Here is a 228,053-nt window from a genome sequence, read left to right on the forward strand (position 1 = left end):
GACAGTTCGTCCAGGGTGTAACCCACAGCCAGCTTGGCCGCGACCTTGGCGATCGGGAAACCGGTGGCTTTCGAGGCCAGGGCCGACGAACGGGACACACGCGGGTTCATCTCGATCACGACCATGCGGCCGGTGTTCGGGCAGATACCGAACTGCACGTTGGAACCGCCAGTCTCCACGCCGATCTCGCGCAGTACCGCCAGGGAGGCGTCACGCAGGATCTGGTATTCCTTGTCGGTCAGGGTCTGTGCCGGAGCAACGGTGATCGAGTCACCGGTGTGCACGCCCATCGGGTCGAAGTTCTCGATGGAGCAGACGATGATGCAGTTGTCCTTCTTATCGCGGACAACCTCCATCTCATATTCTTTCCAGCCGATCAGGGATTCGTCGATCAGCAGCTCTTTGGTCGGCGACAGGTCCAGGCCGCGGGCGCAGATTTCTTCGAACTCTTCACGGTTGTACGCAATACCGCCACCGGTGCCGCCCATGGTGAAGGACGGACGGATGATGCACGGGAAGCCCAGGGTCTCGAGGACCGCATTGGCTTCTTCCATGCTGTGGGCGATACCGGAACGCGGGCACGCCAGGCCGATGGATTTCATCGCCTTGTCGAAGCGCGAACGGTCTTCGGCCTTGTCGATGGTGTCGGCGTTGGCACCGATCATCTCAACGCCGAATTTTTCCAGGATGCCTTCGCGCTCCAGGTCGAGGGCGCAGTTCAGGGCGGTCTGGCCGCCCATGGTCGGCAGCAGCGCGTCCGGACGCTCTTTCTCGATGATCTTGGCAACGGTCTGCCACTTGATCGGCTCGATGTAGGTGGCGTCGGCCATGGCCGGGTCGGTCATGATGGTGGCCGGGTTGGAGTTCACCAGGATGACGCGGTAACCCTCCTCGCGCAGGGCTTTACAGGCCTGGGCGCCGGAGTAGTCGAATTCGCAGGCCTGGCCGATCACGATCGGGCCAGCGCCGAGAATCAGGATGCTTTTTATGTCTGTACGTTTTGGCATGGGTTTGTCACTCAAATCCGCAGGTCAGTCGGCAAGCCGTCTTGAACAATCTTTGAAGAGCCTGCGGGGGCCACCGACAGTCGGGGCCGCCCGCAGGCCGCTCAGTCAGCGTCGCTTGGCCATCTCATTGATGAAACGGTCGAACAGCGGCGCTACGTCGTTCGGGCCCGGGCTGGCTTCAGGGTGGCCCTGGAAGCTGAACGCGCTCTTGTCGGTGCGCTCGATGCCTTGCAGGGAACCGTCGAACAGCGACTTGTGGGTCGCACGGACGTTGGCCGGCAAGGTCGTTTCATCCACCGCAAAACCGTGGTTCTGGCTGGTGATCATCACTACGCCGGTGTCCAGGTCCTGTACAGGGTGGTTCGCGCCGTGGTGGCCGTGCCCCATTTTCAGGGTCTTGGCGCCGGAGGCCAGAGCGAGCAGCTGGTGGCCCAGGCAGATACCGAACACCGGGATCTCGGTCTCCAGCACGTCCTTGATCGCCTTGATGGCGTAGTCGCATGGCTCAGGGTCACCCGGGCCGTTGGACAGGAACACGCCGTCCGGCTGCAACGCCAGGACGTCGCTGGCCGGGGTTTGCGCCGGCACCACGGTCACGCGGCAACCGCGCTCGACCAGCATGCGCAGGATGTTGTACTTGATGCCGTAGTCGTAAGCCACTACGTGGTAGGGCAGATCAGCGGCGTCGATGGTCTCGTGGCTGTCGGTCTTCAAGTCCCAGACAGTGGAGCGCCAATCGTACTGTTGCTGGGTGCTGACGACTTTCGCCAGGTCCATGCCCTTCAGACCAGGGAAGCCTTGCGCCGCAGCAATTGCCGCAGCCTCGGAGATATTCTCACCGACCATGATGCAGCCGTTCTGCGAGCCTTTTTCACGCAGGATGCGTGTCAGGCGGCGCGTATCGATACCGGCGATCGCCACAACGTTGTTGGCTTTCAGGTAATCGGACAGCGACATCGTGCTACGCCAGTTGCTCGCAACCAGTGGCAGGTCACGAATCACCAGGCCCGCGGACCAGACGCGATTGGACTCGACGTCTTGCGGCGTAGTACCGGTGTTGCCGATGTGCGGATAAGTCAGGGTAACGATCTGTTGGGCGTAGGAAGGATCGGTAAGGATTTCCTGATAGCCGGTCATGGCAGTGTTAAACACCACCTCTCCAACGGTTTGACCGTCGGCTCCAATGGCTTCGCCGCGAAAAATGCTGCCATCAGCAAGGGCGAGTATGGCTGGCTTAGTCAAGAAGACCTCCCGTAAATAAAGCCTGAAAGGGCGATCGCAGGTTGTAAAAAAGCGGAGTGACGTATGGACACGTCACCCCGCTTCTTCACTGAATTATTCTGCGCGCTTTTAGTGGACACACTAAAGCTGTAGCTTACAGAAAAAGGCTATTTTGGTCCACCGCTAATGAGCCTTAAAGGCAGGAGAATGCGACAGGACGTCGCTTAGCGGGTAAAAACGGGGCCTTAGGATAATCCCGAGGCCCCATTTTAGCTACTGATTAGTGCAGATCCAGCACATCGCGCATGTCATACAGACCCGGCGCACGCCCATCCAGCCACAGCGCGGCACGCACCGCCCCCTTGGCGAATGTCATGCGGCTGGAGGCTTTGTGCGTGATTTCCAGGCGCTCGCCTTCAGTGGCGAACAGCACGGTGTGATCACCGACGACATCGCCACCACGAACGGTGGCAAAACCAATGGTGTCACGCGCACGCGCGCCGGTATGACCTTCACGCCCGTACACCGCCACCTTCGACAAGTCGCGACCCAGGGCATCAGCGATAGCCTCACCCATGCGCAACGCGGTTCCCGACGGCGCATCGATCTTGTGGCGATGATGGGTCTCGATGATTTCGATATCCGCCTCATCGCCCAGCACGCGCGCCGCCAGATCCAGCAGCTTGAGCGACAGGTTCACGCCCACGCTGAAGTTGGCGGCAAACACGATGGGAATATCCTTGCCCGCCTCGACCAGCAACTGCTTCTGCTCAGCGCTCAAGCCGGTGGTGCCGATCACCATGGCCTTGCCCGCCTTGCGGCAGAACGCCAGGTTTTTCAGCATCACGTCCGGCAGCGTAAAGTCGATCAGCACGTCGAATTCGTCCGCCACCTGCTCCAGATTGCCGGACAACGACACCCCGATACGCCCCAGCGAAGCCAGCTCACCGGCATCGGCGCCGATCAGCGTACTGCCTGGGCGAACGATCGCCGCGGTCAGGCCAGAGGCCGGCGAGCGCTGCTGTACCGCTTCGATCAGGGTTTTACCCATGCGCCCGGCAGCGCCCATTACGGCTATACGTCGCATACTCAATTCCTTACAAGTCGCCGAAGAAGCGCTTCACGCCATCGAAGAAGCCCGTGGTTTTCGGCGAGTGGGAGTCGTCACCTTCCAGCGAACTGCGGAACTCTTCGAGCAACTCGCGTTGGCGACGGCCCAGGTTGACCGGCGTTTCCACCGTGACACGGCACATCAGGTCGCCCGCACCGCCACCACGCACCGGCGCCACGCCTTTGCCACGGATACGGAACTGCTTGCCGGTCTGCGTCCCCTCAGGGATCTTGAGCTTGACTCGACCATCCAGAGTCGGAATTTCCAGCTCGCCGCCCAGGGCCGCATCAACGAAGCTGATCGGCACTTCGCAGAACAGGTGCTTGCCGTCGCGCTGGAAGATCGAGTGCTCGCGCACATTGATCACCACATACAGGTCACCCGTCGGGCCACCCTGGGTCCCCGCCTCGCCTTCGCCCGACAGGCGAATGCGGTCACCGGTATCCACGCCCGCCGGCACTTTGACCGACAGGGTTTTGTACTCTTCGGCACGCCCTTCACCGTGGCAGGAATCGCACGGGTCAGAAATGATCTTGCCTTGGCCTTGGCACCGCGGGCAGGTTTGCTGCACCGAGAAGAAGCCCTGCTGCATGCGGACCTGACCGATACCACCGCAGGTCGGGCAAGTGATCGGCGAGGAGCCTTTCTTGGCCCCCGAACCGTCGCACGGCTTGCAGTTGACCAGCGTCGGCACGCGGATATTGACGCTGGTGCCGCGCACGGCTTCTTCCAGGTTCAGTTCCAGGGTGTAGCGCAGGTCGCTGCCGCGCTGGGCACCGCCACGCTGACCACCGCGGCCACCGCCGAAGAAGTCGCTGAACACATCGCCGAAAATATCGGAGAAGTTCTGGCCGCCGAAGCCGGCACCGCCGCCACCCATGCTCGGGTCGACGCCGGCGTGACCGTACTGGTCGTAGGCCGCACGCTTGTTGGGATCACACAGGCATTCGTAGGCCTCGTTGGCCTCTTTGAACATTTCTTCGGATTCTTTGTTATCCGGATTACGGTCCGGGTGGTGCTTCATCGCCAGGCGACGGTAAGCCTTCTTCAGGTCCGCCTCGCTGGAACCGCGCTCCACACCCAATACTTCGTAATAGTCACGCTTTGCCATAAGTCTTTGCACTCTTAAGGACGTTCAGCCAGACCCTCCTGAGCCTTGCCGAACTCGTTGAGCCCCAATACAGGCCCGGACCCAACTCACGTCAATTCAACGATCCTGGTCATAACAGCTTTCAGCCAGGGACCCGGCCAAAAACGCGGTGACTGTCGCCGGAAAGCAGGAGCATTCCCGATCACACCGCCAGCATCCGAGCCTTGTCGCATGCTGTAAAAATTCGCATACCCCAGACACGCCAACGCGGGAGCAAGCTCCCGCGCGGCGACATCCTACCAGTCACCGCTTGATAGCGGTCAACCGGCCAAGCAGATTACTTCTGCTCTTTGACTTCTTCGAACTCGGCATCGACAACGTCATCGTGCTTGGCTTCAGGCTCTGCCTGATGCGCAGCACCGTCAGCTGGCTGACCTTGCTCGGCGTACATTTTCTGAGCAACCGGCGCGGAGACCTTCGACAGTTCCTCAACCTTGGCTTCGATGGCAGCCTTGTCGTCGCCTTTAACTGCGGCTTCCAGGGCAACCAAGGCCGCTTCGATTGCGGTCTTCTCTTCGGCAGTCACTTTGTCGCCAGCTTCAGCGATCATTTTGCGCGTCGAGTGAACCAGTGCGTCGCCCTGGTTACGGGCAGCCGCCAACTCTTCGAACTTCTTGTCAGCCTCGGCATTGGTTTCCGCATCACGAATCATCTGCTGAATTTCTTCATCAGACAGACCGGAGTTGGCCTTGATGGTGATCTTCTGCTCTTTGCCGGTAGCCTTGTCTTTGGCGCCTACGTGCAAGATGCCGTTGGCGTCGATGTCGAAGGTCACTTCGATTTGTGGCACGCCACGTGGTGCTGGTGGAATCTCGGCCAGGTCGAACTTGCCCAGGGACTTGTTCTGCGCCGCTTGCTTACGCTCACCTTGCAGCACGTGAATGGTCACGGCGCCCTGGTTGTCATCGGCCGTCGAGAACACTTGCGATTTCTTGGTAGGAATCGTGGTGTTTTTCTCGATCAGCGCAGTCATCACGCCACCCATGGTTTCGATACCCAGGGTCAGCGGGCTGACGTCCAGCAGCAATACGTCTTTCACGTCGCCGGCCAGTACCGCACCCTGGATGGCAGCACCCATGGCAACAGCTTCGTCCGGGTTCACGTCTTTACGTGCTTCTTTGCCGAAGAACTCGGTCACCAACTTCTGAACCAGTGGCATGCGGGTCTGACCGCCGACCAGGATCACGTCGTTGATCGCACTCACTTCGATGCCGGAGTCTTTCAGCGCGATGCGGCAAGGTTCGATGGTGCGCTGAACCAGGTCTTCAACCAGCGCTTCCAGCTTGGCGCGCGAGATCTTCACGTTCAAGTGCTTAGGACCGGTAGCGTCTGCAGTGATGTACGGCAGGTTAACGTCGGTCGACTGAGCCGAAGACAGCTCGATCTTGGCTTTCTCGGCAGCTTCTTTCAGACGCTGCATGGCCAGCGGGTCACCCTTGAGGTTCATGCCGCTTTCTTTCTTGAACTCGTCAACGAGGTAGTCGATCAGACGGATGTCGAAGTCTTCACCACCCAGGAAGGTGTCGCCGTTGGTGGCCAACACTTCGAACTGGTGCTCGCCGTCAACTTCCGCGATTTCGATCACGGACACGTCGAAGGTACCGCCACCCAGGTCATAAACGATGACAGTGTGGTCGCCCTTGGCCTTGTCCATGCCGTAGGCCAGAGCGGCTGCGGTTGGTTCGTTGATGATACGTTTTACGTCCAGGCCCGCGATGCGGCCGGCGTCTTTGGTCGCCTGGCGCTGGCTGTCGTTGAAGTAGGCCGGAACGGTGATCACCGCTTCAGTCACCGCTTCACCGAGGTAGTCTTCGGCGGTTTTCTTCATCTTTTTCAAGATTTCAGCCGAGATCTGTGGCGGCGACATTTTCTGGCCGTTCACTTCAACCCAGGCGTCACCGTTGTCAGCCTTGGCGATTTTGTAAGGGACCATCTTGATGTCTTTCTGTACGACTTCTTCCTCGAACTTACGCCCGATCAGACGCTTCACCGCGTACAGGGTGTTGTGCGGGTTGGTCACCGCCTGACGCTTGGCCGACTGACCGACGAGGATTTCGCCATCGTTGGCGTAAGCAATGATCGACGGCGTAGTACGCGCGCCTTCGGCGTTTTCGATGACTTTTGCAACGCCGTTTTCCAGCACGGAGACGCAGGAGTTGGTGGTCCCCAGGTCGATACCGATAATTTTGCCCATGATTTACTCTCCCGAAACTTGAATTTGGATGCCGCAGCAGTGGTGGCTAACTGCGGTAGCACTTAAACGCTTGACTTATAAATGGGGGCCTTGCGGCGTATTTCAAGCCTGCTCATCAATCGAAGGTGAAACCGGTGCAGGCGCCTTGCTGACCACGACCATTGCCGGACGCAGCAGGCGACCGTTGAGCTGGTATCCCTTCTGGAATACTTTCAACACGCTGTTTGGCTCAAGGTCATGACTTTCCTGCATCGCCATGGCCTGGTGATGCTCGGCGTTGAACGGCTCGCCGCCTTGCGGATCGACAGCCTCCAACTGATAACGCTTCAGGGTGTCCTGGAACATTTTCAGGGTCAGCTCGATACCTTCACGCATCGGGCGGATGTTTTCGTCATCCGGGTTGGACAACTCAAGGCCGCGCTCCAGGCTGTCGATGATCGGCAACAGATCACCGGCGAATTTTTCCAGCGCGAACTTGTGGGCCTTTTCTACATCCTGCTCGGCACGGCGGCGGACGTTCTGCAGATCGGCGGCAACACGCAAAGATTGATCCTGCGCAGCGGCCAATTGCTCTTCGAGCACTTGCACACGAGTCGCCAGCTCATCACCGGCAGCCGAATTGGCGTCTGGAGTTTGCGTATCCTGCGTCTGTTCGTCAGCCATAGATTTCTCCTTTCAAAATCATGCGCGAACTCAACTCGCGCTTCTGTTCCGGTATATGGGGCCACAATTTCCAGGTTCAAGGGTGCGGGCGTCACCAAAAGTCTTTCATCTGATCCAGATCAATTCCGACCCATTCATTCCTCTTCGCACTAAAAAAAACATCGAAGCAAGCAAATCGAGCTAAGCGCCAGGATTGTCAGCCCGGAACAAAACACTGTATAAATAACCAGACCTAAAGCCTGGGAGCGGCCGTCATGCTCGTGCACCTGTCCGTACATAACTACGCCATCGTTGAACATCTGGATCTCGAACTGGATCGCGGGATGAGCGTAATCACAGGCGAAACCGGCGCCGGCAAGTCGATCATGCTCGACGCCCTCGGCCTGACCCTGGGCGACCGCGCCGACAGTGGCGTGGTACGCCCCGGCGCAGACAAGGCCGACATCCTGGCGACCTTCGACCTGGCGGACATCCCCGAAGCCGAAGCCTGGCTTGCCGAGCGCGACCTTAATAATGAAGGGCCGTGCATCCTGCGCCGGGTCATCACCGCCGAAGGCCGCTCCCGTGGCTACATCAACGGCACGCCCTGCCCGCTGGGTGACTTGAAGGCCCTGGGCGAGCTGCTGATCGATATCCACAGCCAGCACGAACACCAATCCCTGCTCAAAACCGACACCCATCGCCGCCTGCTCGATGAATACGCCGGCGCCACCGACCTCGCCCGCCAGGTCCAGCTCGCCGCCCAACGTTGGCGCCAGACCCGCCTGGAACTGGAGCGCCTCTCCAATTCCGGCGACGAGCAACGCGCACGCCACCAATTGCTCAGCTATCAACTCGAAGAGCTGGAAAGCCTTGGCCTCGGCGAAAGCGAGCTGGAACAGCTTGAGCAGGAACACAAGAACCTCACCAACGCCGAAACCCTGCTGGGTATTTGCCGCCAGGTGGTGGAGCAATGCAGCGAGAGCGACTCGGGCAATGTGCTCAATGCACTGACCGTCAGCCTCAATCGGCTGTCCAGCGTGAACAATGCGTCCGGCTCGCTGAATGAAGCCACGACCTTGCTGACCAGTGCGCAAATCCAGGTAGAAGAAGCCGTAGGCGAACTGAACCGTTTCCTCGATCACTTCGACGCCGACCCGGCACGCCTGCAGGAAATAGAAGAACGCCTGGACACCATCTACACCCTGGCGCGCAAACATCGGATCCAGCCGACTGAAGTGGCAACGATGCAGCAGAAGCTGCTGGATGAAATCGAAACCCTGAACGCGAATGACGAGTCCATTGAGCGCCTGGGCGACGAACTGGCTTCTTTCGCCCGCCATTACCAAGAGAAGGCCCGCGAACTGAGCGATCTGCGCCATCAAGCCGCCACGAGCCTGGCCAGCGCGGTCGAGCAGGAAATCCAGCGCCTCGGCATGCCCGGCGGCCGCTTCACCATCGAACTGCACAGCAATACCAGCGCCGAACTGCAGCCCCACGGCCTGGAACAGGTAGAACTGCTGGTCAGCGCCAACCCAGGGCAGCCGCTCAAAGCGCTGGCAAAAGTCGCCTCCGGGGGCGAACTATCGCGGATCAGCCTGGCGATTCAAGTGATCACCGCCCAAACCTCACGGGTTCCGACGCTGGTCTTTGACGAGGTAGACGTTGGCATTGGTGGCCCGACCGCAGAAATTGTCGGCCAACTGCTGCGTCGCCTGGGGGATCGCGGCCAGGTGCTGACGGTTACCCACTTACCGCAAGTAGCCGCCCAAGGGCATCAGCATTTGTTTGTACACAAAGTACGCGGCAGCGATGCGACGCATACGGCGGTGTCCAAGCTGAACAAGTCGGAACGCGTGGAGGAAGTCGCGCGCATGCTCGGCGGTATCGACCTGACCAAGGAGTCCCTGGCCCACGCGAAAAAAATGGTGGTGGCGGCGAAGGCCTGACCGAACCGGCAATTTTCTCTCTTGTAGAAAGCACGAAGGCGACCCAGGGGTCGCCTTCAATCGTTCCGCAGAGCGAATCTGCGTCGATTTTTACTTTTTCTTACGTACGTAAAGAACCAAATTGTGGTCCGACAACTCGTAGCCATGCTCCTCGGCAATTGCCTTCTGCAACCGCTCGATTTCCGGGTTGGTGAATTCGATAACCTCACCAGTGTCCACGTCGACCATGTGGTCGTGATGACCACCATCAGCCAATTCGAACACTGCGTGACCGCCATCGAAATTATGACGAACCACCAGCCCCGCGGCTTCAAACTGGGTCAGCACGCGGTAAACCGTGGCCAGGCCAACGTCCTCATTGGACTCCATCAGCGCCTTGTAAACATCCTCGGCACTCATGTGGCGCTGCTCAGCAGAATCGAGCATTTGTAGAATCTTGACGCGTGGCAGAGTCACTTTAAGACCGGCTTTGCGTAGTTCGCTATTTTCAACCATGGTTAGCTTTCTCGCGGATGCTGCTTCGCAGCTTCTCTTAATACGGGTATGATCGGCGTTTACGTTGTCCCAGCCAAGATAGTGGAAGTCGCCCACCGATGCAAAACACCAAGCTCTTGCTAACCAGTTTCACCTTTGTGGGACTGCTCGCACTCGCCGGTTGTTCATTCCCCGGGGTTTACAAAATCGACATCCAGCAGGGCAATGTCGTCACGCAGGACATGATAGACCAGTTACGCCCGGGAATGACCCGACGGCAAGTACGGTTTATTATGGGCAACCCCCTGCTGACTGACACTTTCCACGCCGATCGCTGGGATTATCTCTACAGCATCCAGCCTGGGGGCGGTGAACGCCAACAGGAGCGCGTCAGCGTCATCTTTAATGGCAATGATCAACTGGTCAGCCTGTCCGGCGATTTCATGCCCGGCGTAAGCCGCGATGAAGCCTTGCTGGGCAAGGATAACGGCACCAACGTGACTGCGCCTGCGCAGGAAGCCGAGAAGCCGAAATCCGAAGTACCGGCCAAGCCTGGCTCATTGCTCGACAAGATCCAGAAAGACGTCGACCGCGTACAAACAGTTCCAGTCCCGACGCCACAGCCTCTGGACACCAGCCCGCAGTAAGTTTGCGGCGCTCGATAAAAAGCCCGGCATGCCGGGCTTTTTGTTGCCTGCAGATTCGCCGGCCTATGAACCCTGTTGCTTGGCCAACGCCGCCTTGGCCGCACGCAGCCGCCGCACTTCTTTGGGGTCGGCCAGCAGCGGGCGGTAGATCTCGATACGATCACCTGACTGCACGGTGCAGGTATCGGGGTCGACCACTGCCTTACCGAATACCCCCAACGGGCAATCAGCAAGGTTCACCTCAGGAAAGTGCGTAGCAATCCCCGACGCCTGCACCGCAGCCCGCAGGCTCGTCCCCGCTGGCACCGCGACCGCCACCAACACCTGGCGATCCACGCCGGCATACACCACTTCAATCTCAACCATGCAGTTGCTTGGCTCGCTGACAGAATGCGTCGACCAGGGTATTGGCCGCCTGATTGAACAAAGGCCCCAACGTCGCCCGCACAATGGGCCCCGCATAATCGAAGGACAGATCCAGGCTGATCTTGCAGGCTTTCTCGGTCAACGCCTTGAACACCCAGACACCATGCAATTGAGTAAACGGCCCTTCCTGCAGATTCATTTCAATGGACTTGCCCGGCACCAGGACATTGCGTGTCACAAAGTGCTGGCTGAGCCCCCCCTTGGCCACCCCGACACTGGCAACCATGTGCTCATCACTGCCTTCCAGCACCTCGGCGGTCGAGCACCAAGGCAGGAATTCCGGGTAACGCGCCACGTCGTTGACCAGGTCATAAAGCACCTGGGCCGGATAGGGCAGCAGGGCCGAACGTTGAATATGCGTCGTCATGTGAGCGTTATTTCCACAGCTGAGCGGCAAACATCGCGAAAGAACAACCCGATCCGCGAGAGAAAAAAACCAAAGAACTGCCGGTATTGTCCGGGATTCGTCCAACACGCTCAAGCACGCAGGTTGACCGTAGCCGACACGCTCGCAACGCCCTATAATGCCGCCCCTATGGCTAAACAAAAGAAACACCCCACAGGGACCATCGCGCAGAATAAAAAAGCGCGACACGATTACTTCATCGAACATCGGTTCGAGGCTGGTCTGGTCCTGGCCGGCTGGGAAGTAAAAAGTCTGCGTGCCAGCAAGCTGCAACTGGTCGACAGCTATGTGCTGCTCAAGGATGGCGAGGCATGGCTGCTCGGCAGTCATATCACCCCGCTGACCACCGCGAGCACGCACGTGATTGCCGACCCGGTACGCACGCGCAAGCTGCTGCTCAATGCCCGCGAACTGGACAAGCTCGCCGCTGCCGTACAGCAGAAAGGCTATGCCTGCGTCTGCCTGTCCTGGTATTGGAGCAAGCATCTGGTCAAGTGCGAGATCGCACTGGGCAAAGGCAAGAAGGAATACGACAAGCGTGACACCGAGCGCGAGCGCGATTCCGACCGTGAACTGCATCGCGCCGTGCGCAACAAGGGCAAGGAAGAATAATCCTTGCGCCGCTGTAGCCTAGGGCGCTTCGCCCCTGGCTACATGCCCTTGCGCCGCGCCGCCCGGGCCACGCGCTGAACTTCCTGACGTACCTCCTCCAACACCTCCTGCACATACAACAGGTGACGTGTTGAGACTTCCCGCGCTTGCTCGGCCCGCCCCTCGATGATCGCCAGGTACAAGTCCCGGTGCTGACTGATCAGCATATCGCGGGTTTCCGTGCGCTGCTGGTACATGCCGCCAATGTTGGTCACCACGTTCCGCTTGAGCAGGTCGAACAACCCGCGGATGGTGTGCAACAGCACAGCATTGTGGCTGGCCTCGGCAATGGCCAAGTGAAACCGCGCATCCGCGGCCCCCTCCTCTGCGCGGCTGACCTTATCGTCGCGCGCGTAACAATCCTGTAGCGCTTCAAAGGCTGCCGTCAGCCGCTCACGGTCGACTTCGGTAGCGCGCAATGCCGCGTAATAGGCACAGGACGCTTCGAGGGTTTGGCGAAACTCCAGCAAATCACGCTGCGCCTCGGGATTGTTTTCCAGCAGGTGCAACAACGGATCGCTGAACGTCGAGCCCAACGAATCAGACACATAATTGCCACCGCCCTGGCGACTGACCAGCAACCCCTTGGCCGCCAGTTTCTGGATCGCCTCACGCAGCGAGGGGCGCGAAACGCCGAACTTTTCAGCCAACGCGCGCTCGGCCGGCAAGCGCTCGCCCGATTTCAGCGTGCCCTCAAGGATCATGCCCTCAAGCTGCTCGACAATATCGTCAGACAAACGGCGCTGACGCACCTGATCAAACCCCATAACTCTCTCTCCACGATCCCGACCACTCGCCGGGGCCTCTATTCTGGCCTATCGCAACGCTTGCAGCACCCATCAGAACATCTTCGATTGATGCGATCAGAGCGCCCGCCCTCCCGCTTAAGACCAAAGTTTCGCAGGCGGCAAATTGACACATCCCTGCCTAGGCTTTTACTCTAGCCAACAGCGGCTGTAAATTGGTATTACCAATTATCCAAGCCGACTAAAATGTGCCTGACCAACAACAATTAGGGGCCACCCCATATGCAAACCTGGCAACAGCTCTACAGCCCGCTCGGCAGCCTCGGCCTGTCCGCACTGGCCGCCGTTATTCCAATCGTATTTTTCTTCCTGGCTCTGGCCGTGTTTCGCCTTAAAGGCCACGTCGCCGGCAGCATCACGCTGGCGCTGTCGATCCTGGTGGCGATCTTTGCCTTCCAGATGCCGGTAGACATGGCACTGGCCGCTGCCGGCTATGGCTTTGCCTACGGCCTGTGGCCCATCGCCTGGATCATCGTCGCTGCGGTATTCCTCTACAAACTGACAGTCAAGAGCGGCCAGTTCGAGATCATCCGCAGCTCGGTACTGTCGATCACCGACGACCAACGCCTGCAGGTCCTGCTGATCGGCTTCTGCTTCGGCGCCTTCCTGGAAGGTGCCGCCGGCTTCGGTGCTCCTGTGGCGATTACCGCCGCGCTGCTGGTCGGCCTGGGCTTCAACCCGCTGTACGCCGCCGGCCTGTGCCTGATCGCCAACACCGCGCCCGTCGCCTTCGGTGCCCTCGGGATTCCGATCATCGTCGCCGGGCAAGTGACCGGCATCGACGCATTCAAGATCGGCGCCATGACTGGTCGCCAATTGCCACTGCTGTCGCTGTTCGTTCCGTTCTGGCTGGTGTTCATGATGGACGGCCTGCGCGGCGTGCGCGAAACCTGGCCGGCCGCCTTGGTGGCAGGCTTGAGCTTTGCCATCACCCAATACTTCACCTCCAACTTCATCGGCCCGGAACTGCCGGACATCACCTCGGCCCTGGCCAGCCTGGTTTCCTTGACGCTGTTCCTGAAAATCTGGCAACCCAAGCGCACCGCTGGCGCGCAGATTGCCGGTGCGACCTCCAGCGCAACGATCACCGCCAGCGCCGGCGGCTTCGGCCTGCCACGCAGCACTGTCGCTTCGCCCTACAGCCTGGGGCGAATCTTCAAAGCCTGGTCGCCGTTCCTGATCCTGACCGTGCTGGTGACCATCTGGACCCTCAAGCCCTTCAAGGCGATGTTCGCCGCAGGCGGCTCGATGTACAGCTGGGTGTTCAACTTTGCGATCCCGCACCTGGACCAACTGGTGGTCAAGGTTGCGCCTATCGTGACCAACCCGACGGCCATCCCCGCGGTATTCAAACTGGACCCGATTTCAGCGACCGGCACTGCGATTTTCTTTTCCGCGCTGATCTCGATGCTGGTATTGAAGATCGACATCAAAACTGGTCTTACCACTTTAAAAGAGACCTTCTACGAACTGCGCTGGCCGATCCTGTCCATCGGCATGGTGCTGGCGTTCGCGTTCGTCACCAACTACTCGGGCATGTCCTCGACCATGGCATTGGTCCTGGCCGGCACCGGCGCAGCCTTCCCGTTCTTCTCGCCGTTCCTCGGCTGGCTGGGGGTTTTCCTGACAGGCTCCGACACCTCGTCCAACGCCCTGTTCAGCTCGTTGCAAGCCACCACCGCCCACCAGATCGGTGTCAACGACGTCCTGCTGGTCGCGGCAAACACCAGCGGTGGCGTGACCGGCAAGATGATTTCGCCGCAATCGATCGCTGTGGCCTGCGCCGCTACCGGCCTGGTCGGCAAGGAATCCGACCTGTTCCGCTTCACCCTCAAGCACAGCCTGTTTTTCGCCACCATCGTCGGGCTGATCACACTGGCCCAGGCCTACTGGTTCACCGGCATGCTGGTGCATTGAGACCACAGGTAATCACGCAATAACCGACGCCGAACCGCGATTTCGGCGTCAGCTCTCCACAACCCTTCTGCCGGGCCGCTGAACACGCTGCGGCCCTGACGGACGGACAACCGGGACCACCCGGAGAACGCGCCTGATGAGCGAGCTTTTTTACAACGCCGTGCCGAATGCCACCCGTGTCGCGCCGCCTCTGGCCGAGCCACGCGAATACCCCCACGAAAAACCGCAGAAGGTCTACCTGTTCGGCACCTGCGTGGTCGATCTGTTTTATCCCGAAGCCGGCATGGACGCGATCCACCTGCTGGAACGCGAAGGGATCTGCGTGGATTATCCCCAAGGGCAAAGCTGCTGCGGGCAACCGGCCTACACCTCGGGCTATACCGACCAGGCCCGACAAGTGGCACGCGCGCAACTGGCGCTGTTCGCCGGCGACTACCCGGTGGTGGTGCCATCCGGCTCCTGTGCCGGCATGTTACGTGAGCACTACGCCGACCTCTTCAAGGACGAACCCGACACCCTCAAACAAGTGCAGGCCCTCGCGGCCCGGACTTATGAGTTGGCGGAGTTCCTGTTGTTCGTGTGCAAGGTGCAACTCAACGACAGCGGGGCGCCGGTCAAGGTCGCCCTGCACACGTCGTGCTCCGCGCGTCGGGAAATGAACACCCACCTTCACGGCCGCGAACTGCTGGCCCAATTGCGCAATGTCGAACGCGTCGACCACAGCCACGAAAGCGAATGCTGTGGCTTTGGTGGGACGTTCAGCGTGCGTATGCCAGACATTTCCGGCGCAATGGTGGCCGACAAGACCCGAGCCTTGCAGGACTCCGGCGCCCATCAAGTACTGAGTGCTGATTGCGGTTGCCTGATGAACATCAATGGCGCCCTGGAGAAACAACAGGCGGCCTTACGCGGGCAACACCTGGCCAGCTTTCTCTGGCAACGCACCGGGGGTGAACGATGAACGCCGCGCTGATTCCCACCGTCGAGGTGTCGGAAGACTTCCGCACCCGCGCCCACCAGGCACTGGGCGACGCGCAACTGCGAAACAACTTTCGCAATGCGATGGATTCCCTGATGAGCAAACGGGCGGCGTCTTTCAGCGACGCCCACGAACGCGAACACCTGCGCGCCCTCGGTAACGCGGTGCGCGCCCGCGCCCTGTCGAAGCTGCCCGACCTGCTCGAACAACTGGAAGCCAACCTGACCCGAAACGGCGTGACCGTGCATTGGGCAGAAACGGTTGAAGAGGCCAATGCGATCGTGCTGTCGATCATCCGCCGGCGCGAAGCCACGCAGGTGATCAAAGGCAAATCCATGGTCAGCGAAGAGATGGAGATGAACCACGTACTCGCCGCCCAAGGCATCGAATGCCTTGAGTCGGACATGGGTGAGTTTATTGTTCAACTCGACCATGAGAAGCCGTCCCACATCATCATGCCGGCGATCCACAAGAACGCCAGCCAGGTCGCGTCGCTGTTCCATGAAAAACTCGGCGTGGAGTACACCAAGGATGTCGACCAGTTGATTCAGATTGGTCGCCGCGTGCTGCGGGAAAAGTTCTTCGAAGCGGATATCGGCGTCTCCGGCGTCAACTTCGCCGTGGCCGAAACCGGCACGCTGCTGCTGGTGGAAAACGAAGGCAACGGGCGTATGTCGACCACAGTGCCACCCGTGCATATCGCCGTGACCGGCATCGAGAAGGTCGTGGAAAACCTGCGCGACGTGGTGCCGTTACTGTCGCTGCTGACCCGCTCCGCGCTCGGCCAGCCGATCACCACCTACGTCAATATGATCTCCGGCCCGCGCAAGGCCGATGAGCTCGACGGCCCCGAAGAAGTCCACCTGGTGCTGCTGGACAACGGACGCAGCCAGGCGTTTGCCGACAGCGAATTGCGTCAGACGCTCAACTGCATTCGCTGCGGCGCATGTATGAATCATTGCCCGGTGTATACCCGAATCGGTGGCCACACCTACGGCGAGGTCTACCCCGGCCCTATCGGAAAAATCATCACACCGCATATGGTCGGCCTGGCAAAAGTACCGGACCATCCCAGTGCGTCTTCGTTGTGCGGTGCTTGTGGAGAAGTGTGTCCGGTAAAAATTCCGATCCCGGCCTTGCTACGCCGTCTGCGGGAAGAGAACGTAAAAGCGCCGGATAGCCCACACCCCGTGATGCGCGGCCAAGGCAGCAAGTATTCGCGCCAGGAGCGGTTCATCTGGAACGTCTGGGCCAAGCTCCACAGCTCACCGACGCTGTACCGCCTGTTCACATTCGCCGCCACGCGCCTGCGTGCCCTCGTACCGAACAACGTCGGGCCATGGACGCAAAACCATAGCGCGCCTAAACCCGCCGCCCGTTCGCTGCATGACCTGGCACGCGAGCATTTGGCCAAACAGGGAGCGCGTTGATGAGCGCCAAGCAAAATATCCTCGGCAAATTGCGCCACAGCCTGACGGGCACAACACCAGTGCCCGACAACTTCGATGAGGCCCTGGTCACACAGATCTACACCTACCCGCCAGAGCAGCGCATCGCACAATTGCGCAAGCTGATGGAGGCGGTGCATACCGAGATCCACCTGACCCGCGGCGCCGAATGGCCAGCTTTACTCGCGCAGCTGCTGCAAAAACGCGAGCTGCCCAGCCTGCTCATCGCGCCGACAACCGAGCATGGGCGGCGCATCACCGAGCACTGGTCGAACCATCCGCAATTGCCGCAGCTCAAAGCCTACGACCGCCCTGTGGAAGAATGGAAAGCCGAGCTGTTTAATGACACACCGGCCAGCCTGACCACGACCCTCGGCGCCATCGCCGCCACCGGTAGCCTGATTCTGTGGCCCACGCGGGAAGAACCGCGACTGATGAGCCTGGTGCCGCCGGTACACTTTGCACTGCTCAAGGCCAGCGAGATTTACGACAACTTTTATCAGGTCCAGCAGCAATTCGCCTGGGCCCAAGGCATGCCCACCAATGCCCTGCTGGTGTCCGGCCCGTCGAAGACCGCTGACATCGAACAAGTTCTGGCTTATGGCGCCCACGGTCCGAAGGACCTGGTGGTGCTGATCCTGGAGGACCAATGAGTCTGCCTGCCGCTTTCCTTGCTGACGTCGCACAGCTGATCCCGAAAATTCGTCGCTTCGACGACCCACTTTCCACCTTGGCATTTGGCACAGACGCCAGTTTTTACCGACTGATCCCACAGCTGGTGATTCGCGTCGAGTCGGAAGACGAAGTCGTGGCGCTGCTGAAACTGGCCCAGCGCGATCATGTTCCGGTGACCTTCCGCGCAGCGGGCACCAGCTTGTCCGGGCAGGCCATCAGCGATTCGGTGCTGATCGTACTGGGGGACAACTGGAACGGCCGCGAAATTCGTGGGCAAGGCACGCAGATCCGCCTGCAACCCGGCGTGATCGGCGCCCAGGCCAACGCCTGGCTGGCGCCATTCGGGCGCAAGATCGGGCCGGATCCGGCGTCGATCAACGCCTGCAAAATCGGCGGCATCGTCGCCAACAATGCCAGCGGCATGTGCTGCGGTACGGCGCAAAACACCTACCATACCCTGGCCGGGATTCGCCTGGTGCTGGCCGACGGCAGCCGCCTGGACACCGAAGATGCCGCCAGCGTCGCAGCATTTCGTCAGCAGCACGGCGCGCTGCTTGAACGCCTGGCCACACTCGGGCGGGAGACGCGGGCAAACGCTGAACTGGCCGCCAAAATCCGCCACAAATACCGTCTGAAAAATACCACCGGCCTGTCACTCAACGCCCTGGTGGATTTCGATGAGCCGCTGGATATCCTCAGCCACCTGCTGGTGGGCTCCGAAGGCACCCTGGGCTTTATCAGCGCAGTGACTTACGACACCGTCATCGACCACCCGAACAAAGCCTCGGCGCTGATCGTATTCCCCGATGTCGAGACCTGCTGCAATGCGGTGACCGTCCTGAAAACCCAACCGGTCTCAGCGGTTGAGCTGCTCGACCGACGCAGCATGCGTTCGGTGCAGGACAAACCCGGCATGCCCGCCTTCGTACAACATCTATCGGAAAATGCCTGCGCACTGTTGATCGAATCCCGTGCGGCATCGCCCTCTTTGCTCCAGGAGCAACTGGCGCTGATCATGGCGTCCCTGGCGGCGTTTCCGGTGGAAAAACAGGTCGACTTCACCGAAGACCCGGTGGAAAACGCCCGCCTGTGGGCGATCCGCAAAGACACCTTCCCCGCCGTCGGCGCCGTGCGCAAAACCGGCACTACGGTGATCATCGAAGACGTGACGTTCCCGGTCGAGCAGTTGGCCATCGGCGTTAACCGTTTGATCGAGCTGTTCGACAAACACCACTACGACGAAGCCATCCTTTTCGGACACGCTCTGGAAGGCAATCTGCACTTTGTGTTCACCCAAGGCTTCAACAGCAGCGAAGAAGTCGCACGCTACCAAGCGTTCATGGACGACGTCGCCCAACTGGTGGCCGTAGAGTTTGGCGGCTCACTGAAAGCCGAGCATGGCACCGGCCGCAACATGGCGCCGTTCGTCGAGCTGGAATGGGGCAGCGACGCCTATCAACTGATGTGGCAACTCAAGCGCCTGCTCGACCCCAACGGTATTCTCAACCCGGACGTGGTGCTCAGCGAAGATCCGCAGATCCACCTTAAACACCTCAAGCCGCTGCCTGCCGCCGACGAGCTTGTGGATAAGTGTATCGAGTGCGGTTTCTGCGAGCCGGTATGCCCGTCGAAAGGCCTGACCTTGAGCCCGCGCCAGCGCATCGTGATCTGGCGCGATATCCAGGCGAAGAAACGCGCCGGCATCGACACCACTGAACTGGAAACGGCCTACCACTACCAGGGCATCGACACCTGCGCCGCCACCGGGTTATGCGCCCAGCGCTGCCCTGTGGGAATCAACACCGGCGACTTGGTGAAAAAACTCCGGGCCCGCGACGCCGACCATACGAAAACCGCCGAATGGTTGGCCACCCACTTCGCCACTGCGCTACAAGGCGCGCGCTTTACCCTGCACGTCGCCAACGGCGCACGCATGCTGTTGGGCGCGCCGCGCCTGGCCAAGTTGTCGGCCACAGTGAGCAAGTTGTCCAAAGGACAAATCCCACAATGGACCAACGCCATGCCGCAACCGGAAAAAGCCATTCGCTTCAGCCCGGCAGTGACCGATGAGCGGCCACGCGTGGTCTACCTCGCGGCATGCGTCTCACGCGCCATGGGCCCGGCGGCTGGCGATAAAGAGCAAACGTCGCTGTACGACAAAACCCGCGGCCTGCTGGAAAAAGCCGGCTACCAAGTCGTCTTCCCCGACAACCAGGACAACCTGTGCTGCGGCCAGCCTTTCGCCTCCAAGGGCTATGCCGAACAGGCCGAACACAAACGCCAGGAACTGATCGGCGCGTTGCTCCACGCCAGCCGCGGCGGCCTCGACCCGATCTACTGCGACACCAGCCCCTGCACCCTGCGCCTGGTGCAAGACCTGGGCGAAACACGCCTGGACCTGTACGACCCGGTACGATTTATCCGCACGCACCTGATGGACCGCCTCGACTTCATACCGCAGGAAGCACCGATCGCCGTACACGTCACTTGCAGCACCCAGCACCTCGGGGAAAGCCAGGCCCTGATCGACCTGGCCCGCCGCTGCGCGAAAACCGTGGTGATCCCGGAAGGCATCCACTGCTGTGGTTTTGCCGGCGACAAAGGCTTCACCACCCCGGAACTCAACGCCCACTCCCTGCGCTCGCTGAAAGACGCCGTGCAATATTGCAGCGAAGGCATCTCCACCAGCCGCACCTGCGAGATCGGCCTGAGCCAGCATGGCGGCATCGATTACCACGGGCTGGTCTACCTCGTGGACCGCGTAACCCGACCGAGGGCGCACTAATCGTGCATAAAAACAGAACCCCAGCGCAGCGGCGTAGTCATCTGCATAGGCCTCGGCGATCGAGGCTCATCAGTGATGTCGCTGGCAGCCCTTGAACGCCAGCAACGTCGAGCCCTTTTTCGCAAGGAGATACCCTTATGAAGCATTCCGCTCTTGCTGGCGTGTTCATTGCCGCTGCGATGCTGGCCTCACCGGCGTTTGCCGCCGGAAAAACCGACCAGCTTTGTCAGATTAATCTCGACAAAATCAACAACGGCAAAGCCCTGCTCGCCACCGACACCACTGGCAAAAGCGGCGAAATCGACACCGCCGTGTCTCAAGCCAAAGCCGCCCAAGCAGCAGGTGATGACAAGAGGTGCATAGAGATCACGTCCAAAGCCCTGCAAGACCTACAGAACAGCGACAAAGGCGCCAATCAGTAACACCCCGACGCTCATGGCCAACCTTCGGGTTGGCCTTCTGTGACCGTTTGGCGTACACTGCACAGGCTTGTCACTCACTAAGAAACAACGAGTTACAAGCACGGGGCCGTTTAGGATTCGACGCCGGTCGCGAAACTTTAGGTGCATGCCGAGTTGGTAACAGAACTCGTAAATCCACTGTTGCAACTTTCTATAGTTGCCAATGACGAAACCTACGGGGAATACGCTCTCGCTGCGTAAGCAGCCTTAGCCCTTCCCTCCTGGTACCTTCGGGTCCAGCAATCATCAGGGGATGTCTGTAAACCCAAAATGATTGTCATATAGAACAGAATCGCCGTGCAGTACGTTGTGGACGAAGCGGCTAAAACTTACACAACTCGCCCAAAGCACCCTGCCCGTCGGGTCGCTGAGGGTTAACTTAATAGACACGGCTACGCATGTAGTACCGACAGCGGAGTACTGGCGGACGGGGGTTCAAATCCCCCCGGCTCCACCACTTGATCAAAAAAAGACGTCCACGGACGTCTTTTTTTGTGCCTGAAATCCAGTGAAATCAAGGGTTTCAACGCTACTGGGCTCCTCAACGGTTTTTTGAGTTCCAGCCGTTTGGGTATTCCAAATGGTATTCCAAGCTCTCCGGTGCTATTTTTTGGAATACCAAAACGGTGTCAGAGGTAGCTCTCATGCCTGCTCCAGCCCTCCGCCTCTCTGACCGCCAGCTCAAGGCAGTCAAGGCAAAAGACAAGGATTACGTCCTCAGCGATGGTGACGGCCTTCAGCTCCGGGTCAGGAGCAATGGCTCGATGCTGTGGAACTTCAATTACCGCGAGCCGGTAACAAAAAACCGTATCAATATGGGGCTGGGCACGTACCCAGAGCTCTCGCTAGCGAACGCCAGGAAGAAAGTGGTGGAAGCACGCGAGCTGCTTGCACAAGGCATTGATCCCAAAGTGCAACGCAATGCACAGGACGAAGCCAAACGAGCGGAGACGGAACACACGTTTGAAAACGTGGCCACCGCCTGGTTCGAGCTGAAGAAGGACTCCGTCACGCCGGCGTACGCCGAAGACATTTGGCGATCGCTCACGCTGCATGTATTTCCAGACCTGAAAACAACGCCGCTCTCGAAAATTACCGCACCGATTGTCATCGAACTGCTTCGCCCAATCGAGGCCAAAGGCAGCCTCGAGACAGTGAAGCGATTGAGCCAACGGCTCAACGAGATCATGACCTACGGGGTGAACTCCGGGTTGATTTTCGCTAACCCCCTCAGTGGCATTCGGGCGGTATTCAAGAAACCCAAAAAACAGAACATGGCCGCGCTACGACCCGATGAGCTTTCCGAGCTCATGATCGAAATCGCGAACGCCAGCATCAAGCGGATCACCCGCTGCCTGATCGAATGGCAACTGCACACCATGACCCGTCCTGCCGAAGCGGCTACCACCCGCTGGACAGATATCGACTTCGACAAACGCATCTGGACCATCCCTCCGGAGCGCATGAAAAAGCGTCGTCCGCATACCATCCCGCTGACCGAACAGGCACTCGCGTTATTGGAGGCGCTCAAGCCCCACAGTGGTCACAGGGAATACGTGTTCCCGGCAGATAGAAATCCGCGCACCCACGCCAATAGCCAGACCGCCAACATGGCGTTGAAACGCATGGGCTTCCAGGACCGCTTGGTCAGCCACGGCATGCGCTCCATGGCCAGCACCATCCTGAACGAGCATGGATGGGATCCGGAGCTGATCGAAGTCGCGCTGGCGCATGTCGACAAGGACGAAGTCCGAAGTGCCTACAACCGAGCGGACTACATCGAACGCCGGAGACCGATGATGGCTTGGTGGAGTGAGCACATCCAGAAAGCGGCCACTGGCAACCTGTCGGCATCTGCGATCAATCAAACCAGGGACCGCAACGTCGTGCCGATACGCTGAGGACTCACCGGATGGCGACAACGGCGACAACCCGCGTAATCCGTGGCGCGCAGCGTGGCGACAGAAGTGGCAAATGTCGCCAAGCGCTTAGCCAAACGCTACAACCCCGACGCCAGCGCAAACCGGGCAGTGCCCATGATTGAGTCAGTCGCCATCAGGCTGCCGCACTGCGTTTGATTGAGGCGATCACCGAAATGATCGCGTTGGCATCCGCGTCGCCAAACGCACCGTCTAATCCCTCGTGGTGCAGCGCGGTAAAAGGCGGTTCATATAGTTGACCCGCTTCCATCACGCCCTGCCGGGTTAGACGCTCAATGATCATTTCAACAAAACGAATCTGCTGACTGCTGTAGCGGTTCTCGTCGAGGAATTGACCGAAAGCCTCTTTTGCGGCATTGCGATCCAAGCCTACCAATGATCGGATCAACAGTGTCAGCGGTTGGTCAGTGCCGTAGCACTGTTCGAACTGCTCGCGACTCTGAACCGGTTCCGACTCGTAGACAAAATGCTCCAGCTCGCTCAGATCGCTCGGCGTCAGCGGCCGGTTAAACTTGAGCTTGGCAATGGCCACATGGTTCTCATTGCCACGGATATAGGCTTCGACCTTTTTCTTGTATTGCTCCAGGTTGATGCCGGTATTGAAATCTTTCAGGTTGACTACAGTCGCCTCGCCAATCTCGTCGCTCAGCACACTATAAACGGGGTTGCTCGGACGGCGTTCGATAAACTTGATCAGCTCACGCATCTTGCGCCGCAGTTGCTCAAGCATCGGCAAGCGGATGTCCTGCCAGTACTCGTCGGTTTGCACGTCCTGAAGCAACGCAAGTTCAGCATGCACTGCCGGAATGCTGTCCATCACTTCTAACTGGCTGGCCAGCTCGACCACCTTGTCACGATACGTCACGAAGTCGCTGGTCGAGCGAAGTAACGCCAGCTGCAAATTCAGGCACAGGAGATCGAACAACTTGGCGGTGATGTGCTCAGGAGCGCGCTCACTCGGCAAGCCGGCGACGTGACTGCGCAGATCACCCAGCGCTGCATCATCCAGCGCATTCCAAACTTCACGCTCGGCAAAGCGGGTTACGTGCTCAAGTTCGGTACGTACGATGAAGTTGTCCTTGTTCATCGCCGCGACTTCGTCGTGCAGCTCGTCGGTCAACTCCCTGCGCAGCTCAACAAAGGCATCGTACCGGCCTCTGGTTTCCGCCAGATCAACAGGCTCGCGAACGTCCTTCGGCGCTAACAACGACAGCAGATCCAGCCGCGCTTTGAACAACCGCTTGCCTAGCGGTTCGGCCTTACCGCCCAAAGCGCCTTTAGGGTTTTCGTTGAAGTATTCGAAGTTGGCGCAGAAATCGAAGATGGCGAACTCGCGCTTGTGCACACCCGGCGCAAACAGGTCCGGGCATAGGCGCGTGCCGCGGCCGATCATCTGCAAGAACTTCACCTTTGAGCGAACGGCCTTGAAGAACACTAAATTCAGCACCTGTGGCACGTCGATGCCGGTATCGAGCATATCCACGGAAATGGCGATCTGCGGCTGCTTGTTCAGCTTGCTGCTGAAGTCATCGATCAGAGTCTGCGCATAATTCACCGCATGGGTGATAACCCGGGCAAACGCCCCCTTAAAGTGCGGGTAATGATGATTGAAGCGCTGGGCGATAAAATCGGCGTGCTTTTGATTCACTGCAAAAATAATGGTCTTGCCGAGCTTGTCCCCACCCTCCACGGTCAGGCCATTTTGCATCAAGTGCTTTAGCATCAGGTCAACGGTTGGCTCGTTGAATAACTGCTTGTTGATCTCAGACGCCAGCACCTCGGTAGGTGCATCACCTTCGGCACTGTAATCGCCCCAATCCAGCGACTCCCAGTGCTCTTTCTCATCATCGCTGAGCTGGTCGTAACGGATGCCTTCGCGAACAAACTTGATCGGCACCGAATAAGCCTTGGGCGGCACCAGATAACCATCATCCACCGCTTCATTCAGGCCGTAGGCATCGGTCGGCACACCGGTTTCCAGACCAAACAGGTGATAGGTATCGCGATCCACTTCGTCACGCGGGGTAGCGGTCAGGCCCACTAGATAACTGTCGAAGTAACGGAAAATCGCGCCGTACTTCTGGTAAACACTCCGGTGCGCCTCGTCGATCACGATCAGGTCGAAATGGCCTACGCCGTACTTGCGACGGTCGCCCTCCATCTGGTCGATCAAACCCATCATGGTCGGATAGGTGCACAGATACACCCGACCTTGGCCATTTTTGTCGGTGACCAGATTGACTGGGCTGGAGTTCGGCAGGAACTCCTTGAAGGCACTGGCGGCTTGATTGACCAAGGCCACCCGGTCCGCCAGAAACAGCACGCGTTTGACCCAGTTGCCACGCATCAGTAGTTCGATCAGGGCAATCGACATTCGCGTCTTGCCGGTGCCGGTGGCCATGGTTAGCAAACCGGCGCGCCGGCCCTGACTGAGTGACTCAGTCATCGCCCGAATCGCCCGGTGTTGATAAGTCCGCTCGACAATCTCGCTATTGATCGGCAGCTCGCTCAGCTTGTTTTGCAGGCTGCGCCGCTGAATCGCCAGTTCCAGCTCATCGCGAGTATAAAACCCCTGTACCTCACGTGGCGGCGCACGGCGGTCATCCCACAGCCAGGTGTGGTTGCCGTTGCTGTAGAAAATCAGCGGCCGCTGGCCTTTCTCGGCCTCCAAGCAATCGGCATACAGCTTGGCTTGTTGCTGGCCCACGTCCGGGTCTTTCAGGCTGCGTTTGGCTTCCACCACCGCCAGCGGTTTACCGTTCGCCCCCCACAGCACGTAATCGACAAACCCCTCGCCCTGCGCGTTGGGCATGCCGCTGACTGGTACTTCGGCGTCGGCGTTTTTGCCCACTTCCCAACCGGCCTCGCGCAACAGCACGTCGATAAACAACCGGCGGGTATCGGCCTCGTCGTAATCGTGGCTATCGGGTACAGCAATATTGTTGGCCTTGGCCTGGGCCAGTGCCGCACGGGTGGCGACCAGTTCGGCATCCAGCTTCGCCAGCAAGGCTTCGCGTTCGCTCAGGCTTGCAGCCTGTTCGGCAATCGCTGCCTCGCGGGCTTCCAGAGTGCCGTGCTGCGCAGCGATCTGTTGCTGGAACTTGGCTTCCTGCTTCTTCAATTCATCGCGGGTAAAGGCCGCCGCATCGCTAGCACTGACCAACTGCGGCACGCGCTTTTCGTCAAACGCCGCATCGATGCTCTTTGGGTCGCTTTTTCGGGTATAAGTCCGAGCCAGCCAGAACAGCAGATGAAACAGCTCTCGCACCAGCTTCATTGCATCGCTGTAGCTAATCGGCTGATTGGCGTGCACCGCCTGATTGCCGAACTTCTGAATCAGCCGCGCCTTTTGATGAATTTGCGGCGGCAGCAGTCGCACAAATTCGACCTGAGTCAGCAGCAGGTTAAGGCCATTGTCGTAAGGCATGCGCAGGTCGCGGTCATGCTCGTACAGCCAATGCACAGCCTGTTCTAGGGCATGGCGGGTGCGCATGCAGCAGGCACGCGGGTCGGAATACACCAGCTGTTCCGCGCCCTTGGCCGGCTCAAACAGGGTTTTGAATTCGGGGATGAGAAATTCAAAGTTGCTCATATCAACCTACCGCCTTCTGTGAGTCCATTTCGGCCAAGCGACGTTCGCAGGAGCTGTCGAAACGACAGGCGGTGCGGGCGGGGAAGAATTGCGCCATATGAAGTTGCCTGTTCCTTGGCGTGCTGGGCACTGGTTATGACCTAAGCGCACCTGCAAATGCATGTTGCTGGAGCGCAGCAAAAAGCTCGTTAGATCGGTTTTCCTGACTTACCGCCTGCGCGCTCTGCCTTTCTAGCGATTTCTTGATCGTGACAAAACGGCGCTGATCTTCCAACGAGGGTAACGCAACCGGTAGTTCTTTGATGATTCCCATATTGAGCCCCGCCATGATTGCGCCTTTTGCTCGACTTTCAAGGTAGCTCCGGGCAATTGGATGCATCAGGAAGTACGAGTGCAAAAACTCCGGCTCGCAGCGCGTGCGGTCGAGCGAGATGCAGCAAAGATGCTTTGTATTAATCGCTGCTGGAACGTCGTCAGGTACCACAGCACATCGCCCACAGGTCCCCATGATGGTGATTAGTACGTCGCCTGGATTAACCCGATAGCGAGAGAGCTGAGAATATTTTTCTGCCGTAATGAATCTTGGCTTCGCCCATGTAAATTTATTGGATACGGCATTATCTATACCAAGGACAGCGATGCCGTGATCAACAAGCTCGCTATGCAGTAATTGACTGCCAAAGGGACCGGTCCGAATAGCACCCGCAGAAGGTGCAAGCTCAGCTACTGATGTGGTCGTACCGGTGCTGCCGCCGAACATTTCCAGAAATACGGATTGCAGCAGTTGATCGAGCTTGGCGATGGCTTCGCGGCGCTTGGCGCGCAGCGCGTCGGTTTTGTCCAAAATTGCCGCGATACGGCGCTGTTCGGGAAGTGGCGGGAGCGAAATTTCGATTTCACGCAGCGATTTAACAGATAAATGTTTAACCGTAACGAAAGGAGTCCGATCTTCAATTTCCTTTAGCGCCGATGGAAGAAAGCGCAGGAGGTAGCCCTGGTCCAGCCGCTCATCTGTTGCTTTAATTTTGCAGACACGTTGATTTAGGAGTGCCGGCCCACCGCGCCAGCATGCAAGATTGAACTGACCATCCATGCCTATTAACGCATCGCCGTTTTTGATCAGAAACTCCGATTTGTAGTCCCCGGAGTAATAAGTGTCCGAAGCACCTTCGACAACATCTCGAATCCTGATTAGTGGAAGCCCCTCGCCAGAATTATTGAATTGCTCAGATTTGAAGGCGAATCCACTTAATATCTCAGTCAACTCGCCAACGGGCGCGGTGAGAAGAGTCATTGCAGCATCCCCTCCAACTCATCCATCCCCCGCATAATCTCCGCCTCCAGCACCTTTAATTCAGCCAGAATTTTCTGCGGCGGCTCGTGCTGCACTTCTTCGTAGACCACTTGTTTGTAGCGATTGATCGACAGGTCGTAGTCGTTGCCAGCGATTTCCGCCTTGGGTACCAAGAAGCTCTGCTCGGTGCGGGTGCGGCCGGCTTCGTCGGCGCGGTTATGCCAACGGGCGATGATATCGGGCAGGTTGTTGCTGTCGTGTTTGTCGCTGGCCAGCTCGTTGCGCTTGTCGTCCAGCGAATAGCCGTCGGCCTGCATGTTGTAAAACCAGACGTTATCGGTGCCGCCGGAGTTGGTTTTGGTAAACAGCAAAATGGCGGTGGACACCCCGGCATAGGGGCGGAACACGCCCGAGGGCATAGAGACGATGCCGTCCAGCTTGTGCTCTTCCACCAACATCTGCCGCAGCGCTTTGTGCGCCTTACTGGAACCGAACAGCACGCCGTCCGGCACGATCACCGCCGCACGACCGCCGGCTTTCATCAGGCGCAGAAACAGGGCGAGAAACAACAATTCGGTTTTTTTGGTTTTGACGATTTGCTGCAAATCCTTGGCGCAGGCTTCGTAATCCAGGCTACCGGCAAACGGCGGGTTGGCCAGAATCAAGCTGAACTGCCCTTCTACCCCGGCATGACCTTCGCTGAGCGAGTCGCGGTTTTCAATCGCCGGGTTTTCCACGCCATGCAGCAGCATGTTCATGGAGCCGACGCGGAGCATGGTGCTGTCGAAGTCGAAGCCGTGGAAAGTGTCATGGTTAAAGCGTTTGGCGCTGACCGCGTCCTGGTACAGCTCGTGGCTGTGGTGGGTATTGAGGTACTCGGCAGCCGTCACCAGAAAACCAGCGGTACCGCAGGCCGGGTCGCAAATGGTGTCCGACGGCTTGGGCGCCATCATCTCGACCATCAGTTTGATGATGTGCCGTGGCGTGCGGAACTGACCGTTCTGCCCAGCGCTGGCGATTTTGCCGAGCATGTATTCGTAGAGGTCGCCCTTGGTGTCGCGGTCTTCCATGGGGATGGCGTCGAGCATGTCCACCACCTTGGCCAGCAACGCCGGGTTGGGGATGGTGAAGCGCGCATCCTTCATGTGCCCGGCGTAGGTGGACTCGCCATCCTCACCACCAAGCGACTTGATAAAGGGGAATACCTTGTCGGCGATCAGCGCGTACAAACTGGCCGGATCACCCAGCGCCTTGAACGCCGCCCAACGCAAATGCGCCTGGTAGGGACTGAAAATCGGATTATCAATCGGCTGCCCGGTGCGCGCAGCCTTGCGCTCTTTAACCGTCTGCAACTCGTCGAGGCGTTTGATAAAGAGCAGGTAGGTCATCTGCTCGATGACTTCCATGGGGTTGGAAATACCGCCGCTCCAGAACGCATTCCAGATCTGGTCAACTTGGGATTTGATGGCGCCTGTGATCACTACTGATAACTACCTGGATTGACTGATGGGTTTACTGCCCAGCGCAGCAACACTGCGAGCAATAGATCAAGCCGGGAACGCCGGCCTGATGAGGTGCGCGCAGTGTAACGATTAGCGGGTGAGGCTGTCAGGTACAACCGCGCGGACTACATTAAACGACGGCGTCCGATCATGGGTTGGGGGAGTGAGCATATCCATAAGGCGGCTCCGAGCAACCTGTCGGCATCTGCGATCAATCAAAACAGGGACCGAAACGTCGTGCCTATACGCTGAGCGTTCAGGTGTTGGCGACAGCGGCGACACCGGCGACAACCCGCGTAATACCTGGCCTGCAGCACGGCGACTGAGGTGGCGACTGTCGCCGTTGCAAGTCTCGCTCTTTGGGCCTTTCCGGCTAAGCCCATACGGGCGAGAAGGCTCCGCATTCTCACCCGCATGGGCTCACATTTAAAACCGACCAACGACCACTAGGCCATGGAAAGCCACCGACCTCCAAGATCTTCCAGCGCTACCGATTGGCGCAAGAATCTCCCCAAAAATGCTGTTGACCGCGAGCAAAACGAGCGCTAAACCAAAACCGTACAAGCGCTGTCCTCGACAGCACCCAAGTAGTCAGAACCTTTGAGGCTACGCCACATAGTGGTGGTTCACCCCAAGTGCGATTAGCGTCCGGCGGCTCGCACGGTCACAGCGATGTGACGGATGCCCACTATTCCAGAATGCCCACTGCGGCAACTCAGGCCTTCTCGTGGCTGCTCTGCAGCAACTTATCCGCTTGGCCATTTCTTGCGCCAACCTGCTGCCCGTCTCTTTGCCCCCTAAAGAGACGGGCGCATATCACACTGCTGCAGCCCTGCTCGAACGGGCCTTTGCGGCTTTCCCCCTCGTGACAATCGGCGTGACAAACACCGAATGCTCACTCGCAACAGCGATACCGATGACGGTGCCGCAGCCCAAGGAATGGACTGCACCTGACTGACAGTCAGGCATGCCCCGGTCATCACATCCGCTGCCTTCACCTGTCTCAGGATCTCGCGGCATTGGTCTCGTCAGCCAGTGCAGCCTCCACCCGCCCACCGCTATCGGTGTTCAGGAGGCCAGATCATGAGATGCCCAAGCTCCCGGTCGTAAAGAGCCGCCAGTCCCGCGTCAGTGGACAAACCTCACAGGTCGCAGGGGCCTTGATCCCTGATAACACTCAACAACCGTGGCGGGATGAGTGAGGACGAAGTCGATAATCCCAGGAGAATGGCGATGCAACTGTGCGAAGCGTTCGAGCCACCACAACCCTTGCTGGAATACCAGCAGGCGCCACTGCCCTACCCGGTCGAAGCACTCGGGGATCTGTTAGGTCCTGCGGTCGAACGACTGGCCGAGGTGATCGGGGTACCTTGCGCCATGGCGGCGCAATCGGTGCTGGCTACCACGGCCTTGGTGAGCCAGGGTCATGCCAATGTCCAACTCGACGGCCGAACCTATCCGCTATCCCTCTACCTCCTGACGGTGGCGTCCTCGGGTGATCGCAAAAGCGCGGTGGATCAGCAGGCACTGAAAGCAGCACGCGACTGGGAGCGACAGCAGTGGACCCTGTATGCGGAAAAGCTCAAAGCCTACCGCGCCGCTACCAGCATCATGACCAAACCCAAAACCTCAAAGAAACACGCGGAGACGGAAGGCGGTGAGCTATCCGAGCCGGTCCCGCCGAGATTGATCATTGCCGAGCCGACCATTGAGGCCCTGGTTAAAAGCCTGTGCCATGGCTTGCCCAGCATGGGCTTGTTCAATGATGAAGGTGGCCAATTCTTGGGCAGTAGCACCATGAGCAAAGAGAACCTGCTCAAGGCAATCACCACCTTGTCGATGCTGTGGGATGGCAGCCCGATCGACCGGGCACGCTCCATGGCTGGAGAAAGTCTGCGTGCCTATGACCGCCGCCTCAGCCTGCATCTGATGCTGCAGCCCTACCTGGCCAACCAGCTGTTCAAAGACCCGGTGATCAATGGCCAAGGCATCCTCGGCCGCTGCCTGATAAGTTGGCCCGAGCGCCTGGCCGGCCAGCGACTCTACAAGGCAATCGACCTGACCAGAGATACCAAAGTCCAGCGCTACCAACAACGGATCACCGCCCTGCTGCAAAAGCCCTGGTCGCTTCACAAGGATGGCTCACTCAATCCCGCCACGCTGGAGCTGACTCCCCGCGCCCGTCGTGCCTGGATCGATATTCACGACACCATCGAGTGCCAGTCTGGCGAGTTCGGCGAGCTGGCCGGCGTCCAGCCTGTCGCGAGCAAGGCCGCGGCGAATGTACTGCGTATCGCAGGCGTGCTGGCCATGGTTGAAGAGGCCAGAGCCTTGGACGAAGCACACATCCAGCGCGCCTCCACGCTGATGGATTACTACCTGGCCGAGATTCAGCGCCTGACCGAACAAGAGCCTGTCAATAGCCGGCGCGAGGAAGCGGATCGGCTGCTGCGCTGGCTGGTACAGAAAGGCTGGACCCACTTCACCGTCCGTGACGTCAATCGCAACGGTCCTCGTTTTGCCCGCAAGAGCGCTGACCATACCGCCTCTTTATTCGTCGAGCTGATCACTCATAGCTGGCTGAACAGCCGCGATGGAAGAACCTTCGAGGTCCGCCATGTTTCGCCTCAATGACGCTGTGCGCCGCTACCAAGCGCAACATCAACCGCAACCTGAATCACGGCGTGTCGCCGCCGCGGTCGCCACCTTGTCGCCATGCGCCAGGCCAGAAACGACGCGGGTTGTCGCCACTGTCGCCGCTGTCGCCACACCACCCCTGGAGCCTGCCAACCTCGCCCTGCTGATCGAGCAACTGCGCGAAGAAGGGGCAATGCTGCAACACCAGGAGAACGCCCTCCTGATCCGCCCGACACACTGGCAGCAAGTGGACAGGCTCAGCCCCCACTGGAAAGCCCTGCTGCGCTTTCTGCAAACAAACGAAAACGGTGAAGACGATGGCCTTGGTCGGTCGACGTGAGGGTCGCAACTTTGGTTACGGCCGCCAGCTGAGCTACGCCGGCCCACAAGCGCTCAAAGATTTGTTTGCCGGCGGCCACTTCGCCACGGTCAAAGCGCATTGCGATCGCTGGCAAGCGTTTGTGCGTTGGTGTCGGTCAGAGGACGGCCCCGGTTACAACGATGCGCGCCAGATCGATCGACAGACGCTGCACGACCACGCCGCGTATCTGCGCCAGCAGATCCAGCGAGGTGAACTCTGCATCGCGACCGCGCAGAACCGCCTGAGCAGCGTCAACCGCACCCTTGCGGCGCTGCGTGGTGATCAGGACGTGAAGATTGCCAGCCCGAGTAAGGCGTTAGGACAGAAGCGCTCGAGCTTACGCACCCGCGCGCCGGATGGCCAAGACCGCCAACAGGTGCGCCGAGTACTCGAGGCGCTGGGCGAACAGCAACACAAGCGGGTGGCCGCGATTGTACTGTTAGCGCGAGCAACCGGTATGCGCCTGCGCGAAGCGATTCTGGCTGACCTGCCACGCTTGCAGCGCGAAGCCGAGCACTTAGGCCGCATCAACATCCAGGACGGCACCAAAGGCGGCCGCTCAGGGGCTTCAGCGCCGCGATGGATTGTGGCCAATGAAGCGGTGAAAGTGGCGCTGCAGTTGGCTCGTAAGGCATCGCCGCCCCGCAGCCGCAACTTGCTGGCCCGAGACGAAAGCTACGCCGCGTTACTGCATCAGACCGTATTTCCCGCCCGCGAAATACTGCATGAACACGGGCTGAAGGGCTTCCATGAACTGCGAGCGGCCTACGCCTGCGAGCGTTACGAACAGCTCACTGGCCACGCCGCACCGGTCAATGGCGGTCACTGCTATCGCATTGACCGTGAACTTGATAGACAGGCGCGTCAGCAAGTCAGCCTTGAACTCGGGCATAACCGGATCGATGTGATGTCGGCCTACATTGGAGGTCGAGCGTGACCAAGCCCTTCGATATGGCGCTGTTCATGAGCGGCGTACTGACCGGCTCGAAGGCCACCCAGCAACGACACCTGCGCCAAGCCCGAATCATGCAGGCGGTCATTCAGCAGCGATGGCAGCGAGATAACCCTTGGACCTGGCAACTCAAGCATGTGCGCTGGTTTCTCACTCAGCACCTGAAAGACCATTCCGACGCCACCCGGTATTACTATCGACTCACCGTCCTATTGGTTTGGAAGCAATTAGGGAATGACCGAGAAATGCTGATCTAACGCTCGAATCGTGGATAGACAACCCTCCAGGCTCGCTTACCCGCCTTCATCTATCTCAGCGTGGATGTTCTCTTGCGGAGAAACCTGCTCGAAAAACACCGCCGCAATGGCAAAAAAACAACCCAAACCGGTTAGTCATGACAGGCCGAAAACGGCCGAGGCGGTGTAAAAACACTTTCGTGCAGATGCAGCAATCAAAATCGGCGCGAATATCACGCTCCTATGCAAAATCCAGGTCAGCTGACTAACCGAACGCGCCTGCCATTTAACGTAGAAGCGAGGAGTTGAAAGCGACGTTTGCATTTTTACACAGCCTGGGCCAGAAAAAGGCATTCAGGTACACAACCAGGGCCCGATTCACTAAGCTGTATAGCCTCATGCAATTTTGACAATTTCTCTTTAGCAATCGGTCTCGATTGGGCTAATTGCGGACATGGATTGATTGCCTACAAGCTGTATCGCACACTTCAAGGAGTAAAGGAGTGGTTCTGAAGAAGGATGTAGGGATGCGGGGCATACCAGATGCATTGCTGTCGCCCAATCTCAGAAAGGGAGCCTCGACAGCTCAAAGGCCGAAAAAATGAAGCCATTCGACATCATCGAAGGGGCGATGGTCCGCGAGCACCCAAAATTTTACGTCCTTGGTTGTTTCGACAGCCGCATCACCTTCTACTCGCAACAGGTACGCGCATTGTCCTTGGTGCATGCTCTGTACCATCAAGGCTATTTGAAGGATGCACCGCGGATCGCCGTCATCGGTGCAGGCGCAGCTGGCGTCACCGCAGCAGCAGCGGCAGCGCTCGTATGTAATAACGCAAGGGTCGTCCTTTTTGAAGCCTCTCAGGATCTGGTGCCACTTCAAATCGGGACTGACCGACGAAAACTGGATCCGTACATTTACGATTGGCCGCAACTCGACACGGTCGATACGGTCGCCAACCTCCCAATACTTGAGTGGATGGCCGGGCCAGCTCAAGCTGTGAGGCGGGAGGTTGTGCTCGCATTTGGAGATATTGCCGCCCGTGTGGATGGACGGCTCGAACAGCGGACTCGTCATTCAGTCAAACAAATCCGCAAACTCGAAGCGACTTACGAAGTCATCTACGACCGACTGGACAACATACCCGGCGCTGGCCCTGAGCAAAATCTCCGTGATCGTTTCGATATTGTCTTCTTAGCTGTCGGGTTCGGAGTCGAACCCCAGGAAACTATTCTGGGCATAGCCGATAATAGCTACTGGTCTAATGCAGGGGTGCCTCCACCTGAGTTCGCTGCGCGCCCCAGACCACGCTTTTTCATCAGCGGAAATGGCGATGGGGGATTAATTGATTTCGTTGCCGCCGCTTCAAGCGATTTCGACCACGGGGCAATGATCCGCCTGATAACAGGACATGCCGGAATTGCGGAGATCACCAGAGCGCTAATCGACATCGACATCCGGGCGAGAAAAGCTCAAGTAGGCGGCATGCCGTTTGACATATTCACTGCCTACGAGGCAGAAATTCTAGCGCGTATCGAGGCCATTGGTCTTGTTGCTGCAGTCGCTGAACGCCTCCGACCAGGGGTTCAGCTAACACTTCAGACACGTAACGCCGAAATTTTCACACCAAACACATCCGCGCTCAATCGCCTTGCTGTCTTTGCAACGATCAAAGCCTGCGAGACCACTCTGCATTGCAAATTCACCCACGTTCACTGTATGCAAGTGAAACGAGTGATGGACCCCGCCCCTGCCGCTGGCCAAGCAACCTATTTATTGGACTGCGACGGAACTCAAGTGGAGGCAGACGAGGTAATCATCCGTCGCGGTCCAAAGCGGGCCGAAGTCCGGCAGCCTTTCCTCGACCTGCTGGCTAACTATGAAATCACACATGGTGAGTGGCTGAATCGGCATGGGGAAGAAACGCTCGTCCCAACCTTATCGAGCGAAGCTAGGCTTTTCTACGAAGAGCGAGCCAAGCTGGCAAACATCCCGCTTTCGCGCCGAAATCAACTACAGGCAGTCGACAATCTTCCTGTAACTTTCCAGTTGCGCTCCGTTGGCGACAGGATCAAGTGGTCGGGAGGTCTCGCCAAAGAGAGCATTGCCGAACCGTGGGATTCAGATCGCCCCTACAAAGTGATCCTGCCAGACCAGCCAAATGCACTGGGCCCTGTTACTGGAGCAATTTTGCGCATGGCTTGCCATGTTCGACAGGTAACCCTATACGCCGATCCTGCCCACTGGCAAGGCCTTGTGTGCCAACTGAGCGGCGACTCGATACACGCTGAAGGCATGAACACGCCTGTGATCGATGGTACAAATCCTGGCGGTGCAACACAGAATTCTGTGGAGTATCCAGCTGAGCGCCTGGCGCGCCAGCTTCACGGCACTCTTGACCAGTGGATGCTCAAGAACTTGCATCAACATGTGGATGAATTTTTACGGACAGGTCGTGATCCAGGGCGCTCTGTAGGATTGACCATAGCGCCCGACTTGCGAGGAATGATGGCTGATGTTTGGGGCCGCTGGTTAGACGCCTTCGAAGATGACCTCAAATTGCTCAATCACTTCCTTCGGCTGATGGTCTGTGCCATCGATGATGAAAATGATTCTGATATCGCATTGGTCCTAGTTGGCCCGAAAAAACTACCTGCAATCATTCGGGGCACCGTTGTATCACTGGCAATCGCCTCGTCATGGCAGACTACTGCGCCTAAGCGCATTCGTCCTGGAAATCTACATCGAGAGCGAAACGGCACAACTGAATGGGCCGGGCACGGTTGTGCCGCCGATATGATCAATGGCAAGGCGATGTCTCTGTGTGCCGGCAGCTACATGTGGCAGACCAACTTCGTTATCCTTTCAGTAACAGGGGCATTGGAGGTAGCTGAACGAGCGGAAATACCCTTCTCGCAAGTCGAGGTAGATCAGCCAGCATTCACGGAATCGGCCGGATGTGGTCCCGTGGTGATGTGGATCAGTTCCGCGTTCACCAATGCCGTCGCGACTGGCGCCAACGCCCTTGCGGCACTATTGGCTGATATCGAGAGCCAGCATTTCACCCGACTTACGACCGCAATCCTGAAGTTGGAGGAACGCGCATGAGTGAAGCAACAATGTCTCCATCCCTGCGAGATTTCGCCGAGCGCCTCCGGGAAACGGCCAGAGAGATCGCACTCAATGTGCAAGATCGGCCAGAACTTACGAGCACAGTTTTCAGCGGAGAGCACGCGGCTTCAACAACTCTGAGCCCCGCTGATTTACCGGCAGAAAGTCTTGCGCTCGGAATTGGTCGCTATACCGTCCTAATTGGTTTGTTGCCAGACGTTCCAACGCCCGAGACCGTCCGCGAATCACTAAGGCGCTATCGCAATCAATGTGTGGTTGCACGCTCGTACCTAAGCGCACACCAGAGCCTCGACTTGCAGATGATTTTACTGGGCCCGCGCGGCAGCGAGGGGCAAGACGAGTGGGAGGCACTGGCACTGATGGTCGAGCGTGACGATCGGGTCGCGCGTAAGCTCGCCTGGCTACGACCAGAGCCCCCCCAATTTGACACGCAAAGCTACAACGTATTCGTCAAGCGCACGTTCCTCGCCCGGCCATGGAATAAAGTCGGTGAATTCGAGGATGTAGCTCTTGACCAACTAAGCGAGACCGCTGCGATCGGTGAGGAGTCTCTATGCTCCACAACTGACGAATGGGAACGCATCGTACTTGATGCTGGCGACAAGACACCCGACGAGATTGTGGCGTCGCTTGTAAAAGCATGGGAAATGAGGGGCAAGGAATGAGCGGCATCTATCTCTCACGTATCCGCATTCAGGATTTCCGAACCTTCGGCTGCTTTGACGTCGATATTCCCGCAGCGCCTGGACTGGTTCTGTTAACTGGCACTAACGGCCTCGGTAAGAGCAGTTTCTTCGACGCAATCGAATGGGGCTTGACCGGTGCTGTCCGTCGCTTCGCACCCTACGTCGAAAAGGGTAAATTCCGCGAAGGAGATTATTTGACGCGGCGAGGTGTTGAGGCTGGTTTACATGAGGTAAAGCTGACTTTCTCGAACGGCAACCCAATCGAGCGCAATGCCAATCACGCAACACCAATGTCATCAATCATTGCACAGCTCGCCCAATCCGATCGGCTGGCTATAAACGATCTCGGCACCTATTTGGCGCTTACCCACTTTCTAGGGCAGGCCGCGCATCAGCGCTTCACCAGTCGTGACCCAAAAGATCAGTGGCAAGCGCTTAAAGGTCCCAGTGGAATCGAGAGACTCGAGCAAGTTCGGTCGGGCCTCCGAGGTCGCACTACGACCAATGCTTTTACACGTCGGATTGATGACGAAACGTCAGCGATCACGAAGATCGAGAAGCAGATCGCCGAATGGCAAGGTTGGCAGGCTCGCCTCGATCGGTTTCGACAGGCAGCCCGCGCTGCCGGTAATCTGACAACAGAGGAGGTCACGGCACGAGTCAAAGCGCTTGAATCCGAACTCGATAACTTATTGCAGGGCCCTGCACTAACAATCTCAGGAGAAACGCTCAGTCAGCGTCTTACAGGACTCGGAAACAAACTCGCACAAGCTCTTCTGAACTTTACTGAAAGAGAAGCAAAAATTGAGAGCCTGTCGGATACCGTCGGGCTGTTCATCACAGCCAATGTAAATGCTCGGACGGATCATCCTGTAATGGTGCGTACGCGCCAAGAGTTCGACGACGCAAGTACAGCCATGGCTGCCGCTACCCTCGATGCCCAAGTTGCAGATGCCGCCGTAACGGCGCAACAAGCTGCAATTGGAACAATTGAGCACAATGTTACCCTCTTGGAATTAGCTCGAGCGGATCTCAATCGACAGATCGAACTGACCAACCAAATCGGTAGGGTACAGGACGAGCTTTCAGGTGTTTCGGCTGCCATTGTCGAACGGAGCGTTGCTCTCGCCGAAGCCGAATCTGCCGTGCGCAAGCACACCGACGGTGCCGTCGAGGTTGAACGCCTTCGAAACATCGCGCAGCGAGCATCGGAGCTCGTCGAGTCCCATGCCACGCTACTCAATCTCGAATCTGCTTTGTCGAGAGACACTTCTGCTTTGGAGTCAGCTTGGCAAGACGCGTCTGTTGCACAGATGGAACTAGAGCCAATCTTGCTGGAGCGGAATGTCCTCAGTGAGCAAATCAACCAAGCGCTTGCGGCTCAAGTCGAAGCGGAGCGACATGTCAGCGCGATTGTTGCCGCAGTCGCCACGATTGCCAGTCATATCCATGACGATGACACCAATTGTCCGGTATGCAGTACACCGTTCCCATCTGGTGAGCTGAAGCTTCTTGCTAATGAAGCAGCTAGATCCATAGATACTCGACTTGCTGAAGCCGCTGCCGAAATTGAACGGCTGCATTCTGAAGCTGCAGCCCTGGATGCACAGATTGACGAGTTACAGGCCATCGTCGATTCACCTGCACATCTCGAATGGGACTTGGAGAGTATTCGCGATACCGAGACGACGACGCGAACCACTTTGGCTCGCGAGCTCAACATCGATCTAGTCGATCTAAATGAAGATGTCGAGCTCGGCTCGATTGCAAAATCTCGAGAGCAATCCGCCAGATTGGCTTTGACGGAAGCAGCAACTGCCCTGCAGCTTCTCGCTGCACCAGCAGCCGCTGGTAAAGCGCAGCGCAACAGTATCACCAGGGAACTCGAAGAGAAAAAAGCACAGGCCATACAAATATCGTCACGTCTCAGTGCATTACGCTCTGAGGATCAGGCATGCATTGAGCGGATCACCGTACGTGGCATGCAGGGTGAGTCAATCGATAGTTTGAACACACGACTTTCTGCACAGCGGAGATCGTTTGAGGCAGCACGTAGCCAGTTGGCTCTACTATTAGATGAAACAGTAACCACGAAAGCTAAGATTGAAAACCTCCGGGAAGCACTATCCACCGCTGAGCGTGCGCTGGTAGAGGCAGAGTGCGCGCGCGTAAACGCCGAGGCTACTGCGCACGAAACTGCGCACCGCTGGACTAAGTGTGGGCTTGATGGAACGCCGAGCCTGGCTGGTCTAGACAAGAACCTGGGTGTCGCGAGAGCAGGTACGGCCACTGTACGAGTATTAAGCGATCGTTTGCAGGCGCTTACCCATGCCAATCAGGACGTGCTTTTGCAGGAGGAAATCAGCCAAGTGATCGAAGCTATGCGTGTTGTGGGTGGTGAAGCCGGTCTCGCAGATCCTGAATCATATCTTGCCAAACTCAGAGCGGAAGAAGCAGTTGCTCGCACAGCGGTCAATCTCACCATTGACGCACGCAAAGCAGTAATGCGCTTTACTGAACAGCTTAAAAAGCGCGCAGAGGACTACTCGACTCAGGTATTGGCCCCACTCAACAGTGTCATCGACGATTTCAATGACGCTATGTTGAGTACTCCTGGAGAGTCGATCCAGTTCAGAGCGGAACACCGTGTCGATACAACGAGTTTCGGTATGTCACTGCGATCTCGGGAACAGGTCGAAGCAGCGCTCGAGCGGCAAAAAGACCTACCACCGCAAGTGGTATTGAGCGAAGGTCAGCTTGCTGCGAATGGCTTCAGTATTTTGTGTGCAGCCAGTATCGCCTATCCGTGGTCGCGCTGGCGAGCACTGCTGCTCGACGACCCGCTGCAGCACAACGACATCATTCATACTGCCGCTTTCGTGGACGTAATGCGCAATATGGTCGAGTCGCAAGGCTACCAGCTCATCATGTCCAGCCATGATCGGGCGGAAAGTGAGTTCATCGCTCGCAAGTTCGAGGCTGCGGGTCTAGCGTGCTCAAAGATTGCCTTAATGGCGCCTTCGGACAAAGGGGTAGTTTACGAGGGCCCCGAACATAACCAGGCTGCGAAGCGCATTATTCAAAAGCAGGCTGGCAACGCACAATTATCTGCCTAATGCGTACAACATTGCGAAAATCGCTTCTTCCGGTTGTGGATTTAACCAATCGACGCAACAGATTGGTTAAATCCACAGTCGATAGTGGTTGTCTCATGATGTCTGCTTCTGGCCGTTCGCTATCCTCCAGAGGCCGCCTTGGGCAGTTCACTACCAATCATGGTTACGAAGCGTGCAGGTCAGATCGAATGCAAACGGGTGCTCAAATGGAGTGCAGTATTCCAATTGGTATTCCAGCCAAAAATAAAAATAGTTATTAATTTTATAAATCAATAAGTTATTGAACGAATTCAAATTACCCCGGCCCACCAATTCATCATCTAAAGACGTCCACAGACGTCTTTTTTCACCTTAAACCCAACAAAATCAAATCCTTCTAGGCCATCAGTACCCCTAGACATCCGACCCACCCCACATTACCGGGTACTCCAAATGGTACCAGTGGTCATTTTTGGAACACCAATTAACGCCATGGAACACCTCACGTGCGCCCAAGCCCCCGCCTCTCTGACCGCCAGCTCAAAGCGGTGAAACCGAAAGACACGGACTATCTCTGCGCCAAGACGCAGCGCGCGGGTGATTTGGCGACCATTAGCCCAAGGCCAGAATCTTCCATTTTTAAACTCATGCACCGGTTTTCGGGGCAGTTGGGTCAAGATTATTCAGAGACTTCAAAAACGGCCTTCTGCTTCAACATGGCCAACAACCTTTCAGCGGCAACTGACAGTTGCCGACCCGCTCGGACCATCAGGTGTGCCTCGGCACTTTCGAATACTTCGCTGCGGGTCCTGAGCGCTACAAGCGTACCTTCCGCGATTTCATTGGCTACTGCGTGTGAGGACAGGAAGGTCACCCCGAGATGGGCTTTTACATAGCTCTTGAGGGTGGCGATTGAGTTGGTGACCAGATTGGATTCGAATTGAATGCGATCGTGGAATTGCGCCAGCTTAACCAGATTGCTTAAGCCAAAGCCGTTGGACATCAAGCCCACCGGATAGGGGCAAACATCACTCAATGCCAGTGGCTGCTGCTTCTCGGTGAGGGGATGGCCGGGCCAGGTGATGACGCACATTGGCTGTTTGCGCAACATGACCGTACGCACGGCGGGATCGATAGGCGGACGGTAGGCCAAGCCGATGTGAGCCTGATCACTTGCCAGCATCCGCACGGTGTCGACGGCATTGGCGAACTCCAGCGTAACCACCAGCTTGGGGTGCTGCTGGCTGAAGTCCTGAAGCACCCAGCGGACTAATTCCTCGCGGAAACCCTCGCCCGCAACAATGTGAATCTCACCTCTCTCCAGACCCTTGAGTTCGGAAATCTGAGTCAGCAGCAATGCTTCGCTTGATCGCCGCTCACGACAATGGTTGATCACCAGTTTGGCAGCTTCCGTAGGGACGATACCCCTGCCGTGGCGCTGTAGGAGTTGCACCCCCAACTCGCTTTCCAACTGGTGGATTTGCCGGCTGACAACTGAGGGCTCGATATTCAGACGATCCGCTGCGCCTCGGATCGAGCCGGCTTCTGCGACCTCTGAAAAATAGTGAAGTCGCCGTTCATTAAGGCCGATTTTTTGCAATTAGGGCTCTCCTGTCTGTTGACTTAAAGTCAACACTCGCAAGCGAAGATCGCTATTGTTTGAAGTTTCTGCGCTCCCCATACTTTCTGTCAATTGGGCGATGCCAAGCTCATTTAATCGACACAATAAAAAAAATGCGGAACTTGTGAGGACTTCACTATGGCTCAGGCCGCAATACTGATTACACCGACCTCCCCCGATGACCTCGCCCTACGCAAGATGTATCGCAAAATCAGTTGGCGCCTATTGCCCTTTCTGTTGTTGTGCTATGTCCTCGCCTATTTAGATCGGGTCAATATCAGTTACGCCAAGATTGCGATGCAGCAGGAATTCGGTCTGACTGATGCAGCTTATGGATTGGCGGCAGGGATTTTCTTTATCGGTTATGTAATGTTCGAAGTGCCGAGCAATCTCTGGCTGGCGCGGGTAGGAATACGTAAGACGCTCAGTCGCATCATGTTGTTGTGGGGGGTGGCTTCAACCTCGATGCTGTTTGTCCATGACAGCACTACCTTTTATGTCCTGCGGTTTTTTCTAGGGGTGTTTGAGGCTGGATTTGCTCCGGGCATGATCCTCTATCTGACCTTCTGGTTTTCAGGTAAGCGTCGCGCTCAAGTAATGGCGTGCGTCCTGTTGGCAGGGCCAGTCTCGAACGTCATCGGTGGACCATTGTCGACCTGGATTATGGGGACTTTCGCCGACATTCATGGTTTGGCGGGATGGCAGTGGATGTTCATCCTCGAAGGGGCGCCTTGCATTCTTTTGGGTATCGCGGCGTTCTTCTTTTTGAGTGACTCGCCGGAACAGGCCCAATGGCTGAGCAAAGAAGAAAAACGGCTGCTGGCGAATGATCTGGAGCAGGTGCAGGCGTCAAAACAACATACGTTCGCTGCAGCCTTGAAAGACTGGCGAATTTACCTGATGGCCCTCATTTACTTCTGTCTGATCTGCGGTCTGTATACCGTCAGTTTCTGGCTGCCGAGCATACTGCGGGACGCTGGCGTAAAGAATATTTTCGAGATCGGGCTCTATTCAATGATCCCTTACAGCGCCGCCATTTTCGCGATGCTGATCAATGCTCGGAGTTCCGACCGCCTGGGCGAGCGCCGCTGGCACGGCGCAGTACCCGCCTTTCTGGGCGCAATAGGCTTAGTGCTGACCGGTTTCAGTTCCGGCAACCTGACGTTGGCGCTGTGCAGTATTACCCTCGCAACGCTATCCACATACTCGGCCTATGCCGTGTTCTGGGCTGTGCCCTCCAGCTACCTCAAAGGTACTGCCGCCGCTGGAGGCATAGCCCTGATCAACAGCATCGGTGCCTTCGGTGGCTTTGTCAGTCCTTCCATCATCGGTGCTCTGAAGACCTTCACCGGCTCGTTCGCTGCAGGGATGGCCGTAATGGCCGTCCTTTTAGTGATCGGCGGTCTTTGCACGTTGGCACTGCGTTTACCGGCCCAGGCTCAACCGTAGGAGCCGGGGATGCGTCCCAACTGACGGCACTCCTGCACTCCATTATTCACCGCTAGGAACTCACTGTGATGAAGACTGAACCTCACTACTGCAAAGTCGATGATTTACGCCCTCAAGCTGAGGAGCTGACACGTATTCGCCGCCATATTCACCAGCATCCGGAAATGGCCTACGAGGAGTTTCAAACCGCCAAACTCGTTGCAGAGCGCTTACGGGCCTGGGGGTTCAGCGTAACCGAAGGCGTTGGTGAGACCGGTGTGGTAGGCAGCCTGACGGTAGGCGCCGGCAAGAACATTGGCATACGAGCAGACATGGATGCTCTGCCGTTGACCGAGCAGACCGGCTTGCCTTACGCCAGTGTCCATCAGGGAAAAATGCATGCCTGCGGCCACGACGGCCATACCACCATGCTGCTTGGGGCCGCTGAATATCTGGCGCGCACACGAAACTTCCGCGGAACGGTGCACCTCTATTTTCAACCCGCAGAGGAGAAGGGCTTCGATAGCGGTGCGCAACGCATGGTAAATGATGGCTTGTTCGAACGCTTTCCCTGTGATGCCGTGTTCGGAATGCACAACCACCCCGGCGAGGCTCCGGGCACCTTCCTGTTTAGAAGCGGACCGTTCATGTCGGCGAGCGACAAGGTCGCGATTACCATTCATGGTCTCGGAGGCCATGCGGCTCGCCCACACCTTACGGTAGATCCGGTTGTGGTGGCGTCCAGCATTGTCATGTCGCTGCAGACCATTGTCGCGCGCAATATCAACCCTGTTGAACCCGCTGTAGTCACGGTCGGCTTGCTTCAGGCGGGGGTTGCTAACAATGTGATTTCCAGCAGTGCCTACCTTGAGCTGAGCATCCGCTCGTTCAGCAAGCGGGTCCGTAGCCAGTTGAAAGAGCGCATCGAAGCACTGGTCCACGCCCAAGCAAACAGCTATGGAGCAACGGCCACGATCGACTATATGGAAGGTTACCCGGTGATCGACAACGACCGAGCGCAAACCGAATTTGCTCTGCAAGTAGCACGGGAACTGGTGGGTGATGAGCATGTGATTGCCCATGCCGATCAGCTCATGTCCAGCGAGGACTTCGCTTACATGCTTGAGCAGCGGCCAGGTTGTTTTTTACGCCTGGGCAATGGCGTTGGCGAAGATGGTTGTATGGTTCATAACCCGGCCTACGATTTCAATGACAAAAACTTGCCAATCGGTGCTGCCTACTGGGCGCGCCTAGTGGAACGGTATCTAAACTAAAGCAAAAAACCAGCCCCTCGTCTTGGGCGATCCAGACTCGCCCAAGCCCGGTAAATCTATAGCAAGTCGCCGCTGCAGCTTAAATCACGTATTCATGCTGTTCACTCGTTGTAATGCGTTGGAAGCTTGAGCATGCAGCGCAATGCTGCCCACACATCAATGACCAGCGACCACTTGGCTGGACTGCCTGTCACCTTGCGCAAAGCCGTGGACCCGCGCTCTAGATGCAATGACCAGACTGAGGAGTAGCAGTATCAATAACACCCAGGGAAAGGAACCCACTCCCCACTGGCCGAGTAACACGCCACCCAAGAGTCCCCCGCCAGCGACAGCGCTGTTCCAGACGACGACGTTCATGGAGAGAGCAACATCGGCGCCCTTGCCTGCGGCGTCGGCAAGCGCAGTTTGTAGAAGCGTCGCGGCGCCACCAAAGGTCAGGCCCCAGATAAAAACACCTAGATAAATCGCCACGGCAGAGCCTGAAAACAAGCCGAAGAAAACCGAAACGGCTGCGAAGGTTGCGAGACTGGCCAACACTGTCTTGCGCAGATGCCGATCAACCAGCCGCCCCGTTATCCAGATGCCCGCCAAAGCGGCAACACCAAATACCAGCAGAACCAAACCAACCTCATCGGCCAACCCAGCCCTGGAAACAAACGGCGCGACGTAGGTATAAAGAATGTTGTGAGCCAGCATCCAGGTGAAGACGACCCCCAGCACCGAACGTACGCCAGGTGTGAAAAAGACCTGACGCAACGCCATGCGCTGTGAGGAGGATTGGCCAGGGTAGTCCGGCACCTTGATCAGCACCCAGACAATCAACAGCAAGGTCATCCCGGACATCAATCCGAACGCCATGCGCCAGCCCATGAATCCCCCCAGCCAGGTTCCCAAAGGCACGCCCAGCGACAATGCGATGGGCGTTCCCACCATCGCGACTGCCAATGCGCGTCCCTGCAATTGTGGAGCAACCATCCGTCGCGCATAGCCCGCAATGAGGCTCCAGGCCAGCCCCGCAGAAACGCCGGCAAAAAACCGCGCAATCAAAGTAAGCCAATAGTGGGAAGACAGCGCCGTGAGGGTATTGAATACCAGGAAGCCGACAACTGTTAGCAGCAACACCGTCCTGCGGCGCCAGCTTTGCGTGGCAATAGTCAGCGGAATTGCTGCCAGCAGTGACCCCAAGGCATAAACGGTCACCATCTGCCCAGCCAAAGATGCCGAAATACCAAGCCCGCTGCTGATCTCGGGCAACAAACCCGCGGGCAATGTCTCAGTCACAATGCAAATGAAACCTGTCATCGCCAGTGCCAGTAATGCTCCAAGCGGAAGTTTCCCGCTCTGCGGCTCATCTGTAGTCATTCGATCACTCCCACTAATATACTGATCGGTACAAATATAGGGAGAGGCCGCAGGGTAGTCAATAACTTATGTATCGATTAGTATTTAAGTAACTCTGGAGGAGATCCGACATGGCACAGATGGGACGCCCGCGCACGTTTGACCGTGACCTGGCAATCACTCAGGCACTGCATTTATTTTGGGAGCATGGATACGATGCGACATCCCTGAGTCAGCTTAAGGCTAATATTGGTGGAGGCATCACCGCGCCGAGCTTTTACGCGGCGTTTGGCTCCAAGCAAGCCTTGTTCAACGAGGTAATGGAGCGCTACCTCACTACGCACGGTCGGGTCACCGACAGCCTGTTTGATACGACCCTGCCACCCAAGGAGGCGATTGAACTCACCCTTCGCCGGTCAGCGAAAATGCAATGTGAGCCCGATCATCCCAAGGGGTGTCTGGTGTCGTTGGGCCTGATGAGCGCTTGCTCGGACGAAAGCAAGGCCATTTCAGAACCTCTCGCACAGGCCAGGCGCTTAACCCGCGCAGGCATGGTTGCCTGTATTGAACGTGCTATCGCTGAGGGCGTGCTACCGGCGACCATTACCCCAGACACCCTCGCCGCGGTGTTCGACAGTTTCCTTCTGGGCTTGTCTACATTGGCGCGCGATGGTCTTCCACATGCCACGCTGGATGCCGCAGTGACTCAAGTGATGGGGATATGGGATAGCCTGTGTATTGTTCCCGACGGTCAATGAGCCAGACTCTCAAACGTCAGGAACCTTCCACGTGGTGATGGGCAACTTCGCCTGCAACTGAACACTTAGGTTCTGCTGACCAGCTTCAATTCATAACCGCCTGCGCAACAGCTGTGGACGTGTCCAATTCCCGTTACGTGCGGTCCCGTCACCAGCATGTCCTCCTGCGCGAGCCGCTCCAGCAATCGAACTCTCGTGTCGAGGGCCTGGACTGGGTCGATGTCAAAACCGATGCTCCAATGCGGATAGCGCAATTGCAAGAGTGTCGAATGTATGACATCTCCCCAGATCAGCACACGCTGGCCACCGCTCTCAATCTGGATGCCACTGTGACCTGGCGTATGCCCGTGAAGTGGGATCAAGCTGACGCCAGGAATGACGTGTGCATCGGCAGGTAGTGCCTTGATACGTGGCGCATAGGCCGTCAATGCCGAGTTTGCCAATTTGAACAGGCCAGCCTGCGACATCTGAGGATGTTTTTCAGGAGCCGTCGGGTCGGTCCAGAACGCCAACTCCTCGTGCGAAAGAAAGAGCGTCGCGTTGGGATACAACGCACTACCGTCCTCTTTGATAAGACCGCCAACATGGTCCTCATGCATATGAGAAATAATAACGCCTTGAATCTGGTCAAGCGCGTAGCCAGCAGACAGCAACGCCGCCGATGCTTTTCCGAAGCGAGGTCCCAGCTCGCGACCACAACCGGCATCGATCAACCAAAGCTCGTCGTTTTTCTTCAAAAGGAATGCGTTGATCGGCTCAGGAACCGGCCCCGATGCGGGGAGACCTGCACTTTTGAATAATGCAGCCCCCTCTTCCGAGGCCGCAGCTTTAATCATGTCCGTACTGCATAGAAAAATCCCGTCCAGTAACGTGACTAGTGTGAATTCACCGATAGTGTGCTCTTCAATCATTTCTTTATTCTCCAGATTGACCAGGGTAGGTACGCCGCAAGCGTCTTTACGCTCGCGCTCCAACCTTCGAGTGGTGGGTAAATTGCACGAGCAACGCAGTTGCGGAAGCGATCAAGGCCATGGCCATCACCGCGGTCCAGCCGCCGGACTGCCAGCCGATGCTGCCTGCGGCGGAACCGATGGCGCCGAAGGCGAATTGGGACGCCATGAAAATGGTGTTGAAGCGGCCTCGGGCGGTGCCGGCGAGTGCGAGGATTCGCGACTGGTTGTAGATAAGAGACATCTGCAAACCGGTCGTCATCAGAATGGCTCCGACGCTAAGCCCCACCAGATTCACGAACGCGATCATTACGACAAAGCTCGCCACGACAAGGCCGATACCGACGTGACCGGCGTACTGGCCAGCAAGGCGCAACCCCAGTGGGGCAAGCATCACCCCGCCGAGTGCCACCACGCCGAAGAGCCCCGCAGTCCCACTGTTCAACCCAAACCCAGGGCCTTGCAGCAGGAGCGTGAGAATTGTCCAGAACGCACTGAAGCCGAAGAAAACGAGGCTTTGCACCAGTGCGGCCTGGCGAAGTTCAGCGCCATCGCGCACGACCCCAAACAATGAAACAAGCAACTCAATGTATGAAGCGCGGGATTGCGGTTGGCTGGTTGGAAGTTTCGCCGCGAGCCCTGCAAGCATCATCAGAGAAAGCACAGCGCCCAAGAGGAACATCGCGCGCCAGCTGAAATAGGCGCCCACGAAGCCGCTGATCACCCGAGCCAGCAACACCCCAACAAGCAGCGCGCTGGTGATTGATGCGAGAACTCGTTCCCGACTGCTTGGCGGGGATAATTCAGATGCGAGCGGGATGATGTGCTGGGCAATCGTCGCGAACACCCCAATCATGATGGACGCCATTGCAAGGCTATACAGCTCGGGGGCCGCGCTCGCGCAAAGCGTCGCTACCGTGAGCCCTATGCATTGAATGAGGATGAGCCGTCGACGGTCGATCTTGTCGCCTAGTGGCACCAGCAGAACCAAGCCCAACGCGTAACCAATCTGTGTCGCAATCGCGACGAGACTGACCTTGGTACCTATCCCGAAGCCGTCCGCAATCAGTCCGAGCAAAGGCTGGTTGTAATACTGGGTGCCTACTGACAAGCCGGTCGCTGCTGCAAGTAACAGTACAAGCCCCCGGCTCATGCCTGCGCCCTCAGTTTCCTGCTTGAGCTCTATAGATGGGGCGTTCATAACATGATCCTCCAGGCAGCGGGGTGCCATTACCTGAGGTAAAACTCAGGCAAGCAAAAATTCGGGGTATGTGGTTTGTTGCGCTTACAGCCTTAGCGGCGGCTGAGAGGCATGCCGAACAAAACTCGTTTGTCCGCAGGATTTATCGATACATCATCAAGGCCCAGGTCAGTTCCGGTGCGCCACTCGCGCGGCCGCCCGTCGCACCGATCAGGACGCCCTGCCGCAACGCGGCCTGCCAATGGGTCCTGGAAGACTGTGATCGGCCCTCGCTGCGACTTCCGACCAACTCGTAGCGGACAGCGCGACGCCTTGGTAATCGTCAAGAATTGCTACTTTCATCACGTCACGTTCCTATATCCGATTTGGTCCGCAAGCACGTCTAAACCAAGGCTCCATACCAATGCCTGGGTGCGATGCGTGAGATATTGACCGATCGATACATATCTGACAAATTGCTGTTCGTGATGGCATCTATCTCTGCGAGAGATGTAAATGACAACCCTTCGGACCCTCGATCTAAATCTCCTGCATGTGTTTTCCGTGCTCATGGAGGAGAAAAGTGTCAGTAAGGCCGCTGCACGACTATTTATTGGCCAACCGGGTCTTTCGGGCGCGCTGCGACGCCTACGAGAGACGTTGGACGATGAGTTGTTTGTACGTGTTGGACGAGGTCTGCAGCCAACGCCCAGGGCACTCGCGATTGCACCGGAGATCGCCAAGGCGTTATCTACCATCGAACACGCAGTGCGGGCGCCAGGGGTGTTCGATCCCGCCACATGGGAAGGTGAATTCCGCATTGGCATGTGTGACAACTTCGAGGTAGCACTACTTGGGGCCCTCGCGGCTCGAATCCGCGAACTCGCACCGCGCTCGCGCGTATTGGCAGTCGCTTCGACGAAGCGCGATTCGGTTCAACTTTTAGAGCAGGGCGCTTACGACGTCAGCGTTTCCGTTCACGAAAACCCACCTTCGTGGCACATGTATGAGTTGCTATTCCAACAACGTCTTGTCTGCCTTTATGACCCCAGGCAGCTAAAACTGACATTGCCGCTGAGCATCAAAAGCTACGCGAAGGCCCAACATGTCATCGTGTCGTCGGAAGGCGACGGCGCGACAAACTTGGACAGCGTGCTCAGCGCTGCCGGGGTCAGGCGCAACATCGTCGCAGGCGTGTCGAGGCACGCGTCAATTGCGCCGTTATTGCTGTCGGTACCGGCGATTGCAACTGTTCCCGAGATCACGGCTTATTGCATGGCGCCGCTTTACGGCCTTGAGGTCACCGCCGCGCCCTTCGAACTGCCCATGGAGCAAATCTCGATGTTGTATAGGCGCACTGATCAAATGGATGGCCGCTCCATTTGGTTCCGGAATATTCTTAAAGAGGTCATATCAGAGACATTAACAAGTCGCACGACGCTGGATGCAGTCGTGCGACTGTCTTGACTTGATCGCCCCCTCTGGACGTGCAAGGACGCGTATCGCGATGTCTGAGCAATTTCTCCCTAAGCTCTTGCTCAAAGGGTTGTGATAGCTGCCAGCCATCCGGCGATGGTTGGAGAGTATCTAGAAAACCCGGGGCGATTCAGACCTCACCAAAACCAATACGGCAAAAACTTGGGTGTCGGCTCATTGGCCAACTCCAAATGGTAAGTAACGGAGTTAAAGAAAAACATGTCCAATATAAGGAAGGCGACAGCACCAAAAGAGAAAATCACAAATTCACGATGTGGATGCACGCTGAAACGTGTCACCATCCAGGGCCTAACGGCAACAAGGGCAATCAACCCCATGGACGCACCGAGATAGTTCGGCTGAAGTGGAGTCGCCGCATACAGACCATGAATAAACGCAAGCAGTAACACTCCCAGGCCAACCACTGGCAGGTTTAAGCAAAACCTCAGCAGTTTGTCTCGGATACTTGCAAAGAGAGCGCTGCGATCCACGAAGACGTAGGCAGCCAACAAGGAAATAGCGGGTGTAATTGAAAGTATGTAACGCGCCTTCTTGGAGCTTGGAATCGTGAACAGTACGATCACCACAAGGAGCCAGCCCGAGAGATACAAGAGCATGTTCGTGGCTGGATCAGGTGAGCGTTCAAAAAAGCACTTCCCCTTCTTGGCGATAACGCTCAAAGCGATAAGAGCTGTTACGCCATAGGTCAGCAAGCCGGCAGAGAAATAGAAGTAATAACGAGGCGCGTGGTCACTGCCAAACCGCCCCAGCCCTTGCATGATCAATACCTCTTGTAGAAACGCGTCTCCACCTTGTAGGTAGGCAGCCCATGTCAGCACCGCAATGCCTGTGGCCAGGACCAAGCCTGCCAGCAAGCAAAACACAACCAGCATGCGCCATTGCTTGCTCAAAAAATAATAAGCGGCGACCACACTGGCGGGGCCGATCAGACCAATGGGGCCACGAAATGCAAAGCCCAGCGCAAGGCCTGCGAGCACAAGCAGCACGCGGAAACGTTGTTTGTATACCTCTCCCGTGTAGGCCAGATAAAAACACACCACTGTAAAAAGCGCGGGGTATATATCCAGTGCCAAGGAGTTCACGCCGTCCAGAAATGACCAGGTGAACAGGGCAAATACAACACCATATGCGCCCCATTTTTTCTCATGCAATGCACCGAGCTTGTAAACAAACACCAGCATCAAGGCCGCGGCAACACAGAAAGGAAGGCCCATTGAAAGAATCGATACACGACCAAACGGCAAAGAAACCAGATAAACAAGGAGCGTATTGATCACCGTGTAATCGGGATATGGCCGCAGATCATCCGCAATTGGAAACAGCGTCACCCCATGCGCGAGCATATATTGAGCAAAATCGACAAAGCGCGTTGTGTAATTGAGCACGGCAGGCTTGTATTGCAGCACTGCAAACACGAGGAATGTCAATATAAAAATAAATGAGCATGGCTTTTTTACAGCCATTTCCTTTAGCACTTTCATGTGGACCTGCTATCCCAAAAAACTCGCAGGCTAGCATTTTGCTTTTTGCGCCATCCAGACAAAAACAGTGAAAACTTGTTAAACACATGCGACCTATTGACTCAACTAATCAACTAGCATGCGAGTTCTGAACATCAGCTGAACACACTCTAAAAATATGCAAACAGCCCGACACCGGTATTGACTCTCTCACCAATAAACTCTATGGATTCGCCAATTTCGAACTATCGAGCACGGACTAGCATGTACATCGGCGTCATGTTGCATCCAGGGAAATCCCCCGCCGTCGGGTGATATTCGTCATTGCCCGTGTTGTAACCCACCGCACGGTCTATGGCAGCGCCGACCACCGTGGGCTCCAGATCATCAAGATAGAACGGGCCCTCCAGGCCAATGCATCACCAGTTCACAATCACCGGCAACCCGGGACGGAAATCGTGTGCCTGGCCGCTGGCGCCATGATCGATTTCCAGTAAGAGCAGGTGTTCATCACCCTGAATGATTTCAAATCCTTTCAGCTGGTTTGCGCAGGTGGCAGCGGTCGAAAACGCGTGGTGGTCGGGCGTGATAACGCGCAACGATGTCATCTCGCGAAAGCCGTTGGGATGTTCAAACGGCTGCGCTCGCTCAGCAGGCGCCTCATCTGGCCTCTTGGCAAACGAAAGAAAAAACCACATCGGTATTAATTCCCTTTAATCCCAGGCGTTGATTGCCCAACCATGCGGCCACAGGTTAACAACCTCACTCGCCCGGCCTAGGATCAACTCATGTCCAGTTCGAGCAATTGACTGGCCATGCGCAGGAAGTTGGCAAGCGTCGGTGTCGTATCGTCGCGGCGGTAAACCAGGCCGGTTTCCAGATGTGGCGCATTTTCCTCCAAAGCGAGATAGCACACCCCCGAGCGAGCGAGATGGCGCAATGACGCCGGCACCAGCGCGATGCCCATGCCTGCCGATACCAAGCTAATGATCGTCTGCATCTGAATAGCGTGCTGGGCAATATGCAGGCTACCGCCGCACGCGGCGTAGTAGCCGGTGACCAGGTCATAGAACGCCGGTGCCGCACGCCTGGGAAAGACCACCAGCGGGCAAGATATCATCGCGTCCGAAGATAACCGGCCCTCCACATCGACCAGGCGCCCGTCCGCCATCCACGCTTGCGGCACAGCGGCAATCAGTGGCTCGACGACCAAAGACCGGTAGGCCAATTGATCGGGGATCGTGGCCCACGGGTTGGCAATGACAATGCCTGCGTGCCCCTTGCCCTCGAGCAGCGCAGCGATCTGAAGATCACTGGTAGCCTCCATCAACGAAAGTTCCACCGCCGGGTACAGGCTGCGGAACCGTTGGACCAGCACGGGAAGAATGCTGTAGTCAGCGGTACTGACAAACGACAGCTCCAACCCGCCGGCATCGCCGCGAAGGATGGCTTGCGCTGTATGACCCAGCGCATCGATAGCCCCCAGCGCGGCCCGCACCTGAGGTAGCCATTGCTCGGCGAACGGGGTCAGCGCCACGCTGCGTTTGGTCCGTACAAACAGCGAGGCACCGACTTCGCGCTCCAGCGCCATGATCGACTGGCTCAACGGCGGCTGGGTCATGCACAGGCGTTGCGCTGCCAGGCTGAAATGCAAAGTCTGGGCGACAGCGACAAAATGCCTGAGCTGGCGAACATCCATTTCTTATACCTCCAGAGACTTAATAAGCATTAAATAATATATTTCACAGCCATCCAACCGATCTTTAGCCTGAGTCCATACCGTCAGCCCAGGAGGACTCAATGCCCGCTTATCGTTCGAGAACCACTACCCATGGCCGCAACATGGCCGGTGCCCGCAGCCTATGGCGCGCCACAGGCATGACCGATGACGACTTCGGCAAACCCATCATTGCCATCGCCAACAGCTTTACGCAGTTTGTTCCAGGCCACGTACACCTCAAGGACCTCGGCCAACTGGTTGCCGGCGAAGTGATGGCGGCCGGTGGCGTGGCGAAGGAGTTCAACACCATCGCCGTCGACGACGGTATCGCCATGGGCCATGACGGCATGCTCTATTCACTGCCCTCGCGGGAACTGATCGCCGATGCCGTTGAATACATGGTCAACGCGCATTGCGCCGATGCGCTGGTGTGCATCTCCAACTGCGACAAAATCACCCCCGGCATGTTGATGGCTGCCATGCGCCTAAACATTCCGACCGTGTTCGTTTCTGGCGGGGCGATGGAGGCTGGGAAGGCGGTAATCAAAGGCACGCGCCAGTCTCTGGACTTGATCGACGCGATGGTGATCGCCGCCGACGACGCCTATAGCGACGAGGAAGTCGCCGCGGTCGAACGCGCCGCCTGCCCCACCTGCGGTTCATGCTCCGGCATGTTCACCGCCAACTCAATGAACTGCCTGACGGAAGCGCTTGGCCTGGCATTGCCCGGCAATGGCACGGTGCTGGCGACTCATGTTGAGCGTGAGGGCTTGTTTCGCCAGAGCGGGCGGCTGATTGTCGAGTTAGCCAAGCGTTGGTATGAACAGGACGACGCACGCGCGTTGCCGCGCAACATTGCCAACCGCGCCGCGTTTGCAAACGCCATGAGCCTGGACATCGCCATGGGCGGCTCGACCAACACGGTCCTTCACCTGTTGGCAGCTGCGCGCGAAGGCGGCGTGGCGTTCAACATGGCCGACATTGACCGGCTGTCTCGCCAAGTCCCGTGGCTGTGCAAAGTCGCGCCCGCCTGCAGCGATGTACACATCGAGAACGTGCATCGCGCCGGTGGCATCATGGCGATCCTTGGCGAGTTGGACCGCGCAGGCTTGATCGACACAAGCCTGCCGACAATCCACGCGCCCACCTTGAAAGATGCGCTGGATCGCTGGGACATCGCCCGTAGCCCAGACCAGCAAGTGCAGACATTTTTCCGCGCAGCGCCGGGCAATGCCCTCACCCAGCGAGCCTTCAGTCAGTCAGCGCGCTGGGATGACCTGGACACAGACCGGTCAACGGGCGCGATCCGATGCGCTGAACAGGCTTTCAGCAAGGACGGCGGCCTCGCGGTGCTGTTTGGCAACCTGGCGCCGGAGGGCTGTATCGTCAAAACAGCCAGCGTCGCCCCCTCCATGTTGGTGTTCGAAGGCAAAGCCGTGGTTTTCGAAAGTCAGGAGGCGGCGGTGGCTGGCATCCTTGGCGACCGGGTGGTGCCTGGCGATGTGGTGGTCATCCGCTACGAAGGCCCCAAGGGCGGCCCTGGCATGCAGGAAATGCTCTACCCCACCAGCTATCTCAAATCCAAAGCGCTGGCCAAGTCCTGCGCGCTTTTGACCGACGGGCGATTTTCGGGCGGCAGCTCGGGCCTGTCCATCGGCCATGTCTCACCGGAAGCGGCGGAAGGTGGACTGATAGGCCTGGTGGAAACAGGGGACGTGATCAAGATCGATATTCCCAACCGTTCCGTTGAACTGAGGGTCGATGAGGCAACGTTGAACCAGCGTTACCACTCGATGGATGCCAAGGAAGGGCAAGCCTGGCAGCCCGCCGCACGGGCGCGAAAAGTGTCGGCGGCACTTCAGGCCTACGCGGCACTGACATCGAACGCGGCTCGCGGTGCGGTCAGGGATGTGACGCAGGTTCAGCATCGAGCTGGCGGCAGACGAGCATCCCCCCCTGCCCCACCGCGAATCGCAACACTACCGCCAACCGTTTTTCTCGACAGGGACTGAAACAACCGACGGTTCGACCGGGGGACGAATAAGCGTACAGGTGTACGCTTTCTGGCGGGCGCCTATCGTTAGTCAGCGAGATGTCCGTATCCGGCTGCACGGGTGAAGTCGGCCAAATGCCAGATCTCACCGTTCGCCCCCCACGTTCCGTCGACAACCTCCTCGATCTGTATCGAGCTCAGCAACCGGCGCTGATCCCCCGCCGCCAGGTTCGATTGTAGGGTGCCATGCAGTTCACTCACGTAGCGCTGGCGCATCGGTGCATCAAGGACGCCGGCGGGCACCTTGACGATGACCATGCACGGGACAACCTGGGCATGAGGAGCAACGCCTCCGCACAGCCATTGATCGGCCTGCACTTCCTCAATCAACACCCAGCACAACATACGTTGCTGAGGGGCATCGCCCATGTGTTCATTAATCATCGCCACGTCGCTCACGCTTCGAAGCAACTGGTGGCGCTGTGGCAGGTTGAAAGCGCCGGTAGGCACCTTGATCAGGATGTTTGGCATGGCGAAACCTCGCGGTTAACTGGAAGCGCCATTGGGCCAGTTATCCCTTCCCTCGATAAGTGACTGATTCGTCTTCTTTCGGGCATAATCGGACAATGTACGATTTCACTGTCCTCGTCTTTCCCGGGGCGTTCGCCTCGAGCGTCGCAGCCACCCTGGACATCCTCGGCACCGCCGCAATACTTGCGCAGCGCCGCGGCCTTGCCGTGCCGCGCTGGCGCGTGTGTGGGCCGCAGCCAGGGTTGAGTACGCTGGGCCAAGGCATGCTGCTGCAGGTTGACGCGCTGACCACAGATGTCGAGGACAACTCCTGCTGGGTCATTCCGGGCCTCGGCATCAGCGACTTCGACGTGCTGCGGCAGCGGCTTGAGGAAGACGTGGTCCTTCAGACCCTGCCAGCGCTGAAGACACATGTGAATCAAGGCAAGGAGATTGCCGCCTCATGCTCGGCGGTCTTTCTCCTGCATGCCGCCGGGTTGCTCACGGGGCGACGGGTGACGACTTCCTGGTGGCTCGCCCCTTGGCTGTCGAGCATGGCGCCTGACTGCATTGTCGACCCCAACGTCATGGTGCTCCGCGATCCGCCGCTGACGACCGCCGGTGCAGCCTTCGCACAAACCGACTTGATGCTGCACCTGCTGCGCAGACGTCTGTCGCCGGAACTCGCCGACGCGGTGGGCAAGGCCCTGCTGCTCGATGGCCGGCAATTGCAGTCCCCCTTCATCAACCCGGCAATCATGGCCCAGGGCAATACGCTGGTCGCCAACCTCACCGCCTACATCGAAGCACGCCTGCCCCATCCCCCCAGTGTGCCGAGCCTTGCGGCATACGTCGGCATGTCTGAGCGAACGCTGTCGCGGCACCTTCGAAAAGCAACCGGTCTTTCAACTCGCAATCTGATCCAACGCGTGCAATTGAACAGAGCCCGCGTGCTGCTGGAAACCAGCAGGCACTCCGTTGAATCTATCGCCGCGCAGGTGGGATACCAAGATGCCACGGCCCTGCGGCGACTCATGCGCCGCCTGTTGAACGCCTCGCCCAAACAACTGCGCCAGTAAGCTCTAACCGCTGGCAGCCCTTGAGTGCCGCACTCCTCCGCTGCACGGCGCCTCACTCAATCCGGTCAGCCATGCACCCAAACCGCTGACGCATGCCCGCGCTGGCCGCGGGTCCGGCCTGCACGCTGCACTGGTCCAGGGGCACAAGACGGCCATCGGCGATATCCGCCATCATCGGCAGCACCGGCCGCCCCGTCTCCCGCTCGACAATCTGCACGCTTTCCCCTTCTGGCGCGTAATGGCGATTGCCCCAGGCCACGAAGGCCATGAGCACCACGCGGAAATCTTCGCCCTTGGCCGTCGGCACGTACTGGTAGCGCAACGGGCGCTGACTGTAAGGCTGACGCTCGAGCAGGCCCGCCTCCACCAGCGAGTTCAAGCGTCTGGTGAGCATGTTCGGGGCGATATCCAGGCTGCGGGAAAACTCCTCGAAGCGTCGCAGGCCATGCAAGGCATCGCGCATGATCAAAATGCTCCACCACTCGCCAACCCGTTCCAGGCTACGGGCGATCGGGCATTCGGCATGAATGAGGGTCTTGCGCTGCATGACAGTTCCTTACGGGGTTCGAACATTTGATGGCTCGGCATGTTACTTTCATAATGATAGTGACGTCCATATGTCGTTACCCCTCCCTTAAGCACAAAGAACTGGATCATCATGAACAAACGCATCGTCGTTACAGGCATGGGCGCGCTGACCCCACTTGGCTGCGGAGTCGAGCAAATATGGCAACGCCTGCTGGCAGGGCAGTCGGGGATCCGCCGGTTGCCACCGGAGCTGATCGGCGATCTGTCGATCAGCATCGGTGGCCAGGTTCCCGACCGCATCCAAGACCCGGAGGCCGGCTTCGATCCGGATCTACTGCTGGCCCCCAAAGAACAGCGCAAGATGGACCGCTTCATTCTGTTCGCCCTGGCAGCGGCCCATGAAGCGTTGACACAGGCCGGCTGGGCGCCGCAAACCCCAGAGGCGCAGGAGCGCACCGCCACCATCATCGCTTCGGGCGTGGGCGGGTTTCCGGCGATTGCCGAAGCCGTGCGGACGACTGACAGCAAGGGGCCACGGCGCCTGTCACCCTTCACCATCCCGTCATTTCTCAGCAATATGGCCGCCGGGCATGTCTCCATCCGCCATGGTCTCAAGGGGCCACTGGGGGCTCCGGTGACCGCATGTGCGGCGGGCGTCCAGGCCATCGGCGACGCTGCACGGATGATTCGCGCGGGGGAAATCGACGTAGCGCTCTGCGGCGGGACGGAGGCGGCCATTCACCGAGTCAGCCTGGCTGGCTTCGCTGCCGCACGCGCCCTCTCGAGCGATTACAACGACACCCCGGAGCGCGCCTCGCGCCCCTTCGATCAGGCCCGCGATGGTTTCGTCATGGGTGAAGGCGCCGGCCTGTTGGTCATCGAAGAGTTGCAACATGCCTTGGCACGCGGCGCCACACCCATCGCCGAGCTGGTGGGCTATGGCACCAGCGCCGACGCGTACCACATGACCGCCGGGCCCGAAGATGGCGACGGCGCCCGCCGCGCCATGCAACAGGCATTGCGCCAAGCCGGCGTGGACGCATCCCAGGTTCAGCACCTGAATGCCCACGCCACCTCGACCCCGGTGGGCGACAAAGGCGAACTCGCGGCAATCAAAGCCCTGTTCGGCACAGACAGCGGCCTTGCGATCAGTTCGACCAAGTCCGCCACTGGCCACCTGCTGGGCGCTGCGGGGGGGATCGAGGCGATCTTCACCGTACTTGCGCTGCGCGATCAGGTAGTTCCGGCGACACTCAATCTGCAAACTCCGGATGCCGCTGCCGAAGGCCTGAACCTGATTCGCGGCCAGGCCCAGCACCTGCCCATGGAATATGCGCTGTCCAATGGCTTCGGTTTCGGCGGGGTCAACGCCAGCGTGCTGTTCCGACGCTGGATCTAAAACCGGATATTGCGTCCGGCTTCAGTGTGGTTGAGGTCTCGGCACCGAGAGGTCGAGACCTCAACATCGGGTGCCGCCAAGCTCCCCGCTGAGCGCTGGATGGCTATGCCGCAATGGTGAACGAAGCTCAGCTCGTGCGAAACTTCACCGACTCACGAATCACGAACGGTGTTGAAATGGTGCGTTTGCTTGCTGTCTCGGGAAGTCTGCGTCTGGCCTCTTCCAACTCAATTTTGCTACGCGCAGTTGAGCATCTATGCCCCGAAGGGGTACAGGTCGCACATTACGAAGGCATCGCTGAATTGCCTCACTTCAACCCGGACCTGCTCGAGGATCCCCCCGAGTCAGTCTTGGCGTTGCGCGCAATTATCGGGCAGGCGGATGGGCTGTTGGTTTCGTGCCCCGAGTACGCTCGAGGTATTCCCGGCGCATTCAAGAACATGCTCGATTGGCTGGTGAGCAGCGAAGAGTTTCCGGGCAAGCCTGTCGCGCTGTTCAACGCATCGCCCAGAGCCAGCCACGCGCAAGCGGCATTGCGGCTGGTCCTGGAAACGATGTCGGCGAGCATCATCGAGCAAGCGTCAATCACGGTTAACCTCCTGTCCAGCCAGTCGAGCGCCGAGGGCATTGCCGCCGACCCGGTGATGGGCCCGTTGATCAGTACTGCGCTCGACGCGTTTAAACGGCGTCTCGAAACTCAGGAGCCTTGAGGCTCCAACATCGCTTGTCGAGTGGTTGCCCGCACGCGTTGATTGCCAACGCTGGCCGCCAGTGCATTCACTGGCTGGCTCTGGCGTGAACCCACGCGTTTATCGTTTCAAGGGCGCCTGGGGCGTAGGCAAGACGACCTTCCATGAGGAACCTCATCGTGGTGAACCAGGACCACTCACTGGTGAGTTGCGTGTTGTAAGCCGCCGCCTTGAGCAGCCCATGGGTTGCATCCGGTATGACTTCAATCCGGTTGGCGGGATGGTTGCCGCCGAGCGCCTTTCGGTAGAGGGCTGCGCTGGCTTCGGGATCGACATTCAGATCGTCCGCGCCCCACAGCGCAAGCAGTGGAATGTCGAGTTTTTCCAAGGCACCGGTTGCGTCTTCGTGAAGATTGCGCCGCACAAACGCCCATCGCTCTGCACTCATGCCGTCCAGAAGGGCAACCGGCGGCACCTGTGCAGCGGCAAACAAACGCTCATCGGCGGCGGCGATCCGAGCCATCGTTGCGTCGATGTCGGGCTCGGACATCCCCGTGCGTTGCAACCGTGTCCGCGTGTAATAGTCACCTTGCCGTTGCCAGGATACCGCGCCCCCGACAAGCACCAGAAAGTCCGCATCCCCCGACGCCAGGCGGGGCAGTACCCAGCCGGCTTGTGAAAACCCAAGCGCACCGACAGGGATTGCTGGCAACTTACTGCGCAGGGCAGACAACGCGCTGCGCACGTCCACGTAGCGGTCCGTCATCGACTGGCTGAGCCAATTCCCCGGCGAATCCCCAACGCCCGGTTTATCCCACGAAACAACCGCAATGCCAGCATCGAGAAGCGCGTTGATGAGTGGATCGTAACCCTGCTGCGACGTGCGATCCTGGGGGCCATCCCCGTGAACCAGAACCACTGCCGCTGTTGCTGCGTGGTCGGGCAGCCAGAGCGTGCCGGCCAGGCGCAGCCCATTTGCGTCGAATGCAAACGGTTCGCTGGCTCTGCGATCCAGACCATAAGTGTCTAGCCGCGCGAGAACAAGCAACGCGATAGCCACGATAAGACAAACGACGGCAATCAACTTTACGCGGTAACGTTTCATCCAGATTTCTTTATGCATAGTCACTCCTTTTTTTCCTTCAAGAGTCCCGGCTGACAGGCCCGAATCTCAGTGCCAATCCCTGACGCAGTGCATGCATTTCGCAACGCCCCGTAGCGCCCTAGCGGCGCTGCTGGCTTCTCGGACGATTAACTGAACTGGCTCGCAAGCATTTCCCTGACAGCCCCGACCAAGGGCGATTCGCCAGGACGAGGGGGCAACAGGCTGAACTCAACATCCGGCAATCCCGGTAAATGGTGCGCCGACTGGCAGACCTGCGCGCCCATCGGTACTGCGGACGCATTCAGACAAGCGACGCCCAAACCTGCCAATAACGCTGATTGCAGCCCCGCGACGCCGGACGCCGAATGCGCAACCACATAAGGCACCTCGTGAGCCTCCAAGGTCTCTCTGGCGAGGCGCTGCAGGCTGCACCCCTGCGGCAGTACCAAAAGTGGCAACGGGGTGTTTTCCTCCCGCTCAGCCTCGAACCCCGCGACCGACACCCAACGCAACGCCTCCCGTCGCACCGGCAAGCCCTCAGGCAGGCTGCGCCCGTCGAGAATTCGCATGGAAAGGCCGATATCGAATTCATCCGAATCCGCCCCGCTCTCGATTTGCATGCTCTTGCGTACCGACACATGCAGGCGAAGGTGCGGATAGCGCACTCGCAGTTTCTTCAACAGGTCGGCGATCGAGCTGGGCAGAAAGTAGTCGGTGATGGCCAGCCGCAACTCGCCGACAAAGGTCACGCCACGCACGCTTTCAAGGGCACGCTCACTCAAGGCGAGCATGTCGCGTGTATGGACCAATAAGCGTTCGCCAGCCGGTGTCGGCCTGACGCCTTTTTTACCCCGCTCCAGCAACGTAACCCCAGTGAAGGCCTCGAGCTTGCGCAATTGCTCGCTTAACGCCGACTGCGACCGACACAACTTAGGCGCCGCCTGCGCGAGGCTGCCTGACTCCATCGCAACCGCGAAGGCTCGCAAAAGTTCGAGATCAAAGGGGCGCATGCTCATCCTGCCGTTTTTCCGAAGGATACGATCATATCTTCCGGCTTTTCAGCACTCAACCCATTCCTTACTCTGAGCCGGACATTAACGTCCTACGAGGTCTCCAACATGCCCGGCATCACACTCAAAATCTCTGGCCAACCTGACCTTGCGCGAGTCCAGGGGATCGTTTCCCAGCTCACCGCGCTAACCTGCGATGTGCTGGAGAAACGCCCGGAGCAGACGCTGGTGATGGTGCATTTCGTGCCTCATGAGCAATGGTTCATCAACAGTTGCTCGCTGGCCGAACTGGGTTACAACTCGTTCCGGCTGGAGGTCACCATCACCGATGAGACAAACACCAAAGCGCAGAAGGCGCGCTTTCAGCGTGAGGCTTTCGCGCTATTGGCCGAGGAAATCGGCAACCTGCATCCACACTCCAACATCCACATCATCGATTGCAGGGCCAGTGCATATGGGTATGGCGGCGTGAGCCAGGAATACAAACATCACCACCCTTGAGCCCCAAACCCGCGACATAGGGAATGACGCGTGACCGAAGACGGGTCTTCCGATCGGTTGAGGCCGTTGAGCATCACGCGGTCTTTCTTCGTACTTCTAGACAGCCCCGAACGCTCCCGGCGCCTGCCGAACTGACACGACTCAACCTCGTACAGTTCGGCAATCGCTCGTGGATCAGTGCTCAGCAATGGAGGGCGCGTTCATAGGCGGCCAACACGGCCTCATGCATGGCTTCGGACATCGTCGGGTGCGGCAGGATGCTTTCGATCAGTTCGGCCTCGGTGGTCTCCAGGCCTCGCGCGATGGTGTAGCCCTGGATCATTTCGGTGACCTCCTCGCCGACCATATGCGCGCCGAGCAACTCGCCGCTGTCTGCGTCGAACACCACTTTGACGAAGCCCTCCGTGGCGCCCATGGCAATCGCCTTGCCGTTGGCGGCGAAGGGGAACTTGCCGACCTTGAGGGTCTTGCCGGCACTGCGCGCCTGGGCTTCGGTGTAGCCGACACTGGCGACTTGCGGGTGGCTGTAGGTACAGGCCGGCACGCTGCGGGGGTCCAGTGGGTGGGGGTTCTGACCGGCGATCTTCTCGACACAGATCACGGCTTCGTGGCTGGCCTTGTGCGCCAGCCACGGCGCCCCGGCCAGATCGCCAATGGCGTAGACACCCGGCTCGCCCGTGCGGCAGAACTCATCCACTAACACATGGGTGTGCTGCACCTTGACCCCTGTGCCCTCCAGCCCCAGCTCCTCGACATTGCCGACAATGCCCGCGGCCACCAGCACCACGTCAGCCTGCAGCGTCTCGTTGCTGTTGCCTTCGAGGCGCAACTGCACGGCGCCCTGCTCCACCTTGCTACCTTGCAGCGCACAGCCGGTGTACAGGCGGATACCGTCGCGAACCAGGGCCTGCGCCACATGGGCGCTGACCTCGTGGTCTTCTACCGGGAGGATCCGCTCCGCCATTTCCACCACGCTGACCTGGGCGCCCAGCGCGTGATAGAAACTGGCGAACTCGATCCCGATCGCACCGCCGCCGATGATCACCAGCCGCTTGGGTACGCTGTCCGGCACCAACGCCTGGCGGTAGCTCCAGAAATGCTTGCCATCCGGCTCCATGCCCGGCAGCACTCGGGCGCGGGCACCGGTGGCGAGAATAATGTGCGGCGCATTCAGGCTCAGATCGCCCTGTTCCCCGGTGACTTTCAGGCGCTGTGGCCCATCCAGCCGCGCATGTCCGTTGAACACCTGGATGCGGTGCTTTTTCATCAACCCGCTGACCCCACGGTGCAACTGGGCGGCGACATCGCGGGAGCGCTTGACGATGGCCTTCAGGTCCGGCCTGGCCGGCCCGACCTCAATACCAAAACTGCCCGCGCTGCCGATCAGGCGCAACACGTCGGCACTGCGCAACAGGGCCTTCGTCGGAATGCAGCCCCAGTTCAGGCAGACCCCACCCAGTTGCGCCTTTTCCACCAACGCCGTGCGCAGCCCTAACTGGCTGGCGCGAATGGCCGCCACGTAACCGCCGGGGCCGCCACCGACGACGATCAGATCAAATTTCATTTCGCTCATGGGTACTCTCTCAAATCAGCATGCCCAGCGGGTTTTCCATCAGGCCCTTGAACACCGCCAACCATTGCGCAGCGAGTGCGCCATCCACGGCCCGATGATCCACCGACAACGTGCAACGCAGTACCGCACCGACCTTCAGCTCACCGTTTTCAACCACCGGTTTTTGCTGCGTCGCACCCACCGCCAGAATCGCGGCGTGGGGTGGATTGATGATCGCGCTGAACTGCTCGACGCCGAACATCCCCAGGTTGCTGATGGTGAAACTGCCGCCCTGGTATTCCTCGGGGCGCAGACGTCCGTCGCGGGCGCGCCCGGCCAACTCCGCCACCTGCGCGCTGATCTGCGAAAGGGCCTTGCTGTCGGCATTGCGCACCACGGGGGTGATCAGGCCGCTCTCGGTGGACACCGCCACGCAGACATCCGCCTGGTGGTAGCGGCGCAGCGCCGTCTCGGTCCAGGTCACATTCATCGCCGGTACTTGCTGGAGGGCGACAGCCGCCGCCTTGACGATGAAGTCGTTGATCGAAATCTTCCTCGCTGCGGTCCGGTTGACCTGCTCGCGCAGGGCCAGCAGAGGTTCCATCCGGCATTCCACATCAAGATAGAAATGCGGGACCGTGGCCTTGCTCTCCACCAGGCGCCGGGCAATGGTCTTGCGCATGCTGCTGTGGGGGATTTCATCAAAGTCGACGGTCGACACGGGCGTCGGTGCGGCCACCGCAGCGGCAACGGCGACCGCCTCGACGTCGCGTTTGACGATGCGCCCGTTCGGCCCGCTGCCCTTGAGGCTCGCCAGGTCAAGCCCCTTGGCCGCTGCCAGGCGGCGGGCCAGAGGGCTGGCGAAGATCCGCCCGCTGTGCGCGTCAATCGCAGGCGTCACCTCGGCCCGAGGCTGGAGCACCGGTGCGTCATCCACCACCGGCTCATTGGCCGCCGCCAGCGCACCGGCCTTGGCCAACAGCGCGGCAATGTCGACATCGGTTTCGCCTCTGGCAAACAGCACCCCGATCGGCGCGCCCACTTCCACTTCGCGCCCCGGTTCGACCAGGATCTTGCCCAGCACCGCATCTTCCTCGGCGGCCAGTTCGACCAAGGCCTTTTCGGTCTCGATCTCGGCAATGCAATCACCGGCGCTGATGGTGTCGCCTTCCTTGAGGGTCCAGTTCTGGATCGCGGCGTGGGTGGCGTTGGCCGACACTTCCGGCATATGTAAGAGCTTGGCCATCAGGCGCTCCTGTCGCTGAACAGATCGGGACGGTAGGCGGCGATATCGGCGTACTCCACCAGTTCCAGCACGTTGCCCTCCGGGTCGCGGCAGAACAGCGCCTTCACATCGGGGCGCAGTTGGATCGGGGCAGCCTCGGCGCAGAAGCTCGCACCGGCATTTTTCAGGTCGTCCACCAGGCTGGCGATGTCTTCGACGATGAACGTCAGGTAACTCGCATTCTGCCGGTCGAGAATCAGCCCCGGTTCAGGCCGGACCGGCGCCCGCTCAGGCGCCAGCAACTTGATCCGTTCACCGTAAGGCGTCTGCAGACGCACCACGCTGTAGCCGCCTTCGCTCAGGCCCACCAACTGCGCGGCGGCGGCCGGCATTTGCACCTGTGCGACAAAGGTGAAACCCAGCACGTCCTGATAGAAACGGCTGAGGGCCGGGAGATCGACGCAGCAAATCCCCACTTCCATTGGAACCAGCATCTTCACGCTCATTGGTGTGCCCCTTTTTCACGGATGACCTGTTGCAGGCCTTCGATCACTTCCTCGGTGCGGGCACAGGCGGCGCGCTCCAGGACTTTGGAAATACTCGGTGAGCCTTCGCCACCGGTCACGCGCTGGATCGGCTGGTCGAGCCAGTCGAAGCAACGGCGCTGCAGTTCGTCGGCCAGCCAACCGCCATAGGACGTCCCTCGGGCGCCCTGCTCGACGATCAGCACATTATTGGTCTTGCGAATACTCGCCTCGACCGTGGCCCAGTCGAAGCTGGCGCGGTCGAGGAAACGCAGGTCAATGACTTCGGCATCGATGCCGGTCTGCTCCACGGCTTCCAGGGAGTGTCCGACCATGCTCAGGTACGTGAGGATGGTCAGGTCACGGCCTTCTCGGCGCACGGCGGCGGTCCCGAATGGAATCTGATAGTCCAAGTCGTCCACCGGCACTTCGCCGCTGTGGCTGTACAGGTCGACGTGCTCGATCACCAGTACCGGGTCCTTGCAGGCCAACGCGGTGTTCATCAGGCCGATGTAGTCGAACGGCGTGGACGCGGCAACGATGCGCCAGCCCGGGTTGGTGACGTAGATGCCGGCCGGGTCCATGGAATGCTGCGAGCCGTAGCCGGTGCCCATGGCGATCTTGGTGCGCAGCACCAGCGGCACGTCACTCTGCCCGCCGAACATGTGCCGCGCCTTGCCGATCTGGTTGAACACCTGGTCGGCGGCGACCCACATGAAGTCGGGGTACATGAACTCCACCACCGGTTTGAAACGCCCGTCCAACGCCATGCCGCCACCCAGCCCGCAGAAGGCGTTCTCGCTGATCGGGGTACCGAGAATGCGCTGCGGAAAACGCTCTTTCAGGCCGCGCGTGGCGCCGTTGGTACCGCCCTTGAGACGGTGTACGTCCTCACCCATGACCACGATGCTGTCATCGGTTTCCATGCGCCGGTTCATCACGTCGGCGATGGCATCGATGAACTTGCGTTGCTGCAGGCCGCCGCGATAGGTCGCCAGTTCACAGGTCCGGGCCGTGGCCAGTTCACTGAGGTCGCCACGAATCCCGACATCGCGAAAGTCCGGCGAAGGCCACAACTGGGGACGGATCCGTCGCTTGCCCGGTTTGCCCGCCGGGTCGGCTTCAAGCAATTCAGCCGCCGCCTGGGCCATGGCCAGCTTGATGGTTTCACGCAGATCGGCCAGGCCGGCGTCGTCGATCAGGTCGCGCTTTTTCATTTCGCGGGCCAGGCGTTCCAGCGGATCACGGGCGCGCCAGCTCTGCTCTTCTTCCTTGCTGCGGTAACCGAATGCGCTGCCGGGAAACGGACCGTTCTGATGGAAGAACCGGTACACATCGGCCTCGATGACGGTCGGTCCGTTGCCGGCGCGCATGTGCGCCAGGGCTTGCTGCATGGCCAGGTAAACCGCCAGCGGGTCCATGCCGTCGACCTTCCAGCTCGGAATATTGAAACCCAGCCCGCGTGCCGACAGGCGCGGCTCGGCAGTGGCTTCCTCAACCGTGGTGGACACCGCGTACAGGTTGTTCTCGATGAAGAAACACAGCGGCAGTTTCCAGGCCGCCGCCAGGTTCATGGTCTCCAGCACCGAACCGATGTTCACCGCGCCGTCACCGAAATAGGTGACCGCCACGGTGTCGGTCCCGGCATGCCGGTGTGCCCAGGCGGCACCGGCCGCCAGCGGCACACCACCGCCCACAATGGCGTTGGTCCCCAGGGCGCCGGCCTCGGCCCACTGCAGGTGCATCGAACCGCCCCGGCCTTTGCAGAACCCTTGGGCCAGGCCGAGAATTTCCGCCAGGGTACGTTGCAGCAGATCCTGGATGGGTGCAGTGACCGGCGCTTTCGGGTCGATACCCTCGGGCATCAGGTAGACCAACGCCTTGGCCAGGAACTGGTGATGACCACGGTGCGAGCCGTTGACTTCATCCGCCGCGCCCAGCGCAACGATCGAACCTACCGCGCCCCCTTCCTGACCGATGCTCGAATGCGCCGGACCATGCACCAGGCCTTCTCCGGCCAGTTCCAGCACGGTCTCCTCGAAGGCGCGGATCAGGTGCAACTGGCTGAGCATCGTGCCCAGCAACGCAGGGTCGGCCTGCTTCCAGTCGGCATCGGTGGAACTGAGCTCGACCCACGGCGAGGCCGGCGACAAGGCAACACTTTTCGGCATTTCACTTCTCCACAAAGAACTCGAATCGACGGGCCACGGCGGGCCGCCACAACGAAGGCGAACTAGAAACCGTTGGCGGTCCAGCCGCCGTCCGACACGTAGATCTGCCCGGTGATGAACGTCGCGCTGCTGGACGCCAGGAACAGCGCCAGCTCGGCCATCTCGCCCGGCTCACCGAGGCGTTGCAACGGCGTGCGCTTGCGCAGGGCCTCGACGTCCAGGCGTCCGGCCCGTTGCAGTTCTTCCACCAACGGTGTGCGGGTATAGCCAGGGCCGATGGCGTTCATGCGGATGCCATGGCGGGCCCATTCCACTGCCAGGCACTTGGTCATAGAGACCACGGCGGCCTTGGTCGCGCAGTACGCCGTGCGATCGGCGGAGTGGGACACGCCCCACATCGACGAGGTGTTGATGATCACGCCCGCCTGCTGCTCGATCATGTGCCGGGCCGCCGCCTGGGCGCAGAAGAACACGCTGTTGAAGTTGATCTCGACGGCCCGACGCCATTCGGCCGGGCTGATATCGAGCGACGGTTTGTTGATCGATACGCCGGCGTTGTTAAGCAGCACGTCGATACGCCCGAAACAGGCCTTGGCGTGGGCAAAGGCCGCTTCAACCGCGTCTTCGTCAGCAACCGAAGCCTGGAAGCATTCGACTCGACTATTGGGGAAGGCTTCCTGCAACTCGCCCTTGGCGTCGGCCATGGCTTGAGCGTTGATATCGATCAGCAGCAAGTGCGCGCCGTTGCGAGCAAAACCTTTGGCGAGTGCCAAGCCGATACCGCTGCCACCACCGGTGACCACCACCACCTTGTCATGGATGCCGGCATAGGCGCTGTGCTGGAAAACAGCCGTTTCAGGCTGTGGTTGTACGGACGCAGGTGCTGAGCTATCTGAGTAGGACATGAGGTTCTCACTTATTTTTGTAGCTGGTCATACATTTAAAACAACTTGTCTGACCAGCTCAGAAAAACTAACCCGCACTGCGGGGTCTGTCAAAGGAAATTGTTACCGGAATAGTCGGCATATCGATCAGAACAGCGCCAGGCTGTAGCTGACGATAAGTCGGTTATCGTCGACTGACGGACCGAAACTGGAACGCACCATGGCGTTTCTCCAGCGCAGGCCCAGGTTCTTCAGCGCGCCGCTCTGGATCACATAGGACACGTCAAAATCGCGCTCCCATTCCTTGCCGTCGTTGCTGCCCGCCACCAGTACGTTGTCGCCACTGACGTAACGCACGAAGGTCGTCAGCCCTGGCACCCCCATGGCGGCAAAGTTGTAGTCGTATCGCAGCTGCCAGGCTTTCTCTTGGGCGGAGGCGAAATTGCGCACCTGGATATCACTGGGCAGCACGGTGGTGGTCGGGCTTAGCCAGATGGTCCCGTCTTCGCCGTACATGCGCTGCCAGGCGGCCATCAGCGTGTGCCCGCCATGTGCCGCGCTGAGGGTGCTGTAGAACGAGCGGTTGTCGATTTTGCCGGCCTTGGCCTGGCCTTGTTCCTCGGAGTCGAGCAGGCCGACGGTGGTCCCAAGCGTCCAGGCACCGACCGGTTGCTTGTGGGCGAACTGGACTAAGCGTTGGCGATAGATATCCTCCAGTTCTGCGCCCCAGAGGCCGAGCATGGTCCGCTCCTGGTTGAAGCGGTACTCGCCACCCAGGTAGTTGTAGCGGTCGGACGTGGCGAACGAGCGGCCATCAATAAACAGGTCTTCGCGGTTACTGGAGTTGCGCTGAGTGAATGAGCGCATCTGCCCGGCATTGAGGGTCAGCCCGGTGATTTCTTTCGAAGTCAGCATCGCCCCCTGAAAGGTTTGCGGCAGCAACCGCGCATCGTTGTACTGGAGGATGGGCAGGCTCGGCAGCAGCTCCCCGACTTTCAGCTCGGTCTTCGACAGTTTCAGTTTGAGCGCAGCGCCCAGGCTGGAGAAATCATCCGCCGAGCCTTTGCCGTCCGCCGGCAACAACAGGCTGCCAGCACGCCCACTGCCGCTGTCGAGTTTGACCCCGAGACGGCCGATCAGATCGACGCCGACACCCACGGTGCCTTGGGTGTAGCCGGACTGTGCGTTAAGCAGAAAGCCCTGCGCCCACTCCTCGCTCTTGGCCTGGGCGGCACCGCTGTCGCGAAAGTCACGGTTGAAGTAGAAGTTGCGCATCAGCACGTTGGCCGTTGCACCTTCGATAAAGCCCTGCTCCTGGGCCAGGACCAGGCCCGGCAAGACGCTGAGCAACAGCAGGGGTTGTACGGTGATGTAGTTAGGCAGGCTCATTTTTATTGTTTTTCCCGGTGGATTTAAAACGCAGAACCCCCTGGCAAGCACACGTGCTGCCACACAATCGGGGGGGAAATTGGCAGGCGAACCTGCCGGGTTGAACATGCTGGCGGTCGGTCTAGACCGCCAACCATTCCTTCATCAAATTCGCATCGTCGGTCAGCGCCTGCGGCGTGCCCTCGAAGACAATCCGCCCATGCCCCATCACGCAGACTCGCGACGAGACCTTAAGCGCGATGGTCAGCTTCTGTTCCACCAGCAGGATCGAAACCCCACGTCGGTGGATCTCGCGAATAGCCTCGGCGACCACCGCCACAATCTTCGGCGCCAGGCCTTCGGTGGGTTCATCGATCAGCAGCACTCTGGGGCAGCCCAGCAACGACCGGCACAGGGTGAGCATCTGCTGTTCGCCCCCCGAAAGGTTGCCCGCGCCAGTGTTACGGCGCTCGCGCAGCCGCGGGAAAAACTCGAACATCTGCTCGACGGTCCACGCAGTGGCGCCGTCGGTGGGCGCTTGCTGGCCCATGCGCAGGTTTTCCTCGACGCTGAGGTTGGCGAAGACCTCACGTTCCTCCGGGACGAACCCGATGCCGGCACGGCTGATGCGATAGGGGCGCAGCCCGGTCAACTCGCGCCCGGCCAACTGCACGCTGCCGGCACTGGGCGGCACCAGGCCCATGACCGCTTTCATGGTGGTCGAGCGCCCGGCGCCGTTGCGCCCGAGCAGGCTCACCACCTCGTTGTGACCGATGTGCAGATCGACCCCATGCAATACATGGCTCTTGCCGTAATGCACATGCAGGTCGCTGATCGACAGCAGGTTTTGCGAAGTAGGGTTCATGCACATTGCTCCTCACCCAGGTAGGCTTCCTGCACCCGACGATCTGCGCGGATCTGGTCCGGTGTACCGGTGGCGATGACTTCGCCGTAGACCAGCACACTGATGCGGTCGCACAGGGAGAACACCACGTCCATGTCATGTTCGACGATCAGCAGCGAACGCCCCTGGGTCACCTCGCGGATCAGGTTCAGGGCGTAATCGGTTTCTTCATGGGACATGCCCGCCATCGGCTCGTCGAGCAAGATCACCCGAGGGTCACAGGCCAGGGTCATGCCGATCTCCAAGGCGCGCTGTTCGGAGTAAGAGAGTTCGGCCGCGCACACCGTTTGCTTGTCCTGTAGCCGCACCTGTTCGAGCAGTTGCTCAGTCTGCTCGCGCACCTCGGGGTAACGCTGCACGGAGCGCCAGAAGTGGTATTGCATCCGGTGCTTGCGCATCACCGCGATGCGCAGGTTTTCGAACACCGAGAGCCCGGGAAAAATGTTGGTGATCTGGAACGAGCGCGACAACCCCAGGTGATTGATGTGCTGTGGCGAGTAGCCCTGGATCGCTTCCGCGCCCAGGAGGATCTGCCCGCTACTGGGCTGCAACTGCCCGGAGATCAGATGGAACAAGGTCGATTTGCCGGCCCCGTTGGGACCGATCACCGCATGACGTTCACCGGCACGCAATTCAAGCTGCGCACCCCGAATGATGTGAGCCTCGCCAAACGACTTATGCACATCGCGTAACTGCAGGATCGCATCGCTCATGGTTGTTCTCCTTCGACCCGAGGCCTGAGTGCGGCGGCGTTGACCACCGGTTCGTCATCCAGCAGGCGCAGCCATTGGTGGCGGGCCAGTTTCAGGACCAACAGCCCGGCCACCCCCAAGAGCAACGGCGTGGCCCAGGTCAGCAGCGCGCCCGGCAGCCATTCGCGGCCGAACAGGCTGATCGCCGGCCAGGCTTGGTCCGTCATCAACAGGGCCTGATAGTCCTGGCTGAATACGCGTTGCAACGTCTCGATCAAAAACACCACCGCCAGGCTCAACACCCCAGCGCCAAGCAGCGCCGAGAACGCCGCCGGGATGATCGCCAGCCAACCGCGCCGACGGATCTGCGCGCTCCAGCACAGCACCAGCCCGGCCAGGCCGCTGGGCATGAACATCATCACCAGTACGAACAACAGGCCCTGATACAGCAACCAGGATTGCGTGAGGTCAGAGGCGGCGTTGCCAAAGAACGTCATCAGGGCAGCGCCGAGCACCGGCCCGAGGAACACGTTGACGCCGCCGATGTAGGTGTTGAGTACCACTTCGGCAGAAAAACGCATGTCGAACAGCACGTAGTTGGCCGACTCCAGGTTCAGTGCTTGCAAGCCACCGGCAATACCGGCAAACATCGCCGACAAGGCAAACACCAGCACTCGCAAGCGGTGAACGTTGTAGCCCAGGAACTGCAGGCGGTGGCCGTTCTCGCGCAAGGCGAACGTCAGGCGCCCCATGGGCGTCAGCGTGAAGGCGTAGAGCAAGGCAATCGACAGCACCACCCAACCCAGCGTCAGGTAATACACTTGGGTCGCGTCACCGAAATCCAGGCCCCAGGCAGGGGCGCGCATGGACGAAATACCCGCCTCGCCGCCAAACAGCGTATTCAGGTGCGGGGCCAGGGAATGCAGCAACTCGGCCAGCGCCAGGGTGATCATGGAGAAGTAGACGCCCGCCCGTTTAGTGGCGAACCAACCGGCGCAGAGGCCGCAGATAAAGCCGCCCATGGCACCGATCAGCGGCAGCAACGGTGTCGGCAGCAGGCCTTGACCATTGAGCGCACTCATCGCATGCAATGTAGCGAACGACCCCACGCCGAAGTACGCCGCATGACCGAACGAAAGCATGCCGCCCTGCCCGCACAACAAGTTGAAGGCACAGGCAAACAAGGCCGCGATAAGCATCTGGATGGCCGCGTTGACCATCGCCGCCGGCAGGATGGCGGGCAGCACCAGCAGGGCCAGCAACAGCACCGCCAGGAGGATATTCGTCAGTTTCATGGTTTACCCCTTCTCGCCCATCAACCCGGACGGCCGGATCAGCAAAATCAGCAGCATCAGCGCAAACGGAATGGTTGCCGCCACACTGGATACCTTGAGGGTCATCAACCCGCCCATCTGCTGCGCCCAGTCACCTGCCCCCAGCAAACCCAGGAGTGAAGCCAGGCTGAGGTCCACACCCACTGCGAACGAAGAAATCAGCCCGATCAGCAGCGACGCGATCATGGCCCCGGCCATCGAACCCAGGCCGCCAACCACCACCACGACAAACACGATGACCCCCAGCTCCAGGGCCATGTTCGGGTTGGTGGTGTAGAACGCCCCAGCCAGAGCCCCGGCCAGGCCGGCCAGTGCCGCGCCGATGCCGAACACGGCCATGAACACCAGCGGGACGTTGTGCCCCAGGGCCTCGGCCATTTGTGGACGATGAATCGCCGCCCGCACCACGATGCCGACCCGAGTGCGGGTCAACAGCAGGTAGATCAGGCCGAACACCAGCAGCGAGACCACACCCATCAACAAGCGATAGAACGGATAGTCGGTGCTGAACACCTGGAAGGCGGCAAAGTTGAGGAACTCTGGAACTCGGTATTCGACGGAAAAGTTGCCGTAAAACAACTTGATCAGTTCAGCAATGATGAACGTCAGGCCGAAGGTGAGCAGCAGTTCATGAGCATGGCCATGTTTGTGTACGCGGCGCAGGAAGAAGCGCTCGACGATCACGCCGAGCAGGCCCACGAGCACGGTCGAGAGCACTACCGCAGTCGTGAAGCCGACAACCTTCTGCAGGGTGTAGGCCAGGTAGGCGCCCACCATATAGAAGGAGGCATGGGCGAAATTGAGCACGCCCATCATGCCGAAAATCAGCGTCAGGCCGGCGGAAACCATAAACAGCAGCAGGCCGTAGATCACGCCGTTAAGCAGTGAAACTGTGAGAAATTCCATAGGCGACTCCAGCGTTCGCGATGGGCAGGAAGGCGTGCCGCTCGGCACGCCAGGCGGCGTCACTCGGGTCGTTGCATCCGGCAGGCATCCTGGACAGGCGCTGCGGCTTGATCGGCACTGAACGACTTGATCGGCACAAAGCCCATGTCGGTGCCGTCAACCTTGTAGCGCGCCTCCTTCGACACCACCGACACCACGAACGGCATCAGCAGTTGGTGATCCTCGGCACGCATCCGCACGTCACCCAATGGGTTGCGGTCGCTGGCCTGTTCCAGGGCCAGGGCGAAACTGCGGGTATTGAGACGGCCATCTTCGGCCGGCAGCTTCTTCAGCACATTGCCGACCATCTGCAAGGCAAATACCGTCTGTGGCTCGATGTAGGCTGGCAGGTGCCCGGTCTTGGCCTGATACTCGCTGGCAAATTTTTCGCCCTGCTCGCCCGCCGCCTCAATGTTGAACGGGTGGGAAACGTAGTGCCCCAGCGCGACATCGCCGGCGTTGGCGAGGTTGCCCGGCTGATCGAGAAAGGCCGTGCCGAAGCGCAGCTTCAGGCCGGCGGCGCGGCTGGCTTTCATCAGCAGCAACAGGTCGTTGCCCCAGTTGCCGGTCAGCACGGTTTCTGCGCCGGAGGCCTGGATGCGAGCGATATAGGGCGAAAAATCCTGCACCTTCTGCGTGTCGTGCAGGCTTTTACCCACCAACTGATAACCGCCAGCCGCGGCGTTTTCAGTGATGGATTTTTCCATGTCCTGGCCCCAGCTGTAGTTCTGGTTCATGGAATAGACTTTGCTGCCCAGGGTGCCCGCCTCTTTCATTGCCGCGACCAGGGTCTTGACCCGGATCGGTGCGTTACCGTTGAAGCGGAAGTGATAGAAGTGGCATTTGCTGCCGGTCAGTTCAAGCGCTTCACCGCCGACGTTGAGGAACACCACCTCCTTGCCCTTATTGCGCAGGTTGTACTTGCGCACGTCTTCGGTGATCTGCCCGGCAGCCACTGACGAAGCCCCTTGGACAATCATTTGCGCGCCGCTGCCAATGGCGGCCTTGAGTTTCTCGGAGGCGCCCGCGGGGGTCCCCTGGCTGTCGAACTCGAGGAGCTGGATCGGTTCGCCGTTCCAACCGCCCTCGGCATTCAGCCGTTCGATCTGAAAACGCGTGGCGGCGCGGAACATTTGCCCGGTGGCGGCCGACGGCCCCGACAGGGTCTCGACCAACGCCACTTTCAAAGGATCAGCGCAGGCGATACCGGCGAACAGGGTCGTGCCGAGGGTGAGCAGACGCAGCGTGGTCTTGGTGTGCATGGAAACCTCGAATTTTTATTGTTATTTGCAATCTGGTAGTACATCAGCAAGTACATGTCTGACCAGTTGGCGAAAATTACGTCAAGCCTGCCGCGAAGTCAAAGCACTCCTACCACGTTTTATGCATTTATTTTTTATAAATGCACCTGCGGGCCTTTAAAACAGACAACTCCACCCTGGATTATTTTTTCAAACACTTGTAAGACCACAGCTCAATCCGTCACTATCAACAGCTCATCACATCAATGCCCGTACCCGTGCTGCCCCCTGGCAGAGGACCGAACCATGAAAAGCGACAACGCGCACCCCAACCAGCCCCTGCCCATGGAAATCGTTCACTGGCTCAGTGGCGAGATCCAATCCGGGCGGCTGGCCACCGGCGATCAACTGCCCAGCGAACGGCAACTGTGCGAACAGTTTTCGGTCAGCCGGGCGGTGGTGCGCGAAGCCTTGTCGCAGCTCAAGTTCGAAGAGCTGATCACCACTCAGCAAGGCAAGGGTGCCTTCGTCGCCAAGCGCGGCGAGCGCCATGCGTTTCGCTTGAAAGCAGTCTCGCTGGGTGAAGGGGACGCATTGCTGCATATCCTCGAATTCCTGATCACCATTGAAGTGGGCGCCACGCGCCTGGCAGCCTTGCGCCACACCCCCGAAGACCTGAAGAAGATTCGCCAGGCACTGGTTGGTATGGAATACGCCATGGTCAATGATCAACTGGGGGACGAAGAAGACTATGCCTTCCACCAGGCGATTGTCGCGGCCACGCACAACCCGCATTTCAAATCGCTCAACGAGTACCTCGACCACAGCGTCCGGCGCCTGATTCGCGAAGCTCGCAGCAACACCGCCGAAATCTACAACGAGCTGATCCAGGACGTGCAGGACGAGCACCAGGCCATCTTCCAGGCCATCCAGGCCCGTGATCCGGTGTTGGCCGGCGAAGCCGCCGAGCGCCATCTGCGCAATGCCGCCAAGCGGATGAACATGTACCTGCAGGCCTGATTCCCGGCAGCACCCTTGACACCGAAAAGCGAAGCCTTCTACCATCCTGTCAGACAACAATAAAATATGTCAGACAGGTTACTGCTCATGAGTTCTATCAGCGCACTGTTACAAGCATTGGCTTCATTGATCCGCACCTCCGACACCCCTCCTGCCCTCGGCACGACCGCCCACCCTGCGGTATTCCAGCTTCCACTCGATCCCTTTTTCGGCCCGGCTCTTTATGAGAAGCGCCTCGGCACGACCGCCCGTACCCACTCCTACCGTTGAGGTTTCCCATGCACATCAGTGGCCAGACGCAACTGATCGGCATCGTTGCCGATCCGATCGCCCATGTAAAAACTCCGCAAGTGATCAACCACAGTGCTGCCAACCAGGGCCTCGACCTGGTCTGCGTGCCGCTGCACGTGCAAGGGTCGAACCTGCACAAGGTGCTGCTCGGCGTATCCGGCATCGCCAATCTGCACGGCCTGGTAGTGACCATCCCGTACAAGGAAAGCATCGTTGAATACTGCGACGAACTGACCGAGACCGCACGCCAGGTCGGCTCGGTCAACGCGGTGCGGATCGACCCCGAGAGCGGCCGCTTGATCGGTGGCAACTTCGACGGCGAAGGCATGCTCGCCGGGCTGCATCAGCAAGGTCATAGGCTGGAAGGCAAACGCGTGCTGCTGGTGGGCGCCGGTGGCGCCGGCAAGTCGATCGCCGCAGCGATTGCCCGGCAGGAACCGGCACGGCTAGCGATCTACAATCGCTCCCCTGCCCGCGCCGAAGCCCTGTTGGAACGCCTGAAAACGCAGTTCCCCAAGGTCGAGCTAAGCACCAGCGACGGCAATGCGCAGGACTTCGACGTGATCATCAACGCCACCTCCCTGGGCCTCAGGGACGACGATGCCCTGCCGCTGGACCCCAGCACTCTGCGGGCTGATGCCCTGGTCTGCGAAGCCGTGATGCGCGCCGGCGACACCCCCCTGTTGGCCGCGGCTCGGCTGCGCGGCTGCCGCGTTCACCATGGACAACACATGATCTATGGCCAGATCGTGCAGATCTGTCGTTTTCTCGGCGTTGACCTGCAACACGAACATCTGGCGCGCATTCTCGGCCCATGAACCCAGGCACTCTTTCGGAGACAACGACCATGTACGATTTCAACAATCGCGTCCTGCTGCTGACGGGTGCCAACGGTGGCATCGGCCGCGAAGTGGCAAGGCTGTTCTATCAGTACGGCGCCTCGATGGTGCTCGCCGACCTGGACGGCGACGGCCTGGCGGATTTCGCCCGGGAACTGGACGCCAGCGGCGAGCGCGTCGCCACCCTGCGGATGAATGCGGCCGACCCTGCCGATTCGGCCAAGGCTGTGCAACTGGCCGTCGAACGCTTCGGCGGCATCGACTTCCTGGTGCCATCGGCCGGTTTGTACCAGTCGCAGCCGATTCGCCAAATGACCGATGAGCAATGGCGCCAAACGCTGGGCATCAACCTCGACGGCGTGTTCTACCTGTGCCAGCGGGCAATCCCGGTACTGCGTGCCAACAGCGCAATCGTCAACCTAACCTCGGTGGCCGCACATCGGGGGGCGTTCTCTAACGCGCACTATGGCGCCTCCAAGGGCGGCCTACTGAGCCTGACCCGCGCCCTGGCGCGGGAGTTGGGGCCGCAGACCCGGGTGAACGCGGTGTCCCCCGGGATCATCGAAACCCCGATGACCCAGCACCTGATCGCGAGCCGCGGCAGCGATTCGGTGGAGCAGACCCCGCTCAAACGCCTGGGTCAACCGAGCGAAATCGCCTCGGTGATCGCCTTTCTATGCAGCAACGGCTCAAGTTTCATGACCGGCGAAGTACTGCACGTGAACGGCGGACTGTACATCGCCGGATGAGCCTTGCGCGCCTCGTTTTTTTGCCCGTTGAGCGGTCAAGCGAGAAATGAGCGCGCGCCCTTCAGGGGCGCGGGCTCATGGGGCCAGCGGCCGCACTTACGCGCTGGCAACCTGCAAAGAGCTACGCACCTTGCCTGGGCTGCTGCCGGTGATGCGCCGAAACCAATGACCAAAGGAATCCCCCGACGCAAATCCCAGGTGCTGCGCCAGGGTCTCGTTGGAGTGTTCGCCTGCCAGGCCTCGGTATGCCTCCACGAGGAGCAGGCGGTTGTGCCAGTCCGTGTAGCGCAATCCGGTATCCTTGCGAAACAGCCGCGCCAGCGTCCGCTCCGTAGCGCCTACCTCGTGCCCCCATTCGGTCAGGCTCTTGCGCATCCCAGGCCTGGCGATCAGTTGCTCGGCCACACGCTTGAGCCGTGCGTCGCTCGGCAAAGGCAGGACCATGTTGCTGGGCACCCGCTCTTCGATCTCCTCGAACAACAACTGCAACATGCAGGCGCGCCGTTGTTCGCAAAGCGGTCGAGTGCCCTGCTCGGCCAACCGCTCGCACAGGGCGATGATCAGCGGGGATGCATCGATCAGCTTGACGCTCGGGGAGATGTGTTTGCACAGGTCAGGGTCAAGGTACAAGACCGTGAGGTCTACCGGGTTATACGCCTCGCCCGAGTGCAAGGTCTGTGGCGGAATCCAGACCGCCATTCCCGGTTTGAGCAACCAGCGTTGCTCGATGGCGTTGCCATGAAGCACACCGTTTTTGACTAACACAAACTGCCCGAAGGGGTGTTGATGAGCATGACGCTCCGCCTCGGGCAGCTTGGTTAGCTGCCGTTCAACAACCAGTGCGGTGTGATCCAGGTCGACGAAACTCATTGCGACTCTGCTTACCCTTTCTGCGGTCCACCGCGCGCAGGCAGCTTGAAGGCAAAGAGTAAACCGAGTGCCATCAAAAGACCAAGCAACAGGAACGTGTCCGGGTAGGACTGGTCTGGCGGCAGGTACAACGCAACAGCCACCAGTGCATTGACGCCAAACGCCGCGCCAAGGTTGCGCAGAAACTGCACCGTGGAGGTATAGGCTCCCAACTGATCAGGCGGGGCGCTGTTCTGTGCGAGTACCAGGGTCGTTGTGGCTGTAAAGCCCATACCCAGCCCGACCAGAATCTGACCGACGCCCATCAGCAGCCACTGCGAGCAGTGCAACCCCGCAGCCACCCCCAGACAACCGAGCATCAGCATGGCCATCCCAACGATAGCCATGGACTTGAACCCGACATTCGCCAGACGCTTGCCACAGACGGTGGCACCGCCTACCCAGCCCAACGCGACCAGCATGATCAGCCCGCCGGTCGACAATGCGCTGCCCGGCGAATGGCTCAGGGCAATTGGCAACACGCTGACCGTGGCGTACAAGCCGATACTGGAGATCACCACCAACGCCATGACCGCTCCCAGTGCAGGCCGTTCAAAGAAACCAAACGGCACTGGGCTACCGGCAGGTACCTGACGCACGCGAGCTATCAGCGCGACCAGACTGATGAGCACCACAAACGCCAGCGTCGCTATCGGGTATGGGATCATATCCAGACGCTGACTGCTCAACATGAACAGCCCCGCACAAGCAGCAATGGCCAAAAGGCCCTGCGCTATCGGGTCGACCGTCCTGGTCGATTGACCTCGACCGATAGCAGGTGTGAAACACAACACCGCCAATGCCAAACAGCCCAGCGGCAGATTGAGCCAGAATACCCAGCGCCAACTCAGGGTGTTGCCCAGCACCGTACCGGCAACCGGGCCCAACACAGCCGCCAGCCCCCAGACACTGCTGAGCATGCCCTGCATGCTGGCACGCTTGGGCCCGTCGAAGAGCGACGCCAGCATCGAGTAGGAAAGAACGATGATGCCACCCGCCCCGACGCCTTGCAGCGCTCTGCCGGCAATCAGCATGACCATGCTCTGGCTAGCGGCAACCAGCGCCGACGCGGCGATGAAGATCAGCAGGCTGACCTTCATCATCGACGAAACCCCGAACCGATCCGCCAGTGCGCCGGCCAGCGGGGCAATGAGTGCCAGGGGTAGCAGGAAGCCTGAGACCACCCAGGGATAGAGCGTCGCGTCCTGCATTTGCGCATTGATCTGCGCCAGTACCGTGCTGACAGCAGTACTGTCCATCGCCGCGAGAAACAACACGACGAGCACCGCCAGAACGCTCAGCGAGCGTTGGCGCTGCACATGATCATTCTCATCTCGCAAAGAGGCGCGAGTAACACTCTTCATAACCGATCCCTTCATGGCATTTACCTGGGATCAGGTTACGTAACCGCCTGGATGAGCGAAATGTTCCGTCAAGACAACTCATCGACTGAAACGGACGAGAACCATCAGCGGTGCCTCTTCGCGATCCGCACTGCGACGTTGTCAGCTCGCCCTTTGATGCGTGCCGACGCAGAGGACTTCGAGCAATACCTGCTCCAGAATGTCGAAGAAACATCTGATGTGCGCCTGTTTCAACGCCTGAGGCCGGGTTACCAGATAGACCTCCATCTCTGGAAGTTCCAGCTCCGGGAACAACTCCGTCAGGCCCTTCGCCAGAATACGCGGCAGTACAGCCACGCCCATGCCTTGCCGCACCGACTCCAGTTGGACGGCGAACGAGTTCACGCTGATTTGCGCACGGTCCAGGCCCGCAGCCTTTGCGGCACGCATTTGAGGCAACATATCCAGCGGAGGAAGCAAGGCGATGTTGACCGCCGTAGCCAGGGTCACCCCGGGAGATCGCTTCAGGTACCCGGCCTCAGCGAAGACGCCATAGGCGAGCTTGCCGATGGGTCGATAAATCAACGATGGCTCGCCCAGGTGCGCTGTGCGTATGGCGATATCCGCCACCCCGCGGACGATCTTGTGAAAGTCGGTGGCGACCAGTAACTCCACGGAACAGCGCGGATGCAGGGCCGTAAACCGGCTCGCGGCGTCCAACACACAAGAAGAAAACCCCTCGCCGGCACTGACCAGCACGCTGCCACATAGCGCTGCGTGTTCCCCGGACAACTCCGCCGCCGTCTGACGCCTCAAGCCCGCCTCTGCTGCCACCGCGACGTCCACCAGGGCTTGGCCCCGCGAGGTCAACCAGCAGCCTTCAACGCCGCGCTCAACGAGCGGCTCACCCAGGGCCGCTTCCAGCTGGGTCAGGCGACGGGACACGGTAGACGCCGCGATCCCCAGCAGTTGGCCAGCTTGAAGAAAACTGCCACGCCGCGAGACCGCCAACAGCAGACGAAGATCGTCCCAATTTGCCTGCAACGCCATACCTCCCATCCTCCAGGGTTTGCATATATGCAAAGCCATTATGCAGTAGTCGCTGTTTTTCAGGCGCAGCCTCAACGGTATATCTACCGGCCTTCGAAACGACTGGAATGAAATGTATGACTATGGACCCCATGCGCAACGCATTCGTCACTGGCGCAACCGGCTTGCTGGGCAACAACCTGGTGCGGGAACTGGTCGCACACGGCTACGCCGTCAAAGCCCTGGTCCGCTCACGGGCCAAGGGTGAGCAGCAGTTCAACGACCTGCCGAGCGTGGAACTGGTCGTTGGCGATATGGCCGACACCGACGCGTTCGCAACATCGTTGCAAGGCTGCGATACGGTGTTTCATACCGCAGCGTTCTTTCGCGATAACTACAAGGGCGGCAGCCACTGGGAAGCGCTCGAAAAGATCAATGTCGCCGGTACGCAAGCCCTGCTTCACCAGGCCTATCGCGCGGGGGTCCGCCGCTTCGTGCATACCTCGTCGATTGCCGTGCTCGACGGAGCCCCCGGCACCTCTATCGACGAGACATGCCTGCGGGCCGAAGCCGATGCGGATGACTACTACCGCAGCAAGATCCTCGCCGAGCGTGTCGTCTTGACGTTCCTTGAAACCCATCCCCAAATGCATGCCTGCATGGTGCTGCCCGGCTGGATGTGGGGCCCGGGCGATATGGGCCCGACCTCCTCCGGACAATTGGTCAAGGACGTGATCAACGGCAAGTTACCCGGGCTGATCCCCGGCACCTTCTCCGTGGTCGATGCCCGCGATGTGGCATGTGCCCAGATCGCCGCCGCCAAACATGGGCGGCGAGGAGAGCGCTACCTCGCGGCCGGTCGCAACTTGACCATGCGCCAGTTGGTACCTGTGCTGGGGCGTATCGCGGGCGTCAAAACCCCTGTTCGGCAACTGCCAGTACCCGCGCTGTACCTGTTGGCGGCGGTGCAGGAGGTTTACGCGCGCGTTACCGGCAAGCCTATTTTGCTGAGCATGGCGACGTTGCGCCTATTGATACGAGAGGAGCACCGTACCTGTTTTAACCACCACAAGAGCGAACAGGAGCTTGGCCTGAGTTTTCGAGTGCTGGAGCAGACCGTTTCTGACACTGTGGCGTGGTATCGGAAACATGGCGTGGTTAAGCCAAACAAGGACGAAAACACACGATGAGCAAAACCATCATCCTGATGCGTCACGGCCAGCCCAAGATGGCCGCGCGCGAAAGAATCTCAATGTTCGAGATGAAAGACTGGATCGAGCAATACAACCGATCCGAAATCATCCGCCATCCGGCTCCGGACGCCAGCCAGCAACTCGCCGCAGCCGCCACCCTGGTTGTTTCAAGCAGCGCGCCTCGTGCGCTGACCTCGGTCGAGGTGCTCGGGCTGAAGCCTGCTGTCGTCGACGCGCTTTTCTGCGAAGCGCAACTGCCTTATGGCCGTTGGCGACTGCCCCGGCTATCGCCGTTTACCTGGGCATTTATCTTCCGGGTCTTATGGCTGTGCGGTTACTCACGCAATATCGAATCCGCTGGCGCCGCAAGGTTGCGCGCCAACACGGCCGCTCAACGACTGCAGTCCCTCGCCGGTGAAGGGCCGGTTCTGCTGCTCGGTCATGGCGTGATGAATCGAATGATCGCCAAACACCTGCTCGCAGACGGTTGGACCCGCCAACAGCACAATGGCAGCCAATATTGGAGCGCGACGGTATACCAATACGCTGGTGTATAGACGGTGATCGGCTGAGCGCACGCAACCGTCCAGGTGGCACACCGCCCTGATACAGTGTCTTTGCTACGCGTGTGAAGTGCAGTGCTTCGGCTACGGCCAAAAGGAGCCTCACTCTCAGAAGCGCGGACAACGCTCCCGTTATGCCTGGAACGTGAATAACGCGGCTTCACGCTCTATGGTGGAGTGCGAACAAGGACGTCATCGAGGCGGCCGAGGGACTCAGGCACTCTTTCAAGAGGATCACGCGCATGGCATTCACCACCCTGATACTGGACGCCCCTGGCCCGCCGCTGCTATTTGAGGAAATCGACCGATTCCTTGAACTGGGGCTGGCCGTCACCCTGAACCTTCATTATTTCACCGACCAGGACAGCATCAGGAACCACTACGGCGAGCGCATTCAATACGCCCAGATCAATTGCCACGACAAGTCCGCCTTCATCGCGGCGGTAATCCAGGCCGGGGGCTACAGCGTGTTCAAGACGCGCCTGAACATCCCCCTCGATGGCGAACTGATCAGCGCCGCCGCCTCCCCTGCCTTGGCAACACCGTTGCGCGCCATCGCCCAGGCAGGCGTGGGGCTTAACCACATCGACCGGCAAGAGGCCGAGCGCACTGGCGTGACGATACTGAACACACCAGGTTCCAACGCCACGGCCGTCGCTGAATACGTGGTGGCCCAAGCGGTGTTTTTATCCAGGGACCTCAGCCACTACAACACCGAAACCCATAAAGGCCACTGGTCCAAGGGCAGCCTACCTCCCGGCCAGGAGTTCTCCGAGCTGACGCTGGGGCTGGTGGGCACTGGCGGCATTGCCCAACAGGTCGCTCGCAAGGCGCGGGCACTCGGCATCAAGGTCATCGCCACCGGTTCGGAGCGCTTTACCGATCAGGTCGCACGGGACCTTGGGCTTGATCGAAGACCAACCCTCTCGCAGTTGCTCGGCGAAGCTGATGTCGTCTCGATCCATACACCACTCACGCCGCTCACACGGGGCCTGTTCGGCAGTACAGCGTTCAGCCAGATGCGCCCGGGCTCGATCCTGATCAATACCGCCCGCGGTGGCATCGTCGACGAGGACCAACTGGCAGCGTTCATGACCCGCTTTCCCGGGCATATCAAAGCAGTCGCCATCGACACCTTTGCCCAAGAAAAGGACCGCTTCAACTCACCGCTGGCAGGCATTGCCAACGCACAACTGACGCCGCATATCGCGGGCAATACCGCAACGGCAATCAGGACGGCTTCACGCCAGATCGTCGACAAGATCCACGCGTTCAGCCTGTAGCTGTCGACGCCTAGCGCCGCGCCACAAACTCCGCCAGCGCCGCCTCCAGCCACCCGGCCGCGCGCATTTTCAGGGCTGTGCTGCCGCATTTCGGACAGCTCGCGAACCAATCGCCGGGCATCAGCGCGTCACTGCGCGGCGCAATGGTTTTCTTCCACTTGCAGTCTTCACACACAAAGGTGAAGGGTCTGGGTTTTATCGGCATGAATGGGTTCTCCTGGATGGCGATACTGCGGATTATTCTGTGACCGGGAGCAGCGCTTGCAGCAATTCCAGCTTGCGCTGCAGCTGCGCGACGTGTTCTCGCTCGGCGCGCAACGCCGACCGCAGCTCGCGGTTTTCCATGTCCCAGATCTGCGCCCAACGCAGATCCTTCTGATAATGGGCAAGCATTTTCCAAAGCTCGCTCAACGTCAAACAATGCTGTACCAGCACCAGCAGGATGATCCCCATCACCGCCAATGCCCCCGTCGAAACCACTTCCGACATACTCATGTTCACATCCTTCCATCCCTTCGAGATATTCCGAAGACAGCGACACGATATGTAGTGATTTACGACAGGTCTAGAATGTAGACTTATACAGGTAAAGTATTCACGCACATGGAGCAGGTATGAAACGCAAGCAATCCATCGAACAAGTGCGCTGGGACCTGGCACTTCGCTATCGTTTGATCGAGACCGTCGCCTGGTGGGAAGGCCGCCTGACCACGGGGCACTTGATCCAGAGCTTCGGCATCAGCCGCCAGCAAGCCTCCAAGGACATCAATACCTACATTAATGAACATGCGCCCCGAAACTTGACATATGACAAGCAACGCAAGGGCTATGTACCGAGCAAACACTTCAAGCCGCTGTTCATCGATGACAGCGCCAGTGCCTACCTGCACCTGCTTTACCAGAACAATGAACGGGCGCCGCACATCGAAGGCCTGGCCCTGGCATATGCCCATACCAAGGTGCTCGAAGTGCCGGACCGGCCGATCCGGCCAGAGATCCTGCGCCCCTTGCTCGCGGCATGCCGCGACGGTCTACGCCTGGAGACCGAGTACGTATCGCTCAATACCCCGAACGTGGAAATCCGCCTGATTGCCCCTCACACCCTGGTGTACACCGGGATGCGCTGGCATGTGCGCGCTTACTGCGAGAAGAATCGGCAGTACCGCGACTTTGTGCTGAGCCGCCTGCGCGGTGAGCCGGACCTGCTCGACGCGTCGCAGAACACACGGGAACTGGACGAAGACTGGAATACCGAAGTGCCAATCATCTTCGCCCCCGATGGCCGCTTGAACGCGGCGCAGCAGGCCATCATCGAAACCGACTTCGGCATGACCGACGGGCAACTGGTGGTGTCCAGTCGCAAGGCACTGGTGAAGTACGTCTTGCGCCGCTATCAGGTCGACCCGCGCAACCAGGCGACCAACCCCGAGGCCCAGCAGATCGTGGTCACCAATCTCAAAGAGTTGAGACCGTGGTTGATGCATGATTGAGGCGCATGTCCTGCCAGAGGCGCAGCGCACGCAGGCAATTGTCGATCTCGGCCGCGAGTAAGCGCTGTGCCAGTTCATGCTGGCCGTTGAGCAGAGCAATATTGCGCAGCGTATTGCCCTGGTGATTCTTCGCGCCCAGATCAAGACCGAACGTCATGACGCGGTCGATGAAGTACCGCGCGGCCTTCAAGTGGCCATTGAGCAGCAGCCAATGCAGTGGCGTGTTCCCCAGCCCATCGCGGTCATTGAGGCTGGCACCCAGGCGGTAGCGGGCTTGCAGGGTTTTGACATTGCCGTATCGCGCAGGCAGGTGGATGTATTTGTCGTGGGGCATGAAGCTGCCCAGGCCGGCCCAGCCGCGAATCTGCGGGTTGCCCTGGGCGCCGAGTGACTCCAGCGTGTCGATCAGGCCGCTGCGGTTCAGCCGGTAAGCCATGTCCAGCGGCGTATCGCCCGCCAGGTCACGCTGATTCAAGCCGGACGGATCGAGAGGCGGCGCCTCATCGAACAGCACGCAGAGGTGCCAGTCGCTGAGGCCAAGCTCGGCGCGATCATCGATGCGCTCAAACAGAGTGATCGGCCGCCCCCCACACAACGTCGTGAGCGTCACGCCTCGAGCGAACATGCGCCGAAGAAACGCTCGAAGAGCGGCGTAGGCAAATGCTTGTCGTCCAACAGACCGAAGTGCTTGCCCACGTTGCGTCCCAGGGCCATCAGTGTGTTTGCGCTGTTTTTCGTGCCGGCGTACCCGGCGCTCAAGATCGACTCGACGCGCGCGTCACCGGTCGACTCTCGCTGATACGCCCGCCCCGTGATCATGACGTCTACCAGACACACGCTGACGCGCTCATCGCCCAAGGTGAAAGGCTCCAGCACCTCGCTCGCCAAGACGGCACGCAAGCCGTCCTCGCCACCGGCGACAATCCGCTCCAGCGCTTCGAGTGAGCGGTCGAAGAGGTCGAACTCCTGCATCGAAAACGCAAAACAGTAGTCCTGAGCGGTAGCCTGCGAGATCGGACGTGCGTGGTGCGGATGAGTCGACAACCAGTCAACGAACGAGGCTTTATCGCTTTTTCCACCCTGGCGACGGAACAGCAGATAGTCGTTGATGACCTGACTGAAAGGGTTCCCCGTCGGCACCCAGCCCGTGCTGTCACGTTCTTCGGGTTCCGGCAGGTCAACCACCGGCACGGCTGACTTAGGCGTCCACCCAAAGCACCGCAGGTCATAGCCAAGCACAAACAGGCTGGCCTCGAACGCATGGCACCGCGCAGGCAGCGCGCCTTGCTCGGCGAACCAGCCGGTGCGCTCGAGCAGGGCGCGGATAATCCAGCCCAACCGCACTTGCCAGCGGGCCCATGTCTCATAGCTGATCGAAGAGAACTGAGGCGCGGCCAGGCCGTTCAAAAATGCTCCGGGGTTGCGGATCTGGCTGCCACGAGCGGCTCCGGACGGGAAAGCCAGCAAGGGTTTGCCGCTCCCGGTCCATTGCTGGCGAAACAGTGAATACAGCATGCCTATCGCTGCGCCGACGCGGCTGTCATAGATGGGGGAGCCCGACGAATCAAACAACGCATGAATCTTGGTCAGGCCCGCATCGAAACGCTCGACGCTGATCGCATCGAGATCATCCAGGTCATTTTTGCCATCGAGCGACATCAGCCCGGCCATCTTTTGCAGATAGCTCGACAGCTTGCCGTTTGCGGCCAGCCGGTGCAAAAACGGAATGGCGCCCCGCACACCGCCCCAACGAAGAATCTGCAGGCAGGCTTGAAGCGCTTGCTGGTCATTCCCCTGTTTGACCGCACTCGTCAGCCATTCGCGAAGTTGCCCGAGAGAGCGTTGGGTTTCAGCCCAGGTGCGTGAATCCACCGAGCATTGGTGAGTATCCTGCCAGCTTGCCTTCCAGCGATAGTGCCCAAGCACCTGCTCGATGCCCTGGACATCAGCCGTCAAACCGCCAGGCACAAATTTGCTCGACTTGAAGCGCAGCTTGAAGGTCAGCGTCGGCAAGTTCGCTGCAAGCCATGCGATGAAGGACTCAACTTCAGGTTGCGCCAGGAACTGTTCGCGCTGCATGCAGACCACCTTGCCAGTAATATCGAATGGCCACACCCTAAGCAAAATCAGCGACCCCGTCCACGATGTTTGTCCGTACAGGTAAACAAATGGAGCAGGTTCTCAGGCCCAGGCTAGACGCTTCTCGACCATCGCCAGGGTTCGGCCGAAACAGATATATGAACGGTTCAGACACGCCGCTTCTGTTTACACGCGGCCCATCGACTTATGCATCGACGTGCCTTTGCAACGCATGCGCGAGATCGATGTGCCCGGCACCCGCAAGGATCATCAGCGGCGGTCATGCCTCGACTCCGACTTGGGCTATATGAACTATCGAATGTTGCAGATCATCTAAAACCTTCGATCTAAATCATTCTCAACAACAACAAACAATAAGTTAGCCAACTAAGCATTTAAAACAACTGTGCGAAAAGACATTCAGCTGACTTCATATCGCTTTAACGACCAAGCCTGGCATTCTTTTATTTTCACATATATTTTACATCCCCCTACATATGCTAATGTCATTACGACATCAGCGCTGTTCAACCAGGTTTAAGGAGTGTGTATGACCGGTGTACTGGCCTCCGTTAACAGCCGCACACAACTGGTCGGGCAGAACAGGCTCGAACTGTTGCTGTTCCGCTTCAACAATCACCAACTGTACGGGATCAACGTATTCAAAGTTCGTGAAGTTATCCGCTGCCCGAAGTTATCATCGATACCAAAGTCTAATAACAATATTTGTGGCGTGGCCAATATCCGAGGTGTCTGCATCCCTATTCTTGACCTGGCCATGGCAACGGGACTGCCCGGAGTCGAGGATCAGGAAAGCGCTTTTATAATACTTACGGAGTACAACAATCGCGTTCAGGGTTTCCTCGTCTACGCGGTCGAACACATCGTCAATCTGAACTGGGAAGACATCCATCCGCCGCCCAAGGGCAGTGGTGAGAACAATTACCTGACGGCCGTCACCCGCACGGACGACCGCCTGGTCGAGATCATCGATGTTGAAAAGGTGCTGACAGAAATATCGCCATCGTCCGAGGAAATATCCAGCGGCGTAATCGATCACGAAGTCACCCAGCAGGCGCGACACCTGCGGGTGTTGACCGTGGACGACTCGATGGTCGCGCGCAAACAGGTGACCCGCTGCCTGGAAACCGTGGGCGTCGAGGTAGTGGCCTTGAACGATGGCCGACAAGCGCTGGACTACCTGCGCGCCATGCTCGACGAAGGGCGCAAGCCGGATGAGGAGTTTCTGATGATGATCTCCGACATCGAGATGCCGGAGATGGACGGCTACACCTTGACCGCCGAGATCCGCAACGACCCGCGCATGGCCAACCTGCACATTGTGCTGCACACCTCGCTCTCGGGGGGCTTCAACCAGGCCATGGTCAAGAAAGTCGGGGCCGACGACTTCCTGGCCAAGTTCCGCCCCGATGACCTGGCCGGCCGCGTCGTCTCACGTATCAAAGCCGTCAACACGAACTGACGCTCCACGACAACAACACTCAAGCCAAGGAGGCTGCAAGGAAACGAATAAGAACAAAATCAACAGAGGGCAAATCATGTTGAAATGTAATGAGCTCTATCATCTGGCGCCAGACAGCGGCGAGGCCAGGCCCTTCTGGCAAGGCCGCGCACGCGACGCGCAGGCGGATATCCAATGCGCCATGGGCTGCGGCGCGCAGCTACCCGAGACACCCCAGTCAGCAGAGCCGCCCCCTGCGCCCGCAGCGGCGACGATCACTCCCACCTGCATGAACGACGAGCTTGTTGCCGCCCAGGAAATCTGTGCCCGCGCCAAGACCGCCGTGGTCGAGATGTTCAGCCATGTCCGCATGGGCCGCGCCCTGGAGTTGGAGAATATCAGCGTACTGGTCGACGACATTTCCGCTTCGATCGCCCGCCATCCCAACGCCTTTATCAGCCTGGCACGCCTGAAAAGCCTCGACGATTACACCTATATGCATTCGGTCGCCGTGTGTGCACTGATGATTGCCCTGGGCAACCAGTTGAACCTGCCCGCCGTGTTGATTCGCCGGGTCGGGATGGCCGGCCTGCTGCATGACATCGGCAAAATGGCCATACCGGGCGCGATCCTCAACAAGCCCGGGCGCTTGAGCGGTGACGAATTACAACTGATACGCACGCACCCGCTGGAAGGTGAGAAAACCCTGCTGGCGACTTCGCAGATGTGCGACATGGTCGTGGATGTCTGCCTGCATCACCATGAACGGGTGGACGGCAGCGGCTACCCCCATCAGTTGGTCGGCGACCAGATCAGTCTTTTTGCGCGAATGGCCGCCGTTTGCGATGTCTACGATGCAATCACCTCGGATCGTTCCTACAACCAAGGCTGGGACCCCGCGGTCGCCATCCAGCAAATGTCGACATGGGACGGGCATTTCGACGACGAGGTGTTCCGCGCGTTTTTGAAGTCCGTGGGTATTTATCCGGTGGGGTCTATCGTTCAGTTGAAAAGTGGCAGTATCGGCGTGGTGATCGAACAACACCCCGACTCTTTATTGACGCCAAAGATTAAGTTGTTCTTCTTGCCGGTGTTGAATATTTATATCACCCCCAAAATAATCGACCTGAGTGATCCCGAACAAACCGATCGCATCATTGCGCGCGTACCGTCACAGCGTTATGGCTTTAAAAACACCGAACGTCTCTGGCTCGACGATGAGGCGTCCGAGCAGAACTAAGCGACGCCCCAGCTGTACTGCATTTATATGCTCAAGCAGCCCATGATCAAGCAATAAGCCTTGCGAACAAAAAAAACTGAAATGCCGCCATCCAATTATGTCGGCAACTACTAGCGTGGGCAGGAAATACCATGAAATTCAACTCATTACAGACTCGGATTTGCTTCACCGCCGGACTCTGCCTGTTAATCTCTTGCGCAAGCCTGGTGTTATATGGGTTGTACTCCTCAACCGCCAATCAAGCCTACGTGGGCACCGAAGTTTCAACATTGATCGAAAGCGGCACCATTCGCGAAGTACAAAACCTGGCGGAGTCCCGTGCCAATGCGATCAGGGCGAAACTGCAAAATGCCTTGGACTCGGCACGCACGCTGGCCAATACGCTGGGCGCGAGTAAAAGTGCGCAAAGCCCGCTGGCACTGGGCCGCGATCAAATCAATACAATGTTGCTCAGCGTGCTCAAGGACAACCCCGACTTCAACGGCACGTATTCGTGCTGGGAGCCGGATGCGGTGGACGGCCAGGACCAAGCGTTTCGTAACAACGAAGGCGGCAACAACCCGTTGACCGGCCGCTTCACGCCCTATTGGACACGCGGCTCGGACGGCCATATCGCCGTGCAACCGCTGGTCGAATACGACTCCGATGCCCGCCACCCCAATGGCGTGCTCAAGGGCGGCTGGTACAGCGGCCCCCGGGACACCCTGAAAGAAAGCGTGCTCGACCCCCTTCCCTACGTGGTGCAAGGCAAAAATGTGTGGCTGACCACGCTCTCGGTGCCGATCACCGCCAATGGCAAGTTTTACGGCGTGGTCGGCGCAGACTTCGACATCTCGTTTATCCAGAAACTCAGCGAGCAAATGTCCGCCGACCTCTACGGCGGCAAAGGTTCGGTGTCGATCCTGAGCAACCAGGGCTTGGTGGTCGCCGACAGTAAACGGCCGGAACTGATCGGCCAGTCATTGAAGGCATTGCTACCCGACACCTGGGACAAGGTGCTGGCCAATGTGCAGAAAGGCCAGGGCGACAGTCGCCTCAACCAGGAGTCCCAGGAAATCGAAGTACAGATGCCGATCATCCTGGGCCGCACCGAAAAACCCTGGGCCATCTTGATCCACCTGCCCAAGGCGGTGGTCATGAGCCAGGCGATTGCCCTGGAGAAGGAACTGCAATCCCGTGGTGTCAGCAGCAGTATCTGGCAGGTCTCGGTCGGCCTGGGTATCTCGGTACTGGCATTGCTGGCGCTGTGGTTCGCCACCGCAAAAATCGTCGGGCCGATTCGTGAAGCCGCCGCCTTGGCTGCCAACATCAGCCTGGGGGATTTCTCGCGTCGCCTGGTGCAAAAATCCGACGATGAAGTCGGCCAGTTGTCCTTGGCCTTGAACGAGATGTCCGAAAGCCTGCAGCGTCAGGTCCGTGTGGCTGAACGTATCTCCGAAGGCGATCTGGACCTGGAAGTGCGTTTGTCTTCCCCCAACGACACGTTGGGCAAGTCCCTGGAAAAAATGGTCGGCAACTTGAACACCTTGATTTCCCAGGTGCAGGCCAGCGCCACGCAAATCACCGGCAGCTCCGCACAGGTCACCGAGTTGAGCCAGTCGTTGTCCGACGGTGCGTCCAACTCGGCGTCGTCCATCACTGAGATCAGTGCCGTCATGACGCAAATGGCCGCGCAGACCACCGACAACGCCGCCAACGCGAAAAAGGCCGACGAACAATCCCAGGCCTCACGCGCCGACGCCGGGGAAAGTGACAAGCTGATGAGCGAACTGATCGCCGCCATGACCGAAATCGACAACTCGGGCAAAGACATCACCGCGATCATCACCACCATCGACAACATCGCCGCCCAGACCAACCTGCTGGCCTTGAACGCGGCGATCGAGGCGGCACGCGCCGGCGAATTGGGCCGTGGCTTTGCCGTCGTCGCCGATGAAGTCAGGAGCCTCGCCGCCCGCAGTGCCGAAGCGGCCCAGCAAACCGCGGCGCTGATCGCCGACTCGTCGACCAAGACACAGCGCGGCATGGTCATCGCCGGTCGCACGGCCGACTCGTTGCGAAACATCGTCACCGGCACCAGCACCGTTTCCAGCCTGGTGTCGCTGATCTACCAAGCCTCGAGTGAACAGGCGTCCGGCTTGCAGCAAGCCAGTATCGGCCTGGAGCAGATCGACGAAGTCACCCAGCAGAATCAGGCCAACTCCCAACAATGCGCGGTGGCTGCCCGCGACCTGTCGGAACGGGCCAGCTCCATGCAACAAGGGTTGAGCCGGTTTAAAGTCAAAGCGACATAACCCCCATCCGCAGTGAAGCCGGGGCGGAAATAAACCACCGCCCCGGTCCCGCTGCACAAACCTCGTACCCATTCATGAAATATTAAGAATCGCCCCCCTATACTCACCGATTGCGAGCCGTTCCCTCGAACGGCCCCCTGCCCCGGTAACCAGCCCCCATGACGCGTCCCGTTCCTCTGCTGCTCCTGCTTGCTGGCCTGTTGTTCTTCTTCGCCCTTGGTAACCATGAACTGCAAGGCTCCACTGAAGCCCGCGTCGGCGGGATCGCCATGGCCATGCACCTGGACAACGACTGGGTGGTGCCACGGCTGTTCCGTGAGCCGTTCCTGGAAAAACCGCCCCTGAGCCTGTGGCTCGACGCCGGCGCGATCCGCCTGTTTGGCGGCACGCCCGGGGCCGTGCGCCTGGCCTCGGCGTTCGCCGGGTTGTTCAGCGTGATGCTGCTTTACGGGATGCTGCGCACGTTCGGGCGGCCAAAGACACTGGCGTTCTGCGCGGCGCTGATCCTGGCGACCATGGCCAGTTACTGGAGCAATGTGCGCGGCGTCGGTGAAGATGCATTGCTCAGCCTGGGTGTGACCACCGCGCTGCTGGCGTTCTACCAGGCCATGCGGCCGGCGGCCGAGCGCCAGGGCTCAACCGCCTGGGCGTGGGCCCTGTTCACGGCCGGGATGGTGATCGCCACCCTGAGCAAAGGCGTGCTGGGCCTGGCGATGCCGGGCATCGTGATCTTTGTGTACCTGGCCTGCACCAGTTGGATGGACAAACGCCTGCGCATCGGCGACTGGCTGCGGCCGGCACTGTTTACCCTGCTGGCCTTGGTGCCACTGCTGATCTGGCTGGGGTTTCTGTTCCAGCGCGGCGGGCTGCAGGCGGTGGGCGAAGTGCTGTGGACCAACAGCGTCGGGCGGTTCAGCGGCTCGTTTGTCGAAGCCGGGCACTACGAACCCTTCTACTACTACATCGCCAAACTGCCCGAAGCCTTTTTGCCGTGGAATATCCTGGTGTACCTGGGGTTGTGGCACTTCCGTAAAAGCCTGGTGCACAACCGCTACCGTCTGTTTTTCTGCGTCTGGCTGGTGGCGCAATTCACCCTGCTGACCCTGGCTTCCAGCAAGCGCACCGTATACCTGATGGCGCTGACGCCAGCCGCCGCCGTACTGGCTGCGGAATATGCGCAGGTGCTGCTGCACTGGCTGAAAGATCACAAACCGGCGCTGTATAAGCGGCATAAAATCGTGATTGGCGGCGTGTTCACCGTGCTCATCGCCTGCTACCTGAGCGCTGCTTTCTGGTTCGCGCCAAAAGCCGACAAAAAACAGTCCTTCGTGCCCGTGATGAGCCAGATCCAGGCGCTACAGGCCGAAGGCAAAAAGGTCGCGTTGTTCCGGCCCAACGAGCGCATCGATGGCGCCAGCGTGTTCTATCTGCAGGCCTACTTGCCGATTCTGCAAACCGAGCCCGAACTGCGCAGTTACCTGGCCGCCGCCCCCGGCAACGTCGCGCTGCTGGATAACACGGAGCAACTGACCGGCAAGGTCACGGTGATCAAGGAGATGGCAATCAATCGCCAGCCTTACTACTTCATCGGGCAGTAAGGCCGGCGCGGGGGATCAGTGCTTGGTGAGCTTGTCCAGGTAACCCATGGCGAACGCCGAGACCACAAAGGTCATGTGGATGATCACGTACCACATCAAATGCTGCGGATCGACGTTCTTGGCATCCATGAAGATGCGCAGCAGGTGGATGGAGGAAATCGCCACGATGGAGGCGGCCACTTTCATCTTCAGCGAGGAAGAGTCCATGGTGCCCAGCCAGTTGAGCTTTTCCTTGTTTTCATCGATGTCCAGCTGCGAGACGAAGTTCTCGTAGCCGGAGATCATCACCATCACCAGCAGGCCGCCGACCAGTGCCATGTCGATCAATGACAACAGCAGCAGGATCACTTCCGATTCGAGCATGCTGAAGATATTGGGAACGACGTGAATGATTTCCTGGAAGAATTTCAATGCCAGGATCAACAAGCCCAGGGACAACCCCAGGTAGATCGGCGCCAGCAACCAGCGCGAGGCGTACATCGTATTTTCGATAAAGCGTTCCATTGAATCTCACACAGCGTGGTTAGAAATGACGGCGAGTATACCAGCCGCTACCCAACACCTGTGACCGCGAGAAAACTGACCTGAGTGGCATCTGTAAGAGCGTTTTTCTGCTAGTGTCGAGGCCATCAACTCGGCTCAAAGACGTCGGACAGGAAAACTCAAGATGATGGATGTGCGTTCCCCTTGGGCCAGCATCGGCCTGTGTGCGGCATTGCTGCTGGCCGGTGGCTGTTCTCCCAGCGACGAGCAAAAGCAGACCACCCTCGAAGAGAAAACCAAGCAGTTCGAACAGTCGCTCGACAGTATCCAGGACCCCAAACTGCGCGACGCCATCGCCGACCTCGGCGGTTCGCTGTTGTTGCTGGAACGGGCGCGGGTCAAGCTCGCCAGCAAGCCCATCGAAGCCGAATACGGCGAAGACAGCCTGGCCCTGCTCAAGCACTACCCCACGCCCCAGGCCCTGGTCGACACCTACATCAACGGCCTGTTCGTGCTGCGCAAGACCTCCCACTCCGACTACCTGACCGATCTGCAGCCGGTGTTCCCGTTCAACTTCAACACCCCCGACCAGTTCCCGTTCCCCCACGGCCTGGAATGGCAGTCGGTGACCTTGAGCAACAGCAAAGTCATCCCCTTCCAGCCGGAATGGTCGGAAACCGATCCCGGCATCCAGTTGAGCCCCAGCAGTTCCAACCTGACCAACCCCGATGACCTGACGGTGACCTACCCGTTCATCGACGGCATCGAGACCGACAACAAGAGCCAGCCGCAGCCCGTCAGCCTCAAAGGTACGGTCGAGGTGGTCGCGCCGGGCAAGGTGCTGACGTTCGACCTGTCGAAAAAAGACCTCGGCCACCCGCGCACCGAGGGCAATATCACCCTCAACCTGCTGAGCCTGGAAAAAAACTACGCCGAGATCGAACTGACCAACCACGAACCGCTGGCGGCGGAGGTCGGCGACGAATCACCGGACCCGTTGCTGGTGCAGGCCCGCGACAGTACCGGGCAGTTCCTCACGCGCTCGGGCTCGATCAACGAAAATGCCGCGCAGGTGGCGTTCTACGAGAAACAACTGGCGCAGATGCAAAAGCAGAAAGCCTGGTCGGACGCGTTTGAGAAACAACTGACGGACGAGCAGAAAGCCTTCGAACACCAGCAAAGCAGCCATTACGCCAAGGTCTACTTCAATGGCCTGATCGACACGCTGCAGGTCGACGTGCTGGACTTTTCCAAGGCCACGCTGACCCGCAAGGACCTCGACCTGCCCGTATTGCGCTTCGACAAGAACAGCCTGCAGAAAACCGTGCAAGCCTTGCCGATGGCGGTAACGGTGTATGACGACAGCACCGCCAGTTGGCTGAAAACCGCGACGATGACCGAGGACCAACTGAAAAACAGCGTGACCATCAGCCAGTCCGTCGAAGATGCCAGCGCCGCGCATATCGTGTTTGACCACCCCTACACCTTCAACGACGAATTGGCGGGCACCGAACGCAACAGCGACGAAGCCCCGGTGACGTTTTTCACAGCCAATGAAAAAGGCGAGCGCGGCGAGCCCATCGAGTTGCCGAGCGAAGCCTTCGAGCTGAACCCTGCACGCGGCACGCTCACCTACGACCTCAACCTGTTCCCGGAGAACCCGGCGTTTGTGGTGGGCTCGATTCCGCTGTTCCTGGCCAGCATCGACCAAGCCATGATCGACGTGACCAAGCTGCCCAAGGGCCTGTCGCTCAAGGACAACGCGCTGATCGTCGACCAGGCGCAGTTCCCGTCCGACAGCTGGCGCTTCTATGCCAAGGACGCCAGCGGCAACTACCTCAAGGAAATCCTCGGGGTCAGCCACCACGCCGAGGAATACGGCACGGCGTTGTTTGATGTGCATTACTTCTACGGCCAGCCGACCCAGCTGGAAAGCTACCAGCGTACCAACCTGAGCACCGTGCAATACGGCTTCGAGGTCAAGCTGGACAAGCCCGAAAGCAAATAACCGGGCCTACAGGGCCAGGCATTCCTGCCCGTTATTGAGCTGGCGCAGGTGGGCCTGCAGATGCAGGCACCAGATCTGCGGCTCCTGCGCCAGCTCGTAGCCTTGCTGGGTCAGGTTTTCGACGATTGATTGCAGGAAGGTTTCGGCCACGAACGGCCCGGGAAACGGTCCCTGGGATTTGATGGTCGAAGGCTGCTCACCGGTCATTCCAGCGGCAAACAACAACGTCCACATTCCGTTATCCCCCGCGAGAGGGCGAATGGAGCATTCGATGCGAGTGCCCAGGCCCAGACACTGGCGGGTCAGGCAAAGGTTGCGCGGCATGGCGGCGACCCTCGGTAGATCGGCGTTCAGCCTCAAGCACGGCGAGACTGTTTCTATCCTGCAACTCCGGTGGATATCCCTAGTGCTCAGAATAGAAGAAAAACGCGATAAACCAAGGTTGTAGGGACCAACGGGCGTTGGCCCCCAACCTGGAGTCAATTTAGTGGCGGGCTAACCGATCAGCTCGGTTTGGCTTCCGCCTGCGCGTGCAGCGCCAGTTCCTTCTCAGCTTCCTTCAAGTCTTCCTCGCTGATCATCTCGGCAATCGCGCGCAAACGCTCGACCACACGCGCATTCACCGTGCCTTCGGGGAATTGCCCTTCTGCGTCCGGCTCACCGGCCGGCTCGCCGACCAGCAGGCTCAACGCCTCATCCGCCTGGCGCACCGCATAGATATGGAATTGCCCGGCGCGCACGGCCTGCAACACCTTCTCATCGAGCATCAGCGTGGCGACGTTGGCCTGCGGAATGATCGCGCCTTGTTCGCCGGTCAGCCCACGCGCTTCGCAGAGGCGGAAGAAACCTTCGATCTTCTCGTTGACCCCGCCCACCGCCTGCACTTCACCAAACTGGTTGATCGAACCGGTGATGGCAAAACACTGTTTGAGCGGGGTTTTCGACAAGGCCGAAATCAAGGTACAGGCCTCGCCCAGGGACGCGCTGTCGCCGTCCACATAACCGTAGGACTGTTCCAGCGCGATACTCGCCGAGATCGCCAGCGGGAATTCCTGGGCATAACGGCTGCCCAGGTAACCGGTGAGGATCATCACGCCCTTGGAGTGAATCGGCTGGCCGAGGTTGACCTCACGCTCGATGTCGACGATGCCGCTGCCGCCCGGGTACACCGTGGCGGAAATCCGCGCTGGCACGCCGAACGCCGAATCGCCGACTTCCAGCACCGTCAGCCCGTTGCACTTGCCGACCGCCGCGCCAGCGGTGTCGATCAGGATCACCCCGGCGAGCATGTCGTCGAGAATCCGCGCCGACACCCGCCCGGTGCGCGTGGCCTTGGCCTTCAGCGCACGTTCGATGTGGCCGGCGTCGGTCATTTCGTCGCCCGCCAGGTGGCGAATGAAATCCGCCTCGCTGACCAGCTGGAACAAGTCGCCAATGCGCGCCGACAACCGCCCCTGGTGTTCGGCCAGGCGTGCGCTATAAGTGGCCAAGCGCGCCACCGCGTCCGAGGTCAGCGGCGCCATGCCCTCTTCCGAGGTGCGGGTTTTCAGCAACTGCGCGAACTGCTCGAGGCTTTCGTCGACCATCGGGATGTCTTCGTCGAAATCCACCAGCACGCGGAACATTTCCTGGAAGTCCGGATCGGCGTCCTGCAACGCGTAGTACAGCTGGCGGGAACCGATGATGATCACCTTGACCTGCAATGCAATCATCTGCGGGTTGAGCGTCACCGTGGCCAGGCGGCCCAGTTCGCCCAGCGGCGACTCCATCTTCAGCTTGCGCGACTGCAGGGAACGCTTGAGGGCGTCCCACACAAACGGCTCGCTGAGCATCTTCTCGGCTTCGAGGATCAGGAACCCGCCGTTGGCCCGGTGCAAGGCGCCCGGACGCAACTGACGATAGGTGGTGTAGAGCGCGCCCTGATCGGTGCTGTATTCGATCCGGCCGAACAGGTTGTCGTAGGTCGGGTGCGGTTCAAACACCACCGGGGCGCCGCCGTTGACCGGATGGCCGACCACCAGGCTCGGGCAGTACTGTTCTTCGAGCAGCTTGCGGGCCTGGGCGTCGGTCTTGGCGTCGTCCACCAATTGCTCGACCACGGTTTTCAGCAAGTACACCTGCATGGCTTGCAGGTAACCGCATACGGCGGCGTTTTCTGCGTACTTTTCCGACAACGGTGACAGCAATGGCTGTAGGGCCAGGGTGATGGTTTCTTCGTTGAACTGACGCAGTTGGTTGTTCGACTCACGCTTCCACTGCGGCAGGCTGGCCAGCTCTTCGTTGAGGCGTTCTTCCAGTTCGGAAATATCGGTGTGGAAGCGCTCGCGATCGACTTCCGGCAGCTGCGAGAACTCGGCCTCGTCCAGCGCCTTGCCGTCGAGCATCGGGGTGAACGCGATGTTGGAACTGTCGCGGTACAGCGCCACGTCCTTTTCCAGGGCCAGGCGTTCGATCACGTCCAATGCCTTGTCGTAACGCTGGTTGAACGCGCGGTCGATGGCGCTTTTGCGTTGTTGATACGTCGGGTGTTCGAACACTGCCGGGAAGGTCGCCACCAGGTTGTCGATCAAGCCGTTGATGTCGCTGATGAACGCCGCGGCGCCGCCTGCCGGCAGTTCCAAGGCGCGGGGTTCGCGGGGCTCATCGAAATTATTCACATAGACCCAGTCCGACGGGGTCTGCAGGCGTTTGCCTTCGGCCTTCAGGTAGCGTTTGACGAACGAAAAGCGGCCGGTGCCCGGCTCGCCCATGACAAACACGTTGTAACCGGGGCGTGGCATGGCCACACCGAACTGCAAGGCTTCAACCGCACGTTCCTGGCCAAGCACACCGCGAAAGGGCTCCAAATCATTGGTGGTCGAGAAGCTGAACTGTTCAGCGGAGAAAGGGCGAGTCAGCGCTTCGGGCGCTAGACGCAAGCTGGCAGCAACAGGATCAGGCATCGGGCTTCCTTACATCAGGCGGGGCAGATGGCGGCATTCTGGCTCTCTGTTACGCGCTCTGGCAAGGCGCGCCTGAGGTAAAGCATAGACACGGGCTGCGTCCTACAAAAAAATCGAGATATCTCTGATTGTTTTATTAAAAATCACGGAACCCCTGGAACCTGCCTAAACTCCAAACTGCGCGGGCTGGACTAATAACCGGCCCCTAAGGCGCGTTACTGCGCCTGAACCCTTGTCCATTGGTTTGCACACAAAGAGAACAAAGCTATGAAACGGATCCTTCTCGGTACTCTCTTCACCGTCGTTTCCCTCAACGCAATGGCTGAATCACCCGGTGGCCCGAACTGCGGTTGGGGCAACATGCTGTTCGAAGGCCAGCGCGGCACGCCGGCGCACTTCCTGGCGTCCACCACCAACGGCACCTCGGGCAACGCTACCTTCGGCATGACCTCGGGCACCAACGGTTGCAGCACCAACAGCGCCCTGACCTACGGCGGCAAATCGTGGATTGCCATGAATGGCATGATGAACGAGCTGTCCGAAGACATGGCCAAAGGCAATGGCGAGGCGCTGACCACCTACGCCGTGGTACTGGGCGTTGCACCAGAAGATCGCGAGCACTTTGCTGCCGTGACCCACGAGCACTTCCAGCAAATCTTCAGCAAGGCCGACGTGACCGCTGACGATGTCCACAACAACACCCTGGCTGTACTGAAAAGTGATGCCCGCCTGGCGAAATACGCAACCCAGGCTTAAGCTCGAGCCGCCCGCGCCCTCCAAGGCGCGGGTCTTATTTTTGGACCCGCCTCCCCGCTTGGGTCTCACTTTTTCCGACTTAAGTTGCCCCTATGCTCAAACGCCTTGCCTGGATGGCACTCTTCGCCTGCGCCCCGTTGTATGCGGCGCCGCATCTTGATGATCAACGTTTGCAGCAATTGGCCAACGATCCGTTCTGGTTGTCCTTGGGCCATTACGAAGCCGGCAAAGTCAGTGGCTGGCGCAGCTATGTCAGCGACAAAAAATTCTTCCTCGCCGCCGATGGCGCCCATCACCCGGATGCCGAACTCAAGGCCACCGTCGACGCGCTCTACGCGCCGGCCAGCCTGGGTGAAAAACACGCACAATGCGTTTACCCCGCACGTACCCGCTGGCTCAAGGACCGGTTGCAACTGACCGACCTGCCCGCCGTGGGCTGCAACGAATTCAAGCAATGGTTCAAGGACGTCGCGCCCCATAGCGCGGTGATGATCTTCCCGGCGGCCTACCTCAACAGCCCTTCATCGATGTTCGGCCACACCCTGCTGCGCATCGACCAGGCCGACGTGCAGAGCAACAACACCGCGCTGCTCAGCTATGCGATCAACTTCGGCGCGTACATCGAAGGCTCGGACAACAGCATCCTCTACGCCTGGAAAGGCCTGATGGGCGGCTACCCCGGCCTGTTCGCCCTGGTGCCCTACCAGGAAAAACTCTCCGAATACCGCAGCCTGGAGAACCGCGACCTGTGGGAATACCGCCTGAACCTGACCCAGGTCGAGACCGAGCGCATGGTCGAGCACGTGTGGGAACTCAAGCAGATCCAGTTCGACTACTTCTTCTTCGACGAAAACTGCTCCTACCGCCTGTTGGAGTTGCTGCAAGTGGCCCGCCCCGGCCTGCGCCTGACCGAGCAATTCCCGCTCACTGCGATCCCCACCGACACGGTCAAGGCCGTGAAAGACGCCGGCCTGGTCGAGAAGATCGACTATCGCCCGTCCCGTGAGCGCGAGTTGCTGGAACGCGCCAAACCGCTGGACAGCGACGAGCAGCAATGGGTGCTGAAAGTCAGCGACGACCAGAAACAATTGCAGGCGCCTGCGTTTAAAGCGTTGCCGCGCGAGCGCCAGGCGCTGATCATCGACGCCGCCTACCGCCTCGGCCGCTACCGCGCCAATGGCCTGGAGCGCGACACCGAACGCTCCCAACGCAGCTTCGAACTGCTGCGTGCAATCAACCAGAACCCCGCGCCCGACCTGAAGATCACGCCCCCAGGCCTGCCGGAAACCGGCCATGAATCACGCACCTGGCAAGCCGGCATCGGCACGCGTGGCGACAAAGCCTTCGGCGAATACGGCCTGCGCATGGCCTACCACGACCTCAACGACAACGCCGAAGGCTTCCCCCTCGGCGCGCAGATCGAGATCCTGCAAATGAAACTGCGCCAGTACGAAGGCAACCACTGGCAACTGCAGCAACTGGACCTGGCCACCATCCGCTCCCTGACTCCGCGCAACGCGTTGCTGCAACCCTGGTCATGGCAAGTCACCGGCGGCCTGGAACGCGTGCCGGGCAAACACGACGATGAAACCCTGGTCGCCCACGTCAACGGCGGCGCCGGCGGCACCTGGCAACTGCGCGACGACATGCTCGGCTTCGCCCTCGGCACCGTGCGCGTGGAACACAACAACGACTTCAGCGAAGCCATCTCCCCCGCCGCCGGTTTCAACACCGGCGTACTGTGGAAAAACCCGCTGGGCAACCTGAGCCTGGAAGCCAAGGGAGATTTCTTCACCAATGGCGAAGTACGGCGCAGCATCAGCCTGAACCAGCAGTGGGAATTGTCGCGCAACCTCGGCCTGCGCCTGAGCGCCCAACGCGAGTACAGCCACTTGTCGACGCCGGTGAATGAGGTAATGCTTGAGATGAAGTGGTATCACTACTGACCAAGCCCAACCAGAATCAGGAGTTCACTCAACATGGCCGTTACCTGCACCACCCTTGAAGAAGTCCGAAGCAACATCGACCGCCTCGACCAGCAAATCGTCAGCCTGTTGGCCGAACGCGGCCACTACGTTTCCCAGGCGGCACGCTTCAAAAAAGACACCGACGGCGTCAAGGCACCACAGCGCGTCGAACAGGTGATCAGCAAAGTGCGCAATCTGTCCCAAACGGTCGGCGCCAATCCCGACGTCACCGAACAGGTGTACCGCGCGATGATTGCGGCGTTTATCCAGCAAGAATTGGCTGAGCATGCTGCGCTGGCCAGCCATCAGACGACATAGCACCCAACACCTTTCTCACCCCCCTTTCACATCCCCCCGACGAATCCCCTTCTAGACTTCCCCTATCAGCCGTGAAACGGCCAGGGAGCAAGTAATGTGGCGGTATGCAGTAATGCTGTGTGCGGTGCTGGGGTTGTCGGGTTGCCAATCGACCCATCAGGAGTTGCTGGCCAAGGGTTATCCACCGGCGTTTGCCGACGGCTTCGATGACGGCTGCAGCAGTGGTCGCCAGGCAGCGGGGGTGATCACCGGGGGGTTTCGTAAGAATGTGCCGCGTTATCTGAAAGACCGCGTATACGCCGAAGGCTGGGAAGATGGCTTTCGCCAGTGCAAGGCCATGCGCGAAAACGAAGAGTTGCGCGACTACAAAGACCATCACTGGGACGAGCGCGAGCGCGCCTGGCAGCAGGAGAAGGATCGCGACGCAGCCAAGGCTTATCGCTCGCAATAGGTCGCTTTCAGACATTCGTCGAAACTAAAGTGCGGCGAACATGGCCCAAACGCTATAGAGGGAGCCTGTCATGAGCCGAGCTTTTGTGAATGAAGACAGCGCCGCCGCCCAGGCCGACCCACCGGTCGAGCGTCAGGTCAGCGAGCAACCCAATCGCCTCACCGCGCGCGGGTTGGCGCAGTTGCAGGCCAAGGTTGCGCAGTTGCAGCAGGAATACAGCGTCGAATCCGCCAAGGGCGAACAGGCCGACAAACAGCGCCAGGCCGACCTTGAGCGGGATTTGCGTTACTTCAACCAGCGGCTACAGAGTGCCCAGGTGGTGCCGCCGGCCGTGTCCACCGACAAGGTGCAGATCGGCAGTTGGGTGACCTTTGCCAATGAGCAGGACGAGCAACAGCGCATTCAGTTGGTCGGTGAAGACCAGGCCGATGCCGCTGCGGGCCTGATCAACTGGGGTTCGCCCCTGGGTCGGGCGCTGCTCGGGGCCCGGGTGGGCGACGAGGTGCTGTGGCAGCGCCCCGTCGGCGATCAGTTGATCGAAGTGCTGCGCATCGAGGCCGAGACCTAGACGATGCCTTGGGCCAGCATCGCGTCGGCGACTTTGACGAAGCCGGCGATATTCGCGCCCTTCACGTAGTTGATCCGGCCGTTTTCCTCACCGTAATGCACGCACGCGTGGTGGATCGACTGCATGATGTTGTGCAGTTTGCTGTCCACCTCACCGGCGGTCCACAGCAGGCGCATGGCGTTCTGCGACATTTCCAGGCCACTCACCGCCACGCCGCCAGCGTTGGACGCCTTACCCGGGGCGAACAGAATGCCTGCGTCGATAAAGATATCCACAGCCTCCAGGGTGGTCGGCATGTTGGCGCCTTCGGCCACGCAGAGGCAGCCGTTGCGCAACAGGGCGCGGGCAGCGTCGGCGTTGAGTTCGTTCTGGGTGGCGCATGGCAGCGCGATGTCGCACGCCAGTTCCCACGGGGTTTTACCGGCGCGGAACTCCAGGCCGTAACGGGCCGCCAGTTCGCTGATGCGACCGCGCTGGACGTTTTTCAGCTCCAGCAGCGCCGACCATTGCTCCTCCGTCAACCCGTTTTCGGCGTACAGGGTGCCTTCGGAGTCGGACAGCGAAATCACCTTGCCGCCCAGGTCCATGACCTTGCGCGCCGCGTATTGCGCCACGTTGCCGGAGCCGGAGACCGCCACGCGTTTGCCCTCGACCCGCTGGCCATCGCGCTTGAGCATTTCTTCAGCGAAGTACACGCAACCGAAACCGGTGGCTTCGGGGCGGATCAAGCTGCCGCCGTAGGTCATGCCTTTGCCGGTCAGCACGGAGGTGAACTGGTTGCTCAGGCGCTTGTACTGGCCGAACAGGAAACCGATCTCGCGGGCACCCACGCCGATATCGCCGGCCGGGACGTCCACGTCCGCGCCGATATGGCGGTACAACTCGCTCATGAACGCCTGGCAGAAGCGCATCACTTCGGCGTCGCTCTTGCCCTTGGGGTCGAAGTCCGAGCCGCCTTTGCCGCCGCCCATGGGCAACGAGGTCAGGGAGTTTTTGAAGGTCTGTTCGAAGGCGAGGAATTTCAATACGCCCAGGTTGACCGACGGGTGAAAGCGCAGGCCGCCCTTGTACGGGCCGATGGCACTGTTCATCTGGATACGGAAACCGCGGTTGACCTGAACCTTGCCGTGATCATCGACCCACGACACCCGGAAAGTAATCGCACGTTCCGGCTCGCAGATGCGCTCCAGGATGCCCGAGGTCAGGTAGTGAGGATTGGCTTCAAGAAACGGCCACAGGCTGCGTAGGACTTCTTCTACGGCCTGGTGGAATTCCGGCTGGTCGGGGTCGCGTTTCTTCAGGCGGGCAAGGAAGGATTCAACGGATTCGATCATGAAAAGTCTCGGCAAATTTATTGTCGTTAAGGGCGATTGAGCCGGACTTTATCAATTCATGTCGCACCACGACAGGGCAAAATGTCGCCTTTGTGAATTTAAATGGTGCATTGGATATAAATAAACCTGAAAAACAGGCATTTATCGCACCTAAAAGGGGATTTCAAAACGGCGCCATGCACCAACTGAAAAACCGCTATCGGGGGCAAGCCCCCTCCCACATTTGATCGATGTTCGTCAGGAAGCAATGGGCAAAAAAAACGGAGCCCGAAGGCTCCGCTTTTTCCAGACCGACCCGAATCAGGCCAGTTTCTTGTGACGTACACGGTGCGGCTGGGCAGCAGCTTCGCCCAGGCGTTTCTTGCGATCCGCTTCGTACTCGGTGTAGTTACCTTCGAAGAACACCGCCTGCGAGTCATCTTCATACGCGAGGATGTGGGTCGCGACGCGGTCGAGGAACCACCGATCGTGAGAGATCACAATGGCGGCGCCCGGGAAGTCCAGCAGGGCTTCTTCCAGGGAACGCAGGGTTTCAACGTCGAGGTCGTTGGACGGTTCGTCGAGCAGCAGGACGTTGCCGCCCTCTTTCAGGGTCAGGGCCAGGTGCAAGCGACCACGCTCACCACCGGACAGGTCCTTGACGAACTTCTGCTGGTCGCCGCCCTTGAAGTTGAAACGGCCGACGTAGGTGCGCGACGGGATTTCATAGTTGCCGATACGGATCTGGTCGGAACCGTCGGAAATCTGCTGAAACACAGTTTTGCTGCCGTCGAGGTCTTCGCGGCTTTGGTCCACGCAGGCCAGTTGCACGGTTTCACCGACTTCGATGGTGCCCGAGTCCGGGGTTTCCTTGCCCATCAGCATGCGGAACAGTGTGGATTTACCCGCACCGTTACCGCCGATAACGCCGACGATCGCGCCTTTTGGCATGGAGAACGACAGGTTGTCGATCAACACGCGGTCGCCATAGCCTTTGGACACGTTCTTGAATTCGATGACCTTGTCACCCAGGCGCGGACCGGCCGGGATGTAGATCTCGTTGGTTTCGCTGCGCTTCTGGAATTCCTGCGACTGCATTTCTTCAAAGCGTTGCAGACGTGCCTTGGATTTGGACTGGCGGGCCTTGGCGCCTTTGCGCACCCACTCCAGTTCTTCCTTCATGGCTTTTTCGTGGGCCGATTGCTGCTTGGATTCGGCGGCCAGACGGTCGGACTTGGCTTCGAGCCAACCGGAGTAGTTGCCCTCGTAAGGGATGCCGGCGCCACGGTCGAGTTCGAGAATCCAGCCGGCGACGTTGTCCAGGAAGTACCGGTCGTGCGTGATCGCAACCACGGTGCCCGGGAAGTCGTGAAGGAAATGTTCCAGCCAGGCGACGGAATCAGCGTCCAAGTGGTTGGTCGGTTCGTCGAGCAGCAGCATGTCGGGAGCCGACAGCAGCAGGCGGCACAGGGCCACACGGCGCTTCTCACCACCGGACAGGTGTTCGACCTTGGCGTCCCACGCCGGCAGGCGCAGCGCATCGGCGGCGACTTCCAGCTGGCGATCGAGGTTGTGACCGTCGCCAGCCTGCAGGATGGCTTCGAGCTTGGCCTGTTCGGCGGCCAGCTTGTCGAAGTCAGCATCCGGTTCGGCGTAGGCGGCGTAGACTTCGTCCAGGCGGGCCTGGGCGTCCTTGATCACGCTGACGGCCTCTTCGACCACTTCGCGCACGGTCTTGGCCGGGTCCAGGATCGGTTCTTGCGGCAGGTAGCCGATGTTCAGATCGGGCATCGGGCGGGCTTCGCCTTCGAACTCGGTGTCGACGCCGGCCATGATTTTCAACAGGGTGGATTTACCCGAACCGTTGAGGCCGAGCACGCCGATCTTGGCGCCGGGGAAAAAAGACAGCGAAATGTTTTTCAGGATTTCCCGCTTCGGCGGAACAACTTTGCCCAGCCGATGCATGGTGAAGACGTATTGAGCCATGGTGAACCTAGCGTCAGTGACTGATGAATTGAGCGGGCGAAGCCCGTGCCAGACCATGCGCCGCGCGGGCCGTTGACCTTGATCAATGCCTGCGAGCGGAAAAAGCCTGATTGTCTGGGGCTGGAACGCCCCCGCGTAACCGGCAAAGCTACCTGAATGCGCCAGGGCAGTCCAGCCAGGCAGGACTGGCACTTTGCCACAAGTCAAGGCATGCTAGCCGCCCTCCGGGCGTCCGGCTTATAGTGCATGTCGCGCGCCAGTCCAGCCAAACCGCAGGATCACAGTTTGTCCAACGTCACGCCGCCTACTCCCCTGCGCGCCGCTCACATAGCGCCGGGAGCGCCCCTGCACGGCACCCTCAAAGGCGCATTGGCGACGCTTGTCCTCATGTTGCTCGCGTTATTGTTCTGGCAACTGCTCGACCAACTGCAGCAGAACCAGAAAAACCAGCAGCAATACACCATCGACTACAGCGCCGACCTGGCGGAACAGATCAGCCTGAACATGGCCCTGAGCGCACAGATCGCGCTGAATCTGCTGCCGATGGTCGAGCCGCCGCGCAACGACGAACAGCAACAGGCGTTGATGCTCAGCTTGCAACGCTCTCTGCCGGAACTGCGCAGCTTCGCGCTGCTCGCCCCCAGCGGCGCGATAATCCGCGACACGGCCAAAGACAGCCAGGACAGCGACTTCCTCGAGGAACTGGTCAAGCGCAGCCATTCCCAGCCCTACTACCTGAGCAACGACAACAACGGCACCATCATTTATCTGCTGCTGCATCAGCCCAGTGGCGATTCGAAAATGTACTGGGCGCTGCGCCTGGCGCCGAACTACCTGGCCAACCTTACCCGCCAGGATGGCCAGGGCCAGCGGCCGATGTGGGCCGTCGAGAATCGCCTGAACCACCACGTAGTCAGCCGTGACAGCGGCATGCCGACACAATTGGCCGCCGCCCTGACCCCGGACGAGTTGAAAAAAAGCGTGCTGGTCACGCCACTGAGCAAAAGCGACTGGCAACTGCGCGGCCTCTTCGACCGTAACGCCGTGCTGGAACAATTGCTGCCGGCGTTTATCGGCAAGTGCCTGCTGGGCCTGGCCTTCTCGTTGGTGCCGGTGATCGTGCTGTTGAATATGCGCCGCCGCCAGCGCCAGGTGAACGAAGGTCGGCGGCGTTATCAGGATATTTTCGAAGGCACCGGCGTGGCCCTGTGCGTGCTTGACCTGTCGGGGCTCAACGCGTTCTTCGACAAGGCCAAGATCCGCACGCGCGAGCAATTGCACGGGTGGCTGCAGGGCAACCCCGAAGCGCGTCGCCAGTTGCTCAAGGAACTGCGCGTCACCGAGGTCAACCAGGTGGCGGTGCGCCTGTTGAACGTCAGCTCGTGCGAGCAAGCCTGGGAACGCCTGATCGATGACTGCCCACGCAACGCCACGGCTATCGGCTATCAGGTGCTCGAGGCGGTGCTGACCCAACAGAACCAGTTGGAACTGGAAATCCAGCTCAACGATGTGCTCGGCAACAACCAATACCTGTGGCTGGTGATGCGCCTGCCGGAACAGCGCGACGACTTCAAGGCGGTGATCCTCAGCATCAGCGACATCACCAGCCGCAAGCTGATCGAACTGTCGCTGGTGGAGCGCGAAAGTTTCTGGTCGGACGTGGTGCGAACCGTGCCCGATCACCTGTATGTGCAAGATGTGATCAGCCAGCGGATGATTTTCAGCAACCACCACCTGGGCCACACCCTCGGCTATAACAAGGCCGAATTGCAGCAAATGGGCGAGTACTTCTGGGAAATCCTGCTGCACCCCGAGGACGCCGAGCATTACCACGACTTGCGCCAGCAGCAGCGCCAGGCCGGTTATTCGAGCCAACTGCAATGCCAGTTGCGCTTTCGCCACCGCAACAATCAATGGCGCCGCTTCGATATCCGCGAGCAAGCCCTGGCCGGGGACAAGACCGCGCAGGTCACGCGCATCATCGGCGTGGCCAAGGACATTACCGATCAGATCGAGGCCAGCGAATCCCTGCGTGACAGCGAACAGCGCTACCGCATGCTGGCCGAAAGCATCAGCGACGTGATCTGCTCCACCGACAGCCGCCTCGCCCTCAACTACATCAGCCCCTCGGTCAACGCCGTGCTGGGCTATGACGTGGACTGGGTGTTCAAGAATGGCTGGCAGTCAATCATCGCCAACCCGCAGCAATTGGCCGGCATCTACAGCCTGGTCGAGCAAGTCAGCCGGGCCTTGGGCGACGCCGAGGCGCTGGCCAAGCTGCGCGATGACATCCACACCCAACTGTACCTGTTCGACTGCCTGCGCGCCGACGGGCGTAAAGTTCCGATCGAGCTGCGCCTGGTGCTGGTGTGGGACGAGCACGGCGCCTTCGAGGGCATCCTCGGCGTCGGCCGCGATATCAGCCAGCAGCGCCGCGCCGAGAAAGACCTGCGCATGGCCGCCACGGTATTCGAGCACTCCACGTCGGCGATCCTGATCACCGACCCGGCCGGCTATATCGTGCAGGCCAACGAGGCGTTCAGCCGCGTCAGTGGCTACGCCGTGGCGGACGTGCTCGACCAGTTGCCGAACATGCTCACCGTCGACGAGCAGCAGGAAGCCCACCTGCGCTACGTGCTCAAGCAGTTGCACCAGCACAGCACCTGGGAAGGCGAAGTGTGGCTCAAGCGCCGCAACGGCGAGCATTACCCGGCCTGGGTCGGCATTACCGCCGTGTTCGACGATGAAGGCGACCTGGCCAGCTACGTCTGCTTCTTCAGCGATATCAGCGAGCGCAAGGCCAGCGAACAGCGCATCCACCGCCTGGCCTATTACGACGCCCTGACCCACCTGCCCAACCGCACGCTGTTCCAGGACCGCCTGCACACCGCACTGCAGTCGGCCGAACGGCAGAAGTCGTGGGTGGTGCTGATGTTCCTCGACCTCGACCGCTTCAAACCGATCAACGACTCCCTGGGCCACGCCGCCGGCGACCGCATGCTCAAGGAGATGGCTACCCGCCTGCTCGGTTGCGTGGCCGAAGACGACACCGTGGCGCGCATGGGCGGTGACGAGTTCACCCTGCTCCTGCAGCCGCGGATCAGCCGCGAAATGGCGCTGAACCGCGCGATTCACGTGGCCGAGCAAATCCTCGCCAGCCTGGTCAGACCGTTCGTGCTGGAAGGCCGCGAGTTTTTCGTCACCGCAAGTATCGGCATCGCCCTCAGCCCGCAGGACGGCAACGAGCTGAGCCAGTTGATGAAAAACGCCGACACCGCGATGTATCACGCCAAGGAGCGTGGCAAGAACAACTTCCAGTTCTACCAGGCCGACATGAACGCCAGCGCCCTGGAGCGCCTGGAGTTGGAAAGCGACCTGCGCCACGCCCTCGACCAGAACGAATTCGTGCTCTATTACCAGCCGCAATTCAGCGGCGACGGCAAACGCCTGACCGGCGCCGAAGCCTTGCTGCGCTGGCGCCACCCGCGCCGTGGCCTGGTGCCGCCAGGGGACTTCATTCCAGTGCTGGAAGAGTTGGGCCTGGTGGTGGATGTGGGCGACTGGGTGATCAGCGAAGCCTGCCGCCAGCTCAAGAGCTGGCACCAGAACAAGGTGCGGGTGCCGAAAGTCTCGGTGAACATCTCGGCGCGGCAATTCTCCGATGGTCAGTTGGGTGAGCGTATCGCCAGCATCCTTGAGGACACCGGCCTGCCGCCAGCGTGCCTGGAGCTGGAGCTGACCGAAAGTATCCTGATGCGCGAAGTCAACGAAGCCATGCAGATCCTCGCCAGCCTGAAAAACCTCGGCCTGAGCATTGCGGTGGACGACTTCGGCACCGGTTATTCGTCGCTCAACTACCTCAAGCAATTCCCCATCGACGTGCTCAAGATCGACCGTACCTTCGTCGACGGCCTGCCGTCCGGCGAGCAGGATGCGCAAATCGCCCGCGCGATCATCGCCATGGCCCACAGCCTCAACCTGGCGGTGATCGCCGAGGGCGTGGAGACCCATGAGCAACTGGACTTCCTGCGCGAGCATGGCTGCGATGAGGTGCAAGGTTATCTGTTCGGGCGGCCGATGCCGCCGAATCGGTTCGCGGCGCAGTTCAGCAATGATGCGCTGTTCATGTTCGACTGAGAGTTTGTGGTGAAGCCGGCGGCCCCATCGGGAGCACGTCGAATCGTCGCACCGCCCCTCCCACACTTCGATTTGTGAATACATTCAAATGTGGGAGGGCGCTTGCTCCCGATGGCGGCGGCACAGTCCCCCCCGCCAGATGAACACCACTTGTCCGCGACATGACGTCCTTTCATATGCCATCTAAAACCCATTAGGTTAGAATGCCTTCCTTTTCTGCCCCCCGATCCTTGAGGACCGCCATGTTCAGCCGTGATTTGACCATTGCCAAGTACGACGCCGATCTCTTCGCCGCCATGGAGCAAGAAGCCGTGCGCCAGGAAGAGCACATTGAGCTGATCGCTTCGGAAAACTACACCAGCCCTGCGGTAATGGAGGCTCAAGGTTCGGTTCTGACCAACAAGTACGCCGAAGGCTACCCAGGCAAGCGCTACTACGGCGGCTGCGAATACGTCGACGTGGTTGAGCAACTGGCCATCGACCGCGCCAAGCAACTGTTCGGCGCCGATTACGCCAACGTCCAGCCACACGCCGGCTCCCAAGCCAACAGCGCCGTGTACCTGGCCCTGCTGCAAGGCGGCGACACCATCCTGGGCATGAGCCTGGCCCACGGCGGTCACCTGACCCACGGCGCCAGCGTTTCGTCCTCCGGCAAGCTGTACAACGCCGTTCAATACGGTATCGATGCCAACGGCCTGATCGACTACGACGAAGTCGAGCGCCTGGCGGTCGAGCACAAGCCAAAAATGATCGTGGCCGGTTTCTCTGCCTACTCGCAGATCCTCGACTTCCCACGTTTCCGCGCCATCGCCGACAAAGTGGGCGCGTACCTGTTCGTCGACATGGCCCACGTGGCCGGTCTGGTCGCCGCTGGCGTCTACCCGAACCCGGTGCCGTTCGCTGACGTGGTCACCACCACCACCCACAAGACCCTGCGCGGTCCGCGTGGCGGCCTGATCCTGGCGCGCGCCAACGCCGAGATCGAGAAGAAGCTCAACTCTGCGGTATTCCCAGGCTCCCAAGGCGGCCCGCTGGAACACGTGATCGCCGCCAAAGCGGTCTGCTTCAAAGAAGCCCTGCAGCCTGAGTTCAAGACTTACCAGCAACAAGTGGTAAAAAACGCCAAGGCCATGGCCGAAGTGTTTATCGCACGCGGTTTTGACGTGGTATCCGGCGGGACTGAAAACCACCTGTTCCTGCTGTCGCTGATCAAGCAGGACATCTCCGGTAAAGATGCTGACGCCGCCCTGGGCAAAGCCTTCATCACCGTGAACAAAAACTCCGTGCCGAACGACCCACGTTCGCCGTTCGTCACCTCGGGCCTGCGTTTCGGCACCCCGGCCGTGACCACTCGTGGCTTCAAGGAAGCAGAGTGCAAGGAACTGGCCGGCTGGATCTGCGACATCCTGGCTGACCTGAACAACGACGCCGTGATCGACGCGGTCCGTGAGAAGGTCAAGGCCATCTGCAAAAAGCTGCCGGTGTACGGCGCTTGATTGCAGTTGCTTGAATAAAAAGCCCGGCTCTTGAGCCGGGCTTTTTTATGCAGATCAGGATTTGGAATACCGGCCAATGTGGGAGGGGGCTTGCCCCCGATGGCGGTGGGTCAGTCGACACATGTATGGCTGACACACAGCTATCGGGGGCAAGCCCCCTCCCACATTTTTGATCGCATTTCCAAGTTAGGCTTGATAGACCTTCGCAAAACCCTCGCGAATCTTGTCTTCCGGCAACTCATCGGCAATAAACACGATCACACTCTCCCGCGTTTCGCCCTCGGCCCATTCGGTATCCCAATCGAAACCGTAGAGCTTCAGCACGCCCTGGAACACCATGCGCCGATCGTCGCCGGCGATGTTCAGCACGCCCTTGTAGCGCAGCAGTTGCTTGCCGTGGTCTTCCAACAACTCGTTCATGAACTCGCTGAGGCGGTCGATATCCAGCGGCTGTTCGGTGCGCAGCACCAGGCTGGAGATGCGGTCGATGGACGGCGCAGCGCTGACCGGGCGCAGGTTCATGCCGGCGTTGAGGTTGAAGCCGCGCACGTCGAGCAGCTCGGCCAGGTCGATGGCGCCGTGGTCGACCACGCGAATCGGCGCGCGGCGGTTGATGCGGGTCAGGCGCTGGCTGAGGGCATCGAAGCTGGCGTCGTCCACCAGGTCGCGCTTGCTCACCAGCAGGCGGTCGGCAAACCCGATCTGTGCCTGGGCGATGGTTTGGGTCAGGTGGTGCTCGGCGTGGGCCGCGTCCACCAGGGTGATGATGCCGTCGAGGATGTAGCGCTCGCGCAGCTCTTCATCGATGAAAAAGGTCTGGGCCACGGGGGCCGGGTCGGCCAGGCCGGTGCATTCGATCACCAGGCGGTCGAAGGCGATTTCGCCGCTGTCGAGACGCTCCAGCAACAGATACAGGGCTTTGGTCAGGTCGGTGTGGATGGTGCAACACACACAGCCGTTGGACAGGGTCATGACTTGCACGGGCTCGTTGCCCAATAGCTGGGTGTCGATACCGGCGTCGCTGAATTCGTTTTCGATCACGGCGATTTTCAAGCCGTGCTCGGCTTTGAGCAGGTGACGCAGCAACGTGGTCTTGCCGGCGCCGAGGAAGCCACTGAGGACCGTGACGGGAATGGGAGAGGACAAAGACAGTTCTCCTGAAAATGGGGAGGTAAAAACAACTGTAGGAGCGCGCTTGCTCGCGAAGAACGTCAACGATAACCCGTGCTATCTGGATGCACGTGGTGTCCTTGCGTTGTTCGCGAGCGAGCTCGCTCCTACAGGTAAAGCGGTTTTACCAACTTAGCAGCACTTGGGCCCACCCTTGCCGCCGTAACGGGCTTCCTGGCGTTCCCGGAAGAACGTCTTGTAGTCCATCATCGGCTTGTCCGGGTGTTTGGTTTGCATATGCTCGACGTAAGTGTCGTAGTCGGGCATGCCGACCATCAGGCGCGCGGCCTGACCGAGGTATTTACCGAGGCGACTGATGTCATTGAACATGGCTGCAATCCTCGATCATGCGTCCGGTACGGCCTGGAACGGGGCTTCTTTATCCGTGCGCTCTTTGTTGCCCCAGGCGGCGACGCCGACTTTGAGCGCATAGAACAGGATACTGAAGACCACGAACAGGAACAGCGCCGTCAGCGTTGCGTTGGTGTAGGCGTTCCAGATCACATGCTGCATCTGGTCGATGCTCTTGGCCGGGGCGAGGATCTGGCCGTTGGCCAGCGCATCGCTGTACTTCTTCGCCAGCGACAGGAAGCCGATCGCCGGGTTGGCGTCGAACAGCTTGATGAAGCCCGCCGTGGTGGTGCAGATCAGCAGCCAGACGGCCGGCAGCATGGTCACCCAGATGTAGCGTTGGCGCTTCATTTTGATCAGCACGACGGTCGCCAGCATCAGCGCGATACCTGCCAGCATCTGGTTGGAGATACCGAACAGCGGCCACAAGGTGTTGATGCCGCCCAGCGGGTCGATCACGCCTTGATACAACAGGTAACCCCACATCGCCACACAACCGGCGGTCGCGATCAGGTTGGCCGTCCAGGACTCGGTGCGCTTGAGCGCCGGCACGAAGGAGCCCAGCAGGTCCTGCAGCATGAAGCGCCCGGCACGGGTACCGGCGTCGACGGCCGTCAGGATGAACAGCGCTTCGAACAGGATCGCAAAGTGGTACCAGAACGCCATGGTGTTTTCACCCGGCAGCACACTGTGCAGGATCTGCGCGATACCCACCGCGAGCGTCGGCGCACCGCCGGCACGAGCCAGCACGGTGGTTTCGCCGATGTCATGGGCAACGGCCGACAGCGCCTCAGGCGTAATCGCAAAGCCCCAGCTGCTGACGGTTTGAGCGACGGTGACCACGTCCGAGCCGACGATCGCCGCCGGGCTGTTCATGGCGAAGTACACACCCGGCTCGATCACCGAAGCGGCAACCATTGCCATGATGGCCACGAACGACTCCATCAACATGCCGCCATACCCGATGTACCGGGCGTGGCCTTCACTGGCCAGCAACTTCGGCGTGGTGCCTGAAGAGATCAGCGCGTGGAAGCCCGAGACCGCACCGCAGGCAATGGTGATGAACAGGAACGGGAACAGACCGCCCTTCCACACCGGGCCGGTGCCATCGATGAACTGGGTCAGCGCCGGCATTTTCAGGTCGGGCATGGTCACCAGGATACCGATGGCCAAGGCGACGATGGTGCCGATTTTGAGGAAGGTCGACAGGTAGTCACGCGGGGCCAGGATCAGCCACACCGGCAGTACCGCCGCGACGAAACCGTAGCCGATCAGCATCCAGGTGATCTGGATGCCGGTGAAACTGAAGACCTTGGCCCAGACCGGGTCGGCGGCAATCTGCCCGCCCAGCCAGATCGAACCGAGCAACAACAACACGCCGACGATCGAAATTTCACCGATGCGGCCCGGGCGGATGTAGCGCATGTAGATGCCCATGAACATCGCGATCGGGATGGTCGCCATCACCGTGAAGATGCCCCACGGGCTCTCGGCCAGGGCCTTGACCACGATCAGCGCCAGCACCGCGAGGATGATGATCATGATCAGGAAGCAGCCGAACAGCGCGATGGTCCCGGGAATGCGGCCCATCTCTTCGCGGACCATATCCCCCAGGGAACGGCCGTTACGACGGGTAGACAGGAACAGCACCATGAAGTCCTGCACCGCACCGGCCAGTACCACGCCGGCGATCAGCCACAGGGTTCCGGGCAGATAACCCATTTGCGCCGCCAACACCGGGCCGACCAAGGGGCCTGCACCGGCAATCGCCGCAAAGTGGTGACCGAAAAGGATGTGTTTGTTGGTCGGTACGAAGTCCAGACCGTCGTTATTGACCACTGCGGGGGTGGCCCGTCGTGGATCGAGTTGCATCACGTTATTGGCGATGAACAGACTGTAGTAGCGATAGGCGACCAGATAGATCGCCACTGCTGCGACGACGATCCACAAGGCATTGATCGCCTCGCCGCGGCGTAAGGCCACTACGCCCAAAGCGCACGCACCTACTATGGCCAGTACCAGCCAGGGTAAGTGGCGTAGCAGGCTATTATTATTTTTCATTTTTTGTATTCCAGCCAGGGTGGACAGAAAGGACAACCAGCTCGAGTTTAGCGCTACTGGCCTTAAAGGCCAGCCCCCTACGTTGGTCTAGAGCCTTCCCATGGCAAAAAAAGCAGAAATAAAGCCTCAATAATGGCGTAGGGCTACAATCCCTTCATCCACAGAGGGTTTCACCATGACCGAGCATGCGTCTGATCGTCGTCGTTTTCGCCGGATCGCCTTTGATGCCAAGACCAAACTCCGGCAGAACGGTCGGGAATGGTCGGTGCAACTGGTGGACTTATCGCTGAAGGGCTTGTTGGTGCAGAAACCGACGCCCTGGCACAGCATCGGCACCGAGTCGTTCGATGTGGATATCCACCTGGACGCCAATACCGATGTGCAGATGCAGGTCAGGCTGACCCATGACCAGAACGGTCACCTGGGGTTTGAATGCGAGCACATCAGTCTGGAATCGATCAGCCATTTGCGCCGCTTGATCGAGTTGAACCTGGGGGATCAGGCAGAACTGGAGCGGCAGTTGGGCGCGCTGCTGGAGCACTGACCACCGGTGGGAGGGGGCTTGCTCCCTCCCACATGTGTACTGCGGTGTTGCGGGCTACTCGAAAAGTGCATCCAACGCCTGCTCCAGCCGCGTCACTGCAATCACCTGCAACCCCGGCGGCGCTTCCTTCGGCGCGTTGCCCTTGGGCACGATCGCACGCTTGAAGCCGTGTTTGGCCGCTTCTTTCAAACGCTCCTGACCGCTGGGCACCGGGCGCACCTCGCCCGACAGGCCAACTTCGCCGAACACCAGCAGGTCGTGGGGCAGCGGCCGGTTGCGCAGGCTGGACATCACCGCCGCCATCAACGCCAGGTCGGACGCGGTCTCCAGCACCTTGACCCCGCCCACCACGTTAAGGAACACGTCCTGGTCATGGGTCGGGATGCCGCCGTGCCGATGGAGTACCGCAAGCAGCATTGCCAGGCGGTTCTGGTCCAGGCCCAGGGTCACTCGACGCGGGTTGGCCAAATGGCTGTCGTCCACCAGCGCCTGGACTTCCACCAGCATCGGCCGGGTGCCTTCCCACGTTGCCATCACCACACTACCGGGGACTTCTTCCTGGGCACGGGTCAGAAAAATCGCCGAGGGGTTGGAGACTTCTTTCAGCCCGCGGTCGGTCATGGCGAATACGCCCAGCTCGTTCACCGCACCGAAGCGGTTCTTCACCGCGCGCAGCAAACGCAAACGGCCATCGGACTCGCCTTCGAAATACAGCACGGTGTCGACCATGTGCTCCAACACCCGTGGCCCGGCCAGCGCGCCTTCCTTGGTCACGTGACCGACCAGGAAAATCGCCGTGCCGCTCTGCTTGGCATAGCGCACCAGCAGCGCCGCGCTCTCACGCACCTGGGACACGCCGCCCGGGGCCGATTGCAGTTGCTCGGTGAAAATCGTCTGGATCGAGTCGATCACCATGACCTTGGGTTTTTCGATCCGCGCGGTGGCGATGATGCTTTCGATGCAGGTTTCGGTCATCACCCGCAGTTGGTCCTGGGGCAAGCCCAGGCGGCGTGCGCGCATGGCCACTTGTTGCTGGGATTCTTCGCCGGTGACGTACAACGCCGGCATGCGGCTGGCGATGCTGCACAGGGTTTGCAACAGGATGGTCGACTTGCCGATACCGGGGTCGCCGCCGATCAGCACCACCGAACCGTCCACCAGGCCACCGCCCAGCACCCGATCGAGCTCACCGGACGCGGTGGAGAAACGCGGGACTTCCTCGACGCTGACTTCGGCCAGGGTCTTGATCTGCGCCTGTTGCCCGGTCCAGCCGGCACGGCCGCTGGGGGCCGCAGCGCCGCCGCTTTCGATCATGGTTTCGGTGAGGGTGTTCCACGCCCCGCACTCGGTACACTGGCCGGCCCACTTGGGAAAGGTCGCGCCGCACTCGGTGCAGCCGTACATGCGCTTGGCCTTTGCCATTTGAGAACCTCCAACCGAAAAACCGCGATGATAGCTCAGCGCGGCGCCGGGGTCCGGATTTCACCGCCGGCCAATCGTGAAGCACTGTTGCCGATCGGGTCTTCGGCATTCAGGTCGGCGCCTTTGGCCTTCAATTCGTCGAGCAGTTCGAGACGCTTGAACAGCCCGGCGTACATGGCGGCGGTCTGCCCGGCGCCGTTGCGCTGGTCGGGGTTGCAGTCGGTGGCCAGCAGGCGCTGGGCAATCTTCAGCTCGCCCTTGAAAATCGCGCCCATCAACGCGGTGTTGCCGCGCTTGTCCTGCACACAGGCATCGGCGCCGGCGGCGAGCAGACGTTCAACGTAGGCGCTTTCGCCATGGTAGGCGGCGAGGATCAGTGCGGTGTAGCCCTTGTCGTCCTGGGTATTGAGGGGGAAGCCGGCGTCGATGAAGGTATCGAGCATGGGCAGGTCGCCGCGACGTGCGGCATCGAAATAGTAGCCTTGCAATTGCGCCTTGAGCGCCGCTGCGTCATTGGGCGCAGGCTGCCCGGCAACCCCGCTCAGCGACCAGCAGGCCAGCAGCGCGCCGATGAAGGTACGCATTGATTCAACTCCTCTACAAAACCCTTGTAGGAGCGAGCTTGCTCGCGAAAAACGTCAACGATGACGCGTGCATCCTGGATGCACGCGTTGCCTGGCGGATCTTCGCGAGCAAGCTCGCTCCTACAGGGGGGGGTTAGTCGGTGAGTTTTTGTGCCAGCGCTTTCACGCGGGCCAGGTCACCTTTGGCGACCTTGGTCACGCCGGCGCCGTATTCCGGGTCGGCTTTATAGAGGAAGGACAGGATGATGTGCTTGCTCTCGTCGTCGGTGGTGGCCAGGGAGCCGCCGAAGTTGTCGATCAAGTCCTGACGTTCTTTCTTGCTGTAGGAGCGATACAGATCACCGGCCTGCTTGAAGTTCTGCTCACGCTGGATCTTCGCCTGCTGGGTACTGCCTGCCAGCGGCGACTGGCTGTAGCGTGCGTTTTGCGGCTCTTCCCGTGGCAGCAGGCGGCTTGGCTGGTAGTTCACGCCGGTGCTGGTCTTGCCGGAATTCATCGCGCCGTCCTGGTTGCCGTTGTTGACGGTGACCCGTGGCGCGTTGATCGGCAGTTGCAGGGCGTTGGCGCCCAGGCGGTACATCTGCGTGTCGGCATAGGAGAACACCCGGCCTTGCAGCAGGCGGTCTTCCGACGGCTCGATGCCCGGCACCAGATTGGCCGGGGCCATGGCCACTTGCTCGGTTTCCTGGAAGACATTGGCCGGGTTGCGGTTCAACACCATCTGCCCGACTTTGCGCTCGGGTATGCCGGGCCAGATCTTGGTGGCGTCCAGCGGGTCGAAATCGAACTTGGCCAGTTCCTCAGGTTTGAGCACCTGCACGTACAAGTCCCACTTGGGGAAGTCGCCCTTGTTGATATGGGTGACCAAGTCATTCGTCATATGGCTGTAGTCACGGCCCTGTACGTCGGTGACTTGCTTGGGATCAAGATTCTTGATGCCTTGCAGGCTCTTCCAGTGGAACTTGACGTAATGCACTTCGCCCTTGGCGTTGATCAACTTGTAGGCATGTACGCCGTTGCCGTCCATTTCGCGGTAACTGGCCGGCGTGCCGGAGTCGGAGTACAGCTCGGTCAGGGTGCGGGTGGCTTCGGGAACATGGGAGAAGAAGTCGAAACGACGCGAGTCATCATCCAGGTTAGTGCGCGGGTCGGGTTTGAAGGCGTGGACCATGTCCGGGAACTTGATGGCGTCTCGGATAAAGAACGTCGGGAAGTTGTTGCCGACCAGGTCCCAGTTGCCGTCGGCGGTGTAGAACTTGGTGGCGAAGCCGCGAGGGTCGCGCAGGGTTTCCGGGGAGTGATTGCCGTGTACCACCGCCGAGAACCGCACGAATACCGGGGTTGCCTCACCGGCGGCGAAAACTTTGGCCTTGGTCAGGTCGCTGAGGTTATCGGTGACGGTAAACGTGCCGTGAGCGCCGGTGCCACGGGCATGTACCACGCGCTCGGGGATGCGTTCGCGGTCGAAGCGTTGCAGCTTCTGAATCAGTTGCACATCTTGCAGCAGCACCGGGCCGTTGGCGCCCGCGGTTTGCGAGTTCTGGTTGTCGCCGACGGCGGCACCATTGTCGCGGGTCAGGTTGGCGGCCTGCACAGACAGCGAAAGCAGACTGACGGTTGCCAGCACCAGCGCATGTCGCGCCAGAACGGGCGCGCGGCTCATTGGGTTGTTCATCGAGGTTTCCTCTGGTTTTTTTAATGCACATTCAGTTGTGCTTGCCAGAGGCTAGTGACCCGCGAGTCAGAAGATAAATAGAAAAACCCCAACGGGTCGATTGAAAAAATAATCTGGTAACTCACTGAAATCGCGGGTATTTCGCGCGCGATTGATGGCACTTTGCAAACTATTTGCGATTTAATGTGTCGATAAAAACCGACAGTGTTAACAGTTGTGTCAGGCAAGCCCGCTACGACTGACTTACACTGACTTCCACCCTTCTCATCTGTAACAAGGAATAACCTATGGGCGTGATCAGTGAGTTCAAGGCCTTCGCGGTCAAAGGTAATGTGGTCGACATGGCCGTCGGGATTATCATCGGCGCCGCCTTCGGCAAAATTGTTTCCTCGTTTGTAGGCGACGTGGTGATGCCACCGATCGGTCTGTTGATCGGCGGTGTGGACTTCGCTGATCTGGCGGTGACGCTCAAGGCTGCGCAGGGTGATGTCCCGGCGGTCGTGCTGGCCTACGGCAAGTTCATCCAGAGCGTGATCGACTTCCTGATCGTCGCGTTTGCGATCTTCATGGGCGTGAAGGCCATCAACCGCCTGAAACGCGAAGAAGCCGTGGCCCCCAGCCTGCCGCCGACGCCGAGCAAGGAAGAAGTGTTGCTGGGTGAGATCCGCGATCTGCTCAAGGCACAGAACGACAAACCGCAATAAGCCGTATCGATTTGAACGAAGGCGCCTCCAGGGGCGCCTTTTTTGTTACCAGTAGTTCTCCACCGCCACCTGGCCGGGGCGCCGGGACAGGCTCAATTGCATATCGCGTTGTTTGAGCAACTGACGGGTGTCGTCGATCATCTGCGGGTTGCCGCAAATCATCACGCGCGAATGCTCTGGGGTCAGCGCGACGCCGGCTGCGCGCTCCAGCTCGCCATTCGCGATCAGGGTGGTAATGCGCCCGTGCAGGGCGCCGGGGTGCTGCTCGCGGGTGACCAGCGGCAGATAGGTCAGCTTGTGGGCGTACTCGGCCAGGTACTCACGCTGCGCCAGCCCCTGGATCAGCGACTGATAGGCCAGCTCCCTGGCTTCCCGGGCGCTGTACACGAGGATGATGCGCTCGAATTTTTCCCAGACCTCGAAGTCCTGCAGGATCGACAGGAACGGCGCCACTCCGGTGCCGGTGCCCAGCAACCATAAGTCACGACCGTCGACAAACCGGTTCAGGGTCAGGAAGCCTGTGGCCTGACGCTCGACCATCAACGTATCGCCGACGCGCAGACGGCTCAGCTCGCTGGTGAACTCGCCACCGGGCACCACGATCGAGAAAAAATCCAGGTACTCATCAAACGGCGACGACACCACGGAGTACGCGCGCCATACCGTGCTGCCATCGGCCTTGGTCACCCCCAGGCGCACGAACTGGCCGGCGGTGAACCGAAAGCCCGGGTCACGGGTGGTGCGCAGGGTGAAGAGGCTGGGGGTCAGCGATTGCACGTCGAGCAGGGTCTGGCGGGTAAATTTCTCAGCACTGGCCGTCATGGGGAGCTCCGTTCTACAGGTGCCCTAGTGTCCCTCAAAGTCACGTGCGGAAACACCCGCAGTCGGTAGTGGCATTGTGAATAGAGCAAAAAAACCACAAGTTGATGGCTATTTAATTGCACTACTAAACATTTGGCTATTAGTCCAAGACACATCACAACATCGCCCCATAGTGCGATTGTCAGTGACGCACTACAGACGCTAAAACCCACTAAAAAAGGGCAAAACTTCGCAAAAAGTTGCGGACGAAAGTTGCACACCTGCTTAAAGAGTCTTAGAACACGACGAACAAGAACGAAAATTTCCGCTGCAAGTGTAGTCCATGTCCTACACTAATTTGCGTGCAACATTGGGGGCCAGGACGTACCCAAGTCACAAAGAACTCCATGGAGATTTTCCGATGGTCAACTGGCGCAATACACGACTCCCTAAACTGGAAGGCGAGGACAAGATCACCAGTGTATTTGAAATGGTCATCAACAAAACCTACGAGCTTGGCTTCCAATTCTGTTCCTTCACGATGAGTTCACAGCGACCCACACACCCATGCAAACCGATTTGCCTCAACAACTACCCAAATGAATGGAACTCCCTGTACGACCAGGCCCACTTTTTCGACGTAGACCCGGTTGTCACCCACTGCAAACGTTGCGTACTACCGATTGTCTGGGAGGAAAAAGTGTTCGGCGCCGCGCCGAATTTGTGGGAACTGGCCCGGTCCTCTGGCGTGCATCTTGGATGGACCCAGGCGGTCCACGATTTCCAGGGCGTGTTCAGCATGCTGACTCTGGGACGCAGCAAGGGCGAGGTCAGCCCGGAAGAGCTGTACGAAAAGGCCGGCCAGGTATTGTGGCTCTGTCATGCGATGCATGCGGTGGTCGCACAGAAATATGCCGACAAGCCCAACGCGCCTTCGGCCTGCAAATTGACACCACGGGAGACAGAAATCCTCAAATGGTCAGCCCTGGGCAAAACGGCTGCCGATATCGCCGCCATACTGTGCCTGTCGGAACGCACCATTGGTTTTCATCTCAAAAGCATCTTCACTAAAATGGGCGTCAATAACAAAATTGCTGCGGTGCTCTGTGCCTCGAAAGCAGGCTTGTTTTAACCCGCTTTGAAACACCGCATGTAATCACTCCAAAAAAAAAGTAACATTTACGGCCAACTCTGAGTGTTGACGCAGCCCCTCGGTGCCGCCTCGCAGTTCACTCAGACGGTTCCGCCGGCCGCCACAGCGCCTGTCGAACACCCATCGATTACCCAGAGCCTCCCCCGCCATGCCCCTGCTCGAAAGCCCGTTCGCCCAGCTCGATCTGATCCGTCAACCCGAGCAGCACAATGATCCGCTGCAGGCCTTCGACGCCGCCGACGAGTATCTGCTCAGCTACCTGGCCGAACAGCAACCGAACGCCGCAACTCGCGTGCTGGTGCTTAACGATAGCTTTGGCGCATTGGCCGCCAGCCTTGAGGGCCATGTGCAGGTGACATCCAGCGGCGACTCGTTTCTCGCCGCCCAAGGCCTGGAAAAAAACCTGCTGCGCAACGGCAAGGCGTTCGATGCGGTGTCGTTCATTCCCGCCAGCCAAGTGCCTGTCGGGCCATTCGACCGGGTGCTGATCCGCGTGCCGAAAACCCTGGCGCTGCTCGAAGAACAGTTGATCCGCCTGCAGGGCCAACTGGCGCCGGGCGCTGAAGTTATCGCCGCAGCGATGGTCAAGCATCTGCCACGGGCCGCCGGTGAATTGCTGGAGCAGTACATCGGGCCGATGCACGCGTCCCTCGCGATCAAAAAGGCGCGGCTGTTGATCGCCACCGTTGGGGAGCGCCCGGCCGCCGTCTCGCCCTACCCCACCCGTTACGCCTTGGACACTCCAGCCATCGCCCTGCTCAACCACGCCAACGTGTTCTGCCGCGAAAGCCTGGACATCGGCACCCGCGCCTTCCTGCCACACTTGCCCACGGGCCTTGGCAGTGCGCGAGTCGCCGACCTGGGTTGCGGCAATGGCGTACTGGCGATTGCCAGCGCCCTGCTGAACCCGGACGCGCATTACACCTTGGTGGACGAGTCCTACATGGCCGTGCAATCGGCCGCCGAGAACTGGCAAGCGGCCCTGGGTGATCGCGAGGTCATCGTCCGCGCCGACGATGGCCTGGCCGGGCAGGCACCGCAATCGTTGGATGTGGTGCTGTGCAATCCACCGTTCCACCAGCAGCAGGTGGTCGGCGACTTCCTCGCCTGGCGCATGTTCCAGCAGGCGCGCGAAGCGTTGGTGGTCGGCGGTGCCCTTTATATAGTCGGCAACCGTCACCTGGGTTATCACAGCAAGTTGGCGCGGCTGTTCCGGGGCGTCGAGCAAGTGGCCGCCACGCCCAAATTCGTCATTCTCAAAGCGCGCAAATAAAAAAAGACCCCGCCCCTCCAAAGAGGGGCAGGGTCAAAAAACCGTGCCGCAAGGCAACGGGATGGGATGTCAGTGCGTGGTCAGGCCGGCCGCGCTCATGAACAGGCGCATCAGGCTGGCCACGATGAACAGGGCCAGCACGCTGCCGCTCCAGATCATCGCCAACCAACCAAGGCGCCGCCACAGCGGTTGCTTCTCAGCCTGTTCAATCTCGTGCAACGAAGGTTTGCCGGACATGAAACGACCCTCCTAGTGATAACCGTCTTCATGGGTGACCTTGCCGCGGAACACGTAGTAGCTCCAGAAGGTGTAGCCCAGGATGAACGGGATGATGAACAACGTGCCCACCAGCATGAAGCCCTGGCTTTGCGGCGGCGCGGCAGCGTCCCAGATCGATACCGACGGCGGGATGATGTTCGGCCACAGGCTGATCCCCAGGCCGCTGTAGCCGAGGAAGATCAGCACCAGCGTCAGCAGGAACGGCGTGTAGTGCGCGTTGCGCGCCACGGCGCGGATCAGCCCGTACATGGTCACCAGCACCAGGATCGGCACCGGCAGGAACCAGAACAGGTTCGGCAGGGTGAACCAGCGCGAGGCGATTTCCGGGTGCGACAGCGGCGTCCAGATACTCACGATACCGATCACCGCCAACACCACGAAGGCCAATGGCCGCGCCAGGTCGTGCATCTGCTCCTGCAACTTGCCTTCGGTCTTCATGATCAGCCAGGTGCAACCGAGCAACGCGTAGGCCACGATCAGCGCCACGCCGCAGAACATCGTGAACGGCGTCGCCCAATCCAGTGAGCCACCGGCAAACTGGCGATCGACCACCGGGATGCCGTCGATGAACGCACCCAACGCGACGCCCTGGAAGAACGTGGCCGCCAGCGACCCGCCGATGAACGCCTTGTCCCACAGGTGACGCTTGTGGTCCTTGGCCTTGAAGCGGAATTCAAAGGCCACGCCACGAAAGATCAGCCCGATCAGCATCAGCATCAGCGGCAGGTACAACGCCGACAGCACCACCGAATAGGCCAGCGGGAACGCGCCGAACAATGCCGCGCCGCCCAGTACCAGCCAGGTTTCGTTACCGTCCCAGACCGGGGCGACGGTGTTCATCATCACGTCACGGTCGGTCTTGCCGGGGATGAACGGAAAGAGGATGCCGATGCCCAGGTCGAAACCGTCCATGACCACGTACATCATGATGCCGAAGATGATGATCACGGCCCAGATCAGCGGAAGATCAATACCCATCTCAATGCCCCTTATGCTGGAGGTCGACGTGATCGTCATCGCTGCCGTCATCGGCCGCCGACAACGGCCGCGCCGGTGTGCGTTTCTGGCCTGGGCCACCGTGGGTTGGCTCGATGCCGTCGTGGGCCACCGGGCCTTTGCGCACCAGGCGCATCATGTAGCCCAAACCGGCGCCGAACAGCGCGAAGTACACCACCACGAACAGCACCAGGGTGATGCTCATCTGCGCCAGGCTATGCCCGGAGGACGCATCCGCAGTCCGCATCAGCCCGTAGACCACCCACGGCTGGCGGCCGATCTCGGTGGTGAACCAACCGGCGAGAAGCGCGATCAAGCCGGATGGGCCCATCCACAACGCCAGGTACAGGAACGGCCGGGACGTATACATCTTGCCGCCCCGACGCAGCCAAAGGCTGAACAGGCCGGTGAAGATCATCAGGAAACCCAGGCCGACCATGACCCGGAACGACCAGAACACGATGGTCGAGTTGGGGCGGTCCTCAGGCGGGAACTCCTTGAGCGCCGGTACCTGTTTGTCCAGGGAGTGGGTCAGGATCAGGCTGCCGAGGTAGGGAATTTCCACCGCGTACTTGGTTTTTTCCGCCTTCATGTCGGGCCAGCCGAACAGGATCAGTGGCGTCGGCTCGTTGCCGATGTTTTCCCAGTGGCCTTCGATCGCGGCGATTTTCGCCGGCTGGTGCTGCAGGGTGTTGAGGCCGTGGAAGTCACCGATCACTGCCTGGATCGGCGCGACGATCAGCGCCATCCACATGGCCATCGACAGCATCTTGCGGATCGCCGGGTTGTCCTTGCCACGCAGCAAATGCCAGGCCGCCGAAGAACCGACGAAGAACGCCGTCGCCACAAACGCCGCCGTGGCCATGTGCATCAGGCGGTAGGGGAACGAGGGGTTGAAGATCACGGCCAGCCAGTCCGTGGGGATCACGCGGCCGTCGATGATTTCAAAGCCCTGGGGAGTCTGCATCCAACTGTTGGAGGCGAGAATCCAGAAGGTCGAAATCAGCGTGCCGACGGCCACCATCACGGTCGCGAAAAAGTGCAGCTTGCGCCCCACCTTGTTCCAGCCGAACAGCATCACGCCGAGGAAACCGGCCTCGAGGAAGAAGGCCGTGAGCACTTCATACGTCAGCAGCGGCCCGGTGACGGAGCCGGCGAAGTCCGAGAAGCGGCTCCAGTTGGTGCCGAACTGGTACGCCATGACCAAGCCGGAGACCACACCCATGCCGAAGTTGACGGCAAAGACCTTCGACCAGAAATGGTAGAGGTCACGGTAGGTATCGTTATGGGTCTTGAGCCACAAGCCTTCCAGCACCGCAAGGTAACTCGCCAGGCCGATGGTGATCGCCGGGAACAGGATGTGGAACGAGATAGTAAACGCGAACTGAATTCGGGCGAGATCTAGCGCCTCCAAACCGAACATAAGTCTTCCTCTGTCAGGTAATACCGAATGCTGGCTGGAGGCCGCATCCACTGCCCCCACGGATATGGAGTGTGGCGAATTTCAATTCGTTTCTTTTTTTACCAACCACGTAGGGAGTCAGGCCTTGCGGCCGCCAGAACAAATCCTGAAATAGCTTTGATCTGGATCAATCACAGTCAAAAGAGTAGTCCCATTTTGGTAATTGGCCTGTGTGGTCTTTTGCCGCGTGACAGCTTGCCTCAGCGCAGTTTCTGCAACTGTTTGTTACAGCTTGATGCTAATCTCGGGTTTCCCTACCGCGCTGGCCCGAACTCCCGATGCCCAATGAACCCGCGTTGCTGTTGCGTCACCACCGCCCTTTCATCGCGTTCTGGCTGGCGCGGATCTTCACCGCCAGCGGCTTCCAAATGCTCACCGTGGCCATCGGCTGGAACCTCTATCAACTGACCGGCAACGTGCTGGACCTGGGCCTGGTCGGCCTGGTGGAATTCGTTCCCCGCGTGCTGTTCATGCTGCACACCGGGCATGTGGCCGACCGCTATGATCGGCGCAAGGTGGCGGCTATCTGTCAGACCGTGCAGGCGCTGATTGCCGTGTCCCTGGCCATTGGCGGCCTGACCGGCAATGTGACCCGCGAGATGATCTTTATCCTCGCCTTCCTGCTCGGCGCCGCGCGCTCCTTTGAAATGCCCACCACCCAAGCGCTGCTCCCGAGCATCGTGCCCAGCACGCTGTTCCCGCGCGCCGTGGCCTCGTCGCAATCGGCCCAGCAACTGGCAACCATCGTCGCCCCGGCCCTCGGCGGTTTGCTCTATGCGTTCGGCAGCGTGTGGGTGTATGGCCCGACCGTGGTGCTGTACCTCATTGCCTGCACGCTGACCCTCAACCTGCCCGCGCGCCAGACGCCGCTGAACAAGGCCAAGGCCACGATGGACTCGCTACTGGCGGGGATTCGCTTTATCCGCAGCCGCCCGGACATCCTCGGGGCTATTTCCCTCGACCTGTTCGCCGTGCTGCTCGGCGGTGCCACCGCGTTGCTGCCGGTGTTCGCCAAGGACATCCTGCTGACCGGCGCCTGGGGCCTGGGCCTGCTGCGTTCGGCGCCGGCGGTGGGCGCGCTGTTGATGTCGTTGTGGCTGGCGCGCTTCTCGGTCGACCGACACGTGGGCCGTGTGATGTTTACCGCCGTCGGGGTGTTCGGGGTGGCGACCATCGCTTTCGGCCTGTCCACCTCGTTCTGGTTTTCCCTGGCGGTGCTGGTGGTGCTGGGCGCCGCCGACATGATCAGCATGGTGATCCGCGCATCCTTCGTGCAATTGGAAACCCCGGACGACATGCGCGGGCGGGTCAGTGCGGTCAACGGCCTGTTTATCGGCGCGTCGAATCAACTGGGCGAGTTCGAATCCGGGATCACCGCCCACTGGTTCGGCACCGTGCCCGCCGTGGTCATGGGCGGGATCGGCACGTTGGTGGTGACCGGGACGTGGATCAAACTGTTCCCGACCCTGGCTCACCGCGACCGCATGCATGTGCCGCTGGACGAAGCCAAGGGCTGAACCTCACCACCAGCCGGTGCGGATATCCGTGACGTTCAGGGCCATTGATCAGCGGATATTGAGCTGGGTATTCAAGGTATTTCGCGGCGCGTTGATCGACGTGTTGCTGTATTCGAACCAGCCTTGGGCTTCGACATTCAGGTCGAACACATAGATGTAGCCCATCAACGTGCCCGCGCCATTGCAGGCCTGGCTGACGTTGCCGACCTGGCACACCGCAGTGCGTTGCCCGTTGAGTACTGCGCCATTGAAGCGACCCATCGGGTTGTTGCCCAGGCCAACCTCCATCACCGACACCTGGGTGGGCCCACGGTGCGTACACATCTGTGTGCTCTGGGAGCGCTCCGGAATCGTTTCCACACACCCGGCCGACTCGACCTTGAACACCCGCACCTCGCTCAAGGCCGGTGCAGTCGCGCCCCACGCCGGTGCCGCGCCTAACCACGCGCTGATACAAGCGATCAGAGCTAGACTCCACGGGTTGGCTTTTTTCATGCTGTCGATGACCCTGAATTAAACATCGGCGCAGTATGCCTCAAGGCCATGATTCACAGCCATGCGCCACAAAGCCAAGCCCGTGCGCCACACGGCCTCGGCTGCTGGTATGATGCGCCGCTTTTTCCGATCCTCTCTGAAACCACGGGCGCTTGGCGCAATTTGTGCTTTGACTTAGAGGTCAACAAATAACGACGCAACATAGCGTCACAGGGAGCAGGCATGCTGGAAAAGCTGTTTCAACTCAAAGCACACAACACGAACGTGCGAACAGAGATCCTCGCGGGCATCACGACATTCCTGGCCATGGCCTACATTTTGTTCGTGAACCCGAGCATCCTCGGCGAAACCGGCATGGACAAGGGCGCAGTGTTCGTCGCCACCTGCCTGGCAGCGGCCATCGGTTCGACCGTGATGGGCTTGATCGCCAACTACCCGATCGCGCTGGCGCCGGGCATGGGCCTCAATGCCTTCTTTACCTACACCGTGGTCCTGCACATGGGCCATACCTGGCAAGTGGCGCTGGGGGCGGTGTTCATTTCGGCGGTGCTGTTCTTCATGCTGTCGATCTTCCGCATCCGTGAATGGATCATCAACAGCATCCCCCTGCCCCTGCGCTCGGCGATTGCTGCCGGTATCGGCCTGTTCCTGGCGCTGATCGCCCTGCACAACGCCGGGATCGTGGTGAGCAACTCGGCCACCATGGTCGGCCTGGGCGACCTGAAACAACCGGCACCGATCCTCGCCGCCCTCGGTTTCGCGCTGATCGTCGCGCTGGAAGCCCTGGCGGTACGCGGCGCGGTACTGATCGGCATCCTGGCGGTGACCATTGTCTCCATTCTGCTCGGCGTGACCCCGTTCGGCGGCGTGACCTCGATGCCACCGTCCCTGGCCCCGACCTTCCTGCAGCTGGATATCAAGGGCGCGCTGGACATCGGCCTGGTCAGCGTGATCTTCGCGTTCCTGTTCGTCGACCTGTTCGACAACTCCGGCACCCTGATCGGCGTGGCCAAGCGCGCCGGGTTGATGGACAAGGATGGCCACATGCCGAAAATGGGCCGTGCGCTGATCGCCGACAGCACCGCCGCCATGGCCGGTTCGCTGCTGGGCACCTCGACCACCACCAGCTACATCGAATCCGCCGCGGGCGTGAGTGCCGGTGGCCGCACCGGTTTGACCGCGGTCGTGGTCGCGATCCTGTTCCTGCTGGCGCTGTTCTTCTCGCCACTGGCCTCCAGCGTACCGGCCTTCGCCACTGCACCGGCGTTGCTGTTCGTGGCCGTGCTGATGACCTCGGGCCTGGCGGAAATCGACTGGGATGACATCACTGTTGCAGCGCCGGTGGTGATCACCGCCCTGGCGATGCCCTTCACTTACTCCATCGCCAACGGCATCGCCTTCGGTTTCATCGCCTGGACCGCCATCAAGCTGCTTTCGGGCCGCTACCGTGAGCTGAACCCGGCGCTGGTGATTCTGTCGATTCTGTTTGTGATCAAGCTGGGCTGGTTCAACGCATGACTTTTGACGCCGCAAGCTACACCGTTCAACTGCAAGACAAGGTCACGCGCTTGCGTGACCTGCTGGCACCGTTCGACGCACCACAGCCTCAGGTCTTCGACTCGCCCCTGCAGAACTTCCGCCTGCGCGCGGAATTCCGCCTGTGGCGCGAAGCGGGGGAACGCCACTACGCAATGTTCTCCCAGGACGACAAGCGCACGCCGATCCTGATCGACGAGTTCCCCATCGCCAGCCAGCGCATCAACCAGTTGATGCCGCAGCTCAAGGCCGCCTGGCAAGCCAGCGCCGCCCTGAGCCACAAGCTGTTCCAGGTGGAGTTCCTGACCACCCTGGCCGGCGACGCGATGATCACCCTGTGCTATCACCGCCCGCTGGACGAGCACTGGCACACCGCCGCGAACCAGCTGGCCGCCGACTTGAACGTGAGCATCATCGGCCGCTCCAAGGGCAAACGCGATGTGATCGGCCATGACTACGTGGTGGAAAAACTCGACGTCGGTGGCCGCACCTTCAGCTATCGCCAACCCGAAGGCGCCTTCACCCAGCCCAACGGCACGGTGAACCAGAAGATGCTCAACTGGGCATACGACGCACTCGGCGATCGCCCGGACGATCTGCTGGAGCTGTACTGCGGCAACGGCAACTTCACCCTGCCGCTGGCCACCCGCGTGCGCAACGTGCTCGCCACCGAAATCAGCAAGACCTCGGTGAACGCAGCCTTGAGCAACCTCGATGAAAACGCAGTGGATAACGTCACCCTGGTGCGCCTCTCCGCCGAAGAACTCACCGAAGCGCTGAACGACGTGCGCCCGTTCCGACGCCTGCACGGCATCGACCTGAAAAGCTACGAATTCGGCAGCGTCTTCGTCGACCCGCCGCGCGCCGGCATGGACCCGGACACCTGCGAACTGACCCGGCGCTTCGACAACATCCTCTACATCTCCTGCAACCCGGAAACCCTGGCGGCGAACATTGCGCAACTGCATGACACGCACCGGATTACCCAATGCGCGATGTTCGACCAGTTCCCATGGACGCACCATATGGAATCCGGAGTGCTGTTGACCCGTCGATAACCTCCCTTACGGCTCCTTGCGCGGCCGACCGCCCTTCTTGCCATTGGCTCGGGCGGCGGCGGATTTGGCCGCGCTGCTTTTACGGCCGTTGTGCGATGCCACCAGGCTCACGGCCAGATCCATCAAGGGCTGGCTGGTCGCAATCAGGCCGGTGATGGAAACATGCAGGTCGCGGGCTTCACAGCACAGCGCCTTGCCGCCAAAGCCGACCTCCAATTGCTCGAAGTCCTGCGCGGAAAACCCTTCGAACTCCGGAAGACCGGCCACCGGCAACATGATGCGACTGCCATCGCTGAAGCCGATGGAGATGCAGTCATCCTCGTAACGCACCGAGCAGGCATTGGCGTACACACGCTTCAGTTTGCGCCCCCGCACTATGGCCTTATCGATATCGGCCTCAGTGATCGGTACATCGGGCAAGCTTTTGGCTTTTACGATTTTCATAGATCAATCTCCACACAATCTGGCGCCCTGACCAGATTCAAAAGGGTTCGCTGCCCCGCCACATCGTGTCGGGCGTTTGCAATCACATAGACGCCACGCCGAATGATCAACCCCGGCACCACCTCGTCGGCGTCCCAATCCCAGGAATGGTTCTCCAGGCAAACCGTTTGCAGTTTTTCCCACCAGATCCTTCGTACACGAGCCAGGACGTGTCGCTGCATCAACGTCTGGCGAATGCCCTCCAGAATCCCGGGGGGTGGCCGCCGCCGTTCGGGGTCTACATCCCAAAGCTCCACTCGCCCATCCAGAAAGCTGAAACGAAAACGCGCATCCCATTGCTTTCCCCTGACATGCACGTGAGGCGGGCAATGCTCATCCCTGAGAAACACCGCAATCACATGTCCTTTGTAAGTGCCTACTTTCATCGTAACCCATCCGTTAGGTTATTTTCCGCCGGGTAACACTTTTCCATACATCACCCGACAACCGGCTCCTTGATCAGGGCGTTTTTCACAGCGTAGTAACAGCGGGCAAACCGTCGAATACGGTCTTGTAACGACTCATGGCAGCACCTGGAAATGCCCGGTCTCACTGATTAACGGTTCGATAATCGAACACATCTACCGCCATCGATTGACCAAATTAACCATTCAGTACATTTTATCCGCACAACGAACAATAACTGTGGAGATCCCCTTATGCCGCCCATCGTGCTGGTGCTCAACGGCCCCAACCTCAACCTGCTCGGCACCCGTGAGCCCGCCACCTATGGCCATGAAACCCTGGCCGACATCGCCGCGCTGTGTGGCCGCAGTGCCGAGCAACTGGGGCTGACCATCGAATTTCGCCAAACCAACCACGAAGGCGAATTGCTCGACTGGATTCACGGCGCCCGTGCCCGTTGCGCCGGTATCGTGATCAACCCGGCGGCCTGGACCCACACCTCGGTGGCGATTCGCGATGCGCTGGTGGCCAGTGAAGTGCCGGTGATCGAGGTGCATTTATCCAACGTGCATGCGCGCGAGCCGTTTCGTCATCACTCGTTCGTGTCGCCCATCGCCAAGGCGGTACTCGCCGGGTTTGGCAGCCACGGCTATCACCTGGCCCTGGAACATTTCAGCCGCACGGTGAAAGGATGAGCCCGATGAAACCGCGCGTCCTCGCCGGCCTGATCGGCGCCGGCATCCAGGCCTCCCGCACGCCCGCCCTGCATGAACAGGAAGGTGACGCCCAAGGCCTGCGCTACCTGTATCGCCTGATCGACCTGGAACCGCTGCAGCTGGACATCAATGCCCTGCCCGACCTGCTGCAGGCCGCCGAGCAGATGAACTTCACCGGGTTGAACATTACCTACCCGTGCAAGCAGGCGATCCTGCCTTTACTCGATGAATTGTCCGACGAGGCCCGGGGCATTGGGGCGGTCAACACCGTGGTGTTCAAAGCGGGCAAACGCATCGGCCATAACACCGACTGCCTGGGGTTCGCCGAAGGTTTCCGACGCAACTTGCAGGATGTCGTTCGGCGACGCGTGGTCCAGATGGGTGCCGGCGGCGCAGGCGCGGCGGTGGCCCATGCGCTGCTGGCGGAAGGCGTTGAGCACTTGAGCATTTTCGACGTGGACGCCAGCCGTGCCCAGGACCTGGCGGATAACCTCGCACACTGTTTCGGCCCGGGACGGGCCCAGGTCGGCACCCATCTGGAAAACGCCATGGCCGAGGCCGACGGGTTAGTGAACACCACGCCGATGGGCATGGCCAAACTGCCCGGCACGCCCGTGCCGCCGGCCTTGCTGCACGCGCAATTGTGGGTCGCGGAAATCGTGTATTTCCCACTGGAAACCGAACTGCTGCGCAACGCCCGCGCCTTGGGTTGCCGCACTCTGGATGGCGGCAACATGGCAGTATTTCAGGCGGTGAAGGCGTTCGAATTGTTCAGTGGCGTAGTGCCGGATGCACACAGGATGTTGGCGCACTTCCAGAGCATGAAGAGCTGACGGCCGAAACCGCATCCAAATGTGGGAGGGAGTTTGCCCCTCCCACCGTGAATCCGCGCCAACCTCAGGTTTGCAGGTAACGCAGCACCGACTCGCAAATCATCTGTCGATGCCGCTGCTTAACGGCCTTGTCCGACAGTTCGATCTGAAAAATCTCACTGAACGTATGGCGGTTGGATACGCGATAAAAACAGAATGAGTTGATCAGCAGGTGAACGTCCAGCGGCTCCAGCCCCTCGCGGAACAGCCCCATTTCGGCGCCACGGCGCAAGGTCGTGCCCAGCGCGTCCAGGATGTTGCTGTTCATCGCCTTGATTGAATCGGAGCGCTTCACGTACTCGGCATTGTGGATATTTTCGATGCAGACGATACGCACGAAATCCACGTTCCGGTCGTGGTGATCGAAGGTGAATTCCACCAGCCGACTGATCGCTTCGCGCGGTTCCAGGGCCGTGAGGTTCATGCGTGATTCGGTGTTGCGGATATCGCCGTAGAGCTTCTCCAGCACCTCGACGTACAACTGCTCCTTGCTGCCGAAGTAGTAATAGATCATGCGTTTGGAGGTGTGGATACGCTCGGCGATCGCATCCACGCGAGCGCCGGACAGGCCCTGCTGAACAAACTCGACAATGGCTTCTTGCAGTATGTTTTCGCGGGTCTTTTCCGGGTTGTTCTTGCGACTCTTGCGCGGTGCGTCTGACACTGCGGAGAGATCGGGAGTCAAGGTCATGGTGCGCTCACGGCCGTTTTTTTATTGTGCAGGCCGCGATTATGGGCCGCGGCGCGCCCCGAAGGAAGCACCGGCCCTGCCGTCACAACCGTGCCTGGCGTACCGCACCACTGCGCGACTTGGCCATCGCCGCCAGACGCACCGCCACATTGGCCGCACCGTAGCCGGCGTAGCCATGCTTGCGCTGGATAATCTCGAAGAAAAACCGCCCTTCGAACGGCTCGGTGTACACATGAAACAACTCACCGCCCTGGGCGTCGCGGTCGTACAGCACGTTGTAGTACGCCAGCTCGCTGAGGAACTCGTCGTCGAAATCAAAGCGCGCCGCCAGGTCGTCGTAGTAGTTGAGCGGGATATCCAGCAGCGGCACACCCGCCTCCTTGGCCCGGCGCACTTCGGCGAAAATATCCGCGCAGTCGAAGGCAATGTGATGCACACCCGAGCCGCGATAGCTCGACAGCGCGTGGGAAATCGCGGTGTTGCGGTTTTCGGAAATATTCAGCGGCAAACGAATCGAGCTGCAACGGCTGCGCAGCGCACGGCTTTTCACCAGGCCATACGGATCAGGCAGCACCACTTCGTCATCGGCCTCGAAATCCAGCAAGCTCTTGTAGAACAGCACCCAGCTGTCGAGGCTGTCGGCAGGCAAGGCCATCGCCATGTGGTCGATGCGCAAAAGCCCGCCGCTGGTGGCAGCGCCCGGTTGCAGATTGAAATCGGTGTCGTATACGCCTTCGCTTGGGTCCACCAGGTAAATCAGGCTACCGTCCGGCGCGCGCACCGCCGCCAATTCCAGCTCATTCGGCCCGACCAGGCCACGATACGGCTGGCCCTTGTAGGCCACCGCCCGCTCCAGGGCCTTGGCGCTGTCCTTGACCCGAATCGCGGTGGCGCACAGCGACGGCCCATGCGCCTCGAAAAAGTTGTGGGCGAAGGAGTAGGGCTCGCAGTTGAGGATCAGGTTGATATCGCCCTGACGCAGCAGGCTGACGCTCTTGGAGCGATGCTGGCCGGCCTTGACGAAGCCCAGGCGCTCCAGCCATTGGGTGAGCTTGGCGCCGAGGTCTTCGTCCACGGCAAACTCAAGGAACTCGATGCCGTCGTATTCGCTGGCGGGCGGGGTTTCGAAGAGAATATCCAGCGGTGCGGCAGGGCGTTCCTGCGCCAGGCGTTGGCGGGTTTTCTCTTCCAGGTAGAGCAGCGAGCGCAGGCCGTCCGCCGCGTTGGCTCGGGTTGGCGCGGCACGGAAGCCGTCGTTGAAGATTTCCAGGGACAGCGGCCCGGTATAGCCGCTCTTGATGATCGGCGCGAGAAAACCCGCCAGGTCGAATTCGCCTTGGCCGGGGAAGCAACGGAAGTGTCGGCTCCACTCCAGCACATCCATGGCCAGGATCGGTGCGTCGGCCATCTGCACAAAGAAGATCTTGTCGCCGGGGATCTCGGCGATGGCGCTCGGGTCGCCCTTGAGCGACAGGGTGTGGAAGCTGTCGAGCAACACCCCGAGGCTCGGGTGATCGACCTGACGCACCAGGTTCCACACCTGCTGCCAGGTGTTCACATGCCGGCCCCAGGCCAGCGCTTCATAGCCAATGCGCAAGCCACGTCGGCCGGCGCGTTCGGCGAGCAGGCTGAGGTCATCGAGTAGAATACGTTCATCGCCCACGCAATCGGCCGAGGCGTTGCTGCACACCAGCACCAGGTCGGTGCCCAGCTCGTGCATCAGGTCGAACTTACGCTCGGCGCGCTCCAGGTTGCGCGCCAGACGGTCGCGGCGGCAGCCTTCAAAGTCGCGGAATGGCTGAAACAAGGTGATGGCCAGGCCCAAGTCAGTGCATATTTGCCTGACTTCCCGCGGGCTGCCGTCGTAATACAACAGGTCGTTCTCGAAGATCTCGACCCCATCAAACCCGGCGGCAGCAATGGCTTCGAGCTTTTCCGGCAGGGTGCCGCTCAAGGAAACAGTGGCGATGGAACGTTGCATGGGGCGACTCCCGGCAATTGTTATTTACAGTAAATTATTCGCCCCCTAGCCTAATGCAGCAATTGAAATGTACGAACCAGTTAGTTTTCAGGGCGATTATCGAACACAATGGGCATTGGCGAATTGACGATTTTTTAGCCACTGCGCACCATCGATTCCGTAACAAAACCCAGAACACACCATAAAAATTTCAAAAACGGGTAAACCCTCATGCCTTCGCAAAACTCAGTCCTGGCTGCGCGCCCGGCCAACCCGCACGCCGGCATCGGCGACAAGATCCGCGGTGCAATGGCCGTCGGTAAAACTCGCTGGGGCATGCTGGCCCTGGTGTTCTTCGCGACCACACTCAACTACATCGACCGCGCCGCCCTCGGCGTGATGCAACCGATCCTGGCCAAAGAAATGAGCTGGACGGCGATGGACTACGCCAACATCAACTTCTGGTTCCAGGTCGGCTACGCGATTGGCTTTGTGCTGCAAGGCCGGCTGATCGACCGCGTAGGTGTCAAGCGCGTGTTCTTCTGCGCGGTGCTGCTGTGGAGCGTGGCTACCGGCGCCCACGGCCTGGCCACCTCGGCCGTCGGCTTCATGGTTTGCCGCTTTATCCTCGGGCTGACCGAGGCCGCCAACTACCCGGCCTGCGTCAAGACCACCCGCCTGTGGTTCCCCGCCGGCGAGCGCGCAGTGGCCACCGGCATCTTCAACGCCGGTACCAACGTCGGCGCGATGATGACGCCGATGCTGCTGCCGTTGATCCTGCATGTGTGGGGCTGGCAAGCAGCGTTCCTGTGCATGTCGGCACTCGGTGGGATCTGGCTGCTGTTCTGGGGTTTGAAGTACTACAACCCGGAAGAGCATCCGACGGTTAAGCAATCCGAATTGGACTACGTGCAACGGGAAGTCGAACCGGAACAGCCCCGCGTCCCCTTCAGCCGTATCCTGCGCATGCGCGGCACTTGGGCCTTCGCCATCGCCTACTCGCTGACCGCACCGGTGTTCTGGTTCTACCTGTACTGGCTGCCGCCGTTCTTGAACCAGCAATACAACCTGGGCATCAACGTCACGCAGATGGGTATCCCGCTGATCATCATTTACCTGACCGCCGACTTCGGCAGCGTCGGCGGTGGGATTCTGTCGTCGTTCCTGATCGGCCGCGGGATGAATTCGATCAAGGCGCGGCTGCTGTCGATGCTGCTGTTCGCCTGCTGCATCATCGGGGTGATCATGGCCGCCGGTTCCAGCCAGTTGTGGGTCGCGGTGTTCGCCATCTCCCTGGCGATTGGCGCACACCAGGCCTGGACCGCCAACATCTGGAGCCTGGTGATGGACTACACGCCCAAGCACATGATGAGTACGGTATTCGGCTTCGGCGGCATGTGCGCGGCCATCGGCGGCATGTTCATGACCCAGATTGTCGGCCACATCCTGACCGTGACGAACAACAACTACACCGTGCTGTTCACCCTGATCCCGGCGATGTACTTCATCGCGCTGACCTGGATGTACTTCATGGCACCGCGCAAGATTCCCAGGGTCGACGCCTGATTCAGCGCCGCCGCTGCTGCCAGGCAGCGGCCAACCCGCTCATGCAGATCACCCCGATGCCGACCACCGTGGTCAAGTCGGGGGTATGCGCAAACACCAGCCAGCCCAACACGCCCGCAAACACGATCTGGCAATAGCCGAACGGCGCCAGCAAGGCCGGCGCCGCGAAGCGGAAGGCCTGGGTCAGCAGCAAGTGCGCGGTCATCCCGCAGGTGCCCAACGCCAGCATCAACACGCCGTGCCACAGGGTTGGCACTTGCCAGAAGAACGGCACCATCGCACTCATCACCAAGGTATTGCACAGGCCGGCGAAGAAGTTACTGGTGGTGGGCGTGTCGTATTGGCTGAGGATGCGCGTGAGCAGTTGGTAGAAGCAGAAGAACAATGCCGAGCACAGCGGCAGCAGCACCGCCGGGGTGAACAGTTCACCGCCCGGGTGGATGATCACCAGCACCCCGACAAACCCGCAGATCACCGCCAGCCATTGGCCACGCGTCACGTGTTCACCGAGCAGGGGCACCGACAGCGCCGTCACCAGGATCGGCGCGAGGAAGTTCACTGCGGTGGCTTCCGCCAGCGGGATGTAATGCAGCGCGGCGGTAAAAAACAGGCTGGTGCCCAACAGGCACAAGGCCCGCACCACCTGCATCCCCGGCCGCTTGCTGCGCAGCACGCGCAAGCCCGATTGCGGCAGGAAAATCCCGGCCATCAACAAGGTATGCACCAGGTAACGCGCCCACACCACCATCACGATCGGGTAGAACCCGGCCAGGAATTTGGACAAGGCGTCGTGGCTGGAGAACAGAAAAGTCGCCACCACAATCAGCAGAATGCCTTTGAAGGGATGGTTGACGCCGGAAAGTGGGGTGCTGACAGTCATTGAATTCTCTTGCGTGGCGGGCTGAACGCGGTGGTACTCAACCCGTTAATCTAGCAGTCGGGCATGCGTCTGCCCCAAGAGCATAACCAAACACAGTGCGAACAGCGCACTAAATCACTGCAATCGAGTCCAACGCTGCACGTTCGCCCCGGCGTTGCACACTTTTTAACCAAGGCCTTGCCGCTATGAAAAAAACTGTCTTTCTTCTGTCTACCCTTGCCCTGCTCACCGCGTGCAACCAAGAGTCCAAGGCGCCCGCCAAACCGGCGCCGCCTTCCGTGCAAGCGACCCTGGTGCCGCAAACCCCACCCACCGACAGCTGGGTTGGCAAATGGATCGGCGTCGAAGGCTTGCACCTGACCATCGCCAAGGACGACAGCATCGGCCGTGGCCACTACCTTCTTACCATGCAATACGGCCTCGACGCCGACGCCGCCGGCACCTTCAAAGGTGAAGCGGCCGAAGACGGCATCGCCTTCACCCGCCCCGATGGCCCGCAACAGCTGCGCGCCGGTGACGGTGCGGCAACCGGGTTGAAATGGCTGGCGGATAAAAAGAACTGCCTGATCGTCGCCACCGGCGAAGGCTATTGCCGTTAATCACGACCATAATCAATCACGCTTAGCACACAGAGGATTGCCCCATGCTATGGAAAAAAGGCCGACGCAGCGACAACGTGGTGGATGCCCGCGATGACAGTGGCGGTGGTGGTGGCGGCATGCGTTTTGGCGGCGGCAAGGGCCTGAGCCTGACCGCGATTGTGTTGATCGTCGGCATCGGCTGGCTGACCGGCCAGGACCCGCTGCAGATCCTCGGCCAATTGACCGGCCAGTTGGAGCAGGCGCCCTCGGTGAGCACCCCGTCGCGCCAGGCGCCGCCGGCCAATGATGAGCAAACCGACTTTGTCCGTGCAGTGCTCGGCGATACCGAAGACACCTGGGCCCAGGTGTTCCAGGAAAACGGCTTGGCCTACAAGAACCCGAAACTGATTCTGTTCCGTGGCCGGGTCAATTCCGCCTGCGGTGGCGCCACGTCCGCCAGCGGCCCGTTCTATTGCCCGGCGGATCAGCAGGTGTACCTGGACCTGGATTTCTTCCGGGAAATGTCGCAACGCTTCCAGGCCGCCGGCGATTTTGCCCAGGCCTACGTGATCGCCCACGAAGTCGGGCACCACGTGCAGACCTTGCTCGGCATCTCGTCGAAGATCCAGGCTGCGCGCCAGCAAGGCCGGCAGATGCAAGGCGACGGCGGCCTGCTGGTGCGTCAGGAGCTACAGGCCGACTGCTTTGCCGGCGTGTGGGCCAACCGCGCGCAAAAACGCCTGAACTGGCTGGAACCCGGCGATATCGAAGAAGCGCTGAATGCGGCCAACGCGATTGGCGATGACCGTTTGCAGCAACAGGGCCAGGGCCGTGTCGTGCCAGACTCGTTCACCCACGGCACCTCGGCGCAGCGCGTGCGTTGGTTCAAGACCGGCTTTGCCCAAGGCCAGATCACTCAATGCGACACCTTCGCGGTCAAGAGTCTTTAAATGAATACGCGATTGCGAATGCTGCTGGGTGTGCTGGTTGCCTGCAGCGCCTCCACCTGGGCCGCCGAGCAGGGGGTCAAGGCGGTCAGCCCCGAGCGCTTTCACCTGCCGGCCGGCGACCTCAGCCTCGGCTTGAGCCAGGACTGGAGTAAACCCCTGCCCAACGTCACCCGTGCGTTGATCATCGTGCATGGTCGCCTGCGCAACGCACAGACCTACCTGCAGAGCGCTGAAGACGCCGCCGAACATGCCGGGGTTGGTGGCACGACGCTGGTGGTCGCGCCGCAGTTTCTCAATGACTCGGACGTGAAACGCCATCACCTGGCCCCGCAAGTGCTGCGCTGGAACGGCAATGACTGGATGGCCGGCGAGCCCTCCACGGGCCCCGGCCAGGTCAGTTCCTACGGCGCCCTGGACCAGATTATCGAGCACCTGGGCAACCGCACCGTGTTCCCGGCACTGAAAGAGATTGTGGTGGCCGGCCATTCCGGCGGCGGCCAGGTGGTGCAGCGCTTCGCGCTCACCGGCCAGGCTCAACCGAGCCTGCAAAGCGCGGGCATCCGCCTGCGCTATGTGGTGGCCAACCCGTCGTCCTACGCCTACTTCAGCCCGCAGCGCCCGGTGCCGTTCAAGGTCGCCGACTGCCCTGGCTTCAATGACTGGAAGTACGGCATGCAACACCTGCCCGCCTATGCCAAGGGGCAAAGCGCCGAGCAACTGGAACAGGCCTATGTGTCGCGTGACATCACCTACCTGCTGGGCCGGCAAGACACCGACCCGAACCACCCGGCGCTGGATAAAAGCTGCGAAGCCGAGACCCAGGGCGCGTACCGCCTGATTCGCGGGCACAACTATTTCGACTACCTCAAGCAGCGCCACCCGCAACTGACCCAGAAGCTGGTGGAAGTGCCGGGGGTTGGGCATAACGGCGATGGGATCTTCACTTCGCCTGAAGGGCAGAAGGCACTGTTCTCTCAGTAATACCTGCAGAAACCGGCTCAACCTGTGGGAGGGGGCTTGCCCCCTCCCACATTTGATCTCTATTGCCCGGGCTGGATCATCCGGCGCAATACCGCACAATCCTCGGCATGCCAGTCTGCCAACTCCGGCCACGGGTTCTCCGGCAGGTTGACCAACACCGTTCTGGTCCCCGCTGCCCGGCCGCAATCCAGGTCAAAGCGGTAATCCCCCACCATCACCATCGCACTGGGCGATACATCCCAGGCCGCCGCCAGTTTCAGCAGGCCGCCTGGGTCGGGCTTGGGTGGCGCATCATCGCGCCCCAGTACATCCTCGACGGCAAAGCAGTCCGCCAGGCCAATCGCTTCCAACGTCACATGCGCCAGCTCCCGCGCGTTGCGGGTCAGGATGCCCAGGCGACAACCCCGCCCGGCCAATTCCCGCACGAGTTCCACCGAGCCTTGCGCCGCGACCGAACCCAGCGCCAGCTCGCGCTCATGCTCCAGCAACCAGGCATGTTTGGCCGCCGCGACATCCGCCGGCAATGCTGCGAGGTGGGTGAGGATGTCATCCTCGGGCGGAATATCCAGCGCTACGCGAATGGCCGCGAAATCATGCACGGCCACCGTGAGGGTGCCGTCCATGTCGAACACCCAATGTTTAATCTGCGCCAGGCTCATGCCCAGTCCTTACGGTGGCGGATCAGGCCTTCCTGAGTGACCGAGGCCACCAGTTGCCCAGCGCGGTTGTACACGCTGCCCCGCGAAAAACCACGGGAATTGCCGGCCCACGGGCTGTCCATGGCGTAGAGCAACCAGTCATCGGCGCGCAGGTCGGCGTGGAACCACAGCGCGTGGTCGAGGCTAGCGACCTGCATGTCTTTCTGCCACACGGTCTTGCCATGGGGCAGCAGCGACGTGGTCAGCAAGCCGAAGTCCGAGGCGTAGGCCAGCAGGTACTTATGCAGCGCCGGCGTGTCGGCCAGGGCGCCGTCGGCGCGGAACCACACGTACTTGACCGGGTCGGACGGCTGCGGGTTGAACGGGTCTTTTTCGGTCACCGGGCGCACTTCGATCGGCTTGGGGCACAGCAACTTGTCGCGCATGTGCTCGGGGATCAGGTGGACGCGCTGCTTGGTCAGTTCCAGCTCCGACGGCAGGTTTTCCGGGCCGACCACCGCAGGCATGCTGGTCTGGTGCTCGAAGCCGGCTTCGTCGTACTGGAACGACGCGCTGCAGGTAAAAATCGGGTGGCCCTTCTGGATCGCCGTCACGCGGCGTGTGCTGAAGCTGCCGCCATCGCGCACGCGGTCCACCGAATACACCACCGGCAATGCGGCATCGCCGGGGCGCAGAAAGTAACCGTGCAAAGAATGCACGTGCCGCTCGGCTTCTACGGTCTGGCTGGCAGCCGACAGCGACTGGCCGAGCACTTGCCCGCCGAACAGTTGGCGAAAACCCAGGTCCTGGCTGCGGCCGCGAAAGAGGTTTTCCTCGATCGGCTCCAGGGTCAGCAAGTCCACCAGATCTTCCAATACTTGGCTCATAGAGCAACTCCTACAATCTATGGGGCATTCCGGGCTGCTTATCCGTGCAGCGTGTCCAACCATTGGGCGCGGGTGATGCGGTACAAAACATGCGGGCGCAGCGGGTCATCGGCCGCGACCTTGGGATGTTCAAAATCTGCCTGGGGATCGTAATGCATCCCGATGGCTTGCATGACTTTTTGTGATGGCAGATTGGTTTGGGTGGTGAAGGCAACGATTTCGTCCAACTGCAGGCGGTCGAAACCACAACGCAACGCGGTCCATGCCGCCTCGCTGGCATACCCCAGGCCCCAATGCTCACGCGCCAGGCGCCAGCCGATTTCCACCGCAGGGGTGAAGGCGGTTTCAAAGCTGACATTCTGCAACCCGGTCAGGCCGATGAACTCGCCGCTGTCCTTGCGCTGCAAGGCCCACAGGCCGAAGCCGTATTCGGCGAAATGCCCACGAATCCGGCCGATCAACGCGGCGCTTTCCAGGCGGTCCAATCGGGCCGGGAAATAACGCATCACCTGCGGGTCGGCGCACATGTGCGCAAACGCCGGCAGGTCGGCATCGCGCCATTGGCGCAGCACCAGGCGTGCGCTGTGCAATTCCAGTATCGGCTCCATGGGTCCCCCTCCCTTGCCATGTGCGTGAGTGTACCGCGCTGTTAAGATCCGTCGCAGGTTCCCGTCAGAAAATCCCATGCCTTTGCCATTGATCTACCACGATGATTACAGCCCCGAGTTCCCGGCGGACCACCGCTTCCCGATGGACAAGTTCCGCCTGTTGCGTGACCACTTGGTGTCCACCGGGCTGACCCAGGACAGCCAATTACTGCGCCCACCGCTGTGCCCGGCGGACATTCTGGCCCTGGCCCATGAACCTGGGTATATCGAACGCTACATGAGCGGCGAGTTGTCCCGCGAAGACCAACGGCGCCTCGGCCTGCCCTGGAGCGAAGCCCTGGCGCGGCGTACCGTGCGTGCGGTGGGCGGTTCGATCCTGGCGGCGGAGCAGGCGCTGGAGCACGGCCTGGCCTGCCACCTGGCCGGCGGCACCCATCACGCCCACTACGATTACCCGGCGGGCTTTTGCATCTTCAATGACCTGGCCGTGATCAGCCATTACCTGCTGGCCAGCGGCCGGGTCAACCGCGTGCTGATCTTCGACTGCGACGTCCACCAGGGCGACGGCACCGCGCGCATCCTCCACGACACGCCGGACGCGATCACCGTGTCGCTGCACTGCGAAAAGAACTTCCCGGCGCGCAAGGCCCAGAGCGACTGGGACATCCCGCTGCCCATGGGCATGGGCGACGCCGATTATCTCAAGGTGGTGGACGACGCGCTCAACTACCTGCTGCCGCTGTACCAGCCGGACCTGGTGCTGTACGACGCGGGCGTCGACGTGCATAAGGACGACGCCCTCGGCTACCTCAAGCTGACGGACGAAGGCGTCGCCGCCCGCGATGAGAGCGTGATGCGCCATTGCCTGGGCCGCGACATTCCGGTGATGGGCGTGATCGGCGGCGGCTACAGCAAAGACCGTGTGGCCTTGGCCCGCCGCCACGGCATCCTGCACCACAGCGCGCAACGGGTGTGGACGTCATCAGGTTGTCATTGAAATATGGGCGTTACCCACAATGCCTGTGGAACGGCCTGTGGATAACTTGAGCGTAAACGTCTGAAAGCCAGTAACCGCATAGGCTGTAGGAAGCTGTACGTTTTTTGATCAGGAACTTGCGCCGTCCTCGGGTAGAATGCTCGGCCTATTCACGCGACCGTAGCCCTGCCCATGCCTCAGACCCCTGCCCAACACGTCACCATTATCGGCGGCGGCCCTGCCGGCCTGATGGCCGCTGAAATCCTGAGCCAGGCGGGCCTGCGGGTGGACGTGTACGACGGCATGCCCTCGGTGGGGCGCAAGTTCCTGCTGGCCGGCGTGGGCGGGATGAACATCACCCATTCCGAGGCTTACCCGGCGTTCCTGTCACGCTACGCCGAACGTGCGCCGCAGATGGCGCCGTTGCTGCGTGCGTTCGGTGCGCAAGCACTGTGCGAATGGATTCATGGCCTGGGCATCGACACCTTTGTCGGCACCTCCGGCCGGGTGTTTCCCACAGACATGAAAGCCGCCCCGCTGTTGCGTGCCTGGCTCAAGCGCCTGCGCGACCACGGCGTGGTTATCCACACCCGCCATCGCTGGCTGGGCTGGAGCGCGGACGGCGGTTTACTTATCCACAGCCCGGACGGCGAAAAAACCATCCACAGCGACGCCGTGCTGCTCGCCCTTGGCGGCGGCAGTTGGTCGCGCCTGGGCTCCGACGGCACCTGGCTCAAGCGGCTGGAAGCTAAAGGCGTGCCCTGCGCGCCGTTACAGCCGAGTAATTGTGGCTTCGAGGTGTCGGCCTGGAGCGAACTGATGGTCAGCAAATTCGCTGGCGCACCGTTGAAAAACGTCGCTATCGGCCTGGGAGATGACAAGCCGCGCCTCGGCGAATGCGTGATCACCGCCAGCGGTATCGAGGGCAGCCTGATCTATGCGCTGTCGGCACCGATTCGTGAGGCGATCAATCGCAATGGCGCCGCCACGGTGCATATCGACCTGCTGCCGAGCAAGCCGCTGGACAAGGTCCTGGCCGCCTTGGCCAAGCCGCGTGGGTCGCGCTCGATGAGCAAGCATCTGCACAGTCAGTTGGGGTTGGATGGGGTCAAGGCGGCGTTGTTGCGTGAGCTGGCACCCGCCGAACACTTCAACGACCCGGCGCAATTGGCTGTGGCTATCAAAGCATTGCCCCTGAGCCTGGTGAAAACCCGGCCGATGGATGAAGCGATCAGTACGGCGGGCGGTGTGCCGTTTGAGGCGCTGGATGAGCGGTTGATGCTCAAGCAATTACCAGGGGTGTTTTGTGCGGGGGAGATGCTGGACTGGGAGGCGCCGACCGGCGGGTATCTGCTGACGGGGTGTTTTGCCAGTGGCAGAGCGGCCGGGCGGGGGATGTTGGAGTGGCTTAAGCGCTGAGATCTGCGGTGAATTCAAAGCCGTCATCGGGGGCAAGCCCCCTCCCACAGTTTTGATCTGTGAATACATTCAAAATGTGGGAGGGGCGGTGCGACGATTCGACTTGCCCTCGATGAGGCCATCAGCAGCGCCGCAAAATCACTTCTTCTTACGCGGCCCGGTGTTGAACACCGGCACCTTGCGCACCGGCTTGATCGACGGCTCGGCAGGCGCGACCTCGCCACTGTCCACCCACTTGCCCAGGTTGCGCTTGCCGCCACCACCGGAAGCCTTGGGCTTCTTCGGCTTTTTTGGTTTCTTCACCACTTGCCCACTGGCATCGGTGTCCGGCACGCGGTGTTCCGGCTCGAAGTCTTGCTCCATCTTGCGGGTCAAGGTCTGACGCGTGAGCATCTCGATGGCCGACAGCATGTTCACTTCATCGGCGCACACCAGGGAAATCGCTTCGCCGGTGTTGCCCGCGCGGCCGGTGCGGCCGATACGGTGGATGTAGTCTTCAGCCACAATCGGCAGGTCGAAGTTGACCACCAGCGGCAGGTCTTCGATATCCAGGCCACGGGCCGCCACGTCGGTGGCCACCAGGATCTGCACGTCGCTCGACTTGAAGCGGTCCAGCGCGCGTTGACGGGTCGCCTGCGGCTTGTCGCCGTGGATGCCGTCGGCATTGATGCCCAGGCCCTGCAGCTTATCCACCAACGCGTCCACGCCGTTACGGGTCTTGGCGAACACCAGCACCTGCTTCCAGCGGCCCTTGCGCATCAGGTGGACAAACAGCTCCGGCTTGCGCTTCTTGTCCACCGGCACCACCCATTGCTTGACGGTATTGGCGGCGACGTTGCGCGGGCTGACTTCGATGCTCAGCGGGTCGTTGAGCATTTGCCCGGCGAGCGTGCGGATTTCATCGGAGAAGGTCGCGGAGAACAGCAGGGTCTGGCGCTTTTTCGGCAGCATGCGGTAAATATTCGCCAGCTCCTCGGAGAAGCCCAGGTCGAGCATGCGGTCGGCTTCGTCGAGCACCAGGGTTTGCAGCTGATTGAGTTTCAGCGCGTTCTGGCGAAACAGGTCGATCAGGCGGCCAGGCGTGGCGACCAACACGTCGACGCCTTTGCGCAGCTTCATCATCTGCGGGTTGATGCTCACGCCGCCGTACACCGCGTAGGTGGTGAGTGGCAGGTGCTGGGCATACTCAGCAACGCTGGCGTGAACCTGCTCGGCCAGCTCGCGGGTCGGGCACAGGATCAGCGCGCGCGCCGAGTTGGCGGCGACTTTCGGCCCTTCCATGGTCAGCAGTTGCAGGAGCGGCACGGCGAAAGCGGCGGTCTTGCCGGTGCCGGTCTGGGCAGCGGCCATCAGGTCGCGGCCGGCCAGCACCGCCGGAATGGCTTGCGCCTGCACCGGCGTCGGGGTCTGGTAGCCGAGCGTCTCAAGGGCGCGCTGCAAGGGTTCGATCAGGCCAAGTGTGGCGAAAGTCATGTGGTTACCGTAGGGGAAATTCAGCGCCTAAGCGGGTAAAAAGGCGTTATGCGCGGCAGTTTACCTTATTTTCGGCCCAGGCTTTCGCCACTGGGGCAGGCTGATCAACAGCACGGCGCTGATGATCACCAACATGGCCAGTGCCTCTTCGATGCCGATGGACTCGCCGACAAACACGATCCCCAACAACACCGCCACCGCTGGGTTCACATAGGCATAGCTGGTCGCGGCAGCCGGACGCACGTGCTTGAGCAGGTACATATACGCGTTGAAGGCGATGATCGAACCGAACACCGTCAGGTAGGCCAGGGCCAGCCAGCCCTCCAGCGGCGGCATGGCTTGCAGGTGCTCACCGGACACCGCGCTGCCGAGCAACAGGGCCGCACCGGCCACCAGCATCTCCGCCGCACTGGCCATCGCGCCCTGGGGCAGCGGCAGTTGCCGGCTCCACACCGAACCGAACGCCCACGAGGCGGCGGCAAACAGCAATAAAGCCGCGCCGATCGGGCTCGATTGCAAGGTGCTGCCCATGTTGAGCATGGCAATGCCGATAATGCCCAGGATCACCCCCGCCCACTCCAGACGGGTATTACGCGCGCCCCAGAAGTAACCGCACAGCAAGGTGAACAGCGGCACGGTCGCCACGGCCAGCGCAGCGACACCGGACGACACCCCCGCGTGCTCCGCCAACGTGACGCCGCCATTACCGAAAGTGAGCAGCAAAATCCCGATCATCCCGGCAGACTTCCATTGCACCCACGTCGGCGCCGGCACTCCACGCCAGCGCAAAAACGCGTACATCAGCGCCCCCGCCGTACAGAACCGAATCCCCGCCAGCAACAGCGGTGGCCAGTACTCCACACCGATCCGGATCACCAGGTAGGTAGACCCCCAAATCACATACAGCGCAAAAAAGGCGGCGATCAACGGTAAGGGAAAGCGACGTGGGCCAGGCATTGGGCAGCTCTGCGGCAGAAAAAGAGAGGCTTATTCTAAAAAGACAGGTGCATAAACATAAGTTACAAAACCTGTTTAAACCGCCCATACACCTTTCAAAGCATGGTTATGAGGGCTATAAACCATGCTTTCGAAAGCCACCTGACGCTGGAGCCTTTTCATGGACAAATACGACCGCATGCTCCTCAGCGCCCTGCTCGAAGACGGCCGCGCGTCCTACGCGCAACTCGCGCGCACGGTCAACCTCTCCGCCCCCGCCGTGGCCGAGCGCGTGGCCAAGCTGGAAGCCAGCGGCGTCATCACCGGCTACCAGGCCAAGGTGGACCTGTCCAAAGTGGGTTTGCCGATCCAGTGCGTGATCGAACTGCGCCTGACCAACCATGGCAGCCAGAAGGTGTACGACGCCCTGGCCGAAATCCCCGAACTGACCGAATGCCACCGGGTCACGGGCGATCCGTGCGTGATCATGCAAGCGGCGGTAGGCTCGATGCCGGAGCTGGAGAGTTTGATTAATCGGATAGCGAAGTTCGGGTTCAGCAAGACCTCGATCATTTTGTCGAGCGCGATAGAGCGGCGGGTGCCGTTGGGGCAGTTGGAGGGGAATGGGAAAAGTGGTGGCTGATCCAGCGCCATCGGGGGCAAGTCGAATCGTCGCACCGCCCTTCCCACTTTGATGGATGAACACAGTCAAAATGTGGGAGGGGGCTTGCCCCCGATAGCAGTGGATCAGTCAGCTTATGTGTAGCTGACCCACCGCAATCGGGGGCAAGCCCCCTCCCACATTCGTTATGTGTGGTTCAACGAGGTTGCACACACTCCAGCGCCCGATCCACCACTCCCTTCGCCATTTCCACCAAATGCATCACCGCACGCTGCTGCGCGTTCATCGCCTCACCCGGCAAGTGCGCAGTTTTCACCGCGCAATGCAGCAAGTCCGCCGCATGGGCGAGGGCATCTTCGAGGCTCAGGTTGTCATTCAGGATGAAGGTGGGCGCATCCGGGGCGGACGCTTTGAGGTAGTAGTCGATGGCGCGGCGGTTGAGCAGGGCGTCTTCGCTCAAGAAGTCTGGTGGATCGGGGGTGACTTTGACCATGGTGTAATTCCTCTGAAATAAGAGGCCGTCACCGTTCGCTTGCACGCGAATGAGGGTGGCAGCTGTACGCAGGTGTGCAAGACCGGGGCAAAGGAAACCCGGCAGACCCCGAAGGTCTCCAGCGCACAGCCGCCATAACAGATAAACGCCGACCACTAAAAACCAGGCGTTGAGATGTAGGGCGCTAGTGCACCTTTGCGAACCGGACTTGCACGTCCGATCATCGATGATTCGATGACGAGGCGAGACTAGCTACCTGATCCGAGGGGCGCAAGGCCGTGGAATTCTCTAGGAAACGTCCCGCAAATGAAAGGGATTGGTCTTGCTTGCCACTAAAACATCAGTTCTTTGTGGAGGCTTTTAGCGGTCTTCTGAAACGTCAGTAGGCTAAGCGCTACTGCTTCGTCGGACCTTTCTGGTTTTTCCCGCCAACCACCAATCGCCCTTTGCTGAAACTTACTATCCGCCTGTCATTTACGTACAGGGACTACGGCATGCAGGAAAGCGATCTTCATACAGCAATCATGCGAAGCAAGTTTGAGCTCGAAAGCAAGGGCATCGATTTCGGCTCAACTTCAAGCATGGCGTTTCATATGGGAAACACAATGACAAGCTGCCCGGCAGTCATGGCTTTGCCTAATTCGCCAGGCTGGACCCATGGCGCCAGTTATCAGTTACTCAAGCCCATTCATGCGGAATCCTCGGTGCCGAGCACTACTTTTGACGAACTCTGGAAGTGTACAAAGCAACACTACGGCTTGACGACTGCAACGCTTCTCACTGGTGCGGCGGGCATACCGATAAGCAAAATTGCCGTGGGCACTTGGGTTCAAGTCGGCTCCAGCAAAACGACGAACCTGGCTAGCCTCATCGGAATGCGCTTCTTCCCTCGTACATTGATCAGGCAGCCAACCGTGGCCAGAATGGCGAAAGCAACATTTGGAACTGTCAGGGTATTTGGCATTATCGGGCGAGGCATTCCCTTCGTGGCTGCGGGGTTGGCTGTCTTTGATCTAATCAGTATTGGTAAGTGTGCCTACGAGGCAAGAAATGGAAAGTAATCTGACCCGAGCCGAGATCAGCGAAAAGGTCATTCAACTGTTCGTCGATATCATCGGCTTCATCGACCGCAGCCAGGTGACGGAACAAACGGATTTCATCCATGACTTCAAGATCATCGATGACGATTTGACTTGCTTTGTCATGCAGATCAAGTGGCAATTCAAACTGCGCGCGACGCAGGCAGATTGGGATCACATCACCACCCTTGAGCAAATTGTCGACTTGATCGTTCAGCGTTCAAATCTGCAGTGCGGCCTCTGACGCCATCGGGGGCAAGTCGAATCGTCGCACCGCCCTTCCCACTTTGATGGATGAACACAGTCAAAATGTGGGAGGGGGCTTGCCCCCGATAGCAGTGGATCAGTCAGCTTATGTGTAGCTGACCCACCGCAATCGGGGGCAAGCCCCCTCCCACATTTTGAACGGCGTTGTTCTATCAGAACCCGCGATGCTTCTTCAAATGCTCATTGATCTTCGCCGCCGGGACTTTCTGCAAGGTACACAGCAGGTCGTGGGACAGCTCGCGCAAGCCATGGGTCCGTCGCAGTTGCTCGGCCAGGTGCGCCGTCAGGTTAGCCGCCATCTCCGCATCGGCCATGGCCCGGTGAGCCTGGCCGGTGTGGGGCAGTTGGGCATAGCTGTTGAGGGTGCCGAGTTTATGGTTGGGTGCAGCAGGCATGAGGCGGCGGGCCAATAGCAGCGAGCAGGCGAATTTTTGCAGGCGGGTGCGGCGGATCAGGCCCAGTTCGAAGTCCCAGAACTTCTGGTCGAACGCGGCGTTGTGCGCCAGCAGCGGTGTGGTGCCGACGAACTCGTTGACTTCGTTCATCACCCGCTCGGCCGGCGGCGCGCTGCGCAGCATGGCGTTGCTGATGCCGGTGAGCTGTTCGATAAAGCCCGGCACGCGCACGCCGGCGTTCATCAGGCTCTGGTAGCGGTCCACGATCTGGCCACGTTCGAGGATGACCACCGCGATTTCCGTGGCCCGGCAGTGGCTGCTCGGGGTGATGCCGGTGGTTTCAAAGTCGATGACCGCTATACGTTCCAAACCTGTTCCAACTCCGTCTAAGCATTTATCTATTGAACCGCAGCGCTTATTTGAGCAGCAACGCGCCTTCGATCGGCACGTAGCGGCTGGCGGCGCGTATCAGTGAGTTGGCCGTCAGCCCCGGCACGCCGTAGGCCACGGCTTCGACACCATGCTTGTGGATGATGCGGTCGAGCAGCATGTCGAAATCACCGTCGCCGGAAGCCAACACCACTTCGTCGACGTTAGCGGCGGCGTCCATGATGTCGATGGTGATACCCACGTCCCAGTCGCCCTTGGCCGAGCCGTCGCTGCGCTGGATGTAGGGTTTGAGCTTCACGGTAAAGCCCAGGTTGCGCAGGATCTGCTGGAATTGCTGCTGCTTGCTGTCACCACGGTCGATGGCATAGGCATACGCCTCGACGATCTGCCCGCGCGAGCTGATGTCAGCCCACAGGGCGGCGTAGTTGAAGTGGCAGCCATACGCCTGGCGCACGGTGTAGTAGAGGTTTTGTACATCGGCGAACACTGCAATTTTCTTCACCGCACTTCCCCATGACTGCCGCTTGGACCCCGGACGCGAAGGTCCGCAAAGGTTGCCAGTATGCCAGCCACGGGAAAGTTTCCGGGAAAAATCAGCCCGGGGCGGCAAAGCGCCCCGGCCTGGATGCGTCAGACGAAGGAATCGTCGTCGTCGAAGGAGGACGAGTTGTCGGAATAATCACTGTCCGCGAAGCTGTCGGAATTGTTGCTGCCCCAGTTGTCATTGCCCGCAAACTTCTGGTCATCGTTGCCCCAGTTGCTGTTGTCACTGGCAGGCGCGGGCACTTCACGGATGATTTCTTCCACCACTTGCGGCTGTTGCGAGTTGTGGTTGAACAGGCTGCTGATACCTTCCGCCAGCATCACACCACCGGCCACACCCGCTGCGGTTTTCAGGGCGCCACCGAGAAAGCCACTGCCGATGGGGGCGGCGGCGGGTTGTTGCGGCTGTTGGTAATTCTGCTGTGGGGCAGCGTAGTTTTGTTGCGGCGCAGGCTGTCCGAAAGACGGCCGAGCCGGTTCACGCCAACCGCCGCCGGATGAGGCCGGAGCGCTCTGTGGCGGTTGCGCGTCACGGGAACCGCCGCCGAAAATGCTCGACAGAAAGCCACCGCTGCTCGGCGCCGGTTGTGCCGCCTGGGACTTGGCCCGCTGCAGCTCGTCCTGCAATTGCTGGATCTGTTGCGCCTGCTGCTTGTTCTGCGCGTCGAGGTTCTTGAGCGCGTGTTCCTGCACCAGGATTGACTGGGTCATGTAGTACCCGGCCGCCGGTTGGCGCGTCATATGCTCCTTGATCCGCGCTTCGGCCTGCGCGTCGCGGGGGGCTGAGTCCGTTTCGGCCTGTTGCAGCCGTGAAAACAGTCCATCGATCAGGGTTTGCTCTTCGCTGTTCATGGCGACCTCGTTAGATTGCCGGTAGAAATCATGGTCCGGCCTGTGATCAGGCTCGGTCCTGCTAGTTATGGGGGTGTTACCAGTTGTTTCAATGGTCTTTACTCAAGGTTTACGTTTGCTTGCTCACGGCACCTATCGGTTAAAGTGTGCCCCTGCTTTTTTTCGGCCTGTGATGACTCTGATGAATCCGTTAGATGTGCTGCGCGACTCCCTCCGTTTCACCCAGCGCAACCTGGGCGCCATCGTCCAGCTGTGCCTACCGCTGGTGATCCTCGAAGCCCTGCTGCAACAGGTGCTCGACCACACGCTCGGCCCGGATGCCTTCCCCGGCTACAGCGTGGTGGTGGGGTTGCTGGTGTATCCGCTGTACACCGGGGCGCTGATCCTGTTTCTCGACGCCCGCACCCGTGGCGAATCGCCGCGCACCAAGGATGTGTGGGCCATGGCCCTGACGCTGTGGCCGCGCTTCGCCCTGCTGACGGCGATGAGCACCCTGCTGATACTGCTCGGGCTGTCGCTGTATTTCCTGCCGGGCCTGTGGCTGATGGTGGTGCTGGCGTTCGCCGAGTACCTGCTGGTGCTGCGCGGCATGCCTGCACTGGCGGCGATGAAGGAAAGTTTGCGCCTGACCCGCGGGCATTTCTGGCGAATCCTGGTGTGCCTGCTGTGCGTAATGACACCACTGTGGCTGCTCAAAGGCGCCAGCATGGCCGCGTATCCCGAGCCCGCGCCGTTGCTGGGCGTGCTGATCGACAGCGCGCACAGCTTCCTGCAGCTGTTTACCAGTGTGGTGCTGTTCCGTTTATTTATGCTGATCGGTGGCGACGCCGACGTGCGGTGATATGCTCCGTGTCACCCCTGACACGCTATAAGCCGAGCCGATGACCCGTTTATTGCGCATCACCTTGCTGGGCCTGCTGATCATCGCGGGCCTGCTGACGGCCCTGATCTACAGCCTGACCTGGCGCCCCGCCGACAAGCAAACCCTGCCCGTGAGCTGCATCGCGCCCCGTGCACCGACCCTGCTGCCCGGGCAGGCGCTCAAGGTGATGACCTGGAACGTGCAGTACCTGGCCGGCAAGAACTACGTGTTCTGGTACGACACCGCCGACGGCAGCGGCCCGGACGACCGCCCCACCGTCGAAGACATGGCCTTCAGCCTCGACGAAGTGGCCCGGGTGATTCGCGACGAACAGCCCGACATCCTGCTGTTGCAGGAACTCGACGAAGGCGCCAAGCCGTCCCACTACCAGGATCAGGTGGCGCTGCTGCAAGAGCGGCTCGTCGATCTCTACCCCTGCAGCGCCCAGGCCTTCGACTGGAAAGCCGACTTTATCCCCAACCTGCATATTTTCGGCAGCGTCGGCCGCAAGCTGGTGACCCTGAGCCGCTACCAGATCGAACACGCCGAACGCCTGCAACTGCCCGTACCGCCCGCGGATTTCATCAGCCGTCAGTTCCAACCCAAACCGGCGTTGCTGCTGACCTATCTGCCCTTGAGCGACGGCGGCCAACTGGCGGTACTCAACACTCGCCTGGAGGGCGACGCACCCGGGCGCAGTGCGGTGCAAGCACAAGTCCAGGCCACGGTGAAACTGCTGGATAAGTTCGAAAGCCGCGGTACGCCGTGGTTGATCGGTGGGGATTTCAATTTGCTGCCGCTGGGGCAATTCCTGCGCCTGGATGCCGGTAAACGCGGGCAATATTCACCGGACAGCGAACTGCATCTGCTGTGGGACAAATACCCGATGATCCCGAGCAACAGCGAATCCAGCGGGATTGATCGTGAGCAGTGGCTGACGCACTTTCCGAATGACCCGAGCCTGGACGGGCCGGATCGCACCGTCGATTACCTGTTCTACAGCTCGCGGATCAAGCGTGTAGAAGCCAAGGTGCGCCAGGCGGATACGTTGCGCATTTCCAACCATTTGCCGGTCATCGCGCGCTTCCTGCTGCCCGCCGCGCAATAACCGCCCCTCCCACATTTGAATCGCGGTCACGCTTACTTGCGTGGTTTGATTCGGGCGGTGGCCTCGGCCACCAACGGGTCATCCGGCCAGTAATGCTTGGGATAGCGCCCTTTCAGATCTTTCTTCACCTCGGCGTAGGTACTGCGCCAGAAGTTCGCCAGATCCTGGGTCACCTGCACCGGCCGTCGCGCCGGGGACAGCAGGTGCAACTTGACCACCTGGCGCCCGCCGGCAATGCGCGGTGTATCCGCCAGGCCGAACAATTCCTGCAGGCGCACCGCCAGAATCGGCGGATGCTCGCTGTAGTCCAAGCGCACCGACGAACCCGAAGGCACTTTCAAATGGTGCGGTGCCAGTTCGTCCAGGCGTTGGGGCAACGGCCAGGGCAACAGGTTGTGCAGGTAGCTGGAAATATCCAGGTTGGCGAAATGACTGAGGCGCGAAACCTTGCCCAGGTAAGGCATCAGCCAGTGCTCCAGGCTGGCGAGCAAGGCGCTGTCGCTGACGTCGGGCCATTCGCTGGTGGTGCCGGTGTCCAGCTGGCGCAGCAACATCACGCGAGCCTGCCATTGGCGCAGTTCCGGCGTCCAGGGCAACAGCTCCAGGCCTTTGCGCCGAACCAGGTTGACCAGCGCCTGGCTGCGAGCGTTTTCGTCGAGGCCGCTGAGGGGTTCGCGGCTGAGCACCAGTTCGCCGACTTTGCGCTGGCGCTCGGCGCGCAGCACGCCTTCGCGCTCGTCCCAATCCAATTGGTCGACGGTGCGTACTTGTTCGGCGAGGACCGTGTCGAACAGCGCCGGATCAAAATCCGCCGCCAGGTAGATGCGTTCTTCGCGCTGGCCCTGGCGGCTGCCCAGGTCGGCAATCACCAGCCAGGCTTGTTTCATCAGGCTATCGGCCTCGGCGAACAAGGCGGCGCGGCCATTGGCCAGGCGGTATTCGGCGCCGCCGGGGCGGCGTTGTTGGGCCACGCGGTCGGGATACGCCAACGCCAGCAGCGCGCCGAGCCAACGCGGGTGATCGGGGTCGGCCACCGGCCTGGTCGCCTGGCCGCGCAAATAGCCGCGATATTGCCGGGCCAACTGCTTGGCGCGCTGAACACCACCCTGAGTGCCCCGCGCGCGTTCTTCACCGGACAATAACGCCAGGCGACTGTGCAGATCCGCGCCGCCCCCGCGCAGGATGTCGCGCTCGCCCAGCAGCGCGGCGACATCACACGCGGTGGCCGCCAGCCCCAGATCCTGCCCGCGCAGCAACAGATGGGCGATGCGCGGATGGGCCGGCAGCTCGGCCATCTTCTGGCCGTGGGCGGTCAGTTTGTCGTCATTCAAGGCGCCGAGGCGTTGCAGCAGGTCCTGAGCCTGGGCATACGCGGCAGCGGGCGGCATGTCGAGCCACACCAACTGCGCGGGCGCAACGCCCCAACGCGCCAGTTGCAAGGCCAACCCGGCGAGGTCGGCGGCGAGAATTTCCGCGCTGCCATAGGCGGCCAGGCCTTCGTGCTGGTCCTCGGACCACAAGCGATAGCACACGCCCGGTTCCAGGCGCCCGGCCCGGCCGGCACGCTGAGTGGCGCTGGCGCGGGAGATGCGCTGGGTGTCGAGGCGGGTCATGCCGCTGCCGGGGTCGAAACGCGGCACACGCGCCAACCCGGCGTCGATCACCACGCGCACGCCATCGATGGTCAGGCTGGTCTCGGCGATGTTGGTGGCCAGCACCACTTTGCGCTTGCCGGCGGGCGCCGGGTCGATGGCGGCACGCTGGGCGTTCAGGTCGAGTTCGCCATGCAGCGGGCAGAGCAGCACATCGCGGCGATCACCGAGCGCGTCCGCCAGTTGCTGGTTGACCCGGCGGATCTCCGCCTGGCCGGGCAGGAACACCAGCACGCTGCCGGTTTCGTCATGCAAAGCGTCGAGGATGGTCTGCACCAGGCGCGGCTCGATGAATTCACCGGCCTGGTACGGCCGCCCCCAGCGCATCTGCACCGGGAACATACGCCCTTCGCTGCGCAGGATCGGCGCGTTGTCCAGCAGCGCGGCCAGGCGCTCGCCTTCGAGGGTGGCGGACATCAGCAGGATTTTCAGCGGCTGCTCATCGCGAAACAGGTCGCGGCCATTCAGGCTCAGGGCCAGCGCCAGGTCGGCGTCGAGGCTGCGTTCGTGGAATTCGTCGAAGATCAGCAGGCCCACGCCGTCCAGCGCCGGGTCGTCCTGCAGGCGGCGGGTGAGGATGCCTTCGGTGACCACTTCGATGCGTGTGTTGGGCCCCACTTTACTGTCGAGGCGGATGCGGTAGCCGACGGTTTCACCGACCTTTTCCCCCAGCTCGCTGGCCAGGCGCTCGGCGGCGGCGCGCGCGGCCAGGCGTCGGGGTTCGAGCATCAGGATGGTCTGCCCGGCCAGCCAAGGCTCATTCAACAAGGCCAAGGGTACGCGGGTGGTTTTACCGGCGCCGGGCGGTGCTTCCAGCACGGCTTCATGGCGATTCGCCAAGGCGTCACGCAGGGCGGGTAAAACATCATCGATCGGCAACGAATTCATACTGGCTCCAAAGCAGAGCGGCGAGTATAACGGCGAACTGTCGGATACCGGTGGTGGTCTCCCGTAGGCGCGAGCCTGCTCGCGAAAAATCACAGAGCACCACGCACATTCAGGCAGCACGCGGTATCGTTAACGTCTTTCGCGAGCAAGCTCGCTCCTACAGTGACTGACAGGAGATTTTCCATGCGTATCGCTTCCCGTGTCATCGGCGGTGTCCTCGCCGTCACTCTGCTGAGCCAACTGACGGCCTGCGGTTCGATTTTCTATCCCGATCGCCGCGGCCAGATCGACGGCAAGATCGACCCGACGATTGCCGTGCTCGATGCCGTGGGCCTGCTGTTCTACGTGATCCCTGGCCTGATCGCCTTCGGCGTCGACTTCGCCACCGGCGCGATCTACTTCGAACCGGGCAAGACCGCACAAGTCGCCCCGGAGAAACTGCAGCAAGCCATCGGTGCCGACGGCAAGGTCGACACCGCCAAGCTGCAGACCATCATCCAGCAGGAAACCGGTCGCACGCTGCCGCTGGACGACCCGCGCATGATCCAGTTCAAGGGCAGCGTGCAACAACTGGCGGCCCTCGGCTTACAACCGTCCGCCTAAGGATCTGACCCGCTTATGACCAGCAGTCCCGAACACGCCCGGCTCTTGCGCCTGGCCACGCGCGCCTCGGTGGGCGTGGCCTCTGTGCTGATTGTGACCAAGGCCATCGCCTGGTGGCTCAGCGGCTCGGTGAGCATGCTCGCCGGGTTGACCGATTCGCTACTCGATGGTGTCACCTCGCTGCTCAATCTGCTGGCGGTGCATTACGCCCTGCGCCCGGCCGATGACGATCACCGTTACGGGCATGGCAAGGCCGAGTCGCTGGCCGGGATGGCGCAGGCGCTGTTTATCGCCGGCAGTGCGGTGCTGATTGCGTTGCAGGCATTCGAACGGATCAAGCATCCCGAACCGGTGGGCGCGCCGTGGCTGAGCATTGGCGTGATTATCTTGTCCCTGGCGCTGACCGTGGCCCTGCTGGTCCTGCAACACCACGTGGTGCGGGAAACCGGCTCAAGCGCCGTGCGCGCCGACTCGCTGCACTACCGCTCGGACCTGCTGCTCAATGGCAGTATCTTGATTGCGCTGATCCTGGCCGGTTTCGGCTTCCATCAGATCGACGCCTGGTTTGGCCTGGGCATCGCGGCCTACATTCTGTGGAGCGCGATCCAGATCGCCCGGGAAAGCTTTGCCGTGCTGATGGACGAAGAACTGCCGCCGGACGTCAGCCAGCACATGCTGGAATTGGCGCGTGGCGTACCCGGCGTGCTGGGCGCACACGACTTGCGCACGCGGATTTCCGGCAACCACTGGTTTGTGCAGCTGCACCTGGAATTGCCGGGGGAATTGACGCTGTCTGTCGCCCACGGCATCAGCGACCAGGCCGCCGATGCCATTCACAAAGCCTACCCGCGGGCCGAAGTGCTGGTACACGCCGACCCGTTGGATGTGGTGAGTGGCGCCCAGGCCTAGTACTGCACCTGATAGCCGCGACTGCTCAGGCAGTTGCCCTGGGCCTGGCGGTAGGCTTGCACCACTGCCGGGGCCGGAGCGTAGGTGACCGCTTGCGGGTCGAAGCCACTTTGCTGCACGGCCCAGCGATAACAGTCGTAACCATCCTGCTGCACCTGCGCCGGTGACTGGCCGTTGGCGGGATAGGCCACCACGTCATAACCGTTACCCTGGGGTGCTGGCTGCGGTGCCGGTACGGCGGTCGGCGGTTCCACCACCACGTACTGCTGGGTACTGTTTTCGTAGGTGTAATAGGCACCCGCCGCGAGGAAGAACAGCGCACCGCCCACCCACACTTCGCGCGCGTAGTCCGGCAAGTAATGCACGCGGATGCCATACGGCGGCGCCACCACTACATAGCGCGGGCCTTGCGGGCGATACCAGTAGCCGCCGGAGAAGAAATAATCCTGGCCACGGTAAGGCACGCGGTAATTACGCTCGGGAAAACGATCCACCATATACCCCGGGCGATACTGCGGGCCGGGGCCCCAGCCGTTGCCGTGCCCATCGGGGCGACCTGGCCAGCGATTATCACCGGGACGCTCATTGTGGTAACCGCCGTCGTTGCCTGGACGTGAACCGGGGCCGCCGGCCTCCCAATGTTGATTGCCGTCGTTGCGGCGCGGGATATCGCGGTAGTAACCCTCACGCGGTTCCTGGGTCTGGCGCACCGTATCGGGCCGCCCCTGGATCGGCAGGCTGTTCGACGGTTGTGGCTGCGGTGCCGGGCGACCCGGCTCATTGCCCTGGGGCCGGCCTTGCCCCTGACCGCCGCCGTTCGGGCCGCCGCGATCAAAATGCGGGTTCTCCGGGCGTGGCTGATTGTTCTCAGGCCGAGGCGGCGCGATCTGCGGGCGCGGCTGATTATTCTCGGGCCGCCCGCCACCTTCAGGGCCGCGTTCATGCTGCCCGCCGCCCTGCGGCCGCTCGGGTGAATTATCGCGCTCGTCCGCTGTTACCTGCGCGCTGACGCTGACCACCAACAAACCAACACCTGCCATTCGCCAGATGCGCTTCATGCTCTTCCTCACTGCGGTTTAGGGCTTATCAATGAGACTGGAAAAGCCTCGCCCGGTTCTGGAACAGGTTATCAGTCACGAGAACTATTTTCTTAAGGCAAAAAGAAAGGGGCAGCCCGTCGGCCGCCCCTTGAGAACTTCGTCCTGGCTCAACGCTTATGACGTTGGCTCACCTCACGCCGTCTTGTGGACAGTGTGCAGCCTGGAGGCCGGCTCAACCCTGCTGGGGTGGCGGCCGCAGCGGGCCTGATTGGGCGAGCTGCAGTGGACTATGTCCAGGCGGTGATTCTGTCGGTAATCATAGGCGCAGCGCCCCGGCAGATGATTGCGAAGATTGCGTCAATAAACAGTGCTTGCGCAATTTTTAACCCTTAAGGGATAATTCACCGCAATAGTTACGACAAAGGCCAGCCCCATGAGCAAACTTGACCGATACGACCTGAGTATTTTGGCGGAATTGCAGCGCGACGCGAGGATCTCCAACCAGGAGTTGGCCGAGCGTATCGGGCTGTCGCCGTCGCCCTGCTCGCGCCGGGTCAAGCAATTGGAGGACGACGGCTACATCGCCCGCCAGGTCGCGCTGCTCGACCGCAAGATGCTCGGCCTGAGCCTCACCGCCTACGTGCTGATCGGCATGGACCGCCACACCCCCGAGCGCTTCGAGAACTTCGAAGCCGCCATCCGCACCCTGCCGCAGGTGCTGGAATGCAGCCTGGTGACCGGAATGGATGCCGACTATCAGTTGAAAGTGGTGGTGCCCGACATGGATCACTACCAGAAGCTGCTGCTGGGCCACCTCACTCGGATCGAAGGCGTGACCAGCGTGCGCTCGAGCTTTGTGCTGAACCAGGTATTGAACAGCACCGAGCTGCCGCTGACCCACCTGCGTACTTGAGATCGGTGACGGTCAAAGGTAGGAGGGGGCTTGCTCCCTCCCACATTCAGCCTGTGTTTCAACCGTGAAGTCTGCCTGCGACGCACCGACGCAGGTCAATGCCCAGCCCGAGCACTGCCGTATACTTGCCGCCTGCCCTGTCGGAAGAAACCAATGAACTCGATTGACCCCGCACTATTCGAAGAATGGATGATGACCGGCCTGGTCACGATTCTGATCATTTTCATGGGCTTCATCGTCTGGGACCTGGCGAAGAAATCCAAGGCCGGGCGTTTCGGCTCGTTCATTCTGTTTTTCGTGCTGGGCCTGGGCGTGGCCGCGTTCGTCATCAAGAGCGTGGTGATCGGCCTGATCGAGTCCGGCGCCTTATAAGCGCGCCGGCACGGCCTTCCATTGGCCCTGCTCCAGGCCGTCGATGGACCAATCGCCAATCCGCACGCGCACCAGGCGCAAGGTGGGCAACCCCACCGCCGCGGTCATGCGCCGCACCTGGCGGTTTCGCCCCTCACGAATCACCAACTCCAGCCAGTGGGTCGGCACGCTTTTGCGAAAACGCACCGGCGGGTTGCGTGGCCATAACTCAGGCTCGTCCAGTTGCCGGGCTTCGGCGGGCAAGGTCATGCCGTCGTTGAGCTCCACCCCGTCGCGCAGGCGTTGCAGTTGTTCTTCGGTGGGTTCGCCTTCCACCTGCACCCAGTAGGTTTTCGCCAGCTTGTGCTTGGGGTCGGCAATCCGCGCCTGCAATTGACCGTCGTTGGTCAACAGCAGCAGGCCTTCGCTGTCACGGTCCAGGCGGCCCGCCGGGTAGATGCCGGGGATGTCGATAAAATCCTTGAGGGTCGCCCGCCCGCCTTCGTCGCTGAACTGGGTCAGCACGTCGAACGGTTTATTGAACAGGATCAGCTTCGGCTCGGCCGGTGGCGCCTTGGCGACGCGACGGGCTGCGGAATACGGGGCTTTCACGCCAGGGCGACGCGAATCGGGACGGCTGGGACGGGACATGGCGAAGGAACATCTAACGGTCAGGACCGACAATGCTAGTGGCCTGACCGCTAAATGACCATCCCAACCGCTTAGCGGAACGGCGGCTCGTCGAAGCTGCGCAGTTTGCGCGAGTGCAGCGAGTTGAGCTCGGTGCGCAACAGGTCGACCGCCTCGATGCCGATCTTCAAGTGCTGGCTGACCGCCCGCTCATAGAACGCGTTGGCCGAGCCCGGCAGCTTGATCTCACTGTGCAACGGCTTGTCCGAGACACACAGCAACGTGCCGTAAGGCACGCGCAAACGGTAGCCTTGGGCGGCGATGGTGCCGCTCTCCATGTCCACCGCGACGGCGCGGGACAGGTTGATCAGCGGCCGTTCCTGGGCCCAGCGCAGTTCCCAGTTGCGGTCGTCGTAGGTCAGCACGGTGCCGGTGCGCAGGCGCTTTTTCAGCTCTTCGCCTTTTTCGCCGGTGACATTGGCCGCCGCTTGCTGCAAGGCCATCTGCACTTCGGCCAGGGCCGGGATCGGGATGTTCGGCGGCACTACGCGGTCGAGAATGCCGTCACGGCGCATATAGGCGTGAGCCAGGACATAGTCGCCGATGGTCTGGGATTGGCGCAGGCCGCCGCAGTGGCCGATCATCAGCCAGCAATGCGGACGCAGCACGGCCAGGTGGTCGGTGATGTTCTTGGCGTTGGACGGGCCGACGCCGATGTTGACCAGCGTCACCCCGTGGCCGTCACTGGCCTGCAGGTGGTAGGCCGGCATCTGGTAACGGTGCCAGACCACGCCTGCGGCAATGGCGGACGCTTCGCCGTGGTCCATGCTCTTGTCGATGATCACGTTGCCCGGCAACACCATGCGGATAAAACGCGGGTCGCTGCGCAGTTGCTCCAGGCCATGCACGATGAACTGGTCGACATAACGGTGGTAGTTGGTCAGCAGGATCCACGGCTGTACATGGCGCCAATCGCTGCCGGTGTAATGCACCAGGCGGCGCAGGGAAAAGTCCACGCGGGCCGCATCGAACAGGGCCAGGGGCAGCGGGTCGGTGTTTTCCCAGTCGTACAGGCCGTCGGCGATGCCATCGGTGGCGGCCGACAGGTCGGTGCTGGGGAACACCCGCGCCAGGGTCGCGGCGGTCACGCCGGAGCCGGCCAGTTCGTCGCCCTGCTCGACCACATACGGGTAAGGAATATTCTGCTGGCTGACGCCGACTTCCACCGTCACGGTGAAGTCGTGCATCAGCGGCACCAATTGCTCCAGCAGGTATTTACGGAATGCCGACGGATGGGTGACGGTGACGCTGTAAGTCCCCGGCAGTTGGACCTTGGCATACGCCCGGGTGGTCTGTGGGACTTCGCCATGGCATTGGTAAGTCAGGCGCAGCTCCGGGTAACGAAACATCGCGCGTTGTTCGGCGTCGGGCTCGACGCGGTCCTTGAGGTATTGCTTGAGGGCCTGATTGAGCGCGCCGGTAGCACGCTCATGCAGAGCCGCCAGCCGGTCCACGGCTTCTTCGGCGGTTTGAACGACAACAAAAGCTTCGGTCACGGTAAGCATCCTGTGTGCTGACTTGCAGACCTTTATCTTGCCTGTATCCCGGCCAGACGCAAACTTTGAATTGGCATGCCTACTCAAGAAGAGCTCAGTCCCTGTGGGAGGCTGGCACACCGCGATCGCAGGCAAGCCAGCTCCCACATGTTGACCGCGTGTATTCAAAGGGCCTGTGGCGTGGACCGCGCGACAATCGCCTCAACATCCACGCCACGCGGCAAGGTGCCATACACCCGTCCCGACGACTGGCCCAAACGGCTGGCGATAAACCCATCGCTGACCGCCGCGTTCCCGGCCTCCAGCAACAACTTGGCCTGCAACGCTACGGCAATATCCTCGGTCAGTTGCCGCGCGCGGTACTGGATATCCTGGGTGTCCATGAACGCCGATTTCAGTTGCTCGACATGCCGCGCCAACTGCCTGTCGCCATGCCCGTCGCCCAGTTCGACGAACAGCGCTTCCAGCACGCCCGGTTCTTTGGACAAGGCGCGCAGCACGTCCAGGCACTGCACATTGCCGGAACCTTCCCACGTCGAATTCACCGGCGCCTCACGATACAAGCGCGGCAGGATACTGTCCTCCACATAACCGGCACCGCCCATGCACTCGGCGGCTTCGTTGATCATCGCCGGCGCGCGCTTGCAGATCCAATACTTGCCCACCGCCGTCACCAGCCGGGAGAACTTGGCTTCCTGCTCATCGCCCAAATGATCGAGGGCGCGGCCCATGCGCAGGCTCAAGGCCAGCGAGGCCTCGCTTTCCAGCGCCAGGTCGGCCAGCACGTTTTGCATCAGCGGCTGCTCGCTGAGTACGCGACCGCCGACCGAACGATGGGCGCAATGATGGCTGGCCTGGGTCAGCGCCTGGCGCATCAAGGCGCTGGAGCCGACCATGCAATCGAAGCGGGTCATGGCGACCATCTCGATGATGGTCGGCACGCCACGGCCTTCTTCGCCGACCATCCAGGCCAGGGCGCCGCGGAACTCCACTTCGCTGGACGCGTTGGAGCAATTGCCGAGTTTGTTTTTCAGACGCTGGATATAGAATTGGTTGCGCGTGTCGTCCGGACGGTGCCGAGGCAGTAGGAAGCAGGTGAGGCCCTTGTCGGTCTGGGCCAGGGTGAGGAACGCATCGCACATCGGCGCCGAGCAGAACCACTTGTGCCCCACCAGTTCATAGGCTTGGCCGGGACCGCCCGCGCCCACGGGGTAAGCACGCGTGGTGTTGGCGCGCACGTCGGTGCCGCCCTGTTTCTCGGTCATCGCCATGCCGATGGTGGCACCGGCCTTGTGGGCGATGCCGACGTTGCGCGGGTCGTAGTCGGTGCTGAGGATTTTCGGCAGCCAGGTCTGCGCCAGGTCCGGTTGCAGGCGCAGGGCCGGGACGCAGGCGAAGGTCATGGTCAACGGACAGCCGGTGCCGGCCTCGGCCTGGCTGTGCAGGTACGTCAGGGCAGCGCGGGCCACATGGGCGCCGGATTGTGGATGAGCCCACGGCAGCGACGGCAGGCCATGCTCGACGGCGGTGTGCATCAGCTCATGGTAGGCCGGGTGAAACTCCACCAGGTCGACACGGTGACCATAGCGGTCATGGCTGCTGAACTGCGGCTTGTTCTGGTTCGCCAAGAACCCCGCCGCCATCAGCGGCCCACCGGCCAACGCGCCATAGGCATCGAAGCGCGGTGCTGCCCAGCCGGCACCGAAGCGGTGCGACCAGTCTTGCAGCGGCACATCGATGCGGTACAGGTTGATGCCGTCCAGGGAGGGCGGCTGGTTGGTGACGTCGTGGGTTTCGGCGAACTGGTGCAGGTTCATGACGGGCCTCCTGGAAAAAAGGCCACCTGGAGTTGCGGCCCGAATTTCAGTTAAGCACCGTCATCTCGCTTAAAAAAGTGGCATACGCGCCGAATGTCCGGCGCTTTCGCCCTCTGACGGACACAGCAGCCGACGTTCCAGCAGCGCTTGCAGCGCGTCGAAACGTACCGGCTTGACCAGGCGCTCGGTGATGCCGATGCCATGGCAGCGCTCGCGTTCGGACACATTCAACGTGGTGCTCAGGGCGATCACCGGTAACTCGCCGCAGCCGGGCAACGCGCGAATCTGACAGCACAACGAGAAACCGCCTTCCGGTATATCCAGCAACACTGCGTCGAAGGTTTCCCCCTGCAACGCCGCCAACGCCGCCGGCCCGCTGTCGACGGTTTTCACCCGATAACCGAGCTTGAGCAACATGCCGCGCACCACCAACTGGCCGACGCTGTTGTCGTCCACCAGCAGCACCGCACACTGCGCAGGCGTGCGTGCGTGCGCGGGGCTTGCCGGGCGTGGCTCGGGCTGCAGTGGGGTGACCGCCAGCTCCAGCTGAAAACGACTGCCCTTGCGCGGTTCGGAATGATGGGTGAGGCGCCCGCCGAGTAATTCGATTAGTTGCCGGCAGATCGCCAGACCAATCCCCAGGCCGCCGTATTCGCGGGTCGTCGAGCCATCGAGCTGGAAGAACCGCTGGTACAGGGAGGCCTCGTCGAGGAACGCAAAGCCGATGCCCGTGTCGGTGACGATAAAACTCAGGCGCACGGTGCCATCGCTCAGGGGCACGCCGACCACCCGCAGACGCACGACGCCTTCGTGGGTGAACTTGAAGGCGTTGTCCAACAGGCAATCCAGGCACTGGCTGAGTTTGTCGGCATCGCCGCGCAGGCGATCGGGCAAGTCGTCGGCGATATCGATGGAAAAGGCCAGGCCTTTGCTCTGGGCGCTGGCGCTGAACTGCTGGCGCAAGGTGTCGAGCACGCCGCGCAGGCTGAACACCTTGGGCTGGGCACTCAGGCGCCCGGCCTGCAACTCGGTGAGGGTGAGGATGCCATTGACCATCCGCATCATGTCCCGCGCCGAGCCGGCGGCGGTTTGCTGGTAGTTCGCCAGGTCGTCGTCCAGGGGCACGGTCTGCATCAACTCCAGGGAGCCGATCACCCCATTCATCGGCGTGCGCAGTTCGTGGGTCAGGGTGGCGAGGAATTCGTCCTTGAGCCGGTTACTGCGGGCCAACTGCTGGTTGAGCACTTCGAGCTTCTGGCTCGCGTCGTAGAGGATCTGCGCCTGTTGCTCGCGCATGGCGTTGATGCGGTCCGCCAGGGCCAGGGACAACAGCGCCACTTCGATCGCCGAGCCGATCTGGCTGGCGTACATGGTGAGGAACACATTCGGCAGGTAACCCAGCACCATCAAGGTGTTGACCACGCCGCCCAGCAGGAACGCCGACCAGGCGATGATGAAATAACGCGCCACCCGCTGGCCGCAGTACCAGGCCTTGATGGCGGCGACGAAGATAGTCACGGTGAACACCAGCACCAGGCCGGTGGCCAGGCGCAGCGCGAGGGCGTAGCTGGTCATCAGTGAGAGCAGCATCACCACCGCGCCACAGGCCACCAGCGCCAGCAACAGGCGATTGATCCAGCGGCTGTGCTGGGCGGTGTGCAGGAAGCTGCGGGCGAACAAGCTGCCGAACAACGCCGCCGAGCCGATCATGAACGGCGTCGCGGCATTCGCCCACCAGGGGTTGTTCGGCCAGAAATACTCCACCGCCGCACCGTTCACCGACAGCTGGTACAGACCGAACGAGGCGATATAGAAGATGTAATAAAGGTAGCTGGTGTCGCGCACGCTGAGGTAGATGAACAGGTTGTACACCAGCATCCCCAGCAACACGCCATAGATCAGGCCCAATACATATAGGCGCAGCGGTTGTTGTTCCAGGTAGGCAGTGCTGGACCACAGCGTCAGCGGCGCCTGGATCGAACCTTCGCTTTGCAGGCGCAGGTAGACGGTCTTGGTTTCGCCCGGCGTGAAGTCGACCTTGAACAAGTAGTTGTTCTGGCGAATCTCGCGGCTGGAGAACGCCAAGGCATCCCCGGTGCGACCGGCCAGGCGATAGTTGCCGGTGCTGTCGGGCAAGTACAGGTCAAGGTGGTCGAGGGGCGGATAGGCCAACTCCAGCAGCCAGGTGCGCTGGGTTTCAGGCGGCTTGGGCTGGTAACGCAGGTTGACCTTGAGCCAGAACACCGAGCGCGAATAGCCGGCGTTGAGGGTGTCTTTGTCGTGGGGCTTGAACTGTGTGGCAGCGGCGGGAGCGCTCACATCAGCGATGGTCAGGGTGTTGGTCGGGTCTTCGAGCACTTGCATGGCCCGGCCCAGCGGCAGGCTTCGCGTGTCTTGGGTGAACTCAATGGCGTCGGCGAGCAGCGGTAGCCCGCACAATAATAAAATCAGCAAATAACGCATAGAGCCCCAGCGTGACCTGTCCGGTCATGTCAAAAAGCCCCCCATTCCTTTTGAGAAGACGTATACCGGCGATACAGTAAGTTGTTTCGAATCACTTTAGCATAGCTGCTAAAGGCCATTAGACACCATTGATATAATTTTTCTAAAGGCTCTAGAACAAGGCTTTCAGCGGACTTCACAACTAAAATCCGATACTAGCAAACAGCCATAACCGCCCATGGATCCGGGCAAAATTCAGCCATCGCCAGACGGCCACGCCAAAAGCGTTTGGTGGTAAGCTCGCGCACCATGAATATCTACAGCTCTCGCCCCGTTGTCCTCTGTCTCTCCGGCCATGATCCCAGTGGTGGCGCCGGCTTGCAGGCAGATATCGAAGCCCTGCTCGCCCAGGGTTGCCATGCGGCCCCGGCCGTTACCGCGCTGACGGTGCAGAACACCGTCAACGTCAGTGATTTCCGCGTGCTCGACCGCGAGTGGGTGCTGGCCCAGGCCAACGCCGTGCTCAGCGATTCGCCAGTGGCGGCGGTCAAGCTGGGCATGCTCGGCTCCACCGCGATGGTCGACACCGTGGTCGAGCTGCTGCAGGCGCACCCGCACCTGCCGGTGGTGTGCGACCCCGTGCTGCGCGCCGGCGGCGGCGGCAGCCTGGGCAAGGACGAAGTCGGCTACGCCATGCGCGAGCGGCTGTTGCCGTTGTCGCTGATCGCCACGCCCAACCTGCCTGAAGCACGCATCCTTGCCGAACTGCCTGAGGGCACGGCGGACGAATGCGCGGAAAAGCTGTTGCCGTTTATCAAGCACCTGCTGATTACCGGCGGCCATGGCGATGAGCACCAAGTCCACAACCGCCTGTACAGCCGCGACGGCACGCGCCAGACCTTTACCTGCCAGCGCCTGCCCGGCAGCTATCACGGTTCGGGGTGTACGCTGGCCAGCGCGCTGGCGGGCCGGATCGCCCAGGGTGAAGGCCTGGTCAGCGCCGTGCAATCGGCCCTCAACTACACTTGGCGCACCCTGCGTGACGCCGAACAACTCGGCCAGGGCCAGTTCGTGCCTCGCCGGCTGCCGCTGGATTTCTGCTCGTAACACCAAGAGGCCTGCCCGATGAAACTACGTGGCCTTTATGCCATTACCGACAGCCAATTATTGGCCGGCAAATTCCTCGCCTACGTCGAAGCGGCGCTGGATGGCGGCGTGACCCTGCTGCAGTACCGTGACAAAAGCAGCGACGAGGCCCGGCGCCTGCGTGAAGCGGAAAAACTCCGCGAATTGTGCTCGCGCTACAAGACCCAACTGATCATCAACGATGACGCCGAACTGGCCGCGCGCCTGGGCGTCGGCGTTCACCTGGGCCAGACCGATGGTCCCCTGACCACGGCCCGTGCGTTGCTGGGCTCCAAGGCGATCATCGGCGCCACCTGCCACAGCCAGATCGAACTGGCCGAACAGGCCGCGAAAGAAGGCGCCAGCTACGTCGCCTTCGGCCGCTTCTTCAACTCCAGCACCAAGCCCGGCGCCCCCGCCGCCAGCCTCGAAATGCTGGCCCAGGCCCGCGCGCGCCTGCAGTTGCCGATCTGCGTGATCGGCGGCGTCACCCTGGAGAATGCCGAACCGCTGGTGGCCCACGGGGCCGACTTGCTCGCCGTGGTACACGGCCTGTTTGGTGCCGACAGCACCCAGGAAGTCACGCGCCGCGCCCGCGCTTTCAACGATCTTCTTAAATCTTCAGTTTAGAGAGCCCGATCATGTCCCGTTCCGAAACCCTGTTTGCCGATGCCCAGAAACACATCCCCGGCGGTGTGAACTCCCCCGTGCGTGCGTTCAAGAGCGTCGGCGGCACGCCGCTGTTCTTCAAGCATGCCGAAGGCGCCTACGTCACCGACGAAGACGACAAGCGCTATGTGGACTACGTTGGATCCTGGGGCCCGATGATCCTCGGCCACAGCCACCCGGACGTACTCGACGCCGTGCGCCAGCAGTTGCAACACGGCCTGTCCTACGGCGCCCCGACCTCGATGGAAACCGAGATGGCCGATCTGGTCTGCTCGATCGTGCCGTCGATGGAGATGGTGCGGATGGTCAGCTCCGGCACCGAAGCCACCATGAGCGCGATTCGCCTGGCCCGCGGTTTCACCGGCCGCGACAGCATCATCAAGTTCGAAGGCTGCTACCACGGTCACTCCGACAGCCTGCTGGTCAAGGCCGGGTCCGGCGCGCTGACCCAGGGCGTGCCAAGCTCGGCCGGTGTGCCGGCAGACTTCGCCAAACACACCCTGACCCTGCCGTTCAACAACATCGCCGCCGTCGAGCAGATGCTCAATGAAGTGGGCCAGGAGGTGGCGTGCATCATCGTCGAGCCGGTCGCTGGCAACATGAACTGCGTACCGCCGGCCCCGGGCTTCCTCGAAGGCCTGCGCGCACAGTGCGACAAGCATGGCGTGGTGCTGATTTTCGACGAAGTGATGACCGGCTTCCGCGTAGCCCTCGGTGGCGCCCAGGCGCATTACGGCGTAACGCCGGACCTGAGCACCTTCGGCAAGATCATCGGTGGCGGCATGCCGGTGGGCTGCTTCGGCGGCAAGCGCGAAATCATGCAATACATCGCGCCGCTGGGCCCGGTGTACCAGGCGGGCACCCTGTCCGGTAACCCGCTGGCCATGGCCGCCGGCCTGACCACCCTGCGCCTGATCAGCCGCCCGGGCTTCCATGCCGAGCTGACCGACTACACCTCCCGCCTGCTCGACGGCCTGCAACAGCGCGCCGATGCCGCTGGCATTCCGTTTGTCACCACGCAAGCAGGCGGCATGTTCGGCCTGTATTTCAGCGGCGCCGACGATATCGTCACCTTTGAGGACGTGATGGGCAGCGACGCCGGCCTGTTCAAGCGCTTCTTCCACCTGATGCTGGACGGCGGCGTGTACCTGGCACCGAGCGCCTTTGAAGCCGGCTTCACCTCGATCGCCCATGGCGACGCCGAGTTGAAACTGACCCTGGATGCTGCCGAGCGCGCCTTCGCCGCCCTGAAATAACCGGCACAGCATTCTGACGTCGCCCCCGGCGGCGTCAGATTTGCTACTTTGCTTACAGACTTTTCCTGGTTTTCTCGAGAAATCACCTGCAATCCGGCAGATAACTTGCCCAACCGGCAGAAAAACGAGTAAAGACTTTGTAAGCAGAGGTCTGCTTATTTCATAATGCGCGCTTATTGGACCCCCGAGGGTCCGCGTGCCCCGTCAGAGGTAAGTCGATTCCCATGAAACGCACCGGCCGCACCCTGGTCCTGGGCTGCCTGTTGCTCCTTCAGCCGCTGCTGGCACATGCACAAGCAGGCGGCAACTCGTTGTTAATCCCAGCGATGGGTCGTTGCACCCTCAATACCCAGCCAGACAGCCAGGCCGAAGCCCTGAGCGCGTGCCAGAAACAGGCCGACGGCGGGGATGCGCAGGCGCAATACGAGTTGGGCGAGTACTACCACGACGGCAAGAACCCCGCGCGCGACCTCAACAAAGCGTTGAACTACTTCGAAAAAGCCTCGCTGCAGGGCCACGCCCAGGCGCAATTCCAGCTGGGCACCATGTTCTTCAAAGGCGAAGGGGTGCCGGCCAATAACGTCCAGGCGTATATCGTGCTGAAAATGGCCGCGGTCAACGGCGCCGAAGACGCGCTGGACACCGCCGACGAAGTTGCCGAACACATGCAGCGCGATGAACTGGAACTGGCGACCCAGGTGCTGGGCCAGATCTTCCGCAATTATCTGCAGGAACTGCAGAGTGCGGATGGGCGCTCGCCGTTCTCGCCCCTGCCCTGATCGACCGGTGACGAGGGAGCCAGCGCCCTCGCTACAAACGCCCTACTTCTCTGGCATCGGCATCGGAAACGGCATGACATTGCTCGTGCCACGCGCTTCGCTGATCTTCGGCGTGCCCAGGCGCTCGACTTCATCGATACGCACGATCGAATGCATCGGCACAAAACTGCGCACCACGCCTTCGAACTGGGCCTTGAGTTTTTCCTCGCCCGGGTCGACGACCAGCTGTGTGCGCTCGCCAAAGACGAACTCTTCCACTTCCAGGAAGCCCCACAGATCACTTTGATAGATCTGCTTGGCGTACATTTCGAACACCTGGCCCTGGTTGAGGAAAATCACCTTATAGATTGGAGCTTCACGTTTGGTCATGGTGGGCGGGGAACACATCGGGGATATAAAAGAGGGCGCGAACTATAGCATGGCACCCGATGCACAGTGCTAGGAACCGATGGACATGACCCCTATAATGCGCGGTTCTTTACCACCAGTTGACGATTCCCATGGCCAAGAAGCTCTACATTGAAACCCACGGTTGCCAGATGAACGAGTACGACAGCTCGCGCATGGTCGATCTGCTGGGTGAACATCAGGCCCTGGAAGTCACCGCCCGCGCCGAAGATGCCGACGTAATCCTGCTCAATACCTGCTCGATCCGCGAACGGGCACAGGACCGCGTGTATTCGCAGCTGGGCCGCTGGCGTGAATTGAAACTGGCCAACCCGGAGATGGTGATTGCCGTCGGCGGCTGCGTCGCCAGCCAGGAAGGCGCAGCCATCCGCGACCGCGCGCCCTACGTGGATGTGGTCTTCGGCCCGCAAACCTTGCACCGCCTGCCGGAAATGATCGACGCCGCACGCATCACCAAGCTGCCCCAGGTCGACGTCTCGTTCCCGGAAATCGAAAAATTCGACCATCTGCCCGAGCCGCGCATCGATGGGCCGAGCGCCTACGTGTCGGTGATGGAAGGTTGCAGCAAGTACTGCACCTTCTGCGTGGTGCCCTACACCCGTGGTGAAGAAGTCAGCCGGCCGTTTGACGATGTAATGTCAGAAATCATCCACCTGGCCGAAAACGGCGTGCGTGAAGTGACCCTGCTGGGCCAGAACGTCAACGGCTATCGCGGCCAGACCCACGACGGGCGCCTGGCCGACCTCGCGGAGCTGATCCGGGTTGTCGCCGCGGTGGATGGCATCGAGCGCATTCGCTACACCACCTCGCACCCGCTGGAGTTCTCCGACAGCCTGATCCAGGCCCACGCCGAAGTGCCGGAGCTGGTCAAGCACCTGCACTTGCCAGTGCAATCGGGTTCGGACCGCATCCTGTCGGCGATGAAACGCAACCACACCGCCCTGGAATACAAATCCAAACTGCGCAAATTACGCGCGGCAGTGCCGGGCATCTGCATCAGTTCGGACTTTATCGTCGGCTTCCCCGGCGAGACCGAGAAAGACTTCCAGCAGACCATGAAGCTGATTGAAGACGTCGGTTTCGACTTTTCCTACTCGTTTGTCTACAGCCAGCGCCCCGGCACGCCTGCCGCCGACCTGCTGGACGAGACCCCGGAAGAGCTGAAAAAAGAGCGCCTGAACGCCCTGCAACATCGCCTGAACCAGCAGGGGTTCGAGATCAGTCGACAAATGGTCGGGTCCACCCAGCGCATCCTGGTCACCGACTACTCGAAAAAAGACCCGGGCGAACTGCAAGGGCGCACCGAGAACAACCGCATCGTCAACTTCCGTTGCGACAACCCGACCCTGATCGGCCAGTTCGCCGATGTCCACATCGATGCGGCGCAACCGCACTCGTTGCGCGGGTCTCTGGTGTAATAAATGTGCGAGGGGGCTTGCCCCCGATTGCGGTACATCAGCAGCACATGAGCTGCCTGACACTCCGCTATCGGGGGCAAGCCCCCTCCCACACTGGATCGGGTTGGATAAGTGCTTTCGCACACTGGCGCGTGGCGTTATCCTCTCTTTCACCTCAACAGCCAAAGGGCGGCTAAAAGCGACCTTGAACGCACCCATCGAACCCCATCGTTTTCTCCTCGAACCGTTTGAGGCTCGCCGTTTCGCCAATTTGTGCGGACAGTTCGACGAGCACCTGCGCCTGATCGAACAACGCCTGAGCATCGAGATCCGCAACCGCGGCAATCAATTCGAGCTGATTGGTGAACCCCAGCACACCACGTCTGCAGAAAACCTGCTCCGCCGCCTCTACCGCGAAACCAAGGGTAGTGAGCTGTCGCCGGAAACGGTCCACCTGTACCTGCAGGAATCGGCCGTGGAAGACCTGGCCAACAACCCGGTGGCCGAAGCCAGCGTGGCCTTGCGCACCAAAAAGGGCATGATTCGCCCACGCGGCTTGAATCAGCAGCGCTACGTCAAAGAAATTCTCGGTAACGATATCAACTTCGGCATCGGCCCCGCCGGTACCGGCAAGACCTACCTGGCCGTGGCCTGTGCCGTCGACGCCCTGGAGCGCGAGCAAGTGCGCCGCATCCTGCTGGTGCGCCCGGCGGTCGAGGCCGGCGAAAAGCTCGGCTTCCTGCCCGGCGACCTGGCACAGAAAATCGACCCGTACCTGCGCCCGCTCTACGACGCGCTCTACGAGATGCTCGGCTTTGAATACGTGGCCAAGCTCATCGAGCGCCAGGTGATCGAGATCGCCCCGCTGGCCTACATGCGCGGCCGGACGCTGAACAACAGCTTCATCATTCTCGACGAAAGCCAGAACACCACCGTCGAACAGATGAAAATGTTCCTCACCCGTATCGGTTTCGGCTCCACCGCCGTGATCACCGGCGACGTCACCCAGGTCGACCTGCCCAAGGGCACCAAGTCGGGCCTGGCCCAGGTGATCGAGGTGCTCAAAGACGTGCCGGGGATCAGCTTCACGCACTTCATGCCCAAGGACGTCGTCCGCCACCCGCTGGTCCAGCGCATTGTCGAAGCCTACGAGCGCTTCGAGCACCGCGACGACGCCCCGGCCAAGGACACCCGCCGCGATGCTTGAGCTTGACCTGCAACTGGCAACCGACGCGCACGCCCCCAGTGAAGAGCAGTTCCGTCAATGGTGCGCCCTGGCCCTGCGCCAGCGCACCGCCGACTCGGAGCTGACCATCCGCCTGGTGGACGAACCCGAAGGCCGCGAACTGAATCACACCTGGCGCCAGAAGGATTACGCGACCAACGTGCTGTCCTTCCCCGCCGACGTACCCGACGAACTGCTGGATATCCCGTTGCTGGGCGACCTGGTGATCTGCGTCGAAGTCGTCGAGCGTGAGGCGCAGGAACAAGGCAAGGCCCTTGAAGCCCATTGGGCTCATCTGGTCATCCACGGCTGCTTGCATCTGTTGGGTTACGACCATATAGACGATGACGAAGCCGAAGAAATGGAAGCACTGGAACGATCGTTGCTTGCAGAATTGGGTCACCCTGATCCGTATGCAGATGACGAAAACTGATCAACACTCAACTGAAACATCAAAGGATTTAGAGTAATCGCTATGAGCGAAGACCGATCGAGCAACGGGCAAAAGTCATGGCTGGGTAAACTGACCCAGGCTTTTGCCCACGAGCCGAAAAACCGCCAGGAGCTGCTGGAGCTGCTGCGCGAGGCCCATCAGAACAAGTTGCTGGACAGCGAAGCGCTGGCCATCGTCGAAGGCGCCATCCAGGTGGCTGACCTGCAAGTTCGGGACATCATGGTCCCGCGTTCGCAGATGATCAGCATCAAGGCGCCCCAGACCCCACGGGAATTCCTCCCGGCCGTGATCGACTCGGCGCACTCGCGCTACCCGGTGATCGGCGAAAGCCATGACGACGTCATGGGTGTCCTGTTGGCCAAGGACTTGCTGCCGCTGATCCTCAAGGAGAACGGCGACAGCTTCAACATCAAGGACCTGCTGCGTCCGGCCACCTTCGTCCCCGAATCCAAGCGCCTGAATGTGCTGCTGCGCGAGTTTCGCGCCAACCACAACCACATGGCCATCGTGATTGACGAATACGGCGGCGTCGCCGGCCTGGTGACCATCGAAGACGTGCTGGAACAGATCGTCGGCGATATCGAAGACGAGCACGACGTCGAAGAAGACAGCTACATCAAGCCGCTGCCGAGCGGTGACTTCCTGATCAAGGCGTTGACGCCGATCGAGAACTTCAACGAGTTCTTCGACAGCGAATTTTCCGACGACGAGTTCGACACCGTCGGCGGCCTGGTGATGAGTGCGTTCGGGCACTTGCCCAAGCGTAACGAGACCACCGAGATCGGCGCTTATCGCTTCCGCATCCTGAATGCCGATAGCCGCCGGATTCATCTGATTCGCCTGACACCTATTGCCCGTTAAGGACTGACATGCGCCGTTTCATCGCTCCCGGCTGGCCCGGCAACTTGTTGGCCGTGGTGGCTGGCGCCATCACCACCCTGGCGCTGGCGCCATTCGATCTGTGGCCGCTTGCGCTGGTCGCGGCCGGATTGTTCTATATCGGGCTGCGCGAGTTGTCCCCACGCCAGGCCCTCGGCCGTGGCTGGTGTTTCGGTTTCGGCCTGTTTGGCGCCGGCACCAGCTGGATCTACTACAGCATCCACCACTTCGGCGGCGCTTCGGTGTTGCTGGCTGGCTTGCTGATGCTGGCGTTCACCGCCGCCATTGCCTTGTTCTTCGCCCTGCCCGCCTGGTTGTGGGCGCGCTGGCTGCGGCGCAATGAAGCGCCACTGGCCGATGCCCTGACGTTTGCGGCGCTGTGGGTCGGCCAGGAAGCGTTCCGGGGCTGGTTCCTGACCGGTTTTCCCTGGTTGTACTCCGGTTACAGCCAACTTGACGGCCCCCTCACCGGCCTCGCGCCGCTGGGTGGGATGTGGCTGATTTCCTTCGCCCTGGCCTTGACCGCCGCCCTGCTGTGCAACCTGCCGCGCCTGCTGGCGACCCAGCGCAACGCCTTCATCGGCGCTGGCCTGTTGCTGCTGGTGGCGCCCTGGGCCATCGGCCTGGCCCTCAAGCATCACGCCTGGACCTCACCGTCCGGCGACCCGCTGAGCGTGGCGGCGATCCAGGGTAACGTCGAACAAAGCATGAAGTGGGACCCCGAGCAGCTCAATGCACAACTGGCGCTGTACCGCGACATGAGCTTCAGCTCCAAGCGTGTCGACCTGCTGATATGGCCGGAAACGGCCGTGCCGGTGCTCAAGGAGTCCGTCGAGGGCTACCTCGGGATGATGGGCAAGTTCGCCGCCGAACGGCACACCGCGCTGATTACCGGCGTGCCGATTCGCCAGGAAGTGCATCACCAGAAGCGCTACTACAACGGCATCACCGTCGTGGGCGAAGGTGACGGCACCTACCTCAAACAGAAGCTGGTGCCCTTCGGCGAGTACGTGCCGCTGCAGGACATGCTGCGCGGCTTGATTGCCTTCTTCGACCTGCCCATGTCGGACTTCGCCCGCGGCCCGTCCGACCAGGCGATGCTACAGGCCAAGGGCTATCAGATTGCGCCGTTCATTTGCTATGAAGTGGTCTACCCGGAATTCGCCGCCAGCCTCTCGGCCCAGAGCGACTTGCTGCTGACCATCAGCAACGACACCTGGTTCGGCACCTCCATCGGCCCCTTGCAGCACCTGCAAATGGCGCAGATGCGTGCGCTGGAAGCCGGCCGCTGGATGATCCGCGCCACCAACAACGGCGTGACCGGGCTGATCAACCCGTATGGGCAGATCACCGCGCAGATCCCGCAGTTCGAGCGCGGCATCCTCTATGGCGAAGTGGTGCCGATGCACAACCTCACGCCGTACCTGCAATGGCGTTCGTGGCCGCTGATCGTGGTGTGCCTGGTGTTGTTTGGCTGGGCGCTGCTGGCCGGCCGGATGTCCAAAACCGTCTAACAGAATCAAACCGAACCCAATGTGGGAGGGGGCTTGCCCCCGATAGCAGTGTGTCAGTCAGTAGATTTGATACTGATACACCGCAATCGGGGGCAAGCCCCCTCCCACATTTTGATTTGCGGTGCTATCGGTAGAACAACCGATACCCCACCTGCCCCACCGCCTCATTGAGCAACTGCCCGCTCTGCCACACCGACTTGAACTCCGGCATCCAACCGCCCAGCGGCCGGGCGTTATCCTGGCCGAGGAAGCCGACCGGCGCCGGCACCACGCTGAAACCGGCTTTTTCAAAGCTCCAGACCGCACGCGGCATATGCCAGGCCTGGGTCACCACCACGACGCGCTTGACCCCCTCGGGCAACAGAATCTCGGCACTCATCTGCGCATTTTCCCAGGTGGTGCGGCTGCGCTCTTCCTTCCAGCGCACCGCCACATCGAAGTCGTCTCGCATCGACACCGCCATCAACTCAGCTTCGCTGGGCGGTGTGCCGTAATGCAAACCGCCGCTGGTCAGCACCGGCAGCCCGGAGGCCTTGGCCAATCGCGCGGCGTAGCGCTGACGCTCCAGCCCGATGCCGGTTGGTTGGTCCGAACCCCAGGCCGGGTCGCCACGCTCGCGCCCCGAACCCAGCACCACAATGGCATCGGCGCGCCGGGCCAGGCTCGACCAGTCCTCCCGGGCCAACGGCGGCGCCGTCTCCAGGGCGCGCGCGCCCCACTCCACCATGATCGGCAGGCTCATCAGCCACATCCCGCCCAGGCCGAGGGCAAAGCAGCAGCCGGCCAGGCGCGGGCGGCTGCGGCGAAACCACCAGGCAAGGGCCAGCAACAGCAAGAGAATGCCGGGCGGCAACAGCAGTTGTTTGATGAAATAACGAATAGGCATCGAGCATCTCCATAGATGCCCGAAGCCTAAGGTGTAACGGGGTTTAGCGACAATCTTTACAAGAACGAAGCAGTGTCAGCGATGATCAGGAAACTAAGGGGCATGTATTACTTGAACCGCACGGACCGATGTTTTTCCGGGCCGCGAGCGGCTGACACATCCTTGAGCCACACCACCTTGGCCGACCGCACGGGCTCGTTGGGCGGCGTGCTCGCCACGCCGGTAAAGGCCGAACGTTCGTTCCTTGCCAGGTAAGCCTTGATCAGTTCCAGCTCCGCGTGGCTCAAGCCTCGCAGTTCCAACTCGACGGGCTGCTCATCACGCAATCGACCCGCCGTACTTGCTGCATCCAATGCACGACCCAAACGGTCGATGAGTCCTTGGTACACATCCGGTTTAGATAACATTCGCTGCGATTCCACCATCCCCTCACCTCATTGAAGATAAGACTCACTCCCCAATAAACAGCGTAGCCCCCATGGCTGCGCCTGCCCGGCGCCGCGACAGACGGCCTCGACCGCGCAATCAGGGTTTCCCTCGATAGAGTGGGGTCATGTATGCTACGGCGCTTCCTGTAACTCCACTTCCCGCAGGGTTTGGGCACGGACGCGGCGCTTTATGGTGTCGGCCAGCTCGGACAATGCACCGAAGAGGATTAGGCCACCCCTATTCAGTTCAAAAGTAGCCATGCACGAACAATATCAGCCCCGTGAAATAGAAAATGCCGCCCAAACCTTCTGGGATGAGCAAAAGTCCTTTGAAGTCAGTGAACAGCCGGGCAAGGAGACGTTCTATTGCCTATCGATGTTCCCTTACCCCAGCGGCAAGCTACACATGGGGCATGTGCGTAACTACACCATCGGCGACGTGATTTCCCGTTACCAGCGCATGCAAGGCAAGAATGTCCTGCAACCCATGGGTTGGGACGCCTTCGGCATGCCGGCGGAAAACGCCGCGATGAAGAACAACGTAGCGCCCGCCAAGTGGACCTACGAAAACATCGCCTACATGAAGACCCAGCTGCGCAGCCTGGGCCTGGCGGTGGACTGGTCCCGCGAAGTGACCACCTGCAAGCCGGACTACTATCGCTGGGAACAATGGCTGTTCACCCGCCTGTTCGAAAAAGGCGTGATCTACCGCAAGAACGGTACCGTGAACTGGGACCCGGTCGACCAGACCGTGCTCGCCAACGAGCAGGTGATCGACGGTCGCGGCTGGCGTTCCGGCGCGCTGATCGAAAAGCGCGAAATCCCGATGTACTACTTCAAGATCACCGCCTACGCGGATGAACTCTTGTCGAGCCTCGACGACCTACCGGGCTGGCCTGAACAGGTCAAGACCATGCAACGCAACTGGATCGGCAAGTCCAAGGGCATGGAAGTGCAGTTCCCGTACAACGTCGATTCGATCGGCGAAGCGGGCACCCTCAAAGTCTTCACCACCCGTCCGGACACCCTGATGGGCGCGACTTACGTCGCCGTGGCCGCGGAACACCCGCTGGCCAGCCAGGCCGCACAGAACAACCCTGAGCTGCAGGCGTTCATCGCCGAATGCAAAGGCGGCAGCGTGGCGGAAGCCGACGTCGCCACCCAGGAGAAAAAAGGCCTGCCGACCGGGCTGTTCGTCGAGCACCCGCTGACTGGCGAAAAATTGCCGGTATGGGTCGCCAACTACGTGCTGATGCACTACGGCGATGGCGCAGTAATGGCTGTGCCGGCCCACGACGAACGCGATTTCGAATTCGCCACCCAGTACAACCTGCCGATCAAATCCGTGGTACGCACCAGCTCGGGCGACACCAACCCGGCCCCGTGGCAAGACGCCTACGGTGAGCACGGTGAACTGATCAACTCCGGCGAGTTCGACGGCCTGGACTTCGCCGGTGCCTTCGACGCCATCGAAGTCGCGCTGATCAAGAAAAACCTCGGTGCCTCGCGCACCCAGTTCCGCCTGCGCGACTGGGGCATCAGCCGCCAGCGTTACTGGGGCTGCCCGATCCCGATCATCCACTGCGAAACCTGCGGTGACGTGCCGGTGCCGGAAGACCAGTTGCCGGTGGTCCTGCCGGAAGACGTGGTGCCGGACGGCGCCGGTTCGCCTTTGGCGCGCATGCCTGAGTTCTACGAGTGCAGCTGCCCGAAATGCGGCCAGCCAGCCAAGCGCGAAACCGACACCATGGACACTTTCGTCGAGTCCTCGTGGTACTACGCCCGTTATGCCTCGCCGCACTACGAGGGTGGCCTGGTCGAGAAATCGGCGGCCGACCACTGGTTGCCGGTGGATCAGTACATCGGCGGTATCGAACACGCCATTCTTCACCTGCTGTACGCGCGCTTCTTCCACAAGCTGATGCGCGACGAAGGCCTGGTCAGTTCCAACGAGCCGTTCAAGAACCTGCTGACCCAGGGCATGGTGATCGCCGAGACGTATTACCGTCGCGAAGCCAATGGCAGCTACACCTGGTTCAACCCGGCGGATGTCGAGCTCGAGCGCGACAGCAAAGCCAAGGTCATCAGCGCCAAGCTGATCGCCGACGGCCTGCCGGTGGAAATCGGTGGCACCGAGAAGATGGCCAAGTCGAAGAACAACGGCGTCGACCCACAGTCGATGATCGACCAGTTCGGCGCCGACACCTGCCGCCTGTTCATGATGTTCGCCTCGCCGCCGGACATGAGCGCCGAATGGTCCGACTCCGGCGTCGAAGGTTCGCACCGTTTCCTCAAGCGCGTCTGGCGCCTGGCCCATGCCCATGTCAGCCAGGGCCTGCCGGGCAAGCTGGATGTGGCCGCCTTGAGCGACGAGCAGAAAGCCATTCGCCGCAGCACCCACCTGGCCATCAAGCAAGCCAGCCAGGATGTGGGCCAGAACCACAAGTTCAACACCGCCATCGCCCAGGTGATGACGCTGATGAACGTGCTGGAAAAAGCCCCGCAAGCCACCGAACAGGAGCGTGCGCTGGTTCACGAAGGCCTCGAGACGGTCACCTTGCTGCTGGCCCCGATCACGCCGCACATCAGCCACGAACTGTGGCACCGCCTGGGCCACAGCGAAGCCGTCATTGACGCCCGCTGGCCGGTGCAGGATGACAGCGCGCTGGTTCAGGACACGCTGCAACTGGTAATTCAGGTCAACGGCAAACTGCGTGGCCAGATCGACATGCCGGCCAGCGCCAGCCGCGAAGACGTCGAAGCGGCCGCGCGCTGCAACGAGAACGTGCTGCGCTTTACCGAAGGCCTGACGATCCGCAAAGTGATCGTCGTGCCGGGTAAACTGGTCAATATCGTCGCCAGCTAAATCGGATCGGGCGCAGGGCTTGAGCGCTGCGCCGAACTAAACCTTCAGGGCCTCGATAAGGCCCGCATGGTTTCAAGGGGAGCAATAAAATGATCAAACGCAATTTGCTGGTGATGGGCCTTGCTGTGCTGCTGAGCGCTTGCGGCTTCCAGCTGCGCGGTACCGGCACCAATGAACTGACCATCAAGGAATTGGACGTCAGCGCCCGCAACGCCTACGGCGAAACCGTTGTGCAACTGCGCGACACCCTGAAAAACAGTGGCGTACACGTCTACACCGGCGCGACCTACAAGCTGTTCCTGGCCGACGAGAAAGAAACCCAGCGTAACCTCAGCTACGCCAGCGCTGGCCGTGCGTCCGATATCGAGCTGATCACTTCGTTGACGTTTGAAATGCAGGGCCGCGACCATCTGCCGTTGATGGGTGACAAGATCGAAGTGCAAAAGGTCGTGAGCCACGATGGCAACAACCTGGTGGGCTCGGACTCGGAAATGACCCAGGTGCGCAAAGAAATGCGTCGTGAGCTGGTCCAACGTGTGATGCTGCGCCTGCAACAGCTGACGCCGGAAAAACTGGAACTGCTGCAACAGACCGCCGACAACAAGGCCAAGGCTGACGCCGACGCCCTGAAAGCCGCGCAAGAGTACGAAAACAACACGCCGAAACAATCGCCTGTTGAAGTCCCTGTAGACTAAGCCAGACGGGGCGCCCCAGGCGCCCCGTTCATCGCGCCTATGAAACTCGCCCCCGCCCAACTCGCCAAACACCTGCAAGGTGCTCTCGCGCCTGTCTATATCGTCAGCGGCGATGACCCGTTGCTGTGCCAGGAAGCGGCAGACGCCATTCGCACCGCCGCGCGCCAGCAAGGCTTCGACGAACGCCAGGTGTTCAGCGCCGACGCCAGTTTCGACTGGGGCACGCTGCTGCAAGCCGGCGCGAGCATGTCGCTGTTTGCCGAAAAACGCCTGCTGGAACTGCGCCTGCCGTCGGGCAAGCCCGGCGACAAGGGCGCGGCGGCCTTCATCGAGTACTGTTCGCGGCCTGCCGAAGACACGGTGTTGCTGATCAGCCTGCCCAAGCTCGACGGCAGCGCGCAGAAAACCAAGTGGGGCAAAGCGCTGGTGGAAGGGGCACAGACCCAGTTTATCCAGATCTGGCCGGTGGACAGCAATCAGTTGCCGCAGTGGATTCGTCAGCGCCTGTCCCAATCGGGGCTGTCGGCCACGCAGGACGCCGTGGAACTGATCGCCGCCCGGGTCGAAGGTAACCTGCTTGCCGCCGCCCAGGAGATCGAAAAACTCAAGCTGATGGCCGAAGACGGGCAGATCACCGTCGAAACCGTGCAAGGCGCGGTGGCTGACAGCGCGCGTTTTGACGTGTTCGGGCTGGTGGACGCCATCCTCAACGGCGAGCCTGCGCACGCCCTGCGCATGCTCGAAGGGTTGCGCGGTGAAGGCGTGGAACCGCCGGTGATTCTCTGGGCGCTGGCTCGCGAGTTGCGGGTACTGGCCAATATTGCGCTGCAATACAGCCAGGGCACGCCGTTGGACAAATGCTTCAGCCAAGCCAGACCGCCGGTCTGGGACAAGCGCAAACCGCTGATGAGCAAAGCCCTGCAGCGGCACTCGGCGCAACGCTGGGCGCAACTGTTGCTCGAAGCCCAGCGCATTGATGCGCAAATCAAGGGCCAGGCAGCGGGTTCGCCGTGGATGAGCCTGAGCCGTTTGTCACTGCTGATGTCTGGCCAGCGCCTGACATTACCTGCCGAATAACCCCCCCTCTTAAAAACACCGCAAAACCAATGCGGGATGGGGCAAGCCCCCTCCCACATGTTGGCTGCATTTGTATTTCAAAAAACTTGCCGGGCTTTACAGCGGCCAGACTTCGGCAGATGATTTGCACCGCTGCATCCCACCTGAAGAGAGTAACGACCATGAGCAAAAAGCCATCTAAGCATGGCCCCAACAAGGCCAAATCCATCATCGCCCAGCCACTGTTCCGCAGCCGTCAGGAACGCGCCGGCAAGGGCAAAGGCAGCTACCGCCGCGAAGCCTTCCAGTCTAATAGCTGGGAGGCTTCTTACTTTCTGGCCGCCTGAAGGCAAGCGCCCCTCCGGCATGATAAGGTCAGCACTTGATTTGTAATCCCTGGACCTGTGCATGCCCTCTAGTCTTTCCCGTCGTTGGCACCTTCGCCAATTGATCGCTGCCTCCAGCCTCATTCTGCTTGTCGCCTGCGCGGAAAAACCTACCGCCGCAGATGCTCAACCCTTGCCGACACTGTCGACCGCACCGGTCGTAGCGCCCGCTGTCGTGGCCCCGCTGGCTGTGGATAACCTGGACATCCAGCCCACCCAGACCTTTGCCGAATGGCAGGCCGGTTTCCGTGCGCAAGCCTTGAAGGCCGGCATTACCCCAGCCGTGTTTGATATCGCCTTCGCCAACGTCACCCCGGACATGGCGGTGATCCGCGCCGACCGCAGCCAACCGGAATTTTCCCGCCCGGTGTGGGAATACCTCGACGGCGCCCTGTCGCCAGTACGTGTGCGTAATGGCCAGGCACTATTGGTCAAGTACGCCGACATCCTGCAAAGCATCGAGCAACGTTATGGCGTCGACCGCCAGGCGTTGGTCTCGGTGTGGGGCATGGAAAGTAACTTCGGTCAGTTCCAGGGCAATAACTCGGTGATCCGTTCCCTCGCGACCCTGGCCTACGAAGGCCGGCGCCCGGCCTTTGCCCAGGCGCAATTGCTTGCGGCGCTGCAAATCATCCAGCACGGCGATATCCAGGCCGACCAGATGCGCGGTTCGTGGGCCGGCGCCATGGGCCAGACCCAGTTCATCCCGACCACCTACAACACCCACGCCGTGGACTTCGACGGCGACGGTCGCCGCGACATCTGGAACAGCCCGGCCGACGCCCTCGCCTCCACTGCGCATTACCTGCAAAGCTCCGGCTGGCAGAAAGGCCAGCCGTGGGGTTTCGAAGTCAAACAACTGCCGGCCAACTTCGATTACACCCTGGCCGACGGTGGCGTGCGCAAGACCGTCGCCGACTGGCTGAAGCTGGGCATCCAGCTGCCACCGGGAGCGAGCATGCCGCCTAACGTCGACCAGCTCTCCGCCGCCCTGCTGCTGCCAGCGGGTTACCGTGGCCCGGCGTTCCTGGTGCTGGATAACTTCCGCGCAATCCTCAAGTACAACAACTCGTCGTCCTACGCACTGGCCGTGGGCCTGCTGTCGGAACGGTTCGGCGGAAGTGGTGTGATTCGTGGCGATTGGCCGAAAGATGAACTGCCGCTGAGTCGTTCCCAGCGCATTGACCTGCAGACCGTACTCAGCAGCAATGGCTATGACGCGGGCAACCCGGACGGGATTATCGGCGCCAACACGCGCAAGGCGATCCGTGCGGCGCAACAGTCACTGGGCTGGCCGGCGGATGGTTATCCGACGGTGAAGTTGCTGGAGTCGTTGCAGAACCGTTAGATTGGCTTATGGCGACTACCGCTATCGGGGGCAAGCCCCCTCCCACATTTTGACCGCGTACATCCTTTGAAATGCGGTCAAAATGTGGGAGGGAGCTTGCTCCCGATAGCGGTTTAGCAGACGACAGATTCAGCGGTTGAACACCACATCCTGTTCCAACACCATCCGCTGCTCCCCCGCATCCAACCGCACCCGCGCGCCCATCGGCAGCGTCAGGTTCGGATCGCAATGCCCACTGCGCCAGCCAGACAGCACCGGAATGCACAGCGGTTCGAAGGTCTGCTTCAGCAGCCGCTCCAGCGCGGTGCTATCCACCCCCGCCACGTCCCCCACCAACACACCCGCTACCTGAGCCAGCTTGCCGGTCAGGCGCAGATGCGTCAGCAAGCGGTCGATGCGGTAGATCGGCTCGTTGACGTCTTCGATAAACAGGATGATGCCCTCGGCATCGATTTCGTAGGACGTCCCCATCATGGCCGCGATCATCGACAGGTTGCCGCCGAGCAAGCGCCCACTGGCGATACCGGGCTCGATCGTGGTCAATGGGTAGGCCACCGGGTGCGCCAGCACGCTGCCTGCACCTACCTGGCCACGCAGCATGTTGAACAACGACGACTCGGTGGGTGGCTGCTTGTCGCCGAGCAGGTCGGCATTCAGCATCGGGCCGTGGAAGGTCACAAAACCGGCATAGCGGTTGATTGCCAGGTGCAACGCAGTGATATCACTGTAACCCACGAAAGGCTTGGGGTTGGCGCGCAGCAGGTCGAAGTCCAGGCGGTCCAGCAGGCGGGGCGTGCCGTAGCCGCCGCGCAGGCAGAAGATCGCATCGATATCAGGGTTGGCGAAGGCGGCGTGCAGGTCGCGCAAGCGCACGTCATCGCTGCCGGCCAGGTAGCCGTCGCGTTCATATACTCCGGGGAAGATGCGTAGCTCATAGCCACGGGCGCGCATCCACTGCCCGGCTTTTTCCACGTCCAGCGCGGCAGGGCCAGCGGGTGCGATCAGGCCGATGGTGGCTTCAGAACGCAATGCAGGTACGGCGGCGGCTAGTCGACTGGTCATCCCTGATTCTCCCTATATGACGCGGAACGAAATGTGGGAGGGGGCTTGCCCCCGATAGCACTGAATCAGCCAGTACCTGTAGCGACTGACACACTGCCATCGGGGGCAAGCCCCCTCCCACATTGGATCTGCGGTGTTGCGCAGATCTGTATTACGAAATCAGGCTAGCCTTGACCAGCTTGGCCTGCTCATCGGCGTGGTACGAGGAACGTACCAGCGGGCCCGACGCGACGTTCTTGAAGCCCATCTTGTAACCTTCCTCGGCGAACCAGGCGAAGGTGTCCGGGTGAACAAAACGCTGTACCGGCAAGTGGCTGCGCGATGGTTGCAGGTATTGGCCGAGGGTCAGCATGTCGATGTCGTGCTCGCGCATGCGCTGCATGACTTCGATCACTTCCTCGTCGGTTTCGCCCAGGCCGAGCATCAGGCCGGATTTGGTCGGGATGTGCGGCATCATCTGCTTGAATTTCTGCAGCAGGGTCAGCGACCACTGGTAGTCCGAACCTGGACGCGCCGCCTTGTACAGGCGTGGCACGGTTTCCAGGTTGTGGTTGAACACATCCGGCGGCTCGGCGGCGGTGATTTCCAGCGCGACGTCCATGCGGCCACGGTAGTCCGGCACCAGGGTTTCGAGCATCACGTCCGGCGACAGCTTGCGGATTTCGCGGATGCAGTCGGCAAAGTGCTGGGCACCGCCGTCACGCAGGTCGTCGCGGTCGACAGAAGTGATCACCACGTACTTGAGTTTCAGGTCGGCGATGGCGATGGCCAGGCTTTCCGGCTCGTTGACGTCCAGTGGCTTCGGCCGGCCGTGGCCGACGTCGCAGAACGGGCAACGACGGGTGCAGATGTCACCCATGATCATGAACGTGGCAGTGCCGCCGGAGAAGCATTCGCCCAGGTTCGGGCAGGACGCTTCTTCGCACACGCTGTGCAGCTTGTGCTTGCGCAGCAACGCCTTGATACGGTCGACTTCCGGCGAGACCGGGATACGCACGCGAATCCAGTCAGGTTTTTTCGGCAGTTCGGTGGTCGGGATGATCTTGACCGGGATGCGTGCAACCTTCTCGGCGCCGCGCAGCTTGACGCCGGCTTCCACCTTGGCACGCGGGGCCTGGGCCGGACGTTCGGTGACGTCCAGCGTCGGGATCATGGTTTGCACTGCATCAGTAGTCATAATCAGTCGATTCCGCCCGTAAGGGTCGTCTGCTCAGCATAGTCGAGGTGTTTGACGAGCTGCGCACGCAGCCGGGCACTTACCTCGGCAAATTTAATCGGTGTGGCGTGGTCGCTCAACTGGGTCATCGCCAACCCGGCATAACCGCACGGGTTGATGCGCCGGAACGGCGCCAGGTCCATGTCCACGTTCAACGCCAGGCCATGAAACGAACAACCGTGGCGAATGCGCAGCCCCAGGGAAGCGATTTTCGCACCATCCACATACACACCGGGTGCATCGGGCTTGGCCACGGCGCTCACGCCGTAACTGGCCAACAGCTCGATCAGGCAAGCCTCCATACGGTTCACCAGGTCGCGCACGCCAAACCCCAGCTTGCGCACATCCAGCAGCAGATACGCCACCAGTTGACCGGGCCCATGGTAAGTCACTTGACCCCCTCGGTCGACCTGCACCACCGGAATATCACCCGGAAGTAGCAGATGCTCGGCCTTGCCGGCCTGGCCCTGGGTGAACACCGGCGGGTGTTCCACCAGCCAGATCTCATCGGGTGCCGAGGTGCCGCGCTCGTTGGTGAAGCGCTGCATTGCATGCCAGACGGGCTCGTAGTCCATCCGGCCGAGCTCGCGAAAGCCCAGGACCTGTGGCATCACAGCACCATATGTACGAAGCCGGTGGCCCGCAGTTCGCTGTTGATGTCGTAAAGCTGGTCTTGACCGGTCGCAACGATGTGCAACTGGATCGTGGTGTACTTACCGTTGGTGCTCGAACGCTCATCCACACGGTTGTCGTTGATCGTCGCGTGTTTACGCACGATGTCGAGAATCTTGTCCTTGTTGCCCACACCGGTATCGCTGATCACCTTGACGGGATAATCCGTCACCGGGAATTCGATCTTTGGCGCCTTTACTTCTTTATCGGTCATGGCGTAACGGCCTCGTAAGCGTAAGCCGTGGCGACGGGCAAAGCCCCGCGTCGGATCAACACGGGGCTTTGCAGGTGCACACTTATCAGTTGAACAAGCTGTAGAAGAACAGGCGGATGCTATCCCACACGCGGCGGAAGATACCACCCTCGTCGACGGCATCCAGGGCGATCAGGTCGGCACTGTGTACCACTTTATCGTCCAGCTTCACTTCGACCTTGCCGATCACGTCGCCCTTGGCGATTGGCGCAACCAGGTGCGGGTTCATGGTCATGCTGGCCGCGAGCTTTTTCAGCTGGCCTTTAGGCATGGTCAGGGTCAGGTCTTCAGCCAGGCCGGCCTTGACTTGCGAGGTTGCGCCTTTCCATACCGGCGCGGTCGCCAGTTCAGCACCCTTCTGATAGAAGGTCTGGGTTTCGAAGAAGCGGAAACCGTAGGTCAGCAGTTTTTGCGTCTCGGCCGCACGGGCCTGCTCGCTGTTGGTGCCGAAGACCACGGCGATCAGGCGCTGGCCATCACGCACGGCGGACGACACCATGCAGTAGCCGGCTTCTTCGGTGTGGCCGGTTTTCAGACCGTCGACGGTCTTGTCGCGCCACAGCAACAGGTTGCGGTTAGGCTGCTTGATGTTGTTCCAGAAGAATTCCTTCTGGGAGTAGATCGCGTAGTGGACCGGGTCGACACGAATGATCGCGCGCGCCAGGATCGCCATGTCGTGAGCCGACGAGTAGTGCTCTGGGTTCGGCAGACCGGTCGGGTTCATGAAGTGACTGTTGGTCATGCCCAGGTCGGCCACGGTTTTGTTCATCATGTCGGCGAACGCGTCTTCGCTGCCGGCGATGTGCTCGGACAGGGCGACGCTGGCGTCGTTACCGGACTGGATGATGATGCCGTGCAGCAGGTCGCTGACCGTCACCTGCGAGCCGACCTTGATGAACATCCGCGAACCACCGGTGCGCCAGGCGTTTTCGCTGACGGTCACCGGGTCGTTTTCGCCGATCTGGCCGCGACGGATTTCCAGGGTCGCGATATAGGCTGTCATCAGCTTGGTCAAGCTGGCGGGCGGCAGGCGCTGGTCACCGTTGTTTTCCACCAGCACGTTGCCACTGGCGGCATCCATGAGGACCCAGGCCTTGGCGGCCAGTTGCGGTGAAGCCGGCACCATTTCAACCGCCCAGGCGGCCGGGGTGATGATCAGCGAGATAAGCAGGCACGTGCGTTTGGCTAAGGTGATGATGTTCATCCGTCTCTCGAAATTACGTATGGAAACTTGCCCTCGCGGGCAAAACTTATTCAGACAGCCCGTTACCGGTCTGTCGCGTGTTCGGTTGCCTGCTCACCCCTTGCCCCTGGGTTTTATTGTTCAACGAGCCAACAACCAGGGCCCAGGCCCGCGCACGGACCTGAACCATCAATCCTTTACGGTTTATTCGGCGCTGACCACGCTGGGTTGCCCCAGGTTGGCCAGGCGCACGCTGTTCTGCACTTGCGCGACCTCGCTCGGCGAACCGATCGGGCCCATACGCACACGGTGCAGGGTCTGTTGATTACGCACGATGGAACTGATGAAGACCGGCGCATTGACCATACTGCTCAGCTTGGACCTTAACAGCTCTGCCGCATCCGGGTTGGCGAAAGCGCCCACCTGCAGGTATTGCCCACCGGCAGCCGAAGCACCCGGTGCGGCGCGAGGCACCACGACCGTGTCGGGCGCGTGCTGTTGCGCGGGTGGCGTCCACTGCTCGATCTTGCCGGTCGAGGCTGTGACTTGCGGTTGCGCGGCTTGCGGTTCGTTGAGCATCAACGGCGCCGGTTTGCCACGCTGGGCCCAGTATTGCGCGGGGTCGATCCCTTCGACCTTGACCCGCGCGGTGCCGGTTTCGGCATAACCGAGTTTCTTCGCGGCGGCGTAGGACAAGTCGATGATCCGGTCCGAATAGAACGGCCCGCGATCGTTGACCCGCAGGATCACCGTGCGGTTGTTGTCCAGGTTGGTCACGCGCACATAGCTGGGCAGCGGCAGGGTCTTGTGGGCCGCGCTCATGCCGTACAGGTCGTAGACCTCGCCATTGGCGGTGTTCTGGCCATGGAACTTGGTCCCGTACCACGACGCCGTGCCCGACTGCACGTAGGTCTTGGAGTCCTGCAGCGGAAAGTAGCTCTTGCCCAGCACGGTATAGGGGTTGGCCTTGTACGGGCCGGTGTGCAGGGTCGGCGTGGCATCCGGGATTTTCGACACGTCGACGTCCCACCACGGCGCACCGTCTTTATGCGCGCGGTTGATGTCCAGCCCCGGCTGGGAACGAATAGCGGTGCCGCCGGACTTTTGCGTCGGCGCGCGACTGGTGGAGCAACTGACAACCAGCAAGGACAACGCGGCAAACGCCACCAGCTTGAGCGGTTTTTTCAACGGCGATGCCCGCATTACTTGTTGCCCCGTGCTTGGACCAGCATGTCAGACAGTTGATGCACGGCCATGGCGTACATCACACTGCGGTTATAACGCGTGATTGCGTAGAAATTCTTCAGGCCCATCCAGTATTCAGGGCCGTTTTCGCCTTCCAGGCGGAAAGCCGTGACCGGCATATCATCGCGCAGCGCATCATGACTTGACCAGCCCAGCGCCCGCAACTCCCCGACCGTCTTGGCCGGCTCGATGCCCTGGGTCAGGCCTTCATCGGCGCGCTCGCCGCTCACGTCGGCACGGCTGACGACCGGTTCGCCGCTCACCCAGCCATGGCGCTTGAAGTAGCTGGCCACGCTGCCGATGGCATCGTCCGGGTTGCTCCAGATATTGATATGGCCGTCGCCGTCAAAATCCACCGCGTAGGCGCGAAAACTGCTCGGCATGAACTGCGGCAAGCCCATCGCACCGGCGTAGGAGCCTTTGAGGGTCAGCGGGTCGACCTGCTCTTCGCGGGCCAGCAGCAGGAATTCACGCAGTTCCTTACGGAAGAATTCAGCGCGGGGCGGGTAATCGAAGCTCAAGGTCGACAAGGCATCGATCACCCGGTAACTGCCGGTGTTGCGCCCGTAGAAGGTTTCAATGCCAATGATCGCGACAATCACCTGGGCAGGCACGCCGTACTCCTGCTCGGCGCGAGCCAGCGCGGCTTCGTGCTGGCGCCAGAAGTCCACGCCCCGGGCCACGCGGGCGTCGGTCAGGAACATCGGGCGATAGTCCTTCCACTGCTTCACGCGCTCGGCCGGGCGGGAGATGGCATCGAGGATCGCCTGCTTGCGCTGGGCCTCGCGGAACACGCCCATCAGCTGTTCACCGGCGAAGCCATAGTCACGGGTCATCTCACCGACGAATTCGGCGACCTGAGGTGAGCCATCGTAGTCACCGGCCTGCGCTTCGTGCATGGCGCCCAGCAGCCCGATCAGGCTCATCCAGGACGCATGCCGAGTCGCCCAGCCGCGCAATACTTGCATTGACATCTTCACCTTATTCAAACCTGTGCGATCCATTTGCGATGCGTGTGAATCGACATCAAAACCCCAAACGCTGACATCAATGTCACCAGCGAAGTTCCGCCGTAGCTAATGAACGGCAACGGCACCCCAACCACCGGCAAGAGGCCACTGACCATACCGATGTTGACGAAAACGTAAACAAAAAAAGTCATGGTCAACGAGCCCGCCAGCAATTTGCCGAACAACGTCTGCGCCTGCGCGGTGATCACCAGGCCACGCCCAATCAACAGTAAATAGATCAGCAGCAACGCGCAAATGCCCACCAGGCCGAACTCTTCGCCCATCACCGCAATAATGAAGTCGGTGTGGCTCTCGGGCAAAAAGTCCAGGTGCGACTGGGTGCCCATCAACCAACCCTTGCCAAAGACACCGCCGGAACCGATCGCCGCCTTCGACTGGATGATGTTCCAGCCGGTGCCCAGCGGGTCGCTCTCCGGGTCGAGGAACGTGAGAATCCGCTGCTTCTGGTAGTCATGCATAAAGAAGAACCACATGGCCACGGCCACCGGCACGGCAGCGGCGAGCACGCTGAGAATCCAGCGCCAGCGCAAGCCACCCATGAACAGCACGAACGCACCGCCCGCCAGGATCAGCAGCGATGTACCGAGATCCGGCTGACGCACGATGAGGATGAACGGCACGCCGATCAGGATCAGGCTGATCCCCACATGCTTGAGTTGCGGCGGCAAGGTGCGCTTGGACAGGTACCAGGCGATGGTCGCCGGCATCAGGATCTTCATGAATTCCGACGGCTGGAAGCGAATCACCCCCGGAATGTTGATCCAGCGGGTCGCGCCCATGGCGTTGTGGCCCATCACGTCCACCACCACCAGCAACAACACGCCGGCGACGTACCCCAGCGGCACCCAGCGCGCCATGAAACGCGGCTCCAGCTGGGCAATCACCACCATCGACAACAGGCCCAGGCCGAACGACGACGCTTGCTTGATCAGCAGGTCCCAGTTCTTGCCGCTGGCCGAATACAGCACGAACAGACTGCCGGCGGCCAGGGTCAGCAGCAGAATCAACAACGGGCCATCAATGTGCATGCGCTGCAGCAATGTCGCGCGGCGACGCATCACATCCTCACTGGAGAGGATGCGGTCAAAATTACTCTTCACTGGCCGTAACCTCGGTGCTTGAAGGGGGGCCGCCATATTCGGGCTTGAGCTTGCCGTCGTCGGTCAACAGCCAGGCATCCATCACTTGACGGACCACCGGCGCGGCGACGCCCGAACCGGACTCGCCGTTCTCGACCATCACGGCGACCACGATCTTCGGGTCGTCCGCCGGAGCGAAGCCGACAAACAGGGCGTGGTCGCGGTGGCGCTCCTGGACTTTGGAACGATCATATTTTTCGCCTTGCTTGATCGCGACCACCTGGGCCGTACCGCTCTTGCCGGCAATGCGATATTGCGCGCCGATCGCCGCCTTGCGCGCCGTGCCCCGGGCGCCGTGCATCACCTGCTGCATGCCGTGGTTGACCTTGGTCCAGTCCGACGGGTCACGCAGCACAATGTCCGGGATCGGGTTTTCATCCACCGGCTTTTCGCCTTCGATGGTGCGGGCCAGGTGCGGACGGTTCCAGATGCCTTTGTTGGCCACCAACGCCGTGGCCTGGGCCAGTTGCAGCGGTGTCGCCTGCATATAGCCCTGGCCGATGCCCAGGATCAGAGTCTCGCCGGGGAACCACGCCTGGCGGCGGGTGGCACGCTTCCATTCGCGCGACGGCATCAGGCCTGGGGATTCTTCGAACATGTCCAGGGAGACTTTCTGACCCAACCCGAACTTGCCCATGTAGGCCGACAGGCGATCGATCCCCAGCTTGTGGGCCAGGTCGTAAAAATAGGTGTCGTTGGACCGCATGATCGCGGTGTCCAGGTCGACATAGCCGTCACCGGTGCGGTTCCAGTTACGGTATTTGTGATCGTAATTAGGCAGCATGTAGTAGCCGGGGTCGAACACGCGACTCGACGCCGTGACCACGCCCGCGTCCAGGCCGGCAATCGCTACCGCCGGCTTGATCGTCGAACCCGGCGGATACAGGCCGCGCAACACCCGGTTGAACAGCGGCCGGTCGATGGAATCGCGCAGCTCGGCGTAGGCCTTGAAACTGATCCCGGTCACGAACAGGTTGGGGTCGAAACTGGGCTGGCTGACCATGGCCAGGACTTCGCCGGTACTCGGGTCCAGCGCCACCACCGCGCCACGTCGCCCGCCCAAGGCCATCTCGGCCGCTTCCTGCAACTTGATGTCCAGGCTCAGCACAATGTCCTTGCCCGGCACCGGATCGGTACGCTTGAGCACCCGCAACACACGGCCGCGGGCGTTGGTCTCGACCTCTTCGTAACCCACCTGGCCGTGCAGCTCGGGCTCGTAGAAACGCTCGATGCCGGTCTTGCCGATATGGTGGGTGCCGCTGTAATTGACCGGATCGAGGCTTTTCAGCTCTTTCTCGTTGATCCGCCCCATATAACCGACGGAGTGCGCGAAGTGCGGCCCTTGCGGGTAATGCCGCACCAACTGCGCCACCACTTCCACGCCCGGCAGGCGGAACTGGTTCACCGCGATCCGGGCGATCTGCTCTTCGGTCAGCTCGAACAGGATCGGCACCGGCTCGAACGGCCGACGCCCCTGTTTCATGCGCTTTTCGAAGATCGCCCGGTCTTCCGGGGTCAGTTGCAGCACGTCGACGATCACATCGAGGACCTGCTGCCAGTCGCCGGAGCGTTCGCGGGTCATGCTCAGGCTGAAGCTGGGCCGGTTATCCGCGACCACCACGCCGTTGCGGTCGAAAATCAGGCCACGGGTCGGCGGAATCGGCTGCACATGCACCCGGTTATTTTCCGACAGAGTGGAGTGATAGTCGTACTGGATCACCTGCAGGAAATACAGGCGCGCGATCAACACCCCGATCAACGTCACTACCATGATCGCGCCAAAAACCACGCGCGAGCGCACCAGACGTGCGTCTTTCTCGTGGTCCTTGATGCGGATCGGCTGAGTCATCGGGAGGGGCGCAGACTATTTGTGGTAAGGGTGCCCGGACAGAACTGTCCAGGCGCGATACAGCTGTTCACCGATCAGGATCCTTACCAACGGGTGCGGCAACGTCAGCGCCGACAGCGACCAGCGTTGGTCCGCCCGCGCGCAGACTTCCGGCGCCAGCCCCTCGGGGCCGCCGACCATGAAGTTGACGGTGCGCGAGTCCAGGCGCCAGCGATCCAGTTCCACCGCCAATTGCTCGGTGCTCCAGGGTTTGCCGTGGACTTCGAGGGTGACGATGCGCTCGTTGGGACCGACCTTGGCCAGCATGGCTTCGCCTTCCTGACGGATAAAGCGCGCCACGTCGGCGTTCTTGCCCCGGGTATTGAGCGGAATTTCCACCAGCTCAAGCGACAGCTCGGCGGGCAGACGCTTGGCATATTCATGCCAGCCTTCTTCCACCCACTTGGGCATGCGTGAACCGACAGCGATCAGACGCAGGCGCACAGCCGTTCCTTATTCCTGGTCTTTGTTGAGCTTGTCGAAGTGCGCGTGACCCACTTCCGGGCTGTGGTGCTTGCCATCAGCCGCACGGCTCTGTTCGGCGCCTTTCCACAGACGCTCCAGGTCGTAGAACTGACGGGCGTTGGAGGTCATCATGTGAACGATCACGTCGTCCATGTCCAGCAGCACCCAGTCGCTGTCGCCCTTGCCTTCTTCACCCAGCGGCTTCACGCCCTGGGCTTTGACGGCTTCGCGCACTTTGTCGAGCATCGCGCCGATCTGGCGGTTGGAGGTACCGGTGGCGATGATCATGAAGTCGGTGATGCTCTGCTTGTCGCGCACGTCCAGCACCTGGATGTCCTGGGCCTTGACGTCTTCCAGGGCCGCCACGGCGACTTTCACCAGTTCTTCGCCAGCCAGTTCCGGGCCAACGTGGGCTTCAACCGGCAGTGGCGCGCTCTTGAAGGTGCCTTTGCGCTTAACTTTGCTTACGTCTTTGTTCGTCATATAAAACTCGTTTTGCTCGTATGTTCGGGCGCTCGCTGCACGACTGTTCGTGCGTTCAAGCGCGCCTTTTCAGTTCGACGCACGGTAAAGCCCGTGCGCATCGATGTAGGCCAGGACCGCGTCAGGCACCAGGAAACGTACCGACTTCCCGCTGGCCAGCAGTTGACGGATCTGGGTGGCGGACACCGCAAGCGGGGTCTGCCAGACGAATGCAATATTCCCGTTCGGCCCGGTCAGGGCCAAGGGGTCACTTACCGACCGCGCGGCCAGCAGGTTGCGCAAGGCATCCGGCGGTTCGCTGTCGGCATCCGGGCGTTGCAAAACCAGGATGTGGCAATGCTGGAGGAGTTCCTCCCAGCGATGCCAAGAGGGCAGGCCGCAAAATGCGTCCCAGCCCAAAAGCAGAAACAACTGGTCGTCCGCGGCCAACTCGGCACGCATCAGTTCCAGGGTGTCGACAGTGTAGGACGGTTTATCGCGCTTGAGCTCGCGGTCGTCCACCACCAGCGGCGGTATGCCAGCTACGGCAAGGCGCACCATTTCCAGGCGCTGCTGCGCTGACACCTGCGGCGTATCGCGGTGCGGCGGCCGGGCATTGGGGGTCAGGCGCAATTCATCCAGCGCGAGGGCATCCGCGACTTCCAGGGCACTGCGCAAATGGCCGATATGCACGGGGTCAAAGGTGCCGCCGAGCAACCCGATGCGTTTACCCATCAAGCGCGCACATGCCCGTCGCCGAACACTACGTACTTCTCGCTGGTCAGGCCTTCCAGGCCAACCGGGCCGCGTGCGTGGAGCTTGTCGGTGGAGATACCGATCTCCGCGCCCAGGCCATACTCGAAGCCGTCGGCAAAACGCGTCGAGGCGTTGACCATCACCGAAGCGGAGTCCACTTCGGTGAGGAAACGCCGGGCATCGCTGAAATGCTCGGTAACAATGGCATCGGTGTGCTTGGAGCCGTATTTGTTGATGTGCTCGATGGCCTGATCCAGGTCATCGACGATGCGGATCGACAGGATCGGCGCCGTGTACTCGGTGTACCAGTCTTGCTCGGTGGCTTCGATCACGTCCGCGCCGAGCAGCGCACGGGTGCGCTCGCAACCGCGCAGTTCCACACCCTTGTCGCGGTAGATGGCAGCCAGCGGCGGCAGCACGCGATCGGCAATGCCGGCGTGCACCAGCAGGGTTTCCATGGTGTTGCACGGGGCGTAACGGTGGGTCTTGGCGTTGTCGGCGATGCGGATCGCCTTGTCGATGTCGGCGGCGATGTCGATGTAAACGTGGCAGACGCCGTCCAGGTGCTTGATCACTGGCACCTTGGCATCACGGCTGACGCGTTCGATCAGGCTCTTGCCACCGCGCGGCACGATCACGTCGACGAATTCCGGCATGGTGATCAGCGCGCCGACGGCGGCGCGGTCGGTGGTTTCCACCACTTGCACCACTTCGGCCGGCAATTCGGCCACGGCCAGGCCCTGCTGGATGCAGGCAGCAATCGCACGGTTGGAGTGGATCGCCTCGGAACCGCCGCGCAGGATGGTGGCGTTGCCAGACTTGAGGCACAGGCTCGCGGCGTCGATGGTCACGTTCGGGCGCGACTCATAGATGATGCCGATCACGCCCAGGGGCACGCGCATCTTGCCGACCTGGATGCCGGACGGCAGGTAACGCATATCGCGGATTTCACCGATGGGGTCAGGCAGCTTGGCCACCTGACGCAGGCCTTCGATCATGTCGTCGATACGTGCCGGGGTCAGCGCCAGGCGGTCGAGCAACGCCGGTTCCAGGCCATTGGCGCGGCCGTTGGCCAGGTCCAGTTCGTTGGCGGCGGTCAACTCGGAGCGCGAAGCATCCAGAGCATCGGCGGCGGCCAGCAAGGCACGGTTTTTCTGCGCGGTGCTCGCACGGGCGATCAACCGCGAGGCCTGACGGGCAGCGCGACCCAGGCGGGTCATGTAGTCAAGAACGGACTCAGTCATGGTCAGGGAGTCTTGGCAAAGAGGAAAGCGGCAGATTATAGCTGTGACGCCGCCCGACTGACAGCGGTGAGGGGCGGATGGTCGAAATGAACTGTAAAAACCTGGGGTTCAGCCGTAATTAAGGTGGGAGTTGTTATTATTCCGTCACATTTAGCCGTATTAACCCTGAAGGCCATGTCGAGTTTCACCCCCCAACTCCCTGCCAGCGCCCTGCCCGACCGCTTCTTCGACCGCGATGCACAACTGCTTGCGCGGGAATTGCTCGGCAAAATCATCCGTCATCGGGTCGGCGATCTCTGGCTTTCGGCGCGGATTATTGAAACCGAAGCGTATTACGTGGCCGAAAAAGGCAGTCATGCCTCACTGGGCTACACAGAAAAGCGTAAGGCTTTGTTTCTGGATGGCGGTCATATCTATATGTACTACGCCCGTGGCGGCGATTCGCTGAACTTCAGCGCCCAGGGCCCGGGCAATGCAGTATTGATCAAATCCGCCTATCCCTGGGTCGATGAGACCTCCGGCCCGGCCAGTTTGGCGCAGATGCTGCTGAACAACCCGGACGCCAATGGCAGGCCACGCGCCTCGCAGAAGCTCTGCGCCGGCCAGACCTTATTGTGCAAGGCGCTGGGCCTGAAAGTGCCGATGTGGGATGCCAAGCGCTTCGACCAGGAGCGGCTCTATGTAGAAGACGTCGGTCAGGTGCCGACGCACATTATCCAGACCACCCGCCTGGGCATTCCCGGCGGCCGGGACGAACACTTGATGTACCGCTTCGTCGATGCAGGCTATGCGCCTTATTGCACGCGGAACCCGCTGCGCCGGGGCCAGGTCGAAGGCCGCGACTATTTTTTGATTTGAAACGGTGACGAGGGAGTGAAGAAATATGGGCCAATGGCTCGATAGCATCACCGGCTGGCTGACCCTGAACCCCCAATGGCTGGCGGCGGCGGTGTTTATCGTGGCGTGCGTGGAATGCCTGGCCATTGCCGGTTTGATCGTGCCCGGCACCGTGCTGCTGTTCGCCATTGCCGTGCTGGCCGGCAACGGTGCGCTGTCGCTGAGTGAAACCCTGCTGCTGGGTTTTCTCGGCGGCCTGGTGGGCGATGGGGTGTCCTACTTCCTTGGACGCCATTTCCACCAGAACATCCGGCGCCTGCCTGGCCTGCGGCATCACCCTGAATGGATGAACGGCGCCGAGACCTACTTCCACAAGTACGGCATCGCCAGCCTGCTGGTCGGACGTTTCATCGGCCCGTTGCGCCCCATGCTGCCGATGGTGGCTGGCATGTGCGACATGCCGTTCCCACGCTTTGCCCTGGTCAGCATTCTCGCGGCGGCCGGCTGGACAGTCGCGTACCTGCTGCCGGGCTGGGCGACCGGCGCGGCTTTCCGCCTGCCATTGCCGGCGGGGTTCTGGCCCGAGGCGGGAATTGTCGCGGCATGCCTGGCGGTGTTGCTGGGGCTGAGCTTGAACAGCAGCCTGCGCGGCCATCGCCGCGCCACAGGGTGGATAGGTTGCGCCAGCCTGATCCTGTTGATCGCCCTGTTTATCGGCTACCCGCACCTCAACGACTTCGACCAGGGGCTGAGCGCCCTGGTGCAGGAGCATCGCAGCGCCTGGCTGGACGAGACCATGGTGAGGCTCACCCAACTGGGCGAGTTCAAGAATATGTTTGTCGCCAGCGCCCTGTTCACCGGCCTGTTGTTACTCGCACGCCAATGGCGCCACGCGCTGTTTGTCGGCATCACGCTGGGCATGGCCGCAGTGATCAATACCGCCACCAAGCTGTTTTTTGCCCGCGGTCGCCCGGAAATCCTCACCGACCCACTGAGCAGCTTCAGCATGCCCAGCGGCCACGCCTCCGGCGCATTCGCGTTTTTCCTGGCGTTAGCCGTATTGGCCGGGCGCGGGCAGCCCACGCGCCTGCGCCTGACCTGGCTGCTGCTGGGCTGCATCCCCGCGGCATTCATCGCGTTGTCGCGGGTTTACTTGGGCGTCCACTGGCCCACCGACATCCTCGCCGGAATGTTGCTGGCGATGAGCGTGTGTGCATTGAGCCTGGGCGCAATCCAATACCGCAGCCCGCTGCCGCCGATGTCGCAGAAAGCCTGGTGGCTGGTATTGCCTGCCCTGGTGGCGGTGCTCGGTTTCATCGCCTTCAGCGACACCTCGCAGGCCCTGTTCAAGTATGCCTACTGACCCTTGGCCGGACCGATCCAATCGATTGGCGCGGTTCGGCGCTCAACGCAACGTTCGCGCCGCTCCAGCAGCATTTCATCGGCAATTTCTGCGGCACGCTCGGCGATGTATTCCGGGCCGCGCTGTGCATCCTGCGCGAGCAGTTGTGAGGTAATGCTGACAAAAAAAGCGTCCCAGGCCGCCTGCTCCGATTGCGCTAGCCGAATCATGTTCATCCCCTGATCAGTGGTTGTGTGATCGGAAACTATTTCAGCCCGCGCGATGGGAGCAACGCAGAAATGTCTGAAAGCAGCACCAGACAATTCTGAAGATCAGGTGAACAGTTCACCTTGCAGTTCATCCAGCAGCCTCTGGATCGCATCCAGCCGTTGTTGCGGATCGTCGAGCTGCAGCAGGTCGATCTTGTCGGCCTCGGTGAACGGCAGCAAATACGCCAATTGATTGCCCAGGGCCTGCTGGCCGTCGGCATCGGCGCCCATGTCCAGCGAGGCCACCATCGGGTGTTCGGCCAGGGCCTGGAGCAAGGCCTGCAGGTCGGCGTCCGCCTCTTCCAGCGCGTGGTCCGGCCGCTCTTCCAGCCATTGCACCTCGGCCACCAGCAACTGGTCCTTCTGCACCTCGGCATCGCGGACACGGAAGCGCCGCCCGCCCTCGACGCGAATGCCCAGCAGGCCGTTATCCTGCTGTTTGAAGTCGCGAATCAGCGCTTCACAGCCGATCAGCGCGTAGCCATCCGGGGCCGCGCCCACCTCTTTGCCGTCGAAGATGCACACCACGCCGAAACTTTCGCCCTTTTTCATGCAGCGGCTGATCATGTCCAGGTAGCGCGCCTCGAACAATTGCAGATCGAGGGTGCAGCCAGGGAACAGCACGGTGTTGAGCGGGAACAGCGCCAGACTCATAAAGGTTTCCTTAACCCTGGTTCAAACAATCACCGACACGGCCAGCGGCAGGAACACCGCCGTCGCCACGCCCATCAGACTCATGGCCAGCGCCGCAAAGGCGCCGCACTCTTCGCTTTCCTGCAGGGCCACCGACGTGCCGACGGCGTGAGCGGTCATGCCCAGCGCCATACCGCGCGCCTCGGGGCTGTGGACGCCCAGGCGCGACAAGTACGCCGGGCCGATCATCGCCCCGATCACGCCGGTGATCAGCACGAACACCGCGGCCAACGCGGCCACGCCGCCGATCTGCTCGGCCACCAGCATGGCAATCGGCGAGGTCACCGACTTGGGTGCCATGGTCATCAACATCCTGTGTTCGGCACCGAACCACCAGCCCAGCAACACACACAGGCCGGTGGCCAACACACCACCTATCACCAGCGTAGTAAAAATCGGCCAGAACAATTGACGAATCCGGCGCAGGTTCAGATAGAGCGGCACCGCCAGGGCCACGGTCGCCGGGCCCAGCAGGATGCTCATGATCTCGGTGCTCTTGCGGTACTCGGCGTAACTCAGGCCACAGGTGAGCAGCACGCCGATCACCAGCAGCATGGACACCAGCACCGGCTGCAGGAAGATCCAGCGGGTTTTCTCGAAGCCCGCGAGCACCAGCTGATAGGCGCCGAGGGTGATGCCGATGCCGAACAGCGGATGATGAATCACCGCCGCCCATGCGCCTTGCCAGTCGAAGGTCATGATTGCTCCTCCTGCTGCGCCTGGCGCTTGACCAGTTTTTGCATCAGCACGCCGACGAACCCCATGGCGATCACCAGCGACAACACCAAGGCGCCGACGATGGCCCAGAAGTCTGCGGCGATGTCCTTGGCATACACCATCACCCCGACCGCCGGCGGCACCAGCAGCAAGGGCAAGTAACGCAGCAGGCTGCTGGCCGCCAGGCTCAGCGGCTCGCCGACTTCGCCGCGCCACACCAGGTAACCCAGCATCAGCAGCAGACCGATGATCGGCCCCGGCAACACCGGCAGCAGCAAATGGTTGATCGCCGTGCCGATCAATTGAAACAGCACCAGCCATGTCAGACCGCGTAATAGCATCCGTCCTTCCCCCCTCAAGACCGACCCGCATTATAAGCATGCCCGCGCTATGCTCCGGCATTCGTCATATGCATGGTGGGTTGACCGGGCTGGTTGCCCATGATGATCTAACATGGTTCTCGCACATCAATAAAAACCGATGAACCAAGGAGAGACGCAATGCCCTATGTACCCGTAGCGCAGCTCAAAGATTATGTCGGCAAGGAACTGGGACGTTCCGACTGGCTCACCATCGACCAGGCCCGCATCAACCTGTTCGCAGAAGCCACTGGCGACCATCAGTTCATCCACGTCGACCCGGTCAAGGCCGCGCAAACCCCGTTCGGCAGCACCATCGCCCACGGTTTCCTGTCGCTGTCGCTGATGCCCAAGTTGATGGAAGACATCCTGATCATGCCCGAAGGCCTGAAAATGGCGGTCAACTACGGCTTGGACAGCGTGCGCTTTATCCAGCCGGTGAAGGTCAATTCCAAGGTCCGCCTTAACGTGACCCTCACCGACGTCACCGAGAAAAAACCCGGCCAATGGCTGTTCAAGGCCACCGCCACCCTGGAAATCGAAGGCCAGGAGAAACCCGCTTACATTGCCGAGTCGTTGTCGCTCTGCTTCGTGTAACCGCCTCCTTCCTCCCTGTAGGAGCTGGCTTGCCAGCGAAAAGCCCCCAGACGCCACATTCCCCCTGAATGCCCGCGTTTTCGTTGACCACCTTCGCCGGCAAGCCGGCTCCTACAGGTCATCATTCCCCAACAGACCACTAGGTATGGCTCCTTCGCTGCGGCATACTCGGCGCTCAATTATCCGGATCCCGCTATGCGCCCACTCGCTCCCCTTGCCCTTGTCCTGTTGCTCACCGCTTGCGGAGACGGCGAATCGCTGTTGCCGCCCGATGCGCGCCTGCCCGACGGCGGCCGTTACCGGGGTGATGTGGTCAATGGCTTGCTGCAAGGCCAGGGCCGCGTGGACTACCCCAACGGCAGTTGGTACGCCGGCCAGTTCGACAAAGGCCAGTGGCACGGCCAGGGCGAATGGCATGGCAGCAACGGCGAAGTCTATAAAGGCCAGTTCCAGCAAGGCCTGTTTGACGGCCAGGGCAGCCTGACCACTGCGGGCAGCCACTACGTCGGTGGCTTCAAGCAAGGCCGGCGCAACGGCGAAGGCACCCTCAAAGAGGGGCAAATGACCTATCGCGGCGAATTCAAGGACGACCAGTATTCCGGCCTCGGGCGCCTGGAGCTGGCCGACGGCAGCCAATACCAGGGCCAGTTCGCCCACGGCAAGCCCAACGGCGAAGGCCAGCGCAACGACGACAGCGGCAACCAGTTCAGCGGCCACTTCGTCGATGGCCAGCTGGAAGGCAACGGCACCTTCAACAGCGCTGACGGCGACATCTACGTCGGCCAGTTCAAACAGAACCAATTGAACGGCAAGGGTCGCTACGAAAACGCCGACGGCGACGTGTGGATCGGCCAGTTCAAGGAAGGCGCCCTCAGCGGCAAGGGCGAGTTGATCGGCATCGATGGCAGCCACTACATTGGCCAGTTCAGCGATTGGCGCTTCAGCGGCGAAGGCCGCCTGAACCTCACCGACGGCAGCTTCTATATCGGCGGTTTCGACAGCGACAACTACCAGGGCCACGGCACCCTGGTGCTCGCCGACGGCACCGTGCAGGCCGGCACCTGGGTCAACGGCATGCGCGTGCGCGACGCCGACGGCAAGCTGTTGCCCGACCCGTTGGAAATCGGCGTGCTGGCCCAGGGCCGCCTGCTCGATGCTGCCCTCGCCGCCGTGCCTCCTTCGACCCCCGCCGTGGAACTGTACACCCTGGTACTCGCCGGCGACGGCAAACAGAGCGTGTTCCTGCGCGAAGCCGATTACGTCAGCAATATGCTCGCCAGCCGCTTCGGTGCGCGCGGGCAGATTCGCCTGGTCAACCACCGCGACCATATCGCCGACCGCCCGCTGGCTACCCGCGAAAGCCTGCGCCGTGCCGTGCAGACCCTGGCCGAACGCAGCGGGCCGGAGGACCTGGTGTTTATCTACCTGACCAGCCACGGCACCCACGAAAGCGAACTGGTGCTCGACCAGCCGCGCATGGAGCTGGCCGACCTGCCGGCCGATGAGCTCGCCGCAGTACTCACGCCGCTGAAGAACCGCGACAAGGTCGTGGTGATTTCCGCGTGCTACTCCGGCGGTTTCATTCCCGCGCTGAAAGACGAGCACACCTTGATCATGACCGCTTCCCGCGCCGACCGCGTGTCGTTTGGCTGCTCCGAGGAAGCCGACTTCACCTACTTCGGCGATGCCCTTTTCGCCCAAGCCTTCAACCAGACCGACGACTTGCAGCAAGCCTTCAAGCTGGCGCAACTGCACGTGACCGAACGCGAACAGGCGGACAACTTCGAAGCCTCCGAACCGCAGATCTGGGCCCCCAAAGGCGTGATCGCCCATTGGCAACTATTACGCAAGCAGCAAGCACGAAAGGCGCTCGAAAGCGTCTCAATGAATAGCAAGGAAGCTAAAGGCAACTAAGCTGTAACGTGTAACAAAGGGGGAAACACCATGTACCTGACGCCTCAGCATATTTTGCTCGCAGGAGCCTCTGGCCTGACCGGCGAACACCTGCTCGATCGCCTGCTCAACGAACCCACCGTGACCCGTGTGCTGGCGCCCAGCCGCAAGCCATTGGCCGAACATCCACGCCTGGAAAACCCAGTGGGCGACCCGGCGGTGGTCCTGCCGCAACTGCGTGGCCAGGTCGATATCGCCTTCTGCTGCCTGGGTACCACGATCAAGCAAGCCGGCTCCGAGGAAGCCTTTCGCGCGATCGACCTGGACCTGGTCGTGGCCTTTGCCAAGCGCGCGCGGGAAATGGGCGCGCGGCACCTGATTGTCATCAGCGCGATTGGCGCCGACCCGAAATCCTCGATCTTCTACAACCGGATCAAAGGGCAAATGGAAGACGCCTTGAAAGCCCAGGGTTGGCCGCAACTGACCATCGTGCGGCCGTCGCTGTTGCTGGGGGAGCGCCTCGAACCGCGCCTGGCCGAGCAATTGGCCGGGCCGTTGTCACGGCTGATTCCAGGCAAGTACCACGGCATCGAAGTGTGCGAACTGGCACGCGCCATGTGGCGCCTGGCGCTGGAAGAGCAAGATGGTGTGCGCGTGGTCGAATCGGATGAGTTGCGCAAGCTGGGTAAATAAACCCGCCAACCGAGCTGCCAGCTCAACATGTGGGTTCAGATGGGGCCTGAGCGCGGAGTCACAGCCCACCCGTGGCGTTGAACCCTACCCCCAACACCGTCAACACCGACAGCGGCAACAGCAGGGTATCGAGCAACGCGCTGGCTGGCAGGTCGACGCCGGGATAGCTCGGCGCCTCGGCGCCAAAACGGTCCATCGCGCAACAGCCGCCGTTCATCGCATACAGGTCCAGCCGCGTGCCGGCGTACACCACCGGCGCGCCGGGCTTCGCTGCATCCAGCGTGCGCGCGGTGGCGCAGCCCGCCAGTTGCAACGCCAGTAACACCAACAGCGCCTTATTCATCGCTGCTCAAATGGTGCTCACCCCAACGCGGGAGCATGTCCTGGGGAATGTTCAGCAGGTTGAGAATCCGCGCCACCACAAAATCCACCAGGTCATCGATGGTCTGCGGCTGGTGATAGAAACCAGGTGACGCCGGCAAGATGGTCACGCCCATGTTCGACAACTTGAGCATGTGCTCCAGGTGAATGCTCGAATACGGCGCCTCACGCGGCACCAAAATCAGCTGGCGCCGCTCTTTCAACGTCACATCGGCGGCCCGTTCGATCAAATTGTTGCAGGCGCCCGTGGCAATCGCCGACAACGTACCGGTGGAACACGGCACCACCACCATCGCCGCCGGCGCGCCGGAGCCGGAGGCCACCGGCGACATCCAATCCTCTTTACCGTAAACCTTGATCTGCCCCGCCGCCGCACCGGTGTACTCGGTGAGGAACGCCTGCATCATCTGCACCTTGGGCGGCAGCGCGACATCGGTCTCGGTGGCCATCACCAGTTGCGCGGCCTTGGAGATCAGGAAATGAACTTCACGCTCCTCGCGCACCAGGCAGTCGAGCAGGCGCAAGCCATAGGGCGCGCCGGATGCGCCGGTCATCGCCAGCGTCACGCGCTCGGGCCCGCTCATTTCAGGGCCTCGGCCAATTTGCCGTGCAGGCCGCCGAAGCCGCCGTTACTCATGACCACCACGTGGGTGCCGGGCGTGGCCTGTTGCTTGACGTGTTCAATGATGCCTTCGATCGAATCGCAGACCGTCGACGGCACGTGACACAGCGCCGCAATGGCGGGCAGGTCCCAGCCCAGGTTGGCCGGTGCGTACCAGACCACTTGGTCCGCATCATTGACGCTCTCCGGCAAGCCATCACGGTGCGCGCCGAGCTTCATGGAGTTGGAGCGCGGTTCGATAATGGCAATGATCGGCGCATCACCGACCCGCTTGCGCAGGCCATCAAGGGTGGTGGCAATCGCCGTCGGGTGGTGGGCAAAGTCGTCGTAGATGGTAATCCCATTCACATCGGCAACCTTTTCCATGCGTCGTTTCACACTTTTGAACGCACTCAGGGCCGCGATGCCCATGGAAGGCACCACGCCAACATGCCGTGCCGCCGCCAAGGTGACCAGGGCGTTGGCAACGTTGTGCTGGCCGGTCATGTCCCAGTCGACCACACCCTGGGCCTCGCCTTCGAACAGCACTTCAAATGTCGAACCGTCTTCACTGAGCAACCTGACCTGCCACTGCCCGCCCGCGCCGGTGGTTTGCACCGGCGTCCAGCAGCCCATGTCGATGACGCGCTGCAAGGCCGGCTCGGTGGTCGGGTGGATCACCAGGCCCTCACTCGGGATGGTGCGTACCAAATGGTGGAACTGCCGCTCGATGGCCGCCAGATCGGGGAAGATATCCGCGTGATCGAACTCCAGGTTATTCAGGATCGCCGTGCGCGGGCGGTAGTGGACAAACTTGGAGCGTTTGTCGAAGAACGCGCTGTCGTATTCATCGGCTTCGATCACGAAGAACGGCGTATCGCCCAGGCGCGCCGACACCGAGAAGTTCTGCGGTACGCCGCCGATCAGGAAACCCGGGCTCATGCCCGCGTGCTCCAGCACCCAGGCCAGCATGCTGCTGGTGGTGGTCTTGCCATGGGTGCCGGCTACCGCGAGTACCCAACGGCCTTGCAGCACATGGTCGGCCAGCCATTGGGGGCCGGACACATACGGCAAACCTTTGTTCAGTACGTACTCGACCGCCGGGTTGCCCCGAGACATGGCGTTGCCGATCACCACCAGGTCGGGGACCGGATCGAATTGGGATGGATCATAGCCCTGGGTCAATTCGATGCCCTGGGCTTGCAGTTGCGTACTCATGGGCGGATAGACGTTGGCATCGGAACCCGTCACATGGTGGCCCAACTCCTTGGCCAGAACCGCCATCGAGCCCATGAAAGTACCGCAAATACCGAGAATATGAATGTGCATGGTCGACCTCGTAAAACATCGAGGCAGGTTAGCGCAGGGAGGGGGAAATCGCACTCTTTTAGCGGTACACGCCAGCTCAATCGTCTGAATTCGGCCGGCAGTGCGGTCGTTGAGCCCGGTGCCGTCACCCGCCGTGACAGCACCGGACTCAGCGTATACGAGGGGTCATTATGGGGTGTCAATTAATAACCCGCATCAGACAAACTGCATCGAGGATGGCGGCCCCTTCGGCTCCAACACCGTATTGATACGGGAGATCTGGTTTAAAACAGCCTGATTGCGTCGATCCAATGTTTCAAGGCGGCGCACAGGGTCTTTCTCGGTGGCGGCGGTATCACTTTTAAAGGGCCTGAATATAAAATCATTTTCCTTAGCGATTAATTCCAAGTTCGACTCGACGGTGTTGTATTGCTTTTCCAACATATCAAGTCGGGCAGTTGTCTCGGTTGGCCAATCGGGGCTTTTATCCAAGGCTTGACCCTCGCTCCCTTCGGTATAGGCCTGGATCGTATTACTGACCAAGAGCAGTTTTAATTCTGCATTGTCCAAGTGCAACGCCAGGTCTTGCGGCGATGAAGGACTCGGCGCCGATCCCGCCACACCGTTCTGTTGACTCGGCGCGGGCTGGTGCGCGGGAGGAAGTAAGGGGGTATTGGCGCTGAACGCCCCCTTGATCTGCTCGCCACTCCATACGGAGCCTGCGTAAGTACCAATACTCAATGGCGTACTGACCAAGCCGTTGACTGCGGCATTCACGAAAGCGTCCCGTGTCACGGTTTTCAGATCTGGCCCGGTCTTGAACACGCCAGCCTTGACCAGGCGATCGGCAGTGACGAGGTTTTGCGCCACCTCGCCAAACGTCTTGGGAACGGGGTGAGACCTGGAAGGAAGGGTAGAGCCCCCGAACCGGTTGTTATTAATCAGATCTCGAAAGGGCTTATTAGATGCATGAGTGGAAGGTGGGTTTGAGAAAAACGGTCCCTTATTAACCTGATTATATTGACCGGGCGTCCCAGACGGCACGCGGGAAGTGCTATGCGTCGGCCTGCGGAAAAAACGTCCGAAATCAATTCCCCTTTTGCTACGAACCTGCGTGTCCGAGTTCAAACGTTCAGCATCATAAGTAAGCTCGGAGCGATCATTTTGCCAAGTAGCCGAAGCGGCGTTGCGCGGGTTACCGGTCGATCCAGTATTATTGGCAGCTTGAGTAACATCAGCTGAAACGTCACTGGACGGTACTGTAGTATAAGTTGGAACACCTGTAACATTCATAATCATCACCTTAGTCAGTCAATAAAAACTTGCATTCACTGGGTGACAAAAATATCTATCTCAGTTCCACCGAAACAACATTACATGCATTTACTTCCGCGCCAGCCAGGACATACTTTTTCAACAATTAACCCACAAAAGCAAAAACAGTAAATCCCCCTACAACCAACAATTAAAAACCGCCCCCACACATTCGACAACAACTTACGAATTACAACGCCGAACGCAGTTCAATGCCATGTTTGCGTAACTTTCGATATAACGTGTTGCGGCTCACCCCCAACCGTTCAGCCACAAGGGTCATATGCCAGCGCTGCTGCGTCAGGACCTTCAACAATGCCAGGCGCTCGGCATCCTCAAGCAGCGACAGCGGGGGGACATCCGCAGCAGGCGTAGTCAAGGACGCCGGGCGGATCATCGGCGGCAAATCATCGACACCGATCAACGCGCCGTCACACAGTGCAACCAGGGTACGCAACACCGTGCGCAACTGCCGCACATTGCCCGGCCAGGCGAACGCCAGCAATGCCTGACGCGCGCCGGCATCGAGCGTTATCGTCTGCTCCCCGGCTTCCTGGGCCAGCAGAAAATCCAGCAATTGCGGCTTATCACTGCGCTCGCGCAACGGCGGCAAGCCGATTTCGAGGCCATTGAGTCGGTAGTACAAATCTTCACGAAAGCTGCCTGCCTGCACACGCTGCAACAAATCACGGTGGGTGGCGCTGATGACTCTCACGTTTACCGCCTGGGGCTCGCCGCCGATGGGCACCACCAGGCGATCCTCCAGCACCCTCAAGAGCCGGGTTTGCAAAGCCAGGGGCATGTCGCCGATTTCATCCAGGAACAACGTGCCCCCATCTGCCTGTTGCAGCTTGCCGCGCATGCCTTCCTTGCGGGCGCCGGTGAAACTGCCGCCGCGATAGCCGAACAGTTCGCTTTCGATCAGGCTTTCCGGGATGGCGGCGCAGTTGAGCGCAACAAAAGCCTTGTCCGCACGCTGGCTGGCCTGGTGTACGGCCTTGGCGAAGGCCTCTTTGCCGGAACCGGTTTCACCGTTGACCAGCAGCGGCACATCACGCTCGAACACGCGCAACGCCTTGCGAAAATCGCTTTGCAACGCGGAATCGCCCAAGCAGATACCGAGCAGACGCTCGGGCTTGGCGGCAACCACCGGCTGCGGCGGTACGGGCACCGGCACACTGCGCGGCTGGCCGCGCAACGCGGCAAACAGATGTCGACCGTCCCGCGTCCGCAGCGGCCAACTCGCTGTGGCATTGGCGCTGGCGCGGCCCAGCAGTTGATCCAGGGTGCATTCGAAAAGCGCTTCCACAGGCTGCCCCAGCAAGCCACCACGCATCTGCCCCAACAGGTTCAGGGCACTTTGGTTGACTGCGCAAATGCGCCCTTCACCGTCGAACGCCAGCAGCCCTTCACTGAACAAGCCCACGGACTCCGCCTGCAAGTGAAAACGCAGCAGCCAGTGGTGTTCAAAGTGACGCAGGAAGTAACAACTCTCGATCATCTTCGCCGACAGGTTGACCAGCGCCATGGTGTGGAACTGGCTCTGACGCGACACCGCTTCCCGCGCCGACGACACGTCCAGCACCGCCAGCAACTCACCATGGGGATCGAACACCGGGCTCGCCGAACAGGTCAGCCCGGTGTGGCGCCCGCGAAAATGCTCATCGCGGTGAATGGTCAACGACTGGCGCTCCACCAGGCAGGTGCCGATGCCATTGGTGCCTTCGCAGGCCTCGCTCCAGTCGGCGCCGAGCCACAACCCGGCGCGCTCGAAAATCTTGCGCTCGGACGGCGCGGTGACGCAGTTGAGGATCACCCCGCGCGCGTCGGTGAGCAGCACGGCGTGACCGGCGCCCGAAAGTTGCTGATGCAGGCTGTTCATCTCGCCGCCAGCGATGTGCAGCACCTGCTGCAGGCGCTCGCGGCTTTCCAGCAGACGGCCATGTTCGAGCACGGTGGGGGCGATGCTCAGCGCAGGGTCGAGGTGATAATCCTCCAGGCAACGCAGCCAGGAGCGGGCGATGGACGGGTCGCTGCCGGGGCCCTGGGAAAGGTCTTGCCCACGGGTCACGGTCAAGACTTGCTGGGCATGGCGACTGAAATGATCGTGATGCATGTTCTTATTATTCTCCCTGCGTGAGAACGTCCAGCATCCCCCAGCCACCCGGCCATTGCAATCCCGCGCCGACCCACCGGTCACAGGTTGTACCGTGCATGGCACAAACTGTCACACAGACTGTACCAAGGCTGGCACGGCCGCACTTTTTGGCTCTCGCCAACCCCCTGATTTAACTGGCTTGCAAGGCAGTGGCCCGACCTTTGCTCTACGCTTTATCAAGCGCTTGCCGCGCTGCACTCCAATAAACATAAAAAGCCAGGAGATACCCACCATGCGTTACGCACACCCCGGTACTGAAGGCGCCATCGTTTCGTTCAAGGCCAAGTACGGCAACTACATCGGCGGCGAATTCGTGGCGCCGATCGATGGCAACTACTTCACCAACACTTCCCCGGTCAACGGCAAGCCCATCGCCGAATTCCCGCGCTCCACCGCCAAAGACATCGACAAGGCGCTGGACGCCGCGCATGCCGCCGCCGACGCCTGGGGCAAAACCTCTGCCCAGGACCGCTCGCTGGTGCTGCTGAAGATCGCCGACCGTATCGAACAGAACCTCGAACTGCTGGCCATCACCGAAACCTGGGACAACGGCAAGGCCGTGCGTGAAACCCTCAACGCCGACATCCCGCTGGCCGCCGACCACTTCCGCTACTTCGCCGGTTGCATCCGCGCCCAGGAAGGCAGCAGCGCCGAAATCAACGAACACACCGCCGCCTATCACTTCCATGAGCCCCTGGGCGTGGTCGGCCAGATCATCCCGTGGAACTTCCCGCTGCTGATGGCCGCCTGGAAACTCGCCCCGGCCCTGGCCGCCGGCAACTGCGTGGTGCTCAAGCCGGCCGAGCAAACCCCGCTGGGCATCAACGTGCTGATGGAAGTCATCGGCGACCTGCTGCCGCCGGGCGTGCTGAACGTGGTCCACGGTTTCGGCAAAGAAGCCGGCGAAGCCCTGGCCACCAGCAAGCGCATCGCCAAGATCGCCTTCACCGGCTCTACCCCGGTGGGCGCGCACATCATGCATTGCGCGGCCGAGAACATTATTCCGTCCACCGTTGAACTGGGTGGCAAGTCGCCGAACATCTTCTTCGCCGACATCATGAAAGCCGAACCGCAATTCATCGAGAAAGCCGCCGAAGGCTTGGTGCTGGCGTTCTTCAACCAGGGCGAAGTGTGTACCTGCCCATCCCGCGCGCTGGTGGAAGAGTCGATCTACGACGACTTCATGAAAGTGGTGATGAAGAAGGTCGCGTCGATCAAGCGTGGCGACCCGCTGGACACCGACACCATGGTCGGCGCCCAGGCGTCCGAGCAGCAGTTCGACAAGATCCTGTCGTACCTGGAAATCGCCAAGGGCGAAGGCGCCGAGTTGCTGGCCGGCGGCAAGGTCGAGAAGCTGACAGGTGATCTGGCCACCGGCTATTACATCCAGCCGACCCTGCTCAAGGGCACCAACAAGATGCGGGTGTTCCAGGAAGAAATCTTCGGCCCGGTGGTGAGCATCACCACCTTCAAGGATGAAGCCGAAGCCCTGGCGATCGCCAACGACACCGAGTTCGGCCTCGGCGCCGGCCTGTGGACCCGCGACATCAACCGCGCCTACCGCATGGGCCGGGCGATCAAGGCGGGCCGCGTGTGGACCAACTGCTACCACCTGTACCCGGCGCATGCCGCGTTTGGCGGTTACAAGAAGTCCGGCGTCGGTCGTGAAACCCACAAGATGATGTTGGATCACTACCAGCAGACCAAGAACCTGCTGGTGAGCTACGACATCAATCCATTGGGCTTCTTCTAACCCAACACCGCCGGGGCGATAACCGCCCCCGTAGGAGCGAGCTTGCTCGCGAAGAACCTCAACGATTACGCGGATAGCCTGGCTCTGCGCGGTGCTCTGAAGTTTTTCGCGAGCAAACTCGCTCCTACATTACCCGGCGACAACTTGTCGGGACCAAAACAATAAGAATGAAAGGTACTTTCCCATGCCTAGCGAACCCACTGGATCCTCCGTCGACTTCGAAAAAGTCGATTCCCAATACTTCCAACAACGCGAACTGAAAAAAGGCGCCGCCGGCTGGGTGCTGCTGGTCGGCCTTGGCGTTGCCTACGTGATCTCCGGCGACTACGCCGGCTGGAACTTCGGCCTGGCCCAGGGTGGCTGGGGCGGCATGTTCCTCGCCACATTACTGATGGCCACCATGTACCTGTGCATGTGCTTTTCCCTGGCCGAACTGTCTTCCATGATTCCTACTGCCGGCGGTGGCTACGGTTTTGCCCGCAGCGCCTTTGGCCCTTGGGGCGGGTTCCTGACGGGCACCGCGATCCTGATCGAATATGCCATCGCCCCCGCCGCCATCGCGGTGTTCATCGGCGCCTATTGCGAGTCGTTGTTCGGCATCGGCGGCTGGATGATTTACCTGGCGTTCTACATCATCTTCATCGGCATCCATATCTTTGGCGTGGGTGAAGCCTTGAAGCTGATGTTTGTCATCACCGCCGTCGCCGCCATTGCACTGGGCGTGTTCCTGGTGTCGATGGTGCCGCACTTCAACGTCGCCAACCTGCTCGACATCCCGGTGACCGACGCCAAGGGCGCCAGCACCTTCCTGCCATTCGGCTACGTCGGCGTGTGGGCGGCGATTCCCTATGCGATCTGGTTCTTCCTGGCGGTAGAAGGCGTGCCGCTGGCGGCCGAAGAAACCAAGAACCCGAAGCGCGACCTGCCCCGCGGCCTGATCGGCGCCATTGTGGTGCTGACCAGTTTTGCCCTGCTGATCCTGGTGATTGCACCGGGCGGCGCTGGCACCTACGCGCTGATCAAGTCCGGCAACCCGCTGGTTGAAGCGTTGGCGCTGTCGTATGGCGGCTCGACCTGGATGGGCAGCTTCGTCAACCTGGTCGGCCTGGCGGGCTTGATCGCCAGCTTTTTCTCGATTATCTACGCCTATTCGCGGCAGATCTTCGCGTTGTCCCGCGCCGGCTACCTGCCGCGCAAACTGTCCCAGACCAACAAAAGCAAGGCGCCGGTCCTGGCGCTGGTGATCCCCGGCATTATCGGTTTCGGCCTGTCGCTGACCGGCCAGGGCGACCTGCTGATTCTGGTGGCGGTGTTTGGCGCGACCATTTCCTACGTGCTGATGATGGCCGCGCACATCACCCTGCGCATCCGTCGCCCCAAAATGGATCGTCCGTACCGCACGCCAGGCGGCATCTTTACCTCCGGCGTGGCCCTGGTACTGGCCTGCGTGGCCGTGGTGGCGGGCTTTCTGGTCGACCCGCGAGTGGTGATTGGCGCTGCAATCATCTATGGAGTATTAATTGCTTACTTTGCTTTCTACAGCCGGCATCACTTGGTAGCAGGCACGCCGGAAGAAGAGTTCGCGGCGATCCAGGCCGCAGAGGCCGCCTTGCACTGACTGCCGTAAACCTCGACGCGGGCGCCTTACCCATATTTGCCCGCGTCATCAAGGAGACACTGTATGGCAAGTTTTTCCCACGCGGTGGGTGCATCGACCTACCGCTTCGACAGCCTCAAGGACGTGATGGCCAAGGCCAGCCCCGCCCGTTCAGGCGACTTCCTCGCTGGCGTCGCCGCACAGAACGATGGCGAGCGGGTGGCGGCGCAAATGGCCTTGGCGAATATCCCGCTGAAGCACTTCCTGCAAGAGGCGCTGATTCCCTATGAAAGCGACGAAGTCACCCGGCTGATCATCGACACCCACGATAAACAGGCGTTTACCGCCGTCAGCCACCTGACCGTCGGCGGCCTGCGCGACTGGCTGCTCAGTGACGCAGCCGATGAACAATCCCTACGCGCCTTGGCGCCAGGGCTGACACCAGAAATGGCCGCCGCCGTGTCGAAGATCATGCGCGTGCAAGACCTGGTGCTGGTCGCGCAGAAGATCCGCGTGGTCACCCGGTTTCGCGGCACCATGGGCCTGCGCGGCCGCTTGTCGACCCGCCTGCAACCCAACCACCCCACCGACGAACCGGCGGGCATCGCGGCGAGCATTCTCGACGGCCTGCTGTACGGCAACGGCGACGCCATGATCGGCATCAACCCGGCCACCGACAGCATCGCCTCGATCTGCGCCATGCTGGAGATGCTCGACGCGATCATCCAGCGTTACGAAATCCCCACCCAGGCCTGCGTGCTGACCCACGTCACCACCTCCATCGAAGCCATCAACCGTGGCGTGCCGCTGGACCTGGTGTTCCAGTCGATCGCCGGCACCGAGGCGGCCAACGCCAGTTTCGGCATCAGCCTGAGCGTGCTGCAGGAGGGCTACGAAGCAGGCCTGAGCCTGAACCGTGGCACCCTCGGGCAGAACCTGATGTATTTCGAAACCGGCCAGGGCAGCGCCTTGTCGGCCAACGCGCACTTCGGCGTCGACCAGCAAACCTGTGAAACCCGCGCCTACGCCGTGGCCCGGCACTTCAAGCCGTTCCTGGTGAACACCGTGGTCGGTTTTATCGGCCCCGAGTACCTGTACAACGGCAAACAGATCATCCGCGCCGGCCTCGAAGACCACTTCTGCGGCAAGCTGCTGGGGGTGCCGATGGGTTGCGACATCTGCTACACCAACCACGCCGAAGCCGACCAGGACGACATGGACACCCTGCTGACCCTGCTGGGCGTGGCCGGGATCAACTTCATCATGGGCATTCCCGGTTCCGACGACATCATGCTCAACTACCAGACCACCTCGTTCCACGACGCCCTGTACGCCCGCCAGACATTGGGTCTAAAGCCGGCGCCGGAGTTTGAACAGTGGCTGGCGAACATGGGCATTTTCACGCAAGCCGACGGCAAAGTGCGCTTCGGCAACAGCCTGCCACCGGCATTTCGCCATGCCTTGGCGCAATTGGGATGAAGGAGCCGCCCGTGCAACCAGACTTACCCGAAAACCCGTGGCTGGAACTGCGTCGCCTGACCCCGGCGCGCATCGCCCTGGGCCGTACTGGCACCAGCATCCCCACCAGCGCACAGTTGGACTTCCAATTCGCCCACGCCCAGGCGCGGGACGCGGTCCACCTGCCCTTCGACCATGTCGGCCTCAGCACTCAGCTCGCCGAACGCGGGCGTGACAGCCTGCTACTGCACAGCGCCGCCGTCGACCGCCACAGCTACCTGCAACGCCCGGACCTGGGGCGGCGCCTGAGCGATGAGTCGGCCCAGGCCCTGCGCGATCATGCGGCGGCCAACCCGGGCGGCATCGACCTGGCCGTGGTGGTGGCCGATGGTCTGTCGGCGTTGGCGGTGCATAAACACACGTTGCCGTTTCTCACGCGCATGGAGGAACAGACCCACGCCGAAGGCTGGTCCTTGTCACCGGTGATCCTGGTGGAACAGGGCCGCGTCGCGGTGGCCGATGAGATTGGCCAGCTACTCGGCGCCAAGATGGTGGTGATCCTCATCGGTGAACGACCGGGGCTCAGTTCGCCGGACAGCCTGGGCCTGTATTTCACCTACAACCCCAAGGTTGGCCTCACCGACGCGTACCGCAACTGCATCTCCAACGTGCGCCTGGAGGGTTTGAGTTATGGCATGGCGGCCCATCGCCTGCTGTACTTGATGCGGGAGGCCTGCCGTCGGCAGTTGTCGGGGGTCAACCTCAAGGATGAGGCGCAGGTTCAGACCATCGAGTCAGATGACCCGGACTTGGTGAAAGGCAATTTCCTGCTCAGCCCGCCCACCGACTGATCCCCGCACGATTGCGCTTTTTCACGTCTTTAGGCAGCATCGAGTCACGGCCGCTCGCGTGGTCATATACCATCTGGAAGTTGAGGCCTGGCATGCGGATCACTCAAGCGACCCTGGAACACCTGGACCTGTTGACCCCGTTATTCGTCAAATACCGCGAGTTCTACGGGGCGCTGCCGTTCCCGGACTCTTCGCGGGCCTTCCTGGAAAAACGCCTGCGCCGCAAGGAATCGGTGATCTACCTGGCCCTGGCCGATGACGACGACAAACGCTTGCTCGGGTTCTGTCAGCTGTACCCGAGCTTTTCTTCGTTGTCGCTCAAACGGGTGTGGATCCTCAACGACATCTATGTCGCCGAAGACGCGCGCCGGCAACTGGTGGCGGACAACCTGATGCGCGCAGCGAAGAAGATGGCCAAGGAAACCCATGCAGTGCGGCTGCGGGTGTCGACCAGCAGCAACAATAACGTGGCGCAGAAGACGTATGAGTCGATGGGTTTTCGCGAAGACAGCGAGTTCAAGAACTACGTGTTGCCGATCAGCGAAGACTGACCCCATCTCCCAAGCCCGCCAAAATCCCTGTGGGAGGGGCTTGCTCCCGATAGCCGTGGCCCCGTCAGACTATTTATAACTGGCACGACCCGATCGGGGGCAAGCCCCCTCCCACATTTGGTTCTGTGGTGCTCTGGGAGCCGAGTGCCATGACATCACCCGCTACAAAACCCACACACTCTTTTCACTTCTCAATCCGTATAATGCCGACCTTTCAGGATTGTAAGAAGCGCGACAAATACTTGTAGCCTTATTACCCGAGCCTCCGCACAGGCCTGCTGAGTCGGGCCATTCACACAGGTGCCATCCATGGATTTCAACCCGCTTGACCTTATCCTGCATCTCGACGTCTACCTCGACCTGCTGGTAAAAAATTACGGTCTGTGGATCTACGCCATTCTGTTCCTTGTAATCTTTTGCGAAACCGGCCTGGTGGTCATGCCGTTCCTGCCGGGTGATTCATTACTGTTCATTGCCGGCGCGGTGGCGGCGGGTGGCGGCATGGACCCGGTCTTGCTCGCCGGTCTATTGATGTTGGCGGCGATCCTCGGCGACAGCACCAACTACGTGATCGGGCGAACAGCCGGCGAACGCTTGTTCAGCAACCCGAACTCGAAAATCTTCCGCCGCGACTACCTGCAAAAAACCCACGATTTCTACGACAAGCACGGCGGCAAAACCGTGACCCTGGCGCGCTTCCTGCCGATCCTGCGCACCTTTGCACCGTTCGTTGCCGGTATCGCGAAAATGCCCTACCCGCGCTTCTTCGGCTTCAGCGTGCTGGGCACTGTCTTCTGGGTCGGCGGCCTGGTAACCCTGGGTTACTTCTTCGGCAACGTGCCGTTCATCAAGAAAAACCTCTCGCTGCTGGTGGTGTTCATCATCCTGCTGTCGCTGGTGCCGATGATCATCAGCGTGTTCCGCAGCCGCTTTGGTCGCACGTCTTCCGAAGCCAAGTCGCAGTAACCTGCGATGTGGTCCCTCAGCGCCTGGCGTCGCCGGCGCCTGTTGGCCAGGCACCCGATTGCCGATGACACCTGGCAGCGGGTGCGCGAGCACCTGACCTTCCTCGACGGCATCAGCGCCGAGCAAGACCAGTGGCTGCGCGAAGCCTGCGTGGTGTTTCTCGCCGAAAAACACCTCACCGCCCTGCCCGGCGTCGAGCTGCACCAGGAACAACGCCTGCTGCTCGCCGCCCAGGCGCAACTGCCACTGATGAACCTCGGCGACCTCGACTGGTATCAGGGCTTCCACGAGATCGTGCTGTACCCCGACGACTTCCTCAGCCCGCAACGTCATCGCGATGCCAGTGGCGTCGAGCACGAGTGGGACGGCGAGCACAGCGGCGAAGCCTGGCAACAAGGCCCGGTGATCCTCGCCTGGCCCGGCGTGCTGGCCAGCGGCAACTGGGAAGGCTACAACCTGGTGATCCACGAACTGGCGCACAAGCTCGACATGCTCAACGGCGACGCCAACGGCCTGCCGCCCTTGCACCACGACATGCGCGTGCAAGACTGGGCCCGCGTGATGCAAGGCGCCTACGATGAGCTTAACCGTCAACTGGACGCCAACCCCGACGCCGAAACCGCCATCGACCCCTACGCCGCCGAAAACCCGGCGGAATTTTTCGCGGTCACCAGCGAATATTTTTTCAGCGCGCCAGATTTATTGGTGGAAAGTTATCCACAGGTGTACGCCCAACTCAGTCATTTTTACCGCCAGGACCCTCTGGCCCGCCTCGCGCAGCTGCAAGCGCACGACCCGCGTTATCAGCCACAAGGCGAATGACTGTACGACGTCTGGTGCATGGCATCGGCGTCAGAATATGCCTATAATCGCCGCCACTTTTAGGCCAATCCGGCCATGTACATGGCCAACTACGGGGGCAACGCCCAATGAGCTACAGCAAGATTCCGGCTGGCAAAGACCTGCCGAACGACATCTACGTCGCCATCGAGATTCCGGCCAACCACGCGCCGATCAAATACGAAATCGACAAAGACAGCGACTGCCTGTTCGTTGACCGGTTCATGGCCACCCCGATGTTCTACCCGGCCAACTACGGTTTCATCCCCAACACCCTGGCTGACGACGGCGACCCCCTCGACGTGCTGGTCGTAACCCCTTACCCGGTTACCCCGGGCTCGGTTATCCGCGCGCGTCCAGTCGGCATCCTGAACATGACCGACGACGGCGGCGGCGATGCCAAAGTCATCGCAGTACCCCACGACAAGCTGTCCCAGCTGTACGTGGACGTGAAGGAATACACCGATCTGCCGCCACTGCTGCTGGAACAGATCAAGCACTTCTTCGAGAACTACAAAGACCTCGAAAAAGGCAAATGGGTGAAGATCGACGGTTGGGGCAACGCAGATGCCGCCCGCGCCGAGATCATGAAGTCGGTCGCCGCCTACAAAGGCTGATACCGACTCCTCATTGCCCCGGCAATCAAAAAAGCCCCGATCATTCGGGGCTTTTTTTGTGGAAAAAATTAAACGCCAAGTTCAATTATTAACACTCTATGTTGAACTAAGCAGCGCCAACGAAAGATCAGGCTACAACTAAGTAAAAACCTACACCGGCAATTGAACGCATAGTTTATTTGATCTATTTTCCCGGCCAGTAAACTCAGCGTTTATGAATACATCAGGTGATCGCTTAAAAGCGCTATTACGGGAAGTTCATCTTTCCGCTTCCGACTTCGCCAAGAACCGCGGCGTCACGCCTCAGCACGTGAACAACTGGTTCAAACGCGGTGTTCCCATGGGCCGACTCAACGAAATCGCAGAACTGTTGTGCGTCTCCAGCCGCTGGCTGCACGCCGGTGTAGGCCCTAAACACCCACCGGCCAACTTCCTGTTGGACGCTCAAGATGCAAGGAAAGCATTGCCCACCCGCGAAGAAAGCGGCAAATACCTCACAGGCCCCGCCCGTTCCCCGGAAACAATCGATGTGGAGATCACCCTCCATCCGTCCTTCACCTCAACCGAACGCATCCGCCTCTCCCGTCACACCCTCGAGACCTTAAACGTAAACCCCGACCGCGCCCTCGGCGCCTACATGGTCGATAACAGCATGGTCGACATCATCCAACAAGGCGCCACGCTCGCCATCGACCGCGGCCGCACTCAAATCATCGACGGCGAAATCTACGCCGTCGAACACGACGACATGCTGCGCATCAAATACCTCTACAACCGCCCCGGCGGCGGCCTGCGCATGCGCAGCCACAACGCCGGCGAACACCCCGACGAATACCTGACCTTCGATCAACGCTTCGAACAGAACTTCCAGATCGTCGGCTGGGTGTTCTGGTGGTCCACCCTCAACAACCGCCGCCCACCCGTGCCGCTGGATGAACACCTGCTGGGCTGGGAAGGCTCTAAATCGGATACGGAGGTGGGCAACTGAGGTGAATATGGGTATCATGCGCCGCACATTTGGCAGGGGCTGGTTTTAGGCCATTCACCTTGCCAGGCGATGCGGAAAAACTCCCGCGGATGCCCTGACTATTCAGCCAGACGCGATGTTGGCTGAGCGATTTGAAGGCTGGTGAGGTTTGTCAAAAACAAGCTGAGGCGGTCCCCGAGAAGCCGGCCACAAGCCGGCTTTTTAATTGTCCGAAATAATCCTATCCATTCTGAGAAATCAACTGATAGCGTCTCTATTCAGAGGCCATAAGGTATTTCTCTGTCCAATGGGGTTTAACGCCACCTAACCTCATCCGGCGATGTGATGGGCGAGGATCAGCCTCCATCCATCTGCGCAAGCATCCGGCGAAAACGCTGCAACGAAAGTGCGAACAGCACGCTGCCGATGAGTAGTAGCGCAAGAAGTTGAACCCACACCACGTCCAGCCCCGCGCCGCGGTACAGCACGCCTTCTCCCAACTGCACCAAGTGGGTGGTGGGTGCGGCCAGCATCAGGTACTGCACCAGCGTGGGCATGCTTTCGCGCGGAGTGGCGCCGCCGGAGAGCAGGATCAACGGCAACAGCACCAGCATCAGCAACAGGCCGAACTGCGGCATGCTGCGGGCCACGGTGGCCAGATAGATGCCCAGGGCGGTGTTGGCGAACAAGCTCAGCGCGGCGCCGACCAGAAACAGCCAGATCGAGCCTTCGATGGGTACGGCGAGCAACCCGCGTACCACGAACTGCAACGACAACGCCGCCGCCACCAGCACCACCGTGCCCATCGCCAGGACCTTGGCCAGCATGATCTGCGTGGGGGTGACCGGCATCACCAACAGGTGTTCGATAGTGCCGTGCTCGCGTTCGCGGATCAGCGCGGCTCCGGTCAGAATGATCGCCAGCATGGTGATGTTGTCGATGATCTGCAGCAGGCTGCTGAACCAAGTCTTGTCCAACGCCGGGTTGAAGCGTGCGCGCAGCGCCAGTTCCACCGACGGGGCCGAATTGCCGCGATAACGCTGCACGAAGGTCTTGACCTCATCGGTAACGATCTGCTCGACATAGGCGCTGCCGCTGAAGGCTTGATCCATGCGTGTGGCATCGACGTTGAGCTGCACCTGCGCGGGACGACCCGCCAGAACATCGCGCTGCAGGTTGGGCGGCATGTACAGCACGAAGGTATAGCGGCCGGAGTCCAGACCGGCGTCCATCTCGGCAACACTGATGTGCTCTGGTTGCGTGAACTGAGGCGGGTAGAAAGCGGTGGCGATGCGCTGCGACAGGGGCGAATCATCTTCGTCGACGAAGGCGATCGGTGCGTTGTTCAGGGTATCTGGAATGGCCGAGGCGGCCGTGTAGACCATCGCCGTGAAGCTGAAGACGATCAGCAGCAGCATGACCGGATCGCGCCACAGACTGCGAAGCTCCTTGACGCCCAGTTGCCAGATATTGGAAAAAGTGCGTTTCATCTCAGCGCTCCTGTTTGTGCAGCATCGCAATCGCCAGACCCATCACCAGCGGTAGGGCCACCAACAAAGCAATGAAGGACTGCTGCAGATCAGCCAGCCCCAAAGCCTTCGCGAATACGCCACGGCTGATGAGAAACATGTGGGTGGCCGGGTAGGCTTCGCCGATCAGCTTGCCGATGCCCTCCAACGAGGAAACGGGTGTAGTCAGCCCGGCGAACTGGGTGGCAGGCACCAGCGTGCCGATCAGCGCAGCGAACATCGCGGCGATCTGACTGCGCGTGACGGCCGATGCGACCAGCCCCATGCCGGTGGAGATCACCAGAAACACCAGGGTGGCCAGCGCCAGGGTGGCAAAGCTGCCCTTCATGGGCACGTCCAGTACGGTCACCGCCAGCACGCTCATCAACAGGAAGTTCAGCATTCCCAGCGCCACATAGGGCAGTTGCTTGCCAAGCAGGAACTCGGTGCGGGTGACAGGGGTGACGTAGAAGTTGATGATCGCGCCCAGTTCCTTCTCGCGCACCACGGCTAGCGCGGTCAGCATCGCCGGCAGCATCAACAGCAGCAATGGCACCACCGCCGGGACGATGGCGGGCAGGCTCTTGATGTCCGGGTTGTAGCGAAAGCGCGTCTGCACTTCGACCGGGTTGGTGTAGGTTTTGCCGTTCAATCGCTGGGATTTTTGCGTGAGCCAGAGCAGGTGCATGCCCTGCACATAGCCTTGCACGGTTTCGGCGCGGCTGGGCATGGCGCCGTTGATCCAGGCACCGACCTGGGCGTTGTGCCCCAGCGTCGCGTCGCGGGCAAAGCCGGACGGGATCTCGATGACCAGACTCAGTTCGCCGGTCTGCATGCGTCGGTCCAGTTCTGCGTAACTGTGCAACGGCGGGCGCTCAAGAAAATACGGCGAACCGGAGAGCGCCAGGGTGTAGTCATGGCTCAGGCCGGTCTGATCACGGTCAAGCACGGCGTAGCGCAGGTCATTGACGTCAGTGCTGATGCCATAGCCGATAACAAACATCAGCAGCAGCGATCCCAGTAGCGCCAGTGTGGCGCGTACCGGATCGCGCCGCAGTTCCAGCGACTCGCGCCAGGCGTAGCTGAGTAGACGCTGCAGGCTGAACGACTGAGCCTGTTCGGCTGCTGTTGCGGCCGTGCCGTGCTGTGTGGGAGCGCTCTCATCCGGCACATGCGCGGCATTGTTATCGGCCTCGATCAGATAACCGATAAAGGCCTCTTCCAGGCTGGCGGCACCGCGTTTTTCCACCAACTGCATTGGCGCATCACTGTCGAGTACCTTTCCCGCATGCATCATCGACATGCGGTCGCAGCGCTCGGCCTCGTTCATGAAGTGGGTGGAGATGAAGATGGTCACGTGGTCGCGCCGCGACAGTTGCACCAACAAGCGCCAGAACTTGTCGCGCGCCACCGGATCGACGCCCGAAGTCGGCTCGTCCAGAATAAGCAGTTCGGGCTTGTGAACCATCGCCACGGCCAGCGATAGGCGCTGGCGCATGCCCATGGGGATGCTAGGCGGCAGGCTATCCATGACGTCCAGCAATTCAAAACGCCCGGCCATTTGCTGCACGCGAGCGTCGATCTCTGTGGCGGGCACATGGAATAGTTTGGCATGCAGGACCAGGTTCTGCTTTACCGTCAATTCGTTATAGAGCGAGAACGATTGCGACATGTAGCCTACGCGACTGCGTGTGGCAAGGTCGTGAGAGTCGATCTCCTTGCCGAACAGCCAGGCACGGCCTTCGCTGGCGGGTAGCAGGCCGGTGAGCATTTTCATCGTAGTGCTCTTGCCGCAGCCGTTGGAGCCGAGAAACCCGAAGATTTCTCCGCGACGGATGCGAAAGCTCACGTGATCCACAGCCGTGAAGTCGCCGAAGCGCATTGTCAGCCCCTGGGCTTGGATGGCGATATCATCCGGGTCGGTCTGCAAGGGAGGAATGACCACGGGCTCATGGTCTTGCTTTTTCTCGTCCGGCAGCAAACTGATGAAGGCCGATTCCAACGAATCGCAATGGGTGCGTGCGAGCAGTTCGGCAGGCGTGCCGGTGGCCCGCACCCGACCTTCATCCATGACTGCCAGCCAGTCAAAGCCTTGAGCTTCATCCATGTAGGCGGTGGCGACGATCACGCTCATGCCGACTCGCTGGCGACGGATACGGGCGATCAGTTCCCAGAACTGCGCGCGCGCCAGCGGATCGACACCCGTAGTGGGTTCGTCGAGGATCAGCAGGTCGGGATCATGGATCAGAGCGCAGCACAGGCTCAGTTTCTGCTTCATGCCTCCCGAAAGCTTCCCGGCGGGTCGCGCAAGAAATGGATACATGCCGGTGCTACGGGTCAAATCGTCGATGCGTCGGCGCCGTTCGCTGGCGTTTTGACTGAACAACCGTGCGATGAACTGCAGGTTTTCCTCCACTGACAGTGTGGGGTACAGGTTCTTGCCCAGGCCTTGGGGCATGTAGGCAATACGCGGGCAGATCTGGTCGCGGTGGGCCTTGCTGGCGATGTCGGCGCCCAGCACCTCTACTGTGCCTTGCTGTACCCGACGCGCGCCGGAGAGCAACGACAGCAGACTGGACTTCCCTACGCCATCCGGGCCGATCAGCCCTACCATGCAACCGCCAGGGATGTCCTGGGTGATGCCCGACAGCGCCTGGGTCTTGCCGTAGTGCAGGCTTACGTCCCGCAGGCGAACCACGGGCTCAGCGAGGCTGTTCATGGCAAGTCCCTAAGCTGCAAGGCTTCAGGCCATTGGGCCTGTGGATCGGTCCTGATCCAGGCAACGCCGGGCAGGCCGGACTTTACATAATCCTGGTACTTGCTCAGCAATGCTTTGTCGATCCGAGCCTTGACCCGGAACATCAGCTTCTGCCGCTCATTGGCTGTCTCCACGAATTTGGGGGTGAACTGGGCCTGGCGCGAGACAAAGGTGACCGTGGCGGGTATCGGCAAGTGCGGCGCGGTGTCCAGCACGACGCGCACTTCACTGCCCAGGGCCACTTGCCCGGCGGCTTCGGTGGGCAAGAAGAAGCTCATGTAGACATCTGACAGGTCGATCAGGTTAAGCACCTTGCCGCCATCGCTGAGCATTTCGCCGGGCTGGGCCAGGCGATACTGCACGCGGCCACTGCGCGGGGCCTTGAGAGTGCTGTCGTCCAACTCGGACTGGATGCGCTCGACCGTGGCCTGCGCTGCCGCGACGGTCGATGTTGCGCCGGTGACTTCGGCGTCGCTGGCTTCGATGGCCGATCTGGCGGCGTTAGCCTGCGCGCGCGCGGCATTGAGCGCAGCGCCGGTATTCGCCACTCTGGCGCGGTCATCGTCCAACTCCTGGCCTGTTGTGGCGCCGTCCTTGACCAATACCTCGGTGCGTACCAGTCGACGCTGGGCGGCATTCAGTTCCGTATGGCGCTGAACCACGACAGCCTCGGCGGCGGCCTGCTCGCTGCGGCGCATGCTCACCTGCGCCTGAGTGGCCTTCACGGCATGTTCTGCCCGCTGCAATTGCGCCTGGGCCTCGCGCATCTGGGCCAGCAGCGAATCGATATGCATGTGTGCCAACACCTGCCCAGCCTGCACCTCGTCACCTTCATCGGCCAGGATCTGCGCGACGCGCCCACTAAATTTGGCGGCCACGTCCACCTCCGTGGCTTCAATGCGTCCATTGCTGACCATCAGACCGTCCGGCACAGCGCGTTGATCGAACCAGTCCCAGCCGATCCAGGTCGCACCGGCAATGGCCGCCACGATGGCAACTGCGGTGATTTTCTTCTTGATGGAGGCGCTCATGGCTGGGTTATTCCTCTGCAATATCTGAAAACAGGGTGGATGACGGCTGGTCGAGTAACGGGGCGTTCGGCACATGCCGTGAGCCGCCACCCAGTGCGGCATACAGCGCCACCCGGTTGCGTAGCAGTGCGTGTTGCGCTTGTACCTCTTGTTGCTGGGCCTGCAGACGATCACGTTCGGCGTCAAGCACCTCCAGGAAACTGGAGCGGCCACGGTCATGGCTCAGGAGCGCCAGCCGACTGCGTTCCTCCTGGATCTCGACGGCTTGCTGCTGCACTGATAGTTGCTGTTGCAGCCAGTGCTGGTTGGCCAGGGCATCCGCTACGTCACGAAAGGCGCTCTGGATGGTTTGCTCGTACTCAACGACGGCAAGGTGTTTGCGCACATTCGCCAAATCCAGGTTGGCCTGGTTCAGTCCGCCATCGAAGACCGGCAACGACAGGCTTGGCGCGAAGTTCCAGGCACGGCTGCTTGCGCTGAATAAGTCACTCAGTTCTGCGCTGGCCAGGCCGCCGAAAGCGGTCAAGCTAATGCGCGGGAAGAAGGCCGCGCGGGCCGCGCCGATATGGGCATTGGCGGCACGCAGGCGATGCTCTGCTGCGACGATGTCCGGGCGGTTGATCAGCAGGTCGGATGGCAGGCCGGCATCCAGGGGCTGGACCAGGGTCTGATCGGCGACAGGCCTGTAGCTGGCATCGACGAGGTCAACCTGTCCGACCAGCAGATTCACGGCATTGTGTTGCAGGTCACGTTGCTGTTGCAGTTGCAGCGTCAATGCCTCGGCCTGGGTCAGCAGCGTCTGCACCTGGGTCAGTTCCAGCTTGGTCACTGACCCCATCTCGAACCGACGTGTGAAGATGCGCAGCGATTCGCTCTGGTTGGCCTGAGCGACATTAGCCAGGTGCAGGCGCTTATCCAGCTCGCGAAGGCTAATCCAGGCGTCGGCCACCTGCGCCACCAGGCTGATCGTCACTGCCTGATGCCCGGCCTGGGTCGCCAGGAATTGCTGCAAGGCTTCTTCGTTCAGGCTGGTGATACGTCCCCAGAAGTCGATCTCCCAACTGCTGATACCCACACCTGCCTTGAATTCGTTACCCGTCGAGGTCTGACCGATTTCCGTCAGATCTGCAGGCGTGCGCGAGCGTTTCGCATCGACTCCCAGGGCAACCGTGGGCGTCAGGGCGCTGCGCTCGATGCGGTAGGCCGCCTGTGCTTGCCGAACCCGCAAAGCGGCACTGCGCAGGTCGTGGTTGTGAAGCAGCGCCTGGCGGATCAAAGCCTGTAGATGAGGATCTGGAAAATAGCTCTGCCAGGTTTTATCGGCCGCCGAGGTTAGTGCGGCATCCTCGGATTTTTTACCGCTCCTTTGCTGGTAATGCGCAGGCAAGGTGCTGTTGTCGGGGGTTGTATACGGCGGTATTAGCG

Annotated in this window: 205 protein-coding genes, 1 other RNA gene and 1 pseudogene (2 of these 207 cut by a window edge); 100 read left to right on the forward strand and 107 right to left on the reverse strand. The window is 60.6% G+C overall.

Going from position 1 to position 228,053, the window contains the following annotated elements; all coding sequences use genetic code 11:
* From carB to grpE, 6 genes are all read right to left on the reverse strand, one after another.
* On the reverse strand, positions 1 to 1,007 hold the 5' portion of the coding sequence (gene carB / locus C8K66_RS16845; protein ID WP_017847414.1) for a carbamoyl-phosphate synthase large subunit. The gene continues 2,215 nt to the left of window position 1, outside the view; only the first 1,007 of its 3,222 coding nucleotides appear in the window; the start codon lies at positions 1,005 to 1,007; its stop codon lies off the left edge, out of view.
* 105 nt (positions 1,008 to 1,112) lie between these two features.
* Entirely contained in the window at positions 1,113 to 2,249 is a 1,137-nt protein-coding gene (gene carA, locus C8K66_RS16850; protein WP_108525435.1) for a glutamine-hydrolyzing carbamoyl-phosphate synthase small subunit, read from the reverse strand.
* A 259-nt stretch (positions 2,250 to 2,508) separates the two neighbouring features.
* Complete coding sequence (gene dapB / locus C8K66_RS16855; protein WP_026140082.1) at positions 2,509 to 3,315, reverse strand: 4-hydroxy-tetrahydrodipicolinate reductase; 807 nt, start codon at positions 3,313 to 3,315, stop codon at positions 2,509 to 2,511.
* A gap of 10 nt (positions 3,316 to 3,325) precedes the next feature.
* Positions 3,326 to 4,450: a molecular chaperone DnaJ gene (gene dnaJ, locus C8K66_RS16860; RefSeq protein ID WP_108525437.1), complete on the reverse strand. Its 1,125-nt coding sequence runs from the start codon at positions 4,448 to 4,450 to the stop codon at positions 3,326 to 3,328.
* Positions 4,451 to 4,766: 316 nt separating this feature from the next.
* Positions 4,767 to 6,683 carry a molecular chaperone DnaK gene (gene dnaK / locus C8K66_RS16865; protein ID WP_017847410.1) on the reverse strand — a complete coding sequence of 639 codons (1,917 nt, stop codon included), beginning with the start codon at positions 6,681 to 6,683 and terminating at the stop codon, positions 4,767 to 4,769.
* 102 nt (positions 6,684 to 6,785) lie between these two features.
* Complete coding sequence (gene grpE, locus C8K66_RS16870) at positions 6,786 to 7,346, reverse strand: nucleotide exchange factor GrpE (RefSeq protein WP_017847409.1); 561 nt, start codon at positions 7,344 to 7,346, stop codon at positions 6,786 to 6,788.
* A 254-nt stretch (positions 7,347 to 7,600) separates the two neighbouring features.
* On the opposite strand from grpE, the gene recN reads away from it, so the two are divergent.
* Positions 7,601 to 9,274 carry a DNA repair protein RecN gene (gene recN / locus C8K66_RS16875; RefSeq protein ID WP_046382039.1) on the forward strand — a complete coding sequence of 558 codons (1,674 nt, stop codon included), beginning with the start codon at positions 7,601 to 7,603 and terminating at the stop codon, positions 9,272 to 9,274.
* Positions 9,275 to 9,364: 90 nt separating this feature from the next.
* On the opposite strand, the gene fur is transcribed toward recN, so the two are convergent.
* Positions 9,365 to 9,769 carry a ferric iron uptake transcriptional regulator gene (gene fur, locus C8K66_RS16880; RefSeq protein ID WP_046385174.1) on the reverse strand — a complete coding sequence of 135 codons (405 nt, stop codon included), beginning with the start codon at positions 9,767 to 9,769 and terminating at the stop codon, positions 9,365 to 9,367.
* A gap of 98 nt (positions 9,770 to 9,867) precedes the next feature.
* Here fur and C8K66_RS16885 point away from each other — a divergent pair, with 98 nt between their 5' ends.
* Positions 9,868 to 10,395 (forward strand): outer membrane protein assembly factor BamE, encoded by a 528-nt coding sequence (locus C8K66_RS16885; RefSeq protein ID WP_046382038.1) that lies wholly within the window; start codon positions 9,868 to 9,870, stop codon positions 10,393 to 10,395.
* Positions 10,396 to 10,458: 63 nt separating this feature from the next.
* Here C8K66_RS16885 and C8K66_RS16890 read toward each other — a convergent pair whose 3' ends face one another.
* Both C8K66_RS16890 and C8K66_RS16895 read right to left on the reverse strand, forming a co-directional pair.
* Positions 10,459 to 10,761: an RnfH family protein gene (locus C8K66_RS16890; protein WP_108525439.1), complete on the reverse strand. Its 303-nt coding sequence runs from the start codon at positions 10,759 to 10,761 to the stop codon at positions 10,459 to 10,461.
* A complete protein-coding gene (locus C8K66_RS16895; protein ID WP_046382036.1) occupies positions 10,754 to 11,188 on the reverse strand; it encodes a type II toxin-antitoxin system RatA family toxin in 435 nt (144 codons plus the stop codon). Before C8K66_RS16895 ends, C8K66_RS16890 begins: the two co-directional genes overlap by 8 nt.
* Positions 11,189 to 11,356: 168 nt before the next feature.
* Between C8K66_RS16895 and smpB the strand changes: the two genes are divergently transcribed.
* Positions 11,357 to 11,839 carry an SsrA-binding protein SmpB gene (gene smpB, locus C8K66_RS16900; protein WP_017847403.1) on the forward strand — a complete coding sequence of 161 codons (483 nt, stop codon included), beginning with the start codon at positions 11,357 to 11,359 and terminating at the stop codon, positions 11,837 to 11,839.
* A gap of 38 nt (positions 11,840 to 11,877) precedes the next feature.
* Here the strand turns inward: smpB and C8K66_RS16905 are convergent, their stop codons facing one another.
* On the reverse strand, positions 11,878 to 12,645 hold the full coding sequence (locus tag C8K66_RS16905) for an FCD domain-containing protein (RefSeq protein ID WP_017847402.1): 768 nt from the start codon (positions 12,643 to 12,645) through the stop codon (positions 11,878 to 11,880).
* Between the two features lie 261 nt (positions 12,646 to 12,906).
* Between C8K66_RS16905 and C8K66_RS16910 the strand changes: the two genes are divergently transcribed.
* From C8K66_RS16910 to C8K66_RS16945, 8 genes are all read left to right on the forward strand, one after another.
* Entirely contained in the window at positions 12,907 to 14,601 is a 1,695-nt protein-coding gene (locus tag C8K66_RS16910; protein WP_017847401.1) for a lactate permease LctP family transporter, read from the forward strand.
* Positions 14,602 to 14,737: 136 nt separating this feature from the next.
* Positions 14,738 to 15,562 (forward strand): (Fe-S)-binding protein, encoded by an 825-nt coding sequence (locus C8K66_RS16915; RefSeq protein WP_046382035.1) that lies wholly within the window; start codon positions 14,738 to 14,740, stop codon positions 15,560 to 15,562.
* On the forward strand, positions 15,559 to 17,010 hold the full coding sequence (locus C8K66_RS16920) for a LutB/LldF family L-lactate oxidation iron-sulfur protein (RefSeq protein ID WP_108525441.1): 1,452 nt from the start codon (positions 15,559 to 15,561) through the stop codon (positions 17,008 to 17,010). Before C8K66_RS16915 ends, C8K66_RS16920 begins: the two co-directional genes overlap by 4 nt.
* A complete protein-coding gene (locus C8K66_RS16925) occupies positions 17,010 to 17,681 on the forward strand; it encodes a lactate utilization protein (protein ID WP_057005461.1) in 672 nt (223 codons plus the stop codon). The genes C8K66_RS16920 and C8K66_RS16925 overlap by 1 nt, the downstream gene beginning before the upstream one ends.
* Complete coding sequence (locus tag C8K66_RS16930) at positions 17,678 to 20,488, forward strand: FAD-binding and (Fe-S)-binding domain-containing protein (RefSeq protein ID WP_046382032.1); 2,811 nt, start codon at positions 17,678 to 17,680, stop codon at positions 20,486 to 20,488. The genes C8K66_RS16925 and C8K66_RS16930 overlap by 4 nt, the downstream gene beginning before the upstream one ends.
* 137 nt (positions 20,489 to 20,625) lie before the next feature.
* Entirely contained in the window at positions 20,626 to 20,910 is a 285-nt protein-coding gene (locus tag C8K66_RS16935; RefSeq protein WP_017847396.1) for a hypothetical protein, read from the forward strand.
* Between the two features lie 102 nt (positions 20,911 to 21,012).
* Positions 21,013 to 21,406: a transfer-messenger RNA gene (gene ssrA, locus C8K66_RS16940) on the forward strand.
* A gap of 187 nt (positions 21,407 to 21,593) precedes the next feature.
* Positions 21,594 to 22,850, forward strand: coding sequence for an integrase domain-containing protein (locus C8K66_RS16945; RefSeq protein ID WP_108525443.1), 1,257 nt, complete (start codon positions 21,594 to 21,596; stop codon positions 22,848 to 22,850).
* Between the two features lie 154 nt (positions 22,851 to 23,004).
* Here C8K66_RS16945 and C8K66_RS16950 read toward each other — a convergent pair whose 3' ends face one another.
* From C8K66_RS16950 to C8K66_RS16960, 3 genes are all read right to left on the reverse strand, one after another.
* A complete protein-coding gene (locus C8K66_RS16950) occupies positions 23,005 to 26,481 on the reverse strand; it encodes a DEAD/DEAH box helicase family protein (RefSeq protein WP_108525445.1) in 3,477 nt (1,158 codons plus the stop codon).
* A gap of 133 nt (positions 26,482 to 26,614) precedes the next feature.
* Positions 26,615 to 27,775 carry a restriction endonuclease subunit S gene (locus tag C8K66_RS16955; RefSeq protein ID WP_108525447.1) on the reverse strand — a complete coding sequence of 387 codons (1,161 nt, stop codon included), beginning with the start codon at positions 27,773 to 27,775 and terminating at the stop codon, positions 26,615 to 26,617.
* Entirely contained in the window at positions 27,772 to 29,256 is a 1,485-nt protein-coding gene (locus C8K66_RS16960) for a class I SAM-dependent DNA methyltransferase (protein WP_108525449.1), read from the reverse strand. Before C8K66_RS16960 ends, C8K66_RS16955 begins: the two co-directional genes overlap by 4 nt.
* A gap of 132 nt (positions 29,257 to 29,388) precedes the next feature.
* Here C8K66_RS16960 and C8K66_RS31330 point away from each other — a divergent pair.
* The 8 genes and pseudogenes from C8K66_RS31330 to C8K66_RS17005 all read left to right on the forward strand — a co-directional run.
* Positions 29,389 to 29,529, forward strand: a pseudogene (locus C8K66_RS31330) (integrase); the annotation flags it as partial.
* A gap of 981 nt (positions 29,530 to 30,510) precedes the next feature.
* Entirely contained in the window at positions 30,511 to 31,911 is a 1,401-nt protein-coding gene (locus tag C8K66_RS16975; protein ID WP_108525453.1) for a YfjI family protein, read from the forward strand.
* Complete coding sequence (locus C8K66_RS16980) at positions 31,895 to 32,254, forward strand: hypothetical protein (RefSeq protein ID WP_108525455.1); 360 nt, start codon at positions 31,895 to 31,897, stop codon at positions 32,252 to 32,254. The genes C8K66_RS16975 and C8K66_RS16980 overlap by 17 nt, the downstream gene beginning before the upstream one ends.
* Positions 32,232 to 33,212 (forward strand): integrase domain-containing protein, encoded by a 981-nt coding sequence (locus C8K66_RS16985; RefSeq protein ID WP_108525457.1) that lies wholly within the window; start codon positions 32,232 to 32,234, stop codon positions 33,210 to 33,212. The genes C8K66_RS16980 and C8K66_RS16985 overlap by 23 nt, the downstream gene beginning before the upstream one ends.
* Entirely contained in the window at positions 33,209 to 33,484 is a 276-nt protein-coding gene (locus tag C8K66_RS16990) for a hypothetical protein (protein ID WP_108525459.1), read from the forward strand. The genes C8K66_RS16985 and C8K66_RS16990 overlap by 4 nt, the downstream gene beginning before the upstream one ends.
* Before the next feature lie 580 nt (positions 33,485 to 34,064).
* A complete protein-coding gene (locus C8K66_RS16995; RefSeq protein WP_108525461.1) occupies positions 34,065 to 36,572 on the forward strand; it encodes an ABC-three component system protein in 2,508 nt (835 codons plus the stop codon).
* Positions 36,569 to 37,261, forward strand: coding sequence for an ABC-three component system middle component 1 (locus C8K66_RS17000; protein WP_108525463.1), 693 nt, complete (start codon positions 36,569 to 36,571; stop codon positions 37,259 to 37,261). The genes C8K66_RS16995 and C8K66_RS17000 overlap by 4 nt, the downstream gene beginning before the upstream one ends.
* Positions 37,258 to 40,398 (forward strand): AAA family ATPase, encoded by a 3,141-nt coding sequence (locus C8K66_RS17005; RefSeq protein WP_158276050.1) that lies wholly within the window; start codon positions 37,258 to 37,260, stop codon positions 40,396 to 40,398. Before C8K66_RS17000 ends, C8K66_RS17005 begins: the two co-directional genes overlap by 4 nt.
* Positions 40,399 to 41,056: 658 nt before the next feature.
* On the opposite strand, the gene C8K66_RS17010 is transcribed toward C8K66_RS17005, so the two are convergent.
* Positions 41,057 to 41,977: a LysR family transcriptional regulator gene (locus tag C8K66_RS17010; RefSeq protein WP_046382026.1), complete on the reverse strand. Its 921-nt coding sequence runs from the start codon at positions 41,975 to 41,977 to the stop codon at positions 41,057 to 41,059.
* 159 nt (positions 41,978 to 42,136) lie between these two features.
* Here C8K66_RS17010 and C8K66_RS17015 point away from each other — a divergent pair, with 159 nt between their 5' ends.
* Complete coding sequence (locus C8K66_RS17015; RefSeq protein ID WP_108525467.1) at positions 42,137 to 43,447, forward strand: MFS transporter; 1,311 nt, start codon at positions 42,137 to 42,139, stop codon at positions 43,445 to 43,447.
* Between the two features lie 68 nt (positions 43,448 to 43,515).
* Positions 43,516 to 44,700, forward strand: a complete 1,185-nt coding sequence (locus C8K66_RS17020) for a M20 aminoacylase family protein (protein WP_108525469.1) — start codon at positions 43,516 to 43,518, stop codon at positions 44,698 to 44,700.
* A 156-nt stretch (positions 44,701 to 44,856) separates the two neighbouring features.
* Here C8K66_RS17020 and C8K66_RS17025 read toward each other — a convergent pair whose 3' ends face one another.
* Positions 44,857 to 46,062: an MFS transporter gene (locus C8K66_RS17025; protein WP_046382023.1), complete on the reverse strand. Its 1,206-nt coding sequence runs from the start codon at positions 46,060 to 46,062 to the stop codon at positions 44,857 to 44,859.
* A gap of 110 nt (positions 46,063 to 46,172) precedes the next feature.
* Here C8K66_RS17025 and C8K66_RS17030 point away from each other — a divergent pair, with 110 nt between their 5' ends.
* Positions 46,173 to 46,799, forward strand: a complete 627-nt coding sequence (locus C8K66_RS17030) for a TetR/AcrR family transcriptional regulator (RefSeq protein WP_057005089.1) — start codon at positions 46,173 to 46,175, stop codon at positions 46,797 to 46,799.
* A gap of 65 nt (positions 46,800 to 46,864) precedes the next feature.
* Here the strand turns inward: C8K66_RS17030 and C8K66_RS17035 are convergent, their stop codons facing one another.
* Together C8K66_RS17035 and C8K66_RS17040 are read right to left on the reverse strand one after the other, a co-directional pair.
* The gene (locus tag C8K66_RS17035) at positions 46,865 to 47,710 is read right to left on the reverse strand and encodes an MBL fold metallo-hydrolase (RefSeq protein ID WP_057005090.1); all 846 of its coding nucleotides are present in this window, start codon (positions 47,708 to 47,710) and stop codon (positions 46,865 to 46,867) included.
* A 46-nt stretch (positions 47,711 to 47,756) separates the two neighbouring features.
* Positions 47,757 to 48,950, reverse strand: a complete 1,194-nt coding sequence (locus C8K66_RS17040) for an MFS transporter (RefSeq protein ID WP_227778736.1) — start codon at positions 48,948 to 48,950, stop codon at positions 47,757 to 47,759.
* A 495-nt stretch (positions 48,951 to 49,445) separates the two neighbouring features.
* On the opposite strand from C8K66_RS17040, the gene C8K66_RS17050 reads away from it, so the two are divergent.
* Complete coding sequence (locus C8K66_RS17050; protein ID WP_057005092.1) at positions 49,446 to 50,396, forward strand: LysR substrate-binding domain-containing protein; 951 nt, start codon at positions 49,446 to 49,448, stop codon at positions 50,394 to 50,396.
* A gap of 146 nt (positions 50,397 to 50,542) precedes the next feature.
* Here the strand turns inward: C8K66_RS17050 and C8K66_RS17055 are convergent, their stop codons facing one another.
* The 3 genes from C8K66_RS17055 to C8K66_RS17065 form a co-directional block, all read right to left on the reverse strand.
* Complete coding sequence (locus C8K66_RS17055) at positions 50,543 to 51,907, reverse strand: hypothetical protein (protein ID WP_108525471.1); 1,365 nt, start codon at positions 51,905 to 51,907, stop codon at positions 50,543 to 50,545.
* 398 nt (positions 51,908 to 52,305) lie between these two features.
* On the reverse strand, positions 52,306 to 52,584 hold the full coding sequence (locus C8K66_RS17060; protein WP_178087549.1) for a hypothetical protein: 279 nt from the start codon (positions 52,582 to 52,584) through the stop codon (positions 52,306 to 52,308).
* A gap of 83 nt (positions 52,585 to 52,667) precedes the next feature.
* Positions 52,668 to 53,585 carry a LysR family transcriptional regulator gene (locus C8K66_RS17065; RefSeq protein WP_108525473.1) on the reverse strand — a complete coding sequence of 306 codons (918 nt, stop codon included), beginning with the start codon at positions 53,583 to 53,585 and terminating at the stop codon, positions 52,668 to 52,670.
* A 101-nt stretch (positions 53,586 to 53,686) separates the two neighbouring features.
* Here C8K66_RS17065 and ilvD point away from each other — a divergent pair, with 101 nt between their 5' ends.
* Positions 53,687 to 55,618, forward strand: coding sequence for a dihydroxy-acid dehydratase (gene ilvD / locus C8K66_RS17070; RefSeq protein ID WP_057005093.1), 1,932 nt, complete (start codon positions 53,687 to 53,689; stop codon positions 55,616 to 55,618).
* 68 nt (positions 55,619 to 55,686) lie between these two features.
* Here ilvD and C8K66_RS17075 read toward each other — a convergent pair whose 3' ends face one another.
* Positions 55,687 to 56,130, reverse strand: a complete 444-nt coding sequence (locus C8K66_RS17075; protein ID WP_108525475.1) for a tautomerase family protein — start codon at positions 56,128 to 56,130, stop codon at positions 55,687 to 55,689.
* 95 nt (positions 56,131 to 56,225) lie between these two features.
* On the opposite strand from C8K66_RS17075, the gene C8K66_RS17080 reads away from it, so the two are divergent.
* Positions 56,226 to 57,188 (forward strand): GlxA family transcriptional regulator, encoded by a 963-nt coding sequence (locus tag C8K66_RS17080; protein ID WP_108525477.1) that lies wholly within the window; start codon positions 56,226 to 56,228, stop codon positions 57,186 to 57,188.
* Between the two features lie 52 nt (positions 57,189 to 57,240).
* Here the strand turns inward: C8K66_RS17080 and C8K66_RS17085 are convergent, their stop codons facing one another.
* Complete coding sequence (locus C8K66_RS17085; protein ID WP_057005095.1) at positions 57,241 to 57,735, reverse strand: helix-turn-helix domain-containing protein; 495 nt, start codon at positions 57,733 to 57,735, stop codon at positions 57,241 to 57,243.
* A gap of 111 nt (positions 57,736 to 57,846) precedes the next feature.
* Here C8K66_RS17085 and fabF point away from each other — a divergent pair, with 111 nt between their 5' ends.
* A complete protein-coding gene (fabF, locus tag C8K66_RS17090) occupies positions 57,847 to 59,115 on the forward strand; it encodes a beta-ketoacyl-ACP synthase II (RefSeq protein WP_046382015.1) in 1,269 nt (422 codons plus the stop codon).
* 113 nt (positions 59,116 to 59,228) lie between these two features.
* A complete protein-coding gene (locus tag C8K66_RS17095) occupies positions 59,229 to 59,825 on the forward strand; it encodes an NADPH-dependent FMN reductase (protein ID WP_108525479.1) in 597 nt (198 codons plus the stop codon).
* Positions 59,826 to 59,892: 67 nt separating this feature from the next.
* On the opposite strand, the gene C8K66_RS17100 is transcribed toward C8K66_RS17095, so the two are convergent.
* Entirely contained in the window at positions 59,893 to 60,927 is a 1,035-nt protein-coding gene (locus C8K66_RS17100) for a S9 family peptidase (protein ID WP_108525481.1), read from the reverse strand.
* A gap of 128 nt (positions 60,928 to 61,055) precedes the next feature.
* Positions 61,056 to 61,925, reverse strand: coding sequence for a LysR family transcriptional regulator (locus tag C8K66_RS17105; protein ID WP_165933328.1), 870 nt, complete (start codon positions 61,923 to 61,925; stop codon positions 61,056 to 61,058).
* A gap of 102 nt (positions 61,926 to 62,027) precedes the next feature.
* Between C8K66_RS17105 and C8K66_RS17110 the strand changes: the two genes are divergently transcribed.
* Positions 62,028 to 62,420 (forward strand): 4-oxalocrotonate tautomerase, encoded by a 393-nt coding sequence (locus tag C8K66_RS17110; RefSeq protein WP_046487687.1) that lies wholly within the window; start codon positions 62,028 to 62,030, stop codon positions 62,418 to 62,420.
* Between the two features lie 181 nt (positions 62,421 to 62,601).
* On the opposite strand, the gene lpdA is transcribed toward C8K66_RS17110, so the two are convergent.
* The 11 genes from lpdA to C8K66_RS17165 form a co-directional block, all read right to left on the reverse strand.
* Positions 62,602 to 63,993, reverse strand: coding sequence for a dihydrolipoyl dehydrogenase (gene lpdA, locus C8K66_RS17115; RefSeq protein WP_108525483.1), 1,392 nt, complete (start codon positions 63,991 to 63,993; stop codon positions 62,602 to 62,604).
* Between the two features lie 10 nt (positions 63,994 to 64,003).
* Complete coding sequence (locus C8K66_RS17120; protein ID WP_046382012.1) at positions 64,004 to 65,218, reverse strand: pyruvate dehydrogenase complex dihydrolipoamide acetyltransferase; 1,215 nt, start codon at positions 65,216 to 65,218, stop codon at positions 64,004 to 64,006.
* The gene (locus tag C8K66_RS17125; protein WP_256590947.1) at positions 65,218 to 65,691 is read right to left on the reverse strand and encodes a VOC family protein; all 474 of its coding nucleotides are present in this window, start codon (positions 65,689 to 65,691) and stop codon (positions 65,218 to 65,220) included. Before C8K66_RS17125 ends, C8K66_RS17120 begins: the two co-directional genes overlap by 1 nt.
* 8 nt (positions 65,692 to 65,699) lie before the next feature.
* On the reverse strand, positions 65,700 to 67,892 hold the full coding sequence (locus C8K66_RS17130) for a thiamine pyrophosphate-dependent enzyme (RefSeq protein ID WP_057005097.1): 2,193 nt from the start codon (positions 67,890 to 67,892) through the stop codon (positions 65,700 to 65,702).
* A 62-nt stretch (positions 67,893 to 67,954) separates the two neighbouring features.
* Positions 67,955 to 68,797, reverse strand: coding sequence for an SDR family NAD(P)-dependent oxidoreductase (locus C8K66_RS17135; protein ID WP_079444744.1), 843 nt, complete (start codon positions 68,795 to 68,797; stop codon positions 67,955 to 67,957).
* Positions 68,798 to 68,923: 126 nt separating this feature from the next.
* Positions 68,924 to 70,171: an OprD family porin gene (locus C8K66_RS17140; RefSeq protein WP_371928143.1), complete on the reverse strand. Its 1,248-nt coding sequence runs from the start codon at positions 70,169 to 70,171 to the stop codon at positions 68,924 to 68,926.
* Positions 70,172 to 70,286: 115 nt separating this feature from the next.
* On the reverse strand, positions 70,287 to 71,009 hold the full coding sequence (locus C8K66_RS17145; RefSeq protein WP_046382008.1) for an ABC transporter ATP-binding protein: 723 nt from the start codon (positions 71,007 to 71,009) through the stop codon (positions 70,287 to 70,289).
* Positions 71,006 to 71,761, reverse strand: a complete 756-nt coding sequence (locus C8K66_RS17150) for an ABC transporter ATP-binding protein (protein WP_046382007.1) — start codon at positions 71,759 to 71,761, stop codon at positions 71,006 to 71,008. The genes C8K66_RS17145 and C8K66_RS17150 overlap by 4 nt, the downstream gene beginning before the upstream one ends.
* Complete coding sequence (locus C8K66_RS17155; protein WP_108525485.1) at positions 71,758 to 73,035, reverse strand: branched-chain amino acid ABC transporter permease; 1,278 nt, start codon at positions 73,033 to 73,035, stop codon at positions 71,758 to 71,760. The genes C8K66_RS17150 and C8K66_RS17155 overlap by 4 nt, the downstream gene beginning before the upstream one ends.
* Positions 73,036 to 73,038: 3 nt before the next feature.
* A complete protein-coding gene (locus C8K66_RS17160; RefSeq protein WP_046382005.1) occupies positions 73,039 to 73,980 on the reverse strand; it encodes a branched-chain amino acid ABC transporter permease in 942 nt (313 codons plus the stop codon).
* 59 nt (positions 73,981 to 74,039) lie between these two features.
* Entirely contained in the window at positions 74,040 to 75,281 is a 1,242-nt protein-coding gene (locus tag C8K66_RS17165; protein ID WP_079444747.1) for a branched-chain amino acid ABC transporter substrate-binding protein, read from the reverse strand.
* A gap of 285 nt (positions 75,282 to 75,566) precedes the next feature.
* On the opposite strand from C8K66_RS17165, the gene C8K66_RS17170 reads away from it, so the two are divergent.
* From C8K66_RS17170 to C8K66_RS17180, 4 genes are all read left to right on the forward strand, one after another.
* Positions 75,567 to 76,280: a FadR/GntR family transcriptional regulator gene (locus tag C8K66_RS17170; protein ID WP_046382004.1), complete on the forward strand. Its 714-nt coding sequence runs from the start codon at positions 75,567 to 75,569 to the stop codon at positions 76,278 to 76,280.
* 87 nt (positions 76,281 to 76,367) lie between these two features.
* Positions 76,368 to 76,550 carry a hypothetical protein gene (locus tag C8K66_RS30625; protein WP_126587246.1) on the forward strand — a complete coding sequence of 61 codons (183 nt, stop codon included), beginning with the start codon at positions 76,368 to 76,370 and terminating at the stop codon, positions 76,548 to 76,550.
* Positions 76,551 to 76,558: 8 nt separating this feature from the next.
* Entirely contained in the window at positions 76,559 to 77,389 is an 831-nt protein-coding gene (locus tag C8K66_RS17175) for a shikimate dehydrogenase (protein WP_108525487.1), read from the forward strand.
* A gap of 29 nt (positions 77,390 to 77,418) precedes the next feature.
* A complete protein-coding gene (locus C8K66_RS17180) occupies positions 77,419 to 78,159 on the forward strand; it encodes an SDR family NAD(P)-dependent oxidoreductase (protein ID WP_046382002.1) in 741 nt (246 codons plus the stop codon).
* Positions 78,160 to 78,255: 96 nt separating this feature from the next.
* Here C8K66_RS17180 and C8K66_RS17185 read toward each other — a convergent pair whose 3' ends face one another.
* From C8K66_RS17185 to C8K66_RS17195, 3 genes are all read right to left on the reverse strand, one after another.
* The gene (locus C8K66_RS17185; protein WP_046382001.1) at positions 78,256 to 79,029 is read right to left on the reverse strand and encodes an AraC family transcriptional regulator; all 774 of its coding nucleotides are present in this window, start codon (positions 79,027 to 79,029) and stop codon (positions 78,256 to 78,258) included.
* A gap of 11 nt (positions 79,030 to 79,040) precedes the next feature.
* Positions 79,041 to 80,447, reverse strand: coding sequence for an MFS transporter (locus tag C8K66_RS17190; RefSeq protein WP_256590949.1), 1,407 nt, complete (start codon positions 80,445 to 80,447; stop codon positions 79,041 to 79,043).
* Positions 80,448 to 80,573: 126 nt separating this feature from the next.
* Positions 80,574 to 81,461 carry a LysR family transcriptional regulator gene (locus C8K66_RS17195; RefSeq protein ID WP_017847335.1) on the reverse strand — a complete coding sequence of 296 codons (888 nt, stop codon included), beginning with the start codon at positions 81,459 to 81,461 and terminating at the stop codon, positions 80,574 to 80,576.
* A 131-nt stretch (positions 81,462 to 81,592) separates the two neighbouring features.
* Here C8K66_RS17195 and C8K66_RS17200 point away from each other — a divergent pair, with 131 nt between their 5' ends.
* From C8K66_RS17200 to C8K66_RS17210, 3 genes are all read left to right on the forward strand, one after another.
* Entirely contained in the window at positions 81,593 to 82,630 is a 1,038-nt protein-coding gene (locus C8K66_RS17200) for an SDR family oxidoreductase (protein WP_108525573.1), read from the forward strand.
* Positions 82,627 to 83,190 (forward strand): histidine phosphatase family protein, encoded by a 564-nt coding sequence (locus tag C8K66_RS17205; protein ID WP_017847333.1) that lies wholly within the window; start codon positions 82,627 to 82,629, stop codon positions 83,188 to 83,190. Before C8K66_RS17200 ends, C8K66_RS17205 begins: the two co-directional genes overlap by 4 nt.
* A 248-nt stretch (positions 83,191 to 83,438) precedes the next feature.
* Positions 83,439 to 84,479, forward strand: coding sequence for a D-isomer specific 2-hydroxyacid dehydrogenase family protein (locus tag C8K66_RS17210; RefSeq protein ID WP_108525491.1), 1,041 nt, complete (start codon positions 83,439 to 83,441; stop codon positions 84,477 to 84,479).
* Between the two features lie 10 nt (positions 84,480 to 84,489).
* On the opposite strand, the gene C8K66_RS17215 is transcribed toward C8K66_RS17210, so the two are convergent.
* On the reverse strand, positions 84,490 to 84,684 hold the full coding sequence (locus tag C8K66_RS17215; protein ID WP_108525493.1) for a hypothetical protein: 195 nt from the start codon (positions 84,682 to 84,684) through the stop codon (positions 84,490 to 84,492).
* Between the two features lie 32 nt (positions 84,685 to 84,716).
* On the reverse strand, positions 84,717 to 84,974 hold the full coding sequence (locus C8K66_RS17220) for a hypothetical protein (RefSeq protein WP_108525495.1): 258 nt from the start codon (positions 84,972 to 84,974) through the stop codon (positions 84,717 to 84,719).
* Between the two features lie 119 nt (positions 84,975 to 85,093).
* On the opposite strand from C8K66_RS17220, the gene C8K66_RS17225 reads away from it, so the two are divergent.
* Positions 85,094 to 85,969 carry a WYL domain-containing protein gene (locus C8K66_RS17225; protein ID WP_017847330.1) on the forward strand — a complete coding sequence of 292 codons (876 nt, stop codon included), beginning with the start codon at positions 85,094 to 85,096 and terminating at the stop codon, positions 85,967 to 85,969.
* On the opposite strand, the gene C8K66_RS17230 is transcribed toward C8K66_RS17225, so the two are convergent.
* A complete protein-coding gene (locus C8K66_RS17230) occupies positions 85,935 to 86,594 on the reverse strand; it encodes an ankyrin repeat domain-containing protein (protein ID WP_256590950.1) in 660 nt (219 codons plus the stop codon). The genes C8K66_RS17225 and C8K66_RS17230 overlap by 35 nt on opposite strands.
* Positions 86,576 to 88,048 (reverse strand): hypothetical protein, encoded by a 1,473-nt coding sequence (locus C8K66_RS17235; protein WP_108525499.1) that lies wholly within the window; start codon positions 88,046 to 88,048, stop codon positions 86,576 to 86,578. Before C8K66_RS17235 ends, C8K66_RS17230 begins: the two co-directional genes overlap by 19 nt.
* Positions 88,049 to 88,598: 550 nt before the next feature.
* Here C8K66_RS17235 and C8K66_RS17240 point away from each other — a divergent pair.
* The 4 genes from C8K66_RS17240 to C8K66_RS17255 all read left to right on the forward strand — a co-directional run bounded on the left by C8K66_RS17240 (position 88,599) and on the right by C8K66_RS17255 (position 94,642).
* Positions 88,599 to 89,531 carry a chemotaxis protein CheV gene (locus tag C8K66_RS17240; protein ID WP_057005104.1) on the forward strand — a complete coding sequence of 311 codons (933 nt, stop codon included), beginning with the start codon at positions 88,599 to 88,601 and terminating at the stop codon, positions 89,529 to 89,531.
* Positions 89,479 to 90,750 carry an HD-GYP domain-containing protein gene (locus C8K66_RS17245; protein WP_305729453.1) on the forward strand — a complete coding sequence of 424 codons (1,272 nt, stop codon included), beginning with the start codon at positions 89,479 to 89,481 and terminating at the stop codon, positions 90,748 to 90,750. Before C8K66_RS17240 ends, C8K66_RS17245 begins: the two co-directional genes overlap by 53 nt.
* Before the next feature lie 131 nt (positions 90,751 to 90,881).
* The gene (locus C8K66_RS17250) at positions 90,882 to 93,044 is read left to right on the forward strand and encodes a methyl-accepting chemotaxis protein (RefSeq protein WP_079444755.1); all 2,163 of its coding nucleotides are present in this window, start codon (positions 90,882 to 90,884) and stop codon (positions 93,042 to 93,044) included.
* 158 nt (positions 93,045 to 93,202) lie between these two features.
* Positions 93,203 to 94,642, forward strand: coding sequence for a glycosyltransferase family 39 protein (locus C8K66_RS17255; RefSeq protein WP_108525503.1), 1,440 nt, complete (start codon positions 93,203 to 93,205; stop codon positions 94,640 to 94,642).
* Positions 94,643 to 94,657: 15 nt separating this feature from the next.
* Here the strand turns inward: C8K66_RS17255 and C8K66_RS17260 are convergent, their stop codons facing one another.
* Positions 94,658 to 95,146, reverse strand: a complete 489-nt coding sequence (locus C8K66_RS17260) for a TIGR00645 family protein (RefSeq protein ID WP_017847323.1) — start codon at positions 95,144 to 95,146, stop codon at positions 94,658 to 94,660.
* A 163-nt stretch (positions 95,147 to 95,309) separates the two neighbouring features.
* On the opposite strand from C8K66_RS17260, the gene C8K66_RS17265 reads away from it, so the two are divergent.
* Positions 95,310 to 97,133, forward strand: a complete 1,824-nt coding sequence (locus tag C8K66_RS17265) for a hypothetical protein (protein ID WP_108525505.1) — start codon at positions 95,310 to 95,312, stop codon at positions 97,131 to 97,133.
* Positions 97,134 to 97,139: 6 nt separating this feature from the next.
* On the opposite strand, the gene C8K66_RS17270 is transcribed toward C8K66_RS17265, so the two are convergent.
* Together C8K66_RS17270 and C8K66_RS17275 are read right to left on the reverse strand one after the other, a co-directional pair.
* Positions 97,140 to 97,457 (reverse strand): hypothetical protein, encoded by a 318-nt coding sequence (locus tag C8K66_RS17270; RefSeq protein WP_017847321.1) that lies wholly within the window; start codon positions 97,455 to 97,457, stop codon positions 97,140 to 97,142.
* Between the two features lie 179 nt (positions 97,458 to 97,636).
* Entirely contained in the window at positions 97,637 to 100,075 is a 2,439-nt protein-coding gene (locus C8K66_RS17275) for a Lon protease family protein (RefSeq protein WP_017847320.1), read from the reverse strand.
* A gap of 267 nt (positions 100,076 to 100,342) precedes the next feature.
* Here C8K66_RS17275 and C8K66_RS17280 point away from each other — a divergent pair, with 267 nt between their 5' ends.
* From C8K66_RS17280 to C8K66_RS17300, 5 genes are all read left to right on the forward strand, one after another.
* The gene (locus C8K66_RS17280) at positions 100,343 to 100,831 is read left to right on the forward strand and encodes a DUF3015 domain-containing protein (RefSeq protein ID WP_046381990.1); all 489 of its coding nucleotides are present in this window, start codon (positions 100,343 to 100,345) and stop codon (positions 100,829 to 100,831) included.
* 92 nt (positions 100,832 to 100,923) lie between these two features.
* The gene (locus C8K66_RS17285) at positions 100,924 to 102,777 is read left to right on the forward strand and encodes a DUF4105 domain-containing protein (RefSeq protein ID WP_046381989.1); all 1,854 of its coding nucleotides are present in this window, start codon (positions 100,924 to 100,926) and stop codon (positions 102,775 to 102,777) included.
* Between the two features lie 33 nt (positions 102,778 to 102,810).
* Positions 102,811 to 103,116, forward strand: coding sequence for a chorismate mutase (locus C8K66_RS17290; protein ID WP_079444759.1), 306 nt, complete (start codon positions 102,811 to 102,813; stop codon positions 103,114 to 103,116).
* Between the two features lie 94 nt (positions 103,117 to 103,210).
* A complete protein-coding gene (locus C8K66_RS17295; RefSeq protein WP_108525507.1) occupies positions 103,211 to 103,567 on the forward strand; it encodes a hypothetical protein in 357 nt (118 codons plus the stop codon).
* A gap of 70 nt (positions 103,568 to 103,637) precedes the next feature.
* A complete protein-coding gene (locus C8K66_RS17300) occupies positions 103,638 to 104,135 on the forward strand; it encodes a GreA/GreB family elongation factor (protein WP_108525509.1) in 498 nt (165 codons plus the stop codon).
* Here the strand turns inward: C8K66_RS17300 and gdhA are convergent.
* Both gdhA and ettA read right to left on the reverse strand, forming a co-directional pair.
* Positions 104,132 to 105,469 (reverse strand): NADP-specific glutamate dehydrogenase, encoded by a 1,338-nt coding sequence (gene gdhA, locus C8K66_RS17305; protein WP_108525511.1) that lies wholly within the window; start codon positions 105,467 to 105,469, stop codon positions 104,132 to 104,134. The genes C8K66_RS17300 and gdhA overlap by 4 nt on opposite strands.
* A 300-nt stretch (positions 105,470 to 105,769) precedes the next feature.
* The gene (ettA, locus tag C8K66_RS17310) at positions 105,770 to 107,434 is read right to left on the reverse strand and encodes an energy-dependent translational throttle protein EttA (RefSeq protein ID WP_017848266.1); all 1,665 of its coding nucleotides are present in this window, start codon (positions 107,432 to 107,434) and stop codon (positions 105,770 to 105,772) included.
* A gap of 285 nt (positions 107,435 to 107,719) precedes the next feature.
* On the opposite strand from ettA, the gene C8K66_RS17315 reads away from it, so the two are divergent.
* Both C8K66_RS17315 and glyA read left to right on the forward strand, forming a co-directional pair.
* Positions 107,720 to 111,571 carry a bifunctional diguanylate cyclase/phosphodiesterase gene (locus tag C8K66_RS17315; protein ID WP_057005133.1) on the forward strand — a complete coding sequence of 1,284 codons (3,852 nt, stop codon included), beginning with the start codon at positions 107,720 to 107,722 and terminating at the stop codon, positions 111,569 to 111,571.
* A 242-nt stretch (positions 111,572 to 111,813) separates the two neighbouring features.
* Positions 111,814 to 113,067 carry a serine hydroxymethyltransferase gene (gene glyA, locus C8K66_RS17320; RefSeq protein ID WP_017848268.1) on the forward strand — a complete coding sequence of 418 codons (1,254 nt, stop codon included), beginning with the start codon at positions 111,814 to 111,816 and terminating at the stop codon, positions 113,065 to 113,067.
* Between the two features lie 186 nt (positions 113,068 to 113,253).
* On the opposite strand, the gene yjiA is transcribed toward glyA, so the two are convergent.
* The 3 genes from yjiA to C8K66_RS17335 form a co-directional block, all read right to left on the reverse strand.
* Entirely contained in the window at positions 113,254 to 114,213 is a 960-nt protein-coding gene (gene yjiA / locus C8K66_RS17325) for a GTPase (protein ID WP_046482156.1), read from the reverse strand.
* A 156-nt stretch (positions 114,214 to 114,369) separates the two neighbouring features.
* Positions 114,370 to 114,567: a YbdD/YjiX family protein gene (locus C8K66_RS17330; protein WP_017737420.1), complete on the reverse strand. Its 198-nt coding sequence runs from the start codon at positions 114,565 to 114,567 to the stop codon at positions 114,370 to 114,372.
* A gap of 15 nt (positions 114,568 to 114,582) precedes the next feature.
* A complete protein-coding gene (locus C8K66_RS17335) occupies positions 114,583 to 116,649 on the reverse strand; it encodes a carbon starvation CstA family protein (protein WP_017848270.1) in 2,067 nt (688 codons plus the stop codon).
* Between the two features lie 175 nt (positions 116,650 to 116,824).
* Here C8K66_RS17335 and C8K66_RS17340 point away from each other — a divergent pair, with 175 nt between their 5' ends.
* A complete protein-coding gene (locus C8K66_RS17340) occupies positions 116,825 to 117,193 on the forward strand; it encodes a PilZ domain-containing protein (RefSeq protein WP_108525513.1) in 369 nt (122 codons plus the stop codon).
* A 54-nt stretch (positions 117,194 to 117,247) separates the two neighbouring features.
* On the opposite strand, the gene radA is transcribed toward C8K66_RS17340, so the two are convergent.
* From radA to katB, 3 genes are all read right to left on the reverse strand, one after another.
* On the reverse strand, positions 117,248 to 118,615 hold the full coding sequence (gene radA, locus C8K66_RS17345) for a DNA repair protein RadA (RefSeq protein WP_017848272.1): 1,368 nt from the start codon (positions 118,613 to 118,615) through the stop codon (positions 117,248 to 117,250).
* A gap of 35 nt (positions 118,616 to 118,650) precedes the next feature.
* Entirely contained in the window at positions 118,651 to 119,199 is a 549-nt protein-coding gene (locus tag C8K66_RS17350) for an ankyrin repeat domain-containing protein (RefSeq protein ID WP_104904399.1), read from the reverse strand.
* 133 nt (positions 119,200 to 119,332) lie between these two features.
* Positions 119,333 to 120,874 carry a catalase KatB gene (katB, locus tag C8K66_RS17355; protein ID WP_108525515.1) on the reverse strand — a complete coding sequence of 514 codons (1,542 nt, stop codon included), beginning with the start codon at positions 120,872 to 120,874 and terminating at the stop codon, positions 119,333 to 119,335.
* Positions 120,875 to 121,161: 287 nt separating this feature from the next.
* Between katB and mscL the strand changes: the two genes are divergently transcribed.
* Entirely contained in the window at positions 121,162 to 121,578 is a 417-nt protein-coding gene (gene mscL, locus C8K66_RS17360) for a large-conductance mechanosensitive channel protein MscL (protein WP_017848275.1), read from the forward strand.
* Positions 121,579 to 121,623: 45 nt separating this feature from the next.
* On the opposite strand, the gene C8K66_RS17365 is transcribed toward mscL, so the two are convergent.
* Complete coding sequence (locus C8K66_RS17365; protein WP_046381980.1) at positions 121,624 to 122,400, reverse strand: ferredoxin--NADP reductase; 777 nt, start codon at positions 122,398 to 122,400, stop codon at positions 121,624 to 121,626.
* Between the two features lie 400 nt (positions 122,401 to 122,800).
* On the opposite strand from C8K66_RS17365, the gene C8K66_RS17370 reads away from it, so the two are divergent.
* Positions 122,801 to 123,511, forward strand: a complete 711-nt coding sequence (locus tag C8K66_RS17370) for a LuxR family transcriptional regulator (RefSeq protein WP_046381979.1) — start codon at positions 122,801 to 122,803, stop codon at positions 123,509 to 123,511.
* A 169-nt stretch (positions 123,512 to 123,680) separates the two neighbouring features.
* Positions 123,681 to 124,805: a class I SAM-dependent methyltransferase gene (locus C8K66_RS17375; protein ID WP_108525517.1), complete on the forward strand. Its 1,125-nt coding sequence runs from the start codon at positions 123,681 to 123,683 to the stop codon at positions 124,803 to 124,805.
* A gap of 69 nt (positions 124,806 to 124,874) precedes the next feature.
* Here the strand turns inward: C8K66_RS17375 and C8K66_RS17380 are convergent, their stop codons facing one another.
* From C8K66_RS17380 to C8K66_RS17390, 3 genes are read right to left on the reverse strand one after another with little or no spacing between them, the layout of a single operon-like run.
* A complete protein-coding gene (locus C8K66_RS17380) occupies positions 124,875 to 125,042 on the reverse strand; it encodes a DUF2474 domain-containing protein (protein WP_017848279.1) in 168 nt (55 codons plus the stop codon).
* Between the two features lie 12 nt (positions 125,043 to 125,054).
* Positions 125,055 to 126,062, reverse strand: a complete 1,008-nt coding sequence (gene cydB, locus C8K66_RS17385; RefSeq protein ID WP_046381977.1) for a cytochrome d ubiquinol oxidase subunit II — start codon at positions 126,060 to 126,062, stop codon at positions 125,055 to 125,057.
* 1 nt (position 126,063) lies between these two features.
* Positions 126,064 to 127,503: a cytochrome ubiquinol oxidase subunit I gene (locus C8K66_RS17390; RefSeq protein WP_046381976.1), complete on the reverse strand. Its 1,440-nt coding sequence runs from the start codon at positions 127,501 to 127,503 to the stop codon at positions 126,064 to 126,066.
* Positions 127,504 to 127,820: 317 nt separating this feature from the next.
* On the opposite strand from C8K66_RS17390, the gene C8K66_RS17395 reads away from it, so the two are divergent.
* Complete coding sequence (locus C8K66_RS17395; RefSeq protein WP_017848282.1) at positions 127,821 to 129,059, forward strand: MFS transporter; 1,239 nt, start codon at positions 127,821 to 127,823, stop codon at positions 129,057 to 129,059.
* Positions 129,060 to 129,107: 48 nt separating this feature from the next.
* Here C8K66_RS17395 and C8K66_RS17400 read toward each other — a convergent pair whose 3' ends face one another.
* Positions 129,108 to 129,554 (reverse strand): DUF4879 domain-containing protein, encoded by a 447-nt coding sequence (locus tag C8K66_RS17400; protein ID WP_046381975.1) that lies wholly within the window; start codon positions 129,552 to 129,554, stop codon positions 129,108 to 129,110.
* A 222-nt stretch (positions 129,555 to 129,776) separates the two neighbouring features.
* Between C8K66_RS17400 and C8K66_RS17405 the strand changes: the two genes are divergently transcribed.
* On the forward strand, positions 129,777 to 131,072 hold the full coding sequence (locus C8K66_RS17405) for an NCS2 family permease (RefSeq protein WP_017848284.1): 1,296 nt from the start codon (positions 129,777 to 129,779) through the stop codon (positions 131,070 to 131,072).
* Positions 131,069 to 132,148: a tRNA (uridine(54)-C5)-methyltransferase TrmA gene (gene trmA / locus C8K66_RS17410; RefSeq protein ID WP_046381974.1), complete on the forward strand. Its 1,080-nt coding sequence runs from the start codon at positions 131,069 to 131,071 to the stop codon at positions 132,146 to 132,148. Before C8K66_RS17405 ends, trmA begins: the two co-directional genes overlap by 4 nt.
* 6 nt (positions 132,149 to 132,154) lie before the next feature.
* On the opposite strand, the gene C8K66_RS17415 is transcribed toward trmA, so the two are convergent.
* Positions 132,155 to 132,592 (reverse strand): DUF2442 domain-containing protein, encoded by a 438-nt coding sequence (locus C8K66_RS17415; protein WP_108525519.1) that lies wholly within the window; start codon positions 132,590 to 132,592, stop codon positions 132,155 to 132,157.
* On the reverse strand, positions 132,589 to 133,017 hold the full coding sequence (locus C8K66_RS17420) for a hypothetical protein (RefSeq protein WP_046381972.1): 429 nt from the start codon (positions 133,015 to 133,017) through the stop codon (positions 132,589 to 132,591). The genes C8K66_RS17415 and C8K66_RS17420 overlap by 4 nt, the downstream gene beginning before the upstream one ends.
* A gap of 273 nt (positions 133,018 to 133,290) precedes the next feature.
* On the opposite strand from C8K66_RS17420, the gene aroQ reads away from it, so the two are divergent.
* Positions 133,291 to 133,731 (forward strand): type II 3-dehydroquinate dehydratase, encoded by a 441-nt coding sequence (gene aroQ / locus C8K66_RS17425; protein ID WP_017848288.1) that lies wholly within the window; start codon positions 133,291 to 133,293, stop codon positions 133,729 to 133,731.
* Between the two features lie 5 nt (positions 133,732 to 133,736).
* The gene (locus C8K66_RS17430; protein ID WP_046482177.1) at positions 133,737 to 134,585 is read left to right on the forward strand and encodes a shikimate dehydrogenase; all 849 of its coding nucleotides are present in this window, start codon (positions 133,737 to 133,739) and stop codon (positions 134,583 to 134,585) included.
* Between the two features lie 64 nt (positions 134,586 to 134,649).
* Here C8K66_RS17430 and C8K66_RS17435 read toward each other — a convergent pair whose 3' ends face one another.
* Both C8K66_RS17435 and quiC read right to left on the reverse strand, forming a co-directional pair.
* Entirely contained in the window at positions 134,650 to 135,315 is a 666-nt protein-coding gene (locus C8K66_RS17435; RefSeq protein WP_057005119.1) for a TetR/AcrR family transcriptional regulator, read from the reverse strand.
* 82 nt (positions 135,316 to 135,397) lie between these two features.
* A complete protein-coding gene (gene quiC / locus C8K66_RS17440; protein WP_108525521.1) occupies positions 135,398 to 137,296 on the reverse strand; it encodes a 3-dehydroshikimate dehydratase QuiC in 1,899 nt (632 codons plus the stop codon).
* A gap of 210 nt (positions 137,297 to 137,506) precedes the next feature.
* On the opposite strand from quiC, the gene C8K66_RS17445 reads away from it, so the two are divergent.
* Complete coding sequence (locus C8K66_RS17445; protein ID WP_046381969.1) at positions 137,507 to 138,841, forward strand: MFS transporter; 1,335 nt, start codon at positions 137,507 to 137,509, stop codon at positions 138,839 to 138,841.
* A gap of 1 nt (position 138,842) precedes the next feature.
* On the opposite strand, the gene C8K66_RS17450 is transcribed toward C8K66_RS17445, so the two are convergent.
* Positions 138,843 to 139,721 carry a DMT family transporter gene (locus C8K66_RS17450; RefSeq protein WP_017848293.1) on the reverse strand — a complete coding sequence of 293 codons (879 nt, stop codon included), beginning with the start codon at positions 139,719 to 139,721 and terminating at the stop codon, positions 138,843 to 138,845.
* A 185-nt stretch (positions 139,722 to 139,906) separates the two neighbouring features.
* On the opposite strand from C8K66_RS17450, the gene C8K66_RS17455 reads away from it, so the two are divergent.
* From C8K66_RS17455 to C8K66_RS17465, 3 genes are read left to right on the forward strand one after another with little or no spacing between them, the layout of a single operon-like run.
* Positions 139,907 to 140,320 (forward strand): lipoprotein, encoded by a 414-nt coding sequence (locus tag C8K66_RS17455; protein WP_046482185.1) that lies wholly within the window; start codon positions 139,907 to 139,909, stop codon positions 140,318 to 140,320.
* Between the two features lie 44 nt (positions 140,321 to 140,364).
* Complete coding sequence (locus C8K66_RS17460) at positions 140,365 to 141,252, forward strand: neutral zinc metallopeptidase (protein WP_108525523.1); 888 nt, start codon at positions 140,365 to 140,367, stop codon at positions 141,250 to 141,252.
* Complete coding sequence (locus tag C8K66_RS17465) at positions 141,253 to 142,233, forward strand: hypothetical protein (RefSeq protein WP_108525525.1); 981 nt, start codon at positions 141,253 to 141,255, stop codon at positions 142,231 to 142,233.
* A gap of 59 nt (positions 142,234 to 142,292) precedes the next feature.
* Here the strand turns inward: C8K66_RS17465 and C8K66_RS17470 are convergent, their stop codons facing one another.
* Genes C8K66_RS17470 through C8K66_RS17480 form a run of 3 tightly spaced genes read right to left on the reverse strand, consistent with a single transcriptional unit; the run spans position 142,293 to position 144,366 of the window.
* Entirely contained in the window at positions 142,293 to 142,892 is a 600-nt protein-coding gene (locus C8K66_RS17470; RefSeq protein ID WP_104904391.1) for an HAD family hydrolase, read from the reverse strand.
* Positions 142,889 to 143,758, reverse strand: a complete 870-nt coding sequence (gene tesB / locus C8K66_RS17475; RefSeq protein ID WP_046381965.1) for an acyl-CoA thioesterase II — start codon at positions 143,756 to 143,758, stop codon at positions 142,889 to 142,891. Before tesB ends, C8K66_RS17470 begins: the two co-directional genes overlap by 4 nt.
* Positions 143,759 to 143,796: 38 nt before the next feature.
* Positions 143,797 to 144,366, reverse strand: a complete 570-nt coding sequence (locus C8K66_RS17480; protein ID WP_046381964.1) for a GNAT family N-acetyltransferase — start codon at positions 144,364 to 144,366, stop codon at positions 143,797 to 143,799.
* A 76-nt stretch (positions 144,367 to 144,442) separates the two neighbouring features.
* On the opposite strand from C8K66_RS17480, the gene C8K66_RS17485 reads away from it, so the two are divergent.
* Positions 144,443 to 145,363: a histone deacetylase gene (locus C8K66_RS17485; RefSeq protein WP_046482194.1), complete on the forward strand. Its 921-nt coding sequence runs from the start codon at positions 144,443 to 144,445 to the stop codon at positions 145,361 to 145,363.
* A gap of 171 nt (positions 145,364 to 145,534) precedes the next feature.
* The gene (locus C8K66_RS17490) at positions 145,535 to 146,761 is read left to right on the forward strand and encodes a TIGR03862 family flavoprotein (RefSeq protein ID WP_108525527.1); all 1,227 of its coding nucleotides are present in this window, start codon (positions 145,535 to 145,537) and stop codon (positions 146,759 to 146,761) included.
* Between the two features lie 138 nt (positions 146,762 to 146,899).
* Here the strand turns inward: C8K66_RS17490 and C8K66_RS17495 are convergent, their stop codons facing one another.
* Both C8K66_RS17495 and yedA read right to left on the reverse strand, forming a co-directional pair.
* Positions 146,900 to 148,234: a DEAD/DEAH box helicase gene (locus C8K66_RS17495; protein ID WP_108525529.1), complete on the reverse strand. Its 1,335-nt coding sequence runs from the start codon at positions 148,232 to 148,234 to the stop codon at positions 146,900 to 146,902.
* A gap of 60 nt (positions 148,235 to 148,294) precedes the next feature.
* Positions 148,295 to 149,191, reverse strand: a complete 897-nt coding sequence (yedA, locus tag C8K66_RS17500; protein ID WP_057005123.1) for a drug/metabolite exporter YedA — start codon at positions 149,189 to 149,191, stop codon at positions 148,295 to 148,297.
* A gap of 160 nt (positions 149,192 to 149,351) precedes the next feature.
* Between yedA and C8K66_RS17505 the strand changes: the two genes are divergently transcribed.
* The gene (locus C8K66_RS17505) at positions 149,352 to 149,813 is read left to right on the forward strand and encodes an Lrp/AsnC family transcriptional regulator (protein ID WP_057005124.1); all 462 of its coding nucleotides are present in this window, start codon (positions 149,352 to 149,354) and stop codon (positions 149,811 to 149,813) included.
* Positions 149,814 to 149,988: 175 nt separating this feature from the next.
* On the opposite strand, the gene C8K66_RS17510 is transcribed toward C8K66_RS17505, so the two are convergent.
* Positions 149,989 to 150,285: a DUF6124 family protein gene (locus tag C8K66_RS17510; protein ID WP_017848305.1), complete on the reverse strand. Its 297-nt coding sequence runs from the start codon at positions 150,283 to 150,285 to the stop codon at positions 149,989 to 149,991.
* Between the two features lie 494 nt (positions 150,286 to 150,779).
* Between C8K66_RS17510 and C8K66_RS17515 the strand changes: the two genes are divergently transcribed.
* Both C8K66_RS17515 and C8K66_RS17520 read left to right on the forward strand, forming a co-directional pair.
* Positions 150,780 to 151,346: a hypothetical protein gene (locus tag C8K66_RS17515; RefSeq protein ID WP_108525531.1), complete on the forward strand. Its 567-nt coding sequence runs from the start codon at positions 150,780 to 150,782 to the stop codon at positions 151,344 to 151,346.
* On the forward strand, positions 151,336 to 151,608 hold the full coding sequence (locus C8K66_RS17520) for an acyl carrier protein (RefSeq protein WP_017848306.1): 273 nt from the start codon (positions 151,336 to 151,338) through the stop codon (positions 151,606 to 151,608). The genes C8K66_RS17515 and C8K66_RS17520 overlap by 11 nt, the downstream gene beginning before the upstream one ends.
* Before the next feature lie 175 nt (positions 151,609 to 151,783).
* On the opposite strand, the gene C8K66_RS17525 is transcribed toward C8K66_RS17520, so the two are convergent.
* The 3 genes from C8K66_RS17525 to C8K66_RS17535 form a co-directional block, all read right to left on the reverse strand.
* Positions 151,784 to 152,395 carry a PolC-type DNA polymerase III gene (locus C8K66_RS17525; protein WP_017848307.1) on the reverse strand — a complete coding sequence of 204 codons (612 nt, stop codon included), beginning with the start codon at positions 152,393 to 152,395 and terminating at the stop codon, positions 151,784 to 151,786.
* Positions 152,396 to 152,441: 46 nt separating this feature from the next.
* Positions 152,442 to 152,918, reverse strand: a complete 477-nt coding sequence (locus C8K66_RS17530; RefSeq protein ID WP_017848308.1) for an NYN domain-containing protein — start codon at positions 152,916 to 152,918, stop codon at positions 152,442 to 152,444.
* 128 nt (positions 152,919 to 153,046) lie between these two features.
* Positions 153,047 to 153,811: a DUF2076 domain-containing protein gene (locus C8K66_RS17535; protein ID WP_017848309.1), complete on the reverse strand. Its 765-nt coding sequence runs from the start codon at positions 153,809 to 153,811 to the stop codon at positions 153,047 to 153,049.
* 181 nt (positions 153,812 to 153,992) lie between these two features.
* Here C8K66_RS17535 and C8K66_RS17540 point away from each other — a divergent pair, with 181 nt between their 5' ends.
* On the forward strand, positions 153,993 to 154,652 hold the full coding sequence (locus tag C8K66_RS17540) for a YciC family protein (protein ID WP_046381956.1): 660 nt from the start codon (positions 153,993 to 153,995) through the stop codon (positions 154,650 to 154,652).
* Between the two features lie 40 nt (positions 154,653 to 154,692).
* Entirely contained in the window at positions 154,693 to 155,781 is a 1,089-nt protein-coding gene (locus C8K66_RS17545) for an endonuclease/exonuclease/phosphatase family protein (RefSeq protein WP_079444772.1), read from the forward strand.
* A 32-nt stretch (positions 155,782 to 155,813) separates the two neighbouring features.
* Here the strand turns inward: C8K66_RS17545 and hrpB are convergent, their stop codons facing one another.
* Positions 155,814 to 158,321, reverse strand: coding sequence for an ATP-dependent helicase HrpB (hrpB, locus tag C8K66_RS17550; RefSeq protein WP_108525533.1), 2,508 nt, complete (start codon positions 158,319 to 158,321; stop codon positions 155,814 to 155,816).
* Between the two features lie 183 nt (positions 158,322 to 158,504).
* Between hrpB and C8K66_RS17555 the strand changes: the two genes are divergently transcribed.
* Together C8K66_RS17555 and C8K66_RS17560 are read left to right on the forward strand one after the other, a co-directional pair.
* Complete coding sequence (locus C8K66_RS17555; protein ID WP_017848313.1) at positions 158,505 to 158,924, forward strand: hypothetical protein; 420 nt, start codon at positions 158,505 to 158,507, stop codon at positions 158,922 to 158,924.
* Between the two features lie 15 nt (positions 158,925 to 158,939).
* On the forward strand, positions 158,940 to 159,833 hold the full coding sequence (locus C8K66_RS17560) for a cation diffusion facilitator family transporter (RefSeq protein WP_017848314.1): 894 nt from the start codon (positions 158,940 to 158,942) through the stop codon (positions 159,831 to 159,833).
* On the opposite strand, the gene C8K66_RS17565 is transcribed toward C8K66_RS17560, so the two are convergent.
* Positions 159,830 to 160,891: a DUF6515 family protein gene (locus C8K66_RS17565; RefSeq protein ID WP_108525535.1), complete on the reverse strand. Its 1,062-nt coding sequence runs from the start codon at positions 160,889 to 160,891 to the stop codon at positions 159,830 to 159,832. The two genes, C8K66_RS17560 and C8K66_RS17565, sit on opposite strands and share 4 nt — an antisense overlap.
* 415 nt (positions 160,892 to 161,306) lie before the next feature.
* Here C8K66_RS17565 and C8K66_RS17570 point away from each other — a divergent pair, with 415 nt between their 5' ends.
* Both C8K66_RS17570 and C8K66_RS17575 read left to right on the forward strand, forming a co-directional pair.
* Complete coding sequence (locus C8K66_RS17570; protein WP_003194418.1) at positions 161,307 to 161,786, forward strand: Lrp/AsnC family transcriptional regulator; 480 nt, start codon at positions 161,307 to 161,309, stop codon at positions 161,784 to 161,786.
* Positions 161,787 to 161,948: 162 nt separating this feature from the next.
* Complete coding sequence (locus C8K66_RS17575) at positions 161,949 to 162,158, forward strand: DUF2788 domain-containing protein (RefSeq protein WP_026140189.1); 210 nt, start codon at positions 161,949 to 161,951, stop codon at positions 162,156 to 162,158.
* On the opposite strand, the gene C8K66_RS17580 is transcribed toward C8K66_RS17575, so the two are convergent.
* The 4 genes from C8K66_RS17580 to C8K66_RS17595 all read right to left on the reverse strand — a co-directional run bounded on the left by C8K66_RS17580 (position 162,153) and on the right by C8K66_RS17595 (position 168,603).
* Positions 162,153 to 162,788: a pseudouridine synthase gene (locus C8K66_RS17580; RefSeq protein ID WP_046381941.1), complete on the reverse strand. Its 636-nt coding sequence runs from the start codon at positions 162,786 to 162,788 to the stop codon at positions 162,153 to 162,155. The genes C8K66_RS17575 and C8K66_RS17580 overlap by 6 nt on opposite strands.
* A gap of 71 nt (positions 162,789 to 162,859) precedes the next feature.
* On the reverse strand, positions 162,860 to 164,332 hold the full coding sequence (gene amn / locus C8K66_RS17585; RefSeq protein ID WP_162231494.1) for an AMP nucleosidase: 1,473 nt from the start codon (positions 164,330 to 164,332) through the stop codon (positions 162,860 to 162,862).
* 155 nt (positions 164,333 to 164,487) lie between these two features.
* Entirely contained in the window at positions 164,488 to 166,140 is a 1,653-nt protein-coding gene (locus tag C8K66_RS17590) for an acyl-CoA dehydrogenase family protein (RefSeq protein WP_046381939.1), read from the reverse strand.
* Between the two features lie 69 nt (positions 166,141 to 166,209).
* Complete coding sequence (locus C8K66_RS17595; protein WP_108525537.1) at positions 166,210 to 168,603, reverse strand: hybrid sensor histidine kinase/response regulator; 2,394 nt, start codon at positions 168,601 to 168,603, stop codon at positions 166,210 to 166,212.
* 288 nt (positions 168,604 to 168,891) lie between these two features.
* Between C8K66_RS17595 and C8K66_RS17600 the strand changes: the two genes are divergently transcribed.
* From C8K66_RS17600 to C8K66_RS17615, 4 genes are all read left to right on the forward strand, one after another.
* Positions 168,892 to 169,689 (forward strand): hydroxymethylpyrimidine/phosphomethylpyrimidine kinase, encoded by a 798-nt coding sequence (locus tag C8K66_RS17600; RefSeq protein ID WP_026140190.1) that lies wholly within the window; start codon positions 168,892 to 168,894, stop codon positions 169,687 to 169,689.
* Between the two features lie 18 nt (positions 169,690 to 169,707).
* Positions 169,708 to 170,337 carry a thiamine phosphate synthase gene (thiE, locus tag C8K66_RS17605; RefSeq protein ID WP_017848322.1) on the forward strand — a complete coding sequence of 210 codons (630 nt, stop codon included), beginning with the start codon at positions 169,708 to 169,710 and terminating at the stop codon, positions 170,335 to 170,337.
* Between the two features lie 11 nt (positions 170,338 to 170,348).
* Positions 170,349 to 171,632 carry a glutamate-1-semialdehyde 2,1-aminomutase gene (hemL, locus tag C8K66_RS17610; RefSeq protein WP_046381936.1) on the forward strand — a complete coding sequence of 428 codons (1,284 nt, stop codon included), beginning with the start codon at positions 170,349 to 170,351 and terminating at the stop codon, positions 171,630 to 171,632.
* A gap of 224 nt (positions 171,633 to 171,856) precedes the next feature.
* Entirely contained in the window at positions 171,857 to 172,411 is a 555-nt protein-coding gene (locus C8K66_RS17615) for a tetratricopeptide repeat protein (RefSeq protein WP_017848324.1), read from the forward strand.
* A 42-nt stretch (positions 172,412 to 172,453) separates the two neighbouring features.
* On the opposite strand, the gene C8K66_RS17620 is transcribed toward C8K66_RS17615, so the two are convergent.
* Entirely contained in the window at positions 172,454 to 172,780 is a 327-nt protein-coding gene (locus C8K66_RS17620; RefSeq protein WP_003194436.1) for a DUF1820 family protein, read from the reverse strand.
* 131 nt (positions 172,781 to 172,911) lie between these two features.
* Between C8K66_RS17620 and miaB the strand changes: the two genes are divergently transcribed.
* From miaB to lnt, 5 genes are all read left to right on the forward strand, one after another.
* Positions 172,912 to 174,237: a tRNA (N6-isopentenyl adenosine(37)-C2)-methylthiotransferase MiaB gene (gene miaB / locus C8K66_RS17625; RefSeq protein ID WP_108525539.1), complete on the forward strand. Its 1,326-nt coding sequence runs from the start codon at positions 172,912 to 172,914 to the stop codon at positions 174,235 to 174,237.
* Positions 174,238 to 174,421: 184 nt separating this feature from the next.
* On the forward strand, positions 174,422 to 175,423 hold the full coding sequence (locus tag C8K66_RS17630; protein WP_017848326.1) for a PhoH family protein: 1,002 nt from the start codon (positions 174,422 to 174,424) through the stop codon (positions 175,421 to 175,423).
* Positions 175,416 to 175,874, forward strand: a complete 459-nt coding sequence (gene ybeY, locus C8K66_RS17635) for an rRNA maturation RNase YbeY (protein ID WP_079444779.1) — start codon at positions 175,416 to 175,418, stop codon at positions 175,872 to 175,874. Before C8K66_RS17630 ends, ybeY begins: the two co-directional genes overlap by 8 nt.
* Positions 175,875 to 175,916: 42 nt before the next feature.
* On the forward strand, positions 175,917 to 176,756 hold the full coding sequence (locus tag C8K66_RS17640; RefSeq protein WP_017848328.1) for an HlyC/CorC family transporter: 840 nt from the start codon (positions 175,917 to 175,919) through the stop codon (positions 176,754 to 176,756).
* Between the two features lie 8 nt (positions 176,757 to 176,764).
* The gene (lnt, locus tag C8K66_RS17645) at positions 176,765 to 178,288 is read left to right on the forward strand and encodes an apolipoprotein N-acyltransferase (protein ID WP_017848329.1); all 1,524 of its coding nucleotides are present in this window, start codon (positions 176,765 to 176,767) and stop codon (positions 178,286 to 178,288) included.
* A 124-nt stretch (positions 178,289 to 178,412) separates the two neighbouring features.
* Here lnt and C8K66_RS17650 read toward each other — a convergent pair whose 3' ends face one another.
* Together C8K66_RS17650 and C8K66_RS17655 are read right to left on the reverse strand one after the other, a co-directional pair.
* Positions 178,413 to 179,174 (reverse strand): YdcF family protein, encoded by a 762-nt coding sequence (locus C8K66_RS17650; RefSeq protein ID WP_108525541.1) that lies wholly within the window; start codon positions 179,172 to 179,174, stop codon positions 178,413 to 178,415.
* A 107-nt stretch (positions 179,175 to 179,281) separates the two neighbouring features.
* On the reverse strand, positions 179,282 to 179,599 hold the full coding sequence (locus C8K66_RS17655; RefSeq protein ID WP_046381934.1) for a hypothetical protein: 318 nt from the start codon (positions 179,597 to 179,599) through the stop codon (positions 179,282 to 179,284).
* Positions 179,600 to 179,861: 262 nt separating this feature from the next.
* Between C8K66_RS17655 and leuS the strand changes: the two genes are divergently transcribed.
* From leuS to C8K66_RS17680, 5 genes are all read left to right on the forward strand, one after another.
* Positions 179,862 to 182,468: a leucine--tRNA ligase gene (gene leuS, locus C8K66_RS17660; protein ID WP_046381933.1), complete on the forward strand. Its 2,607-nt coding sequence runs from the start codon at positions 179,862 to 179,864 to the stop codon at positions 182,466 to 182,468.
* 89 nt (positions 182,469 to 182,557) lie between these two features.
* Positions 182,558 to 183,163, forward strand: coding sequence for an LPS assembly lipoprotein LptE (gene lptE / locus C8K66_RS17665; RefSeq protein WP_017848334.1), 606 nt, complete (start codon positions 182,558 to 182,560; stop codon positions 183,161 to 183,163).
* Between the two features lie 39 nt (positions 183,164 to 183,202).
* Positions 183,203 to 184,240 carry a DNA polymerase III subunit delta gene (holA, locus tag C8K66_RS17670; protein ID WP_046381932.1) on the forward strand — a complete coding sequence of 346 codons (1,038 nt, stop codon included), beginning with the start codon at positions 183,203 to 183,205 and terminating at the stop codon, positions 184,238 to 184,240.
* Positions 184,241 to 184,401: 161 nt separating this feature from the next.
* Positions 184,402 to 184,566: an alternative ribosome rescue factor ArfA gene (gene arfA, locus C8K66_RS17675; protein ID WP_003176285.1), complete on the forward strand. Its 165-nt coding sequence runs from the start codon at positions 184,402 to 184,404 to the stop codon at positions 184,564 to 184,566.
* Positions 184,567 to 184,627: 61 nt separating this feature from the next.
* Positions 184,628 to 185,953, forward strand: a complete 1,326-nt coding sequence (locus C8K66_RS17680; protein WP_046381931.1) for a lytic murein transglycosylase — start codon at positions 184,628 to 184,630, stop codon at positions 185,951 to 185,953.
* Between the two features lie 129 nt (positions 185,954 to 186,082).
* Here the strand turns inward: C8K66_RS17680 and C8K66_RS17685 are convergent, their stop codons facing one another.
* From C8K66_RS17685 to C8K66_RS17745, 13 genes are all read right to left on the reverse strand, one after another.
* Entirely contained in the window at positions 186,083 to 187,015 is a 933-nt protein-coding gene (locus tag C8K66_RS17685; protein ID WP_108525543.1) for an LD-carboxypeptidase, read from the reverse strand.
* A gap of 151 nt (positions 187,016 to 187,166) precedes the next feature.
* On the reverse strand, positions 187,167 to 188,168 hold the full coding sequence (gene lipA, locus C8K66_RS17690; protein ID WP_162231495.1) for a lipoyl synthase: 1,002 nt from the start codon (positions 188,166 to 188,168) through the stop codon (positions 187,167 to 187,169).
* A gap of 26 nt (positions 188,169 to 188,194) precedes the next feature.
* Entirely contained in the window at positions 188,195 to 188,842 is a 648-nt protein-coding gene (lipB, locus tag C8K66_RS17695; RefSeq protein ID WP_046381930.1) for a lipoyl(octanoyl) transferase LipB, read from the reverse strand.
* Complete coding sequence (locus C8K66_RS17700) at positions 188,842 to 189,117, reverse strand: DUF493 domain-containing protein (protein ID WP_017848340.1); 276 nt, start codon at positions 189,115 to 189,117, stop codon at positions 188,842 to 188,844. Before C8K66_RS17700 ends, lipB begins: the two co-directional genes overlap by 1 nt.
* A gap of 85 nt (positions 189,118 to 189,202) precedes the next feature.
* Positions 189,203 to 190,360 (reverse strand): D-alanyl-D-alanine carboxypeptidase family protein, encoded by a 1,158-nt coding sequence (locus C8K66_RS17705; protein WP_046381929.1) that lies wholly within the window; start codon positions 190,358 to 190,360, stop codon positions 189,203 to 189,205.
* Positions 190,361 to 190,543: 183 nt separating this feature from the next.
* On the reverse strand, positions 190,544 to 191,542 hold the full coding sequence (locus C8K66_RS17710) for a septal ring lytic transglycosylase RlpA family protein (RefSeq protein ID WP_017848342.1): 999 nt from the start codon (positions 191,540 to 191,542) through the stop codon (positions 190,544 to 190,546).
* Positions 191,542 to 192,552 carry a lytic murein transglycosylase B gene (gene mltB / locus C8K66_RS17715; protein WP_046381928.1) on the reverse strand — a complete coding sequence of 337 codons (1,011 nt, stop codon included), beginning with the start codon at positions 192,550 to 192,552 and terminating at the stop codon, positions 191,542 to 191,544. The genes C8K66_RS17710 and mltB overlap by 1 nt, the downstream gene beginning before the upstream one ends.
* 17 nt (positions 192,553 to 192,569) lie before the next feature.
* A complete protein-coding gene (gene rodA / locus C8K66_RS17720; protein WP_017848344.1) occupies positions 192,570 to 193,673 on the reverse strand; it encodes a rod shape-determining protein RodA in 1,104 nt (367 codons plus the stop codon).
* 31 nt (positions 193,674 to 193,704) lie between these two features.
* The gene (gene mrdA / locus C8K66_RS17725; protein ID WP_046381927.1) at positions 193,705 to 195,603 is read right to left on the reverse strand and encodes a penicillin-binding protein 2; all 1,899 of its coding nucleotides are present in this window, start codon (positions 195,601 to 195,603) and stop codon (positions 193,705 to 193,707) included.
* Positions 195,604 to 195,618: 15 nt separating this feature from the next.
* Positions 195,619 to 196,086 (reverse strand): 23S rRNA (pseudouridine(1915)-N(3))-methyltransferase RlmH, encoded by a 468-nt coding sequence (gene rlmH, locus C8K66_RS17730; RefSeq protein ID WP_003176297.1) that lies wholly within the window; start codon positions 196,084 to 196,086, stop codon positions 195,619 to 195,621.
* A 9-nt stretch (positions 196,087 to 196,095) separates the two neighbouring features.
* Complete coding sequence (gene rsfS / locus C8K66_RS17735; protein WP_003176298.1) at positions 196,096 to 196,590, reverse strand: ribosome silencing factor; 495 nt, start codon at positions 196,588 to 196,590, stop codon at positions 196,096 to 196,098.
* Positions 196,591 to 196,659: 69 nt separating this feature from the next.
* Complete coding sequence (gene nadD, locus C8K66_RS17740) at positions 196,660 to 197,304, reverse strand: nicotinate-nucleotide adenylyltransferase (protein ID WP_017848346.1); 645 nt, start codon at positions 197,302 to 197,304, stop codon at positions 196,660 to 196,662.
* The gene (locus C8K66_RS17745; protein WP_046381926.1) at positions 197,304 to 198,569 is read right to left on the reverse strand and encodes a glutamate-5-semialdehyde dehydrogenase; all 1,266 of its coding nucleotides are present in this window, start codon (positions 198,567 to 198,569) and stop codon (positions 197,304 to 197,306) included. Before C8K66_RS17745 ends, nadD begins: the two co-directional genes overlap by 1 nt.
* A 174-nt stretch (positions 198,570 to 198,743) precedes the next feature.
* Here C8K66_RS17745 and C8K66_RS17750 point away from each other — a divergent pair, with 174 nt between their 5' ends.
* Together C8K66_RS17750 and C8K66_RS17755 are read left to right on the forward strand one after the other, a co-directional pair.
* A complete protein-coding gene (locus tag C8K66_RS17750) occupies positions 198,744 to 199,427 on the forward strand; it encodes a DNA-3-methyladenine glycosylase (RefSeq protein WP_046381925.1) in 684 nt (227 codons plus the stop codon).
* Positions 199,428 to 199,452: 25 nt separating this feature from the next.
* Positions 199,453 to 200,769: a bifunctional DedA family/phosphatase PAP2 family protein gene (locus C8K66_RS17755; protein ID WP_046381924.1), complete on the forward strand. Its 1,317-nt coding sequence runs from the start codon at positions 199,453 to 199,455 to the stop codon at positions 200,767 to 200,769.
* On the opposite strand, the gene C8K66_RS17760 is transcribed toward C8K66_RS17755, so the two are convergent.
* From C8K66_RS17760 to C8K66_RS17775, 4 genes are all read right to left on the reverse strand, one after another.
* Positions 200,763 to 200,978, reverse strand: coding sequence for a hypothetical protein (locus C8K66_RS17760; protein ID WP_026140195.1), 216 nt, complete (start codon positions 200,976 to 200,978; stop codon positions 200,763 to 200,765). The two genes, C8K66_RS17755 and C8K66_RS17760, sit on opposite strands and share 7 nt — an antisense overlap.
* Before the next feature lie 102 nt (positions 200,979 to 201,080).
* Positions 201,081 to 201,671, reverse strand: coding sequence for an LON peptidase substrate-binding domain-containing protein (locus C8K66_RS17765; RefSeq protein ID WP_017848351.1), 591 nt, complete (start codon positions 201,669 to 201,671; stop codon positions 201,081 to 201,083).
* Between the two features lie 21 nt (positions 201,672 to 201,692).
* The gene (locus C8K66_RS17770; protein WP_017848352.1) at positions 201,693 to 202,409 is read right to left on the reverse strand and encodes an LrgB family protein; all 717 of its coding nucleotides are present in this window, start codon (positions 202,407 to 202,409) and stop codon (positions 201,693 to 201,695) included.
* Positions 202,406 to 202,768 carry a CidA/LrgA family protein gene (locus C8K66_RS17775; RefSeq protein ID WP_017848353.1) on the reverse strand — a complete coding sequence of 121 codons (363 nt, stop codon included), beginning with the start codon at positions 202,766 to 202,768 and terminating at the stop codon, positions 202,406 to 202,408. The genes C8K66_RS17770 and C8K66_RS17775 overlap by 4 nt, the downstream gene beginning before the upstream one ends.
* 159 nt (positions 202,769 to 202,927) lie before the next feature.
* Here C8K66_RS17775 and C8K66_RS17780 point away from each other — a divergent pair, with 159 nt between their 5' ends.
* The 3 genes from C8K66_RS17780 to C8K66_RS17795 all read left to right on the forward strand — a co-directional run bounded on the left by C8K66_RS17780 (position 202,928) and on the right by C8K66_RS17795 (position 205,969).
* Positions 202,928 to 203,383, forward strand: coding sequence for a MaoC family dehydratase (locus C8K66_RS17780; RefSeq protein WP_017848354.1), 456 nt, complete (start codon positions 202,928 to 202,930; stop codon positions 203,381 to 203,383).
* A 195-nt stretch (positions 203,384 to 203,578) separates the two neighbouring features.
* A complete protein-coding gene (locus C8K66_RS17790) occupies positions 203,579 to 205,297 on the forward strand; it encodes a C13 family peptidase (RefSeq protein WP_108525547.1) in 1,719 nt (572 codons plus the stop codon).
* 30 nt (positions 205,298 to 205,327) lie between these two features.
* Entirely contained in the window at positions 205,328 to 205,969 is a 642-nt protein-coding gene (locus C8K66_RS17795; protein ID WP_046381921.1) for an oxidoreductase, read from the forward strand.
* 58 nt (positions 205,970 to 206,027) lie between these two features.
* Here the strand turns inward: C8K66_RS17795 and C8K66_RS17800 are convergent, their stop codons facing one another.
* The 5 genes from C8K66_RS17800 to C8K66_RS17820 form a co-directional block, all read right to left on the reverse strand.
* Entirely contained in the window at positions 206,028 to 206,312 is a 285-nt protein-coding gene (locus C8K66_RS17800; RefSeq protein ID WP_017848357.1) for a YceK/YidQ family lipoprotein, read from the reverse strand.
* Positions 206,305 to 206,934, reverse strand: a complete 630-nt coding sequence (gene ubiX / locus C8K66_RS17805; RefSeq protein WP_010206807.1) for a flavin prenyltransferase UbiX — start codon at positions 206,932 to 206,934, stop codon at positions 206,305 to 206,307. The genes C8K66_RS17800 and ubiX overlap by 8 nt, the downstream gene beginning before the upstream one ends.
* Entirely contained in the window at positions 206,931 to 208,280 is a 1,350-nt protein-coding gene (gene mpl, locus C8K66_RS17810; protein WP_017848358.1) for a UDP-N-acetylmuramate:L-alanyl-gamma-D-glutamyl-meso-diaminopimelate ligase, read from the reverse strand. Before mpl ends, ubiX begins: the two co-directional genes overlap by 4 nt.
* A 195-nt stretch (positions 208,281 to 208,475) precedes the next feature.
* Complete coding sequence (locus C8K66_RS30630; protein WP_128191675.1) at positions 208,476 to 209,552, reverse strand: hypothetical protein; 1,077 nt, start codon at positions 209,550 to 209,552, stop codon at positions 208,476 to 208,478.
* Between the two features lie 211 nt (positions 209,553 to 209,763).
* Positions 209,764 to 211,689 (reverse strand): sigma-54-dependent Fis family transcriptional regulator, encoded by a 1,926-nt coding sequence (locus C8K66_RS17820; RefSeq protein ID WP_057005937.1) that lies wholly within the window; start codon positions 211,687 to 211,689, stop codon positions 209,764 to 209,766.
* Positions 211,690 to 211,963: 274 nt separating this feature from the next.
* Between C8K66_RS17820 and C8K66_RS17825 the strand changes: the two genes are divergently transcribed.
* The 9 genes from C8K66_RS17825 to C8K66_RS17865 all read left to right on the forward strand — a co-directional run bounded on the left by C8K66_RS17825 (position 211,964) and on the right by C8K66_RS17865 (position 221,352).
* Positions 211,964 to 213,484 carry an aldehyde dehydrogenase family protein gene (locus tag C8K66_RS17825; RefSeq protein WP_017848361.1) on the forward strand — a complete coding sequence of 507 codons (1,521 nt, stop codon included), beginning with the start codon at positions 211,964 to 211,966 and terminating at the stop codon, positions 213,482 to 213,484.
* 184 nt (positions 213,485 to 213,668) lie between these two features.
* Positions 213,669 to 215,102: an ethanolamine permease gene (eat, locus tag C8K66_RS17830; protein WP_017848362.1), complete on the forward strand. Its 1,434-nt coding sequence runs from the start codon at positions 213,669 to 213,671 to the stop codon at positions 215,100 to 215,102.
* 63 nt (positions 215,103 to 215,165) lie between these two features.
* Positions 215,166 to 216,560 (forward strand): ethanolamine ammonia-lyase subunit EutB, encoded by a 1,395-nt coding sequence (locus tag C8K66_RS17835; RefSeq protein ID WP_017848363.1) that lies wholly within the window; start codon positions 215,166 to 215,168, stop codon positions 216,558 to 216,560.
* A complete protein-coding gene (eutC, locus tag C8K66_RS17840; RefSeq protein WP_017848364.1) occupies positions 216,557 to 217,390 on the forward strand; it encodes an ethanolamine ammonia-lyase subunit EutC in 834 nt (277 codons plus the stop codon). The genes C8K66_RS17835 and eutC overlap by 4 nt, the downstream gene beginning before the upstream one ends.
* A gap of 92 nt (positions 217,391 to 217,482) precedes the next feature.
* On the forward strand, positions 217,483 to 217,941 hold the full coding sequence (locus tag C8K66_RS17845; protein ID WP_017848365.1) for an N-acetyltransferase: 459 nt from the start codon (positions 217,483 to 217,485) through the stop codon (positions 217,939 to 217,941).
* Positions 217,942 to 218,250: 309 nt separating this feature from the next.
* A complete protein-coding gene (locus tag C8K66_RS17850; protein WP_079444784.1) occupies positions 218,251 to 218,907 on the forward strand; it encodes a DedA family protein in 657 nt (218 codons plus the stop codon).
* Positions 218,908 to 218,913: 6 nt separating this feature from the next.
* Complete coding sequence (locus C8K66_RS17855) at positions 218,914 to 219,729, forward strand: zinc-dependent peptidase (protein WP_017848367.1); 816 nt, start codon at positions 218,914 to 218,916, stop codon at positions 219,727 to 219,729.
* A gap of 107 nt (positions 219,730 to 219,836) precedes the next feature.
* On the forward strand, positions 219,837 to 220,364 hold the full coding sequence (gene ppa / locus C8K66_RS17860) for an inorganic diphosphatase (protein WP_003176323.1): 528 nt from the start codon (positions 219,837 to 219,839) through the stop codon (positions 220,362 to 220,364).
* A 214-nt stretch (positions 220,365 to 220,578) separates the two neighbouring features.
* Positions 220,579 to 221,352, forward strand: a complete 774-nt coding sequence (locus C8K66_RS17865; RefSeq protein ID WP_046381915.1) for a S24 family peptidase — start codon at positions 220,579 to 220,581, stop codon at positions 221,350 to 221,352.
* 335 nt (positions 221,353 to 221,687) lie between these two features.
* On the opposite strand, the gene C8K66_RS17875 is transcribed toward C8K66_RS17865, so the two are convergent.
* The 4 genes in view from C8K66_RS17875 to C8K66_RS17890 are tightly spaced (at most 7 nt apart) and all read right to left on the reverse strand, a layout consistent with a single transcriptional unit that may run on beyond the window.
* A complete protein-coding gene (locus C8K66_RS17875; protein ID WP_046381914.1) occupies positions 221,688 to 222,821 on the reverse strand; it encodes an ABC transporter permease in 1,134 nt (377 codons plus the stop codon).
* Between the two features lies 1 nt (position 222,822).
* Positions 222,823 to 225,558, reverse strand: coding sequence for a ribosome-associated ATPase/putative transporter RbbA (gene rbbA, locus C8K66_RS17880; protein ID WP_057005493.1), 2,736 nt, complete (start codon positions 225,556 to 225,558; stop codon positions 222,823 to 222,825).
* Positions 225,555 to 226,628 (reverse strand): HlyD family secretion protein, encoded by a 1,074-nt coding sequence (locus C8K66_RS17885; protein ID WP_046381912.1) that lies wholly within the window; start codon positions 226,626 to 226,628, stop codon positions 225,555 to 225,557. The genes rbbA and C8K66_RS17885 overlap by 4 nt, the downstream gene beginning before the upstream one ends.
* 7 nt (positions 226,629 to 226,635) lie before the next feature.
* A protein-coding gene (locus C8K66_RS17890) for an efflux transporter outer membrane subunit (protein WP_108525549.1) crosses the window boundary here: on the reverse strand, positions 226,636 to 228,053 show its 3' portion. The gene runs 55 nt beyond the window's last position; the window shows 1,418 of its 1,473 coding nt (coding positions 56–1,473); its start codon lies off the right edge, out of view; its stop codon occupies positions 226,636 to 226,638.

The sequence above is a fragment of the Pseudomonas sp. GV105 genome, from assembly GCF_003058185.1.
GTDB classification, from domain to species: domain Bacteria; phylum Pseudomonadota; class Gammaproteobacteria; order Pseudomonadales; family Pseudomonadaceae; genus Aquipseudomonas; species Aquipseudomonas veronii.

What these genes read in the sequence shown, in the direction of transcription:
- C8K66_RS17125 (WP_256590947.1), bottom strand. Translation starts at nt 65,691, where the DNA reads ATGCTGGTTCCAATGGAAGTGGGGATTTGCTGCGTCGATCTCCCGGCC.
- C8K66_RS17875 (WP_046381914.1), bottom strand. Translation starts at nt 222,821, where the DNA reads ATGAAACGCACTTTTTCCAATATCTGGCAACTGGGCGTCAAGGAGCTT.
- rodA (WP_017848344.1), bottom strand. Translation starts at nt 193,673, where the DNA reads ATGCGTCGCCGCGCGACATTGCTGCAGCGCATGCACATTGATGGCCCG.
- C8K66_RS17465 (WP_108525525.1), top strand. Translation starts at nt 141,253, where the DNA reads ATGAATACGCGATTGCGAATGCTGCTGGGTGTGCTGGTTGCCTGCAGC.
- C8K66_RS17365 (WP_046381980.1), bottom strand. Translation starts at nt 122,400, where the DNA reads ATGACGGCCAGTGCTGAGAAATTTACCCGCCAGACCCTGCTCGACGTG.
- C8K66_RS17340 (WP_108525513.1), top strand. Translation starts at nt 116,825, where the DNA reads ATGACCGAGCATGCGTCTGATCGTCGTCGTTTTCGCCGGATCGCCTTT.
- C8K66_RS17400 (WP_046381975.1), bottom strand. Translation starts at nt 129,554, where the DNA reads ATGAAAAAAGCCAACCCGTGGAGTCTAGCTCTGATCGCTTGTATCAGC.
- C8K66_RS16945 (WP_108525443.1), top strand. Translation starts at nt 21,594, where the DNA reads ATGCCTGCTCCAGCCCTCCGCCTCTCTGACCGCCAGCTCAAGGCAGTC.
- C8K66_RS17705 (WP_046381929.1), bottom strand. Translation starts at nt 190,360, where the DNA reads ATGAACATCATCACCTTAGCCAAACGCACGTGCCTGCTTATCTCGCTG.
- C8K66_RS17230 (WP_256590950.1), bottom strand. Translation starts at nt 86,594, where the DNA reads ATGTTCGCTCGAGGCGTGACGCTCACGACGTTGTGTGGGGGGCGGCCG.
- C8K66_RS17590 (WP_046381939.1), bottom strand. Translation starts at nt 166,140, where the DNA reads ATGAACCTGCACCAGTTCGCCGAAACCCACGACGTCACCAACCAGCCG.
- C8K66_RS17620 (WP_003194436.1), bottom strand. Translation starts at nt 172,780, where the DNA reads ATGACCAAACGTGAAGCTCCAATCTATAAGGTGATTTTCCTCAACCAG.
- cydB (WP_046381977.1), bottom strand. Translation starts at nt 126,062, where the DNA reads ATGGGTATTGATCTTCCGCTGATCTGGGCCGTGATCATCATCTTCGGC.
- C8K66_RS17780 (WP_017848354.1), top strand. Translation starts at nt 202,928, where the DNA reads ATGCCCTATGTACCCGTAGCGCAGCTCAAAGATTATGTCGGCAAGGAA.
- C8K66_RS17280 (WP_046381990.1), top strand. Translation starts at nt 100,343, where the DNA reads ATGAAACGGATCCTTCTCGGTACTCTCTTCACCGTCGTTTCCCTCAAC.
- C8K66_RS17510 (WP_017848305.1), bottom strand. Translation starts at nt 150,285, where the DNA reads ATGGTCAAAGTCACCCCCGATCCACCAGACTTCTTGAGCGAAGACGCC.
- lnt (WP_017848329.1), top strand. Translation starts at nt 176,765, where the DNA reads ATGCGCCGTTTCATCGCTCCCGGCTGGCCCGGCAACTTGTTGGCCGTG.
- hemL (WP_046381936.1), top strand. Translation starts at nt 170,349, where the DNA reads ATGTCCCGTTCCGAAACCCTGTTTGCCGATGCCCAGAAACACATCCCC.
- C8K66_RS17335 (WP_017848270.1), bottom strand. Translation starts at nt 116,649, where the DNA reads ATGAAAAATAATAATAGCCTGCTACGCCACTTACCCTGGCTGGTACTG.
- C8K66_RS17095 (WP_108525479.1), top strand. Translation starts at nt 59,229, where the DNA reads ATGGTGAACGAAGCTCAGCTCGTGCGAAACTTCACCGACTCACGAATC.
- aroQ (WP_017848288.1), top strand. Translation starts at nt 133,291, where the DNA reads ATGCCGCCCATCGTGCTGGTGCTCAACGGCCCCAACCTCAACCTGCTC.
- C8K66_RS17850 (WP_079444784.1), top strand. Translation starts at nt 218,251, where the DNA reads ATGGATTTCAACCCGCTTGACCTTATCCTGCATCTCGACGTCTACCTC.
- C8K66_RS16885 (WP_046382038.1), top strand. Translation starts at nt 9,868, where the DNA reads ATGCAAAACACCAAGCTCTTGCTAACCAGTTTCACCTTTGTGGGACTG.
- C8K66_RS17295 (WP_108525507.1), top strand. Translation starts at nt 103,211, where the DNA reads ATGTGGCGGTATGCAGTAATGCTGTGTGCGGTGCTGGGGTTGTCGGGT.
- C8K66_RS17260 (WP_017847323.1), bottom strand. Translation starts at nt 95,146, where the DNA reads ATGGAACGCTTTATCGAAAATACGATGTACGCCTCGCGCTGGTTGCTG.
- smpB (WP_017847403.1), top strand. Translation starts at nt 11,357, where the DNA reads ATGGCTAAACAAAAGAAACACCCCACAGGGACCATCGCGCAGAATAAA.
- C8K66_RS17520 (WP_017848306.1), top strand. Translation starts at nt 151,336, where the DNA reads ATGGAAAGTAATCTGACCCGAGCCGAGATCAGCGAAAAGGTCATTCAA.
- grpE (WP_017847409.1), bottom strand. Translation starts at nt 7,346, where the DNA reads ATGGCTGACGAACAGACGCAGGATACGCAAACTCCAGACGCCAATTCG.
- C8K66_RS17835 (WP_017848363.1), top strand. Translation starts at nt 215,166, where the DNA reads ATGGCAAGTTTTTCCCACGCGGTGGGTGCATCGACCTACCGCTTCGAC.
- C8K66_RS30630 (WP_128191675.1), bottom strand. Translation starts at nt 209,552, where the DNA reads ATGAATGTTACAGGTGTTCCAACTTATACTACAGTACCGTCCAGTGAC.
- hrpB (WP_108525533.1), bottom strand. Translation starts at nt 158,321, where the DNA reads ATGAATTCGTTGCCGATCGATGATGTTTTACCCGCCCTGCGTGACGCC.
- C8K66_RS17420 (WP_046381972.1), bottom strand. Translation starts at nt 133,017, where the DNA reads ATGAAAGTAGGCACTTACAAAGGACATGTGATTGCGGTGTTTCTCAGG.
- C8K66_RS17050 (WP_057005092.1), top strand. Translation starts at nt 49,446, where the DNA reads ATGACAACCCTTCGGACCCTCGATCTAAATCTCCTGCATGTGTTTTCC.
- C8K66_RS17535 (WP_017848309.1), bottom strand. Translation starts at nt 153,811, where the DNA reads ATGAACAGCGAAGAGCAAACCCTGATCGATGGACTGTTTTCACGGCTG.
- C8K66_RS17370 (WP_046381979.1), top strand. Translation starts at nt 122,801, where the DNA reads ATGGTCAACTGGCGCAATACACGACTCCCTAAACTGGAAGGCGAGGAC.
- C8K66_RS17655 (WP_046381934.1), bottom strand. Translation starts at nt 179,599, where the DNA reads ATGGTGGAATCGCAGCGAATGTTATCTAAACCGGATGTGTACCAAGGA.
- C8K66_RS16890 (WP_108525439.1), bottom strand. Translation starts at nt 10,761, where the DNA reads ATGGTTGAGATTGAAGTGGTGTATGCCGGCGTGGATCGCCAGGTGTTG.
- C8K66_RS17615 (WP_017848324.1), top strand. Translation starts at nt 171,857, where the DNA reads ATGAAACGCACCGGCCGCACCCTGGTCCTGGGCTGCCTGTTGCTCCTT.
- gdhA (WP_108525511.1), bottom strand. Translation starts at nt 105,469, where the DNA reads ATGATCGAATCCGTTGAATCCTTCCTTGCCCGCCTGAAGAAACGCGAC.
- dnaK (WP_017847410.1), bottom strand. Translation starts at nt 6,683, where the DNA reads ATGGGCAAAATTATCGGTATCGACCTGGGGACCACCAACTCCTGCGTC.
- C8K66_RS17160 (WP_046382005.1), bottom strand. Translation starts at nt 73,980, where the DNA reads ATGGAATTTCTCACAGTTTCACTGCTTAACGGCGTGATCTACGGCCTG.
- C8K66_RS17435 (WP_057005119.1), bottom strand. Translation starts at nt 135,315, where the DNA reads ATGACCTTGACTCCCGATCTCTCCGCAGTGTCAGACGCACCGCGCAAG.
- C8K66_RS17490 (WP_108525527.1), top strand. Translation starts at nt 145,535, where the DNA reads ATGCCTCAGACCCCTGCCCAACACGTCACCATTATCGGCGGCGGCCCT.
- recN (WP_046382039.1), top strand. Translation starts at nt 7,601, where the DNA reads ATGCTCGTGCACCTGTCCGTACATAACTACGCCATCGTTGAACATCTG.
- C8K66_RS16985 (WP_108525457.1), top strand. Translation starts at nt 32,232, where the DNA reads ATGGCCTTGGTCGGTCGACGTGAGGGTCGCAACTTTGGTTACGGCCGC.
- C8K66_RS17680 (WP_046381931.1), top strand. Translation starts at nt 184,628, where the DNA reads ATGCCCTCTAGTCTTTCCCGTCGTTGGCACCTTCGCCAATTGATCGCT.
- mrdA (WP_046381927.1), bottom strand. Translation starts at nt 195,603, where the DNA reads ATGACTCAGCCGATCCGCATCAAGGACCACGAGAAAGACGCACGTCTG.
- C8K66_RS17185 (WP_046382001.1), bottom strand. Translation starts at nt 79,029, where the DNA reads ATGAGTTTCGTCGACCTGGATCACACCGCACTGGTTGTTGAACGGCAG.
- C8K66_RS17395 (WP_017848282.1), top strand. Translation starts at nt 127,821, where the DNA reads ATGCCCAATGAACCCGCGTTGCTGTTGCGTCACCACCGCCCTTTCATC.
- ubiX (WP_010206807.1), bottom strand. Translation starts at nt 206,934, where the DNA reads ATGAGCGGGCCCGAGCGCGTGACGCTGGCGATGACCGGCGCATCCGGC.
- C8K66_RS17580 (WP_046381941.1), bottom strand. Translation starts at nt 162,788, where the DNA reads ATGTCCCGTCCCAGCCGTCCCGATTCGCGTCGCCCTGGCGTGAAAGCC.
- C8K66_RS17145 (WP_046382008.1), bottom strand. Translation starts at nt 71,009, where the DNA reads ATGAACCCTACTTCGCAAAACCTGCTGTCGATCAGCGACCTGCATGTG.
- dnaJ (WP_108525437.1), bottom strand. Translation starts at nt 4,450, where the DNA reads ATGGCAAAGCGTGACTATTACGAAGTATTGGGTGTGGAGCGCGGTTCC.
- C8K66_RS17265 (WP_108525505.1), top strand. Translation starts at nt 95,310, where the DNA reads ATGATGGATGTGCGTTCCCCTTGGGCCAGCATCGGCCTGTGTGCGGCA.
- C8K66_RS17255 (WP_108525503.1), top strand. Translation starts at nt 93,203, where the DNA reads ATGACGCGTCCCGTTCCTCTGCTGCTCCTGCTTGCTGGCCTGTTGTTC.
- C8K66_RS17710 (WP_017848342.1), bottom strand. Translation starts at nt 191,542, where the DNA reads ATGCGGGCATCGCCGTTGAAAAAACCGCTCAAGCTGGTGGCGTTTGCC.
- C8K66_RS17270 (WP_017847321.1), bottom strand. Translation starts at nt 97,457, where the DNA reads ATGCCGCGCAACCTTTGCCTGACCCGCCAGTGTCTGGGCCTGGGCACT.
- C8K66_RS17110 (WP_046487687.1), top strand. Translation starts at nt 62,028, where the DNA reads ATGCCCGGCATCACACTCAAAATCTCTGGCCAACCTGACCTTGCGCGA.
- C8K66_RS16910 (WP_017847401.1), top strand. Translation starts at nt 12,907, where the DNA reads ATGCAAACCTGGCAACAGCTCTACAGCCCGCTCGGCAGCCTCGGCCTG.
- C8K66_RS17430 (WP_046482177.1), top strand. Translation starts at nt 133,737, where the DNA reads ATGAAACCGCGCGTCCTCGCCGGCCTGATCGGCGCCGGCATCCAGGCC.
- C8K66_RS17275 (WP_017847320.1), bottom strand. Translation starts at nt 100,075, where the DNA reads ATGCCTGATCCTGTTGCTGCCAGCTTGCGTCTAGCGCCCGAAGCGCTG.
- C8K66_RS17450 (WP_017848293.1), bottom strand. Translation starts at nt 139,721, where the DNA reads ATGACTGTCAGCACCCCACTTTCCGGCGTCAACCATCCCTTCAAAGGC.
- ilvD (WP_057005093.1), top strand. Translation starts at nt 53,687, where the DNA reads ATGCCCGCTTATCGTTCGAGAACCACTACCCATGGCCGCAACATGGCC.
- quiC (WP_108525521.1), bottom strand. Translation starts at nt 137,296, where the DNA reads ATGCAACGTTCCATCGCCACTGTTTCCTTGAGCGGCACCCTGCCGGAA.
- C8K66_RS17555 (WP_017848313.1), top strand. Translation starts at nt 158,505, where the DNA reads ATGCGTATCGCTTCCCGTGTCATCGGCGGTGTCCTCGCCGTCACTCTG.
- C8K66_RS17245 (WP_305729453.1), top strand. Translation starts at nt 89,479, where the DNA reads ATGACCTGGCCGGCCGCGTCGTCTCACGTATCAAAGCCGTCAACACGA.
- trmA (WP_046381974.1), top strand. Translation starts at nt 131,069, where the DNA reads ATGACTTTTGACGCCGCAAGCTACACCGTTCAACTGCAAGACAAGGTC.
- C8K66_RS17800 (WP_017848357.1), bottom strand. Translation starts at nt 206,312, where the DNA reads ATGAATAAGGCGCTGTTGGTGTTACTGGCGTTGCAACTGGCGGGCTGC.
- ybeY (WP_079444779.1), top strand. Translation starts at nt 175,416, where the DNA reads ATGCTTGAGCTTGACCTGCAACTGGCAACCGACGCGCACGCCCCCAGT.
- C8K66_RS17390 (WP_046381976.1), bottom strand. Translation starts at nt 127,503, where the DNA reads ATGTTCGGTTTGGAGGCGCTAGATCTCGCCCGAATTCAGTTCGCGTTT.
- tesB (WP_046381965.1), bottom strand. Translation starts at nt 143,758, where the DNA reads ATGAGCCAAGTATTGGAAGATCTGGTGGACTTGCTGACCCTGGAGCCG.
- lptE (WP_017848334.1), top strand. Translation starts at nt 182,558, where the DNA reads ATGATCAAACGCAATTTGCTGGTGATGGGCCTTGCTGTGCTGCTGAGC.
- C8K66_RS17820 (WP_057005937.1), bottom strand. Translation starts at nt 211,689, where the DNA reads ATGCATCACGATCATTTCAGTCGCCATGCCCAGCAAGTCTTGACCGTG.
- mpl (WP_017848358.1), bottom strand. Translation starts at nt 208,280, where the DNA reads ATGCACATTCATATTCTCGGTATTTGCGGTACTTTCATGGGCTCGATG.
- C8K66_RS17640 (WP_017848328.1), top strand. Translation starts at nt 175,917, where the DNA reads ATGAGCGAAGACCGATCGAGCAACGGGCAAAAGTCATGGCTGGGTAAA.
- C8K66_RS17155 (WP_108525485.1), bottom strand. Translation starts at nt 73,035, where the DNA reads ATGAAACTGACGAATATCCTCCTGGCGGTGCTGTTGCTGGCCCTGCTG.
- C8K66_RS17180 (WP_046382002.1), top strand. Translation starts at nt 77,419, where the DNA reads ATGTACGATTTCAACAATCGCGTCCTGCTGCTGACGGGTGCCAACGGT.
- C8K66_RS17350 (WP_104904399.1), bottom strand. Translation starts at nt 119,199, where the DNA reads ATGCGTACCTTCATCGGCGCGCTGCTGGCCTGCTGGTCGCTGAGCGGG.
- C8K66_RS17290 (WP_079444759.1), top strand. Translation starts at nt 102,811, where the DNA reads ATGGCCGTTACCTGCACCACCCTTGAAGAAGTCCGAAGCAACATCGAC.
- fur (WP_046385174.1), bottom strand. Translation starts at nt 9,769, where the DNA reads ATGGTTGAAAATAGCGAACTACGCAAAGCCGGTCTTAAAGTGACTCTG.
- eutC (WP_017848364.1), top strand. Translation starts at nt 216,557, where the DNA reads ATGAAGGAGCCGCCCGTGCAACCAGACTTACCCGAAAACCCGTGGCTG.
- C8K66_RS17650 (WP_108525541.1), bottom strand. Translation starts at nt 179,174, where the DNA reads ATGCCTATTCGTTATTTCATCAAACAACTGCTGTTGCCGCCCGGCATT.
- dapB (WP_026140082.1), bottom strand. Translation starts at nt 3,315, where the DNA reads ATGCGACGTATAGCCGTAATGGGCGCTGCCGGGCGCATGGGTAAAACC.
- C8K66_RS17380 (WP_017848279.1), bottom strand. Translation starts at nt 125,042, where the DNA reads ATGTCCGGCAAACCTTCGTTGCACGAGATTGAACAGGCTGAGAAGCAA.
- katB (WP_108525515.1), bottom strand. Translation starts at nt 120,874, where the DNA reads ATGAACAACCCAATGAGCCGCGCGCCCGTTCTGGCGCGACATGCGCTG.
- C8K66_RS17100 (WP_108525481.1), bottom strand. Translation starts at nt 60,927, where the DNA reads ATGCATAAAGAAATCTGGATGAAACGTTACCGCGTAAAGTTGATTGCC.
- C8K66_RS17085 (WP_057005095.1), bottom strand. Translation starts at nt 57,735, where the DNA reads ATGCAGCGCAAGACCCTCATTCATGCCGAATGCCCGATCGCCCGTAGC.
- C8K66_RS17000 (WP_108525463.1), top strand. Translation starts at nt 36,569, where the DNA reads ATGAGTGAAGCAACAATGTCTCCATCCCTGCGAGATTTCGCCGAGCGC.
- mltB (WP_046381928.1), bottom strand. Translation starts at nt 192,552, where the DNA reads ATGCAAGTATTGCGCGGCTGGGCGACTCGGCATGCGTCCTGGATGAGC.
- eat (WP_017848362.1), top strand. Translation starts at nt 213,669, where the DNA reads ATGCCTAGCGAACCCACTGGATCCTCCGTCGACTTCGAAAAAGTCGAT.
- C8K66_RS17760 (WP_026140195.1), bottom strand. Translation starts at nt 200,978, where the DNA reads ATGATTCGGCTAGCGCAATCGGAGCAGGCGGCCTGGGACGCTTTTTTT.
- C8K66_RS17220 (WP_108525495.1), bottom strand. Translation starts at nt 84,974, where the DNA reads ATGAGTATGTCGGAAGTGGTTTCGACGGGGGCATTGGCGGTGATGGGG.
- C8K66_RS17135 (WP_079444744.1), bottom strand. Translation starts at nt 68,797, where the DNA reads ATGTCCTACTCAGATAGCTCAGCACCTGCGTCCGTACAACCACAGCCT.
- C8K66_RS17170 (WP_046382004.1), top strand. Translation starts at nt 75,567, where the DNA reads ATGAAAAGCGACAACGCGCACCCCAACCAGCCCCTGCCCATGGAAATC.
- C8K66_RS17075 (WP_108525475.1), bottom strand. Translation starts at nt 56,130, where the DNA reads ATGCCAAACATCCTGATCAAGGTGCCTACCGGCGCTTTCAACCTGCCA.
- C8K66_RS17825 (WP_017848361.1), top strand. Translation starts at nt 211,964, where the DNA reads ATGCGTTACGCACACCCCGGTACTGAAGGCGCCATCGTTTCGTTCAAG.
- C8K66_RS16930 (WP_046382032.1), top strand. Translation starts at nt 17,678, where the DNA reads ATGAGTCTGCCTGCCGCTTTCCTTGCTGACGTCGCACAGCTGATCCCG.
- C8K66_RS17130 (WP_057005097.1), bottom strand. Translation starts at nt 67,892, where the DNA reads ATGCCGAAAAGTGTTGCCTTGTCGCCGGCCTCGCCGTGGGTCGAGCTC.
- C8K66_RS17210 (WP_108525491.1), top strand. Translation starts at nt 83,439, where the DNA reads ATGGCATTCACCACCCTGATACTGGACGCCCCTGGCCCGCCGCTGCTA.
- mscL (WP_017848275.1), top strand. Translation starts at nt 121,162, where the DNA reads ATGGGCGTGATCAGTGAGTTCAAGGCCTTCGCGGTCAAAGGTAATGTG.
- C8K66_RS17455 (WP_046482185.1), top strand. Translation starts at nt 139,907, where the DNA reads ATGAAAAAAACTGTCTTTCTTCTGTCTACCCTTGCCCTGCTCACCGCG.
- C8K66_RS17250 (WP_079444755.1), top strand. Translation starts at nt 90,882, where the DNA reads ATGAAATTCAACTCATTACAGACTCGGATTTGCTTCACCGCCGGACTC.
- rbbA (WP_057005493.1), bottom strand. Translation starts at nt 225,558, where the DNA reads ATGAACAGCCTCGCTGAGCCCGTGGTTCGCCTGCGGGACGTAAGCCTG.
- C8K66_RS17790 (WP_108525547.1), top strand. Translation starts at nt 203,579, where the DNA reads ATGCGCCCACTCGCTCCCCTTGCCCTTGTCCTGTTGCTCACCGCTTGC.
- C8K66_RS17685 (WP_108525543.1), bottom strand. Translation starts at nt 187,015, where the DNA reads ATGACCAGTCGACTAGCCGCCGCCGTACCTGCATTGCGTTCTGAAGCC.
- C8K66_RS16905 (WP_017847402.1), bottom strand. Translation starts at nt 12,645, where the DNA reads ATGGGGTTTGATCAGGTGCGTCAGCGCCGTTTGTCTGACGATATTGTC.
- C8K66_RS17770 (WP_017848352.1), bottom strand. Translation starts at nt 202,409, where the DNA reads ATGACCTTCGACTGGCAAGGCGCATGGGCGGCGGTGATTCATCATCCG.
- radA (WP_017848272.1), bottom strand. Translation starts at nt 118,615, where the DNA reads ATGGCAAAGGCCAAGCGCATGTACGGCTGCACCGAGTGCGGCGCGACC.
- C8K66_RS17300 (WP_108525509.1), top strand. Translation starts at nt 103,638, where the DNA reads ATGAGCCGAGCTTTTGTGAATGAAGACAGCGCCGCCGCCCAGGCCGAC.
- C8K66_RS17460 (WP_108525523.1), top strand. Translation starts at nt 140,365, where the DNA reads ATGCTATGGAAAAAAGGCCGACGCAGCGACAACGTGGTGGATGCCCGC.
- C8K66_RS17775 (WP_017848353.1), bottom strand. Translation starts at nt 202,768, where the DNA reads ATGCTATTACGCGGTCTGACATGGCTGGTGCTGTTTCAATTGATCGGC.
- C8K66_RS17120 (WP_046382012.1), bottom strand. Translation starts at nt 65,218, where the DNA reads ATGGCCAAGCTCTTACATATGCCGGAAGTGTCGGCCAACGCCACCCAC.
- C8K66_RS17025 (WP_046382023.1), bottom strand. Translation starts at nt 46,062, where the DNA reads ATGACTACAGATGAGCCGCAGAGCGGGAAACTTCCGCTTGGAGCATTA.
- C8K66_RS16980 (WP_108525455.1), top strand. Translation starts at nt 31,895, where the DNA reads ATGTTTCGCCTCAATGACGCTGTGCGCCGCTACCAAGCGCAACATCAA.
- C8K66_RS16975 (WP_108525453.1), top strand. Translation starts at nt 30,511, where the DNA reads ATGCAACTGTGCGAAGCGTTCGAGCCACCACAACCCTTGCTGGAATAC.
- holA (WP_046381932.1), top strand. Translation starts at nt 183,203, where the DNA reads ATGAAACTCGCCCCCGCCCAACTCGCCAAACACCTGCAAGGTGCTCTC.
- C8K66_RS17700 (WP_017848340.1), bottom strand. Translation starts at nt 189,117, where the DNA reads ATGACCGATAAAGAAGTAAAGGCGCCAAAGATCGAATTCCCGGTGACG.
- C8K66_RS17215 (WP_108525493.1), bottom strand. Translation starts at nt 84,684, where the DNA reads ATGCCGATAAAACCCAGACCCTTCACCTTTGTGTGTGAAGACTGCAAG.
- C8K66_RS17600 (WP_026140190.1), top strand. Translation starts at nt 168,892, where the DNA reads ATGAATATCTACAGCTCTCGCCCCGTTGTCCTCTGTCTCTCCGGCCAT.
- C8K66_RS16995 (WP_108525461.1), top strand. Translation starts at nt 34,065, where the DNA reads ATGAAGCCATTCGACATCATCGAAGGGGCGATGGTCCGCGAGCACCCA.
- C8K66_RS17165 (WP_079444747.1), bottom strand. Translation starts at nt 75,281, where the DNA reads ATGCACACCAAGACCACGCTGCGTCTGCTCACCCTCGGCACGACCCTG.
- C8K66_RS17195 (WP_017847335.1), bottom strand. Translation starts at nt 81,461, where the DNA reads ATGGCGTTGCAGGCAAATTGGGACGATCTTCGTCTGCTGTTGGCGGTC.
- C8K66_RS17565 (WP_108525535.1), bottom strand. Translation starts at nt 160,891, where the DNA reads ATGAAGCGCATCTGGCGAATGGCAGGTGTTGGTTTGTTGGTGGTCAGC.
- C8K66_RS17570 (WP_003194418.1), top strand. Translation starts at nt 161,307, where the DNA reads ATGAGCAAACTTGACCGATACGACCTGAGTATTTTGGCGGAATTGCAG.
- C8K66_RS17040 (WP_227778736.1), bottom strand. Translation starts at nt 48,950, where the DNA reads ATGAACGCCCCATCTATAGAGCTCAAGCAGGAAACTGAGGGCGCAGGC.
- C8K66_RS17030 (WP_057005089.1), top strand. Translation starts at nt 46,173, where the DNA reads ATGGCACAGATGGGACGCCCGCGCACGTTTGACCGTGACCTGGCAATC.
- C8K66_RS17330 (WP_017737420.1), bottom strand. Translation starts at nt 114,567, where the DNA reads ATGTTCAATGACATCAGTCGCCTCGGTAAATACCTCGGTCAGGCCGCG.
- C8K66_RS17540 (WP_046381956.1), top strand. Translation starts at nt 153,993, where the DNA reads ATGAATCCGTTAGATGTGCTGCGCGACTCCCTCCGTTTCACCCAGCGC.
- leuS (WP_046381933.1), top strand. Translation starts at nt 179,862, where the DNA reads ATGCACGAACAATATCAGCCCCGTGAAATAGAAAATGCCGCCCAAACC.
- lipB (WP_046381930.1), bottom strand. Translation starts at nt 188,842, where the DNA reads ATGCCACAGGTCCTGGGCTTTCGCGAGCTCGGCCGGATGGACTACGAG.
- C8K66_RS16895 (WP_046382036.1), bottom strand. Translation starts at nt 11,188, where the DNA reads ATGACGACGCATATTCAACGTTCGGCCCTGCTGCCCTATCCGGCCCAG.
- C8K66_RS17845 (WP_017848365.1), top strand. Translation starts at nt 217,483, where the DNA reads ATGCGGATCACTCAAGCGACCCTGGAACACCTGGACCTGTTGACCCCG.
- C8K66_RS17505 (WP_057005124.1), top strand. Translation starts at nt 149,352, where the DNA reads ATGGACAAATACGACCGCATGCTCCTCAGCGCCCTGCTCGAAGACGGC.
- C8K66_RS17865 (WP_046381915.1), top strand. Translation starts at nt 220,579, where the DNA reads ATGAATACATCAGGTGATCGCTTAAAAGCGCTATTACGGGAAGTTCAT.
- C8K66_RS16920 (WP_108525441.1), top strand. Translation starts at nt 15,559, where the DNA reads ATGAACGCCGCGCTGATTCCCACCGTCGAGGTGTCGGAAGACTTCCGC.
- C8K66_RS17545 (WP_079444772.1), top strand. Translation starts at nt 154,693, where the DNA reads ATGACCCGTTTATTGCGCATCACCTTGCTGGGCCTGCTGATCATCGCG.
- C8K66_RS17405 (WP_017848284.1), top strand. Translation starts at nt 129,777, where the DNA reads ATGCTGGAAAAGCTGTTTCAACTCAAAGCACACAACACGAACGTGCGA.
- C8K66_RS16935 (WP_017847396.1), top strand. Translation starts at nt 20,626, where the DNA reads ATGAAGCATTCCGCTCTTGCTGGCGTGTTCATTGCCGCTGCGATGCTG.
- C8K66_RS17515 (WP_108525531.1), top strand. Translation starts at nt 150,780, where the DNA reads ATGCAGGAAAGCGATCTTCATACAGCAATCATGCGAAGCAAGTTTGAG.
- glyA (WP_017848268.1), top strand. Translation starts at nt 111,814, where the DNA reads ATGTTCAGCCGTGATTTGACCATTGCCAAGTACGACGCCGATCTCTTC.
- C8K66_RS17750 (WP_046381925.1), top strand. Translation starts at nt 198,744, where the DNA reads ATGTCGAGTTTCACCCCCCAACTCCCTGCCAGCGCCCTGCCCGACCGC.
- C8K66_RS17055 (WP_108525471.1), bottom strand. Translation starts at nt 51,907, where the DNA reads ATGAAAGTGCTAAAGGAAATGGCTGTAAAAAAGCCATGCTCATTTATT.
- C8K66_RS17065 (WP_108525473.1), bottom strand. Translation starts at nt 53,585, where the DNA reads ATGGATGTTCGCCAGCTCAGGCATTTTGTCGCTGTCGCCCAGACTTTG.
- C8K66_RS17015 (WP_108525467.1), top strand. Translation starts at nt 42,137, where the DNA reads ATGGCTCAGGCCGCAATACTGATTACACCGACCTCCCCCGATGACCTC.
- C8K66_RS17035 (WP_057005090.1), bottom strand. Translation starts at nt 47,710, where the DNA reads ATGATTGAAGAGCACACTATCGGTGAATTCACACTAGTCACGTTACTG.
- C8K66_RS17480 (WP_046381964.1), bottom strand. Translation starts at nt 144,366, where the DNA reads ATGGAGCCGATACTGGAATTGCACAGCGCACGCCTGGTGCTGCGCCAA.
- C8K66_RS17200 (WP_108525573.1), top strand. Translation starts at nt 81,593, where the DNA reads ATGCGCAACGCATTCGTCACTGGCGCAACCGGCTTGCTGGGCAACAAC.
- C8K66_RS30625 (WP_126587246.1), top strand. Translation starts at nt 76,368, where the DNA reads ATGAGTTCTATCAGCGCACTGTTACAAGCATTGGCTTCATTGATCCGC.
- C8K66_RS16955 (WP_108525447.1), bottom strand. Translation starts at nt 27,775, where the DNA reads ATGACTCTTCTCACCGCGCCCGTTGGCGAGTTGACTGAGATATTAAGT.
- lpdA (WP_108525483.1), bottom strand. Translation starts at nt 63,993, where the DNA reads ATGAGCGAAATGAAATTTGATCTGATCGTCGTCGGTGGCGGCCCCGGC.
- C8K66_RS17470 (WP_104904391.1), bottom strand. Translation starts at nt 142,892, where the DNA reads ATGAGCCTGGCGCAGATTAAACATTGGGTGTTCGACATGGACGGCACC.
- C8K66_RS17855 (WP_017848367.1), top strand. Translation starts at nt 218,914, where the DNA reads ATGTGGTCCCTCAGCGCCTGGCGTCGCCGGCGCCTGTTGGCCAGGCAC.
- amn (WP_162231494.1), bottom strand. Translation starts at nt 164,332, where the DNA reads ATGCTTACCGTGACCGAAGCTTTTGTTGTCGTTCAAACCGCCGAAGAA.
- C8K66_RS17150 (WP_046382007.1), bottom strand. Translation starts at nt 71,761, where the DNA reads ATGAGCGATGCGATCCTGCAGTTACGCGATGTGCATAAGTCGTTTGGC.
- C8K66_RS17235 (WP_108525499.1), bottom strand. Translation starts at nt 88,048, where the DNA reads ATGCAGCGCGAACAGTTCCTGGCGCAACCTGAAGTTGAGTCCTTCATC.
- yedA (WP_057005123.1), bottom strand. Translation starts at nt 149,191, where the DNA reads ATGCCTGGCCCACGTCGCTTTCCCTTACCGTTGATCGCCGCCTTTTTT.
- C8K66_RS17190 (WP_256590949.1), bottom strand. Translation starts at nt 80,447, where the DNA reads ATGAAGGGATCGGTTATGAAGAGTGTTACTCGCGCCTCTTTGCGAGAT.
- C8K66_RS17885 (WP_046381912.1), bottom strand. Translation starts at nt 226,628, where the DNA reads ATGAGCGCCTCCATCAAGAAGAAAATCACCGCAGTTGCCATCGTGGCG.
- C8K66_RS17795 (WP_046381921.1), top strand. Translation starts at nt 205,328, where the DNA reads ATGTACCTGACGCCTCAGCATATTTTGCTCGCAGGAGCCTCTGGCCTG.
- C8K66_RS17020 (WP_108525469.1), top strand. Translation starts at nt 43,516, where the DNA reads ATGAAGACTGAACCTCACTACTGCAAAGTCGATGATTTACGCCCTCAA.
- C8K66_RS17485 (WP_046482194.1), top strand. Translation starts at nt 144,443, where the DNA reads ATGCCTTTGCCATTGATCTACCACGATGATTACAGCCCCGAGTTCCCG.
- C8K66_RS17105 (WP_165933328.1), bottom strand. Translation starts at nt 61,925, where the DNA reads ATGAGCATGCGCCCCTTTGATCTCGAACTTTTGCGAGCCTTCGCGGTT.
- C8K66_RS16915 (WP_046382035.1), top strand. Translation starts at nt 14,738, where the DNA reads ATGAGCGAGCTTTTTTACAACGCCGTGCCGAATGCCACCCGTGTCGCG.
- ppa (WP_003176323.1), top strand. Translation starts at nt 219,837, where the DNA reads ATGAGCTACAGCAAGATTCCGGCTGGCAAAGACCTGCCGAACGACATC.
- C8K66_RS17755 (WP_046381924.1), top strand. Translation starts at nt 199,453, where the DNA reads ATGGGCCAATGGCTCGATAGCATCACCGGCTGGCTGACCCTGAACCCC.
- nadD (WP_017848346.1), bottom strand. Translation starts at nt 197,304, where the DNA reads ATGGGTAAACGCATCGGGTTGCTCGGCGGCACCTTTGACCCCGTGCAT.
- C8K66_RS17080 (WP_108525477.1), top strand. Translation starts at nt 56,226, where the DNA reads ATGTACGATTTCACTGTCCTCGTCTTTCCCGGGGCGTTCGCCTCGAGC.
- C8K66_RS17415 (WP_108525519.1), bottom strand. Translation starts at nt 132,592, where the DNA reads ATGAAAATCGTAAAAGCCAAAAGCTTGCCCGATGTACCGATCACTGAG.
- C8K66_RS17005 (WP_158276050.1), top strand. Translation starts at nt 37,258, where the DNA reads ATGAGCGGCATCTATCTCTCACGTATCCGCATTCAGGATTTCCGAACC.
- C8K66_RS17375 (WP_108525517.1), top strand. Translation starts at nt 123,681, where the DNA reads ATGCCCCTGCTCGAAAGCCCGTTCGCCCAGCTCGATCTGATCCGTCAA.
- thiE (WP_017848322.1), top strand. Translation starts at nt 169,708, where the DNA reads ATGAAACTACGTGGCCTTTATGCCATTACCGACAGCCAATTATTGGCC.
- C8K66_RS17595 (WP_108525537.1), bottom strand. Translation starts at nt 168,603, where the DNA reads ATGCGTTATTTGCTGATTTTATTATTGTGCGGGCTACCGCTGCTCGCC.
- C8K66_RS17240 (WP_057005104.1), top strand. Translation starts at nt 88,599, where the DNA reads ATGACCGGTGTACTGGCCTCCGTTAACAGCCGCACACAACTGGTCGGG.
- C8K66_RS17445 (WP_046381969.1), top strand. Translation starts at nt 137,507, where the DNA reads ATGCCTTCGCAAAACTCAGTCCTGGCTGCGCGCCCGGCCAACCCGCAC.
- lipA (WP_162231495.1), bottom strand. Translation starts at nt 188,168, where the DNA reads ATGATCCCGACGCTGGACGTCACCGAACGTCCGGCCCAGGCCCCGCGT.
- miaB (WP_108525539.1), top strand. Translation starts at nt 172,912, where the DNA reads ATGGCCAAGAAGCTCTACATTGAAACCCACGGTTGCCAGATGAACGAG.
- C8K66_RS16950 (WP_108525445.1), bottom strand. Translation starts at nt 26,481, where the DNA reads ATGAGCAACTTTGAATTTCTCATCCCCGAATTCAAAACCCTGTTTGAG.
- C8K66_RS17765 (WP_017848351.1), bottom strand. Translation starts at nt 201,671, where the DNA reads ATGAGTCTGGCGCTGTTCCCGCTCAACACCGTGCTGTTCCCTGGCTGC.
- C8K66_RS17560 (WP_017848314.1), top strand. Translation starts at nt 158,940, where the DNA reads ATGACCAGCAGTCCCGAACACGCCCGGCTCTTGCGCCTGGCCACGCGC.
- C8K66_RS17495 (WP_108525529.1), bottom strand. Translation starts at nt 148,234, where the DNA reads ATGACTTTCGCCACACTTGGCCTGATCGAACCCTTGCAGCGCGCCCTT.
- ettA (WP_017848266.1), bottom strand. Translation starts at nt 107,434, where the DNA reads ATGGCTCAATACGTCTTCACCATGCATCGGCTGGGCAAAGTTGTTCCG.
- C8K66_RS17205 (WP_017847333.1), top strand. Translation starts at nt 82,627, where the DNA reads ATGAGCAAAACCATCATCCTGATGCGTCACGGCCAGCCCAAGATGGCC.
- C8K66_RS17060 (WP_178087549.1), bottom strand. Translation starts at nt 52,584, where the DNA reads ATGTGGTTTTTTCTTTCGTTTGCCAAGAGGCCAGATGAGGCGCCTGCT.
- C8K66_RS17745 (WP_046381926.1), bottom strand. Translation starts at nt 198,569, where the DNA reads ATGACTGAGTCCGTTCTTGACTACATGACCCGCCTGGGTCGCGCTGCC.
- rsfS (WP_003176298.1), bottom strand. Translation starts at nt 196,590, where the DNA reads ATGACGAACAAAGACGTAAGCAAAGTTAAGCGCAAAGGCACCTTCAAG.
- C8K66_RS16925 (WP_057005461.1), top strand. Translation starts at nt 17,010, where the DNA reads ATGAGCGCCAAGCAAAATATCCTCGGCAAATTGCGCCACAGCCTGACG.
- fabF (WP_046382015.1), top strand. Translation starts at nt 57,847, where the DNA reads ATGAACAAACGCATCGTCGTTACAGGCATGGGCGCGCTGACCCCACTT.
- C8K66_RS17225 (WP_017847330.1), top strand. Translation starts at nt 85,094, where the DNA reads ATGAAACGCAAGCAATCCATCGAACAAGTGCGCTGGGACCTGGCACTT.
- C8K66_RS17175 (WP_108525487.1), top strand. Translation starts at nt 76,559, where the DNA reads ATGCACATCAGTGGCCAGACGCAACTGATCGGCATCGTTGCCGATCCG.
- arfA (WP_003176285.1), top strand. Translation starts at nt 184,402, where the DNA reads ATGAGCAAAAAGCCATCTAAGCATGGCCCCAACAAGGCCAAATCCATC.
- C8K66_RS17285 (WP_046381989.1), top strand. Translation starts at nt 100,924, where the DNA reads ATGCTCAAACGCCTTGCCTGGATGGCACTCTTCGCCTGCGCCCCGTTG.